This is a genomic window from Viridibacillus sp. d25.2, from assembly GCF_055456015.2.
This window is the reverse complement of the sequence record NZ_CM196652.1, coordinates 3,517,545-3,748,230: the sequence shown is the minus strand read 5'-3', so window position 1 is coordinate 3,748,230 and position 230,686 is coordinate 3,517,545. Positions and strand designations below refer to the sequence as shown.

Annotated in this window: 221 protein-coding genes, 2 pseudogenes, 1 riboswitch and 1 other annotated feature (2 of these 225 only partly in view); of the genes and pseudogenes, 192 read left to right on the top strand and 31 right to left on the bottom strand. The window is 36.6% G+C overall.

Annotation, left to right across the window (positions count from 1 at the left end; all coding sequences use genetic code 11):
* From ACZLO7_RS18475 to ACZLO7_RS18450, 6 genes are all read left to right on the top strand, one after another.
* Positions 1 to 1,851, top strand: partial view of a muramidase family protein gene (locus ACZLO7_RS18475; RefSeq protein ID WP_464937866.1) — the 3' portion only. Its footprint begins 12 nt before the window's first position; 1,851 of the gene's 1,863 nt are visible here — the last part of the coding sequence; its start codon lies off the left edge, out of view; it ends in the stop codon at positions 1,849 to 1,851.
* Positions 1,852 to 2,291: 440 nt separating this feature from the next.
* The gene (locus ACZLO7_RS18470; protein ID WP_464937865.1) at positions 2,292 to 3,866 is read left to right on the top strand and encodes a peptide chain release factor 3; all 1,575 of its coding nucleotides are present in this window, start codon (positions 2,292 to 2,294) and stop codon (positions 3,864 to 3,866) included.
* Positions 3,867 to 4,637: 771 nt separating this feature from the next.
* Positions 4,638 to 7,706 (top strand): efflux RND transporter permease subunit, encoded by a 3,069-nt coding sequence (locus ACZLO7_RS18465; RefSeq protein ID WP_464937864.1) that lies wholly within the window; start codon positions 4,638 to 4,640, stop codon positions 7,704 to 7,706.
* 19 nt (positions 7,707 to 7,725) lie between these two features.
* Complete coding sequence (locus ACZLO7_RS18460; RefSeq protein ID WP_464937863.1) at positions 7,726 to 8,811, top strand: SDR family oxidoreductase; 1,086 nt, start codon at positions 7,726 to 7,728, stop codon at positions 8,809 to 8,811.
* A gap of 278 nt (positions 8,812 to 9,089) precedes the next feature.
* Positions 9,090 to 9,854: a MeeY/MeeF family manganese export membrane protein gene (locus ACZLO7_RS18455; protein ID WP_464937861.1), complete on the top strand. Its 765-nt coding sequence runs from the start codon at positions 9,090 to 9,092 to the stop codon at positions 9,852 to 9,854.
* 176 nt (positions 9,855 to 10,030) lie between these two features.
* The gene (locus tag ACZLO7_RS18450) at positions 10,031 to 11,380 is read left to right on the top strand and encodes a TrkH family potassium uptake protein (RefSeq protein WP_464937860.1); all 1,350 of its coding nucleotides are present in this window, start codon (positions 10,031 to 10,033) and stop codon (positions 11,378 to 11,380) included.
* A 141-nt stretch (positions 11,381 to 11,521) separates the two neighbouring features.
* On the opposite strand, the gene ACZLO7_RS18445 is transcribed toward ACZLO7_RS18450, so the two are convergent.
* Complete coding sequence (locus ACZLO7_RS18445) at positions 11,522 to 13,270, bottom strand: B12-binding domain-containing radical SAM protein (RefSeq protein ID WP_464937859.1); 1,749 nt, start codon at positions 13,268 to 13,270, stop codon at positions 11,522 to 11,524.
* A 277-nt stretch (positions 13,271 to 13,547) separates the two neighbouring features.
* Between ACZLO7_RS18445 and ACZLO7_RS18440 the strand changes: the two genes are divergently transcribed.
* Positions 13,548 to 14,993 carry an ATP-binding protein gene (locus ACZLO7_RS18440; RefSeq protein WP_464937858.1) on the top strand — a complete coding sequence of 482 codons (1,446 nt, stop codon included), beginning with the start codon at positions 13,548 to 13,550 and terminating at the stop codon, positions 14,991 to 14,993.
* 99 nt (positions 14,994 to 15,092) lie between these two features.
* Positions 15,093 to 15,539 carry a MarR family winged helix-turn-helix transcriptional regulator gene (locus ACZLO7_RS18435; RefSeq protein WP_464937856.1) on the top strand — a complete coding sequence of 149 codons (447 nt, stop codon included), beginning with the start codon at positions 15,093 to 15,095 and terminating at the stop codon, positions 15,537 to 15,539.
* Between the two features lie 59 nt (positions 15,540 to 15,598).
* On the opposite strand, the gene ACZLO7_RS18430 is transcribed toward ACZLO7_RS18435, so the two are convergent.
* Positions 15,599 to 16,210 (bottom strand): CPBP family intramembrane glutamic endopeptidase, encoded by a 612-nt coding sequence (locus tag ACZLO7_RS18430; protein WP_464937854.1) that lies wholly within the window; start codon positions 16,208 to 16,210, stop codon positions 15,599 to 15,601.
* A 235-nt stretch (positions 16,211 to 16,445) separates the two neighbouring features.
* Positions 16,446 to 16,634, bottom strand: a complete 189-nt coding sequence (locus ACZLO7_RS18425; RefSeq protein ID WP_038183507.1) for a YkvS family protein — start codon at positions 16,632 to 16,634, stop codon at positions 16,446 to 16,448.
* A 121-nt stretch (positions 16,635 to 16,755) separates the two neighbouring features.
* On the opposite strand from ACZLO7_RS18425, the gene ykzS reads away from it, so the two are divergent.
* The 5 genes from ykzS (at position 16,756) to ACZLO7_RS18400 (ending at position 20,835) form a co-directional block, all read left to right on the top strand.
* Positions 16,756 to 16,944, top strand: coding sequence for a protein YkzS (gene ykzS / locus ACZLO7_RS18420; RefSeq protein WP_464937853.1), 189 nt, complete (start codon positions 16,756 to 16,758; stop codon positions 16,942 to 16,944).
* A 91-nt stretch (positions 16,945 to 17,035) separates the two neighbouring features.
* A complete protein-coding gene (locus ACZLO7_RS18415) occupies positions 17,036 to 17,230 on the top strand; it encodes an aspartyl-phosphate phosphatase Spo0E family protein (RefSeq protein ID WP_464937852.1) in 195 nt (64 codons plus the stop codon).
* A gap of 236 nt (positions 17,231 to 17,466) precedes the next feature.
* Positions 17,467 to 18,336: an NAD(P)-dependent oxidoreductase gene (locus ACZLO7_RS18410; protein ID WP_464937903.1), complete on the top strand. Its 870-nt coding sequence runs from the start codon at positions 17,467 to 17,469 to the stop codon at positions 18,334 to 18,336.
* A 215-nt stretch (positions 18,337 to 18,551) separates the two neighbouring features.
* The gene (locus ACZLO7_RS18405; protein WP_464937851.1) at positions 18,552 to 19,868 is read left to right on the top strand and encodes an MFS transporter; all 1,317 of its coding nucleotides are present in this window, start codon (positions 18,552 to 18,554) and stop codon (positions 19,866 to 19,868) included.
* 64 nt (positions 19,869 to 19,932) lie between these two features.
* Complete coding sequence (locus tag ACZLO7_RS18400; RefSeq protein ID WP_427749274.1) at positions 19,933 to 20,835, top strand: chemotaxis protein; 903 nt, start codon at positions 19,933 to 19,935, stop codon at positions 20,833 to 20,835.
* 68 nt (positions 20,836 to 20,903) lie between these two features.
* Here the strand turns inward: ACZLO7_RS18400 and ACZLO7_RS18395 are convergent, their stop codons facing one another.
* A complete protein-coding gene (locus ACZLO7_RS18395) occupies positions 20,904 to 21,359 on the bottom strand; it encodes a YkyB family protein (RefSeq protein ID WP_464937850.1) in 456 nt (151 codons plus the stop codon).
* A 149-nt stretch (positions 21,360 to 21,508) separates the two neighbouring features.
* On the opposite strand from ACZLO7_RS18395, the gene ACZLO7_RS18390 reads away from it, so the two are divergent.
* The 17 genes from ACZLO7_RS18390 (at position 21,509) to ACZLO7_RS18310 (ending at position 44,186) form a co-directional block, all read left to right on the top strand.
* Entirely contained in the window at positions 21,509 to 23,047 is a 1,539-nt protein-coding gene (locus ACZLO7_RS18390) for a Ppx/GppA phosphatase family protein (RefSeq protein ID WP_464937849.1), read from the top strand.
* A gap of 3 nt (positions 23,048 to 23,050) precedes the next feature.
* Positions 23,051 to 25,162 (top strand): RNA degradosome polyphosphate kinase, encoded by a 2,112-nt coding sequence (locus ACZLO7_RS18385; RefSeq protein WP_464937848.1) that lies wholly within the window; start codon positions 23,051 to 23,053, stop codon positions 25,160 to 25,162.
* 209 nt (positions 25,163 to 25,371) lie between these two features.
* On the top strand, positions 25,372 to 27,399 hold the full coding sequence (locus tag ACZLO7_RS18380; RefSeq protein ID WP_464937846.1) for a sensor domain-containing protein: 2,028 nt from the start codon (positions 25,372 to 25,374) through the stop codon (positions 27,397 to 27,399).
* Positions 27,400 to 27,523: 124 nt separating this feature from the next.
* Entirely contained in the window at positions 27,524 to 28,291 is a 768-nt protein-coding gene (gene fadH / locus ACZLO7_RS18375) for a 2,4-dienoyl-CoA reductase (RefSeq protein ID WP_464937845.1), read from the top strand.
* 60 nt (positions 28,292 to 28,351) lie between these two features.
* Positions 28,352 to 28,594: a hypothetical protein gene (locus ACZLO7_RS18370; protein ID WP_464937844.1), complete on the top strand. Its 243-nt coding sequence runs from the start codon at positions 28,352 to 28,354 to the stop codon at positions 28,592 to 28,594.
* A gap of 198 nt (positions 28,595 to 28,792) precedes the next feature.
* Positions 28,793 to 29,236: a cyclic-di-AMP-binding protein CbpB gene (cbpB, locus tag ACZLO7_RS18365; protein ID WP_427749261.1), complete on the top strand. Its 444-nt coding sequence runs from the start codon at positions 28,793 to 28,795 to the stop codon at positions 29,234 to 29,236.
* 96 nt (positions 29,237 to 29,332) lie between these two features.
* On the top strand, positions 29,333 to 30,241 hold the full coding sequence (gene ccpC, locus ACZLO7_RS18360) for a transcriptional regulator CcpC (RefSeq protein WP_464937843.1): 909 nt from the start codon (positions 29,333 to 29,335) through the stop codon (positions 30,239 to 30,241).
* Positions 30,242 to 30,304: 63 nt separating this feature from the next.
* Entirely contained in the window at positions 30,305 to 31,018 is a 714-nt protein-coding gene (gene dapD / locus ACZLO7_RS18355; protein ID WP_464937842.1) for a 2,3,4,5-tetrahydropyridine-2,6-dicarboxylate N-acetyltransferase, read from the top strand.
* Positions 31,019 to 31,031: 13 nt separating this feature from the next.
* Positions 31,032 to 32,162: an N-acetyldiaminopimelate deacetylase gene (locus tag ACZLO7_RS18350; protein ID WP_464937840.1), complete on the top strand. Its 1,131-nt coding sequence runs from the start codon at positions 31,032 to 31,034 to the stop codon at positions 32,160 to 32,162.
* Between the two features lie 175 nt (positions 32,163 to 32,337).
* Positions 32,338 to 34,722, top strand: a complete 2,385-nt coding sequence (locus ACZLO7_RS18345) for a DUF8725 domain-containing protein (RefSeq protein WP_464937839.1) — start codon at positions 32,338 to 32,340, stop codon at positions 34,720 to 34,722.
* Entirely contained in the window at positions 34,719 to 35,648 is a 930-nt protein-coding gene (locus ACZLO7_RS18340) for an ABC transporter ATP-binding protein (RefSeq protein ID WP_464937837.1), read from the top strand. Before ACZLO7_RS18345 ends, ACZLO7_RS18340 begins: the two co-directional genes overlap by 4 nt.
* Entirely contained in the window at positions 35,645 to 36,493 is an 849-nt protein-coding gene (locus ACZLO7_RS18335) for an ABC transporter permease (protein ID WP_464937836.1), read from the top strand. The genes ACZLO7_RS18340 and ACZLO7_RS18335 overlap by 4 nt, the downstream gene beginning before the upstream one ends.
* Positions 36,494 to 36,505: 12 nt before the next feature.
* A complete protein-coding gene (locus ACZLO7_RS18330) occupies positions 36,506 to 37,939 on the top strand; it encodes a DUF8809 domain-containing protein (RefSeq protein WP_464937834.1) in 1,434 nt (477 codons plus the stop codon).
* A gap of 12 nt (positions 37,940 to 37,951) precedes the next feature.
* Positions 37,952 to 38,947, top strand: coding sequence for an AAA family ATPase (locus ACZLO7_RS18325; RefSeq protein WP_464937833.1), 996 nt, complete (start codon positions 37,952 to 37,954; stop codon positions 38,945 to 38,947).
* Positions 38,944 to 39,822, top strand: coding sequence for a DUF58 domain-containing protein (locus ACZLO7_RS18320; protein WP_464937831.1), 879 nt, complete (start codon positions 38,944 to 38,946; stop codon positions 39,820 to 39,822). The genes ACZLO7_RS18325 and ACZLO7_RS18320 overlap by 4 nt, the downstream gene beginning before the upstream one ends.
* A gap of 10 nt (positions 39,823 to 39,832) precedes the next feature.
* Positions 39,833 to 41,602: a vWA domain-containing protein gene (locus tag ACZLO7_RS18315; RefSeq protein WP_464937829.1), complete on the top strand. Its 1,770-nt coding sequence runs from the start codon at positions 39,833 to 39,835 to the stop codon at positions 41,600 to 41,602.
* The gene (locus ACZLO7_RS18310) at positions 41,586 to 44,186 is read left to right on the top strand and encodes a VWA domain-containing protein (RefSeq protein ID WP_464937828.1); all 2,601 of its coding nucleotides are present in this window, start codon (positions 41,586 to 41,588) and stop codon (positions 44,184 to 44,186) included. The genes ACZLO7_RS18315 and ACZLO7_RS18310 overlap by 17 nt, the downstream gene beginning before the upstream one ends.
* 37 nt (positions 44,187 to 44,223) lie before the next feature.
* Here the strand turns inward: ACZLO7_RS18310 and ACZLO7_RS18305 are convergent, their stop codons facing one another.
* The 7 genes from ACZLO7_RS18305 to ACZLO7_RS18275 form a co-directional block, all read right to left on the bottom strand.
* Entirely contained in the window at positions 44,224 to 45,405 is a 1,182-nt protein-coding gene (locus tag ACZLO7_RS18305; protein WP_464937827.1) for an MFS transporter, read from the bottom strand.
* A 130-nt stretch (positions 45,406 to 45,535) separates the two neighbouring features.
* Positions 45,536 to 46,609, bottom strand: coding sequence for an ABC transporter substrate-binding protein (locus ACZLO7_RS18300; protein WP_464937826.1), 1,074 nt, complete (start codon positions 46,607 to 46,609; stop codon positions 45,536 to 45,538).
* Positions 46,606 to 47,409, bottom strand: coding sequence for an ABC transporter permease (locus ACZLO7_RS18295; protein ID WP_464937824.1), 804 nt, complete (start codon positions 47,407 to 47,409; stop codon positions 46,606 to 46,608). Before ACZLO7_RS18295 ends, ACZLO7_RS18300 begins: the two co-directional genes overlap by 4 nt.
* Positions 47,393 to 48,217: an ABC transporter permease gene (locus ACZLO7_RS18290; protein ID WP_464937823.1), complete on the bottom strand. Its 825-nt coding sequence runs from the start codon at positions 48,215 to 48,217 to the stop codon at positions 47,393 to 47,395. The genes ACZLO7_RS18295 and ACZLO7_RS18290 overlap by 17 nt, the downstream gene beginning before the upstream one ends.
* Complete coding sequence (locus ACZLO7_RS18285) at positions 48,207 to 49,313, bottom strand: ABC transporter ATP-binding protein (protein ID WP_464937822.1); 1,107 nt, start codon at positions 49,311 to 49,313, stop codon at positions 48,207 to 48,209. The genes ACZLO7_RS18290 and ACZLO7_RS18285 overlap by 11 nt, the downstream gene beginning before the upstream one ends.
* 15 nt (positions 49,314 to 49,328) lie before the next feature.
* Positions 49,329 to 49,871 carry a type II toxin-antitoxin system RelB family anti-toxin gene (relB, locus tag ACZLO7_RS18280; protein WP_464937821.1) on the bottom strand — a complete coding sequence of 181 codons (543 nt, stop codon included), beginning with the start codon at positions 49,869 to 49,871 and terminating at the stop codon, positions 49,329 to 49,331.
* Positions 49,872 to 50,270: 399 nt separating this feature from the next.
* Positions 50,271 to 50,942, bottom strand: a complete 672-nt coding sequence (locus ACZLO7_RS18275) for a LytTR family DNA-binding domain-containing protein (protein WP_464937820.1) — start codon at positions 50,940 to 50,942, stop codon at positions 50,271 to 50,273.
* 184 nt (positions 50,943 to 51,126) lie between these two features.
* On the opposite strand from ACZLO7_RS18275, the gene aceA reads away from it, so the two are divergent.
* From aceA to ACZLO7_RS18240, 7 genes are all read left to right on the top strand, one after another.
* Positions 51,127 to 52,410 (top strand): isocitrate lyase, encoded by a 1,284-nt coding sequence (gene aceA, locus ACZLO7_RS18270; RefSeq protein ID WP_464937819.1) that lies wholly within the window; start codon positions 51,127 to 51,129, stop codon positions 52,408 to 52,410.
* Positions 52,411 to 52,428: 18 nt separating this feature from the next.
* A complete protein-coding gene (gene aceB, locus ACZLO7_RS18265) occupies positions 52,429 to 54,033 on the top strand; it encodes a malate synthase A (protein WP_464937818.1) in 1,605 nt (534 codons plus the stop codon).
* Positions 54,034 to 54,053: 20 nt separating this feature from the next.
* Positions 54,054 to 54,176 (top strand): protein YhfH, encoded by a 123-nt coding sequence (locus ACZLO7_RS18260; protein WP_427749229.1) that lies wholly within the window; start codon positions 54,054 to 54,056, stop codon positions 54,174 to 54,176.
* A gap of 271 nt (positions 54,177 to 54,447) precedes the next feature.
* Complete coding sequence (locus tag ACZLO7_RS18255) at positions 54,448 to 54,726, top strand: hypothetical protein (protein WP_464937816.1); 279 nt, start codon at positions 54,448 to 54,450, stop codon at positions 54,724 to 54,726.
* 358 nt (positions 54,727 to 55,084) lie between these two features.
* Positions 55,085 to 55,633: a peroxiredoxin gene (locus tag ACZLO7_RS18250; RefSeq protein WP_038183596.1), complete on the top strand. Its 549-nt coding sequence runs from the start codon at positions 55,085 to 55,087 to the stop codon at positions 55,631 to 55,633.
* 97 nt (positions 55,634 to 55,730) lie between these two features.
* Entirely contained in the window at positions 55,731 to 56,189 is a 459-nt protein-coding gene (locus tag ACZLO7_RS18245) for a TlpA disulfide reductase family protein (RefSeq protein WP_464937815.1), read from the top strand.
* Between the two features lie 143 nt (positions 56,190 to 56,332).
* Positions 56,333 to 56,992, top strand: coding sequence for a potassium channel family protein (locus ACZLO7_RS18240; RefSeq protein WP_427749222.1), 660 nt, complete (start codon positions 56,333 to 56,335; stop codon positions 56,990 to 56,992).
* A gap of 96 nt (positions 56,993 to 57,088) precedes the next feature.
* Here the strand turns inward: ACZLO7_RS18240 and rnjA are convergent, their stop codons facing one another.
* A complete protein-coding gene (gene rnjA, locus ACZLO7_RS18235; RefSeq protein WP_427749220.1) occupies positions 57,089 to 58,756 on the bottom strand; it encodes a ribonuclease J1 in 1,668 nt (555 codons plus the stop codon).
* A 4-nt stretch (positions 58,757 to 58,760) separates the two neighbouring features.
* Positions 58,761 to 58,970 carry a DNA-directed RNA polymerase subunit epsilon gene (gene rpoY, locus ACZLO7_RS18230; RefSeq protein ID WP_053417599.1) on the bottom strand — a complete coding sequence of 70 codons (210 nt, stop codon included), beginning with the start codon at positions 58,968 to 58,970 and terminating at the stop codon, positions 58,761 to 58,763.
* A gap of 282 nt (positions 58,971 to 59,252) precedes the next feature.
* Between rpoY and ACZLO7_RS18225 the strand changes: the two genes are divergently transcribed.
* The gene (locus ACZLO7_RS18225) at positions 59,253 to 60,026 is read left to right on the top strand and encodes a Cof-type HAD-IIB family hydrolase (RefSeq protein ID WP_464937813.1); all 774 of its coding nucleotides are present in this window, start codon (positions 59,253 to 59,255) and stop codon (positions 60,024 to 60,026) included.
* Positions 60,027 to 60,081: 55 nt separating this feature from the next.
* Here the strand turns inward: ACZLO7_RS18225 and def (ACZLO7_RS18220) are convergent, their stop codons facing one another.
* A complete protein-coding gene (def, locus tag ACZLO7_RS18220) occupies positions 60,082 to 60,639 on the bottom strand; it encodes a peptide deformylase (RefSeq protein WP_464937812.1) in 558 nt (185 codons plus the stop codon).
* Positions 60,640 to 60,995: 356 nt separating this feature from the next.
* On the opposite strand from def (ACZLO7_RS18220), the gene pdhA reads away from it, so the two are divergent.
* The 9 genes from pdhA (at position 60,996) to qoxD (ending at position 71,396) form a co-directional block, all read left to right on the top strand.
* Complete coding sequence (gene pdhA / locus ACZLO7_RS18215; RefSeq protein WP_464937810.1) at positions 60,996 to 62,111, top strand: pyruvate dehydrogenase (acetyl-transferring) E1 component subunit alpha; 1,116 nt, start codon at positions 60,996 to 60,998, stop codon at positions 62,109 to 62,111.
* A 3-nt stretch (positions 62,112 to 62,114) separates the two neighbouring features.
* Positions 62,115 to 63,092, top strand: a complete 978-nt coding sequence (locus tag ACZLO7_RS18210; protein WP_464937809.1) for an alpha-ketoacid dehydrogenase subunit beta — start codon at positions 62,115 to 62,117, stop codon at positions 63,090 to 63,092.
* 30 nt (positions 63,093 to 63,122) lie between these two features.
* Positions 63,123 to 64,442, top strand: a complete 1,320-nt coding sequence (locus ACZLO7_RS18205) for a dihydrolipoamide acetyltransferase family protein (RefSeq protein ID WP_464937807.1) — start codon at positions 63,123 to 63,125, stop codon at positions 64,440 to 64,442.
* 4 nt (positions 64,443 to 64,446) lie between these two features.
* On the top strand, positions 64,447 to 65,862 hold the full coding sequence (gene lpdA / locus ACZLO7_RS18200; protein ID WP_427749209.1) for a dihydrolipoyl dehydrogenase: 1,416 nt from the start codon (positions 64,447 to 64,449) through the stop codon (positions 65,860 to 65,862).
* Positions 65,863 to 66,161: 299 nt separating this feature from the next.
* A complete protein-coding gene (locus ACZLO7_RS18195; protein ID WP_464937806.1) occupies positions 66,162 to 66,944 on the top strand; it encodes an SDR family NAD(P)-dependent oxidoreductase in 783 nt (260 codons plus the stop codon).
* A gap of 678 nt (positions 66,945 to 67,622) precedes the next feature.
* Complete coding sequence (gene qoxA / locus ACZLO7_RS18190; RefSeq protein WP_464937805.1) at positions 67,623 to 68,540, top strand: cytochrome aa3 quinol oxidase subunit II; 918 nt, start codon at positions 67,623 to 67,625, stop codon at positions 68,538 to 68,540.
* Between the two features lie 35 nt (positions 68,541 to 68,575).
* Complete coding sequence (qoxB, locus tag ACZLO7_RS18185; RefSeq protein WP_464937804.1) at positions 68,576 to 70,513, top strand: cytochrome aa3 quinol oxidase subunit I; 1,938 nt, start codon at positions 68,576 to 68,578, stop codon at positions 70,511 to 70,513.
* Complete coding sequence (gene qoxC / locus ACZLO7_RS18180; protein WP_464937803.1) at positions 70,513 to 71,115, top strand: cytochrome aa3 quinol oxidase subunit III; 603 nt, start codon at positions 70,513 to 70,515, stop codon at positions 71,113 to 71,115. Before qoxB ends, qoxC begins: the two co-directional genes overlap by 1 nt.
* Positions 71,115 to 71,396: a cytochrome aa3 quinol oxidase subunit IV gene (qoxD, locus tag ACZLO7_RS18175; protein ID WP_464937902.1), complete on the top strand. Its 282-nt coding sequence runs from the start codon at positions 71,115 to 71,117 to the stop codon at positions 71,394 to 71,396. Before qoxC ends, qoxD begins: the two co-directional genes overlap by 1 nt.
* 305 nt (positions 71,397 to 71,701) lie before the next feature.
* Here qoxD and ACZLO7_RS18170 read toward each other — a convergent pair whose 3' ends face one another.
* Together ACZLO7_RS18170 and ACZLO7_RS18165 are read right to left on the bottom strand one after the other, a co-directional pair.
* Positions 71,702 to 72,367, bottom strand: a complete 666-nt coding sequence (locus ACZLO7_RS18170) for a hypothetical protein (RefSeq protein WP_464937802.1) — start codon at positions 72,365 to 72,367, stop codon at positions 71,702 to 71,704.
* Positions 72,368 to 72,400: 33 nt separating this feature from the next.
* A pseudogene (locus tag ACZLO7_RS18165) lies at positions 72,401 to 72,526 on the bottom strand (TetR/AcrR family transcriptional regulator); the annotation flags it as partial.
* A gap of 114 nt (positions 72,527 to 72,640) precedes the next feature.
* Here ACZLO7_RS18165 and ACZLO7_RS18160 point away from each other — a divergent pair.
* From ACZLO7_RS18160 to ACZLO7_RS18140, 5 genes are all read left to right on the top strand, one after another.
* Positions 72,641 to 75,730 carry an efflux RND transporter permease subunit gene (locus tag ACZLO7_RS18160; protein WP_464937801.1) on the top strand — a complete coding sequence of 1,030 codons (3,090 nt, stop codon included), beginning with the start codon at positions 72,641 to 72,643 and terminating at the stop codon, positions 75,728 to 75,730.
* A 164-nt stretch (positions 75,731 to 75,894) separates the two neighbouring features.
* Positions 75,895 to 76,554: a CidA/LrgA family protein gene (locus ACZLO7_RS18155; protein WP_464937800.1), complete on the top strand. Its 660-nt coding sequence runs from the start codon at positions 75,895 to 75,897 to the stop codon at positions 76,552 to 76,554.
* The gene (locus ACZLO7_RS18150) at positions 76,551 to 77,228 is read left to right on the top strand and encodes an LrgB family protein (protein WP_464937799.1); all 678 of its coding nucleotides are present in this window, start codon (positions 76,551 to 76,553) and stop codon (positions 77,226 to 77,228) included. Before ACZLO7_RS18155 ends, ACZLO7_RS18150 begins: the two co-directional genes overlap by 4 nt.
* Positions 77,229 to 77,362: 134 nt before the next feature.
* On the top strand, positions 77,363 to 78,325 hold the full coding sequence (locus tag ACZLO7_RS18145; protein ID WP_464937798.1) for an NAD(P)H-dependent flavin oxidoreductase: 963 nt from the start codon (positions 77,363 to 77,365) through the stop codon (positions 78,323 to 78,325).
* Between the two features lie 39 nt (positions 78,326 to 78,364).
* Entirely contained in the window at positions 78,365 to 78,649 is a 285-nt protein-coding gene (locus tag ACZLO7_RS18140; protein WP_427749190.1) for a UPF0223 family protein, read from the top strand.
* Between the two features lie 27 nt (positions 78,650 to 78,676).
* Here the strand turns inward: ACZLO7_RS18140 and ACZLO7_RS18135 are convergent, their stop codons facing one another.
* Complete coding sequence (locus tag ACZLO7_RS18135) at positions 78,677 to 79,309, bottom strand: YktB family protein (RefSeq protein WP_464937797.1); 633 nt, start codon at positions 79,307 to 79,309, stop codon at positions 78,677 to 78,679.
* Between the two features lie 157 nt (positions 79,310 to 79,466).
* Between ACZLO7_RS18135 and ACZLO7_RS18130 the strand changes: the two genes are divergently transcribed.
* Together ACZLO7_RS18130 and ACZLO7_RS18125 are read left to right on the top strand one after the other, a co-directional pair.
* Positions 79,467 to 79,664 carry a YkzI domain-containing protein gene (locus ACZLO7_RS18130; RefSeq protein WP_464937796.1) on the top strand — a complete coding sequence of 66 codons (198 nt, stop codon included), beginning with the start codon at positions 79,467 to 79,469 and terminating at the stop codon, positions 79,662 to 79,664.
* A gap of 140 nt (positions 79,665 to 79,804) precedes the next feature.
* Positions 79,805 to 80,596: an inositol monophosphatase family protein gene (locus ACZLO7_RS18125; protein ID WP_464937795.1), complete on the top strand. Its 792-nt coding sequence runs from the start codon at positions 79,805 to 79,807 to the stop codon at positions 80,594 to 80,596.
* Between the two features lie 65 nt (positions 80,597 to 80,661).
* On the opposite strand, the gene ACZLO7_RS18120 is transcribed toward ACZLO7_RS18125, so the two are convergent.
* The gene (locus tag ACZLO7_RS18120; protein WP_427749182.1) at positions 80,662 to 80,847 is read right to left on the bottom strand and encodes a DUF5325 family protein; all 186 of its coding nucleotides are present in this window, start codon (positions 80,845 to 80,847) and stop codon (positions 80,662 to 80,664) included.
* Between the two features lie 183 nt (positions 80,848 to 81,030).
* On the opposite strand from ACZLO7_RS18120, the gene typA reads away from it, so the two are divergent.
* Together typA and ACZLO7_RS18110 are read left to right on the top strand one after the other, a co-directional pair.
* Positions 81,031 to 82,872 carry a translational GTPase TypA gene (gene typA / locus ACZLO7_RS18115; RefSeq protein ID WP_464937794.1) on the top strand — a complete coding sequence of 614 codons (1,842 nt, stop codon included), beginning with the start codon at positions 81,031 to 81,033 and terminating at the stop codon, positions 82,870 to 82,872.
* 29 nt (positions 82,873 to 82,901) lie between these two features.
* Complete coding sequence (locus ACZLO7_RS18110; protein ID WP_464937793.1) at positions 82,902 to 83,300, top strand: YlaH-like family protein; 399 nt, start codon at positions 82,902 to 82,904, stop codon at positions 83,298 to 83,300.
* 105 nt (positions 83,301 to 83,405) lie between these two features.
* Here the strand turns inward: ACZLO7_RS18110 and ACZLO7_RS18105 are convergent, their stop codons facing one another.
* Together ACZLO7_RS18105 and ACZLO7_RS18100 are read right to left on the bottom strand one after the other, a co-directional pair.
* Positions 83,406 to 83,609 carry a YlaI family protein gene (locus tag ACZLO7_RS18105; protein ID WP_464937792.1) on the bottom strand — a complete coding sequence of 68 codons (204 nt, stop codon included), beginning with the start codon at positions 83,607 to 83,609 and terminating at the stop codon, positions 83,406 to 83,408.
* A gap of 15 nt (positions 83,610 to 83,624) precedes the next feature.
* A complete protein-coding gene (locus ACZLO7_RS18100; RefSeq protein WP_464937791.1) occupies positions 83,625 to 84,125 on the bottom strand; it encodes a peptidyl-prolyl cis-trans isomerase in 501 nt (166 codons plus the stop codon).
* 178 nt (positions 84,126 to 84,303) lie between these two features.
* On the opposite strand from ACZLO7_RS18100, the gene ACZLO7_RS18095 reads away from it, so the two are divergent.
* From ACZLO7_RS18095 to pyc, 3 genes are all read left to right on the top strand, one after another.
* Positions 84,304 to 84,585, top strand: coding sequence for an Fpa/YlaN family protein (locus ACZLO7_RS18095; RefSeq protein ID WP_427749173.1), 282 nt, complete (start codon positions 84,304 to 84,306; stop codon positions 84,583 to 84,585).
* Positions 84,586 to 84,651: 66 nt separating this feature from the next.
* On the top strand, positions 84,652 to 85,821 hold the full coding sequence (locus ACZLO7_RS18090) for an FtsW/RodA/SpoVE family cell cycle protein (protein WP_464937790.1): 1,170 nt from the start codon (positions 84,652 to 84,654) through the stop codon (positions 85,819 to 85,821).
* 14 nt (positions 85,822 to 85,835) lie between these two features.
* Positions 85,836 to 89,267: a pyruvate carboxylase gene (gene pyc, locus ACZLO7_RS18085; protein WP_464937789.1), complete on the top strand. Its 3,432-nt coding sequence runs from the start codon at positions 85,836 to 85,838 to the stop codon at positions 89,265 to 89,267.
* 66 nt (positions 89,268 to 89,333) lie between these two features.
* Here pyc and ACZLO7_RS18080 read toward each other — a convergent pair whose 3' ends face one another.
* Positions 89,334 to 90,254 (bottom strand): COX15/CtaA family protein, encoded by a 921-nt coding sequence (locus tag ACZLO7_RS18080; protein WP_464937788.1) that lies wholly within the window; start codon positions 90,252 to 90,254, stop codon positions 89,334 to 89,336.
* Between the two features lie 323 nt (positions 90,255 to 90,577).
* On the opposite strand from ACZLO7_RS18080, the gene cyoE reads away from it, so the two are divergent.
* The 7 genes from cyoE to ACZLO7_RS18045 all read left to right on the top strand — a co-directional run bounded on the left by cyoE (position 90,578) and on the right by ACZLO7_RS18045 (position 97,500).
* Positions 90,578 to 91,495, top strand: a complete 918-nt coding sequence (gene cyoE, locus ACZLO7_RS18075; protein ID WP_464937787.1) for a heme o synthase — start codon at positions 90,578 to 90,580, stop codon at positions 91,493 to 91,495.
* Positions 91,496 to 91,591: 96 nt separating this feature from the next.
* Positions 91,592 to 92,677, top strand: a complete 1,086-nt coding sequence (coxB, locus tag ACZLO7_RS18070; protein ID WP_464937785.1) for a cytochrome c oxidase subunit II — start codon at positions 91,592 to 91,594, stop codon at positions 92,675 to 92,677.
* 34 nt (positions 92,678 to 92,711) lie between these two features.
* Positions 92,712 to 94,583, top strand: a complete 1,872-nt coding sequence (locus tag ACZLO7_RS18065) for a cytochrome c oxidase subunit I (RefSeq protein ID WP_464937784.1) — start codon at positions 92,712 to 92,714, stop codon at positions 94,581 to 94,583.
* Positions 94,583 to 95,209, top strand: a complete 627-nt coding sequence (locus ACZLO7_RS18060; RefSeq protein ID WP_464937783.1) for a cytochrome (ubi)quinol oxidase subunit III — start codon at positions 94,583 to 94,585, stop codon at positions 95,207 to 95,209. The genes ACZLO7_RS18065 and ACZLO7_RS18060 overlap by 1 nt, the downstream gene beginning before the upstream one ends.
* A complete protein-coding gene (locus tag ACZLO7_RS18055; protein WP_427749158.1) occupies positions 95,209 to 95,541 on the top strand; it encodes a cytochrome C oxidase subunit IV family protein in 333 nt (110 codons plus the stop codon). Before ACZLO7_RS18060 ends, ACZLO7_RS18055 begins: the two co-directional genes overlap by 1 nt.
* Positions 95,542 to 96,087: 546 nt before the next feature.
* Positions 96,088 to 97,008 (top strand): cytochrome c oxidase assembly factor CtaG, encoded by a 921-nt coding sequence (gene ctaG / locus ACZLO7_RS18050; RefSeq protein WP_464937782.1) that lies wholly within the window; start codon positions 96,088 to 96,090, stop codon positions 97,006 to 97,008.
* Positions 97,009 to 97,038: 30 nt separating this feature from the next.
* Positions 97,039 to 97,500, top strand: coding sequence for a DUF420 domain-containing protein (locus ACZLO7_RS18045; protein ID WP_464937781.1), 462 nt, complete (start codon positions 97,039 to 97,041; stop codon positions 97,498 to 97,500).
* A 42-nt stretch (positions 97,501 to 97,542) separates the two neighbouring features.
* On the opposite strand, the gene ytvI is transcribed toward ACZLO7_RS18045, so the two are convergent.
* Positions 97,543 to 98,598, bottom strand: coding sequence for a sporulation integral membrane protein YtvI (gene ytvI, locus ACZLO7_RS18040; protein ID WP_464937780.1), 1,056 nt, complete (start codon positions 98,596 to 98,598; stop codon positions 97,543 to 97,545).
* A gap of 103 nt (positions 98,599 to 98,701) precedes the next feature.
* The gene (locus tag ACZLO7_RS18035; protein WP_464937779.1) at positions 98,702 to 99,067 is read right to left on the bottom strand and encodes a YugN family protein; all 366 of its coding nucleotides are present in this window, start codon (positions 99,065 to 99,067) and stop codon (positions 98,702 to 98,704) included.
* Between the two features lie 146 nt (positions 99,068 to 99,213).
* Here ACZLO7_RS18035 and ACZLO7_RS18030 point away from each other — a divergent pair, with 146 nt between their 5' ends.
* The gene (locus ACZLO7_RS18030) at positions 99,214 to 100,284 is read left to right on the top strand and encodes a CAP domain-containing protein (RefSeq protein ID WP_464937778.1); all 1,071 of its coding nucleotides are present in this window, start codon (positions 99,214 to 99,216) and stop codon (positions 100,282 to 100,284) included.
* On the opposite strand, the gene ACZLO7_RS18025 is transcribed toward ACZLO7_RS18030, so the two are convergent.
* Positions 100,251 to 101,021 (bottom strand): amino acid kinase family protein, encoded by a 771-nt coding sequence (locus ACZLO7_RS18025; protein ID WP_464937777.1) that lies wholly within the window; start codon positions 101,019 to 101,021, stop codon positions 100,251 to 100,253. The two genes, ACZLO7_RS18030 and ACZLO7_RS18025, sit on opposite strands and share 34 nt — an antisense overlap.
* Before the next feature lie 117 nt (positions 101,022 to 101,138).
* Between ACZLO7_RS18025 and ACZLO7_RS18020 the strand changes: the two genes are divergently transcribed.
* The 4 genes and pseudogenes from ACZLO7_RS18020 to ACZLO7_RS18005 all read left to right on the top strand — a co-directional run.
* Entirely contained in the window at positions 101,139 to 102,611 is a 1,473-nt protein-coding gene (locus ACZLO7_RS18020; RefSeq protein WP_464937776.1) for a UDP-N-acetylmuramoyl-L-alanyl-D-glutamate--2,6-diaminopimelate ligase, read from the top strand.
* Between the two features lie 477 nt (positions 102,612 to 103,088).
* The gene (locus ACZLO7_RS18015; protein WP_464937775.1) at positions 103,089 to 103,715 is read left to right on the top strand and encodes a LysE family transporter; all 627 of its coding nucleotides are present in this window, start codon (positions 103,089 to 103,091) and stop codon (positions 103,713 to 103,715) included.
* A 126-nt stretch (positions 103,716 to 103,841) separates the two neighbouring features.
* Entirely contained in the window at positions 103,842 to 105,086 is a 1,245-nt protein-coding gene (locus tag ACZLO7_RS18010; protein WP_464937774.1) for an MFS transporter, read from the top strand.
* A gap of 115 nt (positions 105,087 to 105,201) precedes the next feature.
* A pseudogene (locus tag ACZLO7_RS18005) lies at positions 105,202 to 105,354 on the top strand (IS3 family transposase); the annotation flags it as partial.
* Between the two features lie 49 nt (positions 105,355 to 105,403).
* Here the strand turns inward: ACZLO7_RS18005 and ACZLO7_RS18000 are convergent.
* Complete coding sequence (locus ACZLO7_RS18000; protein WP_464937773.1) at positions 105,404 to 105,679, bottom strand: YqhV family protein; 276 nt, start codon at positions 105,677 to 105,679, stop codon at positions 105,404 to 105,406.
* Positions 105,680 to 105,961: 282 nt separating this feature from the next.
* Here ACZLO7_RS18000 and ACZLO7_RS17995 point away from each other — a divergent pair, with 282 nt between their 5' ends.
* Positions 105,962 to 106,408: a YlbF/YmcA family competence regulator gene (locus tag ACZLO7_RS17995; protein WP_464937772.1), complete on the top strand. Its 447-nt coding sequence runs from the start codon at positions 105,962 to 105,964 to the stop codon at positions 106,406 to 106,408.
* A 55-nt stretch (positions 106,409 to 106,463) separates the two neighbouring features.
* On the opposite strand, the gene ACZLO7_RS17990 is transcribed toward ACZLO7_RS17995, so the two are convergent.
* Positions 106,464 to 107,363, bottom strand: coding sequence for a glycerophosphodiester phosphodiesterase family protein (locus ACZLO7_RS17990; RefSeq protein ID WP_464937771.1), 900 nt, complete (start codon positions 107,361 to 107,363; stop codon positions 106,464 to 106,466).
* Between the two features lie 130 nt (positions 107,364 to 107,493).
* Here ACZLO7_RS17990 and ACZLO7_RS17985 point away from each other — a divergent pair, with 130 nt between their 5' ends.
* Entirely contained in the window at positions 107,494 to 107,766 is a 273-nt protein-coding gene (locus ACZLO7_RS17985; RefSeq protein ID WP_464937770.1) for a YlbG family protein, read from the top strand.
* Positions 107,767 to 107,846: 80 nt separating this feature from the next.
* Here the strand turns inward: ACZLO7_RS17985 and ACZLO7_RS17980 are convergent, their stop codons facing one another.
* Entirely contained in the window at positions 107,847 to 108,236 is a 390-nt protein-coding gene (locus tag ACZLO7_RS17980) for a DUF7147 family protein (protein WP_464937769.1), read from the bottom strand.
* A gap of 55 nt (positions 108,237 to 108,291) precedes the next feature.
* Here ACZLO7_RS17980 and ACZLO7_RS17975 point away from each other — a divergent pair, with 55 nt between their 5' ends.
* The 3 genes from ACZLO7_RS17975 to coaD are packed head-to-tail and all read left to right on the top strand — an operon-like array spanning position 108,292 to position 110,808.
* Positions 108,292 to 109,713, top strand: a complete 1,422-nt coding sequence (locus ACZLO7_RS17975; protein WP_464937768.1) for a hypothetical protein — start codon at positions 108,292 to 108,294, stop codon at positions 109,711 to 109,713.
* A gap of 41 nt (positions 109,714 to 109,754) precedes the next feature.
* Positions 109,755 to 110,330 (top strand): 16S rRNA (guanine(966)-N(2))-methyltransferase RsmD, encoded by a 576-nt coding sequence (rsmD, locus tag ACZLO7_RS17970; protein WP_464937767.1) that lies wholly within the window; start codon positions 109,755 to 109,757, stop codon positions 110,328 to 110,330.
* Positions 110,323 to 110,808: a pantetheine-phosphate adenylyltransferase gene (gene coaD, locus ACZLO7_RS17965; protein ID WP_464937766.1), complete on the top strand. Its 486-nt coding sequence runs from the start codon at positions 110,323 to 110,325 to the stop codon at positions 110,806 to 110,808. Before rsmD ends, coaD begins: the two co-directional genes overlap by 8 nt.
* Before the next feature lie 53 nt (positions 110,809 to 110,861).
* On the opposite strand, the gene ACZLO7_RS17960 is transcribed toward coaD, so the two are convergent.
* Positions 110,862 to 111,770, bottom strand: a complete 909-nt coding sequence (locus ACZLO7_RS17960) for a hypothetical protein (RefSeq protein ID WP_464937765.1) — start codon at positions 111,768 to 111,770, stop codon at positions 110,862 to 110,864.
* 113 nt (positions 111,771 to 111,883) lie between these two features.
* On the opposite strand from ACZLO7_RS17960, the gene ACZLO7_RS17955 reads away from it, so the two are divergent.
* Positions 111,884 to 112,939, top strand: coding sequence for a SepM family pheromone-processing serine protease (locus tag ACZLO7_RS17955; protein ID WP_464937901.1), 1,056 nt, complete (start codon positions 111,884 to 111,886; stop codon positions 112,937 to 112,939).
* A 3-nt stretch (positions 112,940 to 112,942) separates the two neighbouring features.
* On the opposite strand, the gene ACZLO7_RS17950 is transcribed toward ACZLO7_RS17955, so the two are convergent.
* On the bottom strand, positions 112,943 to 114,154 hold the full coding sequence (locus ACZLO7_RS17950) for a nucleotidyltransferase (RefSeq protein ID WP_464937764.1): 1,212 nt from the start codon (positions 114,152 to 114,154) through the stop codon (positions 112,943 to 112,945).
* Between the two features lie 126 nt (positions 114,155 to 114,280).
* Between ACZLO7_RS17950 and ACZLO7_RS17945 the strand changes: the two genes are divergently transcribed.
* From ACZLO7_RS17945 to ACZLO7_RS17695, 51 genes are all read left to right on the top strand, one after another.
* On the top strand, positions 114,281 to 114,814 hold the full coding sequence (locus ACZLO7_RS17945) for a YceD family protein (RefSeq protein WP_464937763.1): 534 nt from the start codon (positions 114,281 to 114,283) through the stop codon (positions 114,812 to 114,814).
* A 24-nt stretch (positions 114,815 to 114,838) separates the two neighbouring features.
* Entirely contained in the window at positions 114,839 to 115,012 is a 174-nt protein-coding gene (rpmF, locus tag ACZLO7_RS17940) for a 50S ribosomal protein L32 (RefSeq protein ID WP_038183775.1), read from the top strand.
* 682 nt (positions 115,013 to 115,694) lie between these two features.
* Positions 115,695 to 116,456, top strand: coding sequence for an enoyl-CoA hydratase/isomerase family protein (locus tag ACZLO7_RS17935; protein WP_464937761.1), 762 nt, complete (start codon positions 115,695 to 115,697; stop codon positions 116,454 to 116,456).
* A 43-nt stretch (positions 116,457 to 116,499) separates the two neighbouring features.
* On the top strand, positions 116,500 to 116,886 hold the full coding sequence (locus ACZLO7_RS17930; RefSeq protein ID WP_464937760.1) for a transcriptional regulator: 387 nt from the start codon (positions 116,500 to 116,502) through the stop codon (positions 116,884 to 116,886).
* A 197-nt stretch (positions 116,887 to 117,083) separates the two neighbouring features.
* Entirely contained in the window at positions 117,084 to 118,454 is a 1,371-nt protein-coding gene (locus ACZLO7_RS17925; protein WP_464937759.1) for an acetyl-CoA carboxylase biotin carboxylase subunit, read from the top strand.
* Positions 118,441 to 118,653, top strand: coding sequence for an acetyl-CoA carboxylase biotin carboxyl carrier protein subunit (locus tag ACZLO7_RS17920; protein WP_464937758.1), 213 nt, complete (start codon positions 118,441 to 118,443; stop codon positions 118,651 to 118,653). Before ACZLO7_RS17925 ends, ACZLO7_RS17920 begins: the two co-directional genes overlap by 14 nt.
* 39 nt (positions 118,654 to 118,692) lie before the next feature.
* Positions 118,693 to 120,234, top strand: a complete 1,542-nt coding sequence (locus tag ACZLO7_RS17915) for an acyl-CoA carboxylase subunit beta (RefSeq protein ID WP_464937757.1) — start codon at positions 118,693 to 118,695, stop codon at positions 120,232 to 120,234.
* Between the two features lie 71 nt (positions 120,235 to 120,305).
* Positions 120,306 to 121,208: a 2-dehydropantoate 2-reductase gene (locus tag ACZLO7_RS17910; RefSeq protein WP_464937756.1), complete on the top strand. Its 903-nt coding sequence runs from the start codon at positions 120,306 to 120,308 to the stop codon at positions 121,206 to 121,208.
* Entirely contained in the window at positions 121,205 to 121,585 is a 381-nt protein-coding gene (locus tag ACZLO7_RS17905) for a DUF3397 family protein (RefSeq protein ID WP_464937755.1), read from the top strand. The genes ACZLO7_RS17910 and ACZLO7_RS17905 overlap by 4 nt, the downstream gene beginning before the upstream one ends.
* Before the next feature lie 91 nt (positions 121,586 to 121,676).
* Complete coding sequence (gene bshC, locus ACZLO7_RS17900) at positions 121,677 to 123,293, top strand: bacillithiol biosynthesis cysteine-adding enzyme BshC (protein ID WP_464937754.1); 1,617 nt, start codon at positions 121,677 to 121,679, stop codon at positions 123,291 to 123,293.
* 329 nt (positions 123,294 to 123,622) lie between these two features.
* On the top strand, positions 123,623 to 124,054 hold the full coding sequence (mraZ, locus tag ACZLO7_RS17895; protein ID WP_464937753.1) for a division/cell wall cluster transcriptional repressor MraZ: 432 nt from the start codon (positions 123,623 to 123,625) through the stop codon (positions 124,052 to 124,054).
* Between the two features lie 23 nt (positions 124,055 to 124,077).
* Positions 124,078 to 125,025: a 16S rRNA (cytosine(1402)-N(4))-methyltransferase RsmH gene (rsmH, locus tag ACZLO7_RS17890; RefSeq protein ID WP_464937752.1), complete on the top strand. Its 948-nt coding sequence runs from the start codon at positions 124,078 to 124,080 to the stop codon at positions 125,023 to 125,025.
* Positions 125,026 to 125,029: 4 nt separating this feature from the next.
* Positions 125,030 to 125,407 carry a cell division protein FtsL gene (ftsL, locus tag ACZLO7_RS17885; RefSeq protein ID WP_464937751.1) on the top strand — a complete coding sequence of 126 codons (378 nt, stop codon included), beginning with the start codon at positions 125,030 to 125,032 and terminating at the stop codon, positions 125,405 to 125,407.
* Between the two features lie 35 nt (positions 125,408 to 125,442).
* Entirely contained in the window at positions 125,443 to 127,575 is a 2,133-nt protein-coding gene (locus ACZLO7_RS17880) for a penicillin-binding protein (protein ID WP_464937750.1), read from the top strand.
* An 83-nt stretch (positions 127,576 to 127,658) separates the two neighbouring features.
* Positions 127,659 to 129,572 (top strand): stage V sporulation protein D, encoded by a 1,914-nt coding sequence (locus ACZLO7_RS17875; RefSeq protein WP_511261360.1) that lies wholly within the window; start codon positions 127,659 to 127,661, stop codon positions 129,570 to 129,572.
* Between the two features lie 78 nt (positions 129,573 to 129,650).
* On the top strand, positions 129,651 to 130,625 hold the full coding sequence (gene mraY, locus ACZLO7_RS17870) for a phospho-N-acetylmuramoyl-pentapeptide-transferase (RefSeq protein WP_464937748.1): 975 nt from the start codon (positions 129,651 to 129,653) through the stop codon (positions 130,623 to 130,625).
* Positions 130,622 to 131,971, top strand: coding sequence for a UDP-N-acetylmuramoyl-L-alanine--D-glutamate ligase (gene murD / locus ACZLO7_RS17865; RefSeq protein ID WP_464937747.1), 1,350 nt, complete (start codon positions 130,622 to 130,624; stop codon positions 131,969 to 131,971). The genes mraY and murD overlap by 4 nt, the downstream gene beginning before the upstream one ends.
* A gap of 58 nt (positions 131,972 to 132,029) precedes the next feature.
* Positions 132,030 to 133,079 carry a putative lipid II flippase FtsW gene (gene ftsW / locus ACZLO7_RS17860; RefSeq protein ID WP_464937746.1) on the top strand — a complete coding sequence of 350 codons (1,050 nt, stop codon included), beginning with the start codon at positions 132,030 to 132,032 and terminating at the stop codon, positions 133,077 to 133,079.
* A 24-nt stretch (positions 133,080 to 133,103) separates the two neighbouring features.
* Positions 133,104 to 133,898 carry a cell division protein FtsQ/DivIB gene (locus ACZLO7_RS17855; protein ID WP_464937745.1) on the top strand — a complete coding sequence of 265 codons (795 nt, stop codon included), beginning with the start codon at positions 133,104 to 133,106 and terminating at the stop codon, positions 133,896 to 133,898.
* A complete protein-coding gene (locus ACZLO7_RS17850) occupies positions 133,876 to 134,604 on the top strand; it encodes a DUF881 domain-containing protein (RefSeq protein WP_464937744.1) in 729 nt (242 codons plus the stop codon). The genes ACZLO7_RS17855 and ACZLO7_RS17850 overlap by 23 nt, the downstream gene beginning before the upstream one ends.
* A 25-nt stretch (positions 134,605 to 134,629) precedes the next feature.
* On the top strand, positions 134,630 to 135,349 hold the full coding sequence (locus ACZLO7_RS17845; protein ID WP_464937743.1) for a DUF881 domain-containing protein: 720 nt from the start codon (positions 134,630 to 134,632) through the stop codon (positions 135,347 to 135,349).
* A gap of 3 nt (positions 135,350 to 135,352) precedes the next feature.
* Positions 135,353 to 135,709, top strand: coding sequence for a small basic family protein (locus ACZLO7_RS17840; RefSeq protein ID WP_464937742.1), 357 nt, complete (start codon positions 135,353 to 135,355; stop codon positions 135,707 to 135,709).
* 109 nt (positions 135,710 to 135,818) lie between these two features.
* The gene (ftsA, locus tag ACZLO7_RS17835) at positions 135,819 to 137,096 is read left to right on the top strand and encodes a cell division protein FtsA (RefSeq protein WP_464937741.1); all 1,278 of its coding nucleotides are present in this window, start codon (positions 135,819 to 135,821) and stop codon (positions 137,094 to 137,096) included.
* Positions 137,097 to 137,145: 49 nt separating this feature from the next.
* The gene (gene ftsZ / locus ACZLO7_RS17830; protein ID WP_464937740.1) at positions 137,146 to 138,309 is read left to right on the top strand and encodes a cell division protein FtsZ; all 1,164 of its coding nucleotides are present in this window, start codon (positions 137,146 to 137,148) and stop codon (positions 138,307 to 138,309) included.
* A gap of 179 nt (positions 138,310 to 138,488) precedes the next feature.
* The gene (locus ACZLO7_RS17825; RefSeq protein ID WP_464937739.1) at positions 138,489 to 139,319 is read left to right on the top strand and encodes a sigma-E processing peptidase SpoIIGA; all 831 of its coding nucleotides are present in this window, start codon (positions 138,489 to 138,491) and stop codon (positions 139,317 to 139,319) included.
* Entirely contained in the window at positions 139,319 to 140,047 is a 729-nt protein-coding gene (gene sigE, locus ACZLO7_RS17820; protein WP_464937738.1) for an RNA polymerase sporulation sigma factor SigE, read from the top strand. Before ACZLO7_RS17825 ends, sigE begins: the two co-directional genes overlap by 1 nt.
* 94 nt (positions 140,048 to 140,141) lie before the next feature.
* Positions 140,142 to 140,927, top strand: a complete 786-nt coding sequence (sigG, locus tag ACZLO7_RS17815; RefSeq protein WP_038183877.1) for an RNA polymerase sporulation sigma factor SigG — start codon at positions 140,142 to 140,144, stop codon at positions 140,925 to 140,927.
* 85 nt (positions 140,928 to 141,012) lie between these two features.
* On the top strand, positions 141,013 to 141,246 hold the full coding sequence (locus tag ACZLO7_RS17810; RefSeq protein ID WP_427749079.1) for a PRC-barrel domain-containing protein: 234 nt from the start codon (positions 141,013 to 141,015) through the stop codon (positions 141,244 to 141,246).
* A gap of 83 nt (positions 141,247 to 141,329) precedes the next feature.
* Positions 141,330 to 142,019: a YggS family pyridoxal phosphate-dependent enzyme gene (locus ACZLO7_RS17805; protein WP_464937737.1), complete on the top strand. Its 690-nt coding sequence runs from the start codon at positions 141,330 to 141,332 to the stop codon at positions 142,017 to 142,019.
* Complete coding sequence (locus tag ACZLO7_RS17800; RefSeq protein ID WP_464937736.1) at positions 142,019 to 142,519, top strand: cell division protein SepF; 501 nt, start codon at positions 142,019 to 142,021, stop codon at positions 142,517 to 142,519. The genes ACZLO7_RS17805 and ACZLO7_RS17800 overlap by 1 nt, the downstream gene beginning before the upstream one ends.
* Positions 142,520 to 142,543: 24 nt before the next feature.
* Positions 142,544 to 142,813 carry a YggT family protein gene (locus tag ACZLO7_RS17795; RefSeq protein ID WP_464937735.1) on the top strand — a complete coding sequence of 90 codons (270 nt, stop codon included), beginning with the start codon at positions 142,544 to 142,546 and terminating at the stop codon, positions 142,811 to 142,813.
* Between the two features lie 65 nt (positions 142,814 to 142,878).
* The gene (locus ACZLO7_RS17790; protein WP_464937734.1) at positions 142,879 to 143,667 is read left to right on the top strand and encodes a YlmH family RNA-binding protein; all 789 of its coding nucleotides are present in this window, start codon (positions 142,879 to 142,881) and stop codon (positions 143,665 to 143,667) included.
* Between the two features lie 98 nt (positions 143,668 to 143,765).
* Positions 143,766 to 144,275, top strand: coding sequence for a DivIVA domain-containing protein (locus ACZLO7_RS17785; protein WP_427749070.1), 510 nt, complete (start codon positions 143,766 to 143,768; stop codon positions 144,273 to 144,275).
* Positions 144,276 to 144,325: 50 nt separating this feature from the next.
* Positions 144,326 to 144,553, top strand: a binding site (T-box leader).
* Positions 144,554 to 144,601: 48 nt separating this feature from the next.
* Complete coding sequence (ileS, locus tag ACZLO7_RS17780; protein WP_464937733.1) at positions 144,602 to 147,370, top strand: isoleucine--tRNA ligase; 2,769 nt, start codon at positions 144,602 to 144,604, stop codon at positions 147,368 to 147,370.
* 224 nt (positions 147,371 to 147,594) lie between these two features.
* The gene (gene lspA, locus ACZLO7_RS17775; protein WP_464937732.1) at positions 147,595 to 148,074 is read left to right on the top strand and encodes a signal peptidase II; all 480 of its coding nucleotides are present in this window, start codon (positions 147,595 to 147,597) and stop codon (positions 148,072 to 148,074) included.
* Positions 148,071 to 148,985 carry an RluA family pseudouridine synthase gene (locus ACZLO7_RS17770; RefSeq protein ID WP_464937731.1) on the top strand — a complete coding sequence of 305 codons (915 nt, stop codon included), beginning with the start codon at positions 148,071 to 148,073 and terminating at the stop codon, positions 148,983 to 148,985. The genes lspA and ACZLO7_RS17770 overlap by 4 nt, the downstream gene beginning before the upstream one ends.
* Before the next feature lie 210 nt (positions 148,986 to 149,195).
* Complete coding sequence (gene pyrR, locus ACZLO7_RS17765; RefSeq protein ID WP_053417522.1) at positions 149,196 to 149,735, top strand: bifunctional pyr operon transcriptional regulator/uracil phosphoribosyltransferase PyrR; 540 nt, start codon at positions 149,196 to 149,198, stop codon at positions 149,733 to 149,735.
* A gap of 30 nt (positions 149,736 to 149,765) precedes the next feature.
* Positions 149,766 to 151,061 carry a uracil-xanthine permease family protein gene (locus ACZLO7_RS17760; RefSeq protein ID WP_464937730.1) on the top strand — a complete coding sequence of 432 codons (1,296 nt, stop codon included), beginning with the start codon at positions 149,766 to 149,768 and terminating at the stop codon, positions 151,059 to 151,061.
* A gap of 160 nt (positions 151,062 to 151,221) precedes the next feature.
* Positions 151,222 to 152,100 (top strand): aspartate carbamoyltransferase catalytic subunit, encoded by an 879-nt coding sequence (locus ACZLO7_RS17755; RefSeq protein WP_464937729.1) that lies wholly within the window; start codon positions 151,222 to 151,224, stop codon positions 152,098 to 152,100.
* 1 nt (position 152,101) lies between these two features.
* The gene (gene pyrC / locus ACZLO7_RS17750; RefSeq protein WP_464937728.1) at positions 152,102 to 153,379 is read left to right on the top strand and encodes a dihydroorotase; all 1,278 of its coding nucleotides are present in this window, start codon (positions 152,102 to 152,104) and stop codon (positions 153,377 to 153,379) included.
* The gene (locus ACZLO7_RS17745; RefSeq protein ID WP_464937727.1) at positions 153,376 to 154,476 is read left to right on the top strand and encodes a carbamoyl phosphate synthase small subunit; all 1,101 of its coding nucleotides are present in this window, start codon (positions 153,376 to 153,378) and stop codon (positions 154,474 to 154,476) included. The genes pyrC and ACZLO7_RS17745 overlap by 4 nt, the downstream gene beginning before the upstream one ends.
* Complete coding sequence (gene carB / locus ACZLO7_RS17740; RefSeq protein ID WP_464937726.1) at positions 154,469 to 157,666, top strand: carbamoyl-phosphate synthase large subunit; 3,198 nt, start codon at positions 154,469 to 154,471, stop codon at positions 157,664 to 157,666. The genes ACZLO7_RS17745 and carB overlap by 8 nt, the downstream gene beginning before the upstream one ends.
* Positions 157,663 to 158,439 carry a dihydroorotate dehydrogenase electron transfer subunit gene (locus ACZLO7_RS17735; RefSeq protein WP_464937724.1) on the top strand — a complete coding sequence of 259 codons (777 nt, stop codon included), beginning with the start codon at positions 157,663 to 157,665 and terminating at the stop codon, positions 158,437 to 158,439. Before carB ends, ACZLO7_RS17735 begins: the two co-directional genes overlap by 4 nt.
* Positions 158,436 to 159,347, top strand: coding sequence for a dihydroorotate dehydrogenase (locus tag ACZLO7_RS17730; RefSeq protein WP_464937723.1), 912 nt, complete (start codon positions 158,436 to 158,438; stop codon positions 159,345 to 159,347). The genes ACZLO7_RS17735 and ACZLO7_RS17730 overlap by 4 nt, the downstream gene beginning before the upstream one ends.
* On the top strand, positions 159,348 to 160,058 hold the full coding sequence (gene pyrF / locus ACZLO7_RS17725) for an orotidine-5'-phosphate decarboxylase (RefSeq protein ID WP_464937722.1): 711 nt from the start codon (positions 159,348 to 159,350) through the stop codon (positions 160,056 to 160,058).
* A complete protein-coding gene (gene pyrE / locus ACZLO7_RS17720; RefSeq protein WP_464937721.1) occupies positions 160,058 to 160,690 on the top strand; it encodes an orotate phosphoribosyltransferase in 633 nt (210 codons plus the stop codon). The genes pyrF and pyrE overlap by 1 nt, the downstream gene beginning before the upstream one ends.
* 140 nt (positions 160,691 to 160,830) lie before the next feature.
* Positions 160,831 to 161,975, top strand: a protein-coding gene (locus ACZLO7_RS17715; RefSeq protein WP_511261359.1) for an IS3 family transposase whose coding sequence is annotated in 2 segments (ribosomal slippage) — positions 160,831 to 161,104 and positions 161,104 to 161,975 — 1,146 coding nt in all. Because the reading frame shifts where the segments join, the coding sequence is not laid out codon by codon here.
* Between the two features lie 196 nt (positions 161,976 to 162,171).
* Positions 162,172 to 162,281: riboswitch (SAM riboswitch) on the top strand.
* Between the two features lie 110 nt (positions 162,282 to 162,391).
* A complete protein-coding gene (locus ACZLO7_RS17710) occupies positions 162,392 to 163,321 on the top strand; it encodes a VOC family protein (RefSeq protein ID WP_464937322.1) in 930 nt (309 codons plus the stop codon).
* 36 nt (positions 163,322 to 163,357) lie between these two features.
* Positions 163,358 to 164,026, top strand: coding sequence for an amino acid ABC transporter permease (locus tag ACZLO7_RS17705; protein ID WP_464937323.1), 669 nt, complete (start codon positions 163,358 to 163,360; stop codon positions 164,024 to 164,026).
* A 17-nt stretch (positions 164,027 to 164,043) separates the two neighbouring features.
* The gene (locus ACZLO7_RS17700) at positions 164,044 to 164,811 is read left to right on the top strand and encodes an amino acid ABC transporter ATP-binding protein (protein ID WP_464937324.1); all 768 of its coding nucleotides are present in this window, start codon (positions 164,044 to 164,046) and stop codon (positions 164,809 to 164,811) included.
* Positions 164,808 to 165,611, top strand: a complete 804-nt coding sequence (locus ACZLO7_RS17695; protein ID WP_464937325.1) for a transporter substrate-binding domain-containing protein — start codon at positions 164,808 to 164,810, stop codon at positions 165,609 to 165,611. Before ACZLO7_RS17700 ends, ACZLO7_RS17695 begins: the two co-directional genes overlap by 4 nt.
* 1,102 nt (positions 165,612 to 166,713) lie before the next feature.
* Here the strand turns inward: ACZLO7_RS17695 and ACZLO7_RS17690 are convergent.
* Complete coding sequence (locus ACZLO7_RS17690) at positions 166,714 to 168,402, bottom strand: Rqc2 family fibronectin-binding protein (protein ID WP_464937326.1); 1,689 nt, start codon at positions 168,400 to 168,402, stop codon at positions 166,714 to 166,716.
* 220 nt (positions 168,403 to 168,622) lie between these two features.
* Between ACZLO7_RS17690 and ACZLO7_RS17685 the strand changes: the two genes are divergently transcribed.
* From ACZLO7_RS17685 to spoVM, 15 genes are all read left to right on the top strand, one after another.
* The gene (locus ACZLO7_RS17685) at positions 168,623 to 169,498 is read left to right on the top strand and encodes a YicC/YloC family endoribonuclease (RefSeq protein WP_464937327.1); all 876 of its coding nucleotides are present in this window, start codon (positions 168,623 to 168,625) and stop codon (positions 169,496 to 169,498) included.
* 51 nt (positions 169,499 to 169,549) lie between these two features.
* Positions 169,550 to 170,167, top strand: coding sequence for a guanylate kinase (gene gmk / locus ACZLO7_RS17680; protein ID WP_464937328.1), 618 nt, complete (start codon positions 169,550 to 169,552; stop codon positions 170,165 to 170,167).
* Positions 170,168 to 170,171: 4 nt separating this feature from the next.
* Positions 170,172 to 170,396, top strand: coding sequence for a DNA-directed RNA polymerase subunit omega (gene rpoZ, locus ACZLO7_RS17675; protein ID WP_038183947.1), 225 nt, complete (start codon positions 170,172 to 170,174; stop codon positions 170,394 to 170,396).
* Positions 170,397 to 170,471: 75 nt separating this feature from the next.
* Positions 170,472 to 171,677, top strand: coding sequence for a bifunctional phosphopantothenoylcysteine decarboxylase/phosphopantothenate--cysteine ligase CoaBC (gene coaBC / locus ACZLO7_RS17670; protein ID WP_464937329.1), 1,206 nt, complete (start codon positions 170,472 to 170,474; stop codon positions 171,675 to 171,677).
* Positions 171,674 to 174,082, top strand: coding sequence for a primosomal protein N' (gene priA, locus ACZLO7_RS17665; protein ID WP_464937330.1), 2,409 nt, complete (start codon positions 171,674 to 171,676; stop codon positions 174,080 to 174,082). The genes coaBC and priA overlap by 4 nt, the downstream gene beginning before the upstream one ends.
* Positions 174,083 to 174,108: 26 nt before the next feature.
* Positions 174,109 to 174,609 carry a peptide deformylase gene (gene def / locus ACZLO7_RS17660; RefSeq protein ID WP_464937331.1) on the top strand — a complete coding sequence of 167 codons (501 nt, stop codon included), beginning with the start codon at positions 174,109 to 174,111 and terminating at the stop codon, positions 174,607 to 174,609.
* Complete coding sequence (gene fmt, locus ACZLO7_RS17655; protein ID WP_464937332.1) at positions 174,606 to 175,547, top strand: methionyl-tRNA formyltransferase; 942 nt, start codon at positions 174,606 to 174,608, stop codon at positions 175,545 to 175,547. The genes def (ACZLO7_RS17660) and fmt overlap by 4 nt, the downstream gene beginning before the upstream one ends.
* On the top strand, positions 175,544 to 176,911 hold the full coding sequence (rsmB, locus tag ACZLO7_RS17650) for a 16S rRNA (cytosine(967)-C(5))-methyltransferase RsmB (RefSeq protein ID WP_464937333.1): 1,368 nt from the start codon (positions 175,544 to 175,546) through the stop codon (positions 176,909 to 176,911). Before fmt ends, rsmB begins: the two co-directional genes overlap by 4 nt.
* Positions 176,911 to 178,011, top strand: coding sequence for a dual-specificity RNA methyltransferase RlmN (gene rlmN, locus ACZLO7_RS17645; protein WP_464937334.1), 1,101 nt, complete (start codon positions 176,911 to 176,913; stop codon positions 178,009 to 178,011). Before rsmB ends, rlmN begins: the two co-directional genes overlap by 1 nt.
* Before the next feature lie 14 nt (positions 178,012 to 178,025).
* Complete coding sequence (locus tag ACZLO7_RS17640) at positions 178,026 to 178,775, top strand: Stp1/IreP family PP2C-type Ser/Thr phosphatase (RefSeq protein ID WP_464937335.1); 750 nt, start codon at positions 178,026 to 178,028, stop codon at positions 178,773 to 178,775.
* Positions 178,776 to 178,777: 2 nt separating this feature from the next.
* Positions 178,778 to 180,757, top strand: a complete 1,980-nt coding sequence (gene pknB, locus ACZLO7_RS17635) for a Stk1 family PASTA domain-containing Ser/Thr kinase (RefSeq protein ID WP_464937336.1) — start codon at positions 178,778 to 178,780, stop codon at positions 180,755 to 180,757.
* Positions 180,758 to 180,776: 19 nt separating this feature from the next.
* Positions 180,777 to 181,658, top strand: a complete 882-nt coding sequence (gene rsgA / locus ACZLO7_RS17630; protein WP_464937337.1) for a ribosome small subunit-dependent GTPase A — start codon at positions 180,777 to 180,779, stop codon at positions 181,656 to 181,658.
* A gap of 2 nt (positions 181,659 to 181,660) precedes the next feature.
* Complete coding sequence (gene rpe / locus ACZLO7_RS17625) at positions 181,661 to 182,326, top strand: ribulose-phosphate 3-epimerase (RefSeq protein WP_464937515.1); 666 nt, start codon at positions 181,661 to 181,663, stop codon at positions 182,324 to 182,326.
* Positions 182,323 to 182,979 (top strand): thiamine diphosphokinase, encoded by a 657-nt coding sequence (locus ACZLO7_RS17620; RefSeq protein WP_464937338.1) that lies wholly within the window; start codon positions 182,323 to 182,325, stop codon positions 182,977 to 182,979. The genes rpe and ACZLO7_RS17620 overlap by 4 nt, the downstream gene beginning before the upstream one ends.
* A gap of 15 nt (positions 182,980 to 182,994) precedes the next feature.
* Positions 182,995 to 183,141 carry a stage V sporulation protein SpoVM gene (spoVM, locus tag ACZLO7_RS17615; RefSeq protein WP_464937339.1) on the top strand — a complete coding sequence of 49 codons (147 nt, stop codon included), beginning with the start codon at positions 182,995 to 182,997 and terminating at the stop codon, positions 183,139 to 183,141.
* 33 nt (positions 183,142 to 183,174) lie between these two features.
* Here spoVM and rpmB read toward each other — a convergent pair whose 3' ends face one another.
* Positions 183,175 to 183,363 carry a 50S ribosomal protein L28 gene (rpmB, locus tag ACZLO7_RS17610; RefSeq protein WP_038183978.1) on the bottom strand — a complete coding sequence of 63 codons (189 nt, stop codon included), beginning with the start codon at positions 183,361 to 183,363 and terminating at the stop codon, positions 183,175 to 183,177.
* 230 nt (positions 183,364 to 183,593) lie between these two features.
* On the opposite strand from rpmB, the gene ACZLO7_RS17605 reads away from it, so the two are divergent.
* The 49 genes from ACZLO7_RS17605 to fliL form a co-directional block, all read left to right on the top strand.
* Entirely contained in the window at positions 183,594 to 183,956 is a 363-nt protein-coding gene (locus ACZLO7_RS17605) for an Asp23/Gls24 family envelope stress response protein (RefSeq protein WP_464937340.1), read from the top strand.
* 18 nt (positions 183,957 to 183,974) lie between these two features.
* Positions 183,975 to 185,636 carry a fatty acid kinase ATP-binding subunit FakA gene (gene fakA / locus ACZLO7_RS17600; protein WP_464937341.1) on the top strand — a complete coding sequence of 554 codons (1,662 nt, stop codon included), beginning with the start codon at positions 183,975 to 183,977 and terminating at the stop codon, positions 185,634 to 185,636.
* Between the two features lie 176 nt (positions 185,637 to 185,812).
* Entirely contained in the window at positions 185,813 to 186,475 is a 663-nt protein-coding gene (gene sdaAB, locus ACZLO7_RS17595; protein WP_464937342.1) for an L-serine ammonia-lyase, iron-sulfur-dependent subunit beta, read from the top strand.
* A gap of 11 nt (positions 186,476 to 186,486) precedes the next feature.
* A complete protein-coding gene (sdaAA, locus tag ACZLO7_RS17590) occupies positions 186,487 to 187,383 on the top strand; it encodes an L-serine ammonia-lyase, iron-sulfur-dependent, subunit alpha (protein WP_053417496.1) in 897 nt (298 codons plus the stop codon).
* The gene (gene recG / locus ACZLO7_RS17585) at positions 187,376 to 189,424 is read left to right on the top strand and encodes an ATP-dependent DNA helicase RecG (RefSeq protein WP_464937343.1); all 2,049 of its coding nucleotides are present in this window, start codon (positions 187,376 to 187,378) and stop codon (positions 189,422 to 189,424) included. Before sdaAA ends, recG begins: the two co-directional genes overlap by 8 nt.
* A gap of 128 nt (positions 189,425 to 189,552) precedes the next feature.
* Positions 189,553 to 190,128 carry a transcription factor FapR gene (fapR, locus tag ACZLO7_RS17580; RefSeq protein WP_464937344.1) on the top strand — a complete coding sequence of 192 codons (576 nt, stop codon included), beginning with the start codon at positions 189,553 to 189,555 and terminating at the stop codon, positions 190,126 to 190,128.
* Positions 190,129 to 191,115 carry a phosphate acyltransferase PlsX gene (plsX, locus tag ACZLO7_RS17575; RefSeq protein ID WP_464937345.1) on the top strand — a complete coding sequence of 329 codons (987 nt, stop codon included), beginning with the start codon at positions 190,129 to 190,131 and terminating at the stop codon, positions 191,113 to 191,115. It abuts the gene before it with no gap.
* Between the two features lie 2 nt (positions 191,116 to 191,117).
* A complete protein-coding gene (fabD, locus tag ACZLO7_RS17570; RefSeq protein ID WP_464937346.1) occupies positions 191,118 to 192,080 on the top strand; it encodes an ACP S-malonyltransferase in 963 nt (320 codons plus the stop codon).
* Positions 192,061 to 192,807 (top strand): 3-oxoacyl-[acyl-carrier-protein] reductase, encoded by a 747-nt coding sequence (gene fabG / locus ACZLO7_RS17565; RefSeq protein WP_464937347.1) that lies wholly within the window; start codon positions 192,061 to 192,063, stop codon positions 192,805 to 192,807. Before fabD ends, fabG begins: the two co-directional genes overlap by 20 nt.
* A gap of 58 nt (positions 192,808 to 192,865) precedes the next feature.
* Positions 192,866 to 193,102: an acyl carrier protein gene (locus ACZLO7_RS17560; RefSeq protein WP_038183995.1), complete on the top strand. Its 237-nt coding sequence runs from the start codon at positions 192,866 to 192,868 to the stop codon at positions 193,100 to 193,102.
* A gap of 130 nt (positions 193,103 to 193,232) precedes the next feature.
* A complete protein-coding gene (gene rnc / locus ACZLO7_RS17555; RefSeq protein WP_464937516.1) occupies positions 193,233 to 193,994 on the top strand; it encodes a ribonuclease III in 762 nt (253 codons plus the stop codon).
* A 2-nt stretch (positions 193,995 to 193,996) separates the two neighbouring features.
* On the top strand, positions 193,997 to 197,563 hold the full coding sequence (gene smc / locus ACZLO7_RS17550) for a chromosome segregation protein SMC (RefSeq protein WP_464937348.1): 3,567 nt from the start codon (positions 193,997 to 193,999) through the stop codon (positions 197,561 to 197,563).
* A 14-nt stretch (positions 197,564 to 197,577) separates the two neighbouring features.
* Positions 197,578 to 198,855, top strand: coding sequence for a signal recognition particle-docking protein FtsY (ftsY, locus tag ACZLO7_RS17545; protein ID WP_464937349.1), 1,278 nt, complete (start codon positions 197,578 to 197,580; stop codon positions 198,853 to 198,855).
* A 167-nt stretch (positions 198,856 to 199,022) separates the two neighbouring features.
* Positions 199,023 to 199,358: a putative DNA-binding protein gene (locus ACZLO7_RS17540; RefSeq protein ID WP_427748993.1), complete on the top strand. Its 336-nt coding sequence runs from the start codon at positions 199,023 to 199,025 to the stop codon at positions 199,356 to 199,358.
* A 12-nt stretch (positions 199,359 to 199,370) separates the two neighbouring features.
* Positions 199,371 to 200,726 carry a signal recognition particle protein gene (gene ffh / locus ACZLO7_RS17535; protein WP_464937350.1) on the top strand — a complete coding sequence of 452 codons (1,356 nt, stop codon included), beginning with the start codon at positions 199,371 to 199,373 and terminating at the stop codon, positions 200,724 to 200,726.
* A 104-nt stretch (positions 200,727 to 200,830) separates the two neighbouring features.
* Positions 200,831 to 201,103, top strand: a complete 273-nt coding sequence (rpsP, locus tag ACZLO7_RS17530; RefSeq protein WP_427748989.1) for a 30S ribosomal protein S16 — start codon at positions 200,831 to 200,833, stop codon at positions 201,101 to 201,103.
* Between the two features lie 14 nt (positions 201,104 to 201,117).
* Positions 201,118 to 201,351, top strand: coding sequence for a KH domain-containing protein (locus ACZLO7_RS17525; protein ID WP_464937351.1), 234 nt, complete (start codon positions 201,118 to 201,120; stop codon positions 201,349 to 201,351).
* 109 nt (positions 201,352 to 201,460) lie between these two features.
* Positions 201,461 to 201,976, top strand: coding sequence for a ribosome maturation factor RimM (gene rimM, locus ACZLO7_RS17520; protein WP_427748986.1), 516 nt, complete (start codon positions 201,461 to 201,463; stop codon positions 201,974 to 201,976).
* A complete protein-coding gene (trmD, locus tag ACZLO7_RS17515; protein ID WP_464937517.1) occupies positions 201,976 to 202,707 on the top strand; it encodes a tRNA (guanosine(37)-N1)-methyltransferase TrmD in 732 nt (243 codons plus the stop codon). The genes rimM and trmD overlap by 1 nt, the downstream gene beginning before the upstream one ends.
* 125 nt (positions 202,708 to 202,832) lie before the next feature.
* The gene (gene rplS, locus ACZLO7_RS17510) at positions 202,833 to 203,177 is read left to right on the top strand and encodes a 50S ribosomal protein L19 (protein ID WP_038184017.1); all 345 of its coding nucleotides are present in this window, start codon (positions 202,833 to 202,835) and stop codon (positions 203,175 to 203,177) included.
* A 108-nt stretch (positions 203,178 to 203,285) separates the two neighbouring features.
* Positions 203,286 to 203,849, top strand: a complete 564-nt coding sequence (lepB, locus tag ACZLO7_RS17505) for a signal peptidase I (RefSeq protein ID WP_464937352.1) — start codon at positions 203,286 to 203,288, stop codon at positions 203,847 to 203,849.
* A gap of 18 nt (positions 203,850 to 203,867) precedes the next feature.
* Positions 203,868 to 204,728 (top strand): ribosome biogenesis GTPase YlqF, encoded by an 861-nt coding sequence (gene ylqF / locus ACZLO7_RS17500; protein WP_464937353.1) that lies wholly within the window; start codon positions 203,868 to 203,870, stop codon positions 204,726 to 204,728.
* Positions 204,729 to 204,826: 98 nt separating this feature from the next.
* A complete protein-coding gene (rnhB, locus tag ACZLO7_RS17495) occupies positions 204,827 to 205,600 on the top strand; it encodes a ribonuclease HII (protein WP_464937354.1) in 774 nt (257 codons plus the stop codon).
* A gap of 6 nt (positions 205,601 to 205,606) precedes the next feature.
* The gene (locus ACZLO7_RS17490; protein WP_464937355.1) at positions 205,607 to 207,724 is read left to right on the top strand and encodes a TP0910 N-terminal domain-containing protein; all 2,118 of its coding nucleotides are present in this window, start codon (positions 205,607 to 205,609) and stop codon (positions 207,722 to 207,724) included.
* Positions 207,721 to 208,011 carry an EscU/YscU/HrcU family type III secretion system export apparatus switch protein gene (locus ACZLO7_RS17485; protein WP_427748978.1) on the top strand — a complete coding sequence of 97 codons (291 nt, stop codon included), beginning with the start codon at positions 207,721 to 207,723 and terminating at the stop codon, positions 208,009 to 208,011. The genes ACZLO7_RS17490 and ACZLO7_RS17485 overlap by 4 nt, the downstream gene beginning before the upstream one ends.
* Before the next feature lie 180 nt (positions 208,012 to 208,191).
* On the top strand, positions 208,192 to 209,352 hold the full coding sequence (sucC, locus tag ACZLO7_RS17480) for an ADP-forming succinate--CoA ligase subunit beta (RefSeq protein ID WP_038184037.1): 1,161 nt from the start codon (positions 208,192 to 208,194) through the stop codon (positions 209,350 to 209,352).
* An 18-nt stretch (positions 209,353 to 209,370) separates the two neighbouring features.
* Entirely contained in the window at positions 209,371 to 210,273 is a 903-nt protein-coding gene (gene sucD / locus ACZLO7_RS17475) for a succinate--CoA ligase subunit alpha (RefSeq protein WP_464937356.1), read from the top strand.
* A 70-nt stretch (positions 210,274 to 210,343) separates the two neighbouring features.
* Positions 210,344 to 211,234 carry a DNA-processing protein DprA gene (gene dprA, locus ACZLO7_RS17470; RefSeq protein ID WP_464937518.1) on the top strand — a complete coding sequence of 297 codons (891 nt, stop codon included), beginning with the start codon at positions 210,344 to 210,346 and terminating at the stop codon, positions 211,232 to 211,234.
* A gap of 187 nt (positions 211,235 to 211,421) precedes the next feature.
* Positions 211,422 to 213,497, top strand: a complete 2,076-nt coding sequence (topA, locus tag ACZLO7_RS17465) for a type I DNA topoisomerase (RefSeq protein WP_464937357.1) — start codon at positions 211,422 to 211,424, stop codon at positions 213,495 to 213,497.
* A 28-nt stretch (positions 213,498 to 213,525) separates the two neighbouring features.
* The gene (trmFO, locus tag ACZLO7_RS17460) at positions 213,526 to 214,839 is read left to right on the top strand and encodes an FADH(2)-oxidizing methylenetetrahydrofolate--tRNA-(uracil(54)-C(5))-methyltransferase TrmFO (protein ID WP_464937358.1); all 1,314 of its coding nucleotides are present in this window, start codon (positions 213,526 to 213,528) and stop codon (positions 214,837 to 214,839) included.
* A gap of 348 nt (positions 214,840 to 215,187) precedes the next feature.
* Complete coding sequence (gene xerC, locus ACZLO7_RS17455) at positions 215,188 to 216,087, top strand: tyrosine recombinase XerC (RefSeq protein ID WP_464937359.1); 900 nt, start codon at positions 215,188 to 215,190, stop codon at positions 216,085 to 216,087.
* 20 nt (positions 216,088 to 216,107) lie between these two features.
* Entirely contained in the window at positions 216,108 to 216,650 is a 543-nt protein-coding gene (hslV, locus tag ACZLO7_RS17450; protein ID WP_427748966.1) for an ATP-dependent protease subunit HslV, read from the top strand.
* A gap of 2 nt (positions 216,651 to 216,652) precedes the next feature.
* Complete coding sequence (gene hslU / locus ACZLO7_RS17445) at positions 216,653 to 218,047, top strand: ATP-dependent protease ATPase subunit HslU (RefSeq protein WP_464937360.1); 1,395 nt, start codon at positions 216,653 to 216,655, stop codon at positions 218,045 to 218,047.
* An 88-nt stretch (positions 218,048 to 218,135) separates the two neighbouring features.
* A complete protein-coding gene (codY, locus tag ACZLO7_RS17440; RefSeq protein ID WP_464937361.1) occupies positions 218,136 to 218,915 on the top strand; it encodes a GTP-sensing pleiotropic transcriptional regulator CodY in 780 nt (259 codons plus the stop codon).
* A gap of 722 nt (positions 218,916 to 219,637) precedes the next feature.
* Positions 219,638 to 220,030, top strand: coding sequence for a flagellar basal body rod protein FlgB (gene flgB / locus ACZLO7_RS17435; protein ID WP_427748962.1), 393 nt, complete (start codon positions 219,638 to 219,640; stop codon positions 220,028 to 220,030).
* Between the two features lie 2 nt (positions 220,031 to 220,032).
* Positions 220,033 to 220,494: a flagellar basal body rod protein FlgC gene (gene flgC, locus ACZLO7_RS17430; protein WP_464937362.1), complete on the top strand. Its 462-nt coding sequence runs from the start codon at positions 220,033 to 220,035 to the stop codon at positions 220,492 to 220,494.
* Positions 220,495 to 220,518: 24 nt separating this feature from the next.
* A complete protein-coding gene (gene fliE / locus ACZLO7_RS17425; protein WP_511261358.1) occupies positions 220,519 to 220,824 on the top strand; it encodes a flagellar hook-basal body complex protein FliE in 306 nt (101 codons plus the stop codon).
* Positions 220,825 to 220,886: 62 nt separating this feature from the next.
* On the top strand, positions 220,887 to 222,488 hold the full coding sequence (fliF, locus tag ACZLO7_RS17420) for a flagellar basal-body MS-ring/collar protein FliF (protein WP_464937363.1): 1,602 nt from the start codon (positions 220,887 to 220,889) through the stop codon (positions 222,486 to 222,488).
* Between the two features lie 14 nt (positions 222,489 to 222,502).
* Positions 222,503 to 223,516: a flagellar motor switch protein FliG gene (gene fliG, locus ACZLO7_RS17415; RefSeq protein WP_038184093.1), complete on the top strand. Its 1,014-nt coding sequence runs from the start codon at positions 222,503 to 222,505 to the stop codon at positions 223,514 to 223,516.
* A complete protein-coding gene (gene fliH, locus ACZLO7_RS17410) occupies positions 223,503 to 224,288 on the top strand; it encodes a flagellar assembly protein FliH (RefSeq protein WP_464937364.1) in 786 nt (261 codons plus the stop codon). The genes fliG and fliH overlap by 14 nt, the downstream gene beginning before the upstream one ends.
* Positions 224,288 to 225,613: a flagellar protein export ATPase FliI gene (fliI, locus tag ACZLO7_RS17405; RefSeq protein ID WP_464937520.1), complete on the top strand. Its 1,326-nt coding sequence runs from the start codon at positions 224,288 to 224,290 to the stop codon at positions 225,611 to 225,613. Before fliH ends, fliI begins: the two co-directional genes overlap by 1 nt.
* Positions 225,614 to 226,063 (top strand): flagellar export protein FliJ, encoded by a 450-nt coding sequence (gene fliJ, locus ACZLO7_RS17400; protein WP_464937365.1) that lies wholly within the window; start codon positions 225,614 to 225,616, stop codon positions 226,061 to 226,063.
* The gene (locus ACZLO7_RS17395; protein WP_511261357.1) at positions 226,020 to 226,661 is read left to right on the top strand and encodes a MotE family protein; all 642 of its coding nucleotides are present in this window, start codon (positions 226,020 to 226,022) and stop codon (positions 226,659 to 226,661) included. Before fliJ ends, ACZLO7_RS17395 begins: the two co-directional genes overlap by 44 nt.
* A 30-nt stretch (positions 226,662 to 226,691) precedes the next feature.
* Complete coding sequence (locus ACZLO7_RS17390; protein ID WP_464937367.1) at positions 226,692 to 228,032, top strand: flagellar hook-length control protein FliK; 1,341 nt, start codon at positions 226,692 to 226,694, stop codon at positions 228,030 to 228,032.
* 4 nt (positions 228,033 to 228,036) lie between these two features.
* Positions 228,037 to 228,783 carry a flagellar hook assembly protein FlgD gene (flgD, locus tag ACZLO7_RS17385; RefSeq protein ID WP_464937368.1) on the top strand — a complete coding sequence of 249 codons (747 nt, stop codon included), beginning with the start codon at positions 228,037 to 228,039 and terminating at the stop codon, positions 228,781 to 228,783.
* A 14-nt stretch (positions 228,784 to 228,797) separates the two neighbouring features.
* Positions 228,798 to 229,184: a TIGR02530 family flagellar biosynthesis protein gene (locus ACZLO7_RS17380; RefSeq protein ID WP_464937369.1), complete on the top strand. Its 387-nt coding sequence runs from the start codon at positions 228,798 to 228,800 to the stop codon at positions 229,182 to 229,184.
* 81 nt (positions 229,185 to 229,265) lie between these two features.
* On the top strand, positions 229,266 to 230,060 hold the full coding sequence (flgG, locus tag ACZLO7_RS17375) for a flagellar basal body rod protein FlgG (protein WP_464937370.1): 795 nt from the start codon (positions 229,266 to 229,268) through the stop codon (positions 230,058 to 230,060).
* 71 nt (positions 230,061 to 230,131) lie between these two features.
* A complete protein-coding gene (locus tag ACZLO7_RS17370) occupies positions 230,132 to 230,353 on the top strand; it encodes a flagellar FlbD family protein (RefSeq protein WP_464937371.1) in 222 nt (73 codons plus the stop codon).
* Positions 230,343 to 230,686: the 5' portion of a flagellar basal body-associated protein FliL gene (gene fliL, locus ACZLO7_RS17365; protein WP_464937372.1), read on the top strand. The gene runs 82 nt beyond the window's last position; only the first 344 of its 426 coding nucleotides appear in the window; it begins with the start codon at positions 230,343 to 230,345; the stop codon falls past the right edge of the window. The genes ACZLO7_RS17370 and fliL overlap by 11 nt, the downstream gene beginning before the upstream one ends.

The following is a 230,686-nucleotide window of genomic DNA, read 5'->3' as shown; positions in this document are numbered from 1 at the left end:
AATCGTGCTAAAAGTTTATTAGTTGTTGGAATGACTGCGGTAATTGGGACATCAGCCTTGCCTGGAGTTGCAAAGGCAGATTTAATTGCTGAACAAGAACCATTAGTTAAAAAAAATACAGATATCGAACAAATGGAAACCAATAATCGGCCATTAACTTCTGGTGGTGAATTAACTGAAAAACCTCAAATTGAAAGCTCAAAAGATATAAGTGGACCAAAACCAGATATTGAACCATTAAGTACTTTGGATAAAACAATCCATAATGCTCAACACGAGCAAACATATACAAAAGTAGTGGAAGAAAATGTTTCACAACAAACTGTTGTAAAAACAGTTGCGCCTTATAGTAGTGGTAATATATCTACATTTATACAAACAATTGCGCCGACAGCTCAGACATTAGCAAAATCGAATGACTTATATGCATCAGTTATGATAGCACAAGCTGTTCTTGAGAGTTCATTTGGTACAAGTACTTTAGGAGCAGCGCCGAATCACAATTTATTTGGCATGAAAGGTAATTATCAGGGAGCTTATGTAGAGATGTTAACGTTGGAAGATGATGGTAAAGGGAATTACTATCAAATATCTGCTACCTTCAAGAAATACCCATCGCATACGCAATCATTACAAGATTACGTAAACTTGATCAGAAATGGCGTATCATGGGATGCTTATCGATACATGAAAGTATGGAAAAGTAAGACTACTTCTTATACTGATGCTACTCGCGCATTAACAGGTACATATGCAACGGATACGCTTTATGCTAGTAAATTAAATAACTTAATTGCAACTTATAATTTAACAGCTTATGATTCTGCATCGACTGCGGGAGATTCTTCAATGGGTGGATCGAATGATAAAAACGATTCTAATAGTTCACTAGGAAAAGCTGTTTACTATACAGTACAAAAGGGAAACACGTTATCTTTTATTGCTAAAAAATATAATACAACAGTAGCAACTCTGAAAAACTGGAATAACTTAAAATCCGACACGATTTATATAGGACAAAAATTAATAATTGGCAAAGGTGAAAAAGTTGAAAATGCAGGTCTAGAAGAAAATACAAATTCTAACAATCAAGTCACAATGTCAAACAAGTATTACACAGTACAAAAGGGAAATTCCTTATTTGTCATTGCGAAAAAATACAATACAACAGTAGCAAAGTTAAAGAGTTGGAATAATTTAAGGTCTGACACAATTTATATAGGACAGAAGTTAATCGTTAGTAAAAGTGGAAAAGCTGTAAATGCAGAACTAGGTGGAAAAACAACCTCAAATAGTCAAGCCGCAACATCGAACAAGTATTACACAGTACAAAAAGGAAATTCTTTATCTGTCATTGCGAAAAAATATAATACAACAGTAACAAAGTTAAAGAGCTGGAACAATTTAAGGTCTGACACTATTTATATAGGGCAAAAATTAATCGTTAGTCAAAAAACGAATGTTACTAATGATAAATCAAATAATATTGTTAATACTTCAACAAATAATAAAGTATCTTCTACCAACATGTATTATACAGTGCAGAAAGGTAATACTTTATATGCTATTAGCAAAGTCTACAATGTATCTATCTTAGATATAAAAAACTGGAATAATTTAAAATCCGACACAGTTTTAGTTGGACAAAAACTAATCATAAAACAGAAACTAACAAAGAATGCGGAAAATACTCAGCCAACTACTAAAGCTTTAAAATATACAGTTCAATATGGAGATTCATTATCTATAATTGGAAAAGTATACGGTGTCTCAATAGCAAAAATAAAAAGTTGGAACGATTTAAAATCGGATTTAATATATGTTGGACAAAAACTAATCATTAAAAAATAACGTGATCTAGTTAAGAGCATGCTAACTATGTATGCTCTTTTTTGTTATAATAATAGGGTTAAGAATGTATAACAGGATAAGCACATGGAGAATCGACTACAATAATAAAAAAAATAAATTGTACGTCACGATTATCGAATGTAGTCAGTCAATGAAGAACTTATATTGACAACTAAATTCGGTTCAGTCTGGCTTAACATTTTTAGTTTTATGATGAAACATTATGGACAGAAGGAGACGGAAAAATGTAGGGTTAAGAATGTATAACAGGATAAGCACATGGAGAATCGACTACAATAATAGAAAAAATAAATTGTACGTCACGATTATCGAATGTAGTTAGTCAATGAAGAACTTATATTGACAACTAAATTCGGTTCAGTCTGGCTTAACATTTTTAGTTTTATGATGAAACATTATGGACAGAAGGAGACGGAAAAATGAGTTCTAATCTTGAACAAGATATATTATCTCGTCGTACTTTTGCCATCATCTCTCACCCGGATGCTGGTAAAACTACGATAACTGAAAAGCTTTTGTACTTTGGTGGCGCAATTCGCGATGCAGGTACAGTTAAAGCGAAAAAAACAGGTAAATTTGCTACTTCTGACTGGATGGAAATCGAAAAGCAACGTGGGATTTCAGTAACATCTTCAGTTATGCAATTTGATTATAATGGTCGCCGTGTCAACATTTTGGACACACCCGGACACTCAGATTTCTCAGAAGATACGTACCGTACGTTAATGGCAGTAGATAGTGCAGTGATGGTTGTGGATGCAGCAAAAGGTATTGAGGCACAAACATTAAAACTATTCAAAGTTTGTCGCATGCGCGGTATTCCTATCTTTACATTTATTAATAAATTAGATCGTCAAGGTAAAGAGCCACTTGAGTTGATGGAAGAACTTGAAGAAGTTCTAGGCATTGAATCATATGCTATGAACTGGCCCATTGGTATGGGTAAGGAGTTCTTAGGAATTTACGATCGTTATAACAAACGAATCGAGCAATTCCGCACGGAGGAAGAGGAGCGATTCTTACCAATTGATGAAAACGGTGAGTTAGCCGTTGAACATGATATGAAGAAAACCTCTTACTACACACAAGCGATGGAAGACATTATGCTTCTAAATGAAGCTGGAAATGACTTTTCAGCAGAACGTGTAACAAGAGGAGAGTTAACACCTGTATTCTTTGGTTCTGCTTTAACAAACTTCGGTGTACAAACATTCTTAGAAACATATTTGAACTTTGCACCAACACCACAACCGCGTCTAACAGAAGATGAGCAAATTATCGAACCTTTAGATAAAGATTTCTCAGGTTTTGTGTTTAAAATTCAAGCGAATATGAACCCAGCACACCGTGACCGTATTGCTTTTGTACGTATTGTATCTGGTGAATTTGAACGTGGTATGAATATGACTTTATCACGTACTAATAAATCATTTAAAGTAACACAATCGACTCAGTTCTTAGCTGATGACCGTGAAACAGTTGATAAAGCCGTAGCTGGAGATATTATTGGTCTTTATGATACAGGTAACTATCAAATTGGTGACACCGTTGTTGGCGGTAAAAAAACATTCCAATTTGAAAAACTACCACAGTTCACGCCAGAATTGTTTATGAAGGTAACGGCGAAAAACGTTATGAAATCAAAACACTTCCATAAAGGTATTTTACAACTTGTGCAAGAGGGTGCTATCCAATATTACAAAACTTTGCATACGGAAGAAGTTATACTTGGAGCAGTTGGTCAATTACAATTTGAAGTATTTGAACACCGTATGAAGGCTGAATATAACGTAGATGTTCGTATGGAACCAATGGGCTCGAAAATAGCACGTTGGATTCAAAATGAAGCAGACGTTAAAGAATCTATGACAGGTCCTCGTAGCATGCTAGTACATGACCGTTATGAAAATCTTGTTTTCTTATTCGAAAATGAATTTGCAATGCGCTGGTTCCAAGATAAAAACGAAAATATTGAGTTATATAGCTTATTATAAGGACTCAAATTCAGTCGCCCTACCTAGTTGGAGGGCGACTGAAAAACTAACGTTTTTAAAATGTAATGTTCTTCAATAGTCAACACCGACACTTTTTGTTCGATTTTGAACAGAAAGTGTCGGTGCTTTTTTTGTATTTCCCATATTCTTCATTTAATAGCTTCAAAATACGTTTCAAATTCACTGCAAATATTGTTGTAGCTCCTTGGACTCCCAAGCCAAATGTCCATACCAGTATCTTGTTTTTATATGCGTTGCATCTTGTATGTGAAGCGGAAAGAATGAAAAACTCAATAAAAAGATAAACTAGTTGATTGGAGTGCAGGCGGCGACTCCTCGGGGAACCAGCGAACATTTTGAGACCCCGCAGGAGCGTTAGCGACGAGGAGGCTCAAGGTTCGCCCCCAGGAAAGCGTCCGCCGGAACGGAAATTAACGGCATCGAAGAAAAAGCCATGGCAGAAACGATTAATCGTTCCGCCATGGCTAAAATTCATTTTATGGACTTTTTCAGTGCTCTATTTAGTTGGGGCGACTTTTTTATGTTATTTTTGAGAAACAGTGACACTTCTATAAATGATTCTTCATAATCTTTTTCGATATTAATTTTAAAAGTTTCTCTATCAGCTATAACTCTTGCTAAACATGTCAATATTATGTCTGTTAAATGGCTTGATAAAAGTCTGAAAAAAATTTATTATCTGAAAAATATTTGTGGTTATATCAATAATTCAATATGATTAAAAGAATGAGTATATAAGGGGCGAGTGCAATGAAGATTAGTGATTTTTCTATCAAGAGGCCAGTTTTTACAATAGTGACGATGTTGCTTGTAATTATCTTAGGAGCAGTATCTTTTTTTAAAATCCCGGTAACCCTAATTCCTGAGCTAAATCCGCCAATTGGTGTAGTCGTTACAAATTATTCAGGAGCTAGTCCAGCTGAAGTGAATGAAAAGGTAACAAAACCTTTAGAACGTACACTATCAACCTTACCGGGGATTAAATCGATACAATCGACTTCTCAAGAGGGCGCAAATTTTATGATGCTTGAATTCAATTGGTCGACAGATATTAATAAAATACAAACAGATGTGTTACAACGAATAGATCAAACTCCTATTCCATCTGATGCTAATCGTCCACAATTTCTAAAGTTTGACCCAGCTCAGTTTCCAGTTATTCAACTGACATTACAAGCAACGGGTGACAATCAAGATATCCGTATTTTAGCAGAAAGACTAGAGCAAGATTTACTACGAACTGAAGGTGTTGCTAGTGTAAATACTTCAGGAACTCTTATTGAAGAAATGCGTATAACCTTAGCTAAGGACAAGCTTGTTAAAAACGGTTTAACACAAGCAGATATTGTACAAACAATTCAAGGGAACAATATTTCACTACCTGGAGATCCTATTGAAACAGGTAAAGGACAGCAACTGACTGTCAGAGTGTTAAGCACGTTAACCTCTGTTAACGATTTAAAGAGACTTATCGTAAAAACAAACCCTTTAAATGGAGAGGAAATAAAATTACAAGACATTGCTAATGTAAAAGTGGCTGAGCAGCCTACTGCAACAATTACTAGAGCAAATGAGCATCCAGCTGTCTTAATGTCCGTCTTACAAGAATCGGGTGCTAATACAGCAGAAGTTTCAAAGAATTTTCAGGCCGCGTTAAATACTTTATTAGCTCAAAAGCAGTATGAAGGAGTAAAGGCAGATATATTATTTGACCAAGGGGATTATGTAAAGTTAGCAATTAATAATATTGGTTCATCGCTTATTTACGGTGGTATTTTCGCTATGCTAGTTTTATTTGCCTTTTTGAGAGGCATTCGTAGTCCAATTATTATTGCTGTAGCAATCCCGTACTCAGTTATCGTGACTTTCGTTCTTATGTATTTTGCAAATTTTTCATTGAATATATTAACGCTAGGGGCACTAGCTTTAGGGATTGGTATGCTTGTAGATAACGCCATAGTAGTAATCGAGAATATTGAACGACATCTAGGGATGGGCAAAAGCTCAAAGCAAGCAGCATCTGAAGGAACGAAAGAAGTAGCATTAGCTATTATTGCATCTACCTTAACGACAGTTGCAGTGTTTGTACCAGTAATTTTTATAACAGGTTTAATTGGTAAGATTTTCACTGAGTTTGCATTGACGATTTCTTTTAGCTTATTTGCATCTTTAGCTGTTGCGTTAACGGTTGTACCTATGATGGCTGGCCATTTGTTGAAGGTAAAGCCAGGAGATACGGAAGAAAAGCGTAGTAATTCTAAAAGGTATACGGCATTTAAAAATTCAGTTGAGTGGGCAATCAAGCATAGACTTTTAGTGCTTTCTGTAACGCTATTGTTACTTGTTCTATCGGTTTTTGGAATATCTCGTACTGGCATGGAATTTTTACCATCTACCGATGAAGGATTCTTTTCTATTTCTGTGAAACTTAAAAATGGCTCAGCACTTTCTAAAACGGAAGAAGTGGTTAAGTTAATTGAGGAGAGATTAAAAAAAGAAAAGGATGTTGAAGTTTACGTTAGTTTAATAGGAGGGAATCAGCAAACGCAATCGCGAGGAAATTCTAAAGCAAATGAGGCTGAACTTTCTGTCAAACTAGTAGCACTTAATGAGCGAAAGCGTTCTGTATTTGAATTTATAGATGATGTACAAAAAGATGTTCAAAAAGAAGTAGGAAATAGGGCAAATGTTAGTTTTAATATGCAAGCTGCTTCAGGTTCAACTCCTAATACTTTAACATTTAGAGTGTCTGACACAGATCATAGCCGCCTTAAGCAAGCTGTGGCAGATATTCAGAAGAAAATCGAGGCAATTTCAGATATTACTGAAGTTGAAAATGACCTCAATAATACGGTAGAAGAAATACAAGTAAATGTAAAGCAACAGAAAGCAGCCCAATTAGGCTTTGTGCCCTCTCAAATTGCACAGACCGTACAACAAATGACAAAAGGTGTCACAGCAACACAAATTTTGACAGACCAAGATAGAGTGCAGTCAGTTGTTGTGAATTACGGAAATGCATTTAAAAACAGTATAGAGCAATTAAAGAAGCTGCAATTGCGTAGTGCTACAGGTGAATTTGTTGACTTACAGGATGTAGCTGAAGTTGAAGTGAAAAAAGGACCTGTGTCCATCCGGCGTACGGACCAATTGCCATCCGTTGCCTTTATTTTGAAGTATAAATCATCACAAACGTTAACTGGAGCGGGAGAACAAATTGATAAAGTAATTAAAGAGCTTAATCTTCCAGACAGTACATCGATTAAATTTAGTGGAGATCGTGAATTGTTTGATGATTCGATTAACGATATGATTTTAGCTATTGCATTAGCAGTAGTACTTGTTTATATCGTGATGGCTGCTCAATTTGAATCATTTAAATATCCATTTGTCATCATGTTCACTGTTCCATTAATGATTATTGGTGTTGCACTTGCTTTAGTGTTAACGAATACGCCAATTGGGGTGACCGCCATTATTGGTATCCTTGTTTTAGTTGGAATTGTTGTAAATAATGGGATTGTTCTTGTCGATTACATTAATCAGCAAAAGGCTGCTGGTACACCATCTTATGAAGCGATTGTCATTGCTGCTAGAGATCGTTTAAGACCTATATTAATGACTTCTTCAACGACTGTTCTAGGATTGATACCTTTAGCTATTGGTTTAGGTGAAGGAACCGAAATGAATCAACCGATGGGGATTGCTGTAATCGGTGGATTAGTAAGTTCTACATTATTAACTCTCTATATTGTACCGATTGTTTACAGTTTATTTGATCGCGAAACACGTTTTTTGCATAAGAAAATGAAGGCATAATAACTAAGGGGTGGATGGGGTGGCTACAGGTTTTTTTACGGGATTTCCAGGTTTTATAGCTAGCCAAATTATTCGTACAGCTTTTAAACATGATAAGTACGATAAAGTATATACCGTTGTATTAATAACGGAAAAACAAAGAGCAGAAGCTGAAGCGGAACTTATATTAAAAGACTATCCAGATAAGAAAATAACTATTATTGTAGGTGATATTACATTTCCAAACTTAGATATTAACGATGATCAATTTGAGCAATTATTGAATGATGTTGACGTCGTTTGGCATTTAGCTGCTATTTATGATCTAGCGGTACCAAAAAAGGCTGCTTGGAAAGTAAATGTTCAAGGTACATCAATGGTCAATGCTTTTGTTAGACAGATAAAAAATATACAGCGATATATGTATTTTAGCACGGCATATGTTGCAGGAACCCGTGAAGGGATTTTAAGAGAAACAGAATTAATCCGTCCAACAAGTTTCAAAAATTTCTATGAAGAAACGAAATTCGAAGCAGAAATATTAGTAGAAGAATTAAAGACAATTGTTCCAATAACAATTATTCGACCTGGTATTGTAAGAGGACATTCACAAACCGGAGAAACGGTTAAATTTGATGGGCCGTATTTCTTTTTGAATATGATTGATCGGTTAAAATGGCTCCCAATCATTCCATATATCGGTCAATCAGATGCCAGATTAAATGTGGTACCTATAGATTATATAACTGAAGGTGCTGTCTATTTGAGTACGTTTTCTGAAGCGACCGGACAAACAGTGCATATGACTGATCCAAATCCTCATCCTGTTCAGGAAATATATAGAGCCATGGTACGTTCTGTAACTGGAAAGAAACCAAAAGGGCGACTGCCACTGAGTCTTGCAAGAAGATCGATGAGCATTTTACCTATACGTAAAGCACTTGGAGTTGAGTATGAGACGCTAGATTATTTAACGTGGAATGCATCATTTGATACGAAGATAGCAGAGAGACTTTTAGCTGAATCTTCTATTCAATGTGCGGATTTCGTTGGGTCAATCTCTACGATGGTAGAGTTTTATAATGAACACAAAAGGAACAAAGGCTATCAGATTCAAATTAAGTAAAATGTAAAGCTATCTTCATGGAAAAATAGTATTTTTGCCTAGAAAAAAGTTTACATCGATAATTCTTTTAGCTATAATAAAAATACAAACAAACTTAATTACTTTTGACATTTTGTCAAAGGGGAGTAGCTATAGGGAAACCTACCTCATAGTCGTCATTACATGGTTTAATAGCCATCGGTTATGAGAGCAAATGAATTTTTTTAATTGCTAAGCGAGACCTTTGCCTTTTATTAGGCATGGGTCTTTTATTTTTGTTTGAAAAAGGAGGAAATTGGATGGACGCGATATTATTGGAATATGCATGGGTGCTATTAGTCCTGATTGTATTAGAAGGTTTATTAGCGGCAGATAATGCGGTTGTTATGGCTGTTATGGTTAAACACTTACCACCTGTACAACAGAAAAAAGCATTATTTTACGGCTTGTTAGGTGCGTTCATATTGCGATTTGCTGCGCTATTTATGATTACATTTTTAGTGAACTTCTGGCAAATTCAAGCATTAGGAGCGGCGTATCTACTATTCATCTGTTTCAAACACTTGTATGATCATTGGAAGAAAAAAAACCAGGGGGAAGAGGCCGAAGAGAAACAGGGTTCTGGCTTCTGGATGACAGTATTTAAAGTAGAGTTAGCAGATTTAGCTTTTGCTATTGATTCAATGCTTGCGGCAGTTGCCCTAGCTGTTACATTACCTGAACTAGGTGATTTACAAGTTGGTGGTATTAACGGCGGACAATTCGCAGTGATGTTCTTAGGTGGTATCATTGGTTTAATCATTATGCGTTTTGCAGCACAATGGTTTGTTAAATTGCTACAATCTTATCCATCATTAGAAACAGCAGCGTTTTTAATTGTTGGATGGGTTGGCGTAAAACTATTAGTATTAACATTAGCACATCCAAAAGTAGCAATTTTAGAAGAAAATTTCCCACATTCAACTGTGTGGAAAATGACATTCTGGATTGTACTTGTTGTTCTAGCAGTAGGTGGCTACCTTGTAGGTGTTAGTAAAAAGAAAAAAGCAGATGTAACTAAATAATTTACTAAACCCTATTTACCAAGTGAGCGGTGAATAGGGTTTTTCTGTTTGTGAAAAGGGTAGAATAGAGTAGAAAGAAAAGTCTCTAGGGAATATCTTTAGGTACTTTCCTTTTCCCTGACTTTTTCATACAATAGGAAGTATCTTGCTCTCAAGAGTGAAAGGATTCGATTTATTTGGGTTTTACTAAAGATATCAATCGACGGGCAACACCATTCCAGGCGATTGTTTCATATTACTTTATAGCGATTGCTATTTCTTTTGTCCTTTTAAGATTACCGGGTGTACATAAATCTGGTGTAGAAGTTTCATTACTAGATTCTTTATTCACGGCAGTTAGTGCAGTCAGTGTTACCGGTTTGACAGTTACGAATGTATCTGAAACGTATTCAATTTTTGGTATTGTTATGCTACTGCTTATTTTACAATTAGGTGCAATTGGGATTATGTCTTTAGGTACCTTTGTTTGGTTACTTGTCGGGAAAAAGATCGGGATGCGTGAACGTCAACTTATTATGGTCGATCATAACCAAACGAAATTATCAGGTGTCGTGTATTTAATTAAAGAAATTGTGAAAATATTAATAACGATTGAACTTATAGGGGCTACCGTATTAACTCTTTATTTCGTACAGTACTTCGACAACTTTAAAGAAGCATTGATACATGGTATTTTCGGCGCCATTTCCGCAACGACAAATGGTGGTTTTGATATAACAGGGATGTCATTATTACCTTTCCATAGCGATTATTTTGTACAAGTAATCAATATGTTATTAATTACTTTAGGGGCAATTGGTTTCCCTGTATTGATTGAACTTAAAGCATTTTTGGAAAATAAAAATAGAAATTTCCGTTTCTCATTGTTTACGAAAATTACTACAACTACTTATGCAGTGTTATTTCTCTTCGGTACTTTCGTAATACTTCTTATTGAATCGTTTCATGCATTTAAAGGGATGAGTTGGCATGAAGCATTTTTCTCAGCGATGTTTCATTCTATTTCAGCACGTTCGGCAGGTTTAACGACAATAGATGTCACGAAATTTAGTGAAGCGACAGATGTTTTTTTAAGCTTCTTAATGTTTATCGGAGCTTCCCCAAGTTCGGTTGGAGGTGGTATTCGGACAACTACTTTTGCGATTGCAATATTATTTTTAATTAATTTCGCAAGAGGTAAGGAAGAAATTCAAATTTTTAATCGTGAAATTCACATTGTTGACGTGTATCGCTCATATGTTGTAATCATTTTAGCTATAGCAATGGTAATTGTTGCAACTATGATTTTATTAATCACTGAGCCGGAAGCTACATTGACGCAAATTGTATTCGAAATTACATCGGCATTCGGAACATGTGGTATGTCGCTAGGCTTGACAGAACATTTATCACCAGTTGGAAAAGTAATCATGATACTACTTATGTTCATTGGTCGAGTTGGTCTTATATCCTTCTTATATTCTCTTGGAGGTAAGGCTAATCGAACCAAATATCATTACCCAAAAGAACGAGTAATTATTGGGTAATCCACAAAAATCGCCTACGTTCTAACATAATGTTAAGAACGAGGCGATTTTTTAAAATTTATAGTACTATCACTTTTAGTAACAGACATAAGAAAAGCAGAGCAAAGGCCAATATGTAATGGCGTTTGCTCTGCTTTGTTATTAAGAAATGAGAGTGCTTGGTATAGTAGTAAAGTAAGGTTTGTTATCTTTTCTGAAGTAAGTTAATAAATAACCATTTTGTGCTGCAAGCTGACCATTTTCTAATGCTTCATAATTAAGCGAGAAAGGAACAAGTAAAGTATGTTTATACAATTCTTTCTCATTTAATTGGAAAGAAGCAAATTCTTCTCCAGCAATTGCCGGGTTTTCACGTAACTGTTGGAAAAGTTTTTTTGATTCTTCATTAGAAACTCGTTTATTCCACCAAATTTTACGAGGCTGGAATTGTTGGACTGCTAAATAATCAAGTTGCATTAAGTTAGTTACGAATTCTAAATTGACGTTACCACGGTCATGTAAGAATTGAAGTAAACGGTTAAATAAATCTTCAAGCTGATGTCCTATTCTCGACCATGCCCGTTCTTCCCAATAAGTACCGAATTGTTGGAAGAAGTCGAATGGGGATTCGAATACTTCAGTTACTAGATATTCAACAGTACGATCCATACGATGATCGTTCCAATATTTTTCTAACACATCTTCTGCTTGTTTAATACGTAAAATGTCATCAAATGTTAATAAGTTGTTGGCGAAAATTTCATAAGGTGCCATATCAACGTATTCATAGCCATATTCTTTTGCTTGTAAGCGTAAACCTGTCCCTCGGAGTAGTTTTAAGAAACCTAGTTGTAATTCTTCAGGACGCATTGCAAAGACATCATTAAAAGTTTGGCGGAAACTTGCGTAATCTTCTTCAGGTAGCCCTGCGATTAAGTCTAAATGCTGATCAATTTTTCCACCTTCTTTGACCATTGTAACCGTACGAGATAGTTTTTCGAAATTTTGTCTTCGTTTAACAAGTTCATTTGTTAAGTCATTTGTCGATTGAACACCTATTTCAAAGCGGAATAGCCCTTTAGGTGCGTTATCATTCAAAAATTGAATTACTTCAGGACGCATAATGTCTGCTGTAATTTCAAATTGGAAAACTACACCTGGTGTATGCTCATCAATTAAAAATTGGAACATTTCCATTGCATAACTTCGGCTAATATTAAATGTACGGTCAACGAATTTAATCGTTCTAGCACCATGCTTCATTAAATAACGAATATCTTCTTTTATCTTTTCACGGTTAAAATAACGGACTCCAACTTCAATAGATGATAGGCAGAATTGACAGCTAAATGGACATCCTCTACTTGTTTCTATATATGAAATTCGTTTTGGGATATCAGGAATGTCCTCTTCTAAGCGATAAGGACTTGGCATTTCGCGTAAATCGACTTTTTTAGGCTGAGGATGAATAACAACTTTGTCATCTTTTAAGTAGCAGATTCCAGGGACATCTTCAAGCGGTAGATCACCATTCATGTGGAAAAGGAGCTGTTTAAACGAATATTCCCCTTCTCCCATGATGATATAATCCACGTCATTAAGTCGACGAAGCCAATCATGCACATCATAAGATACTTCAGGACCACCAAGAATTATTTTCGTATTAGGACTAATTTTTTTTAGCATTCGAATGACGCGAATTGTTTCTTCAATATTCCATATGTAGCAGCTAAAACCCACGATATCCGGTTTCTTTTGATAAATATCAGAAACAATATTAAAAGAAGGATCTTTAATAGTGTATTCAGCGATAATTGGGTCGAATTCGGGTGCGGAAAATGATTTTAAATAGCGCAATGCAATATTTGTATGGATATATTTTGCATTTAATGTTGCTAGTACTATGTTCATATTAGTGAACTCCTTTGAAAAACAGCGTACTGTAGGCTGTTATTAATGAGAAAGTAACATATGTGTAACTGTTATAGATTGTAACAATATTGAGAAATTTCTGCAATATAAGTATAAAGGCCTATTCCTAAATATTATTTTTTGTGGAATAATCTGAATATTATATAAAATATTTGTGTCTTTATTGTGATCTTTTTATTTTCGATTATATATGAATACTATTTTAATAGGATGCATAGGGTTATAGAAGTAAACGAAAGGTACGGTGAAACAGCGTATGACGAGTAGTATTAATCCAACGTTTGACTATTTATTTAAGGAAATAAAAGACCCACTTACAATTTTAGATACTAATTTCAGAATGGTTAAAATTAATAATCCTGCGAAGGAAATGTTAGCTATCGACCTAGATACGGATTTAGAATCCATTGTAGAAGAGTCTTTTAAAGCAGATTGGCAACATTTTATTCATCAGCTAATCAACGAAAAGCATGCAGCATGCGTGGTTAATTTAAATATAAATCAAAGTATAATTGAAGGAGTTAGAATTACCGGCTTCCATTATACTAAATATAATGTCATGATGGTACGATTTGAGCAATCTACTGTAAAATTACCGACTTTTAATTTATTGAATGATAGTGAGAAGAAATTTAATCATGTGTTTAACTATTCTACGAATGGCATTATATTAACTGATAAAAATGGCTATATCTTAGAAGTTAATAATCAGGCAGAGGAATTATTACAAGTGTCTAGAAAGAGCCTTCTCGGTAATAAATCATCTGTTTTATTGGACATATTCCAAGGAAACACAAATGAAATTTGTCATTTTATTGAAAATCTATCAACGACAGGTAAAGCAGAGCATACTTTTAATCTTCAGTTTGCAAATGAATACACAAGGTATCTTAATATTGTAAGTACCTACGATGCGATGTCAGATCTTCACATGACTGTTATTCGTGATGACACAGAAATGATGAACTTAAAACATCAAGTTGAACATCAAGATTCTCTAAACATACTAGGTGAACTTGCTGCGAGTATAGCACATGAGATACGTAACCCTATGACTTCATTAAAAGGTTTTACTGAATTATTGAAAATAAGTGCAAGTGAGGAAAACCGACGTTATTTATCAGTTATTGATAGTGAACTTGAGAGAATGGAAGCGATTCTCAACGAGTTTTTAGTATTGTCTAAACCGAAAGAATGGACAAAGAGTATGCTATCTTTAAGTGACATTGTAACTAAAGTTCTTGAGCTAATGCTACCAAATGCTTTAATGAAAAACGTAAATATTATTTATAACAAACCGGATTTTGAACCGGGATATATATACGCGGATGATTTTAAAATCAAACAAGTACTTATAAATCTAATAAAAAATGCTATTGAAGTAATGCCAGATGGTGGAGAAATAACGATTACCCAAACCTTTGACTTTATGGGGCAGATGAAGCTGACAATTAAAGACTGTGGTTCAGGAATGAGCGAGCTTGAAATGCAGAAGATTTTCATGCCATTTTATTCCACTAAAAGAAGTGGGACAGGTCTTGGTCTGCCATTCGTGTTAAAAACAATTGAAGAGCACGGTGGTAAAATTGAAGTATCTAGTGAATTACAAAAAGGGACAAGCTTTGAGATTACATTACCTTTAGGAGTTGACCCTTCAATTCCTCAATATGAACCAAAACCAGAAAGCTTATACACCAGCTAAAAGGGTGTATAGGTTTTTCAGTGTCTATTTTGACAAAGCTTCAGCATTATCGATATAATAGCTTTAAATCAAGATAATGGATATGAAGGATGAATTGAAATGACATCAGAAGAAATCAAACAATCGTTAAAACTATTTATCGTTTTATCGAGAGCAAATAAAGCAATAAATGAATGCACACATCAATTTTTTCAAGATAATGGGCTTAACCCAACAGAATTTGCAGTTTTGGAGTTGCTTTTTCATAAAGGACGACAACCATTACAAAAAATAGGGAATAAAATTCTTTTGGCAAGTGGGTCAATTACATATGTAATTGACAAATTAGAAAAAAGAGGTTTCATAAATCGTATATCTTGTCCTTCAGATCGTCGTATCACCTATGCTGAAATTACGACTGAAGGAGAAGCTTTTATGGATGAATTGTTCCCAAGACACGAAGAACAATTATACGAGCTTACTAATGCCCTTTCGTCTGAAGAAAAAGATCAAGCAATTGCATTATTAAAAAAAATGGGTCTATCTATAAAAGATTTATCTTATTAAAAAACTCACAAAAAAACCAATCGATTTTTGATCGATTGGTCTTTTTGTGAGTTAAAAAATCAATATAGTGGAAATAATAGGAATAATAGTGTTATCATGACAAGGTGAGCGACAATGATAATGGGCATGCTTTTTTTCCATTCATACAGGAAGCCAAAGATAATGCCAGTGCTAAAAGCAGCTAATACACCTAGCCAAAAGCCACTGACTGCAAGGGACATTGCAAATAAAATGGCTGCTAGAATAACGGCATAAGGCGTCTTCATATACTGTTTTAATTGTTGTTGAACATATCCACGCCAGAATAATTCTTCCGCAGTAGCGATGATCAAAATTAGTAAAATATAGTGCCATAAAGCGCTAGGTCCAAACGTTTTGATAAATTGATGAACTGTTGCAAGTAATTCTTTTGATAAATAAGGTAGTAAACGATATGCTAATGAAATTAGGCCATATACAATCGTCCCAAAACCTATTCCAAATAATAAGTATTCCCACGTTTTGATTTTGTCTTCTATTTTTCCGAAAGCGAATGCAAAAGCCATACCAACTAGCATTGTAAAAGTGTATAGATACCAAAATACAGCTTTTTGTTCGAAACTAAAATATAGAAGAACATATATGAATACCAATGAAAGAATAAGCACTAAAATACTCGTGTGCTTCTTCATATTAATAATCACCTCCAACAGAATATTTAAAGAAAGCCTATAAATCATTTTCAACATATTTATAGCCTTTGTACAAAAGAGACGCCGCCCTTCAGTTTCTGAGGGACGGCGCAGACTCAAATACAATCATTGTAGTGTTTTAGATGTCCAATGTCTAGTAAATTATACTGTTAACGAATAGTAATTGCTATAAGTATGTTACATATGTATTCATTAAGGGCATTGAACATCTTTTTTAAACTTCGTTACTGTATAATATTTTATAGCGTTTGTGATTGACCACTGTTTTTTCTTCAACCTCTAGGCTGTTGAAATTTTCCATATAAGTAAGGTTGACGATAACAGAGTTTTCATTTACTTTCTCAACAATGCCTTGTAGACCGTCGTTAAATTCAATGATATTTCCGATTTCAGCGATTTTCATAGAAATTCAGCTCCTTCACCTACTAATACTTTACAGTTTGCACGAAAACACGTCTCAGGTAAAGTATTTTCTATTATTATTTTAAAAAAAGGAAATTTTAAATGAAAAGGAAGTTTAAGAAATGAATTCATATAAAGATATGTTAGACGAATTGAAAATTGGTAAGCGAGATGATATCACAGTTGATAAAAAAGAATTTTATGCTTTTAGAGAAGTCCTAGTAAAGAGAGAGGATTTTAAACATTTTCGTGGAGTAGCAAAACAAGGCGGTACTGTAATTTATCAATACATGGAAGATGCAAGAAGTTAAAGTGTCGAAAGTTGTCGAAAGTTTCATTTCCGAAAAAGTGGGAATAATAGTATAATAATGAACAGAATTTAGCTTGAGAGGAGGATGGTAAATGTCTGATTCCATCTTGAAAAAATTAGAATCTACAAGAGAAATGATGATCCGTTCTGGAATTGAACATGGTTTTTCAAATATTGAAACCATCCGCTTAAGTAAAAAGCTAGATCATTTATTAAATATTTATCAACTTCAGAATGTCAATAAGATGAATGATTATAATTTTACAATTGAAAGTGTTAAGCATTAGTGAAAATTCCTAATGCTCTTTTTTATTTTTGAAAATTTCAAACTTTTTAGGTAGATGTGGTTTAAAATTTTGTTAAAGGGAAATAATAAAAGTGAACACAGCAACAATCTCATTTCCCCCTTTCTTTGGCAGATGCAATCGCATCTGTCTTTTTTTGTGTAAATAGAGAAGACGTACAATTCGGAAAATTTTCTGATACAATAAAGAGCATATACATAAAAATGGAGGAAATTATGATGACTGAACAATTGGATATTGGTTTTGTAGGTACTGGGGTAATGGGATCCAGCATAATTAAGCATTTTTTACATGCAGGTCATAATGTCAATATTTATACAAGAACAAGGGAAAAAGCCTTGGCATTAATTGAATTAGGCGCAAAATGGTTCCAGACAGCTGGTGAAGTCGCTAGTCACTCAAATGTCATTTTCACAATGGTTGGTTACCCACAAGATGTTGAAGAAGTTTATTTTGATGAAAGTGGAATATTTGCAAATGGACAAGCAGGTTTAATCGTCGTTGATATGACAACGTCTCAACCTACTCTAGCAAAAAAAATTTCTAATCATGCGAAATCTTTGCAAATGGACGCCTTAGACGCTCCTGTTTCAGGTGGTGATATCGGTGCGCAAAATGGAACGCTTTCTATTATGGTGGGTGGAGAACGTGAAGTATTTAATAAAATTACACCGTTATTTAATCTGATTGGTACTAATATTGTTTATCAAGGAGAAGCCGGTGCAGGCCAGCATACGAAAATGTGTAATCAAATAGCGATTGCAACAAATATGATTGGTGTATGTGAAGCAATTGCTTATGGGGAAAAGGCAGGTCTGGATATTGAAGATGTTTTAATTTCAATTTCTTCAGGAGCAGCTGGTTCGTGGTCATTAAGTAATTTAGCACCACGTATAGTGAAGGGCGATTTAGCTCCTGGATTCTATTTAAAGCACTTTATAAAGGATATGAAGATTGCTTTACAAGAAGCAGAGCTCATGCAATTAAACTTACCAGGTCTCGTACTTGCAAAGAAAATGTATGATGAATTAGCTACTAAAGGTTTTGAGGATAACGGTACACAGGCACTAATTAACCATTATAAATAACACTGTTCAAAGAAACCGCTTTGTGGATTTTCCATAGGAGTGGTTTTTAATTATTATAATATTGAAAATCATTAGACATAAATAATATACGACAGTGTTCGATAATTTGGGCAGGAAACTCAACAATTGAATGTAAGGCTTTTGTAAATTTATTTTGGAATACAGGATTTTCTTCTTTCTCTATGGAATAGTTTATAAAGATGGGAGTTGATGTGATGAATGTAGGGTCTCAGAAATCTAAATTAAGAAGTACATGGGGATTGTATTTATCGTTACCTATATTGTCATGGGCATTTTATGATTTTGCGAATACTATTTTTTCATCCAACATTAATACAATATTTTTCCCGTTTTATATGGATGAAATACTCGGAACGAATGAAGTAAAACAACAAGTTGCCAGTACATTTATATCTTATGCCAATGCTATAGCAAGCCTTTTTCTAGTAATATTCTCACCGCTTTTTGGAGTATGGATTGATAACACGGGCTTGAAAAAGAGGTTTATCGTATGGTTCGCATCGATTTCTATATTTTTCACTTTCATGATGGGGGTATTTAGCTACTGGCAAACAGATACTACATTTAGTGGAGTACCAATGAGTCTGTTTTTAGTTGTTGCAAGTTTTGTCATAGCGAAGTTTTTCTTTAATTCAAGCTTAGTATTCTATGATGCCATGATGCCGGATTTAGGGACAAAAGAAGAGATGCCTCTTATTTCTGGATTTGGAGTAGCAATTGGATATTTTGGTACGATTGTTGGTTTACTAGTTTACCCATTTGTCAGTGGTGGGGATTTCCATCGTGCATTCATTCCTACGGCGGTATTATATTTAATTTTTTCATTACCATTATTTTTCATTAACAAAGACAAACCAATTCAGGAACGAAGAAAAGTTAATTCTTTCTTATCTGGTTATAAAGAAATAATAAAAACTTTTAAAGAGATGCGTGCTTATAAGGCGATTTTCACTTTTATGATTGCATATTTCTTTTTAAATGATGCAATTGCAACAACCATAGCGATGATGGCTGTATATGCAACAGCAATTGTCGGTTTTTCCTCGGGACAATTTATCATTCTATACTTAGTTTCTACTGTATCCACTATTATTGGTTCCCTTGTATTTGGCTATATTACTAAAAGGGTGGGTGCTAAGAAAGCGATAACTTTTGTAGCACTGTTAATGATTGTATCTCTTATCATAGCGGTATTTGCTTTAGAACAATGGATGTTCTGGATTGCGGGAAGTATGTTTGGCGTTTCTCTTGGATCTATGTGGGTAACATCTCGAACCTATATTATCGAACTTAGCCCAAAAGAAAAGCAAGGACAGTTTTTTGGGTTATTCGCTTTCTCAGGGAAGGTATCATCAATTATTGGTCCTGCTATTTACGGGACGGTAACTTTATTACTAAAGGACTATGGAACGCTTGCCAGCCGTGTAGCATTATCAACTTTGATTGTTTTAACCGTGATTGGTCTATTCATCCATTTAAGAGTTCGCCCAAATGCCACTAAAACTATATAGGAGTAATGTACCTTATATGTTACAATTAGAGTAAGGCGAAGTGTGACTCAAGGAGGAAAATATTATGGTAGAAAGTCAGGGTATTTTACTAGAGAGTGGAACAAACGAACTTGAAATTGTTGAGTTTGAAGTAGGTTCCAATAAATTTGGTATTAACGTTATTAAAGTAAAAGAAATTATACAACCAATTCCGGTTACTTTTATACCTCATGCTCATCCGCATGTTGAAGGGATCATTCAATTACGTGGAGAAGTATTACCAGTCGTAGATATGAAAAAAGTATTAGGTTTATCCGGTGCTTTTAATGAGCAACAAAAATATATTGTTGCAGAATTTAATCGCCAACGAGTTGTCTTCCATGTTGATAATGTAACGATGATTCATCGTATTTCATGGAATCAAATCGAAAAACCTACTGATATGTACCAAGGTGGTGGTTCACAAGTTATCGGAGTAATTAAACAAGAGGACTTAATGTTGCTACTATTGGACTTTGAAAAGATTATGGTAGACATTAACCCTGATTCGGGTATTAGTGTAGAATCTGTAAAAAAACTAGGTGATCGTCAGCGTTCAGAAAAGAAAATAGTTATTGCTGAAGATTCGCCTTTACTGCGCAAATTATTGCATGATACGATGCATGAAGCCGGTTATATGAATATAGAATTCTTTGAAAATGGTAAAGACGCCTTAGATTATTTACTGGCTTTAGCAGACAAAGAAAATGATATTTCAAAGGCTGTGCAATTAGTCGTAACAGATATTGAGATGCCACAAATGGATGGTCATCATTTAACAAAACAAATTAAAACTCATCCTGTATTATCAAAATTACCTGTTATTATCTTCTCTAGTTTAATAACAGATGATTTAAGACATAAAGGGGATCAAGTCGGAGCTGAAGATCAAATCAGCAAACCGGAGATTGCCGAACTCATTTTAAAAATAGATCAGTACATCCTTTAAGTATATGAATGCTAAAAACCGGATACCTTACTCAATGAGGGATCCGGTTTTATGTATTATAAGTTTATCTAATGTCCGTAGAAATAACTTGTATTATTTACTAAAGGCTTCTTTTTAGGTTTAGAAGTACTACCCACCTCTTTTTTTGCTATTTGCTGGGTTTTTATCCCTAAATAGTCTTTTAATACATTTCTAGCTGTGTTTAAGCTCATTTTTCTTTGGGGATTACGATAGCTGTCATCGAGGTGTCCTAAATGAGGTAATGAGGCAAAGTCATCTTTTTTCGGCAGGGTATGGAAAAAATAATCTGCGCATTGTATGAGTACGGATGATTGTTGCTTACTAAAACGAGGGTTTTTCACAAAATGTAAACCAATTTTTTTCGCTCTGCTGTCGAGGATCATTTTCTCAAGTGCAAGGCGTTTTAATTCGTAAAGAGGTTTGTTGTCTGGTGCAGTTTTTGCGTGTCTATTTACAGTATAAATAGCAGTAGCTAGTTGTTCATCACAATATTCTCTTTGCATAAAATACCGCCTTTCTACTTAAGTTAATGTTTGTAATTGGTTGTGTTTAGAAGAAAATTCAGAGCATTCAATTTATAATATACATTATAATATCAATTTTACTCTCAGTTGTATAGAGAGACAAGAAAAATTCTAAGGATGTGCCCCCAATGACTTATTTTAAAACAGCTATTATCGATATCGGCTCAAATACAATCCGACTTGTACTTTATACGTATGATCCACTAAGAGGCTTAAAGGAAGTAGAAAATATTAAATCTGTAGCCCGCCTGAGAAATTATTTACAAATGGATAATGTTATGTCTGAAGAAGGCATACAGGAACTTGAACGAGTTTTGCTTTTTTTTCGAGACATATTAAATGATTATCACATAGTAGACGTAAGAGCCATTGCTACTGCCGCAATTCGTCAAGCAAAGAATAGCTCTGAAATTATTGAACGTATGAGGGAAAATACAGGTGTAAAAATAGAACTATTATCAGGCGAACAGGAAGCTTATTTTGGCTATTTTGCTGTGGCTCATACATTAGAAACACCATCAGGTATAACAATCGATATGGGGGGTGGTAGTACAGAGTTAACCTATTTCAAAGATAAAGAGCTACAGTGTTATCACAGTTTTCCATTTGGGTCCGTGTCATTAAAGCAACAATTTATAGAAGATGACACTATGACAAAAGAGGAAGGCGATATGATTTATGACTTTGCAAAAAGTAAATTTGAGACATTGTTATGGTTGAAAGACGCTCAGTTGCCTGTTATTGGAATCGGAGGCAGTGCACGTAACATGGCAAAGCTAGATCAGCGTAAAAAGGATTATCCTATTTCAGGTGTTCATCAATATGAGATGACAAAAGATGACTTTACAAATATTAGTCATGAAGTAACATCATTGACATACGAACAATTAAATCAACTTGATGGGCTTTCAAGTGATCGAGCAGATATTATTGTACCCGTGATTATAGTATTTCAAGCGTTAATGGATGTTGTAGGTAGTGAGACATTCCAATTTAGTCGAAAAGGATTGCGTGAAGGTCTTGTCATTGATCGCATATTAAAAGACAATCCAACAGCTTTTAACAAATACAATGTTTTTGAGAGGAGTACAAAATTTTTAGCTGCTGAATTTGATAAACCATTAGAAAATACAGCTCATTTTGTGCAGCTAACGGAAATAGCCTATTTTGAATTTTGTAAAATAGGGGCATTCTTGTATAATGCGGAAGATTTACATATGTTGAAGCAAGCCGCTAGATTATTTCATGTTGGTGAGTACATAGAGGTTGATGCAGCAAGTCAACATACATTTTACTTGCTATCGAATCGTTCAATTGATGGGATAAGCCACGATCAGCGTGTTCGTTTAGCGTTAATTGCTTCTTACAAGAACCGAGATGATTTCAGTCGTTATTCGGAACCATTTATGGAGTGGTTTTCAAAGGACGAGTTTAAAAAAATGCGAGACATCGGTGCTTTACTTAAATTTGTCTATGCATTAGATGCCTCGAAACGAAACATTGTCGAATCGATTGCTATGGAACAATCGGGTGATAATGTAAAACTGAAGATTTTCACAACAGGTAATGCTATGGCTGAAATGTATCAAGCGAATCGCCAAAAGAAGCATATTAATCGAATTTTTAAAGGGGAAGTAACACTACACTTTATAGAAAAGGAAGGGTAAAAAATGGAATTAGTCCAAGTTAAGCAGACAGAAATTACAAAACCAGAATACTACAATAATCGTGAATTAAGTTGGCTAGCATTCAATGAACGCGTGTTACAGGAAGCGGAGGATGCACAAAATCCATTACTTGAAAGATTGAAATTTTTGGCGATATTTAGTTCAAATTTAGACGAGTTTTTCATGGTACGTGTAGCAGGGTTACAAGATCAGGTAAAAGCTGGATTTCATAAACCGGAAAACAAATCAGGTTTAACACCAAAGGAACAATTAGCTCGAATTTCTGAGAAAACCCAAGCACTTGTTTCAAGACAAACAGCTATTTATAAAGAATTAATGAAACAACTATTACCAAAAGAGAATGTTTATACGCGCAAAATAGCAGAGCTAAATGAAGAACAAACTCATTTTATCAATGAATATTTCGAAGAAACGATTTTTCCGGTATTAACACCTGTAGCTGTTGATGCGTATCGCCCATTTCCAACATTAATCAGTAAAACTTTAAATATGATTATTCTTTTGGAACAAGAGAATGTAGAACCTGAATTTTGTGAAAAGGTAGCAGTTGTACAAGTACCATCTGTTTTAGAACGTTTTATCCAAGTACCATCTAAAGGGAATGAAATCACAGTGGTACTTCTTGAAGATATAATTGGTGCGAATATTAATAAGTTGTTCTACGGCTACAATGTTAAATCGGTACAATCTTTCCGTCTTACACGTAACGCAGATTTAACTATTCATGAAGAAGGTGCGCGTGATTTACTTCTAGAGATTGAAAAAGAGTTGAAAAAGCGTAAATGGGGCGCCCTCACTCGTCTAGAAGTGCGTACAGGGGAAATGGATAAAGGTGTGCTACAATTTCTTTTGAATGAATTAGAAGATTGGGAAGCGGAAGTGTATAGTGTAGATTGTCCACTAGATCTAACGTTTTTATTCTCGTTTGTAAAACTTGTGAGTGAAGGCAGAGAGCATTTAGAATATGAAAGTTTTATCCCTCAGCCGCCTCAAGACTTAGAATCAGATGAAGACATTTTTGAGAAAGCATTAGTTCAAGATATTTTCTTTAATCATCCATACGAATCTTTTACACCAGTCGTGGAATTTGTAACAGAAGCTGCGAACGATCCAAGTGTTTTAGCCATTAAGCAGACTTTATATCGTGTCAGTGGCAATTCACCAGTTATCCAAGCGCTAAAATACGCTGCTGAAAATGGGAAGCAAGTAACCGTACTAGTAGAGTTAAAAGCTCGTTTTGACGAAGAAAATAATGTGCATTGGGCAAAAGAACTGGAACAATCAGGATGTCTAGTTATTTATGGAATGCATAATTTAAAAACACATTCTAAAATTACTCTAGTAGTAAGAAGAAGACAAAGTAAAATAGAGCGGTTCGTCCATCTAGGTACAGGGAACTATAATGATGCAACAGCGAAAATATACACGGATATGGGTATCATAACGACGAAAAAGAAGTTTGGTATTGATGCGACTAACTTCTTTAATTTCCTTAGTGGCTATACAGAGAAGCCGAACTTCCATCACATAGTGGTGTCACCAAATGATATTCGAATCGAGTTTATTAAATTAATTGATGAAGAAATAAATTATCATCTAAAGCATGGTAAGGGGCATTTCCGCGCGAAAATGAATTCATTGACGGATAAAGAATTAATCATGAAAATGTATGAAGCTTCAATTGCTGGAGTTAAAGTAGATTTAATTATTCGTGGGATATGTTGTTTACGCCCAGGTATTAAAGGTATTAGTGAAAATATAACAGTTATTAGTATTGTTGGTCGTTTTCTTGAACATTCGCGTATCTATTGGTTCCATCATAATGGAGAAAATAAATTATTCTTATCTTCAGCGGATATGATGACAAGAAATATGATTAAACGTGTAGAAATTCTATTTCCAATTTTTGATACTGAAATAAAAAAACGTATTATGAAATCTATGAAAACTCAGTTCCGTGATAATGTGAAAGCACGTATTCAAGATGAGAATGGTGTATATTATTATAACGAGAAAAAAGATGGAGATAAATGTATAAATAGTCAGGAAATATTCTTAAAAGAAGCATATCGTGTCCTGATAGACCAAGAGTAAAAATAATAAATTATTCACTAAGACTTTCGCTAATATGACGAAAGTCTTCTTAATATCAGTTGAAAAATCCTGTGTGAAATCTGCTTTATTCAAGTCCACTACGAATAATATACCAAAGGATATAAAAGAATAAATAAAATTGTATTCAATCGCATAAAAATCAATTATCATAATACGTAGTAGACTACTTCTGTTAATGGAGGCATTATATGTATAATTCATCATTGAGTCCTCAACAATTTCAAAAATCTGTACAGAAATTGTCAAGATTACATCCTGAATCCATGACAATGTTAATAGAACAAGGTAAAAACAATCAATATTGGATTACATACGTAAATGAATCGTTTAAAACGTTTTTTGAACATTCATTTGAACATAAAGTACTTGCATCACCTTTTTTTACATGTCAAATGGGAACTAATTTAGAAGAATTCCTATTACAAAAAGATGAAGTGATAGAACCATATACTAAGCAGATAACGATTATGAAGAAAACGATACCACATACCTTTAATGTCAGTGTAATTGCAGATACCACGACACAGCACAAAGTAATTTGTTTATCTTTAACTAAAGTAGTAAGTAATGAATCGTATTGCTCGCTAATGGACCACAATTTGGATTCTGTCATTACGATTAATCGATGTGGGCATATTATTAAAAGTAATAGAGCAATGACTTCTGTATTTGGGTATAAACAAAATGATTTATTAAAACAGCATTATTTAGACCTTGTATCCAAGCAAGGTGAGTTAAAGCTGGTGAAATTGATAGAGCAAACGATCAAGCAAAAGCAAACTGTAGAATTAAGTGAATGCGGTATTAAAAATGTCGAGGGTAGAACATTAATGGTATACGTAAAAAGTATTCCAATTATTAAAAATAATGAAGTAAAAGAAATACAACTAATAATGCGAGATATCACAAGGTATGATGAAACAGGGAAGACGGTTTTCTATTTGTCATATCATGATCAATTAACAGGTATTTGGAACAAACGTGCCTTAAAGGAGCATTTTAAAGAAGAAGAAAGCATTGCCAAGTATCAAGGTAATCAGATGGCAATAATTTTATTGGATTTGGATCGTTTTAAAAAAATAAACGGTTCTATTGGCTCCAACAATGGAGATGAGTTGTTAAAGAAAGTTGCCCAAAGACTTTCTACCTTGTCAGACGCTAATAGCCAAATCTATAGACAAAATGGTGATGATTTTATCTTTCTTTTACAACAATCAGATGTAAAAAAAACGGAGTACTTTGCTGAGAAAATATTATCTTTATTCAAAAAACCTTTTTGTGTTGATGATCTAGAGTTGAATATTTCAGGTTCTATCGGCATGGTTATGTATCCATCTGATGGTGTGGAATTAGATAAGTTATTAAAAAAGGCAGATCAAGCACTTAGATACGTAAAAGAACGTGTTCCTTCTACTTACCGCTTTTATCATAGCAAAATGCTTGATACCTCTAATAATGGAACAGTGATGGAATCCCATCTTAGACGTGCAATTGAAAAAAATGAATTAACTATTCATTATCAACCACAAGTGGATCTAGATACTGGGAAAATAAACAGTTTTGAAGCATTACTTAGATGGAATAATCCTAAGTTTGGTTTAGTGCCCCCAGGTATATTCATTCCTATTGCAGAAGAATCTGGTCTCATTTTAGAAATAGGGGATTGGGTTCTAAATCAAGTATGTATTCAGTTAAAAGAATGGCAAATAAATGGATTTATAGATGTACGAATTGCCGTTAATATTTCATCTAAGCAATTTAAGCAAGAAGCTTTCGCTAATGCAATTAAAAAATATATTTACAAATATGAATTAAAACCTCAAGCTTTAGAGCTTGAAATTACCGAAAGCTCAATGACAAATATTCATGAAACGCTTTCAATTTTACAAGAATTAAAGAAAATGGGTGTTGTTATTTCAATTGATGATTTTGGAACAGGCTATTCATCTCTTAGTTATTTAAAACGATACCCAATTGATATTATTAAAATTGATCAGTCATTTATTAAGGAAATTGAGCAAGATGAAAAGGATGAAGCAATAGCGAAAACGATTATACATCTGGCACATAGTTTAGGTATGAAAGTAATTGCTGAAGGTGTCGAGAAAAAAGATCATGTAGAAATTTTAAAAGCTGTAAATTGTGAAAAGGCTCAAGGCTACTATTTTAGCCGACCAGTGCCGATTGAAAGTATTATCGAAATGTATTTTTGTTAGTCATGATAGTAAAAACCTTAATGAGCCAATTATTGAGGTTTTTATTTTTGCTCTGAAATAAAGACAGTAATTCCGAAGTATGGTAAAATTATGAATGAACATTCATTCAAAGGGGGGATCTTAATTGTTAAATGGGAAAACAATTATTATCACAGGCGGTTCAAATGGGATGGGGAAATATATGGCAAAAACGTTTGTAGCAGAAGGTGCAAACGTTGTCATTACAGGCCGTGATTTAGAGCGTCTAAAAAACGCAAAGGATGAAATTTCGAACGATGGGAACAATATTGATATTTTTCAAATGGATGTAAGAGAACCTGAGCATGTTGCTGGAATGCTAAAGTTTGCAGTAGATACTTTTGGGCAAGTAGATGGTCTAGTAAATAATGCTGCAGGAAACTTTATCGTCCGTGCTGAGGATTTATCAGCAAATGGATGGAAATCCGTTATTGATATCGTCCTAAACGGTACATTTTATTGCTCAAAAGAAGTAGGTAAATACTGGATGGAGAATAAAATAAACGGTTCTATTCTTAATATGGTCGCAACTTATGCGTGGGATGCTGGTCCAGGAGTTGCTCATTCGGCAGCAGCAAAGGCTGGAGTATTATCTTTAACAAGAACACTAGCAGTTGAATGGGGAAGACAATATGGTATTAGAGTTAATGCAATCGCTCCGGGGCCGATTGAAAGAACTGGTGGTGCTGATAAGTTATGGCAATCTGAAGAGGCCGCGAAGCGTACTTTACAGTCGGTGCCACTTGGTCGCTTAGGAAAACCAGAGGAAATTGCTGACTTAGCAACGTTCATGATGTCAGATAAAGCGGCTTACATGAATGGGGAAGTTGTCACACTTGATGGTGGACAACACTTAAATCAGTATCCTTTCTAACGAGTAAAATAGTCAAGTAATGCACATACTTAGCGAAACAAGTATGAAGGAAGTGACGCTATGGGTACGTGGACTTGGCCATTAATGACGGTAATATTAATTATTTGTGGTACCGGTTATGTTTATACGAGACGTATTGCGAAAATGGAACAACAGGCTGTTCACAATAATGATCAACCGATTAGTCAAGCAGTTAAAGATAATCCAACGATGCTAAATCCAATTATTTGGGCATATGGCTTAGCTTTTGTTTTCGTATTCATTATAATTTTTTATAATGTTGTGAAATATCAATGGATATAAAAGGTGGTAAGAGGGAATGTTAGAAATCCCTCTTCTCATCTTTTTTAGTTTAACTACATAAAAACCCAAGAAAACGAATTAATATTAGTGTTTGATAAAATGTTATTTGTATAAATGGAAATTTTACGAGGGACTATGATATGATTAAAATGTATTTTGCTGTTCTGAACCAAGGAACAGAAAAAGGAGTAGAATACTATGGTGTCCTTAAGTAGCAGAGAGTTCCTTGAAATGCCAATTGCTGATTTTATCATTAATTCTGAGAAAGTTGCACATGTTCAAATGGGCAATAACGCAGAGCATGCCTTGCTAGTCCTAACGAAAACAGGTTATTCTTCTATACCAGTACTTGATGCAAAATACCGTCTGCATGGCATGCTAAGTATGCGTATGATCACAGAACCGATTTTGGGAATGGAACATATAGAGTATGAGAGATTAGCAGATATTAAAGTAGATGAAATAATGGATAAGAAAGTCGCGACCTTAAACATTAAAGATACTTTTCAAAGAGCATTAGATCTTGTGATTAATCATGCATTTTTATGCGTTATTGATGATGAAGGTACTTTCATGGGGATTATGACACGTCGCGTGATTTTAAAACAGCTAAAAAAACATATCTATCAATTCAATTCTTAATATGACAAAATGAGAGAAGGTCGCCATTAATGGGACCTTCTTTATTAATTATAAATGATTTAATCCATATAAGGATGATCAGGAGGTTACTTTTCGATGACTACAACAGAAGCGCAAATTGTAAAAGTATTGTCAGAAGAGGGCAATATGAGAAAAGCAGCTGAACGTTTATTTTTATCCCAACCGGCACTTTCCCAACGTTTACAATCCATTGAAAAAGATTGGGGAGCACAGTTGTTTTTACGCTCACAGAAGGGATTAACACCAACACCAGCAGGGGAGTTAGTTATACAATATGCGATTGATACAATTGCTAAAAAAGAAGAGATTTATGAAATGATTCAGTCGTTGAATTCAAAAGTACACGGTACATTAAAAATTGCATGTGCTTCGATTGTGGGGCATACATGGTTACCTAAAGTATTGAAGGATTTTATGACACAATATCCTGAAGCGAAAATTTCACTGAACACTGGTTGGAGCTCAGAAATTGTTAAGTCTCTATATGATGGGGAGGCACATGTAGGAATAGTTCGTGGACATACAGACTGGAAAGGGTCAAAGATTCACTTATTCCGTGATACGTTGTATTTAGTAGATAAAGAAATTGAAGAGATTGATGAAGTTTTCGAGACAGATCGTCCATTTATCCAATTCAAAAGTGATTCTAATTATTATCAAGAAATACAACAATGGTGGCAACGTCATTTTAAGTCTAATCCTCGGCGACAAATTACGGTAGATCAAATTGAGACGTGTAAACAAATGGCGTTGAATGGAATTGGTTATGCCATTTTGCCTTCTATTACATTAAGTGGACATGAGGATGTTAATACCATCCCGCTGACGAACACTGAAGAAGAATTTGAGCTAACGCGTGATACATGGCTTATTGGTTATGAGTCTTCTTTTGAATTGCGTCAAGTAGCAGCCTTTGTAGACCTTGTGAAAAAACATGCTGAATGTTTGTATGATTATGCGAATAGTGTGGAAGAAAAAAAATGACAACGCTATTATATTTCGTGTACAATTAGTCCATATTTTCAGAATAGTAGGAGGACGTAGCCAATGCAGAAATTGAATGCACAAGAAATTATTGCTTATTTAGCAAATGCCAAAAAAGCAACACCTGTGAAAGTTTATGTAAAAGGTGAAAAGATAGCAGAGCTTTCATTTGGTGAGAGAAGTAAAGTTTTTGGCGAAGGTAATTCAGCTGTCGTATTTGGGGAATGGGCTGAAATTGAAAAAGTTTTAGAAGCTAACGAAGCGAAAATTTCTGATTTTGTTGTTGAACATGATCGAAGAAATTCTGCGGTACCAACTCTTGACTTAAAAGGTATCAATGCTCGAATTGAACCTGGTGCTATTATTCGTGATCAAGTTACGATAGGGGATAATTGTGTCATCATGATGGGTAGTGTCATTAATATTGGAGCTGAAATTGGCGATCGTACAATGATTGATATGAATGCCGTTTTAGGTGGGCGTGCAATGGTTGGAAAAGATTGTCACATCGGAGCAGGCGCTGTTCTAGCAGGTGTAATAGAGCCACCTTCTGCATCACCAGTTGTTATTGAGGATAAAGTAATGATTGGTGCTAATGCAGTTGTTTTAGAAGGCTGTAGAGTGGGGGAAGGAGCTGTAGTTGCAGCAGGCGCAGTAGTTACCAAAGATGTACCTCCGTTTACTGTAGTTGCAGGGACTCCAGCAAAAGTCATTAAAGACATTGATGAAAAGACGAAATCTAAAACTGAAATTATGCAAGATCTTCGTAAATTATAAGCGGGTGTATAAAATGAAAAGTTTACTGGAAATTAGACGTGAGTTACATAAAATTCCGGAAGTTGGTTTCAAGGAAGAAAAAACTCAAAAGTATTTACTCACAATCATTGAAAAATTGTGGAAGCCATATATTCAAATTGACGTATGGCGAACAGGTATTATCGTGACGATTAATGGTTCGAATCCACAGTTGAAAATCGGTTGGCGAACAGATATTGACGGTCTTCCGATTTCAGAAAACACCGGCTTGGCTTATGCTTCTGAACATCCAGGCTTTATGCATGCTTGTGGCCATGACTTCCATATGACTATCGCATTAGGTTTAATGCAAGCCTTCTCAGAAAATCAACCAGAAAACACAATAATTATATACTTCCAACCAGCTGAAGAAGGTCCAGGTGGTGCAAAGCCAATGCTTGAATGGCTACAAAGCGAAAGACCTGATTTAGTCCCTGATACTATTTTTGCCTTACATATTGCACCTGATTATCCAGTTGGGACGATTGCGACAAGACCAGGCATGTTATTTGCGAATACTTCTGAGCTTTTTATTGATTTAAAAGGTTTGGGTGGACATGCAGCATACCCTCATAATACGAGAGATATGACAGTTGCAGCAGCAAATCTAATGATTCAACTTCAAACCATTGTCAGTCGCAATATAAATCCTCTAGATAGTGCTGTCGTAACCATTGGTAAGATGACTTCAGGTACTGTCCAGAATATTATTGCTGAAGATGCACGATTAGAAGGTACAATTCGTACGATGTCTGTAGAATCGATGAAGCTAATTAAAAAGCGAGTGGAAGCACTTTGTAGAGCCACTGAAATAGCTTATGAATGTAAAGTAAGCATTGATTATGGTTCATCTTATTATCAAGTGGAAAATGATGAGCAATGTGCGTACGATTTATTAAGCTTTGCCGAGCAGTTTCCTGGTGTCGTAGCATATGAATGTCCTCCAGCAATGACAGGCGAGGATTTTGGATTCTTTTTAAAAGACTTACCAGGTGCTATGTTCTGGACAGGAGCAAATACGCCATATGGATTGCATCATTCAGCTATGCAACCAGATGAAGAATTGATTATCGTTAATATACAATTTGTAGAACAATTTTTACGCTCAATTATAGTTTATAAATAATGAAAACCTATAGTGTAATTTTGCACTATAGGTTTTTTGTTGTACAAAAAGATATTTTTAAACTAAAGGAGAAATATTTACCTTATTTTATAAAAATATATATATTTGTTATTTATGCAACCAAATTGCTGAAAAAAACGTACTAATGAAAAAGATGAAAGAGGGGGGATTTCCATTGCGAAGTAGGCTATTATTACTGGTCTCATGTTTTTTATTATTTTTTAGTTTTTTACCAGGTATTCAAATCGAAGCATCTTCTGCACCAAAGCTGGATGTGAAGACATCAGTTGGATTTGCAAATAAGGGTAAATATAACAGAGGGTTACCTCTTACAATAACGGTCAAGAACACAGGAACAGCATTTTCTGGTGACATCGTTATTGACGCAATGCAAGACTATAATACTGGAAGTGGTATAGCTATCCCAATAGAAATTAGAGAAAATGAAACTAAAACGATAGAAGTAGCATTTGAACGATTTTCTGACGCCTTTGTTGGAAATGGGTCAAATCAGCAAATGATTCACTTTTACGAAGGTGGTTGGAAAAAAGGGAAATCGATTGAATACAGTGGTAAAGCACAAGTCAATCCTCTACTACTTGAAGAAGACACACCAATTGTTTTCACATTAACAAGTAATGCGGATCGATTATTGGGCTTCACTAAACTTGGCAAGAATAATACTACTAAAATGGAAGTAATCGATATTGCACAATTAACGAACTTCACTTTACCATCAAAAGCAGCATCTTGGTCGGCGGGTGATGTACTTGTTATTGATGAATATAAATTAGCCGACTTATCAGAAGAACAGCAAAAAGCAATTATCGAATGGGTGAAAAATGGTGGTAAAGCAATCATAGGGGCTTCTGCCAATGTAGATGCAGAAGTTGGTTTATTGAAAGAATACTTGCCATTGACTTTAGGTGAAGAGAGAACAGTATCTAAAGAAACACTGAAAACGTTAACAAAAGGCGGTAATTTTAAAGAAAATGCAACAGCTTACGAAGCTGAATTAAATAAAAATGCAATAGTGGTATTAGAAGAAGATCATTCTCCACTTGTCGCTAAACTTGCTGTTGGCAAGGGGGAGGTTATTGAAACTGCCTTTTCTCTAGGAAATGCTCCATTGGCAAAAGAAGACGATTATACAAAACTTCTTGAAAAAATAGTACCTATGAAAGTTAGTAACCAAGCATTACAATCAGTAATGAACCAAATGAATTGGGAAATAGTCAGTCAAAATGAGACATTCCCTTCATTCCAAGTCTCAGCTATTTTATTACTAGTGATTGTTGTTTTGTATATCTTCCTAATAGGACCTTTACTATATTTCTTACTAAAAAATAAAGATAAACGAGGACATGCATGGTGGATTATTCCTGTATTATCAATTGTGACTTCCTTATTAATCTTTTGGTACGGGGCAAAAGATCGTCTATTAAATCCTCAAATTCAAGAAACAGCTGTTTTTAAAGTAAATGATGATAACAGTTTGTCAGGTATCTATGCGTCGGCTTTGTTATCAAATCGTAGTGGCAATTTTGAATTTACAGCACCAAAAGATACATCAATGTCTATGTCAAATACATATACAGGTTACAGTAATTTAAATGATGTACATCAAAAAGCTATGTTGGAACAATTTGCCGACCATCAATCATTAACGATTCGAAATAGCCGTTATTGGGCTGTTAATAGCTTGATTGGTCATACGCAAATTAAAGATGTTGGTCGTCTAGACATTCAGTTAGACGTAGAAGATGGGGCTGTAAAAGGGACAGTTAAGAACAACTTCGCATTCAAACTTAAGGATGTTTCAATTTGGTCAGGAGTTAAGTGGTTAGAACTTGGTGATATTGAATCTAAAGAGACTTTAAAAGTAACTCAAACAATTAATGGGTCTATATTATTGTCTCCAATGCAGATGGGCATGCCAGGAATGGAACCAGCAAAAAATAAAAAAGAGGTTTTAAATAATCGTAAGCAGAGTGCTCAAAACCTAGCTTATCAATTATTAGATGGTAATGATCAACCTGCTATAGTGGCATGGGTAGATGAAGCATTGTTACCAATTGAATTAAAAACTCAAAAAGCTGAGAGAACTTCTTTGAGTTTACTAGTCCAAAATTTTAATCCGAAAACAAATTTATCGGGTGATTTCGTATTACCAGCAAATGCAATGACTAAAGAGATTAATTCAACAATGGGAGGCTATGTTGAACAAACCTTTGAGGATATAAATTCTTGGTATTTAGATGATGGTGAATATGATGTGAATTGGACAATACCAGATTCCATATTAGATAAAAAAGTAAAATGGACAGAATTACAACTTGCCAATACGGATATGCAAACTTTAACGATCAATTTATATAATGTGAAAAAAGATAAGTTTGAAGAAATATCTGATGCAAGATTTATAGTAGACAAAGACGTTTCGCATTATATTTCAAAAGATGGGCAAGTAATTTTTAAATTAATTAAGAATGTTGGGAAACATAATGATAATAGGACTGTGTTACCAGAGTTGCAATTGAAAGGGGAGGTCCAAAAATGATAGAAATTAAAGGACTAACAAAAAAATACGGTTCTTTTTATGCTTTACAAGGACTGGATCTCTCAATTGGTGAAGGCACAGTATTTGGTTTTGTAGGAGCAAATGGAGCAGGCAAGTCAACGACATTTTCAATTTTATCAACACTCTTGCAACCCACGGCAGGTGATGCATTGATTGATGGTAAAAGTGTAACGAAACAATCTGAGGATATCCGTAAACTAATTGGCTATATGCCTGACTTCTTTGGTGTCTATGACCAATTGAAAGCAGATGAATATTTAGATTTTTTTGGTTCTAGTTATGGTATTCCAGCAGCCGAGCGAGAGAAGTTAATTCCTCAATTATTAGAACTAGTCAATCTAACACATAAACGCTATGAATATGTAGATGTATTATCACGCGGTATGAAGCAACGCCTTTGTTTAGCTAGAACGCTTATACATGATCCTAAAGTTCTTATTTTGGATGAACCTGCATCGGGGCTAGACCCCCGTGCTCGAATAGAGATGCGTGATATTCTGAAACAGCTAAAATCAATGGGTAAGACAATATTAATTTCTTCGCATATCCTCCCTGAGCTTGCGGAAATGTGTGATGAAATTGGTGTTATTGATAATGGAAAATTAATTGCACATGGATCAGTATCAGCCATCCAAACACAATTACAAGGTGAAAAAGTGTTGAATGTAAAGCTAAAAGATTCTTATGAAAAAGCTGTAAGTTTCTTTGAAGAAGATCCTTTTGTAACAGGAATTAAAGTAACTGAAGAGAATATATGTTTCCGTTATCGAGGATCAGATGAAGAGCAAATGGAGCTATTGAAAAAAGCAATATTAGCAAATATTCCAATTCTGTCATTTGCGGAAGAGGAAAAAGATTTAGAAGATGTCTTTATGGCTATAACGAAGGGAGTAGATGAAGCATGAAATCACTGTTCACAAATCCCGTACTTATAAAAGAGCTTAAGCTAAGATTTCGCTCCTTTAAAAGTTTTTCAGGTATCATGTTTTATTTAATAGCTCTTAGTATTTTTGTTTTTGGTTTTATTTTTGTATCAATGGAGTTTAATATTAGTGGTTTTATAAATCCACAGGAAAGTGTTCTGTTATTTAGCTTGTTAACGTTTGTACAACTGGCGCTCATTTTATTCATTACACCAGGTATGACAGCTGGTTCAATTAGTTCTGAGCGTGAAAAGCAAACCTTGAGTATTCTACTGACGACAGCACAATCTTCTTTCCAAATTATTTTTGGGAAAATGAGTTCGTCTATTGCTTTTTTAGTACTTTTATTAATTGCAGGTTTGCCAATTTATAGTTTAGTGTTTTTATTTGGTGGTGTTTCACCTACACAATTACTCGTTATCTTCGCATTTTTAATTGTGACAATGCTTGCTATTGGGAGTATAGGTGTCATGTTTTCGACGTTACTAAGAAAAACAATTCTGTCGATGATTGTAACGTATGGTTCGATGCTATTTATAACAGGTGTCACAGCTTTTTTCTTTTTAATCTCAATGCAGATGAATATGTCAGGCACAACTGGTGTGTCAACTAGTCCATCAATTTTTGCACATTTTTGGGGGACGATTAATCCAATTGCTTTAATGATGACACTAATCAGTCCTGAAATGTTAGATAGTTTTTATGAAGTGACGAAAATCCATTTCCCAATTTGGGCAGGGTATTTAATTTTTTATTCAATTGTGACGGTCGTTTGTTTACTTATAGCTATAAAAAGACTACGCGTTAACATGAAAAAAGCGAAATGAGGAGGGTAATCGATGAACGGTCAAAGTCGTTTAGCACTTGCAGTTAAAAAGGCAAAAACGAGCCTTTTTTGGGAATACTTTTTTACTGAAATTCAATTAGGTTTACTAGTCGCATTGTGTGTTAGTTTTGTTTTAATGATCGTTTCTCGATTCTTTATTTTTCCTTATTATTCTCAAATTGCACTAGTAGTCGCCATTATGATTTTCATTACCTGGACACTTTATATTTTATGGACAAAGCCATCAAAAGAGCATTCAATACATGCTCTTGATGGTTATTTTCCTCATAATCAATTACGCGCAGTATTTTCAATTGAAGATACATCGACGACGTTGTTTCAACATTTATTGAAGCAGACAGATGATAATGCTGATATAGCGTTGCTCAAATTTAAAGAAAGAAAGAAGAAAATCGTGCATGTACCCTACATATTAGGTAGCTTTTTTATTGCCGTTGCAATTTTCGCACTTACTTTATTTCCAGCGACAACACAACTAGCTGCAAAAGATGTAGAGCAAGAAAACAAAATCATTTCAGAAATAAAAAAAGAAGTGAAAAAACTTGAGAAAAAGGCAAAATCAGAAGAAGTAAAAAAAGAATTAGCGAAGCTACAGAAAAAGCTTAAAGATACTAAAACATCTGAAGAAGCGTTGCGTGAGCTCGTGAAAAAGCAAAAGGAACTACAATTTAAAGAGCAGCAATTATTGGAAAAAAAGAAATTAGCCAAGAACGATGAAAAGGGCGAAGGAAAAGGACTGTCGGAGTCGGAATTAAAGGACTTAGCCGATTTACAAAAAGCGAATGATCGATTGATGGATGAGGCGAAGGATGCACAAACTACGATGAGTCAACAAGGAAAATCACTATCTCAATCGCTTCAAATGGCGTTACAAAATCAGCAGTCAAATGGTCAAAGTCAAAATCAGGCTGCTACTTCTAATAGCAATACTAGCCAGAGCTCTAGTCAAAATGCTAATAGTTCACAAAATAGTAGTTCATCTCAATCTAATAGCAATAGTCCTAATCAGAACAAACAGAGTCAAGGTCAGAAGCAAGGTCAAGGCCAAGGCCAGGGTCAAGGCCAAGGCCAGGGTCAAGGCCAAGGCCAGGGTCAAGGCCAGGGTCAAGGCCAGGGTCAAGGTCAAGGCCAGGGTCAAGGTCAAGGCCAAGGCCAAGGCCAAGGTAATCGCAATTTGCTAGCAATACCGGAACGTATTGGAAGTAAAGGGGATACATCGGTAGACTCCGGTGAAATGGGTAAAGGTAGTGCAGCAGAGATTCATGAAACAGAAAAAGGCCCAGTGCATAAAGGGTCCTTACGACCTTATGAAGAAGTTGTTGGAAGCTATAAAAACTCGTATTTCCAAACAACAGATCGGTTGCAATTACCAAAAGAATTACAAAATATTGTTCAAAATTATTTTACGACCATTGATAACAAATAGAGGAGGAAGAACATGTCTTACACGCCAGAGCAATATGTAATGATGAGTAAAAAATTACAAGCTGTTAGAGATGAAATTGGTCGTTTTATCGTTGGGCAGGAAGAGGCAATCGATTATACGATGTTTGCTGTTCTTGCAGATGGCCACGCCTTATTAGAAGGACTTCCCGGATTAGGGAAAACGATGTTAATCCGTACAATTTCAGAAGTACTTGATCTATCTTTTTCACGTATTCAATTTACGCCAGACTTAATGCCAACGGATATTACAGGTACGAGTGTTATTGAACGTTCAGCTGATGGAAATCAGCGTTTCTCTTTCCAAAAGGGGCCTATTTTCAGTCAAATGGTATTAGCAGATGAAATTAACCGTGCAACCCCAAAAACTCAAAGTGCATTACTAGAGGCAATGGGTGAAAAAACAGTAACTGTTCTTGGTGATACAAAGAAAATGGCAAAACCATTCTTTGTATTAGCTACCCAAAACCCAATTGAAATGGAAGGAACATATCCTCTTCCAGAAGCGCAAATGGATCGTTTCCTTTGTAAAATACTAGTTCCTACTCCATCCAAGTCAGAACTGATAGAAATCATGAAAAGAACGACGGGGTCAATCTCAATTGAATTGCAAAAAATCATGAATGATACAGAAATCGTTGACCTACAAGAAATGGTGAAAGAAATTATAATAGCTGAAGATATGCTCTCTTATGCTGTAGATATAGTCGTTGCTACTCATCCAGATAGCTCTGATACGATTGATGAAGTAAAGCAGTATATTGAGTATGGTAGTGGTCCTCGTGGATTGCAAAGTATTGTAAAACTTGCAAAAGCACGTGCTCTTATAAATGGACGTTATCACGTATCTATTGCAGATATTAAAACTGTAGCAAAACCAGCTCTACGACATCGTTTAATGCTTAATTATGAAGGAGAAGCAGCGGGCTTACAAGTTGATGATGTATTAGATACGTTACTTGATAAAATGAAACAAGGGCAAGTAGTATGACGCAATCCCATTTTTTGCTACCAAATGAATGGGCAAGTAAAATTCGTCGTTTATCATTAAATGCAGCTACAAAAATACGCGGACATCATAAAGGATCACACCGTTCACAGCGCTTCGGAGCATCTCTAGATTTCTCTGACTTTAGAGAGTATCATCCAGGTGACGATGTGAGACAGTTGGATTGGAATGTCTTTGCGAGAACAGAAAAGTTTTTTATTAAACGCTTTTTAGATGAACAGGAAATGCGTGTTCATATTTTACTTGATACGACAAAATCGATGGGGGAGGAAGCGAAATGGCTTTTTGCCAGACAGCTTTCTACAGCTTTAGGCTTAATGGTGTTAAATAAAGACGATCGATTATCATTTTCATATGTGTCAAATAAGCCAACACCACCATTTCGTCGAAAAGGATCCACCTATCAAAGGGCTTATGAAAAGACAGTATCTGATTTATCGGAACCAATATTCACTGAATCCTTTACTGATCATGCTTTGCAAACCTTGCCTAAGGATGCAACAATTCTACTAATTATTTCAGATATGCTTGAGCCACTTGAAAGATGGAGTGCTTTTTTAAGTAAAGTGCCAAGATTTGCTGGGGATATTCGACTTCTTCAAATACAGTCAGCAGATGAAAAATTGCCAACGTACTCTGGGGATGTGCGATTAGTTGATGTAGAGACATCTTCGAGCGTTAATGTATCAATGTCACAAAATGTTCTTCGATCATATGAAGAAAAACAACAGGAGCACCAATTGCAGCTTGAGGCAATATGCGGAAAATATGGTGTTCAGCATATAACCTTACAAGTGGCAGATGGACTTCAACATGCTCTATTCAACCAACTAGTCAAAGCAAAATGGCTACAGTGAGGTGAAGTAAATGGGATTTAATCAACTACCGTTTCTATTAACAGGAGTCATTCCTCTAACGGTTATAATTTATTATTTTTTCCGTAAGAAGTATGTGGAGAAACAAATTTCCTCTACGCTTTTTTGGGATGAAGTAATGAAGGAAACGAAGGCTTCCCCTTATTTGCAACATTTACAAAGAAATTTGCTATTTTATTTGCAAATACTTGGACTGATTATACTCGTTTTCGCTTTATTACAGCCGTATTGGAAAACGAAGTCTATTGCAGGTGATCAAATTATTTGGGTAGTTGATACGTCAGCTACAATGTTAGCAGAAAAAGATGGTCAAACGATATTTGAAGGTCATCAAAAAGAAATGCTAGATTTAACGAATAAGTTAGGTGGTAAAGCTGTTACGATTATGACAACTGGGCCAGAGCCACAAGTTATTTTGCGCAACGAAACAAATACTAAGACTATTCAAAATGCCGTGAAATCATTAGAGGTTACATATGCTAATGAAGAGTTTCCAAAAACGTTAGACTTTTTACAGACGTTCATTAGCAAGAAATCGTCGGTTATTTATTTGTTCACAGATGCTATAGAACGTGACCAATTACCACTTGAATTATCAGATGTTAAATGGATTGTTAAAGGGGCACCGGATGGCTTAAAGAACATTTCATTGCAGCGTTTTGGTGCAACAAAAGTAGATGGTCAGTTGAAAGCGATAGCTCAAGTGAAAAATGACACGAGTAAAGAACAGCAGGTAACAATCACTATTTCTAATGATACAGGTAAAACTCTAGTAAATAAGAAAATTACTATTCCTGCAAATGAAGAAGAACGTGTTCTCTTCGATAAACTGACTGATCAAAAAGTACTAACAGCTAAGTTGAAAGTAAACGATAATTACAAAGTGGATAATGAAATGACCATTTTGGTACAGCAGAATATGACCAAAATTTTAGTCGATCAAGGGTTACAGCAACTTGTACAAAAAGCATTTCAAGCGATGGATTTCCCAGTAAGTATCGTACCATCGTTACAATTGGAAGATTCAAAGGACGATGCAATTATCGTGACAAACCAAACGAAGTTGTTACAACAAAAAAAGCAACCCGTACTATTAATCGGCCGTGATGATAAAAAAGCAAAAGAAATAAGTGGAGAGGTTGAAACGGAGACTTCTAATCTCTTTGCTTATGCACCGATTAAAGATGTCTATGTCAATGAGCTGTATCCTGCATTTAAGGAGTATAAAACAGTTGCAACCATCGGTGATGAGCCGTTTATTCAAATTTCACCAGTAGGACATATTGTAGTTTTAGCTGATATACAAATGACAGACTGGCCATTACATCCGTCATTCCCTTTATTCTTATGGAGCACTAAAGAAAATCTTGCTAGTAGTGGTAGTGACATTGGTACGTTTTCACCAAATGAAAGACGAACTATATCTTTAGTAGAAAAGGATAGAGAAAAAATAGGGTATGAAATTTATACCCAAGACGGTGAATATATTCGTAGCTTTGAAGATGGTAGCAGTTTTATCGCACCTACCAAACCAGGACTCTATATGATCAAATCAGGAAACGAGGAAAAACGCTTCACAGTTACATTACAACAGCAGGAGAAAGTAATTGTACAAGGAACATCGTTTGAATATGGGGAGGCGGCAGATAAAAAAGCAACTAACTTTGTACAGCAATCCCTTGTACCATTGTTTTTATTCTTTATCATTGGATTATTACTAGCTGAATGGGAGGTGCAACGTCGATATGGATTTACGCATTGATGACCCTCTATGGTTACTGTTATTTATACCGGTTCTATTGTATTTTGGATGGGCGTGGTTACAAAGTAGCAAACGTTATAATAAAGAACATAAAATTATTTTCTATATGCGTGTAGTAGCAGTTAGTCTTCTCGTTTTTGCATTGAGTGCACCTTATATTTTATTGCCGATAAAGGAAGAACAAGTGGTCTTCTTAGTAGATCGTTCTGCCTCGATGAAAGGAACTGAAAAAGACACTGCTAGTTGGATTCAAGAAAGCATGGAAAGTAGTAAGGAGTATCAATCTAAAGGAGTTTATAGTTTTGCTACAGGCGTACAGACGGATCTTGGCATAACGGCTAACAGAACCAATTTACCAGAATGGCCTGTATTAAAAGATAGTGGTCAAACAAATTTAGCAAATGCCTTACAGGTAGTATCGAATGTAGTAGACAAAAATAAGGCAACTCGTATTGTTGTTTTTTCAGATGGTGTTGAAACAGTGGGGGCAACAACAGAGCAACTTAGCCGATTACAAAATAGTAATGTTCAAATTGATACAGTAAAAGTGGATAAACCAGTAAAACAAGATGTTGCCATTACCTCGTTTGAAACACCGCCAGTGGCATATAAAGGTGAGCGACAACAATTAACAGTGCAAATAGAAGCTTCTACAAGTACAACAGGCGAGTTACTATTATCAGCAAATGATAAAGTAATTGAGAAACAAAAAGTTCAGTTAGATAGTGGTTCAAATACAGTTACGTTCCGCCATAAAGCTAAAGGTGATGGTCTTATTAAATATGAGGTCCAGCTTAAAATGGTAGAAGATGCCTTACTTGAAAATAATGAATTGACAAGTGTTACTACAGTACAAGGAACTCCACATATATTATTAGTACACAGTGATGATGTGAAATCAAGCAGTCTATCGAAAGTTATTGACCAGAGTACTCTGAAGGTAGATGACATCTCCGCGCTGGAATTACCTTCAATGCAGTCATCTTATATTGGCTATGATGCTATTATTTTTGACAATGTCTCAGGGCATTTAGTCGGAGAACGGAAAATGGCGATGATTGAACAGGCAGTGAAAAACTTTGGTATGGGCTTTATGATGATTGGTGGGGAAAATAGTTTTGGTCTAGGTGGTTATTTCAAAACGCCTATTGAGACCATTTTACCTGTTGAAATGGAAGTGAAGGGGAAAGAGCAGATTCCTTCTCTTGGTTTAACAATTGTTCTAGATCGTTCTGGAAGTATGTCTGGTAACAAAATTAATTTAGCAAAGGAAGCAGCTGCACGTTCAGTTGAATTATTGCGTAAAGAGGATTTATTTGGTTTTATCGCGTTTGACGATCGTCCATGGGAAATCATACCGCCAAATCCGTTAGAAAATAAAAAGCAAGTGATTGAGCAAATTCTATCCGTTACACCAGACGGAGGAACGGAAATTTATAAATCTCTAAGCTTAGCTTATGAACGTATGCAAGATTTAAAGTTACAGCGCAAACATATTATATTGTTAACAGATGGTCAGGCAGCCACAAATAATTCCTATGAGCAGCTAATTGAAGAAGGTAAAAAAGCGAATATTACACTTTCTACCGTTGCAATTGGACAAGATTCTGATCGTGGTTTGCTTCAATATCTAGCAGAAGCAGGAGCCGGTCGATTCTATGATGTGGCAGATGAAGAAACAATTCCATCGATACTCTCTCGTGAAACTTCGATGTTAACCCGCACATATATTGAAGACAATCCGTTTTACCCCATCATAGGTGGAGGGGCAAAATGGCAAAGTCTATTTAAAGATGGCGTGCCGAAAATGAATGCATACATCGCTACTACAGCTAAGCAGACAGCTAATGTCATTGTAGAAAGTGAAAAGGACGATCCTGTTCTTGCAGAATGGAAGTATGGTCTAGGAAAGACAATGGCCTTTACATCGGACACAACAGGAAAATGGAGCGGGGATTGGGCTCGCTTCCAAGGATGGTCAGATTTTTGGAACACAACCGTATCGGAGCTGCTCCCTTCATATAATGAAGTGCCTTATAATATTCAACAGCAAAGCGACGGTTCTTTTATCGTTTCAGACCCGACTGCACAATCGGCCTTTATGGACATAGTCGTTGTAGATGAAAAAGGTGAAGAGTTATCAATCACAGAAGAACCTTTATCACCAGGTAAAACTCGTGTAAATTTTGATCATGGACCCGGATTAGTATTCTTTAGAGTTTCCAATGAAGATGAAGGGATGTATCAGGCTGGACTAACAATCCCTTACAGTGCAGAATATCAAATACAGCCGGACAATACGAAGTTATTAACAGAGCTTTCGACAAAAACCAATGGTAAAGAACTAACAGAACCGGCCGAAGCATTCCGTAAGCTTCCTTCATCAAGTTCAAACCAGCAGAACATTGCACAATGGTTAGTGTTAATGGCAATGTTATTATTCTTTATCGATATCACTATAAGACGCTTCGGTTGGACTACATTACGAAATATTCCAAATGGAATTCGTAAAACAGAAAAAGAAACTCAACAAGAAGAACAACTTAACGTTGGTGAATTGTTAAGAAATAAGAAAATACGTTAAAAAGGCGGCTCGAATTTGAGCCGCCTTTACATATGTCCTAATAAGCAGCTTGTGCTGTTTTTCTTGTTGTCCAAACTGCAGTTAGACAGAAACACCCTACTAAAATTATTGTTCCAAAAATATATGGGCTATTCATATTCCAATCGAATAATATGCCAGCAAGGGCAGGTCCAATCATATTTCCTAAGCTCATATATGCATTATTCATACCAGCAGCGAATCCTTGTTCGTTGCCAGCTGTTTTTGAAATCAGAGTATTTACAGCCGGACGAATTAAAGTAGTTGCTGTTGAGAATAGAGTCGCCACAAGTAACATGATAAAGTATCCGCTAACGAATAGTATTCCTAGCATACTGATGGAAGCAACTACAAGACCAAATAAAATAATTTTCATTTCGCCAAATCGCTTAAATAGACTATTTAATGCAAAGCCTTGAACAACTACTCCGGCAAAACCACCAGCAGTCATTAATATGGCGATATCAGTTGCTGTGTATGAAAACTTATAAGTTAAGAACATTGATAAAGTCGCCTGGAAGTTTGATATTCCAAATGAGAATACAAAGACAACAATAAGTAGTACAAAGTATGAGGCATGGAATGACCGAGATAGTTGTTTGAATATGTTATCACCTTTTACTTTTACAGCATTCTGTATTACAGGGGTTGTCGCTGGTAATAAGATTAGAGATAAAACGCCAGCAATAATAGAAGCTGAACCAGCAAAGTAAAATGGAAAGTGCAAACTAACATGAGACAAAAAGCCACCAATTCCAGGTCCAATCATAAAGCCTAGAGAAACAGCTGCTCCAATTTGTCCCATCGCTTTTCCACGCGCGTCAATGGTTGTAATATCTGCTACATAAGCCATAATAGGTGGTACGATAAAGGCAGAACCTACTCCTATTAAGAAACGACAAACAAATAACATCCAAAGCTCTGTAGATAAGCCAAATGAAATTTGTGCAATACCGTTTAGAATTAGACCAAAAACTATTAATTTTTTTCGACCGATACGATCAGATAGATTCCCAGCGATAGGGGAGAACAGAAATTGTGCAAAAGCAATAATAGCAATTAAAAAACCGAGTACTTGTCCAGCTGCACCGAATAGTTTTAAATAAGTTGGCATGACTGGAATAATAAGACCAACGGCACTCATCGTGATAAACATATTGAACATTAATAAGATCAACGCCAATTTATTAGAGGATTTCATAGATTGCTCTCTTTCTTATAGAAGTATTTCGTGTTGCTAATTAATGATACTGATAGAATTATACAGTTAGATTTTGCGTTAAGCAACAAAAGAAGCTCAGTAAGGTTTACACCTACCGAGCTTCTTCATTCTATCGTATGGACATTTTAAATTTTAAGAAAAACTCATTGTACTCACCGATTTTTTCTTTGCCTAAATTTTTATACACACGTAAATTATTTCGAACTTCTTTTGAAGGGTAGTAACGTTCATCGTTCACTACTTCAGGGTCCATTAATTTTAATGCTGCCTTATTAGGTGTAGAATAGCCGACATAATCAGCATTTTGAGCAGCTACTTCAGGCTCTAACATGAAGTTAATAAATTTATGGGCACCCTCTATGTTTTTAGACGTTTTAGGAATAACCATGTTATCAAACCATAAATTAGAGCCTTCTGATGGTACATTATACGTTAAGTCTTCATTTTCATTCATCATATCAGCGGCTTGACCTGACCAAGTTAGAGCGACAGATGCATCACCATTTACCATTAATTGAGTTACTTCATCTCCGATAATAGCTTTGACATTTGGGGCCATTTTAATTAGTTTATCAGTTGCTGCCTGTAATTCATCGGTATCAATTGAATTAAGTGATTTCCCCATACTGTTTAAGCTAACACCTAAAACTTCACGAGCACTATCAACTAATATCACTTTTCCTTTTAGAGATGGATCCCAAAGGTCATTCCAACTATCGAAATTTTGACCGTTTAACATCGTTGGATTATAAACAATACCTACGGTACCCCAGAAATAAGGGACGGAGTATTTATTCTTCAGATCAAAATCTAAATTTAAGAAATCATCATCGATATTCTTGATGTTTGGAATTTTTTTGTAGTCAATTGGAAGCAGTAACTTACGTTCTTTCATTTGCTCAATTGTGTATTCAGATGGCATCGAAATATCGTAAGATGTACCACCTTGTTCTATTTTTGTCATCATCGCTTCATTTGAATCGAATGTTTCGTAAATAACATGAATACCAGTTTCTTTTTCAAATTGTTTAAGCAAGTCGGGATCAATATATTCTCCCCAGTTATAAATAGTTAAAATATCTTTTCCTGATTTACCAGAAGTTTTGTCCATTACACTTGCAGCGTACATCAGTATTGCGCAAACAAGAATTATGCCAACTGTATAGCGTACTAATGACTTCATTTCGGAACCTCCGATCCACGTGTGCCTTTACTGCGGTTTGTGATGAAGTAATAACCGAGCACAAGTAACATCGTAACAAAGAATACTAAGCCAGATATAGCATTAACAGTTAAAGAAACACCCGCGCGCGCCATTGAATAGATTTCAACTGATAAAGTACTGAACCCATTCCCAGTAACGAAAAACGTCACAGCAAAATCATCTAGAGAATAAGTTAACGCTAAAAAGAATCCAGCGAAAATACCTGGTTTGACATAAGGTAAAATAACGCGTGTTAAAATGTCTCGACGTGAAGCACCTAAATCAAGTGCTGCATCGATAAGAGAAGAACTCATTTCTTGCAATTTAGGTAATACCATAATGACAACAATTGGAATACTGAAAGCAACGTGTGAAAGTAATACAGAACTGAAGCCTAATTTAACTCCAACCATTGTAAATAAGATCAAGAATGACGCCCCGATAATTACATCTGGACTAACAATCAAAATATTATTTAGCGAGAGTATAGTATTGCGTAGTTTATGATTGCGTATAGCAACAATTCCAATCGCACCAAGAGTTCCGATTATCGTCGAAATGAGTGCAGACAATAATGCTACTACAACTGTATTAATCAAAATGTTTATCAAACGTGTATCTTCAAATACAGCTTTATAATGCTCTAATGTAAATGATTTGAAATTTGTCATCGTTCCGCCACTGTTAAAAGAGTAAAATACTAAAAACAGAATAGGCGCATACAAAACGACAAAAACCAAAGCTAAATAGAGCTTTGAACTTTTACTTAGCTTTTCCATTTAGTGATGCCCCTTTCTCTTTTTGGCCAGTGATTAGCATAATGATGAACATAAATAGTATTAAGAATACAGCGATTGTCGAACCCATTCCCCAGTTTTGAGTAACCAAAAATTGTTGTTCGATTGCAGTACCAAGTGTAATAACGCGGTTACCTGCAATGAGTCGCGTAATCATGAATAGAGATAATGCAGGGATGAATACAGCTTGAACTCCTGATTTAATACCGTTCATTGTAAGTGGTAATATAACTCGACGGAATGTAGTCAGTTTAGAAGCACCTAAATCGCGAGAAGCATAAATAAGTGCTGGATTTAGCTTATCCAGTGCATTGAAAATCGGTAAAATCATAAACGGAATGAAAATATAAACAGCTACAAAAACAAAACTCATATCAGTAAATAGTATTTGTTGTTCTGGAATGCCGATTGTTTTCAAAAATGCATTAATTGGACCACTCATACCGAAAATTCCAATGAAAGCATACGTTTTTAAAAGTAAGTTAATCCATGATGGAATAATTATTAATATTAGCCAAAGTTGTTTTTGCTTTGTTTTAGTAATTAAATAGGCTGTAGGATAAGATACTAATAGTGAGAATAGTGTAATCAGAAACGCGTACCAAAACGAACTTAACGTCATTTTCAAATAAACGCCCGTAAAGAAGTTTTGATAGTTCGCTAATGTGAAATTCCCATTTAAATCAAGCAGTGAGTAATACACAACTAATATAATTGGGGCAATTACAAAGAGAGCAATCCACAAATAGTACGGAATGAGCGTAATTGGACTATTTTTTTTATTTCTCATCTTCTTCATCTCCATATGATTCTAAACGTTTGTCAAAGTCTTCCTCTGTTTCGTTTAGACGCATAACGTGAATCGCTTCAGGATCAAAATCTAGTCCGATTTTCGTACCAACTGTTGCTTTTTTTAATGAGTGTACAAGCCATTCGTTTCCATCTTCATCATAGGTAGATAATTCATAATGTACACCACGGAATAATTGTGTATCTACAGTTACTTCTAACTTCCCATTTTCAAGTGACGTAATTTCCAAATCTTCAGGTCGAATTACGATATCTATTTTTTCATTTGGATTTAAGCCTTGGTCGACACATTCGAATGTTTTACCAGCGAAATTCACGACAAAGTCTTCAATCATCGTACCAGGCACTATATTTGATTCACCAATGAAATCTGCAACGAATCGATTAATAGGTTCATCATAAATATCAACAGGTGTACCACTTTGTTGAATATTTCCCTCGTTTAAAACGAAAATCTCATCCGACATTGCTAATGCTTCTTCTTGATCATGTGTGACGAAAACGAAAGTTTTGCCTAGTCGTTGTTGTAATTCACGTAGTTCATATTGCATTTCTGTACGGAGCTTTAAGTCTAAAGCAGACAAAGGTTCATCTAATAAAATAATTTCAGGATCATTTACGATTGCCCGAGCGATAGCGACACGTTGACGTTGACCACCTGACATTTCAGAGATTTCTCGATTGCCATAACCTTCTAAGTTAACAAATTTTAATGCTTCATTTACACGAGTTGTAATTTCAGCATTTTTTAGTTTTTTGATCCGCAGTCCAAACGCTACATTTTCAAACACATCTAAATGTGGGAATAGGGCATAGTCTTGGAATACAGTATTCACTTGTCGTTCATTTGCAGGAACATTATTGATTTTCTTACCATTGAAATAAATTGAGCCACTCGTAGGCTCCATGAAACCAGCGATTAGGCGGAGAATTGTTGTTTTACCACAACCAGATGGACCTAGTAGCGTGTAAAACTCACCTCTTTCTAATTCAAAACTGATGTCTTTTAATACGACAGTGCCATCAGAATAAGACTTTGACACGTTTTCAAAGCGAATAATTGAGTTTTCAGTCATGTTGGGCCTCCTAAACTATAAATAAGATTCGGTTGCGACGAGTAAAAGCTCGGTTTTTCCTGCGTGAGCATTAAACAGCTGATGAGTATCCGAAGCATCGAAATAGACCGCATTACCTTCAGTTGCGATATATTCTTCTTTACCTAATACAAGTCGAACACGCCCTGTTAAAACATAGATAAATGTTTCAGATAGAGAAGGCTCAAATTGTTTGAATTCACCGTTTTGTTCAAATGTTAAAATGACAGGTTCAATTTCTTTTTCATTAGAAGTTGGAATAAGCCATTGAATACGATATTTTTTATCTTCGTCTGTAAAGATTGTTTGGTCCTCATCTGTGTAGACGACCTTTTGTTCTTCTTGTTCATCATCAAAAAAGTCTTTTGGTGTTGAGCCAAGAACTTCTAGTAATGTGAAGAGAGTTTCAATAGAAGGGGAGTTAAGATCTCTTTCTAATTGAGAGATGTAACCTTTGCTCAAATCTGTTCTTTCGCCTAACTCTTCTTGGGTAAGCCCCTTTTTTAGGCGAAGTCGTTTAATCTTTTTGCCGATTTGCATCTACTTTGCTCCTCGATTGTTTACTATTCGTAAACTTAAAGAATCAAAAGTTTACTTTAACGAAACTTTTAGTTTACTCAAACGATATCTATTATACAAAATTGACAGCATTTTTCAACCGTTTTAAGAAAAAATATAAGCTATTTTGAAAGTTTTTGAGAAAATATCTGTACTTCTAAGTTAAAAATTGTATTCTCTATTATTTACTTACCCAAAATGGAAAGAATATGTTCCATTTATGATAGTAGATGATTTTGTAAAGTTGTTTTAGTAATAATATAAATTAAGATTATTTGTTTTAGGATATAAACCATCCATTCAAATCAATTCAATATTGAAACTTTTAGAAATAAAAAACCGAATGCGTTTTCGCATCCGGTAGACATAGTAACAACAATTCTAAAATTCTAGAGCTTTCTTTACATCATTAATATAGGAACTACTCACAGGTAGTTCAGTATTATCTATCAAAACTATCATTAAATTAGAAGAGAAGTCTCTTGTTATTTTTTGAATAGCGTGAATATTCACTATATAGGAACGGTGAATTCGTAGAAAACACTCAGGTAATCGACTATGTAACTCTTTTAAAGTTAAGTTTGTTTTGTATTGTTCACTTTTAGCATAAAACCAATTCTTTTTATTTAAACTCTCGAAATGCGAAACTTTTTCAATTGCGATAGGCGCCCATTCATCTTGTTGTTTACCAGTTATAAAGCGGAAAGGTTCTTTTACAGCAACCTGGTGATCAGGAGGTAATATGACAAGTAGTGCTGCAGGTTGCCCATTTAAATCGATGGGATAACCAATGCCGTAATAGGGTGTACCTAACACCTCTTCTTCTACGACAGCTTCAATCTTTCTTCGTTCTTGAATGACTCTTTCAGCAATGCTACCTTTTTTTATCCCTTTGCCATTATTTAGATGAACATCATAAGCACCAGCTGAATAGTAGATGTACGATCCTCCGGTGGCAATCGCCAGTGTGGCATCTTGTGGAATCCAATCTGCTAACAAATTCTTGTATTGATTAACTAATTCTTTTGCAAAACCAACTTTATCCTCAACCATTTGAAGAGCCTCCCTCAATCCATCTTGGAAAAACATTCTTTCGTCGTAAAAAAATGGGTTTTTGTCAAAAAACAATAACAAAAATTAGAAACTGTTATATATTAATTTATAACAACGTTTGCTGTTATGCAACAATAAATTGGAGCAGACTTTAACGTAAATTAATTGGAAGGTGTGGATTGTAATGGTATCAAGACAACAACAAGTGGAGCAATTAGAAAAAAGCTGGGCAGAAGAGGGGCGTTGGTTAGGGATTGAGCGTCCATATAGTGCTGAAGAAGTAGTTAAATTACGTGGTTCTGTAATTATTGAACATACATTGGCAAAAAAAGGTTCTGTTCGTTTATGGAAATCTTTGCACGAAGAAGATTTCATCAATGCTTTAGGAGCATTGACAGGTAATCAAGCCGTACAACAAGTTAAAGCAGGTTTACAAGCTATTTACCTAAGTGGTTGGCAAGTAGCGGCAGATGCAAACCTTTCTGGCCAAATGTATCCTGACCAAAGCTTATACCCAGCTAATAGCGTTCCTGCTGTTGTTAAACGCATTAACCAAGCACTACAACGTGCAGACCAAATTGATCATGCTGAAGGGCGTGAAGATGGTTTTGACTGGTTTGCACCAATTGTAGCAGATGCTGAAGCAGGATTTGGCGGGCCATTAAATGTCTTCGAATTAGTTAAAGGTATGATTGAATCAGGTGCATCAGGTGTTCACTTAGAAGACCAATTAGCTTCAGAAAAAAAATGCGGTCATTTAGGAGGCAAAGTTTTATTGCCAACACAAAATGCAATTCGTAATCTAATTTCTGCAAGACTTGCAGCTGATGTTTTAGATGTACCAACAATTCTAATTGCTCGTACTGATGCTGATGCTGCGGATATGGTGACAAGTGATATCGATCCAAGAGATTCAGAGTTTATCACAGGAGAGCGTACTCCTGAAGGTTTTTTCCGTACAAAACCGGGTATTGATCAAGCAATTGCTCGTGGTCTTGCTTATGCGCCGTATGCAGATTTAATTTGGTGCGAAACATCAACACCAGATTTAGAAGAGGCGCAAAGATTTGCTGATGCAATCCGTGCAAAATTCCCAAATAAAATGCTTGCATATAATTGTTCTCCGTCATTCAACTGGAAAGCAAACTTAGATGATGAAACAATCGCTAAATATCAAGTGGAACTAGGTAAGATGGGTTACAAATTCCAATTTGTAACATTAGCCGGATTCCATGCTTTAAACCATAGTATGTTTGAATTGGCGCATGATTATAAAGACAATGGCATGGCTGCATATTCTAAACTTCAACAAGCTGAATTTGCTAATGAAACAAAAGGTTATACAGCTACAAAACATCAACGTGAAGTAGGAACTGGTTACTTTGATGATGTATCTCAAGTAATTTCAGGTGGAACATCTTCTACAACTGCTATGAAAGGCTCTACTGAAACAGCGCAATTTATTTAATCAAAAGGGGGATAGGCTATGAGCACTAGACAAGTAACTTCTCAAGATATTAAAATTTTAGGAAAACAATCGGCAGCGAGCGAAGAAATTTTAACAGCTGGAGCCTTGCAATTTATAGCTTCGTTACACCGCCAGTTTGATCAAAGAAGAAAAGAATTATTAGAAGAGCGCCAAAGTAGACAACATCGCATCGATGCTGGAGAGAAACTGGATTTTCTACCAGAGACAAAAGAAATCCGCGAAGGTGAGTGGACCATTGCTCCACTCCCTGCGGATCTACAAGATCGTCGTGTAGAAATTACGGGGCCTGTTAATCGTAAAATGGTCATTAATGCACTGAATTCTGGTGCCAAAATGTTCATGGCATGCTTTGAAGATGCAACGTCTCCTACTTGGGACAATATGATTGAAGGGCAAGTGAACATGCGTGATGCAGTGCGCAAAACGATTTCTTTTACACAATCATCTAATGGCAAAACATACAAACTAACTGACAATCCAGCTGTCTTGCTTGTTCGTCCGCGAGGTTTACATTTACTCGAGAAGAATATAGAAATCGACGGTGAACAAATCGCTGGAGGTTTGTTTGATTTCGGTTTATATGTCTTCCATAATGCTAAAGAGTTAGTAGCTCGTGGTTCTGGTCCATATTTCTACTTGCCAAAACTTGAAAGTCATTTAGAAGCCCGATTATGGAATGATGTATTTATCTATGCTCAAGAGCAACTTGGTCTTCCGCAGGGGACGATTAAGGCGACTGTCTTAATCGAAACGATTACAGCTGCATTTGAAATGGATGAGATTTTATATGAATTACGTGAGCATTCAGCAGGGCTAAATTGCGGACGATGGGACTATATTTTCAGCTATTTGAAACGTTTACGTAATCAACCAGAAGTCATTTTACCTGACCGTGGCCAAGTGACTATGACATCGCCATTTATGCGTGCGTACACATTGAAATGTGTGCAAACTTGTCATAAACGGAATGCACCAGCTATTGGGGGTATGGCTGCGCAAATTCCGATTAAAGATGATCCAGAGGCAAATGACATCGCTTTTGGAAAGGTGAGAGAAGATAAACGCCGTGAAGCTTCAGATGGTCATGATGGTACTTGGGTTGCACATCCAGGATTAGTATCAGTAGCAATGGAGCAATTCAATGAGCATATGAAAACACCAAACCAAATAAATCGTAAACGGGAAGATGTGCATGTGACAGCAAAAGATTTGTTAAAAGTACCAGTAGGCACAATTACAGAGACTGGATTACGAGTCAATTGCAGTGTAGGGGTTCAATATATCGCTTCATGGTTACGAGGTAATGGAGCAGCGCCGATTAACCACATGATGGAAGATGTGGCAACCGCAGAAATTTCACGTTCTCAAACATGGCAATGGATTCGTCATCCGCAAGGGAAACTTGATGATGGTCGTGAAATTAACGAGCAGTTATTTATAGAAGTATTACAGCAAGAACTTGCACAAATTGAGCAACAAATTGGCCAAGAAAACTTCCAAAATGGACGGTATGAAGAAGCGGCAGACATTTTCAAGTTCTTGACGTTAAAACCGACATTTGAAGAATTTTTAACTATACAAAGCTATAGTCATATTCAATAACAAAAACGGGGGAGATTACAATGGAAACAAAGAAACAAGAAGTAGCAAAAAAACATTGTCGTGAATGCGGATGCCTAATTGTTGAGCGTGTGGAATCAACTCTTTATGAGTGTGAGCGCTGCATCGGCATAAACGAAGAATAAATTATTAAACTCATCAGTCAACAATAGGCTGATGAGTTTTTTGTTGTAGTGAATTAAAAGAGCCAATCATCAGCGATAACGTATTTAAAATGAGACTTTTTAAACCTCATTCTATATTCCTCTAGTGAAATTTAATTCAATCTAGTCGACCTTTAAAGTAATTATAGAATATATGCAATAGTTCGTCGAAATGTTCTTAAAAAATAAAAAGTATTATAGAGAAAAATAGCGAAGAGTTATGCTAAACTAGATGTCTAAGGAGGCGGAAATATTGGGAAAGAAATTGTTTTTTTATCTAGATCCTAAAGAACGACAGGGTGCAGTGAAAGTCCCAAGTGATCCCGTTTTTGAAGGTACATTTCTAATGGCAAATAATCGCTTAATTGATGCAGTAGCGTTAGAAGATTATTGTCCTGAATGTTTAGGCTTATTACGCTATTCTGATGAATATGATGCGTTATTTTGTGCGAATTGCAATGAATGGCGAGAAGAGGAATGTGACGATCCCTCCTGTGATAATTGCAAAGGCCGACCTAATCGACCTTTGTAAAAGACGTTGTAGAATAGTCAGCAATCAATGAGTGGGATATTTATGCATTGCATATGCAAAATATTAACATTGACAAATAACCTGAAATTATCAAGATTTCAAACTCCATTTATGGGGTTTTTTCTTTTTTTACCATTTTCTTTTTTTAATGTAGTTAATAGATATTTATTGAATATAAGTTTTTTATTCTTGAATGCATAAAATGTCGATTATTTGTCACAATAAGAGGTAGATTAGAATAATTATTAAGTGTCAATGATTGATTTCGCTATGGTGATTTGCTATTGTAGGAGTTGGATTAATGCGAAAATTTTAGTTTTCGCAATAGCATATATAACAATATTTGGAGGGATTCAAAATGGCAGAACGTTTAGTAGCAAATCAAGCACCACGCTTTGAAATGCAAGCAGTACTAGCTAATAAAGAATTCGGTAAAGTTAATTTAGAAGAAAACATGAAAAACGACAAATGGACTGTTTTATTCTTCTATCCAATGGACTTCACATTTGTATGCCCTACAGAGATCACTGCAATGTCAGATCGTTACGACGAATTTGAAGATCTTGATGCAGAAGTAATTGGTGTATCAACTGATACAATTCACACTCACTTAGCATGGATCAATACGGATCGTACTGAAAATGGTCTTGGTCAATTAAAATTCCCATTAGCAGCTGACCACAATCAACGTGTATCTCGTGATTATGGTGTGTTAATTGAAGAAGAAGGCGTAGCACTTCGCGGATTATTCATCATCAATCCAGAAGGCGAACTTCAATATCAAGTTGTTAACCACAATAACATCGGTCGCGATGTAGATGAAACTCTTCGCGTACTACAAGCACTACAAACTGGTGGTCTTTGCCCAGCTAACTGGCGCCCAGGTCAAAAAACTCTTGAAGTTTAATTTAGATTTTTAACATCAAAAGGCCTAACAAATGTTAGGTCTTTTTTTGAAAGATGAGAATATACTATGTACGAATTCCATTATGAGGTGATTAAATATGAAACTACGTGCACAAATGCCTGAATTAGTAGGCGAAACAGCTTGGTTAAATGGTAAAGTATCAAAAGCGAACTTAATCGGCAACAAACCAACACTAATTCATTTCTGGTCAGTTAGCTGTCACTTATGTAAAGAAGCGATGCCAGAAGTTAATAAATTCCGTGATGAATACAGTAGTGAATTGAATGTTATTGCAGTTCATATGCCACGTTCTGAAAATGATTTAGATTTAGATGTTATTAAAGCAACTGCAGCTGAACATGATATTACACAACCTATCTTTGTTGACAGTGAAATGAAGTTAACTGATGCTTTTGATAACGAATATGTACCTGCATATTATGTTTTTGATAAAGAAGGTCAACTTCGTCACTTCCAAGCAGGCGGCAGTGGTATGAAAATGCTTGAAAAACGCGTTAACCGTGTATTAGACGAAGTTCGTAACGCTGACGCATAAACAATTTCAAATATCAAAAGAATTGTCCCGTTTTTATAAGGACAATTCTTTTTTTGTTGAAAAAAATGGCAATTGATCCGTTTGTATGCTTGAATGTATTGTGTTACACTATGTCCATTCTTTACAGTATCGGGGGAAATTTCATGAAAAAAGAATTTGTTGTCATTGGTTTAGGGCGTTTTGGTGGCAGTATCGTTTCGGAGCTGATCCAACAAGGTGCTGATGTAATGGCGATAGATAAACATGTAGAAAGAGTCGATGAGTTTGCTCCAATCGCTACACAAGCAGTCGTAGCAGATACAACGGATGAATCTGTTTTGAAATCACTTGGAATCCGTAACTTTGAACATGTAATTGTAGCAATCGGTGACGATATCCAATCGAGTATTTTAACAACATTGATGCTAAAAGAAATAGGGGTACAGAAAATTACGGTAAAAGCACAAAATGATTACCATGAAAAAGTTTTACGGAAAATTGGTGCGGATCATGTTGTTCATCCAGAACGTGATATGGGAATTCGCATTGCGAATAATATGATGTCCAATAATGTACTCGATTACTTGGAGTTATCTGAGGAACATTCAATTATGGAGATTAAGGCAAATCACTTATTAGAAGGCCATACAATCATTAACTTAGACATTAGGGTAAGATATGGTATTAATATTGTAGCGATTAAAAGAGGGCAGGAAATCATCGTTTCACCGCAAGCAGATGAGGTCATTCATGAAGGTGATATATTAATTGTTATAGGAGCAGATGTTGATATTAGTCGTTTTGAGAAAAAAATGATGAATTAAGAGGGAAATTATTTAGGAATTATTCTTTTTGAGAACTAGGGACGGATTATTCGAACATAAAAGGGTAGAGATTTTAAAATCTCTACCCTTTTGTAATCAAACTTCCATTATTATAGGCAAAATCATTGGACGACGTTTTGTTTTTTCAAACAAGTATGGTCCTAACGCATCAGTGATATCATTTTTCAATTCTGACCACTGAGGTGTTTTGTCTTGTAATGTACGTTGTAAGTGACGGTTCAACATTTGTTGAGCTTCGTTAATCATCATACCTGATTCACGCATATATACGAAACCACGAGAGATAATATCTGGGCCAGAAACAATTTTCTGTGTCTCCATATTCACGCTAACAACAACGATAACTAAACCTTCTTCGGAAAGGATACGGCGATCGCGCAAAACGATATTACCGATATCACCAATTCCGTTACCATCAATGTAAACATCACCAGAAGGAATTCGACCTGATACAGCAGCCGTGTTAGGGCTAAGTGCAAGGACGTCACCATTCTCCATGATGAATGTATTATCTGGTTCTACGTCACAATCAACAGCTAAATCAGCATGCATACGAAGCATGCGGTATTCACCATGAATTGGCATAAAGAATTTTGGTTTAATCAGACGAAGCATTAATTTTTGTTCTTCTTGAGAACCGTGTCCAGATGTATGAATATTATTTAATGAACCATGAATAACTTCTGCACCTGCACGGAATAACGAGTTGATTGTTTTATTGACGCTAATTGTGTTACCTGGGATTGGTGAAGATGAAAATACAACAGTATCGCCAGGTTGAATTTGGATTTGACGGTGAGTGCCGTTAGCAATACGAGAAAGTGCTGCCATTGGTTCACCTTGGCTACCTGTACAAAGAATCAGTACTTCGTTAGCTGGCAAACGATTTAACGTTTGTGAATCAACGAAAGTTTCTTTTGGTGCAGTGATGTAGCCCAATTCACGACCAATTGTAATGGCGTTATCCATACTTCTACCAAATACAGCAATTTTACGTCCGTGACTAGCAGCGGCATCAGTAACTTGTTTTAAACGGTGAATATTTGAAGCAAATGTTGCGAAAATAAGACGACCTTCTACTTTACGTAGAATTTCATCAATACTTTCTCCAACTTTACGTTCAGACATTGTGAAATTAGGAACTTCGGCATTTGTACTATCAGATAGTAGACATAACACACCATCGCGTCCGATTTCAGCCATTTTCGTTAAGTTTGCTGGTTCACCAACAGGAGTAAAGTCAAATTTGAAATCCCCAGTATGAACGATATTACCAGGAGGAGTTTTTACGACAATACCGTATGCATCCGGAATACTGTGAGTCGTTCTGAAGAAGCTCACAGAAGTTTTACGGAATTTAATAATGTCCTCTTCTTGAATTTCAATCATTTTTGTTTGGCGAAGTAAACCATGCTCGTCCAATTTATTACGCAACAAACCTAGTGCAAGTTTGCCACCGTAAACAGGAATGTTAATCTGACGTAGCAAATAAGGAATACCACCAATGTGATCTTCATGACCATGAGTAATGAAAAGACCTTTAATCTTGTCTACATTTCTTACTAAATAAGTGTAGTCTGGTATAACATAGTCAATACCTAATAGATCGTCTTCAGGGAATTTAATTCCTGCGTCAATCAAGATAATTTCATCTTGGAATTGTACGGCATACGTATTTTTACCGATTTCGCCCAGTCCGCCGAGTGCGAAAACCGCTGTTTGGTCATTCTTGACAAACTTCATACGTTTAGAGTTTCTCCACGTGGAAATGTTCGCTTGCTTGTTCATACTCTAAGTAGTTTCCTTCAAGCAATTGAACAAATTCGATATTGTAGTTACGGTCTTTAAGTTTTTGACGAACTTCACGCTCATCTGCGGCTTCTAAATATAAGCTTTTAGTATTTTCGCGAACTGGTACTTCAAGCGCATTTTCTTGATAATAAACTTTGTAAATCATAATATGCTCTCCTTTAACACGTTCAAAATAATTGCATTTCCTTTATATTATCACGCTAGTAACTTAAAATAAAGAAAAGCCCTTCAAAATTATGAAGGGCAAATATACTTAAGCGATTGTTTTTTTTCCGAGCAAGCCATTGAGCCGTTTCAACAATTGTTTTTTTAGGCGTTTAAACATGGCGTATCACTCCTCGGGGACATTATACAATATTAAGCTTGAACTGTAAAGTTTTTTTACTTAATATATAGAATTTTGAGAAAAAGGAGGAGTTAATTTATTATGAAGAAAAAAATATTGTTTTTTGACATCGATGGTACACTATATAATTCGAAAAAAGAAATTCCGCAAACAACAATTGAAGCGGTCAAGAAGGCTAAAGATAATGGTCATGAGGTGGTTATAGCGACAGGTAGGGCTCCATTTATGATTAAGGAAGTTCTTGAAACGCTAGAAGTGGATTCTTATGTTTGTTTCAATGGCCAATATGTTGTATATAAGGGGCAGCCTATTTCGTTGAAACCAGTGCCGCTTGAACAATTGAAAGCTCTTGTTAAATATGTCGAGAAACAGGATAAGCCATTAGTGTTTTTAGATGATCAAGAGATGGTTACTTCTATACCAGAACATCCTGAGATAAGGGAAAGCTTGACTTCGTTACTTTATCCTATGCCAAGATTAGATAAAGATTTCTACTTAACTCATCCAATTTATCAAGTGTTGTTGTATGTAAGTATTGAAGAAGAAGAAGAGTATGCAAAAGCTTTTCCGAAATTGCAGTTAATTCGATGGCACACTTATACTTGTGATGTATTAAATAAAGGCGTTTCTAAAGCCTATGGGATTGAACGATTACTTGGATATACAAATTTTGAGATGCAAGATGCAATAGCATTCGGTGATGGATTAAATGATGTTGAAATGCTGACGGCAGTTGGGACAGGTGTAGCGATGGGGAATGGGCATTTGAAAGCGAAAACTGTAGCGAGTTTTGTAACGGATCATGTAGATGAAGATGGATTAGTAAAAGCAATGGAAAAATTGCAATTGGTATAAAAACAATAAATAAAGCCTTACTATGATTTTACGATTCATAGTAAGGCTTTTTGTGTTAATTATTTTCAATTGGTTGCGAATTCGGTATATCAGCAAATGGATTGGATTCATTAATGTGATCATAGAACATGACACCATTTAAATGGTCTAATTCATGTTGAAAAGCGATAGCGGGTATACCTTTTAAGCGCATTTTCTTTTCTTCGCCATCAAGTGTATGAAATTTAACTGTAATACGTGCATGACGTGGTACGAAACCAGATACGTTACGATCCACCGATAAGCAGCCTTCACCATTTGTTAAATAAGTATTTTCTACTGAATGGCTAACTATTTTTGGGTTTACAGCGACAAAGCTGATTTGATTGTCAAGTTCATCAGGTAGATGAAGAGCAAATATTCTTTTTGACTCATTTACTTGCGGAGCGGCAATACCTATGCCGGAACGCAAGTCGTATTTTTCGCTTATTACTGGGTCTTGACTATTAATGAGGAACTCGATTAAGTCTTGACCTAATTTTTTGTCCTCAGTAGAGAGGGGGAAAGTTAGTTCTTTCGCGCGGGTACGTAATGTTGGATGCCCTTCGCGAATTACATTGTTCATTAAAATCATTTCATTTCTTCCTTTCGATACAAAATCTATATTCATAGTATAACGTACAACGATAATCGTTCAATGGAAAAAAGATTCTTAAAAGATTATTTGTTTAAGATTACGACAACTGGGAATACATAAAGCGAGGTGAAAATCTGTTCTAGTAAAGGGTGGAAAAACGAAGCTGTTGTATAATACAGTTATCAAAGTATATATAGTACAGCTTTTTCCAAATAGTAAGAATAAAATAATGTAAGCATTATCATAACAATGATTGACCTATTAAATTTAATTCAGTATACTGAAAACGAATAAACCTTGTATTACTAAAAAGAAAAATATTTATAATACAGACACAAAGGAGATGTGATAGCATGGCTTCACAAAAATCAAAGCAATTCGATCCAGTTGCAAATCTGCATGAGATTGAAGGAAAATTTGAAATGTTTCAGATTTTGAATGAGGAAGGCGAAATTGTTAACGCAGATGCAGATCCGAAATTATCGGATACTGAACTTGTTGAATTAATGCGCCGAATGGTCTTTACACGTATTTTAGACCAACGTTCAATCTCATTGAACCGTCAAGGACGCTTAGGATTCTATGCGCCTACAGCGGGTCAAGAAGCTTCTCAAATTGCTTCACACTATGCACTTGAAAAAGAAGATTATATTTTACCGGGATATCGTGATGTGCCTCAAATTTTTTGGCACGGACTACCGCTTTATAAAGCGTTCTTATTCTCGCGTGGACATTTCATAGGGAATCAAATTCCAGAGGATGTTAATGTATTACCACCTCAAATTATTATCGGTGCTCAATATATTCAAACAGCTGGCGTTGCACTTGGTATGCAAAAACGAGGCAAAAAGTCAGTTGCTGTAACTTATACGGGTGATGGTGGTTCGTCTCAAGGGGATTTCTACGAAGGTATTAACTTTGCAGGAGCGTTTCGTTCACCAGCAATCTTCATCGTTCAAAATAACCAATTTGCGATTTCAACGCCACGCGAATTGCAAACTGCTGCGAAAACAATTGCCCAAAAAGGGATTGCAGCAGGTATTCCAAGCATCTTGGTAGATGGAATGGATCCACTTGCAGTATTTGTGGCAACTAGAGATGCACGACAACGTGCAGTAAATGGCGAAGGTCCTTCATTAATCGAAACAATGTGTTATCGTTATGGTCCTCATACAATGGCTGGGGATGATCCAACACGATACCGTACTTCTGATACAGATTCGCAATGGGAAAAGAAAGATCCAATTGTACGTTTCCGTAAATATTTAGAGGTAAAAGGTTTATGGAGTGAAGAAAAAGAAGCAGAAGTAATTGAAAAAGCTAAAGAAGAAATTAAAGCAGCTGTCAAAGAAGCGGATTCTGCACCAAAACAAAAAGTAACAGAACTTATCCGTAATATGCATGATGGCGATTTACCATATAATTTACAAGAGCAATACGAAATCTTCAAAGAGAAGGAGTCGAAGTAACCGATGGCACAACTAACGATGATTCAAGCAATTACAGACGCACTACGCTGCGAATTAAAAGATGACGAAAACGTTTTAGTGTTCGGTGAAGACGTTGGAGTAAACGGAGGGGTATTCCGTGCGACTGAAGGTCTTCAAAAAGAATTTGGTGAGGATCGCGTTTTCGATACGCCACTAGCAGAATCAGGCATTGGTGGATTGACTATCGGCCTTGCACTTCAAGGATTCCGTCCGGTACCTGAAATCCAATTCTTTGGTTTCGTATATGAAGTAATGGACTCTGTAAGTGGACAATTAGCGCGTATGCGTTACCGTACAGGCGGAGCACTTGGTGCACCTGTTACGATCCGTTCTCCATTTGGCGGTGGTGTACATACACCAGAAATGCACTCAGACAGTTTAGAAGGTTTAATGGCATCTCAACCAGGATTAAAAGTAGTTGTACCATCAACACCTTATGATGCAAAAGGGTTATTGATTTCTTCTATTCGTGATAATGATCCAGTTGTCTTCCTAGAGCACTTAAAATTATATCGTTCGTTCCGTGAAGAAGTTCCTGAAGAGTCTTATACTATTCCACTAGGAAAAGCTGATGTGAAGCGAGAAGGAACAGATTTGTCAATCTTTGCATACGGTGCAATGGTACACGAATCATTAAAAGCAGCTGAATTATTAGAAAAAGAAGATTACTCAGTTGAAGTTGTGGATTTACGAACTATCCAACCACTAGACATTGAAACAATTATTGCTTCAGTTGAAAAAACGGGACGTGCGATTGTTGTTCAAGAAGCACAAAAACAAGCAGGAATTGCTGCTAATGTAGTTGCTGAAATTACAGAGCGAGCTATCCTTAGTCTTGAAGCACCGGTACTACGCGTAACAGCGCCGGATACAATCTACCCGTTCCCACAAGCAGAAGCAGTTTGGTTGCCGAATCCAAAAGATATTGTTGAAACAGCGAAAAAAGTACTAACATTCTAATTCGTTCTCGAAACAGAAAGGGTGAAACATATGGCATTTGAATTTCGATTACCAGATATTGGTGAAGGAATCCATGAGGGTGAAATTGTAAAATGGTTCGTAAAAGCGGGTGACAAAATTCAAGAGGATGACGTGCTTTGTGAAGTACAAAATGATAAAGCAGTCGTTGAAATACCTTCTCCGGTAGAAGGTACAGTTGAAGAAATCCTTGTAGAAGAAGGTGTACTTACAACAGTCGGTACAGTTTTACTACGAGTAGACGCTCCAGGATATGAGGACATCCAACTTAAAGGTCATCATGATGAAGAAGATTCCAAAAAAGAAGAACCAAAAAAAGTTGCAGTTGAAGAAGCTCCGAAAGTAGAACCAACTGTAACATCAAAACCAACTGTAGAAGCTGATCCAAACCAACGTGTAATTGCAATGCCATCTGTCCGTAAGTTTGCGCGTGACAATGATGTTGATATTAAACAACTATCAGGTTCAGGTAAGAATGGACGTATTGTTAAAGAAGATGTGGAATCATTTATGAATGGTGGCCCATCTCAAGCCGCAACACAGGCAGTGGAAGCACCAGTTGCAGAAGAGGCTCCAGTTACTGAAAAAACAACGGAAAAAGCTTCCGTACAACCAGTATTAGAAGGCGATTTCCCTGAAACACGTGAGAAAATGTCAGGTATTCGTCGTGCAATTGCAAAAGCAATGGTACACTCAAAACAAACAGCTCCACATGTAACATTAATGGACGAAGTGGATGTTACAGAACTTGTTGCACACCGTAAAAAATTCAAAGAAATCGCACTTGAAAAAGGGATTAAGTTAACTTATTTACCGTATGTAGTAAAAGCTTTAGTTAGTGCATTACGTGAATTCCCAGAATTTAATCGTTCACTTGATGATGCAACACAAGAAATTGTGCAAAAACACTATTATAATATTGGTATAGCTGCCGATACAGATAAAGGCTTACTAGTTCCTGTTATTAAACACGCAGATCGTAAATCGGTATTTGCAGTATCTAACGAGATTAATGAGCTTGCTACAAAAGCACGTGACGGTAAATTAGCACCAAATGATATGAAAGGTGCATCTTGTTCGATTACAAACATAGGTTCTGCTGGTGGCCAATGGTTTACTCCAGTAATTAACCATCCTGAAGTAGCTATTTTAGGAATTGGTCGAATTGCAGAGAAACCTGTAATAAAAAATGGTGAAATTGTAGCGGCACCTGTGTTAGCATTATCATTGAGCTTTGATCATCGAATGATCGACGGTGCTACAGCGCAACATGCGTTAAATCATATTAAGCGTTTGTTAAGCGAGCCCGAATTATTATTAATGGAGGCGTAAGAAAATGGTAGTAGGAGATTTCCCAATCGAAACAGATACACTTGTAATTGGCGCAGGCCCTGGTGGTTATGTTGCAGCAATTCGTGCAGCGCAAACTGGACAAAAAGTAACAGTTGTTGAAAAAGAATATGTTGGTGGCGTATGCTTAAACGTTGGTTGTATTCCTTCAAAAGCATTAATTTCAGTAGGTCACCGTTTAGAACATGCTAAAAACTCAGCAGACATGGGTATCGTGGCTCCTGAAGTTAGCATCGATTTCAAAAAAGCACAAGAATTTAAAGACGGCGTAGTTAAGAAATTAACTGGCGGCGTATCAAGCTTATTAAAAGGCAATAATGTAGATGTAGTAAGTGGAGAAGCATACTTCGTAGATGCAAACACAATCCGTGTGATTAACGAGGATTCTGCACAAACATATACATTTAAAAATGCGATTTTAGCAACTGGTTCACGCCCTGTTGAAATCCCAACTTTCAAATTTTCTAAACGCGTAATAAACTCTACAGGAGCACTTTCTCTACAAGAAGTTCCTGGCAAACTTGTTGTTATTGGTGGAGGTTATATCGGTACTGAGCTAGGTTCTGCATTTGCAAACCTTGGTTCAGAGGTAACAATTCTAGAAGGTGGCAAAGATATTTTAGCTGGTTTCGAAAAACAAATGACAATGATTGTTAAAAAAGGTCTTAAGAAAAAAGGTGTTACAATCGAGACAGGCGCACTTGCTCAAGGCGTTGAAGAAACAGAAACTGGCGTTACTGTTAAGTACGAAGTAAAAGGCGAAGCAAAATCTGTTGAAGCCGATTACGTATTAGTAACTGTTGGTCGCCGTCCTAACACTGACGAAATTGGCTTAGAAGAATTAGGTCTTGAGTTTGGTGAACGTGGACTATTAAAAGTCGACAAACAATGTCGCACAAATATACCAAACATTTATGCAATCGGTGATATCGTTGCTGGACCACAACTTGCTCACAAAGCTTCTTACGAAGGTAAAGTTGCTGCTGAAGCGATCGCTGGTGAAAAATCAGTAGTAGATTACTTAGCAATCCCTGCTGTTTGCTTCACAGATCCAGAAATGGCAACTGTGGGACTTTCTGAAGAGCAAGCTAAAGAAGAAGGTTATGAAGTAGTGGCTGGGAAATTCCCATTCGGAGCTAACGGCCGTGCATTAGCATTAAATGAAACAGAAGGCTTTGTGAAATTAGTTTCTCGTAAAGCTGATGGCTTATTACTTGGTGGTCAAATCGTAGGTGCTGGTGCTTCTGATATGATATCTGAAATTGGTTTAGCAATTGAAGCAGGTATGACTGTAGAAGATGTTGCGATGACAATTCACGCACACCCAACTTTAGGTGAAATCACTATGGAAACTGCTGAAGTATTACTTGGAAACCCAATTCACATCGTAGCTAAAAAATAAAATGGTTTTGCCAATTTTTAAACCTCTTGAAGTTCTTGGACTTCAAGGGGTTTTTTATGTGGAAATATCTAAATGTAATACAAATGGTTAGTCATGATAATCGGATTGATTTAATAGGATACAAATAGAGAGTTCAAAATAATTTCCTCTATATAATAGAGCAATATTAATAATTAATTTACAAAGTAGCTATATTTATATATGGTATAATAATCCTGTATTTATATAGAGTGAACGAAAAGGTGCTTTTTTATCGGAAATGAATTTATTTATTCAGAACAACAAGGGAGTGCTGAAAAATGGATTTAGGTTTACTAGGAAAAGTAGCGATTGTAACAGGGAGCAGTAAAGGAATAGGTCTTGCAACAGCACTACAGCTCGCTAATGAGGGGGCTGATGTTACAATCTGTGCACGTAATGAAGAAAATTTAATGCATGCAGCGAAAGTAATTTTTCTGGAAACAGGGCAAAAAGTACATACAGTTTGTGCGGATGTATCGATAAAAGAAGATTGTGAGAGAATTATAAATGAAACAATCGAACATTATGGCCAACTGAATATTTTAGTGAACAATGCAGGTACAAGTTCTGCTAATCCATTTGATGTTGTTGAAAATGAGCTTTGGCAAGAAGATCTAGATTTAAAACTATATGGTGCTGTGAATTGTTCTAAATTTGCGATCCCTCATATGAGAGCAGTGGGTGGTGGAGCTATTGTGAATGTTACTGCTGTAAAAGGAAAGGCACCATCTGAAGCATCATTACCAACATCAGTAAGCCGTGCAGCAGGGTTAGCTTTAACGAAAGCGATGAGTAAAGATTTAGGGAAAGAGCAGATTCGTGTAAATACTGTGTGTATAGGATTAATTCGTAGCTCACAAATTGAACAGAAATGGCAAACGCACGCCCCAGGTCTTAGTTGGAATGCATTTTCAGAAGAAATGGGAAAGAATATTCCACTCGGTCGGATTGGTGACACAGAGGAAGCAGCAAATGTTATTACGTTTTTAGCATCAGATGCAGCTTCTTATGTTAGTGGTACTGCAGTAAATATTGATGGTGGTTCCGCCCCAGTCCTATAAATATGAAAATAAACCGTTTTATTATTGAGTATAGAAAATTTAGTTAAAATAATAGATACTGAAAAACTTTATAACACTGCTAGGATGTTTGGGTATAGACAAACTTGCTGGCAGTGTTTTTTATTTTGTGCGTATGTTAGTTATTATGGTTCGTTTTTCCTTTATTGAAAGTTATAGTTAATGTGACGTATTCCTTATCAAGGAAATGTTGTTAAAAATGAATCAAATAGACCAATGTAATTATTACTAGTACACATTTTGTACAAAAAACGTACATAGAACGTTCATAATGATGAGAAATTCTTATGTTTATGGATAGGTTTTGTTTTTTTTATTAAGAATTAAGGTTTATAATTTCATTTGAATCGAGCGAGAAAATTGAATGTTCCTCTGAAGAGTGTTAGGCGCGAAAACCTGGGTGCCTAATTTCTCCTATTGGTAACGTGAGAATGTATTTAATACTTTATTGCAATTATGTAGGCTATTAAAACATCGAGACTACAATGAATTGTCTCATCGTTGTTCCAAACAAAAGGAGTAATCCTCAATAATCTAGCGAATTCAAAATGAGTTTTTTGTTTTGGGATACTATGAATTATTAGGAGGACGATTTTTTCAAAATCTAATTAATATTCTAAAACACATTTCAAGAAAGTGGTTTTTTGAAGGGAGTACAATATGAATAAAAAAATGCTAATCTTGCCAACGTTAATGTCAATCATGGCTTTATTCTTATCTGGTTGTGAACCATTAATGATTTTTGATGCAAAAGGTCCAAATGCGAAGACTTTATCAAATACAATTGTTTTATCTATTATCGTGATGGCGTTTATATTGATAGTTGTTTATGTATTATTAGCGAATATGCTTTTGAAATATCGCGCATCCAAATCACCGAGTGATTATGAACCACCACATGAAGAGGGTAGTACAAAACTCGAAATTATTTGGACAGTTATTCCAATTCTTATCGTAACTGCACTATCAATTGTTACAGTTAGCACAACATCAAAAGTTGAAAGTAAACAAACAGGTTATGACAATAAAGAACCAATCGTTATATATGCATCTTCGTCTAACTGGAAATGGCATTTTAGCTATCCAGAAGAGGGCGTTGAGACAGTAAACTATGTTAACATTCCAACAGATCGTCCAATTGAATTTAGACTATATTCATTTGGTCCAATCACAAGTTTTTGGATTCCTCAATTAGCAGGACAAAAATATGCGATGAGCGATATGGTAACGAAAATCCATATGGCAGCAGATGTCGAAGGTTCATTTATGGGTAGAAACTCAAACTTTAACGGTCAGGGATTTGCTCAGATGGAATTTGAAGCACAATCAATGTCTCAAAAGGACTTTGACGAATGGGTATCTGACGTGAAAGCGAATGAGCCAGCGTTAACAGAAAAAACATTCAATGAATTACTAGATACGGACATCGTGGGCCGTAAAAGTTTCTCTTCTACACATTTAACATTTAGTCCTGCTCCAGAAATGCATCATGGAAATTCGTCAGATATGTCTGATGATGCTGGAGATATGGATGGTATGGATATGTCAGATGAAGAAATGAAGCATTCTAATCACTAGGTTGCTAGATTAGATGTATGAAAGGAGTCATAAGCATGAAAGAATTATTTGAACCGATGAAAGAGCCAATGATCATGGGCGCGGCCATTAGTATTGTTGTAGGTGCCATTGCAATTGTTGCTGGTTTGACTTACTTCAAAAAGTGGGGCTATTTCTATAAAAACTGGCTTACTACAGTTGACCATAAAAAAATCGGTGTTATGTACATTGTTGTTGCATTAGTCATGCTGTTCAGAGGTGGTATTGATGCCTTGTTAATGAGAGCGCAAACTGCTATTCCTGAAAATGGTTTGCTAAATGCACAGCACTATAATGAAATCTTCACAACTCACGGCTTAATCATGATTATTTTCATGGCAATGCCGTTTATTATCGGATTAATGAACGTAGTAGTACCTTTACAAATTGGTGCGCGTGATGTTGCGTTTCCTCGATTAAATGCACTTAGCTTCTGGTTATTTGCTGCAGGTGCAGGATTATTAAATATTTCCTTCATCATTGGTGGATCACCAGATTCCGGTTGGTCTGCATATTTCCCACTAGCTGGTATTGAATTCAGCCCAAGTGTTGGGAATAACTATTATGCTTGGTCATTACAATTATCAGGATTAGGTACGTTAATGACTGGTATTAACTTCATTACTACTATTATGAAAATGCGTGCACCAGGCATGAAATTAATGAAAATGCCTATGTTTACTTGGTCAGCATTAATTACAAACGTCATTATTACATTTGCTTTCCCTGTTTTAACAGTGGCACTTGCACTTATGACATTAGATCGTCAATTCGGTACTAAATTCTTCGCTATGTCTGATGGCGGTATGGATATGCTATGGGCCAACTTATTCTGGGTTTGGGGTCATCCGGAAGTATATATCGTTATTCTACCGGCATTTGGTATTTTCAGTGAGGTTATCTCTGCATTCTCGCGTAAAAACCTATTCGGTTACAAATCAATGGTTATGAGTATGGTCTTGATTTCTTTACTTTCATTTATGGTTTGGGTTCACCATTTCTATACAATGGGTCATGGCGTTATGGTAAACAGTATCTTCTCTATTACAACAATGCTGATTTCTGTACCGACGGGGGTTAAAATCTTTAACTGGTTGCTTACAATGAGGCACGGTAAGATACAATTTACAACCCCAATGCTTTATGCACTTGCATTTATTCCAATCTTCACAATTGGTGGGGTAACAGGGGTAATGCTAGCGATGGCTAGTGCTGACTATCAATATCACAACACAATGTTTTTAGTTGCCCACTTCCACTATGTACTAATTCCGGGTACTGTGTTCGGTGTGTTAGCAGGTTACCATTTCTGGTGGCCAAAAATCTTTGGTTTCCGCTTAAACGAAAAATTAGGGAAATTAGGTTTCTGGTTTATTGCAATTGGTTTCAACGTTGCTTTCTTCCCATTATTCATTCTTGGTTTAGACGGCTACGCTCGTCGTATGTTCACTTATTCTGCAAGTACTGGCTACGGTCCATTAAATATGATTTCCTTCTTAGGAGCTCTAGGTATGGCTGTCGGATTTGCGTTAATTTGTTATAACATTTACTATAGCTTCCGTCATAGCCCACGCGACGAAAACGGCGACCCTTGGGATGCGCGTTCACTAGAATGGGCAACACATAGTCCAGTCCCTGAATATAATTTTGCGATTGTACCACAAGTGGATCAATTAGATGAATTCTGGTATGCGAAAAAAGAAGGTCGCGATATTACGGCAGGTAAATATGAACGTATTCATATGCCTAATAATAGTGGTGCTCCAATGTGGATGGCCGGTGTACTATTCCTATTCTCATTCTTCTTTGTATTTAGTGTATGGACAGCTGTTATCGCCTTTGGTATAGCTACACTTGGATTTATGGCATTCCGTTCATTTGAAAAAGATCACGGTCACTATATCGAAGTGGCTGAAATTGAAGCAACTGAACGTCAATTGAGAGGTGACAAATAATGTCGAAAGAAAATACATCACTTCCATTAGAATATCGTACTGAGGAAAATCGATTAAAGGTTTTCGGTTTCTGGATTTTTCTAGGTGCGGAGATTATCCTATTTGCAACTTTATTTACTGTATATTTCACATTACAGAATCGTACAGGTTCAGGTCCTGCTGGTTCAGAAATCTTTGAAATGCCACCAGTTTTAATAGAAACTTTCTTGTTATTAACAAGTAGTTTCTTAATCGGACTTGGTGTTCATGCCATGAGAATTGGCCGCACAAAAGCAATGATAGTGTTCTATATCTTGACATTATTACTTGGAGCAGGATTCTTGGCTGTTGAGGTTATGGAATTCGTAACATATGTTCATGAAGGTGCAACAATTACAACAAGTGCTTTCTTATCATCATTAATGACTCTACTTGGTACGCATGGTGCTCACGTAACGTTTGGTTTGCTGTGGGGTATTGCGATTATCGTACAAGTAGTTAAACGTGGATTAAATGCACAAACTGCAAACAAAGCATTTATCTTCTCGTTATACTGGCATTTCTTAGATGTCGTATGGATCTTCATCTTCAGCTTCGTTTATCTGAAAGGAGTGTTGGGATGATGAAAGAATTATTTCCGAGAGAACATGTAATTGGGTTTGTAGGGTCACTTTTATTAACATTAGCTGCACTAACAGTTCTTATTGATGGTATATCAAAAGGAGTAGCGATGACAATTTTAGGTGCGACAGCTCTAGCGCAAGCTGTTGTACAACTCGTACTATTCATGCATATAGGAGAAACAGAGGATAAAAAATCTCTTTACACAAGTGTTATTTACGCTGTAGTGGTTGGTCTTATTACTATCTTTGGTTCATTGTTAGCAATGGTCTGGGGATATTAAGATTTATAATGGAAAAAGCAGTTCGAAGTTACTTACTTTGGACTGCTTTTTATTTATGGAGATAAATAATATTGACTACAGTTATTTACAGGGATTTTTGGTGGTTATACTTCTGATTAGTTAAAATCATAAGTTTTGGAAGTTCTGATAGTAAATCTGAGAGTGAAAATGATAGTTTAATATTGACCGACTAGTCATATATCCCTTTAATACCAAGTGTAGTATTAGGTAAAGATGTTAATTTCGATTATGACATATAAATAAAAAGAGATAGTTGTGCATCGTTGCGACTATCTCTTTGTATGTTATGAAAGTTGTGCAGTGTATTGTTTTATTAATAAAGCAAGCCATTGTAAATTATTTTCTTGCTTAATATTCGACATCATCCCTTTTAACAAAGCAATGCAAGGATTCGTAAGCTTTAATTCATCTTGTATTAAAGTTAAAGTGTCTTCAATAATAGGATGTCCTTTATAAGTTTCCTTCCAAAGCTCTAATTCCTCTTGCACTTCAGATGCAGTAACAGTATAAGCTTGCATGCCAAGGGGTTTGCATTGCCATAATTGTTCAGTAACAAAAGCTTTTTTAGTATGTTTGACTAGAATATCTAATTTTTCAATAAGGGTAGAACTTAAATGAATAAAATCGTAGGGCTGTCTATGAAAAATGATGAATTCTGAATAGCCTTTCATAACTCCCTTTAAAAAAATGAGAATGTCATATTGAAATGGCTCAATGCGCTTTCCGTAGACTTCATTTAATAATGCAAGGGTCGCTTTATCTGCAAGATCATTATAATAATTGAACTTTTGAAGTATTTGTTCATTAATTGGATTCATTTGTTCTTTCATAAACATTGATATTAATGGCAATTTTTCTTCAAATAGCTGGAAATGTAATAGAAAATAGTTTTCGAGCTTTTCGTTTGGAGATATGTCACTTTCTAATAAATCATTATATTGACCAATCATTTCTCTCAAGAAATGTTCGAATATAGCTATGAATAAATCATCTTTAGATTTAAAAGATAAGTAAAATGCGCCTTTTGAAATACCGCATGCATCGGTGATATCTTGAATAGAGGTTGAAGCTATGCCGTCTTGCGCGAATAATTCTACAGCTTTTTCGATAATTAATTGTTGCTTAGATATAATAATTCACTTCCTATCCATAAGAATTGACAACTGACTAATCGGTCATTATTATATAGAATAGTGACCAAATAGTCAAAAAGGCGGTGCAAGATGCATTCTACAATAAAATTTATGCTCAAAAACAAGCTAGCAGTATGGTTGTTAACTATTATTCTAGCAGTGGCAGGGGTTTATGCAGGCTTGAAGATGAAGCTTGAAACAATTCCTGATATTTCAATTCCGATTGTCACAGTAACGACAGTCTACCCAGGTGCAACACCAGAACAAGTAACAGATGATATTTCTATACCTTTTGAAAAGGTAGTTAACAATTTAAAATCAGTAAAATCTGTGTCCTCAAATTCATATCAAAATGCTTCAAGTATTCAAATAGAATTTGAATATGGTGCTGATATGAAAGAAGCAGCTGATAATGTAAAGGAAGCAATCGCAAAAATTGACCTTCCTGATACGGCACAAACACCAACTATTGACCGTGTAAATATTAATGCATTTCCGGTTGTAGCGTTAAGTGTTTCAGACAAAAATAAAACAATCGAAGAGTTAACAAAAACGGTAGAAGATTACTTTGTTCCGAAAGTGGAAGCAATCGATGGTGTCTCTTCAGTAGCGGTAACAGGTCAACAAGTAGAAAAAGTTCAATTAACTTACGATCAAAAAAAATTAGCGCAATACGGGCTAGATGAAGCTACGATTAAGCAATACATTCAAGCGATGGATCTCACAGTTCCACTAGGTATGTTCCAATTCAAGGATGCAGAACAATCAGTGGTTGTAGATGGTAAATTAACAACATTAAAAGATTTAAAAAATCTAGACATTCCTGTGCGACCACAAGCAGGAGCGGCAACATTAGGACAGCAACAACCTGTTGAGCCATTTGTGAAATTAGGTAAGCTTGCTAAAATCGAAATGATTGGCGACGTAGAATCTGTTTCTCGTACAAATGGTCAATCAGCAATTGCAGTACAAGTTGTGAAATCACAAGAAGCAAACACAGTTGACGTCGTAAACGATGTAAAAGAAGCTTCGAAACAATTTGAAAAAGATAATAAAGGCATGCAAATTGATTTAACAATGGACCAAGGTGAACCAATCGAGAAATCAGTATCCACAATGTTAAACAAAGCATTATTCGGTGCTATTTTCGCAGTAATTATTATTATGCTGTTCTTACGTAACGTTCGCTCTACAATTATTTCAATCGTATCAATCCCACTATCATTATTAATCGCAGTATTGATTTTGAAACAATTCGATATTACTTTGAATATGATGACACTAGGTGCGATGACAGTAGCAATCGGTCGAGTTATCGATGATTCTATCGTAGTAGTAGAAAATATATATCGTCGAATATATTTAGAAGGCGAGAAATTACAAGGCAGAGTATTAATACGTGAAGCAACGATTGAAATGTTCAAGCCGATTTTATCTTCGACACTAGTCACAGTAGCGGTATTCTTACCACTTGGGTTAGTTGGCGGTATGGTTGGTGAACTGTTCATGCCGTTCGCATTAACAATGACATTTGCACTGGGTGCATCATTAATCATTGCGATTACAGTTGTACCAGTATTAGCTCATACATTGTTCAAAAAAGAGTTATATGGTAAAAAACAAACGAAAAAAGAAGAACATGGCAAGCTATCACAAAGCTATAAAAAATTACTTAGCTGGGTACTTGATCATAAAATAGTTACATCTATTGCTACAATTGCAGTTTTAGTAGCAAGTCTATTCTTAGCGCCGTTTGTTGGATTTAGTTTTTTACCGGATGATGAACAAAAAATGGTCTACTTAACGTATACACCAGAGGCTGGTGAAACACGGGATAGCGTTATTAAAGACGTTGAAGAAGTAGAAAAAATGATTATGGATAAAAAAGATGTGCAAACAGTTCAAGTATCAATTGGAGGAGCAAATCCAATGATGCCAGGAGCTTCAAATGGAGCATTAATGTATATCATCTATGATCCTGATACAAAACAGTTTAGTGATGTCAAAGCTAAATTAATAGAAGAAGTTGTTGCTGTTGACCAAACAGGAACATGGAAAAGTCAAGATTTCTCAACTACGGGCTCAAGTAGTGAATTAACGTACTCTGTTTACGGGAATACGTTGGAGGAAATCAAGCCAGTTGTAAGAGATATTGAAAAAATGATGAAAAAGCGTGATGATTTAAAAGACGTTAAAGCATCATTGTCTGAAGCATATGATGAACACACATTAGTAATTGATCAAGATAAAGTAAAACAACTGGGCTTAACAACAGGACAAATTGCAATGGCAATTAACCCGAACGTGCGCTCAGAAGTATTAACATCGATTAATAAGGATGGCAAAAAAATTGAAGTTTCTGTTCATAAAGAAACAGCATCACCAGATGACTTTGCTGATGTATTAAAACAAAAAATCAAATCTCCTCTTGGTATGGAAGTTAAACTTTCAGAACTAGTAGATGTTAAAGAGGGGACAACTTTATCTCAAATCAACCGTAGTAAAGGTAAAATCTATGCGAGCGTAACAGCTACAGTTACTTCAAAAGACATTACAAAAGCATCAAATGCGGTACAAAAAAATATCGATAATCTAGATCTACCAAATAACGTCGAAGTAAATAGCGGCGGTGTGGCAGAAGATATGGCTGAAGCATTCACTCAATTAGGTTTAGCGATTCTAGCCGCAATTGCGATCGTTTACTTCATTCTAGTTGTAACATTTGGTGAAGGGTTAGCACCATTAGCAATTCTGTTCTCACTACCATTTACTGTAATAGGTGCGCTGGTAGCATTATGGATAACTGGCGAAACAATTAGTGTATCTTCAATGATTGGTCTATTGATGTTAATAGGTATCGTAGTAACAAATGCGATTGTATTAATCGACCGTGTAATTCATATGGAACATGAAGGTATGACAATGCGCGAAGCGATTTTAGAAGCAGGAGCAACTCGTCTTCGTCCAATCTTAATGACTGCAATTGCAACTGTAGGGGCTTTAATTCCCTTAGCGATTGGGGCAGAAGGAAGCGGCCTGATATCAAAAGGCCTAGGTGTAACAGTAATCGGTGGTTTAATCAGTTCTACTGTATTAACGTTAATCATCGTTCCGCTTGTTTACGAACTATTGTCTAAGATGTTGAAAAAGAATCGTGCATCTGAAAACTTTGACGATTAATTATAATTATTGAAAATAGGAAAGAAGCTATCTAACATTACTTAGTTAATGAAGGATGGCTTCTTTTTTATTCCAGTTAGATTCATAGACATCTAGAGAAGATAGGCGTACAATGTTTCGTATTACTTTATAAACATGGTATGTGTTAAAAGGAGAGTTACGAAATGCAATCTAAAGTAGGGAAATGGAAATTAGTAAAACACAAAAATGGAAATTATAAGATAGCGATAAAAGATGCCGAAGTAAATGATCCAGAAATAAACGAAACTGTAGTGAATGAACAGGAAATGAAAGAGCAAGAAGTGAAAGAATCTGAAAAGAGTGAAGTTGAAGTACGGAAAATGGAAATAAAAGATTTACCAACAACACAAATGGATTCGACGCAATTGAAGCGAAAAAATGTTAAAAAAATTAAACTTGTAAAACAAAGGTCAGTTAAATGGATGCGTATAATTTTACAAATGGTAGTTTTATATATTTTCTCATTTGTTGGAACGACTATCGTAAATTTATTAGGGGTCAAATTTCCAGGTAGTATTGTTGGTTTACTCATTTTATTCGCTTTGTTATTTTGTAATGTAATGCCGGTAGCGCTGATTGAAGAAGGAGCAGGATTTATGTTAGCAGTTTTACCGTTGTTTTTCGTTCCGGCAACAGTAGGTGTTATTAAGTATCCTGAATTATTATCCTTACATGGTATATTGCTTTTACTCACAGTTATAAGTAGTACAATTTTCACTATCATTGTATCAGGGAGAATATCAATATTTTTAGAGAAAAAAGAAAAGGTCGAATCTGAAGAAATGAAGGAGGGCGTAAAATGAAAGCTATAGCCATTATACTTATAACTATTTTCATATTTTATTTAATGTCAAAATTATACGCGCGTTTTTCGACTCCGTTTTTGCTTCCGATATTAACAACGACAATTATCGGTGTTTCAATTCTAGTATTAGGTAATGTTCCGTATGAAACATATATGACTGGTGGTAAATGGATTGATACGATGCTTGGGCCAGCAGTTGTAAGTTTAGCCTATCCACTGTATATGCAGCGACATATGATTAAAACGTATAAGCTGTCTATTATTTCTGGTGTGGTTGTAGCAATGATTTCAGGCCTAATTAGTGTTTTTGCCTTGGCAAAGCTATTGCGATTTGATGATGAAATGGTAAGGTCGTTACTTCCGAAATCGATTACAACGCCGGTTGCAATGCAAGTAAGTGGCTCTTTAGGAGGAATTCCACCCATGACTGCGGTTTTTGTTATGGTAGCAGGTTTTACAGGCGCCATTTTAGGGCCATTTATATTCCGGGTGTGTAAAATTGATAGTGCAGTGAGTAGAGGTGTTTCAATGGGGAGTGGTGCTCACGGTTTCGGGATTTCAAAGCTAACTGAATATGGCGAAAAGACGTTATCCATGGGATCAGTATCAATGACATTAAGTGCTGTTATTGGCGCATTTCTTTGTCCATTATTTGCAATGCTAATATTCTAAAAAGAGCATGTGAAAATTCTATTTAAAATTTTCACATGCTTACTTTATTTCTCGGGAAATAATAATGAAAAAAGGGTTTCGCTAACATTCGGCGAACCAGTTTAATATAGGAAAACAAAGGGGAGTTGTAACAGATGAAATGGCAAACGAGAGTTACCGAGTTATTAGAAATAGAATATCCAATCATTCAAGGTGGACTTGCTTATTTAGCATACGCAGATTTAGCTGCTGCTGTATCGAATGCAGGTGGATTAGGGCAAATTACGGCTATGAGTTTAGAAAGTCCTGAAGCATTGCGAGAAGAGATTCAGAAAGTACGTCAGTTAACGGACCGACCATTTGGTGTCAACTATGCTATCGGACAGCATGGTCGATCATTTGAGCATATGTTAGCAGTAGCAATTGAAGAAAAAGTACCGGTTGTATCAATGACAGGTGGTAATCCTGCACCGATTTTTGAACAATTAGCAGGGACAGATATTAAGAAATTAGTATTAGTTGCTGCATGCAGACAAGCGCAAAAAGCAGAAGAGTTAGGTGCGGATGCAGTTATGGTTGTAGGACAAGAAGGTGGTGGCCATCTAGGTAGAGATGATATCGGGGCAATGGTACTAGTACCTAGAGTTGTAGATGCTGTATCTATCCCTGTAATTGCATCAGGAGGCATAGGTGATGGACGTGGCTGGATGGCAGCACTTGCGTTAGGTGCAGAAGGTATTGAAATGGGAACCCGTTTTATTGCTACTAAAGAATGTATTGATGCATCCGTTGCGTATAAAAACACCTTGATTAATAGCACGGAGGCAGATACGACTGTTATAAAACGATCTATTGGAGCACCAGCACGTGCTATTAGAAATAATTGGACGGATCAAATTCATAATATCGAAAAAGAAACACCAACATATGAAGCTTTAAAAAATTTCATAAGCGGTCAAGCAAATAAAAAATTCATCTATGAGGGTAAGGAACAAGAAGGGTTTGGTTGGGCTGGACAAGTTACAGGATTGATCCAAGATGAACCGACTGTGAAGGAACTTATACAGCGAATGGTTGCACAGGCAATGGAAATACGCTTAAAATGGGGAGAACAATAATTAGGCTTTATTAGCCTGAATCAAAAGGTAGGTAAGATTATGGAATACTCATATCCGTTCTCAACGGACTGGTCTACAGAAGAGATTGTAGATGTAATTGCGTTCTTCCAAGCAATCGAAAAAGCGTATGAGACAGGTGTTAAACGCGAAGATCTAATGTCAAAATATAGACGTTTTAAAGGGATTGTACCAGCGATGGCTGAAGAAAAAACAATTTTCCGCGAATTTGAAGAAGTTAGTGGCTATGTAAGTTATTCAATTATCAAGCAAATGAAAGATGCTCCTGTAGGTTCAAAAATTAAAGGTGAAATAAGAAGAAGATAGTAAAAGAACAGGCGTATGCCTGTTCTTTTACTTTTTGTTGACCATAGAATTATAAATAGGGAGTAAAGCATCAAACGTTTCTTCGGTTAACTTCTCGAATTCTTCTGCAGATAATTGAATGGCTTCTTCTTTTGGAAGCTGTAGACCTACAATAAATTCTCCTTTTTTTACATCACGTAAGCGTTCTAGTAAACCAAGTAGCTGCCCGTTATTCAAGGCTTCTTTGATATTAATGCCTTCAGGAGAAAAATGATCTCCTGAAACATAGAAGTTTTTTGGTAACTTTTTAAATGAATTTTGCTTTTTTATCAAACGGTCAGCAATTTCAACCTTACTTGGCGCTTCATAAATAACACAAAGAATGATGAATAGATGAGTGCCAAATAAGCCAACCTGAAAATGAGGAATTGATTTATAGCCGCGTTTGTACGGAGCAAATGCAACCCAGCTATCTTTTGGGGGATTTACTTTACGACGTGCATGTTTTGCTACATGAGGGAAAAATTCATCTGCAGTTTTTGCTGAAAAATATGTAGAAAATGTCGTACCTAATTCTTCAAATTTGGGTCTAACGGTATTGATAAGTGCTTCCATTCGCGGTTCTAAGCCGTCGATGGAGAAGATGTCGAAATCTTTTTGAGTCCATTTTGTTCTAGGCATAATAATTTAACTCCTTTTGAAAGTTTATGTTTATTTTATTAGAAATTTGGGAAAAAATCTTGTAGAAGGACTTATCATTTTTCACATCATGCATATAATGTAGTAAGACACTTTAAGTCCTAGCTTGCACAAACAAAATAAAAAGGAGCTGGTTAGTATGAAACAAGTAGTACACATTATTCGCAAAGTTGATTATGAAAAGCAATATGTGAAGGGTCTGCAATTAGAAATGGATTATGAACTAGCAACATTATTTGATGCTCTGCAAGAAGAGGATGCAAAACAAATTGAATTAAGCAAAATTCGCCTTTCTGAAATTCATTTGGAATTGGAGGCATTTCATGCTTTTGCCTAAAGAGAGAATCAAAATTCGCCGGTGAACATCTGCTAATCAAATGAGAAGCAGATGTTTTTTTGCTATAATAGAGATAGGCAATGAACATTAACTTGGATTTATAGAAATGATGTTTTTTTGCTTTGAAAGGTGGGGCTACGGTGGGGATTACAGCGATACATGAATTTACAGTCAAAATAATTCATGAAGCAGGAGAACGAATTCGACAATCATTATCAGAAAAGTTAGAAATTGAAACAAAGGCTAATGCGAATGATCTTGTAACGAATATTGATCGTGAAACAGAATTGTTTTTTATCGAACAAATTCATTCTTATGATCCTGCATACAAAATTCTCGGTGAGGAAGGGATGGGGGAACCCCTTGAATCATTGGATGGTGTCGTATGGATAATTGATCCGATTGATGGAACGATGAATTTCATACGACAGCATCGTAATTTTGCGATTTCAGTTGGTATTTATGTTGATGGAATTGGAAAGCTAGGGTACATATACGATGTAATGCGCAATGATTTGTACTATGCTATAGAAGGTCAAGGCGCGTACATGAATGATCGTAAGTTAGAGCGATTACAACCTCTACCGTTAAATGAAGCTATTATAGGAATAAATGCTACTTGGGTTACACCAAATCGCTATATTGAACACAATAAAATGATAGACCTTGTACATCATGTTAGAGGGACAAGATCGTATGGCTCAGCTACTTTAGAAATTGCCTCAGTAGTATGTGGACGAATGGATGCTTATATGTCTATGCGTTTATCACCTTGGGATATTGCTGGTGGTGCAGTTATTGCAAATGAAGTCGGAGCGGTTGTGTCGAACTTGAGAAATGAAGCGATAAATTTGGAGAAACAAGATACATTTATTATTGCAAATCCTAAAATTCATCAGACAATCATTGAACAATACATTCATTTGAAATAGAATATAGATATAAATAAAAAGAATGAACTCGCAATAAGCCAGTTCATTCTTTTTATTTGAAAAAGTTATAGCAAGCCTTTTTCGCGGAATTGTCGTTTAGTTTTAAAGCCGTAGCCCATAATGGCACAAACTAATAAAATGGCGCCGAATATACCAAGTACGCTTTTAAAAGCAACGGCGATTCCTATTGAACACATTGCTAGCACTGCAGCTAACGCAAAAAAAGCCATAACGACTTTAGCATTTTTCATTTTAAATCCTCCAGTTGATGAATTTGTTTGACTTATAAGTAAGTATAACTTAAGTCCAACTAATAATTTTACTGTGAAATAATAAAAAAATTTGAAATACTAGTTGTTAAGAAAAGACAAGCAACATCTCTTGTGTTATAATAACACAGTTATGGACTCGAAAATAGAATGTGGAGTGGAATAATGACAAATTTACGTCAAGACATTAGAAATATTGCAATTATAGCTCACGTTGACCATGGTAAAACGACATTGGTTGACCAATTATTACAACAATCTGGTACTTTTCGTTCAAACGAAAATGTCGCGGAAAGAGCAATGGACTCGAACGACATCGAACGTGAACGTGGTATTACAATTTTAGCGAAGAATACAGCAGTAAACTACGAAGGTACTCGTATCAATATCCTAGACACACCAGGACATGCCGATTTCGGTGGAGAAGTTGAACGTATCCTGAAAATGGTTGATGGTGTACTTTTAGTTGTAGATGCATATGAAGGTTGTATGCCTCAAACTCGTTTTGTATTGAAAAAAGCATTAGAACAAAAATTAACACCAATCGTAGTAGTAAATAAAGTTGATAAAGATTCAGCACGTCCTTCTGAAGTTGTGGATGAAGTAATCGACTTATTAATCGAATTAGGTGCTGATGAAGATCAATTAGAATTCCCTGTTGTATTTGCTTCTGGTGTAAATGGTACTGCATCACTTGATTCAGACCCATCTAAACAAGAAGAAAATATGAAATGCCTATTCGAGGAAATTATTAGTCACATCCCAGCACCAGCTGATACTCGTGAAGAACCATTACAATTCCAAGTAGCATTACTTGATTATAATGACTACGTTGGTCGTATTGGTATCGGTCGTGTATTCCGCGGTAAAATCCATGTTGGACAACAAGTTGCACTTATGAAACTTGATGGCACTGTGAAAAATTTCCGTGTAACTAAAATCTTTGGTTTCTTCGGATTAAAACGTGAAGAAGTTGAAGAAGCATACTCAGGTGATTTAATTGCTGTTTCAGGTATGGAAGACATTAACGTAGGTGAAACTGTTTGTCCAACTGAACACCAAGAAGCTTTAACACCATTACGTATTGATGAACCAACATTACAAATGACTTTCTTAGTAAATAACTCACCTTTTGCAGGTCGTGAAGGTAAATGGGTAACATCACGTAAAATTGAAGAACGTTTACGCGCTCAATTACAAACTGATGTAAGTTTACGTGTAGAAGATACTAATTCTCCAGATGCTTGGACTGTTTCAGGTCGTGGTGAACTTCACTTATCGATTCTTATTGAAAACATGCGTCGTGAAGGTTATGAATTACAAGTATCTAAACCAAAAGTTATCATTAAAGAAATTGATGGTGTAAAATGTGAACCATTTGAACGTGTACAAATCGATGTACCAGAAGATGCTGTAGGGTCAATTATTGAGTCATTAGGTTTACGTAAAGGTGAAATGTTAGATATGGTGAACAATGGTAGTGGCCAAGTTCGTTTAATCTTCATGGTACCTGCTCGTGGATTAATTGGTTATACAACTGAATTTATGTCTTTAACAAAAGGTTTCGGTATTATTAACCATACGTTCGATAGTTATCAACCATTACTATCTGGTAAAATTGGTGGCCGTCGTCAAGGTGTACTAGTTTCTATGGAAACAGGTAAATCAACTACTTATGGTATGATGCAAATTGAAGACCGTGGTACACTATTTGTTGAACCAGGTACAGATATTTATGAAGGTATGATTGTTGGTGAAAATACACGTGATGCAGACATTACTGTTAATATCATCAAAATGAAACAAAAAACAAATATTCGTTCAGCTAACAAAGACCAAACGAATGTTATTAAAAAACCTCGTATTTTAACTCTTGAAGAAGCATTAGAATACTTAGCTGAAGATGAGTACTGTGAAGTTACACCAGAATCTATTCGCCTTCGTAAACAAATTTTAAACAAAAACGAACGCGAAAAAGCAGCTAAGAAATCACGTAGCGCTGAGTAATCATTCGCTAAATGAAAGGAAGGAAAGTCTTGGATATTAAATCCGGTTTTTTAAGTGAACTGAATTTTATTCAACTTGCCGCACCTGATGTATCAAATAATGATGCATTTGTATTTGATAAAATGTATCCGGTAGCCAAGTATGTTTATCAAAATGCATCAAATGCATCTGATTTTAGTGTTGCTAGTAATATTTTGTTATTGGTTATTTTCGCCTTGTCGATTGTAGTATACAATCTTGGTTTTGCGAAGAAACTTAAGTTTTGGCAAAATATCGTTATTTATTTCTTCTTGTTTGTCGGTTGTATCTTTTTGACATTCTTCGCAACCTATTTACCTGTAGTAGAAGGATTATTGATTATTTCACTTGTGTTAATCATGTATAAAATTGGTCTGCGTAGAGATAAAAAAGCTCAAACATCACAATAATGATCTAGTAAATCACATATAAAGAAAAGAGCAATTGAGGACAAGCTAGTAGCTGAATCTCAATTGCTCTTTTTATATTTTATTTAAACTACATACATAGAATAATTAGAACTCATCTTCAATAAGCGAATGCTTTTTCCTGAAAATAAATCGACCAGTTGCAATACGGGCGTTCGTTTTTTCCGTAATGCGATCATGACAAGTCGGACACATATACGTATGAATAGGGCGATTTCGTAATTTTTTTGCTTCTGGTGAATAATCGGGTAATTCATTAATAGAATCGCAAATGACACATTTAACTCGCATCGTTCAAGTCCCCTCCTATTCTACTCGGATTGCTACAAGACCTTTAATTGGGTTATCTACATTTGAACCGTCACCGTTTATTACATAGACAGGTCCGTTATCCGTTAGCATTTTACCGTCTTGGCTATATTTTAAGATAAGAGCCTCAGCTTCTTCTATAGGGAAATTATATTCAGAGCCATCTCGGCATTCTAAAATAACCGAAGTTGCGCCATCTTTAATTTCTGCATTGTTTAGGAATGGCTTTAATATGATACCGAATGTACCAGTCATCATATGCTTTTTCTCAAATTTTCGTTCAGATTTTAAAGTTGGTGGAAATGTTGCTCCCTCCATAATTTCACGCGACCAGTGTTTACCTGCTTTTTCCATATATTCTTCGTCAGCGTTTACAATTACTCGTTCTTCAGTAAAATATGTGTCTAGATCTAATTTACGATCATCAAATATCCAAACGGTTGGATCTAATGTGATAGCAAAATTCACGGCACCTTTAATTTGAATGATAGATTCCATGTTGATTCCTCCTTGAATAGTACATTCCATATCTCAGTATACAGCTAATTTATGTAGTTAATAAAGAAATAAAATTGGTTATACGGTTTACTAAGTTATATACTTGCAATTTTACTGCGCAAAAGATAAACTTTATTAAGATAGAATAGAAGAAATATCAGGTAATGGGGGCGTCCTCATGGATACAAAATCGCAAAGTTCATATCAGGAGAAGGCATTGGAACTCCTTATTGCTGACGCAGATAAAATTGCTAAGCTTATTAGAGTACAGATGGAGCATTTGACAATGCCACAATGCCCACTATATGAAGAAGTTTTAGATACACAAATGTTTGGCTTATCACGCGAGATTGAATTTGCAGTTAAGTTAGGCTTGCTTGAACGTGAAAAGGGAAGAGAGATTCTTGATTCACTGGAAAAAGAATTATCTGTATTGCATGATGCATTTACAGAGAAATAAGTAAAAAACTCAAACACGCTGTTGTTTGGGTTTTTTTGCTACAAGATGATAAAAAGAGGTATTTACATGAAAACATACTTAAAAAGATACGCAAGAAATTTTGATTATCCACTGTTTTTTACATACTTATTACTTTGCCTTTTTGGGCTGGTAATGATTTATAGCGCTAGTATGGTGTGGTCAGCAAGTAAATTAGATTACAGTGCAGATTTTTTTTATAAAAAGCAAATTACGAATCTATGTCTTGGTTCAGTAGCATTTGTAGTTGGGGCTTTCATTCCCTACAAGATATATAAAGAAAATAAGATGATAGTATTTATGTTAAGCGTGATGTTCGCTTTACTATTAGCCGTTTACTTTTTTGGTTTTAGTCCGGGTAATTCAGGAGCGAAAAGTTGGTTGAAATTTGGCTTTGCTAATTTACAGCCATCAGAATTTGTGAAGATTATTATCATACTTTATTTCTCAGCTGTCTTTGCAAAGAAATATGAAAAGGGAAAGATAGATAATATTAATGAATCTATAATACCGCCTATTCTGGTATTATTTGCTGCGTCATTTCTGGTCTTTATCGAACCGGATTTAGGTACGTTAATAATCATTTTATTTATTGGTGTATCAGTTATTGCTGCTAGTGGAATCAAATTAAAAACATTTAATAAAATTTTAGGCGTTCTAATAGGGTGTATGACAATTGCTGCTATTGGAATTTTCTTTATAAGGGATAGTATTTTTACTGAAAAACGTATGGGGCGTATTCAAGCTTACTTAAATCCTTTTGAGGATGAACAAAAATTTGGTTATCAAATGGTTAATGGTTACTTAGCGATAGGTGCTGGTGGCGTTAAAGGGTTAGGTTTAGGACAATCTGTACAAAAAATGGGCTATTTACCAGAGCCGCAAACAGATTTTATTTTAGCCATTATTGCAGAAGAATTGGGTACATTCGGGGTTGCAATTGTGTTGGGTGGTCTCGGTTTTATAGTGATTCGTGCATTACTTATCGCCTTACGTACAAAGGATCCAATGGCGAGAATGATTGCAGCTGGTATTGCTAGTATGATAGGGTTCCAGACTTTCGTTAATGTAGGAGGATTAACAGGTATTATACCTTTAACTGGTGTACCGCTACCCTTTATTAGTTATGGCGGAACTTCGATAATTTTGTTATCTTTAGCTATGGGGATTCTCATGAATGTCTCCATGTTTGTGAAGAGGGAAAGGAATAAAGTTTAGAGGGGGTAAAGGAAATGGCAATTAATAAAATACTAGTGGCGAACCGTGGTGAAATTGCGATTCGTGTGTTCCGAGCATGTACAGAGCTAAATATTACAACAGTCGCAATCTATTCAAGAGAGGATAGTGGCTCGTATCATCGCTACAAAGCTGATGAAGCATACCTTGTTGGTGACGGTAAGAAACCAATAGATGCGTATTTAGATATAGAAGGTATTTTAGCAATTGCTAAAGATGCAGGAGTGGATGCAATTCACCCTGGATACGGTTTTTTATCTGAAAACTTAGAATTCGCAAAACGTTGTGAAGAAGAGGGCATCACATTCATCGGTCCAACTTCTAATCATTTAGATATGTTTGGTGACAAAGTAAAAGCTCGTGAACAAGCTGTAGCGGCTAATATTCCAGTAATTCCTGGAACAGATGGTCCTGTTGCATCTATTGATGAGGTACTAGCGTTTGGTAAACAGCATGGATTCCCATTAATGATAAAAGCTGCACTTGGTGGCGGCGGGCGTGGTATGCGAGTAGTACAAACTGCTGACGATGCCGTTGAAGCATATGACAGAGCTAAATCCGAAGCAAAAGCTGCATTTGGATCTGACGAAGTGTATGTAGAGAAACTTGTAGAAAAACCAAAACATATTGAAGTGCAAATTTTAGGAGATAAAGAAGGCAATATTGTTCATTTATATGAGCGCGATTGCTCGATTCAACGTCGTCATCAGAAGGTTGTTGAAATTGCACCCTCTAACTCAATTACACATGAATTACGTGAAGAAATTTGCCGAGCTGCTATAAAATTAATGAAAAATGTGTCTTACGTAAATGCTGGGACTGTTGAATTTTTAGTAGCGGGAAATCAATTTTATTTCATCGAAGTAAATCCTCGTATCCAAGTTGAACACACGATTACAGAGATGGTAACAGGGATTGATATTGTACACGCTCAAATTAAAATAGCAGAAGGTTTATCTATACATAGTGATGAAGTTGGCATTCCTGATCAATCACAAATCCCACTTTTCGGATATGCTATTCAATCTCGTGTAACGACTGAAGATCCGTTGAATAATTTCATGCCAGACACTGGTAAATTGATGGTTTATCGTTCAAGTGGAGGTTTTGGAGTACGTTTAGATGCTGGTAATGGTTTCCAAGGTGCGGTCATATCACCATATTATGATTCATTGCTGGTGAAAGTTTCAACTTGGGGTATGACATTTAAAGAAGCTGCGGCTAAGATGGATCGAAATTTACAAGAGTTTCGTATTCGTGGTATTAAAACGAATATTCCGTTTTTAGAAAATGTTGTTCGTCATCCGAATTTTATAGATGGTCAGTTTGATACAAGTTTCATTGATACAACGCAAGAACTATTTTTATTCTCTCCACGTAAAGATCGTGGTACAAAACTATTAAGTTATATTGGTAATGTTACGGTTAATGGTTTCCCTGGTATTGAATATCAACAAAAACCAATTTTCTCAAAACCCCATAAACCAGATATTAAAATTGTACAATCTATTCCTGCTGGTACAAAACAGATCTTAGATGAACGTGGACCAGAAGGCCTCGTGCAATGGATAAAAGAGCAAGATGAAGTATTGTTAACGGATACGACAATGCGCGATGCACACCAATCGTTATTGGCAACTCGTGTACGCTCACGTGATTTGTTTGATATTGCAGATGAAACAGCACAAATTATGCATAATTTCTTCTCACTAGAAATGTGGGGTGGTGCAACCTTTGACGTTGCATATCGTTTCTTAAAAGAGGACCCATGGGAACGGCTAATTAAACTACGTGAAAAAATGCCAAATGTACTATTCCAAATGCTATTGCGTGGCGCAAACGCAGTAGGTTATAAAAACTATTCAGATAATATTATTAGAGAGTTTATCTCAAAATCTGCAGATGCGGGAATAGATGTCTTCCGTATTTTTGATAGTTTGAACTGGATTAAAGGTATGGAAGTAGCTATTGATGCAACAAGACATTCAGGAAAGATTGCAGAAGCTGCTATTTGCTACACAGGAGACATTCTAGATGACTCTAGAGCAAAATATACAGTTCAATACTATAAAGACATGGCAAAGGAATTAGAGGCTGCTGGGGCACATATTTTAGCTATTAAAGATATGGCCGGCTTATTAAAGCCAGAAGCTGCATATCGCCTAATTTCAGAATTAAAGGCTACTACAGATTTACCAATCCATTTGCATACGCATGATACAAGTGGCAATGGTATTTATTTATATGCTAAAGCAATTGAAGCAGGTGTTGATATTATTGATACAGCGCTAGGTTCAATGGCAGGACTTACATCGCAACCAAGTGCTAATTCGCTTTACTATGCGATGAAAGGAAGCAAACGACAAGTAAGAGCAGACATTGAAGGACTAGAAAAATTATCTTACTACTGGGAAGATATACGGAAATATTACAGCGATTTTGAAAGTGGCATGATTAGTCCGCATTCTGAAATTTACGTTCATGAAATGCCAGGTGGTCAATATAGTAACTTGCAACAACAAGCTAAGGGTGTAGGTCTTGGTGATCGTTGGGATGAAGTGAAAAGTATGTATTCCCGCGTTAATTTGTTATTTGGAGATGTTGTAAAAGTAACACCTTCCTCAAAAGTAGTAGGGGATATGGCTTTATTCATGGTACAAAATGATTTAGATGAAAAATCAGTCATTGTACGTGGTAAAACAATCGACTTCCCCGATTCAGTAATTGAATTCTTCCAAGGTTATCTAGGGCAACCATACGGTGGATTCCCAGGGGAGTTACAAAAAGTTATTTTAAAAGAACGTGAAGCAATTACTGTAAGACCCGGAGAATTATTAGATCCAGTAGATTTGAAAGCACTTCGAGATGATTTATTTAAAAAATATAGTCGTCCAATTACAAGCCATGAAGTACTTGCGACAGCTCTATATCCAAAAGTCTTTGAAGAGTATATGAAGACAGTAGACATGTTTGGAGATGTATCGGTATTAGATACACCAACATTCTTATATGGTTTAAGACTGGGCGAAGAAATTGAAGTCGAGATAGAAAAAGGTAAAACACTAATCATTAAGCTAGTATCTATTGGTGAAGCACAATATGATGGTACACGAGTACTTTACTTCGAATTAAACGGACAGCCTCGTGAAATTATTATTCAAGATATGACAGTTGAGTTAGATGGAGATCGTAAACCGAAAGCTGACCCTACAAATCCAAATCAAATTGGGGCAACAATGCCTGGTACAGTATTAAAAGTAGCCATTTCTAAAGGAAGCCCTGTAAAACGTGGAGAGCACTTGCTGATTACAGAAGCTATGAAGATGGAAACGACTGTTCAAGCACCTAAGGATGGCGTTATTAAAGAAATTCATGTAGCAGCTGGAGATGCAATATCAACAGGTGACTTACTAATCGAAATAGAATAATTGGCAGATAAAAACACGCTTTTGCATATGCAAAAGCGTGTTTTTATTTTGCTTCAGTTATAAAATTTATTTACTTTTTTGATTTTGTCGACTTCTAGATAATAATAGAATCATATAACACAATAAACCAAACAATAGTGTGATTAATAATGAATGTAGTAATGCTAATGTGATATTTAAACGAGAAAGAACTACAGCCATACCCGCTAAAACTTGAAGTGAAACTATTATTAGTGCAATAATCCAACCCCAATAGAGGACACGTTGTTCTTTATAATGTTTAATAGCATGAATTGCAATGATTAGAATCCAAACAAAGATTAATCCTGCTGCAAAACGATGCCCCATTTGAACCCACTCATAGAAATTAGAAGGTAATCCAATTTCTTTGTTATTACATAATGGCCAATCTGGACAAATTAAACTTGCTTTTGTATGACGTACTAAGGCACCGGTATATACTACAAGATAAGAATATATCGTAACGCCGATTGTATGTCTTTTTAGCGTATTACCGATAATAACCTTGTCCGCATCAAATTTCTGATCGACTTCGAAAATAATTAATGTGAGTAAGAGTACTGCTGCAAATGAAATAAGTGATATACCAAAATGAAGAGCTAAAATAAAATCGCCTTGTCCCCATAAAACTTGAGCAGCACCGATTAAAGCTTGTGCAACCAAGAAGAATAATGCCATGAAAGATAAGAATTTTACTTCACGAATATGTCCTAATGCTTTCCAAGCCCACACTGTCAAAATCAAAATAAGAAATGACACGGCTCCAGTAACGACACGATGGGAAAATTCGATTAATACTTCTGTAGTAATCTCTTTTGGTATTAGAGAACCGTTACAATCAGGCCAGTTTCTACCACAGCCCATACCACTATCAGTTTTTGTGACGAGTGCTCCGCCCAGTAAAATGAGCAACATTCCAATTGTTGCAGCAACAGCAAACCATTTCATGTATTTACTATATTGCATAATTGCCACCTACTTTATATATAGTAATCACCTTTTAAAGGTGGTACCTGCCTTTCTGATGATAGCGAAAATAGGATCAAAAAACAACTTGTAAAAAGTATTGTCATTCTAAAGAGAAAATGATTTCACAAATTGTTCATAATATCGTACAAGAACCTTCACAATTAAAACGAGAAAATGATTTACTATAGATATGTTGTGTTAGAGAAACCGGTTCCAATTACCCTTCGACACGAAATTTCACTTTCTGTCTAGAAATCAACGCTATTTTTCGTTATAGTAGGGTTAACGGAATATGCTTATCAATCGAAAGGAGGGGTAATATGTCAAATGGTCGTACACTGTCTGCTAATGGAAATTCGGAACCTGAAGCAAGTTCTCTAGTAAAAGATTTTTTAGCACTTATCAAAATTGGTATTGTCAATTCCAATTTAGTAACAACTTTTACAGGACTTTGGTTGGCTTTTCAATTCACCAATAAACATTTTCTACAAGAATTGGATGTCATGTTCTTTACTTTAGTAGGTGCTGCGTTCATTATTGCAGGATCTGGTGCGATGAATAATTATATTGATCAAGATATTGATCCGATAATGAAACGGACAAAGTCAAGACCGACGGTTACTGGTAGATTTAAGCCGAGTCTTGTATTGACAATCGCTCTCTCACTTTTAATTGTAGGTGAATTTTTGTTATTTATGGCATCTTTTGCTGCCGGTGTGTGGGGACTTGCAGGCATACTAAGTTACGTAGTCTTGTACTCCATGTGGTCAAAGAGAAGGCATGTAAGTAATACCGTTGTAGGAAGTATCTCCGGAGCTATTCCACCGCTAATCGGCTGGGCTGCTGTTGAGCCAGGACTTGGATCTGGTGCATTGGCACTATTTTTAATTATGTTTGCGTGGCAACCACCGCATTTTTATGCACTTGCTATGAAGCGTACTGAAGAATACCGAGCAGCAAATATTCCAATGCTTCCAGTTGTAAAAGGCTTTGCAAGAACGAAACGTTCAATGTTAGTATGGGTATTACTGTTATTCCCACTACCATTCCTGCTTATGAAGCTCGGAATAGGATTTATTATTCTCGCAACAGTATTGAACCTTGGTTGGTTCACACTTGCTTTAACAGGTTTTAAAGCGACAGATGATCTAAAATGGGCGAATAAGATGTTTATTTATTCATTAAATTATATGACTATATTATTTGTCTCAATGATTATTTTCTCTGTCTTTGCCTAACTTTGGGATTCTTTCTTTAAAAGAATTCATATAGAATGAACCACGGTCCTAGTTACACATGTAAATACAACAAAGAAAGAGGGGTTTAATTAAGCTATGATGAAAGGGCTTAAAAAATGGCGTCTATTCGGATTGTTAGCAGCACTAACGATTTTCCTTTCAGGTTGTGGCGAAGAGTATTTATCAACTTTAACTCCAGCGGGTCAAGTTGGTAAAGATCAATACAATCTACTGCTATTATCAACTGCAATTATGACGTTAGTTATTATCGTAGTGGTTATCATCTACGTACTTGCTATTGTTAAGTTCCGACGTAAAAAAGTTGGAGAGAATACAATTCCTAAACAAGTTGAAGGTAGCCATACACTAGAAATTATTTGGACAGCAATACCTATCGTATTATTATTAATCTTGGCTGTTCCAACTGTAAGTTTAACTTACAAATTTGCTGACACTAAAGCTATGGAAGCGAAAGACGCTGAAGGTAATGCAAAAGCAGTTACTGTAAACGTAACAGCTAAATTATATTGGTGGGAGTTCGAATACCCAAATCAAGGTATTGTAACTTCTCAAGAATTAGTAGTACCAACAGGTCAGAAAGTTTACTTCAATTTAAAAGCTGCTGACGTAAAACACTCATTCTGGATTCCTGCTATTGGTGGTAAAATGGATACGAACGTTGATAACGTCAACAAATTCTTTTTAACATTCGATAAAGAATCGGACGGATTGAAAGACGGAGTATTCTATGGTAAATGTGCTGAACTTTGTGGTCCATCACATGCTTTAATGGATTTCAAAGTTAAAACAATTAGCCAAGATAACTTCGACAAATGGGTTGACAACATGCAAGCTACTAAAGGTAAAAAAGCTGATGCTAAATCAGCTGATTTAGGTGAACAAGTGTTCGCTAATAGTTGTATTTCTTGTCACGCAGTTTCTGGTGAAGGTACAGGAGGCCAAACAGCTCCTAACTTAGCTGCATTTGGAGATCGTAACCGTGTTGCAGGTTTCCTTGAACACTCAGAAAAGGGTATTAAAGACTGGATTAAAAACTCACAAGAGCTTAAACCAGGAAACCTAATGCCACAAGAAAAAGCTTTGAATAAAGGTAAAGAATTCACAGATGAAGAGCTGGATGCCTTAGCTGCATACTTAATGGGTCTATCTGTAGAAAAATAATTTGATTTAATTCATATTGAAGGAGGTTAAAGTTGTGAGCTCAACTGCAAAGAAAAAGGGCTTTGGCGCAACTATATGGGACTACTTAACAACAGTAGACCATAAAAAAATCGCCATTCTTTACCTTATTGCCGGTACGTTCTTCTTCGTAGTCGGTGGTATTGAAGCAATGCTTATTCGTATCCAACTTGCAAAACCAGATAATGATTTTGTGAGTGCGGGACTTTTTAATGAAATTATTACAATGCATGGTACAACAATGATATTCTTAGCTGCGATGCCATTGTTATTTGCATTCATGAACGCTGCTGTACCATTACAAATTGGTGCACGTGACGTTGCGTTTCCATTCCTAAACTCTTTAGGTTTTTGGTTATTCTTATTTGGTGGTCTTTTCTTAAACCTTTCATGGTTCTTAGGGGGAGCTCCTGATGCAGGTTGGACTTCATATGCATCATTATCTCTAGCATCACCAGGTCATGGTATTGACTTTTATGCTTTAGGTTTACAAATTTCTGGTGCGGGTACATTAATCGCGGGGATTAACTTCCTTGTAACGATTATTAACATGCGTGCACCTGGTATGACATATATGCGTATGCCATTATTCACATGGACTACATTTGTAGCGTCTGCTTTAATTTTATTCGCATTCCCTCCACTTACTGTGGGATTATTCTTTATGATTTTTGACCGTATGTTCGATGCGAACTTCTTCGATCATATTAATGGTGGTAATACAGTTATCTGGGAGCATTTATTCTGGATTTTTGGACACCCTGAAGTATATATCTTAGTACTTCCTGCATTCGGTTTATTCTCTGAGATTTTTGCGACATTTGCACGTAAACGTTTATTCGGTTACTCTTCAATGGTATTCGCGACTATCTTAATCGGTTTCTTAGGCTTCATGGTATGGGCTCACCATATGTTTACTGTAGGTCTTGGGCCAACTGCAAACGCAATCTTCGCAGTAGCGACAATGGCGATTGCTGTACCAACAGGTATGAAAGTATTTAACTGGTTATTAACAATTTGGGGCGGTAACATTAAAGTTACAACACCAATGCTTTATGCATTAGGTTTCATCCCATCTTTCGTAGCTGGTGGGGTAACAGGGGTTATGCAAGCATCTGCACCTCTTGACTACCAACTACATGATTCTTACTTTATCGTAGCTCACTTCCACTACGTTATCGTTGGTGGTATCGTATTAGCACTATTCGCTTCAGCACATTATTACTGGCCTTTAATGTTCAACCAAATGTTAAATGAAACTCTTGGTAAGATTACATTTGTATTCTTCTTCATTGGTTTCCACTGTACATTCTTTATTCAACATTTCTTAGGTTTAATGGGTATGCCACGACGTGTATTCACGTTTATGAGCGGACAAGGTTGGGATTCATTCAACATGATTAGTACAGTTGGTGCTTTCTTAATGGCAATCGGTGTTATTTTACTAGTATTAAACGTAATTATCACTGCTATTAAAAATGAACCAGCAGGACGCGATCCATGGAAAGATGGACGTACTCTAGAGTGGGCTATTCCACAACCAGTACCATACTATAACTTTAAACAAACGCCACTTGTTCGTGGTTTAGATACTTTTTGGATTGAAAAAATGGAAGGTAACAAAGAAGGTATGACATATGCTGAGCCAATTTCAGATATCCATATGCCAAACAACTCATTCATTCCATTCATGATTTCATTTGGTTTATTCGTTGCAGCATTTGGTGCACTTTATCACCAAGATGCTGATAAAACATGGTCACTTCCAGTATTAATTGCTGGTCTAGCGATTACATTTGCTTCAATGATTGTTCGTTCTCTTAAAGATGATTTAGGTTATCATATTCATAAAGAAGAACTATTGAATGAAAAGGGGGGTAAACACTAATGGATTTAAAGAAAAGATTTACCCCACAATCTTGGCCTGCACATCCAGAGAATTCTACACTTGAAGGGAAAAACAAAACATTAGGTTTTTGGATTTTCCTTGGCGGTGAAACAGTTTTATTCGCCACTTTATTTGCTACATTCTTAGCGCTAAAAAATAAAGGGCCAGCTGGAATGGAATTCTCAACTCAAAGTCTTTTTGAGTTACCACTTGCTTTCATTATGACGATGTTACTTTTAACTTCATCATTAACAAGTGTTTATGCTATGTACCATATGAAAAACTATAATTTCAAAGCAATGCAAGCTTGGTTAATCGTTACTGTTCTATTAGGACTTGGATTCCTTGGTCTTGAAATTTATGAGTTCTATCACTATGTACACTTAGGCTTTACATTTACTCAAAGTGCATTCGGTTCATCTTTCTATACTCTAGTAGGGACTCACGGATTGCACGTAATCATCGGTTTAGGTTGGTTCATTCTTTTAATGCTACGTAACTCTAAACGTGGCTTAAATCTTTATAATGCACCTAAGTACTACTTAGCGTCATTATACTGGCACTTTATCGACGTAGTTTGGGTATTCATCTTCACTGTAGTTTACTTGATGGGAGTGTTGGGCTAATGTCACATGACGTTGAAGCACGTACAAGAAGTCAACACGAGTATGAATATGCTCGTAAACGCGCAAACCAAGGTATGCGTAATCAAGTAACAGTATTTGCGATTATGATTTTCTTAACATTCATCGCATTTGCTGCAGTTCAAGCAGGAATGTCTGCTTACTTAGTTGCACCGCTTATTTTATTATTTGCGGCTGTTCAAGTAGCGCTACAATTGTATTACTTTATGCACTGGAGCGAAAAAGGTCATGGAATGGCACAATTTTTCATGTACTCTGCTGCATTCATCGCTTTTACAATGATTCTTGCTTTTGTAACAATCATTTGGTGGTAAGAACCAGAGCAAAAAAACCGAGTCTATTATAGGCTCGGTTTTTTGCTTTTCTATCTAATTTATTTAGTAGCTGATAGAAGGCTTAGAAGCACTTTCGATCTTGAGATTTGCGAAAATAAGGACATTAATAGTCTGCTAAATAACAATCATGGAAGTTAGTGCAACAATCGGCAAGGTTAGTGCAACAATCATGGAAGTTAGTGCAACAATCGGCAAAGTTAGTGCAACAATCATGGGAGTTAGTGCAACAATCGACGTTCCATGAGAAAGATATCCAGCTTTGCGCGTTAGCGGCTCGAGGTCACTTCCATTTTCTCGGTCAAAGTCTGAAAAGATGACTTTGATTCGAAAATTCCAGTGCTTGTCGCCGCTGAACGAACATGCAAAGCATTTAGGTATATCCAGCTCAGGCGCTAGACTCTCGAGGTTACGTTCCTTAAAATGAGCGCTTTCAGCATTAAAGTAAAAAATGTCATGATTCGTTCATTGAAGTTCGTGGGGTTGAGATTTATAATGAAGGTATTGAAACTAAAGGAGCGAATTACTATGCCTCTAAGTATATTTGGATTTCAAGCAATGTGGAGCCCTTATTTAATAGGCGTCATTTTGTTTTTAACTGTACTATATTTTCTTATTACTGTTAAATGGAGAACGGACTTCAAAGATAGTGAACCTTTGAAGAAACGTGAGGCGATCAATTTCGTAATCAGTATGATTTTGCTATATATTGTTATGGGTTCGCCAGTCGATTTAATGGCACATATTATGTTTACAATGCATATGGTGCAAATGGCTTTACTACTACTATTAATACCAATTTTCTTGATTCAAGGTATTCCGAATTGGTTATGGAAGTTTGTCATTGAATTACCGTACATCAAGCCTGTATTTCATTTTATGACTAGACCGATGTTTGCTTTAGCATTCTTCGTTGCTTTATTCTCTTTTTATCATATTCCAATGATTTTGGATTATATAAAACTAAGTGAAACGTTACATGGAATGTATACATTTCTTCTATTTTTATCAGCAGTATTTATGTACTGGCCACTCATTAATTCAGTAGAAGGACAACCTCGTATGAAGGATTTACACAAAGTGGGCTATATTATCGGGAATGCAGTTCTTATCACGCCCGCTTGTGCATTAATTATTTTTGCATCATCACCGTTCTATGCTACGTATACAGATGGTGAATTGTGGATGAAAGCAATGCAATTATGTGTACCTGCATCAACATTAGCTGGACTATCCTTATCGGGACCTGAATTATTTACCAATATGGATGCTATGTACGATCAACAGCTAGGCGGAATCATTATGAAGATAATTCAAGAAATTATCTTTGCTTCTGTATTAGGTAAAGTGTTTGTTAGATGGTATCGTAATGAACAAGATAATGCTGAAGAAATTACGCAAAAAGCCTTATTAGAAAGACAGCAACTAAATGCTAATCAGTATCAATAATCATAAAAAAGATTGTTAGGAGAAAAACGCATGAATGTACCTATATTACCTACAATTAGTACAACTTTTATTGCATTAAGTGCTATCTTAGTAGCAATTGGTTGGGCACTAATTAAGCAAAGAAAAATTGAAGCGCATAAGAAAACAATGATTGCTGCTGCAATTTCAGCTTTAATTTTCTTTATCATTTACGCATCACGTACAGTATTTATTGGTAATACAGCATTTGGTGGACCAGATAATTTGAAAATCTATTACACGGTATTCCTAGTATTCCATATCTGCTTGGCAACTACAGGTGCCGTTTTCGGTATCGTAACATTATTATCAGGTTTCAAAAATAACCTTGTACGTCATCGTAAAATTGGACCAATTACAAGTGTGATTTGGTTCTTTACGGCCATTACAGGTGTAGCAGTATATTTATTACTTTATGTATTATATGAAGGTGGAGAAACAACTTCTGTTATTAAAGCTATTTTAAATAATTAAACCTAAAAAGCCGTTCCCTTATTATTTTTGGGAACAGCTTTTTTATTTGATAAATTTACTTAGTAAACCTGCTTCCTTAGCTGTAATAAATATCATGACAATTAATGGGCCTATAAAGAAACCTAAAAATCCAAATAATTGTAACCCGATGTACATACTGATTAATGTAGCAAGTGGAGGTAATCCAATTTGAGCACTCATTACTTTTGTTTCTAATATTTGGCGTGCAATTATTATTACAATTGCTAATAGTGTCAGTTTAATACCCATTGCCATTTGACCCGTAAGCATAGCGTAAATGGCCCAAGGAGCTAATATAACAATTGCGCCTAAAATAGGTAATAAATCAACGAACCAAATGATTAAAGACATGATAATGGCGTATTTAGGAACGATGAATAGTAAAGCGCAAAAAGTAATAACTAAAACAGATAAACTAACGATTAATTCGGCTTTGATATAACCGAATAATACAATATGGAGTTTTTGAAAAAGTACTTTCCACTTATCTGCTTTATTTTGAGAGATATATGCATTAAACTGTTTTTTGAGTTTTGGTATTTCTGACATAAATAAAAAGAGAGCAAACATATAAACAAGTAAATTGAGTAAAAAAAACGGTAACTTTGATACGATCATTTTTAAGCGATCGTAGTTGAAAAACTCGATAAATGAGGATTGAAGCCTTTCGAGGACTCTATCAATACCAAGCTGAATTTCGGTAATTACTTCTATAGGTAGATCGTGAGTAACCTTTGCTAAACGATTTTGAAGATTTAACCAAGATGCAGTCAATTGGTCGAAAAGTTCAGGAGCTATTTTTGATAAATGAGAGACTTGAGTGATAGTATTAGTAATGGCGAAGTACAAGATACTTGATATTACGATTAAAAAGAGGGAAAATACAATGATAACTGTAAATCTTCTAGATTTAATCCATTTTCGTTGTAGAAGTTGTATAAGTGGCTCAAGCAAAAGAGCAGTCATAAAAGATAGTAAAATTGGTATAGATGCTGGAATTAAAATGTATAATAGTAATAGAACTATAATGCTCAATAATACTTTTTTCAATATGCTAAAAAAATTGGATTTGGCCAATCAAATCACCTATCTTTTAAATTTACGCTCATAGTATGGATGATTTTCTATTTTTTATCCAATAAAAAAAGTGCTGTAAGTTACCAGCACTTCAATTAAATAATTAAGCATGAATTTCAAATGATTTAATTTGTTTTTCAAGAGATTTTAAAATTTCTTGGCAAGATTTTACTAGATGAGCAGGGAATGCTTCACCTTCACCATATTCAACACCATGTGGGAAGTAGTGTTTACCAAGAGCTGGTTTTAATAAAGTAATGATTGCATCATTAGCCCCGATATCACCGTCTTTTGTAAAACCGAATACACGTAGGTAGAATGTACCTTCACGCACATCAAAGCGTCTATCCCAAGTTACTCGTTCGTAATCCCAGCCTGTTGCACGGATTAAACCATGTTCGCGCATAAGATCATCAAGAAGTGTGATGTCAGCTAAAGTGTTTTCAAGTCCTGTATTTTCGAAATACATAAATTTCGTCCTCCTTTGACTCATCGTACCATATATACGTTCCACTTTATAATAGAGCAAAAATGCACTAGTTGCAATGACAACATTGTGAATACATCATGGCAATTGGTATAATAAAATAACTAAGCAAATTGAGGAGAGGGCATGTGAAAGCGTTATTTCGAATATTACTTATATTAGCAGCTATATTAGTTGTTTTCTTCTATACAAATCAGTCGGTAAAGGAAAATGAACTACTAACGGCTCCAAATTCACAAGGAAAAGTAATACCAAAACAAGATGTTCCAAATGTGAATGGGAAGGCAATACCTAGACCGAAAGAGGGTTTATCAACTTTAGTTGGAAAATCTACTAATGCATTGGAAAAATTACTAGGCAAGCCAAGTCGAGTAGAACCTTCTGCTTATGGCTATGAATGGTGGGTGTACGATAAGGGGTATGATGATTATTTAATGGTTGGCGTAGAGGGGCGCAAAGCAACACAAGTGTATATTTCCGGTGTAAAGGGTAATGCTATGCCTTTCAAGATCGGTCAGTCATTAGATGATATTTATCGATCAACTATTATTGATACGGAAGTCAATGTGCAAATTGACGAAAATATTTATACCTTTGTTTTAAATGAAGAAGATATGAAAACACGTATTTTAACGATGTATGAAGGTTTATATGCACAAATGTATTTCGATGCGACAGATCGAACATTACAGGCAGTTCGATTTATAAATGGAGAAACACTTGTGAAGCAGCAGCCTTATGATATGACTTATGTCGGCGATATGATCACACCAAATGTACCTTCATCTTATTTACAAGCTGAAGTAGATTTAGCGAATCAGCGACAACTTTTCGATTTGACGAACGTTTATCGTACTCAAAAAGGTTTACGAGCTTTAAATGCAGCAATTGATTTAAATAGCATTGCTCAAAGCCATTCTGCAAGTTTAGCGCTTGGCAAAATGTCAAAAGAGGGTATTCAACAAAATACATTAAAAGAGCGATTGAAAAATGCAGTTGTTAATTTTGATATTGCTGCAGAAAATATAGCTGAGGACTACTTAGACGCTCCTGAAGCGATTAATGGATTGCTCAATTCAGAGAACCATCGAGACACATTATTAAATGAAGATTATAATCAGCTCGGCTCAGGTGCTTTTGGTAAACACTTTTCACAAGTATTTATTCAAAGTATAGATAATATGTCAGATGAACCATGATGAATAGCAGGAACGATTAGTGTTCCTCGGTCCATAGAAAAAGTATTTCGAATATGCAGTGTGAGATGGTGTTTTTCTGCCGTCTCCGCTGCTTTTTTTTGCACAATAGGGTGGCTATCATTTAGTAATTCGTGAAATTCGGGATAAGTCAATTTCGATATTAATTCTGCGTTAGCGTTAATTTTAGGGTTGTAGGTCATAACGCCAGGAACGTCTTTATAGTATTCTATAAATTTTGCATTCAAGGCAGCTCCAAGTAGCGCCGCGGTTAAATCACTACCGCCACGTCCTAACGTAGTAATATCTCCTTCTACTGTGGAGCCTTGAAAACCAGGGACAATGACGCAAGAAGTCTCATTTAATGCTTTCTCTATTGCTGCTGTGTGAACAGCATGGATTTCAGCGTCACCGAAGTTATCGGATGTTTCAATGCCAATATTTTGCCCATACAACAAAGTATTGTCAATACCGCTTTGTTCTAATTCAGCTGAAATGATGGCTGCAGCAATCATTTCTCCACAAGCAGCAACGAGGTCTTTCGCCTTAGAATCGCTCTTAAAAGCGTTTGTTAATGTTAGCAAAGTGTCAGTGGCATAATAATCACCACCACGGCCCATAGCTGAAACAACAATGACTGCCTTTTCAAATTTATGAATTGCCTTACGAATATGAAGGATGCAATGTTTACGCGAAGCTTCGGATTGCATTGCGATTCCACCAAACTTTTGAATAATCATAGTGAATACTCCCATCTTTCTTCGTGTCATTTTGTGCACTCTCTTCATACGATACAAGTGAATAGCGGATTGTAATAATGTATTCGATGATGTTAAAAAGGTGCAGGAGGAAAACAGTTGATCTTAGCAGAGCTAATTAAGGATTGGCCTTGTGAAGTGCAGGGCGGCTCGATACGTACAGAAATAAGTGGAATAACTGATGTTGCAGATCAAATAAAGCCAGGTAATGTTTTCGTTGCAAGGAAAGGGAAACAACATAATGGGTGGCTTTTTGTCTCTGCAGCGGTGGCAAATGGAGCAGTAGCTATTGTGTATGATCAAGACCAGCCAATAAAACACTCAGAAGTACCCCACGTTTGGGTACCTGACTGTTCAACATTTTTATCCTATGCATGTAAGGCTATTGTAGGTGATAAAATTGAATTATTGACGGTGGTTGGGGTAACTGGTACAAATGGCAAGACAACTGTAACACATTTTATTGGGCAGATACTCCAAAAACTTGGAGCTAAAGTAGCTGTGCTTGGCACTTTGGGTTTATGGATTAATGGTGAGCGTCAGGAGCAGAATACTTCTTCTATGACTACACCGCCTCCAACATATTTGTATCCGATTTTTGCGCAATGCGTTGAATTGGGCGTGAAGTATATTATTATAGAAGCATCTTCTTTGGGGTTGTCGCAGCATCGATTAGATCACTGTGCAATTGACTATGGCGTATATTTAAATATGAGTAGAGACCATTATGATGAACATGGCAGTAAAGAAAAGTATGAATTAGCCAAGAGAAAATTAGCCACTTTAGCAAATAAAATCGTAGTTAATGCCGACGATCCATTTTGTTTAAATATGAAACAGCATCATGTAAGATCCTTTACTTTTGGTCGACATCGAACAGCTGACATTAGCGTCATTCATAAAGAGATAGAAGGTACATCAACTGTTTTACTTGTGCAGTATTTGGAAAATCCAGTTGAACTAATAATGCCATTTGTAGGGGAACACCATCAACAAAATGTGTTAGCAGCAGTAGCAACTGTGCAACAACTTGGATATCCGCTCCAAATCATTGCCCCAAGTATTCCTTACCTCACATTGCCTTCAGGAAGACAACAAGAAGTAGAAAACGACCTAGGTGTTCGAATCGTCATTGACTATGCACATACACCTAGTGCTCTTGGAGCTGTTTTACAGTCTCTTAAATTAATTTCGAAAAAGAGATTAATAGTTGTTTTTGGCTGTGGAGGAGACCGTGACCATGGAAAACGTCGGGAAATGGGGAAAGTAGCTGATAGTTATGCTCACAAAATATGGTTAACAAGTGATAATCCTCGTAGAGAACAAGCAGATATGATAATTGCACAAATTGCTCAGGGCATTGATCTGACACCTTATGCGATTAAAATTAACCGCAAACAAGCAATTGAAAGTGCAATAGCTGAGGCCCATCCGGGTGATACTGTTCTAATCGCGGGTAAAGGGCATGAAACGACTCAAATAATTGGTAATGAAGTCGTTCCATTCTCAGATTATGAAATTGCTAAAGAATATATAAAACAATTAAAAAAGAAGCTCAATGACGAAAAATGAGCCAGTTGCAAATGCAATTTGTTTGTAATCTTCTTGTTCAATTGAAGCTTCGAGTACTATAGTGCTATTACCTTGTGAATAAATTTATATAATGTATTTTGATTAGCGGTTGTCACATAGTGGATTGTTAAATTACTCGTAACTACTATTGGAATACCCGTAGAAATTAGATTTATTCGCCTTCAATCATATATGTATTTTACTAGATTTAACACGGTTTAATAGGAACCGGAGCAGAGAGATTACTATGAATATTAAAATAACTAGCATCAAAACGAAGGATGAAAATTTACATCCTTCGTTTTTTTGTCTTTTAAGTGTTGATGTTTATCAATTCATTACTAGCAAGAAGGGAAAGCTTTTAATAATAATTGTAAGTAGTTTTAATTATTCTTTAGAATTTTCTTTTTTAGCAGTCGTACAAGTAATGCACGCTGAATATGATGCTAAGACACTATAATATCGGAGGGGTATTTCATGAATTCCATAGTTCCCTACTTCTTTTTAGGGGTATCTTTAGCTACACCAATTGGTCCTGTTAAAGCAACTTTATTAAATACAGGTATTAAAAATGGATTTTTTCATGCTTGGTTTTTCGGACTTGGTGCGGTAGTCACCGACATTTTATATATGATTATGGTGTACTTTGGAGTCGGGCACTTTATAGAAATACCTTTTATTAAAACTTTACTTTGGTCATTCGGCTTTTTCGTTCTTATGTATACAGGGATTGAGAATCTACTTACAATACATTCTATTGAGATGGATTCAAAATTTGGAAAAGTGGTTCGATTAAGACATTCACTATTGTCCGGTTTTTTAATGGCATTGCTTAATCCATTAACTATCCTTTTTTGGTTAGGTATATATGGATCAGTGCTTGTAGGAGGAGCGGGAACATTAACAGGTGTAGAAATAATTCTATATAGTATATTCATATTACTGGGCATTTCTCTAGTTGATTTTATAATGGCGACTATATCAGGCGGTTCACGAAAAATGTTATCCCCCTCTTTTTTGAAAATTATTTCAGTTATTTCATCTTTATCGATGATTGGATTTGGCATTTACTTTGGTATTCAAGCATATCATTCCATTTTTTAATTTGTCCAAATGTTCACTACTCTAATCTTTTATGTACATATTGTTTATTTTTACGCATAAAAAAAATAAGCAAGGAAACCATACCTTTAATAATTGAAAAACCTAACAGTTAATAGAGGTGTATGGATGGGAAATGTGGATAATCGTGAAGACAAAGTTAGCCTCTGGTGTATAATCAGTTTGGCCTCAATCCCATTAGTTATGACACTTGGAAATTCTATGCTTATCCCAGTGTTACCGATCTTAGAAAAAAATGTAGGCATTTCCTCATTTCAATCAAGTATGATCATCACGAGTTATTCAGTAGCGGCAATTATTCTCATTCCAGTTGCAGGCTATTTATCGGATCGTTTTGGGAGGAAAAAGGTCATTTTACCAAGTTTAATATTGGCGTTAATCGGTGGATTAATCGCTGGTATTGCATCTTGGAAAATGGAAAATCCGTATATGGGTATTATCATCGGGAGGATTTTACAAGGCGCAGGGGCATCGGGTGCTATGCCGATAGTATTACCGTTAGTAGGTGACTTATATAAAGATGATGATGAAAAAACAAGCTCTTGTTTAGGAATCATTGAAACGTCAAATACATTTGGAAAAGTGTTAAGTCCGATTCTAGGTTCATTGTTCGCAGCTTTCTTATGGTTTTTACCATTCTTCTCTATATCTGCTTTTAGCTTAATCTCTATCGTCCTAATTTTCTTCTTTGTAAAAGTACCAAAAGATAAAGATGAACCAGTAAAACTAAAAGAATTTTTGACAAATGTTAAAACTACATTTAGGCAGGAAGGAAAGTGGTTATTAACCGTATTTCTAAACGGTGCATTTGTAATGCTTGTGTTGTTTGGTGCGTTATTTTTTTTATCTGAAAATCTTGAAAAAACGCATGATATAAAAAGCGTAAAAAAAGGATTTGTGTTAGCCATACCCTTACTGATGCTCTGTATCGCTTCTTTTATTACTGGAAGGAAGATAAAAGGGGATATGAGGCTCATTAAGAAGATGATGATTATCTGTTTAATTGTTCTTTCTATCAGTGTTGTTTTTGTTGGTTATACAGCAGAAAAGTTGGTTCTATTGTTAGTAGTGACCAGTGTAGTAGGTATAGCAATCGGTGCATTATTACCCGTGTTAGATGCTATTATTACCGAAAATATTCGAAAAGAGGAGAGAGGTACTGTCACTTCTTTTTACAGCTCAGCTAGATTTATCGGTGTTGCAGCAGGACCACCTGTGATGTCTCTCGTTATGGAGAATTATCTAAATGTAAGTTATATTTCAGCGGGTGTTGTAGGTCTTATCATCTTGTTTTTAGTATTTAAGTTCATCAAAATTGAGGAAATTGGCCAAAAAAATAGCACCACAAAGTAAAAAGGAGCAATCAGTTTGAACTGCACCCCGAACTTTAGATTACAGTCTAAAATTTGAGGTGCTTTTATTTTGATTAAAATCACATCAAAGAAAAAAATTAATGCAATAACACCCTAAAAGGAAACGCCTCTACTTAAATGGATTTGAGAGTGTAGAACATTTTAAGATGAATTAGAAAAATATATCGATTACTATATTCACAAACGAATTAAGGCAAAACTAAAAGGCCTGAGCCCTCGTACAATACCGAGTTCAGACCTTATCTTAGCTGAATCGTTCCTTTTATTTGTGATATAAAAAATAAATTAAGTTTGAACTTACTTGGAATTCAAACTGAAAAGGATAAGTAAAATTCCTGAGAATAGACAAACCATTTTAAGCATTGATACCTTTTCAGCTAAGCCTGCTAACCCGATTCCAGTCGTAACAATTAAAACAGTAGGACCGACTAATGCCAGGAGGGTATTGATATAGAAAGCTTTTTCTAAATCATTGTACTTCAACATGAAAAAAGCTGCTGTCAACTCAATACTTCCTGAAAGTAGTCTTAATAAAATTATAAAAAGAAGAGCTCTTTCGATAAAAATGACCACCTCATTTTTTCATATTCATCGTAAGTGGATATTTTAGCTTGTACAGCAATAGCAAAAAATAGTTTAAGAAAGAATTTGTAGATTTAGCTTTTTTATAGTGTATGTATGCTTTTCCGCATTTATCAATAAGTCATGCTTATTGATAAAATAATTGCGATTTCTAATAAGTGGGGATGAGTGAAAAACTAAGAGGTTTTAATTACTAACTTATTTTTTCCAATCGCTAACTTAACAAAAAAACAATAAATCTGTTATGATAAGAATGGAATGGGGGAATGAAATATGATGATGACTTCAGAGTGGGCACAAATCCTTGATGAAGTAGATGTTCTGAGTAATATGATACGATCCTCCAAAGAAATAGCAACGTTGCAGCATGCCTACAACAGTGTTTATTCCGATGTTGAACTTGTAGAAGAAATTGCTTCATTCCAACGAATGAAAGAGCAATACGAGGATGTTCAACGTTTTGGGAAGTATCATCCAGATTACCAAACAATTATGAAATCGATTCGTTTACAAAAACGGAAACTCGATTTAAACGATAAAATAGCAGCCTTAAAAGTTGCCGAAAATGATTATCAAGATTTACTTGATGAAATTAGCTTATTAATTGGCAAAACGGTATCGGAGGCTGTAAAAGTACCGGTTAGTAACCCATTCTTAAACGCTAGCTCTTCATGTGGTTCGGGTTGTGGAACTGGCGGTAGCTGTTCTTGTTCAGCATAATAAAAGAGACTTATACGAGTTTTGTATAAGTCTCTTTTGTTTTTTTATAACTCTGTTATCCATTTAATAGTTCAATTGCTATATCAGGGCGATCAGTGACAATACCTTTAGCACCGACTGCGAGTAATTGTTCCATAGTTGATACGTCATTAATTGTCCAATAATGTACTGGAATATTTAAATTCTCTAGGAAACGTATAAAGTTAGCATTATCTAAAGCGAATACACCAAATTTTGATGGAATTTGGAATACGTCAACTTTTGGATGGTATAGATGACCGAATTGACTAGTAAATGAAGTATAAGCCTTTTTCACTTCACCTTGACCAGCACCTAAAGCGACCTTATTTTGAGCGTAAAGATTGAATCGATCGATTTGTTCGTCGAAGAAGCTTGTCACAACAACACGATTTTCGACTCCTAATTCTTCGATTAAACGCCAAAGTTTAGAAGGCATTAGTCCTCCCTCATATGTATCTGGCGCATCTTTCATATCAATATTTACGAGCATTTGAGGGAAATCTTCTAACAATGAACGTAAAGTAACTATTGATTGTTTTTCCTCTCGATATGGTAAGTAACCATCCAAATCAACAAAATTATAGCCAAAGTTTAATAAATGTAATTCTTCTAAAGTTAAATCTGCTACGCGACCTGTTCCGTCACAAGTACGATCAACATACTCATCATGGACAACAACGATTTCTTCATCTTTAGTTAAACGAATATCGATTTCGAAGCCGTGAACACCAAGTTCTGCTGCTTTGTGGAATGCAGCCATCGTATGTTCTGGTGCTAAATGTGAGCCGCCACGATGTGCCAGTACAATAGGGTGTTCATATTGTAATGCATCTTTATCGCTTCGTTTTTGAGGTTTTGAAAGAGCTTTTGTACCTGCCCATGCTGCTGCGCTTGCCGCTGCAATTGCGATTGCAACTTTCGTTTTCTTTCCCATAATAGTCCTCCTCTAAATGCAGACTTCTAATTTTATTATAACGGATAAACCATATCTCTGTCAGCTAAACTTGGTTGCGGTTGAATTCCAAGCTATGGTATTCTTGTTTGTAAGAAAAGAGGGAATCCATATGAAAGACCGACAAGGCCTGATTGTGTATGTCCATCATTTAAAACAAGCAAAATCCTTGCGAAGATATGGACATGTACATTATATTTCAAGAAAATTAAAATATGTTGTACTTTATTGTGATCAAGATGAAATTGAAGTGACGATGGCCAAAATGATACGACTTCCGTATGTTAAAAATGTAGTGCCCTCATATCGTCCTTTTGTATCAACTGAGTTCGAAAATGCGAAACCTGATAAGGCAAAAGAATACGATTATAAAACTGATTTATAAAACATTGGTTATATTTGTCGATAAAAAGAATATCCAGTATATTGTTGTCAAACTGAATGGAAATTGATGAAACGTATCAGTTAGTACATGGATGGGATATAATGATTGAGACGCATAATACCAATAAGATATTGGTAATAGAGAGTACTTTCTGCAAATTCGGATGAGTGTTTTACGTTTAAGGTAATTGCTTGTCTACCGATTTCAGTTATTTTCTTTTCGAATAGTTGAACTCTTTTAGAAGGCTTGGTTTGTGAATGCGAAATACCTTCTCTACAAATATAAAGTGGTGTAAATTTACTTTCACCAACTGGATTAAAAGCTACTGCAAGAGAAGCTACACTTTTGCCGTTATGTTCAGATACAAGTATGAAGGCATTACGATAGCGATGCTGATTTGTTTCGACAAGTTCGCATAGTTCAAAAACGTCACCAAAACCTTTGCCGAGTTCAATAAATTGTTGAATCATTGTTCGTACACATCCTTTCCTAACACATAGTATCATGATGCAGGAGGATTAGCACATGAAATTTGCTGCAAGCTTATTTTCAATTTTATTATTTTTAAACGGCATAATGTTAACTTTTCAGTACCATGTCTTTTCGGACCAATTGGCTGAAGAGGATAAGGCATTTAACTATGACCAAGAAATAGAAGTGAATTATCGTAAAGGAAAGTTGATAGTGAGTCATCACTTTACTGACCTACCTCAAGATAATGTGAAGCTTATTTGGCCAACCAAGAGTAAGAAAAAGGCGTGTCTCTTAGATGATGTCAAAAGTTGCGAACGCTTAAATGACCAACTTACTCAGCTAAAAGCGGGAGATGAAGAGAAACAATCTGTCTCTTATGAGATTCCAGTATCTAAAAAAGGGCTTACTTCAGGTGAAATTTTACGTAATATTTTTTTAACTTTACAAAATGGGAACCCAGTTCATACACAAGTTCACATTTCTGATGAAACGAAATCGGGTGGTCAATGGTTCACTGGTCTACAATTAGTAGGTCAAAAAACACTTGATCTAGTAGATTATTCAATGTTTAGTGGTTATGGAGCAGTGACAGATCTATATTGGCAAAAACACAAGTTAAAAACTGTCTTTGAAAATGAGCAAGTTACGTTATATAGTGACAAGGCAATATCGAAGGATTTAAAAACAGATTTAGAAGACTTTTCTTTGGATGGCTTTAATCATGTAGCGATTATGCAAAGTTCCAAGAAAAATTCAGCTGGCCGCATTTTATTTGCACCCGAATTTAATGTGGGTTCCATTGAAAAGAAAATAGTCATGTCTCAAATCGGACAACAATATGACTTCGTAAGTAATAACAATTGGTTACCAATTGCGGTTGCGGCCTTTATATCAGGGAAAGAAATTGGTTCTGATAAAGCAAATGAAGTCACTCAGATTGTAAATAAGTACATGACGAACGAACAATCAAAAGCTTGGAAAAATAGTTTAATTGCTCAAAAAGGTGAACAAATCTCACCAAAACGACTCGACAAATTGTTGTCAAAAACACTTGATTTAAAAACGTCGTTTTTTGAAATGAATGACAATGATGACACTAAAATTGCTCCTTTGTTGTTTGAAGATGCGCGTGATGTATATTTGAAAGATACTGAGGATAAAGATACGCAAGTTATTTTTAAAGACGGTAGTATCTTTTATAAAGCTGTTCCCGTATTAAATGGTCTTGGTTATGAAGTAAGCGAGGGGAAAAATGGACTGTATATAGAAAGTGACACTCGAAATTTCAGATTCCCAATGACTGAGTCATTCTATGTTTATAACCAAAAACGCTACAATACCATTTCGCAACCTTTCGAAAAGTTTGGTGACGATTATTATGTGGAAGAAGCATGGCTTGTTAGATTATTCTTAGTCGATGTAGAGAAGTCAGATGACAAAATTAATATTGCGCCATCAGCTATTTTGAATTAAAATCGATTAAAAATGTAAGTAAGAGAAGGTTTGGTGAAACAATGAGAGTGATTGCTGGTGACAGAAAAGGGATGCCTTTAAAAGCGGTATCTGGCACAACCACTAGACCAACAACAGATAAAGTTAAAGAATCATTATTCAATATACTAGGTCCGTTTTTTGACGGAGGTTCCGTTTTGGACTTATTTGCAGGTAGTGGTGGACTTGGTATTGAAGCCATTAGTAGAGGTATGGATAAAGGTATTTTCATTGAAAAAGATGGACGTGCCTTCCAAAATCTAAAAGAAAACATACAAAAATGTCGTTATGAAGAGCAAACTGAGCTTTTTCGGAACGATGCGGTTAGAGCTATGAAAGCCCTTATAAAAAAAGGGGTGCAAGTTGACTTGATCTTTTTAGATCCACCTTATAAAAAACGAGAATATTATGATTTAGTAGAAGAAATAGTATCGAATAATGTTATCTCAAGCTCAGGTACGATTGTTTGTGAGCATGATCGTGATACGGATTTACCAGACAACTTCCTACATTTCGAGAAAATACGTGAAGAGAGTTATGGTAGCATTATTATTTCATTATATCGTTCTGTGAAGGAAGAAGGAGAATCCATTGAATAAAATTGCTGTTGTACCAGGGACTTTTGATCCAATTACGAACGGACATTTAGATATTATAAAACGTGCCGCCGATATTTTTGATGAAGTTTATGTTGCTGTGATGAATAATTCCTCGAAAAAACCATTATTTAATGTGGATGAAAGAATGGATTTAATTACACAAGTAACGTTCGACATGCCTAATGTTAAAGTGGATTCATCTTCTGGGTTATTAATCGACTATGCAAAAAAACGAAATGCAGATGCTATAGTACGTGGTTTACGTGCAGTTTCTGACTTTGAGTATGAAATGCAGATAACATCGATGAACCGCTTCCTTGACGAGCAAATTGAAACGTTTTTCATTATGACGAAAAACCAGTACTCATTTTTAAGTTCTAGTATTGTTAAAGAAGTATCACAATATGGTGGAGATATCCATGGTCTAGTACCAGATATCGTTGAATTTGCATTAAAAGAAAAATTCAACTCGAAATAAAGTAAGGCTGTTTTATGATATATATCATAAAACAGCCTTTTTTGCGGTGATTTTCACAAGAAAATAATCCAGTACATTAGAGGGATTACAGGTACCATAATTAGTCGCATTAAAAAGTATGGAACAAGAGGGATATCAGCATCCTTTGCTAAAACAGCAACTTGCAAATGAATACTCAAACCTTGTATCGTTAAAATAGTTATGAGCCATAAAGGTAAATAAGGAGAACTAGCAAATGATTGTGTTGCAATATGTAAACTAGATGTCATCTCTAACACTGCATATAATGAAACTGCCAAAATTGTAGGCAAATCGTGAAACAAATGAAGTAATGTTTTTGCAATCACATGACTAATTGTTGTGAAAAATATGACAGTTGTGCCAACTAAAAGGACAGTAGGAATACTACCTTTCATACTTTCAATTAATGGAAATGGGTCGCGTTTTACTTCCTTTTTCGCAGTTATTGTTTCAGTAGGTCGTTTAGAAAATAATATGAAAATGCCAAGGATCAATAAATTTACACTGTGCATTAGCAGTAATATTTGCCAACCAATTGTGGCGTTTTTAAGTAATTCATAACCAACAAAACCGATCATAAAGAGTGGGCTAGGGGCATGACAAATAGCAAGTAGAAACTTACTTTCTCGCAGTGTTAATTGTTGTTCCTTTGTCATAAAGGCAATTGTCGCAGCACCAGTTGGAAATCCTCCTAATGCACTTATGCCATATGCTTTCAAGTAAAGAGCTGTCTTAGAAGAATTACTACCACCTTTATTTGTCAGTCGTAGTAACCATTGGGTCAATATTAAATAAGGTAATAAATAAGGGAAGAGGGCGTTCATAAATAATTTAATACCAACATCTGCCCCTTCATGAGCAATACCTGGTTGCAAAAGTAATAAAGCAATAAGTACCCAACAAATAATGATGTTCATACGAGAAACGAGAATTAGCTTCACCCATTCTTATCTTTTTGTAAGTCAATTTCACATATGCTAAAATTTTTTTAAAAAATCGAACAAACCTTCTAGTGTTTCGTCATATATATAGCTTAAGAGTTTGTTAAATGGAGGTGCAAGTCTTGAATATCAAGAAATTAATAGGTTTTATAGTCATTGCTGTAATTGCGGTATTAGGTTTTGTCTATCCATTACCTTATTATATTATGCAGCCAGGTGGAGCTTATGAGCTCTCACAATTTGTAGAGGTAGAAAATGCGGATTTAGATAGCAAAGGAACAATGAGTCTAATGACGGTATCGATGTCCACAGCAACACCCTTTACTTACGCTGGTGCAAAACTAAGTAATCGAAAAGAATTACTTCCAGATACGCAAGTAAGAAGCCCACATGAAAGTGAGGATGAATATAACTTACGTCAATTAAAACTTATGACGGATTCTCAATTTAATGCCAAATATATTGCGTTCAAAAAGGCAAATAAAGATTACGAGATTCATTATAATGGCGTTTATGTTGTCTATGTTTTAGAAGCCGGTGCTAGTGATGGTATTTTAAAACCTGGTGACCAAGTGATTGGAATAGACGGGAAAAAAATTATTCGACAAACAGAGTTGATCGATTATTTGGCGGGTAAAAAATCAGGTGATAAAGTAACGCTCTCTATCATTCGAGATGAAAAAGAGCAAACTAAATCTGTTACTCTTAAAGAAATACCTGGTACAAAGGAAAAAGTAGGTATTGGGATTACTTTCACAGAAAATAAATCAATTACAACTAACCCGAACGTAAAAATAGAAGCTGATGATATTGGCGGTCCTTCTGCGGGGTTGATGTTTACTTTAGAAATCATCGATCAATTAACAGAGGGCGATTTAACAAAAGGTTATAACATAGCGGGTACAGGCGAAATGCTTGAATCAGGCGAAGTTGGTAGAATTGGTGGCATTGATAAAAAAATAATTGCTGCAGATGACGGGGGTATTGAAGTCTTCTTTGCTCCCGACGACACGATAACGGATGAAGTAAAGAAATTAAATCCAGGAATTAAAACAAATTATGAAGTAGCTGTAGAAACAGCAAAAAAAATAGACACGAAAATGAAAATCGTGCCTGTTAAAACAGTGGATGATGCATTAAATTATTTAAATGGCTTACAACAAAAATAAATTTTATACTCGAATGGGCGGGGTTTTATAATCCAAGCCCATTCTTTTTGTATTTACAGGTCCGTTAAGAGCAAGCATATACAAATCGGTGGAGTGAATATCTTGCATTAGCATGGCGTCGTCAGAGCTCGCTACACGGCTAATAATAGGTAGTTTAAATTCTTTTTTCTTTAAGGATAAATATTTTTGACCATTATTCGTCATCCCTAACAATCGAATATATGAAGGTTGCTTAAAAGATTTTAAACGTTGCCAAGTAAAGCCGGTGAAAATATGTGTTAACATACGCTGTATACGTGTCCATGTGTAACGTTTTGATTTAACTTTTTTCATAAATGCCTCAAATGACTCACTTTCTTTTGCAGAACGTAGTAGTAGATGTTCAATACCTTCTGTCACCTCAGCAAAAGATGCTAGCTCTTGTGGTGTATGACGAATGATTGTAAATCGTAACAGTGGCCAGAAAGCCTCCCAGCTTCCAAAAGTAGTATTTGATTGCTGCCATTCATCTAATCCTTTTAAAGACGCCTGAGGCATATAAGAAGCGATAGCATCAATAGAATCCTCTTTAAAAACTGCTTGTCTTATTCCAGTAGCACTAGCGATAGTTGAATCTACTTCAATCGTATCATGAAAACCTGCCTTAATACGCTGTATCGTCACAGCTTTCATATTCGAATGAATTTTATATGCTGCTTCAATATAATGAAAACCTAAAATATTATTTGGTTTTGATAAATCAACGAATGACTGTTCGTTCATTGGGACAAGCTGTTTGTATGCCGTATTTAACGCTTGAGGATAGCTCATACCTGTTTGAATAGAATCCTTTATTATCTGCTGTAAAGTATCGTTATGCTCTTGTAACAGGCTGTAACTGTTTAAAAACGGTATTATATTGCCTTCTTCGCTACCAAATGAAAAATAGTTACAGCACAGAGCATCTAATATACTTATACCACCTTTAGCAAAATCAGATGCTTGAGCGGTGGCGTACACATATGGTAGTTCTACAACAAGATCTGCACCTGAAGCGAGGGCCATTCGAGTTCTCGACCATTTATCGACAAAAGCTGGTTCACCTCTTTGTAAAAAGTGACCGCTCATCACGGCAATGACAATATCTGCATTTGTTTCTTTACGTGATTGTCTGATATGATGGAGATGGCCGTTATGAAAAGGATTGTATTCTACAATTACACCGGTTGCTATCAAATCTTCACCCCATTTACACTCTATGACGTAATTATACGGAGAGTTTGTTATAGTGACAAGAAAATATCTTGACATCTATTATTTAGCATTATATAATCAACTTTGTTGTCTTGAGGTGATAAACGTATGAAATGGGCAATCCCACAATTATCTAAATATCGCCAAAACGGGATGCCGATTGACGAATTAGTTCAATTGGATGATGTGATGAAACGTAACCCGGACATCCGTCAGATTACACCTGTTCATGTAAAAGGGCACTGCACATTTGGTGCATCCCAAATCACTTGTCATTTTCAATTGACAGGCACGCTAATACTTCCTTGTGCACGAACATGGGAAGACGTTGAGTTTTCATTTGATATTGAGTCCGACGAAATATTCAGTTGGTCAGAAACTGCTGATGAAAATGACTATGATAACCTTCACATTGTTGAAGGGGAAGTAGTAAATGTTGACCCTGTGTTAGAAGAACTAATTTTATTAGAAATTCCGATGCAAGTGTATAAAGAAGATGCGACAATTCCGGCACCTAAGAATAACTCTGATTGGAGTTTTTCAATGGAGGACGAGTTAGCCTATCGAAAACAGAATGACACAAAAAAAATAGATCCAAGACTTGCTAATTTAGCTAAGTATTTTGATCAAACAGACGAATAACCGATCTGTAAGGAGGTGCCATCGATGGCTGTACCATTTAGAAGAACTTCTAAAACTGCGAAACGTAAACGTCGCACACATTTCAAACTAGCTCTACCAGGTATGGTTGCTTGCCCAAACTGTGGTGAAAGTAAATTGGCTCACCACGTATGTAAAGCATGCGGTCAATACAAAGGTAAAGAAGTTGTGAGCAAATAATTCAGTATTTGTTCTGGGAAAGACTACTAAAGAGACCATGGCTCTCTAGTGGTCTTTTTTTTATTCTTATTCTTATTTTTATTTTTATTTTAAATGCTGAACACGCCCGTTTAGCTCCAAAAGGCAATGGAGGGCTCGAATACAAGACGCTTTTTGTCTTGTACCGAGAGACCGAAGTGACCTGAGAAGTTGAATATCTAAAGTGAAAGTCGATGACTCCTGACAAACTGCCATATGCACTTGAGAGAGGAAAGCAGTCTAAGAACTCCACTTTCTGTGGCACCACTGTGGGAACAGCGTCGTCCGGGCTTCAGTCTAGAAAAACCTCCCTCTTATTCTTATAATTAAGTTCAAATTAGTATGTCTCGTAACGCCTCAATCTAATCCATTCCACATATCGTACAGATAAAAATCACATAAGTTTCTAAAAACGCTTCTAATCAGTTAATTGAATACATAACAGCATTTGAACAATAAACAATAATAATATTCCTTTTTTGAGACTTGTAAAAATGTATCGACTAAGTAATAAACGAAAATAATAAATAAATTCTTACAGATTATTTTATGGAAAAGTTTAAAGGTTTGGTCTCGACTTGAGGGTCACATTGCACTCCACTATTAAAACAGGTATGATGATATTATTTATATTTTCTAATTATTCTAAAAGGAGTAAAGTTAAATGGCGTATCATTTTCAAGAACAAGATGGAGTATTAACATTTATAATTGATCGTCCAGAACGACGTAATGCCATAAATGATGAAGTGATGGAAGGTTTTAAAGAAGTAATTACATATGTACATGACCATGATACTGTACGTTTTTTAGTCATTACTGGAGCGGGGGATCGCGCATTTTGCTCGGGAGGGGATTTAGCGGAGTTTCATTCATTAACAACTGAAAAGCAAGCTTTTGGAATGCTAAGTAAAATGGCCAAAATTCTATATGAGTTGGCAACATTACCAGTGCCGACTATTGCCTTAGTTAATGGTGCAGCTGTTGGTGGTGGTTGTGAAATTGCGACAGCTTGTGATTTCCGTTTAGTAGCTTCTGAAGCTAAATGTGGTTTCATTCAAGGGACATTAGCAATTACTTCTGGATGGGGTGGAGGAACATATTTATTTGAGCGTGGATTACGCCATGATCGTGCCTTGAAAATGTTAGTGGATGCTAAAGCTTATCAAGCTGAACATTTATATGAAATTGGTTGGGCTATGCGCGTATTTGAAGGAGCTAAAGAAGAAGCGCTTGAGACGTTTATCGCAGACATGCGTAAAATTCATCCTTCAGTACATAAAGCATATAAAGAAATGGAACTTCGCAAATGGAAGGAAATGCGTTTATTTGATCGCGTAATGGAGGAAGTTCAAACTTGCGCGAAATTGTGGGAAAGTGACGCACATCACGAAGCTGTAAATCGTTTTCTATCAAAATCAAAATAACTTCTAAAATTGAAAAACTCGCATATAGTAATAAAAATGCGAGGTGATTGAGATAGAAGTTAAAAAAAGAAAAGATCAATGGTTAGCGGTTGATGATGCACGTTTGGTGGAAATTATATTAATGGCAGTTCGTGAAGGTCGCTCACAGCTAGCAGGTTTTGAAGAAGCAGCTGAGGAGTTAGGTCGTACAAAGCAAGCTTGTGGTTTTCGATGGAATAAAACACTAAGAGCGCAATATGAAGTAGAATTGGAAGATGCTAAAACTAGACCAAAGCAAATGATGCGTTCGCATCTAAAACAAGCGCTTATGAGCTTTGATCAATTATCAGAGGCTTATCATTCATTGAAGAAATCTCATGAAACATTAAAGCATGAGCATGACGAGCTAGTAAAATGGCTCGAACAAGGTTTAGAGAAGGTTAAACAATAAAAGCACACTTGAATATTTCGTACGGAAGATCATTCTGAAGTTATTTTGGAATGGTCTTTTTATTGTGCAGAAAATCACAAAGAAGAAAAAATACTCAATAATAAGTAAAATTTGCTAGTTAATAGTTGAAATCGCTTTCTTATTTCGTTTAGACTAATAAGGAAAGGGAGAAACGGTTCAAGCAAAGGGGGATGAATATGCGCAAAGTTCTAATTGCTAATCGAGGGGAAATTGCGAGAAGAATTATATTAACGTGCCACAAGCTAGGTATTGAAACGGTTGCTATCTATTCAGATGCAGATCAAGATTTACCTTTCGTTAAAGAAGCGACGACTGCTGTTCGTATAGGTGAAAACCAGGTTGCTCAGTCTTATTTGAAGGCAGATGATATTATTCAACTTGCCATAGAGCATCAAGTAAGTGATATTCATCCAGGTTATGGGTTGCTATCAGAAAACGCAGATTTTGCTAGAAAAGTAGAGGCTGCGGGAATTCGCTGGATTGGTCCAAATGCAGATATAATTGAGCAATTGGGTGATAAAATTCGAGCACGACAAACGATGAAAAGCGCTGGTGTTCCAGTTGTACCAGGTTCAGATGAAGGTCTAGCTTCATTAGAAGAGGCATTGCAATTTGCAAATTTAATTGGATACCCTGTCATGCTGAAGGCATCAGCTGGTGGTGGCGGTATTGGCATGGTTTGCTGTGAAGATGAGCAAGCGCTCAGTCATAGTTTTGAAAATGTAAAAAAACGTGCAAAATCGTATTTTAATAATGACCTTGTTTTTATCGAGAAGTATATTCCAAATGCTCGCCATATTGAAGTTCAGATTTTCGGTGATGATGTTGGAAACGTCGTTCATTTATTTGAGAGGAATTGTTCAATTCAACGACGTCACCAAAAAGTTATTGAAGAATCACCATCACCTCATTTTCCAGAAGCAGAGCGTGTAAATCTATTGCAAGCCGCTGTGGATGCTGCAAAAGCTGTAAGTTATACAAATGCTGGAACTGTAGAGTTTATCGTGGATGAGGAAAATCAATTTTATTTTCTAGAGATGAATACACGCTTACAAGTAGAGCATCCAGTAACTGAGGCGATTACCGGTTTGGATCTTGTTGAATGGCAATTGCAAGTAGCAGAAGGCAAGACATTACCTGTAAAAGACCAAGCAGCTATAAAGAGCACTGGTCATGCAATTGAATATCGCATTTACGCTGAGGATCCAGAGAAGTTTTTACCATCACCGGGTAAGTTGCAAGTATTAATGTTCCCGGAAAGTGGTGATCACCGTATTGATAGTGGGTATATTGAAGGGAATAGAGTATCGCCGTTCTATGATCCGCTTATTGCGAAGCTTGTCGTGTTTGGGGAAACAAGAGAGCAAGCATTAGCCAATTCTGAAACGGTTATCAAGGACATAGATATACAAGGGGTAAAATCAAATCTTTTATTATTTGAACGCTTATTACAAGAAGAAATGTTTCAATCAGGGGTTTATCATACAAGTTCGCTAACAGAATGGTTAGCCAATCACAAAGGGGATAAAATTTATGGGAGAAATTAAAGCATCAATGGCAGGTACTGTATTTCGTGTAGAGGTAAAAGAAGGAGACGAAGTAACTGCAGGTCAAACTGTCATAGTTTTAGAGTCAATGAAAATGGAAATTCCGGTAGATGTAGAAGTATCAGGCGCAGTTGTTGAAGTGAAAGTGAACGAAGGCGACTTCGTTAATGAAGATGATGTATTAGTCATCTTAGGCTAATGTAGATATAAGCGTCGAACACAAAGGGGAGGCCGTAATATGACTGATCAAACAGTATATAACGAACGTCTAGCTGACAAACTTGAGGGGATTTTTGCAGGTGGACATCCGAAATATCATGAAAAATTAAAAGAAACAAATAAATTGTTCGTCCGAGATCGTTTAGCGCTTCTTTTTGATGAAGGTGAGTATGAAGAGGATGGACGTTTTGCGAATTGTGAAGCAGGTGATTTACCAGCGGATGGCGTGGTCACTGCTATGGGGAAGGTAAATGGCCGAACGGTATGCGTCATGGCAAATGATTCAACTATTAAAGCGGGGTCATGGGGTTCTCGAACTGTGGAGAAAATTATTCGTATCCAAGAGGTAGCGGAGAAAAACCAAGTTCCTATGATTTATTTAGTAGATTCAGCTGGAGCACGTATTACGGATCAATTGGAAATGTTCCCTGGGCGTCGTGGAGCAGGTCGTATTTTCCATAATCAGGTGAGAATGTCAGGGATGATTCCGCAAATTTGTTTGTTGTTTGGTCCCTCTGCTGCAGGTGGAGCATACATACCAGCATTTTGTGATATCGTTGTTATGGTAGATGGTAATGCTTCGATGTACTTAGGTTCGCCACGTATGGCTGAGAAGGTTATTGGTGAAAAGGTGTCCCTTGAGGAAATGGGTGGAGCACGTATGCACTGTACGATTAGTGGGTGTGGAGATCTCCTTGTTTCAACTGAGGAGGAAGCTATTACTGAAGCGCGTCGCTATTTAACTTACTTTCCCGAAAACTTCGCCAATAAGCCTGCGGTTGTTGAAGGGAAACAACCTAAACAAGGGCGCACATTAGAAGAAATAATTCCCGAAAACCAAAATGCGCCATTTGATATGTATGAAGCGATCGACCAATTAATTGATGAAGGAAGTTTTTTTGAAATAAAAAAACTATTTGCACAGGAATTGATAACTGGTTTGGCGCGTATGAATGGTCAAGCGGTGGGAATTATTGCGAACCAACCGAAGGCTAAGGGTGGCGTCTTATTTGTTGATTCAGCAGATAAGGCGGCTAAATTTATTAATTTATGTGATGCATTTTCAATTCCATTATTATTCTTAGCCGATGTGCCAGGGTTCATGATTGGTACAAAAGTAGAACGTGCGGGTATTATCCGCCATGGTGCAAAACTAATTTCTGCGATGAGCTCTGCAACGGTACCGAAAATTTCAGTAGTGGTGCGTAAAGCTTATGGAGCGGGATTATACGCTATGTGCGGTCCTGCATTTGAACCGGATGTTTGTATTGCTCTTCCAACTGCGCAAATTGCGGTAATGGGTCCAGAGGCAGCAGTTAATGCCGTTTATTCAAATAAAATTGAAGCAATTGAAGATCCGAAAGAACGAATACAATTTGTTAAAGAAAAACATGATGAGTATAAAAAGGAAATCGATATTTACAAAATGGCTTCCGAAATGATTGTAGATGAAATCGTCGCACCTAGTGATTTAAGAAAGGTCATAACAAAACGTTTGGCTTATTATGACTCAAAACAAATCTTATTGCCATATCGAAAACATCCTGTTTATCCTGTATAATAAGTGTTGCTATTGAGGTCTACCTTTATTTGGTGGGCCTCAGTCTATTTTTATTTAAAGGAGATATCGATATGCAAATTGTTGTTGTAGGTGGAGGAGCGGTTGGGTTACTGCTAGCATCCTTGCTACAAAAAGATCACACCCAAATGAATATTCTTGTTCACCGAGAAGCTCAAGCAAGTGAACTTAATGACAAAGGGCTACTGCAAATCGATGTCTTGCAACAGTCGCACCATACATATGCTAAAGCTTCGCAGGATTTTAAAGTATTTCCAACAGATGCAATATGGATAATTGCTGTAAAATATCTTCATCTTGAAAGTTTACGATCTCTATTTGATGCACTACCAGACAGCACGCCATTATTATTTATTCAAAATGGTGTGATGCATTTGCAATTTGTAAAGAGTTTGCTTCAGAAGCAAATAGCTTTTAGTTCAGTGGAGTTTGGAGCTGAGAAGTTATCGGATTCAAGCGTTGTACATAGAGGTATTGGTAAGATGAAAATAGCCTTAGGAAGAGGCGATGGTGAACCTTTTAAGGAGCTTTTTCAATTATCAAGCGATAATCTACCGATGGAATGGGTGGAAAATGCAGAACAAATGCTAATACGAAAAGCACTATTAAATTGTTTTATTAATCCACTAACGACTATACTAAATGTAAAAAATGGTTCTCTTATTACGAATGAACATAGTCTAATATTATTAGAGCGATTGTATAAAGAACTCTTGGGGGCTTTCCCAGAACAACAAGAGCAGCTTCATTTTGATGATGTAGTTGCTTTATGTACAAAAACTGCAACAAATACATCTTCTATGCTTGCAGATCGTTTGAATGGAAGAATAATGGAAGTGGGCACGATTGTTGGTGGGGTATTACAGATAGCTCAAAATCGTGGTTACGAAATGCCGATATTAGAGACACTTTATATGTTATTAATGGCATTGCAACAAGGCGGTGTAGAAAAATGATATATATATTGTCAGTTTTATTACATTTTATCTTACTTTGCCCAATCATCTTATTTATCCTTATTTATTCGCTACTTAAAAAAATGTCTAAGAAGCGAGGGAAAGTATTTGGTAGAGCAGCGGATATGACGACGTTTTTATTGTTTTTTTCTGTTCCGGAGTCTGTTCGTTTCTTATGGGGGTATGATATCGGATTTATTACTTTTATCGTTGCAATCATAATTGCGATGATATTCACGATAATTGAATGGCGTTCCACAAAAGAAATTGAAATACTACCGTTATTCCGAAAAATATGGCGTTTTTTATTTTTATTATTAACCATTACGTATGTGGTTATTTGGATCATTATAATAATTCAAAGAATCATTTTATAAGCGATGATGAACTGAGCGTATTTTTTTCAATCCAACCGACTAAAATGCTATACTCTATTGTAGTTAACAATATAGAGGAGTTTATACTAATATGAAACTGGAGCAAATAGATGTACCGGTAACAAATCAATTATTGGTAGATTATAGAGATAAAAAATCAACAATCTCATCGTTTTTCCATTATGCAAATGAAGAAAAGTCCTTTGAACAACGTTTAGAGTATCTAAAAAATCATCCGATTCGTCGAGCTGAGCTCGTAAAAGTAATCCGTGAGTTTATGGCACCATTTGAGAAAACGGTGAAAATGGAACAACATTTACAAGAATTAGAAAACAATGCGGTAGTTGTTGTTGGTGGACAACAAGCAGGCTTATTAACAGGTCCGTTATATTCTGTTCATAAGGCTATTTCTGTTTTAATATTGGCTAGAGAGCAGCGCGCAAAATTAGGTATTCCAGTTGTTCCGGTATTTTGGATTGCTGGCGAAGATCATGACATTGATGAAATAAATCATACATTTACAGCATTAAACGGTCGCTTGCAAAAGCTTATTCATCCTGACCGTTCAAAGAAAAAAACAATGGCTTCAACAACGACTTTAGATATTGAAGATACACGTAATTTTATAAAAAACGTCTTCCAACAATATGGAGAAACTGCTTACACTGATGAGTTGTTGGTGAAAATTGATGCTATTCTCGTAAAGAGTCGTACATATACTGACTTTTTCGCCCAATTAATGCACTGGTTATTCAAAGAAGAGGGATTACTTCTGTTAGATGCTGCTGATCCGTTGCTTCGTGCATATGAGGCTCCGTATTTCGAGGAATTAATCAATAACTCTGATGAAATTGCAGCTGTCGTTTCAAATCGTGAGGCGTTATTAGCTAAAAGTGGATATGGTACCCCAATTGGTGCAACAAAAGAAAATGCTAATCTGTTTTATGTCAAGGAAGGCGAGCGCTTCTTATTAGAACGTAAAGATGGTAAGTTTATCAATAACGTAGCAAATGTCCATTTTACGAAAGAAGAGATGCTACAGATAGCAACAGAACAACCTACTTGTTTAAGCAATAATGTTGTAACAAGACCACTTATGCAAGATATGGTCTTGCCTGTACTTGCATTTGTTGGTGGGCCAGGAGAGCTTGCTTATTGGTCTACATTAAAAGACGCATTTGAGTTACTTGGTATGAAGGTGCCAGTTTTTGTACCCCGTATGAATATGACACTTGTTAATCGCCAAGTTGCTCACTTATTAAAGACACATAATTTAACTATTGCTGAAGTATTAAGTGGTAAGGTGGCACAAATGCATCAGGCCTTTGTTAATGAAGTATATGATGATGCTGCAAAAGAGACTATTGAAAAAACAAAAGCGTTGTTACAGCAGCAATATGCAGAATTGCAAAAGCATTTGTATAACAATGATGTTCACCTAGATAAACTAGTAATTAAAAACCTAGATATTCATGAAAATCAATTAGATTTCCTTTTGAAAAAAATTGAAGCAGAAGTATTACTTCAACATGATGTTACTATTCGAAGATTCACCGAAATGGAAGGGCAGCTAATTCCGGAAGGTAATTTGATGGAACGTATATTCAATCCGTTCCAATATATGAATGAATATGGCGTGGCTTTAATCGATGATATTTTACAGTTACCGCTAGAAGTAAATGAATTGCATCAAGTAATATATTTATAATTTGGAATAATGTAGATTATAAAAGTGACGTTTTTTTTAATAAATATAGAATGAGTATTACCCTATTTTTAGGGTATTAAAAGCTATCTCAATTGAGATAGCTTTTTTTATTAAAAATATCAGATAAATACTACTTTATGGCATTAAAATAATAAAATAATATTAAGAAGTATGAAGTTTTTTAAACAAAAAGGGAAAAATTAGTGGAAATACCGTTGTTGATAAGGACGATTTACGCATTTTAATGTAAACGCCCTTATTTTCCAATGAATTAGTGGTGGAATGTGGGGGGATGTGGTACATTAATTTCATATAGTGGGGTGAGTAATATGTTCATGGGAGAGTATCAACATAGTATTGATGCAAAGGGCCGCTTGATTATACCTGCTAAGTTCCGTGAACACCTTACGGAAGGCTTTATTTTAACTCGAGGATTGGATAATTGCTTATTCGGGTATCCTATTTTGGAGTGGCGTAAGCTGGAAGAAAAACTGAAGCAATTACCTGTTACAAAAAAGGATGCCAGAGCTTTTACTCGTTTCTTCTTTTCAGGTGCTACAGAGGTGGAAGTGGATAAGCAAGGCCGTATTAATATCCCAAGTAACTTACTAACACACGCTAATGTTCAAAAAGATTGTGTGGTACTCGGCGTTTCTAATCGTATTGAAATTTGGTCCAAAGAATCTTGGCAAAATTATTTTGCTGAATCTGAGGAATCTTTCAATGACATTGCTGAGAATATGATTGATTTTGATATATAACCAATTTAGAGGAGGGACAAACCTTGTTTAATCATACGACTGTATTATTGAAGGAAACCGTTGATGGATTGAACGTTCGTCCTGACGGCATTTATGTAGATTGTACTTTAGGTGGAGCTGGACACAGTGAATATTTAGTTAGCCAATTATCATCAGAAGGTAGACTTATTTGCTTTGATCAAGATACTTCAGCCATTGAAAATGCAAAAGAACGTTTAGCACCTTATTTAGATAAAATAACTTTCGTACATTCAAACTTCCGTTACTTGAAGGAAGAACTAGAAGCATTAGGCATAGATAAAGTAGACGGAATTCTGTACGACTTAGGCGTATCATCTCCTCAATTAGACAACGCAGAACGAGGATTTAGTTATCATCAAGATGCGCCACTTGATATGAGAATGGATACAACTGCTGAACTTTCCGCATTCAATGTTGTGAATGAGTGGTCATTCGAAGACCTTGTACGTATTTTCTATCGATACGGTGAAGAGAAATTCTCGAAACAAATTGCTAGGAAAATTGAGGAAGCTAGAAAGACAAGCCCGATTGAAACAACGGGGGAACTAGTAGATTTAATTAAAGAAGGTATCCCAGCTGCAGCAAGACGTAAAGGTGGACACCCAGCAAAACGTGTATTCCAAGCCGTTCGAATTGCTGTAAATGACGAACTTGGAGCAGCGGAAGATTCGCTATTACAAGCACTGGAAGTCATTAATGTAGGTGGACGAGTTAGCGTCATTACGTTCCACTCATTAGAGGATAGATTATGTAAAACTATCTTCAAAGAGGCATCCTCTTTACCTGAATTACCACCAGGTTTACCAGTTATTCCTGAAGAATTAGCTCCAGGGGTAAAGCTTCTCACTCGTAAACCGATACTACCTTCAGAGCAAGAATTAGAAGAAAATAATCGAGCTCGCTCAGCAAAACTAAGAATAGCTGAAAAAATCAAAGAAAAGGGGAAGTGATCAAATGGCATTGCTTAATCGGCAACAACAACAAACGTACATCCAGCAGCCACAGCCAACAGTACCGGAGAGAACCGTCCAGCAGCCAACAACTAGACCTTCCAAACGAATCTTATCTAAGGGAGAAAGAGTTCTCCTTGTGGCCATGGTGACAGTAATAGCATTATTGTCAGTTATGAACTTAAATACGCAATCTGCAATAAATACGCAATCTGTTGAAATTCAAAATATCGAAAATAAAATTGATGAAACGAAGAAACAAAATGCGGAATTGTCCATCGAGGTAAGTGAACTCTCTACATATGAGCGTATTTGGAATAAAGCGAAAGAATTAGGCTTGAAGCTAAACGAAAAAAACGTGAAAGTAGTGTCTGGACAATGAAGAGAAAGTTTCGATTTCAATGGGGAGCCTTTCTAATGTTAATCGTTTATGGAGGGCTCTTTTTTGCTATGTTTTTCCGTGTATTTTTTATCCAAGTTTCAGGACAAGTAGAGGGGCAAGCTTTGGCGGCGAAAGCGGCAGCAAAATATGAAAGGTCAAAAGTAATTACAGCTAATAGAGGCAACATTCTCGATCGGCAAGGACAAATTATCGCAGAAGATACGATTAACTATCGGTTAGTCGCAGTAATTAGTCCAAAGGCTTCTGAAGGAACTAAAACTATTATGCATGTCGCAGATAAAGAGAAAACGGCAAAGATTTTAGCAAAATATATTCCTATTAGTGAAAAAGATATATTTGACAAATTAAATACTAAATCTAAGAATGCACAAGGAAATGAAATCCGCCAAGTAGAATTCGGTGCTCCTGGACGTAATATTAGCCATGGTGTAATGGAGAAAATTAGAAGTGAAAAGCTACCAGGTATCATTTTCATGGAAGAAACAAAGCGGTTTTATCCAAATGGTATTTTTGCATCAAACTTAGTCGGCTTAGCACTAAAGGATACTCAACAAGATGGACAATCTAGAAATATAGGGAAAATGGGCCTAGAATCCATCTACAACAAAGAGTTATCCGGTACTGATGGAAGCGTTCAATATAAAAGTGATGTATGGGGTTATTTGCTACCTAACAGTGACAAGATGGTCAAACCCGCAAAAGATGGTGCTGATGTCTATCTAACAATTGATAAAACCATTCAAAACTTTTTAGAAGATTCTATGTCTAAAGTTTATAAAAAATACAATCCTGATTCGATGGTAGCGGTCGTTGCAAATCCTAAAACAGGAGAAATCCTAGCTGTTTCGCAAAGGCCTACATATAACCCACAAGATGGTACAGGACTTGAAAATAGTTGGTTAAACCAGTTAACAGAGTTGACCATTGAGCCAGGTTCTACGATGAAAACTTTTACATTAGCAGCTGCAATCGAAGAAGGTAAATGGTTTCCGAACGCTATATTCCAGTCTGGTCAATATACTGTTCTTGATCGAACTATTAGAGATAGTAACCAGGTAGGTTGGGGTCCTATTTCCTATTTAGAAGGAATACAACGTTCTTCAAACGTAGGTATGGCTCATTTATTGAAGTTAATGGGTGATGATACATTTATTTCTTATATGAAAAAATTTGGATTCGGTGAAAAAACAGGAATTGATTTACCGAATGAAGCATCTGGCCAAATTTTAGATAAATACCCGATTAATCGGGTAACAACTACTTATGGACAAGGTTCTACGGTTACTCCTATTCAATTAATTCAAGCAGTTTCTGCCGTAGCAAACGATGGTAAAATGATGCAACCGTACGTAATTGATAAAATCGTGAATCCAAATACGAAGAAAATCGTCAAAGAGAACACCCCAACAATTAAAGGCACTCCTATTTCTGAAAAAACGGCAAAAGAAGTTAGAAAAATTTTAGCCTCTACCATTTATTCCGAAAAAGGTACAGGTCAAAACTTTGCGAGTAAGGAATATGAAGTAGCTGGTAAAACAGGGACAGCGCAAATTCCGAGAGCATCAGGTGGTTACTATTGGGGGAAAAATCAGTTCTTGTATTCATTTTTAGGTATGGCTCCTGCAGATGATCCTCAGCTAGTTATGTATATTGCTGTGGAAAAACCTAAGCTTGGACCAACAGAAGTGGGCTCTGAGCCAACAGCAAACGTGTTTAATACAGTTATGGGAAGTAGTTTAAAGTATTTAAATATTAAGCCTCAAAAAATTAAAAAAACAAAATCTCAAACGATGGAAAACTTAAAAGGCCAACTTGTTGAAGATGTTGAAAAAGAATTTGAAGAAAATGGCATTGAAACGGTTATTATAGGTAATGGAGATAAAATTATTGACCAATACCCTGCAGAAAAAACAGAAGTCTTATCTAGTGGTTTTGTATTTTTGAAGACAGATGGAGATTCAATAGTACCTGATTTCACAGACTGGTCACTCCGGAACGTTTTAACGTATCAAACAATGGCTGGTGCTAATATAGAAATTCAAGGTGAAGGCTATGTACAGAAACAAAGTATTAAAGCTGGTACTATACTAAATGCAAACAAGAAAATTATTCTGAAAATGAAAAAACCAGAGGAACGTTACAAATAGTTCATGTGAATTCGCAAAGAATTTGAATAGTACGGAGAGTCATATCATACTTTGTAAGAAAAAAAGGTGTGATATGTCGAACAATGTGGGCCACTAAAAGTACAAAAAAAAGAATGCAGTGGATGTGGATTGTCTTTGTTGCTTTATTCCTCATGCTTATTGGAAAATTAGTACATGTACAATTTGTACAACATGATTTGTTAACAAAAAGGGCAGAAGAAAGTTGGGATCGTGAAATACCAGTTTCAAGTCTAAGAGGAAATATTGTAGATCGTAATAGTAAGTTGATTGTTGGTAATAAACTAGCCCCAACATTGTATTTTATGCCAGCTCAAAATGATAAACCTTTAGAAGCTGCAAAAGAGCTGGCAACTTTACTAGGAGTAGATGAGCAAGCATTAGCAAAAAAAATGCAACAAAAAACGTCTATAATAAAGCTTGCTCCTGAAGCTAAAAACATATCTAAAGAGTTGGCTGAAAAAATACAACAAAAGAATATACCAGGACTCTACGCTGGGCTTGATTACATACGTTATTATCCGTATGATCAATTACTTTCTAGGCTAATCGGTTTCACAGGCTATGATCAGCAAGGATTAGCTGGATTAGAGTATCAGTATGATGATTTATTGATGGGAAAAGCTTCCGCAATCCGCCTGTTTACAGATGCGAAAGGTGCTGCATTACCTCATGTTCAAGATAGTTGGAAAGAAGGTAATGACGGTGCAACAATGGAGCTGACCATTGATGTTGATATTCAAAAGGTCGTAGAACGTGAGCTTGCTCAAGCAATGGTGAAATACGAGGCAGACCAAGCAATGGGCATTGCAATGAATCCTAAAACTGGTGAAATATTAGCGCTAGCATCCTATCCAACATTCTCTCCTCCTTCATTTTCCAAAGTTGATTCCAAAATTTACAACAGAAACCTACCAGTGTGGATGACCTTTGAGCCAGGTTCTACATTTAAAATCATTACATTAAGTGCAGCGCTAGAAGAACAAGTAGTTGATTTGGATAAGGACCAATTCTTTGATCCAGGCTACTCTGTGGTAGAAGGTGCTCGTCTGCGTTGTTGGAAGCGAGAAGGGCACGGAAGTGAGACGTTTCTAGAAGTTGTACAAAATTCTTGTAATCCGGGTTTTATTGAGTTAGGAAGAAGAGTTGGACCAACAAAACTTCAGAAATATATTCGAGATTTTGGCTTTGGGCAAACTACAGGCTCAAATATGGCAGGAGAGTCTAGTGGGATATTGTTTTCTGAAAAGGCATATGGTCCAGTAGAGCATGCTACAACGTCATTCGGGCAAGGAATTTCTGTTACACCAATTCAACAAGTACAGGCAGTATCAGCAGCTATTAATGGCGGCACATTATATCAACCATATATTGTGAAAAGTCTAATCGATACTGAAACAGGAAAAGTATTGAAAAACTATAAACCAGTAAAAAAACGCCAAGTAATTAAACCTGAGACGTCAAAAAAAGTCCGAGAAGCGTTAGAATCGGTCGTTGCTCTAGGTTCTGGTCGCAATGCATTTAGAGATCATCTACGCATAGGTGGTAAAACTGGAACTGCTCAAAAAGTTGAAAATTCGCGATATAAGGATGGCGAGTATATTGTATCCTTTATCGGCTTCGCACCAGCAGATGATCCAGAAATCGTTGTTTATGTTGCAATAGATAACCCAAAAAACGTGACGCAATTCGGTGGAGTTATTGCAGCACCAATTGTAGGGCAAATTATTGAAGATGTTCATGATAAAGTGGGTATTACTGAACGTAAGGGACAATTAGAAAAAGAATACAAATGGGGGGATGTGGAGAAAGTGCGTGTTCCTAATTTGGTCGGTCAAACAAGAGAAAATATAGCAAAATTACAGTATCCGTTTCGTTTAGAATGGCATGGAAATGGCTCCAAAATCGCCTCTCAACTGCCAAAAGCAGATGCACAAATCGGACTAGATGGCATAATTCACGTTTATTTAGAAAAATAGCGTGTGTTAGTCTTTAAAAATAGAATTGAAACTACTATGATAGAACATGTACTAAAGAAGGTTAGAAGGAGAATTTTCATGACAATTGCAACAACTTTAATCGTTTTGGTCACTTCGTTCTTCTTAACGGCTATTACAGCACCAGCTGTTATTCCGTTATTACGTCGAATGAAATTTGGTCAGAGTATTCGAGAAGAAGGACCAAAATCACATCAGAAAAAAGCGGGAACTCCAACGATGGGTGGCGTAATATTCTTATTCGCTATTATCGCAACAACAATTGTATTAGGTTTTCTAAATGATGCCTTTACTTCACAATCTGTTGTATTAATTCTCGTCTTATTCGGTTTTGGTTTAATCGGCTTTTTAGACGATGGTCTTAAAATTATTTTCAAACGTAATTTGGGTTTGACATCCCTCCAAAAGTTAATCGGACAAATCATTATTTCGATTGCTGCCTATTTCCTATTAGGTCTAGGTGTTTTTCATAATACAATTCAGATACCACTTACTGATTTCGCCTTAAACTTAGGTGGATTTTATGTATTGTTCTTGATCTTTTGGTTAGTAGGTTTCTCTAACGCTGTCAACTTAACAGATGGGTTAGATGGTCTTGTATCAGGAACGGCCTCTATTGCTTTTACTGCATTTGGTGTGTTAGCACTTGTAAACAATCAAATTGATATTGCGATATTCGCATTTGCTGTAACAGGTGCTTTACTTGGTTTCTTACTATTTAATGCAAATCCCGCAAAAGTGTTTATGGGAGATACGGGTTCACTTGCTTTAGGTGGGGCACTTGCAATGCTGTCAGTTTTAGTTGGGCATGAAGTGTTATTATTATTGATTGGTATTATCTTTGTCGCTGAAACATTATCTGTTATTTTACAAGTAGCAAGTTTCAAATTAACAGGTAAACGAATTTTTAAAATGAGTCCACTACATCACCATTTTGAGTTATCAGGCTGGTCTGAATGGCGTATTGTTCTAACATTCTGGTTGACAGCAGTAGTTGCTGCGTTGATCGCAGTGGTTCCGGAGGTCTTGAAATGAAAAACATAAAAGGGATGGAACATAAAAAAGTACTTGTACTAGGATTGGCAAAAAGTGGCGTCGCAGCTGCGGAATTACTGCATAAAATGGGCGCATTTGTTACAGTAAATGATGCCAAACCTTTTGAAGAAAATATGGATGCCCAACGTCTTTTACAACAAGGAATTACAGTGATTTGCGGTCGTCATCCAGAAGATTTACTAGATGAGGGCTTCGAATTAGTTGTTAAAAACCCTGGTATTCCTTATACAAATATCTTAGTAGCAGATGCTGTAAAACGAGGTATTCCAATCTGGACAGAGATAGAGCTTGCTTACTTAATAAGTGAGGCACCAATGATTGGTATTACGGGATCCAACGGTAAAACAACAACGACTACTTTGCTTTATCATATTTTAAATCAAGGTGGTTTAAATCCTCTGATTGCTGGAAATATAGGTACAGTAGCATGTTCAGTCACTGAAGATGCTACGGAGGAAAATGTAATTGTTACCGAATTATCTTCATTCCAATTAATGGGCACTGAACAATTTAAACCTAAAATAGCGATTTGGACGAATTTATACGAGGCGCATATTGACTATCACGGTTCGATGGAAGAATACAGTAATGCTAAATTTGCGGTAACACGTAATCAGGATGCATCAGACTATTTAATCTATAATGCAGATCAAGAAATAGTTGCTAGTTATGCAAATAAATCACATGCACATAAAATTCCATTCACAACAAAGGGTATCAATTACTTAGGAATTAGTGCAGATGATGACATGATTTACTGGTTAGGTAAACCATTTATCGAACGTAGTAAAATTGCTCTTCCTGGACAGCATAATTTAGAGAATGTTCTAGTAGCAGTAGCAGCAGCAATCATTATGGATTGTCCGAAAGATAAGATTGAGCATGTTTTATCATCATTTACGGGTGTTAAGCACCGCACTCAATTTGTACGAGAATGGCAAACTCGTAAAATCTTCAATGATTCTAAAGCAACTAATACACTTGCTACTCGCAGTGCATTAGCAGCATTTAAACAGCCGATTGTTTTACTTGCAGGTGGTTTAGATCGAGGGCACTCATTCGAAGAACTACGTCCACATATGGGTAATGTTCATGCGGTTGTCGTAGCTGGGGAAACAGCTAAGCGATTTGCTGAATTCGCGGAATCATGTGGTGTTGCAAAAATAGCATATGCTGATCATATGGAGTCAGGTGTTAAACAAGCAGCGGATTTATCAAATGAAGGAGATGTTATCTTATTATCTCCTGCATGCGCAAGCTGGGATCAATACCCAACTTTCGAGGTGCGTGGTGATAAATTCATCGAGGCTGCTATGAAGTTGTAAGGAAATTTGAACAACAGGAAGGATGCCATAGCTGAATCAACGTGAACGCACGCTATTTATGAGTGCAATCATTTTATTGACATTGATAGGCATTGTTTTCGTCTATTCTGCAGGGACTTATTGGGGCAAGGTACACTATGGTAATACTGCCCCTTTTCTTTTCAAGCAGCTAATCTATTTAGGTGTGGCAGTCGCCGCATTTTACGTTGTTTCCAATAGTTCCCTACTAAGAATGGAAAAAAGTTGGTCAATACTGTACATATTTTCTCTCTTACTTTTAATTGCGGTATTGATTCCTGGAATAGGCGCCGTGCGAAATGGTTCTCAAAGTTGGATTGCTCTTGGACCCCTTAGTATTCAGCCCGCTGAATTTGCTAAGATTGCATTGCTAGTAAAATTAAGCTTTGTATTAGCACGTAAAAAAAGCACGGAAAGAACCATTCAATTAAATCACTTTGTATTGATTTTATTGCCAGCAGCGCTTATAATGCTGCAACCTGATTTTGGTTCTGCGTTTATTTTACTTGTATCATCCTTTGCTTTACTTTTTATAGCTGGTTATCCAATTCGTTTTTACGTTTTTCTAATGATGATTGGTATAAGCGGTTTAGTTGGTTTAATCATGGCGGCTCCATATCGATTAAAGCGTATAGAGGCATTTTTGGATCCTTGGTCAGACCCTTTAGGTAGTGGTTTCCAAGCAATTCAATCCTTACTTGCTATAGGTCCAGCGGGGTTGTTTGGACATGGTTTTGGGAATAGCCGTCAAAAGTATCTCTATTTACCCGAACCACAAAATGATTTTATCTTTTCTATCATTGCCGAAGAAACAGGCTTTATAGGCGCTGCATTGATTGTTATAACCTTTGCGGTAGCTTTATACTCTGGATATGCTTTAGCGGTCAGAACGCAGCAATTAAGCTATTATTACAGCGTTGCAGCATTGATTAGTATGCTCGGCTTCCAAGCATTTTTGAATATTGGTGTTGTTTCAGGGTTACTACCTGTCACAGGGGTGACTTTGCCATTTATAAGTTATGGTGGTTCTTCTCTAATGTCCGCTTGGCTTATAGTCGGTGTTATTTGGAATTTTACAAAAAGAGTTTAAATAAAAGAGGAAGGAGTGCACAGTATGGAGAAAATTATAGATATAGAAGAACGTATTCCGACGCTTCGTGAACGTCGAAAAAAAAGAACGAATCAGCGGTTTACAATATTGCTAGCCATTTTCGGCATTATCTTACTGGCACTTCTTTATTTTCAATCATCATTAAGTCACATAAGTGAAATTAAAGTTACCGGCGGTCAATTAAAAAATGCGGAATACTACACAAAGCATAGTAAGATTCGTGTAGGAGATTCTTTGTGGGGGTTTAAAACAAAGAAAATTGAAGAGATTATTCAAAAGAAAGATTGGGTAGAGAGCATATCTGTTGAACGGAACTGGTTAAACACTGTAAATATAAAAGTAAAAGAGTATGATAAAAAAGCTTTTATTAAGAATGGTGGTCAATATAATCTAGTGTTGCAAAATGGTGTAATCTACAGCTTAGATGAAATACCACCTGATTTGAATTTACCAATTTTGGTTGGTTTTCAAGAAGACGCTTTATTGCTTAAGATGATTAAACAGTTGGACAAGGTTGATAAAGAATTAATGACTTTAATCTCTCAGATAAATGCTGTTCCAACAAAATCCAATCCGTATGCGATACGCTTATTTATGAATGATGGTTTTGAAGTTCGTGCAACTATTACGACATTGGCAGAAAAACTGGGTTATTATCCATCTATTATTTCGCAAGTCAAAAAAGGTGAAAAAGGGGTTATTGACTTAGAGGTAGGTTCATTCTATCGCTCGTATTCGAGTGAATATGGTAAACCAACTTCAAAGGAGGAAGTAGATGACCAAAAAACCGGCCAGTAAAAAACGCCATTCATTTAAACATCAATTTGCCTTTTTAGTAGTTTCGATTGCTTTGGGCTTTCTTTTCGCATATGCCTATAATATGGCAAAAACTAAAGACAACTCGATGACTGAAATAGACTCTTCTGATTTTGAAAAAAAAGAGCAATTACGTGAGGGTTTAATTGCCCAACAAGAACGTAATAAAGAACTTGAAGAAGAAAAAATACTTTTACAACAAAAAATAAAGGATTACGAACAAGACTTTTCGGGTAATGAAGAGGGATATAGAGCTTTAGTAAAGCAGGCAGATGATTTACGTCTTTTACTTGGTAAAATATCTGGACATGGTACGGGTGTAACAGTAACACTGCAAGATGCTGAATATGATCCAAAATCGGTTAACCCGAATGACTATATCGTACATGAAAGTCACGTCTTTAGAGTATTGAATGAATTAAAGATTTCTGGAGCTCAAGCTATTGCTATTAATGGTCATCGATTACAAGCTAATTCCTATATTAAATGTAATGGACCAGTAATTACGATTGATGATGACCAATTCCCAGCACCATTTGTCATTGAAGCGGTAGGTGACCCAAAGGTATTATTTACTAGTTTAACATTAGCAGGTGGCGTTTTTGACCAACTTACTGATGATAATATTGTTGTGACGATTGATGGTAGTAAGCAGCTTGTCATGCCTGCCGTCCAAGGAAATTCTTAATGTCCTTAAGTAAGGAGGCGACAGATTGAAGCGTAAAATGCATATACCTTTTATCAGCGTTTTGTTCATTATTGGATTTATGTTAGCGATGCAGTATAACACGGTGAAAAACCCACAACAACGTGATACACGTGATTTATGGGATATTCGTAGAGAATTATCGCTAGAAAAGCAACTTCATTCAGAACTGTTAGCAAACATACAGCAGTTAAATGCAACGGTAAGTAAATATGAGAATGTAGAAAATGATAGTCCAGATCGCATATTGAGGGAAACAGTTCAAGGACTGAAACAAGAAGCGGGATTAACGACAATAAAATCTCCCGGTTTAGTGCTAAGAGTTGATGCTTCAACAGAAGCGAAGATATTAGGACAAGCAGTCCCAAATATCTCACCGGATTTATTAGTGAAGCTTGTCAATGATATTAATCGTTTTAAGGGTAACGCAGTCGTAATTGATGGTAAGAGAATCGTACAAACGACAGCGATTCGTGATATTAATGGACATACAACTGTTAATAGTTTAGCTGTTCGAACACCACCATTTATGATAACTATTAGTACAAGTACTCTAGGGGATGCTAAAAAACTTGCAAGTTATTTGGACGCTTCATCTATTGCAGATGACTTTTATATTGATAATTTAACTTTATCAATTGGAAAACCACAAAATAAGGTAACATTAGGTGGATTTGATCAATCTTTTCACAATAAATATTTATCAGAAAAGTCAAAGGGGGAATAGGATTTGTGGTTACCGTTACTTGGTTTACTATTAGGTATTTCCCTTGGTCTGTTAACTGATGTTCATATACCTACTGTTTATGAAAGTTACTTATCCATTGCAGTCCTTGCTGCTTTAGATACTCTCTTTGGTGGGATAAGAGCACAATTACAACAAGTATATGATGATTATGTATTTGTGACAGGTTTTTTCTTTAATATTGCACTAGCAGCAGGGTTGGCATTTTTAGGAGTTCACTTAGGTGTTGATCTTTATTTAGCAGCTGTTTTTGCTTTTGGAGTGCGGCTTTTCCAAAATATTGCTATCATTAGAAGGATATTATTATCAAAATGGAATGATAAAAAAGCAAAACAATCTTAAAAAGCAGTCTAATAGAAGGAATTTTTTCGAAAAAACAGGAATTTATTTAGACAAGTTACTCAATTTACAATAGAATATTGTTAAGAGTTGTTGAAGGAGGTGCCACAGATTGAATCACTCAGAATTATATGTATCACTAGATATAGGATCATCATCCATTAAAGTCGTTATTGGAGAAGTAAATAATGAGACTTTACATGTAATAGGAGTAGGGAATGTAAAATCTACTGGCATTCGTAAAGGGAGTATTGTAGATATAGATGCTACAGTACAATCTATTAAAAAAGCGGTCGAACAAGCCGAAAGAATGATAGGGATGACTATTAATAAAGTTGTTTTGGGTATTCCTGCCAATCAGGCTATGCTTCAACCTGTTAAAGGGGTAGTTGCTGTTAATAGTGACAACCGTGAAATAGGAGATGAGGATTTAGATCGCGTTATGGAATCGGCACAAGTGATGTCAATTCCGCCAGAGAGAGAGCTAGTCAATTTAGTTCCTAGACAATTTATAGTAGATAATTTAGATGAAATCAAAGACCCTCGAGGTATGATTGGCATCCGATTAGAAATGGATGGTACATTAATTACTACTTCTAAAACGGTCCTGCATAATGTACTCCGGTGCGTTGAAAAAGCGGGATTGGATATACAACAAATTTACTTACAGTCACTTGCTGCAGGTGAATTTGCATTAACAGAAGATGAAAAGAACCGAGGCACTGCATTTATTGATATTGGCGGTGGTTCAACAACAATTGCTGTTTTCAAGGATGAACATTTCACACACACAGCTGTAATTCCAGTAGGTGGAGAACATATTACGAAAGATTTATCCATTGTATTAAAAACACCGACAGAACAAGCTGAGAAGATTAAAATTGACTATGGACATGCATTTTACGACGACGCTTCAGAAGATGAACTTTTTGAAGTGCCAGTTATTGATGGAGATACAAAGGAACAATTTAGTCAGAGGTACATATCCGAAATTATCGGTGTTCGATTGGAAGAATTATTCGAATTGATAATCGACGAGTTGTATCGGATGGGTATTCAAGATTTACCAGGTGGCGTAGTATTAACTGGTGGCGTTGCCAAATTAGAAGGTATTTCTCAACTAGCTCGCCACGTGTTACAAACGAGAGTTAGAGTTTACACGCCTGAATATATTGGTGTAAGAGAACCTGAATTTACATCAGCAGTAAACTTAATCCGTTATGCATATATGGAATCCGAGTTTCTCGGAGATTATAGCGATGACAAACCGCTAGGACCAATTCAAAATACAGAGTCAAATACAAAAATACCAGCAGCTTATGAGACACAAGAGCAAAAAGAAGGCGTAGTTGGTAAGGTTCGGAGCTTCTTAACCAAATTTTTAGAATAATATAGGCGGCTTTCTCTACACACAATGAGATGAATTAGGAGGAATTGAGATGTTAGAATTTGATACAGATATCGAACAACTAGCAGTTATTAAAGTAATCGGCGTTGGCGGCGGCGGTAACAATGCAGTCAATCGTATGATTGAACATGGTGTACAAGGTGTAGAATTCATTGCCGTGAATACAGACTCACAAGCATTAAAACTATCGAAAGCTGATGTGAAATTACAGATTGGTAGTAAATTGACACGTGGTTTAGGTGCAGGGGCAAATCCTGAAGTAGGGAAAAAAGCTGCTGAAGAAAGTAAAGAACAATTAGAAGAAGCGTTGAGTGGAGCAGATATGGTATTCGTCACTGCAGGTATGGGTGGCGGTACAGGTACAGGTGCAGCTCCTGTCGTTGCTCAAATTGCTCACGACTTAGGTGCATTAACAGTAGGAGTTGTAACACGACCATTTACCTTCGAAGGCCGTAAACGTCAATCACAAGCGTATGGCGGTACAACTGCAATGAAAGAAGCAGTTGACACTTTAATCGTTATTCCAAATGATCGTCTACTTGAAATTGTAGATAAAAACACACCAATGTTAGAAGCATTCCGTGAAGTAGATAATGTTCTTCGTCAAGGAGTACAAGGTATTTCCGATTTAATCGCAACGCCTGGTCTTATTAACTTAGACTTTGCAGATGTTAAATCTATCATGTCTGATAAAGGTTCAGCATTAATGGGAATCGGTATTGCATCTGGTGAAAACCGCGCAGCAGAGGCCGCTAAAAAAGCGATTTCAAGTCCATTACTTGAAACATCGATTCATGGAGCAAAAGGTGTCCTTATGAATATGACTGGTGGCTCGAACCTTGGTTTATATGAAGTAGGAGATGCAGCTGATATCGTAGCTGCTGCCTCAGATGAAGATGTGAACATTATTTTTGGTGCGGTAATAAATGAAAATTTAAAAGATGAAATTATCGTAACAGTTATTGCTACTGGATTCGCAGATGATGAAATGCCTGTAGACACACGTTCAGCTGGTCGCGGAGGAATCGGTGCTGGTCGTCCAGCTGCTGCTGCTCCTCAACAACAAAGTCGTGAAGTAAGACAAGAAGAAGTGAAAGTACATCAAGAGCCTGTGAGACAAACACAAACTTCACAATCTCAAGATGATGCTTTAGATATTCCTACATTCTTACGTAATCGCCAAAAAAGACGTTAATTGAAAAATCGAACTTGCCCACACAACTTATTGTGTGGGCTTTTTATTTTGTAAAAAAATATCCGAAAAAAAATGTCAGTATACACTTTTTTCTGTCGCAAATTTTTTGCAAGTTCACTTCACAGTTTGACATTTTTTGAAGTTGGCGGATGTTAACCTTTCAGTAGGGAGGCGGTGTCATGTACGGAGAAGTGATCTTAGCGCTCAATACAATTTTCAATTACATTGTCTTGTCCTTTACAAGTAAGATAGGTGCATTACAAGTGTCGAGAAAAAGATTGTTGTTAAGCTCGCTAATAGGTGCATGCGTCGTTGTCTTTATTGGTCAATCTGTTATACCTATGATTTTTGCTTTTGTCGTGATGACAATTAGTGCTTTTGGATTTCACTTTAAGAAATGGTTCAAAAGTGCTGTTATTTGCATTGTGGCTGCATTATTTGCAGGTGGTTTATTGACTGCACTCGAGCCACTATTTTCTAAAATGCCAACTGTCTATTTCGCTTCGACAAGTAGCATTATCGCAGTTGCTGGGCTTGTTCTATTACAAAATAGATGGACGGTTAGTAAACAGCAATCGCTTGAACGTGGGCTTGTATTTGATACGACAATGACGTTTCAAGGAGAAAGTTGGAAGTTAAGTGGATTTATCGATACAGGTAATAGTTGCATCGAACCATTAACTGGAAGGGCTGTTCATTTTATTGCATGGCGCTCGTTAGAAGATCGCATTGATGTTGTGCTAAAAAATGCACTACAGAATTGGCAATCATCCAATCCTTACAAATTATCGATGTTCCCGAAAGAGCTACAAAGTAAGCTAACGGTTATTCGATTCTCAACTGTACAAGAGCAAACGGTTTATGGAATCGCTTTCCGTTTTGACCAGTGGGAGGTACACGGGGAAGATGGTTTCTTTATCGCACCAGGTTTTTTTGTACTTACAAGGGAATCAGATCATTTCCCACAGCAGGTAGATGTCATTTTGAATGTCTCAACGCTTTGTCAATAATGATGGAAGGAGTTTTTCACATGATTCGTAAATTTTGGCACTGGCTACAGCAGAAGTTCGCTACTTGGAGAACGAAGGGTACTTTTTATATAGGAAGTCATGAATCGCTGCCTGTACCATTGAAAAAAGAGGAGGAGAAAGAAGTTATTGCGGCGTTTATGCGAGGAGATATGAGTGCTAGAGATACATTAATTGAACGTAATTTGCGTTTAGTAGTCTATATTGCTAGACGTTTTGATAATTCGAATACACCAATTGAAGATTTAATCAGTATAGGCTCAATTGGATTAATAAAGGCAATAGAAACATTTAATACAGAAAAAAATATCAAACTCGCTACATATGCTTCTAGATGTATCGAAAATGAAATTTTAATGCATTTGAGAAAAACTAGTCGAACTAAAGGTGAAGTGTCACTAGATGAACCTCTCAATTCAGATGCAGATGGTAATGAATTATTATTATCGGATATTTTAGGAACGGACGAGCATATTATTACGGATAATGTTGAAAAAAAAATCGAGCGCCAACATATGTTTCAAGCGATTCATATATTGGAAGAACGCGAGCGCTATATTATGGAGTGTCGCTTCGGGCTAAACGGCAGAGAAGAGATGACGCAAAAGGAAGTTGCAGATCATCTCGGTATTTCACAATCTTATATTTCTCGTTTAGAGAAGAAAATTATTCATGAATTACGTGAAAATTTAAATCAACCAACTATGTAATGGTTGAAATTGGTCATTTTTCCACCGCATATTCTGTGACTTAACGGACAAACTGAACTTACAACAAAGAAAGAAACGTCCGGAGGAAATGACTATGCGAACAAAAGTGGATTTATGCGGTGTAGATACTGCAAAGTTACCTGTATTAAAGCATGAGGAAATGCGTCAGTTATTTATCCAATTGCAAAGTGGCCAAGAAGAAGTAAGAGATCAGCTCGTTATGGGCAACCTACGTTTAGTGCTCAGTATTGTGGGGCGTTTTGCATATCGTGGTGAACAGGCTGATGACCTATTTCAAGTCGGCTGTATTGGTCTATTGAAATCAATTGACCATTTTGATTTGTCTCATAATGTGAGATTTTCAACCTATGCAGTGCCTATGATTATTGGAGAGATCCGCAGGCATTTGCGGGACCACCACCCGCTGCGTGTTGCTCGTTCCTTGCGTGATATTGCCTACAAGGCAATGCAGGCTAAAGAACAGTTTATCAATGAGCAGTTACGTGAACCTACTTTATCTGATTTAGCGCGTATGACAGGCTTGCCACAAGAAGATATTTTATTTGCTTTAGATGCAATTCAAGAACCAATGTCACTGCATGAGCCGATTTATTCAGATGGTGGGGATCCAGTTTATATGATGGATCAACTTAAAGACAATGCAGTTTCTGAAGAACGATGGTTGACATATGTAACCATGAAAGAAAATGTGATGAAGCTAGATGAAAGGCAACAAAAAATCTTAGCAAAACGTTTTTACTATGGTGAAACGCAAACTGAAATTGCAAACGAATTAGGAATTTCGCAAGCGCAAATTTCAAGACTAGAAAAAAGTGCAATCAAAACTATTCAAAAGCAAATATCACAATACGATAATTAATAACTATGGCAAAGACGTATCAAACTCTAAAAGTTGATGCGTTTTTTGCTATTTCCCTTCATAGACTGTGTTAGGAGGGATGTAGATGAGATTTTCTGATATCCAAAGAAAAGAAATTATTGAAGCAGGTAATGGCCGTTTTTTAGGATTTGTACTAGATGCAGTATTGTCGGAGGAAACGGGCTTAATCGAAGCATTCGTAGTATCCGAACCAAAGAGGTTCTTTCAATTTTCACAAAGTGATAATGATGGAATGAAAATTCGTATAGAAGATATTCTTGTAGTTGGGAAGGATGTCATATTAGTGAAAGCACGATAGTCAAATGTATGACAATTCATTGATAATTCATACGTTGCTTGGTACAATAAGTTAACAAGTATCTTTGAAAAGATGGGAATAAAATGACTTTAATTATAAATAACTTACAAGAAATTCAGCTAAAGATTGAAAAAGCAGCAAAAAGGGTAGATAGACAAGTGGCGGATATATCAATAATCGCAGTTACAAAGCAAGTGTCTACTGAACGAGCTATTGAAGCGCTAGATGCAGGTTTAAATCAATTAGGTGAAAATCGTCCGGAAGGCTTGTTAGAAAAAAGAGAAACAATTACCGAGCGTGCTGTATGGCATTACATTGGGTCAATGCAAACACGGAAAGTCAAACAAGTCATCGATAAAATTGATTTTCTACACTCTTTAGATCGTATTAGTTTAGCAGAGGAAATTGAAAAACGAGCAACTCGTATTGTGAATTGTTTTGTACAAGTAAATGTCTCAGGCGAAGAATCAAAGCATGGTCTACAACCGGAAGAAGTCATACCATTTATCGAGCAACTATCGCAATATTCTCGTATCCGCGTAGTGGGTTTAATGTCAATGGCCCCAAATACAGAAGATTCAGAAATAGTTCGCGACGTTTTTAAAAATCTAAAAAAACTACAATTAGAAGTCGAAAATAACGGATATGCTCACGCACCATGTCACGATTTATCGATGGGAATGTCAAATGACTATGAAATCGCTGTCGAAGAGGGTGCAACGTATGTTCGGATTGGTACGGCTCTGGTTGGCAACGAAAGAAGGGATTCTTAATGAGCATGAAGGATAAAATTAAGAACTTTTTTTTACTAGAAGAAGATGAAGACTACTATGAGCAATCACAACAATCGCAACCTCAACAGCAAGAGCAACGCCAACAAAGAGTCATGTCACAACCTGTTCATCAAGCTGTAGTAAGTCAACCTGCAGTTAAAAAAGTAAGCAACAAGGAGCGACGGAATGTGGCAACTGAACATACAAATACACCTAATCTGGTAAGTATTACACAAAAATCTTCTAAGGTTGTCTTAGCTGAACCACGTGTCTATGCCGAAGCACAAGATATTGCTGAACATTTAAAAAGCAAGCGTGCAGTCGTTGTGAATTTACAGCGAATTGATAAAGAGCAAGGCATTCGTATTATTGACTTTTTGAGTGGTACAATCTGTGCACTTGGTGGAGATATAAAACGAATTGGCACTGATATTTTCTTATGTACACCTGACAATGTTGAAGTTGATGGGAATATCTCTGAATATTATTATGAAGACTGATCAAACTGAGGAGTTTAATAATTTATGTTTATAATAGGTACAATAATTACAAAATTAATTTCAATTTATTCAATTGCGCTTATCATTTATATTTTGATGTCGTGGATCCCGTCAGCATACGAGTCTAAATTCGGACAAATTTTAGGTAAAATTTGTGATCCGTATTTAGATTTATTTAGACGTTTTATTCCACCACTAGGTATGATTGATATTTCGCCAATCGTCGCATTTTTTGTATTGAATTTGGCAAATCAAGGAGTAGCAAGTTTATTTAATGGATTTTTACTCTATTAGTAGTCAATCTCACTCTTCCCCACAATATGAATGTGGGGTTTTTTTGTCAAGAGAGGAGGGGTATTATGGAAAAGGTATTCCAGCATTTTCGACCAGAAGAGCGAGAATTTATTGATCAAGTTGGTGGCTGGCTTATAGAAGTTGAAAATCGTTATACCCCAAAGTTAACGGACTTTCTAGATCCGCGTCAACGATATATCGTACAGTCAATCATTGGGCATCAGGGTGATATTGCAATGGCTTATTTTGGTGCATTTGATGAAGCTGAGCGTAGAAGGATACTTTTATATCCATCCTATTTCGAACCGGTAGAAGAAGACTATCAAATAACAGTATTTCAATTGCGTTATCCATCTAAGTTTGTTCAGCTTGAACATCCAGATGTTTTAGGGGCGCTACTATCACTTGGTTTAGGAAGAGAGAAATTTGGGGATATAAGAATAGACAGCTCTACGGCCCAATTTGCTATTACATCTGAGATTGAAGATTATGTAAGAGCTAATCTCACTTCAATTGGAAAAGTGAAAGTATATGTAGAATCTCTAAATTCAACTGAAAAGCTATTACCGAATGAGGAATTTTGGACGGATGAAATGATGACAGTAAGTTCGTTGCGTTTAGATACGGTTATTGCATCTGTGTTTAATATTTCTCGTCAGAAATCAGCAGCGCTTATAAATAGTGGAAAAGTGAAGGTTAACTTTACTATCAGAGAAAATATATCTTTTGAATTGCATGAACTCGATTTATTATCTATCCGGGGTTTTGGAAGATTTATGATTAAAGCTATTGAAGGACGAACAAAAAAAGATAAAATTCGCATTAATATTGGTCGAATGGAAAGAAAATCATAATATTTACATTAAATTTGTTGTTTTTTCGATGTACTTACCATTAATGACCTGTATAATAGTTTACAATATATATTATGCTATAAGGGAGAGTGTAGAAAATGCCATTATCGCCTGTTGATATACATAATAAAGAGTTTACTCGTGGTTTCAGAGGTTACAATGAAGATGAAGTCAATGAGTTTTTAATGCAAATCATTAAAGACTATGAAGTTATTTTAAAAGAGAAAAAAGAGCTAGAAAGCAAATTACTAACTTCAAATGAGCAAATTGGGCACTATAATTCTATTGAGTCTACTCTTCAAAAATCAATTGTCATTGCACAAGAAGCTGCTGAAGAAGTACGACGTAATTCTACAAAAGAAGCAAAATTGATCGTTAAAGAAGCTGAAAAGAATGCTGATCGTATTGTTAACGAAGCTCTATCTAAAGCTCGCCGTATCGCATTAGAAATTGAAGAGTTGAAAAAACAATCTAAAGTATTCCGTAATCGTTTCAAAATGATTGTAGAAGCACAATTAGATATGATTGAATCCGATGATTGGGATCATTTATTGGAGTATGAAATTGATTCAACAGAATTAGAACGACTGGATACACCAGTAGAGTAAATGATACTTGACTGAATGCTTTCAGTTTTCTATAATGTCAACATATCAATATAAAAGTTATGATGGAGACAGTATTTTTTGAGTGCTGGACAAGCGATTCGAGGACGGTGTAAGCTCGGACCAAATACTCAATGAGGAAAATCACTCCGGAACTAGATTGCTGAAAGCAGAGTAAGTAATCTCGGCTCACACCACGTTACGGTGTCTAAGAGGCGTATGATTTATTAATGATACGCAATTAGGGTGGTACCGCGAGATAACTCCTCCTCGTCCCTTTTTTGGGATGGGGAGTTTTTTATTTGTTTTAAAAAAAGAGGAGGATTTTTATGGAATACAAAGATACGTTATTAATGCCAAAAACAGATTTCCCGATGCGTGGAAACTTACCGGCCAATGAACCTAAAATGCAAGAGAAATGGGAAGAGATGGACATCAATGCAATGGTGCTAGAACGCACAAAAGACCGTCCTGCTTTCATCCTACATGATGGTCCCCCATACGCAAATGGTGATCTTCACATGGGACACGCTTTAAACAAAGTTTTAAAAGACATGATTAATCGTCACCGTTCAATGACTGGCTACTTTGCCCCATATGTCCCAGGTTGGGATACACATGGTCTACCAATCGAGCAAGCATTAACAAATAAAGGTGTAAACCGTAAAGAAATGACAACCGCGGAATTTCGTAAACTTTGTGAAGAGTATGCTTACGAACAAGTTGATCGTCAACGTACTCAGTTCAAACGTATTGGTGTTCGTGGTGATTGGGATAATCCATACATCACACTAAAACCTGAATTCGAAGCACGTCAAATTAAAGTATTTGGTGCTATGGCGGAAAAAGGTTATATCTATAAAGGTTTGAAGCCAGTTTATTGGTCTCCATCAAGTGAATCAGCATTAGCTGAAGCGGAAATCGAATACCAAGATATCAAATCACCATCAATCTACGTTGCATTTAATGTGAAAGACGGTAAAGGTGTTGTAAATACTGATGAAAGTTTTATCATCTGGACAACAACTCCGTGGACGATTCCAGCTAACTTAGGTATTTCAGTGAACCCAGAATTCACATATGCTGTCGTAAAAGTAGCAGATAAGAAATTTATCATTGCTAAAGGATTGCTTGAAAAAGTAGCAGAAACGTTAGAATGGGAAAACTACGAAATCGACCGAGAAATTGCTGGGCAAGATTTAGAGTATGTTGTTGCATCTCACCCATTATATGGTCGTGATTCACTTATCATGTGCGGTGATCACGTGACGCTTGATGCAGGTACAGGTTGTGTTCATACAGCTCCTGGTCATGGTGAAGATGACTTTAACATCGGTAAAAAATATGATATCGGTGTTTTAAGCCCAGTCAATAACCGCGGTGTATTAACTGAAGAAGCTCCTGGTTTTGAAGGATTGTTCTATAATGATGCCAATAAAGGGATTACAAAAGCTTTAGAAGAAAAAGGTGCTCTATTAAAACTTTCTTTCTTCACGCACTCATATCCACATGACTGGCGTACAAAAAAACCAGTTATTTATCGTGCGACTGCACAGTGGTTTGCTTCAATCGAAGCATTCCGTCCAGAATTATTACAAGCAATTCGCGATACAAACTTTACACCTGTTTGGGGTGAAACACGCCTATTCAATATGATTCGTGATCGTGGTGACTGGTGTATTTCTCGTCAACGTGCATGGGGTGTTCCAATTCCAGTGTTCTATGCTGAAAATGATGAACCAATCATTACTGAAGAAACAATTGAACACGTTGCAAATCTATTTAAAGAACACGGTTCAAATATTTGGTTCGAAAGAGAAGCAAAAGATTTATTACCAGAAGGATTCACACATCCAGGTAGTCCAAATGGTGAATTCACAAAAGAAAACGACATTATGGACGTTTGGTTTGACTCAGGATCAACACACCAAGGTGTATTAGATGAGCGTCCAGAATTACGATACCCTGCAGACCTTTATTTAGAAGGATCTGACCAATACCGTGGTTGGTTTAATTCTTCGCTTATTACAAGTGTTGCAATGCATGGGCACGCACCATACAAAGGGTTGCTTTCTCATGGCTTCGTTCTTGATGGCGATGGCCGTAAAATGAGTAAATCTTTAGGTAATATTATCGCCCCTATCAAAGTAATGAACCAATACGGTGGCGATATCCTTCGTCTATGGGTTGCATCAGTTGATTATACTGCTGACGTTCGTATTTCTATGGATATCATGAAGCAAGTTTCTGAAGTGTACCGTAAAATTCGCAACACGCTACGTTTCCTTCATGGTAACGTTAGTGACTTCAACCCTGAAACAGATCGTGTAGTGTATGCAGATCTTCGTGAAGTGGATCGTTTTATGTATATGAAGTTACAAGAGGTTATTAAAGCAGTTCGTACACATTATGATAACTATGAATTTGCGGGCGTGTATCACACAATCAACAACTTCGTAGCAACTGAATTAAGCTCATTCTACTTAGATATCGCAAAAGACGTTGTATATATCGAAGGTACTGATAATAAAGACCGTCGTGCAATGCAATCAGTTATGTATGATACATTACAAGCATTATTAAAATTATTAACGCCAATCATTCCGCATACTACAGATGAAATGTGGTCATATTTAGATGGCACAGAAGTAGTAAGTGTTCAATTAACTGATATGCCTGAAGCAGTTGAACATGAAGATTTTGAAGCACTACGTATGAAGTGGTCTCAAATCATTACTGTTCGTAATGCAATATTAAAAGCATTAGAAGAGGCTCGTAATGCTAAAACAATTGGTAAATCGTTAGAAGCAAAAGTAACTGTCTTTGCAGATGAGGCGATTACTACTTTACTTGCAGATCAAAACATTAACTTTGCTCAATTAAATATCGTCTCTGAATTTGTTGTAGGTAGCGAAATTGCACAAGCTCCAGCAAATGCAGTAGTCGTAGAAAATGTAGCGGTACTTGTAGAAAAAGCTACAGGTGAAAAATGTGAACGTTGTTGGTCAATTTCTGAAACAGTTGGACAAAGTGAGTCTCACCCAACATTATGTTCACACTGTACGGATGTTGTAGAAAAATACTATCCAGAAGCATAGTTTGAAAAATGAGCGGCCGATAAATTAATCGGGCTGCTCATTTTTATTTGGAGTATAATTCTTTCGTATTACTATAGCAATTGGAGTTATGCCTTCGTAACTACAAAAATTTATTGAAAGAGATTTTTTTGTTACAAAAAGAGGTTTATTATTAGTAGTTTTTTTCATTCATAGCTCTGATATGTTAAAATGATTAAGATATAGAGTAAACGGAGGATATTGCAGTGTATAAATATTATGGGCTAGCAGCTTTTGTAGCAATTATCGATCAACTATCAAAATGGAGTATCGTTAAAAACATGCAACTTGGTGAAAAAATTACGCTTTGGGATCCTTATTTTGGACTTCTTTCGCATCGTAATCGCGGAGCAGCATGGGGAATGTTGCAAGGACAATTTTGGTTATTTGCACTTGTTACGGTAGCAGTAATAATCGGTATTCTTTATTATTTTCATAAAGAAGCAAAAGGAAAGCCATTATTTCAAGCGAGCTTAATGTTCATATTAGGTGGAGCGATTGGTAATTTTATTGATCGTGTGTTTCGTGGTGAAGTAGTGGATTTTGTAAATGTACTAATCCCAGTTGTTAATTATGATTTCCCGATTTTTAATATTGCAGATGCAGCGCTAACAATTGGCGTTGTGATGTTGATTATTTATATGCTCTTTGAAGAGAAACTCAATCAGAAAAAGGTGAAGCAATGACAGCAGTAAGTTATACAGTAATGCAAGAATTGAATGGTGAACGTATTGATAAAGCATTTGCAGCAATGCAACAAGATTGGTCACGTTCTCAAATTCAAAATTGGTTAAAAGACGGAATCGTTATGGTAAATGATGAGCCAGTTAAAACAAAATATAAAGTCAAAGAAGGGGACGTTATTTCAGTAACGCCACCTGAGACAGAACCACTTGAAATAGTGGCCGAAGATTTAAATTTAGAAATCGTCTATGAAGATAGCGATGTGATTGTAGTTAACAAACCAAAAGGTATGGTTGTACACCCAGCACCAGGTCATGCAACTGGTACACTTGTGAATGGTCTAATGTATCACTGTCAAGATTTATCAGGTATTAATGGAGTTGCACGACCAGGTATCGTACACCGTATTGATAAAGATACTTCGGGTTTATTAATGGTTGCCAAAAACGATAAGGCACATGAATCATTAGTACAACAACTTGTGGATAAAACAGTAACTCGTCGCTATACAGCGCTAGTTCATGGTCATATTCCACACGATAAAGGGACAATAGATGCCCCGATTGGCCGTGATTCACGCGATCGTCAGAAAATGGGTGTTGTTGATAATGGAAAGCACGCTGTGACGCATTTTGCTGTTATCGATCGTTTGGGAGTGGATTACACGCTAGTCCAATGTAGACTTGAAACAGGGCGTACACACCAAATTCGTGTCCATATGAACTATATTGGTTACCCATTAGCGGGTGATCCTAAATATGGACCGAGAAAAACACTCGACTTTGGTGGACAAGTTCTACACGCCGGTGTATTAGGCTTTATACATCCTTCAACTGGTGAATATTTAGAATTTGAAGCGCCATTACCAGCGGATTATGAAGAGTTATTAAAAGAATTGAAAAGTAACTATTGACACTTTAAGTCCTAGAGTAATATACTTGTCATAGTGAAAAACTAAATATTCACCTTTAAAGACAGTCCAGAGAGGCTGAGAAGGTATGCGTGAAATGTGGAAAATCCTTGTGATGCAAGTTTTTTCGACATATCTTAAGTACACCTATATCCTCTTGGGCTAATTGCTCAAGAGGTTTTTTTATACCCATGATGAAAGGAGGAAAAAATAATGACACAAAAGGCGGTATTACTTGATGAACCCGCAATGAATCGTGCTTTGACTCGAATAGCTCATGAAATTATTGAACGCAATGAAGGTATTGATGAGTGTATTCTAGTCGGCATTAAAACGAGAGGCGCGTATTTAGCAAGAAGGTTAGCGCAAAAGATTAATAGGATTGAAGGTAAGGAAATTCGCACCGGAGAACTTGATATCACACTATACCGAGATGATTTATCAACGAAAACAGATAACGAAGAGCCGCTTGTACAGCAAGTTGATATTACAGACAACGTATCAGAGCAAAAAATCATACTTGTAGATGATGTGCTATACACAGGTCGAACAGTAAGGTCAGCAATGGATGCGGTCATGGACTTAGGAAGACCTTCACAAATCCAATTAGCTGTATTAGTCGATCGAGGTCATAGAGAATTACCTATTCGTGCTGATTATGTAGGGAAGAACATTCCGACATCAGGAAATGAAAGAATCGTAGTTAACATGGTTGAAGTTGATGCTACAGATTGCGTCACAATTCACGAATAAGTAAGGAAAAGAATGTGAGGATACCAGGATATGACAAACGCAGTATTAGATATAGATGAAAAACCAAAAGCACTCCAACTTGTTACACTAAGTGCTCAACATATGTTTGCGATGTTCGGCTCAACAATATTAGTACCTAAACTTACTGGTTTGAGCCCTGCAATGGCCCTTTTAACAAGCGGTATTGCAACGCTGATATTTTTATTAGTAACAAGATTTCAAGTCCCAGCTTACTTAGGTTCTTCATTCGCATTTATCACACCAATTATCTTTGTATCAAACACTGGTGGTGTTGGTAGTGCAATGATTGGAGCGATGTTCGTCGGTTTAACTTACGGCATTGTCTCATTACTCATTTGGAAAACGGGCTATAAATGGATTATGAAGATATTACCACCCATAGTAGTAGCACCGGTTATTATGGTTATCGGCCTCGGGCTTGCAACAGTAGCAGTTGATATGGCGATGAACATTCCAGATGGTAACGGTGGGAAAATATATAGCTTCCCAGACTTCTCTGCAGCGTTAGTTACGTTAGCAGCAGCCATTATTTGTACAATCTTCTTCAAAAATATCATTAGCACAATGCCAATTCTAATCGGTTTAGTAGTTGGTTATATATACTCAGCAGCAATCGGTATTGTTGATTATACGGCAATTGGACAAGCAAAATGGTTTGCACTTCCTGACTTCTTAATACCAGGAATAGACTATAAATTCAAAGTGACAAGCACATTGCTTCTAGCGATGGTACCAATCGTGATTGTCACGATTTCAGAACATATTGGACACCAATTAGTATTGGGTAAAGTTGTGAATCGTAACTACATTAAAGAACCTGGTTTACATCGTTCACTATTAGGTGATGGTTTAGGAACACTAATGAGCGCTTTCATCGGTGGACCACCGAAAACAACTTACGGTGAAAACATCGGCGTCTTAGTATTAACGAGAGTATATAGTGTGTACGTCATCGGTGGCGCAGCAGTCTTAGCGATAGTCATGGCATTCTTTTCAAAAGCAATGGCAGTTATCGAAACAATTCCAACTTCAGTGTTGGGTGGTGTGTCAATTCTATTATTTGGAATCATCGCATCTAGTGGTCTACGTATGCTAGTTGAAAATAAAGTAGACTTCGATGATAAACGTAACTTAGTCATTGCATCAGTTATCCTGATCTTTGGAATCGGTGGCGCAACATTGAAAATACCGCAAGTTTCTGACACATTTGCAATTGAGGGTATGGCCTTAGCAGCAATCGTCGGTGTCATTTTAAACTTAGTACTGCCAGGTCGCGATAAAGAAGTCGCTGATTTGGATGAATAATATTTAAATACTGTACCTTTTAACAGATTGCCCAGAGAGGCAAAGAAGGGTTATATAGATTCGAAAGCATGTGCAAAAGCGCTATGCTTATCCTGTCATATCCTTCCTCAGCCTCCCTACTAATCTAGGGAGGCTTTATTTATAAACTAGGAGGCTCATGATGAGAAACTTACTGTCAATGGATGAAGTATCAAAAGAAGAAATTATGCTAATTTTAAAGCGCGCTGCTGAATTTGAAGCAGGTGCGAAACCACAACTAGAGAAAGAATACTTTATTGCAAACCTATTTTTCGAGCCAAGCACAAGAACAAAAACATCATTTGAATCAGCAGAAAGAAAAATAGGCGCTACAGTAATTCCATTCGATGCAGGTTTCTCAAGCGTGCTAAAGGGTGAAACATTGTACGACACGGTAAAAACGATTCAACAAAGCGGTATCGATGCAGTAGTTATTCGTCATAAACAAGATGCATACTACGAAGAGCTTTTAGAAGGTTTAGACGTATCAATTATCAACGCAGGTGATGGTGCCGGGCAGCATCCTTCTCAATCTTTGCTTGATTTATACACAATTTTCAAAGAGTTCGGGAAGTTCGAAGGTGTCAATGTTACAATTGCAGGCGATGTTTCTCATAGTCGTGTTGCTAAATCAGATGCAACAGCACTTACTGCTTTAGGAGCAAACGTCAACTTTGTTTGTCCTCCAGAATGGCAGGGTGAATATGAGGCACATCAAGATTGGGATCAACTAATTGAAAAGAGTGATGTCATAATGTTACTTCGAGTACAACATGAACGTGAAGCAGCATATGATGGATTCACAGTTGAGTCATACAGAGAAAGATATGGCTTAACTGAGGAACGTGAAAAAATGATGAAGGATGGAGCAATTATTATGCACCCTGCACCGATTAACCGCGGTGTAGAAATTGATTCATCATTAGTAGAATGTGAGCGTTCAAGAATCTTCTCTCAAATGCGAAACGGACTATTCATCCGCATGGCAATATTAGAACATATTTTAAAGGGGCGAGGCTAATATGACAAAATTACTGAAAAATGTTCAAATGTTAAATGAACAAGGCGAGTTTCAATCAACAGACATCCTAATAGAGGGTGGAAACATTAAAGAAATCGGTGCTTCAATATCATCTGAGGCTGCTGAAGTAATCGAAGGTAAAGGTCTTGTCGTAGCCCCAGGATTTGTAGATGTACATACTCATCTTCGTGAGCCAGGTTTCGAACATAAAGAAACGATTGCAACGGGTACCGCTTCTGCAGCAAAAGGCGGTTTCACAACAATTTGTGCAATGCCTAACACAAAGCCAGTACCAGATTCAATTGAAAATCTTGACTACATAAATAGTTTGATTGAAGATAGTGCAGTCATTCGTGTTTTACCTTATGGGTCTTTAACAGTCGCACAATCAGGCGATAAGCGTACAAACTTAACGGATTTAAAAGCACATGGTGCAGTTGCATTCTCTGATGATGGTGTTGGCGTACAAGAAGCTGCAACAATGTTCGAGCAAATGCAAGATGCAGCAAAAATTGGGATGACAGTTGTTGCACACTGCGAAGATAATTCATTGATCTACGATGGTGTGATGCACGAAGGTACTCGTAATCAAGAGTTAGGGTTGCCGGGGATACCTTCTGTTTGTGAATCAGTGCAAATTGCTCGTGATGTTTTACTAGCTGAAGCAGCAGGTGCGCATTACCATGTATGTCACGTATCAACAAAAGAATCAGTACGTGTAGTGCGCGATGCAAAAGCTGCAGGCATTAACGTAACTGCAGAGGTTTGTCCTCACCATCTTCTGTTAGAAGAAATGGACATTCCATCAGATGATGCAAACTGGAAAATGAATCCGCCATTACGTGCGAATGATGACTTACAAGCATTACAAGAAGCATTACTTGATGGCACGATTGACTGTATCGCAACAGACCACGCACCACACACAGTTGAAGAAAAATGCTGTGGTATGGTAGGCGCACCATTCGGCATTGTCGGTTTTGAAACAGCATTCCCACTACTGTATACAAAGTTTGTTGAAACAGGTAAATGGACATTAAAACAATTAATCGATTGGATGGCTGCAAAACCTGCTGAGTTATTCAACTTACCATTTGGCAAGATTGAAGTTGGTGCATCAGCGGATTTAATTTTACTTGATTTAGATAAAGAGCAAACCATTAATGCTGAAGGTTTCGTATCAAAAGGTAGAAACACACCATTCAATGGATGGACAGCAAAAGGATGGCCGGTTATGACAATCTTTGAAGGTAACATCGTATGGGAGGAAGCACAATGACAAACAGAAAGTTAATTTTAGAAAATGGTATCGTATTTGAAGGACAAGCCTTCGGAAGTGACTTAGCATCAGACGGAGAAGTTGTATTTACAACAGGAATGACGGGCTATCAAGAAACGTTGTCTGACCCATCATTTGCAGGACAAATTGTAACGATGACTTACCCCTTAATAGGTAACTACGGTATTAATCGTGACGATTTTGAAACAATCGATCCTGCAATAAAAGGATTTGTAGTTCGTGAATTAGCGCAAACACCATCAAATTTCCGTTGTGACACAACACTAGATGAATTCTTCAAAATGAAGAGAATTCCTGGTATTGAAGGAATCGATACAAGAAAGTTAACTCGTTTGATTCGTGAAGAAGGTTCAATTAAAGCTACACTAACTGCTAGAGGTGAAGATGTGGATGTTGAAGCAGTAGTGGCAAAACTTAAAGCAACTACATTCCCTACAAACCAAGTAGAACAAGTTTCTACAAAAACACCATACCCAAGCCCAGGTCGTGGTAAAAAAGTTGTATTAATCGACTTCGGTATGAAGCACGGTATTTTGCGAGAGTTAAACAAACGTGACTGTGACGTTGTTGTAGTGCCTTACAATATGCCAGCGGACGAAATTTTAGCATTATATCCAGATGGTATTATGTTATCAAACGGACCTGGAGATCCAAAAGATGTACCAGTAGCAATTGAAACAATTAAAAATCTAATCGGAAAAGTGCCAATGTTCGGTATTTGCTTAGGGCATCAACTTTTCGCACTAGCTTGTGGCGCAGATTCATTCAAGCTTAAATTTGGACACCGTGGTGCTAATCATCCAGTAAAAGAACTGAAAACTGGACGTACTGAACTAACATCACAAAATCATGGATATGCAATCGATCCAGCTTCCCTAGAAGGAACTGGGTTAGAAGTTACGCACCTTGCATTAAATGACGGAACAATCGAAGGTTTAAAACATAAAGAACACCCGGTGTTCACAGTACAATATCACCCAGAAGCATCACCAGGACCAGAAGATTCAAACCATCTATTTGATGAATTTATAGAGTTAATGAATGTAGATACTAGAAAGGAGCAACACCATGCCTAAACGTCAAGATATTCAAACCATTTTAGTAATCGGCTCAGGCCCAATCGTAATTGGACAAGCTGCAGAATTCGACTATGCAGGAACACAAGCTTGTCTATCATTAAAAGAAGAGGGCTACCGTGTCATTTTAATTAACTCAAATCCAGCAACAATTATGACGGATACTGAAATCGCTGATAAAGTGTACATCGAACCAATAACATTGGAGTTTGTTTCACGTATTATTCGTAAAGAACGTCCAGATGCAGTCCTACCAACTTTAGGAGGCCAAACAGGCTTAAACATGGCTATCGAATTACATGAATCAGGTATTTTAGATGAATTAAACATCGAAATTCTTGGTACAAAACTTGATGCTATCAACAAAGCGGAAGACCGTGATTTATTCCGTAACTTAATGTACGAATTAGGGGTTCCAGTACCAGAATCAGACATTATCCACAACTTAGAAGAAGCACATGCTTTTGTTAATAAAATAGGTTATCCAGTAATCGTTCGTCCAGCATTCACACTAGGTGGAACTGGTGGTGGTATTTGTCATAACGAGCAAGATTTAAACGAAATCGTGACATCGGGTTTAAAATATAGCCCGGTAACACAATGTTTATTAGAAAAATCAATCGCAGGTTTCAAAGAAATCGAATATGAAGTAATGCGTGACTCGAATGACAATGCAATCGTAGTTTGTAACATGGAAAATGTCGACCCAGTTGGGATTCATACAGGTGATTCAATTGTAGTTGCTCCGTCTCAAACTTTATCAGATCGCGAATATCATATGCTTCGTAATGTATCACTTAAAATCATTCGTGCGCTTAAAATCGAAGGTGGTTGTAACGTTCAATTAGCCCTTGATCCACATAGTTTCAACTACTACATTATTGAAGTAAATCCACGTGTATCACGATCATCAGCACTTGCTTCAAAAGCAACTGGTTACCCAATTGCGAAGCTTGCTGCGAAAATCGCAGTTGGTTTAACACTTGACGAAATGATGAACCCTGTTACAGGTAAAACTTACGCTTGCTTCGAACCAGCACTTGACTATGTTGTTGCGAAAATTCCACGCTGGCCTTTTGATAAATTCGAAAATGCAAAACGTAACTTAGGAACTCAAATGAAAGCAACTGGTGAAGTTATGGCAATCGGCCGCAATTTCGAGGAAGCTATGTTAAAAGCAGTTCGTTCACTTGAAACTGGTCATAAACATATTGAAATGAAGAATTCTGAAGATTTATCAGATCAATGGATTGAAAAACGTATACGTAAAGCTGGAGATGAACGATTATTCTTCCTAGGAGAAGCGTTACGTAGAGGCGTGACAATCGAAACTATCCATGACTGGAGCCAAATCGATTTATTCTTCTTAAATAAATTTAAAAACATTGTCGATTATGAAACGGTATTAAAAGATAATCCTCATGACAAAGCAGTATTGCGACAAGCAAAACGTATTGGATTTGCTGATGAAACAGTCGCAAAACTTTGGAATGCAACAGAAGATGCAATCTATGATTTCCGTAAAGAAAATGGTATCGTGCCAGTTTACAAAATGGTAGACACATGTGCTGCAGAATTTGAATCAGAAACACCATACTTCTACGGAACATACGAAGATGAGAACGAATCAAAAAAATCAGATCGTGAATCTGTAATCGTCCTTGGATCAGGTCCAATTCGTATCGGACAAGGGGTAGAGTTTGACTACGCAACAGTACACTCAGTATGGGCGATTAAAGAAGCAGGTTATGAGGCAATCATTATTAACTCAAACCCAGAAACAGTTTCAACGGACTTCTCAATCTCTGATAAGCTTTACTTTGAACCATTAACAATTGAAGATGTTATGCACATCGTTGATCTTGAACAACCAAAAGGTGTTGTCGTGCAATTCGGTGGGCAAACAGCTATTAACCTAGCAGATAAATTAGAAGCACGAGGCGTGAAAATCTTAGGAACATCACTAGATGCAATAGACCGCGCTGAATCACGTGATCGTTTCGAGGAAGCATTAAATGAAATCGGTATCCCACAACCAATGGGTAAAACGGCGATTTCTGCAGATGAAGCGATTGTTATTGCTAAGAGAATTGGATTCCCAGTTTTAGTGAGACCATCATATGTACTTGGTGGACGCGCAATGGAAATCGTTTATAACGAAGAAGAACTACAATATTACATGGAGCATGCAGTTGAAGCTAGTCCAGAGCACCCAGTATTAGTCGATAGATATTTAACTGGTACAGAAATTGAAGTAGATGCGATTTGTGACGGTGAGAACGTCTTAATTCCAGGTATTATGGAGCATATCGAACGTGCAGGTGTTCACTCAGGTGACTCGATTGCAGTATATCCTCCGCAACAACTGTCTCAAAAACATATTGATACATTAACTGACTATACAACCCGTTTAGCAAAAGGGTTGGAAATCAAAGGATTAATGAACATCCAATATGTAATTTCTGATGACGAAGTATATGTTATTGAAGTAAACCCGCGTGCATCTCGTACAGTACCGTTCTTAAGCAAAATTACGAACTTACCAATGGCGAACATTGCAACAAAAGCGATACTTGGTCAATCAATTGTTGAACAAGGTTACCCTACTGGCTTAGCGCCGATTCAACAAGGTGTTTACGTGAAGGTACCTGTATTCAGCTTTGCGAAACTTCGTCGTGTAGACATTACATTAGGACCTGAAATGAAATCAACAGGTGAAGTAATGGGTAAAGACAGCACACTAGAAAAAGCACTATATAAAGGTCTAGTAGCAGCTGGTATGGATATTAAGGATCACGGTTCAGTATTAATGACGGTAGCAGACAAAGATAAAGACGAAGCAATTGCTTTAGCTAAACGCTTTACAAATATTGGTTACAGTATCTTAGCAACACCAGGAACTGCGAAAGCAATTGAGGAAGCAGGTTTAAAAGTAAGCGTTGTTGATAAAATTGGATCAAATGGTCCTACTCTTCTAGACGTTATCCAAAATGGCGGTGCGCAATTAATCGTCAATACATTAACAAAAGGAAAACAACCTGCACGTGACGGCTTCCGTATCCGTCGTGAATCAGTAGAAAATGGGGTCCCATGCTTAACATCTCTTGATACTGCAGAGGCAATGCTTCGAGTAATCGAATCTATGACCTTCACAGCTGAAGAAATGCCTAAGCAGGAGGTGCGAGGATGATTCACCAAGAACGTATGCAAGTTGTACGCCAACAGCAAATCGCAGAGGATATTTTTGAGCTGACCTTAACTGGTCAGCTAGTCCTTGATATGAAACAACCAGGTCAATTTGTCCATGTACGTGTAACGGATACATTTGAACCATTACTTAGAAGACCAATTAGTATTGCATCCATTAATCATGAACTATTGCAGTTCACAATGATTTACCGTGCAGAAGGTCGTGGAACAACAATCTTATCAGCAAAACGACCAGGTGAAGAAGTAGATATACTTGGACCACTAGGACACGGTTTCCCTGTAGAAGAAGCAGAATCAGGTCAAACAGCACTTTTAGTTGGTGGTGGAATTGGGGTTCCTCCTTTGTATCAGCTTTCAAGAGAATTGCATGCAAAGGGAGTACGTACAATTCACGTACTAGGCTTCCAATCTGAAAACAATGTCTTTTATGAAAAACAATTTTCCGAGTTAGATGACACTTATATCGTAACAGCTGATGGTAGTCAGGGAACAAAAGGATTTGTCACAGACTTATTAAAAGATAAAGCACCTTCTTTTGATGTTTTTTATAGCTGTGGACCAACGCCAATGCTAGCAGCATTAGAGCAAACTTATCCAGATAAAAAAGGTTTCCTATCCTTTGAAGAACGCATGGGCTGCGGTATCGGAGCTTGTTTCGCCTGCGTATGTAATACAACAGATGCAATTGATAAAGAATACTTGAAGATCTGTTCTGACGGTCCAGTCTTCCCGAGAGGAGTGGTGAAGCTATGAATAGATTACAAGTCGAATTACCAGGCTTATCATTAAAAAATCCAATTATCCCAGCTTCGGGGTGCTTCGGATTTGGACAAGAATATGCACAACTTTATGATCTATCTCAGTTAGGCGCAATCATGATTAAAGCTACAACATTAGAAACGCGCTCTGGTAACCCAACACCACGTGTTGCTGAAACAGCAGCGGGTATGTTGAATGCCATTGGCTTACAAAATCCAGGGCTAGAGCATGTGTTAGCACATGAACTTCCTTGGTTAGAAAAATATGATGTACCGATTATTGCAAATGTGGCTGGAACAGAGACTGCTGATTATGTAGCCGTAGCAGAAGCTATTTCAAAAGCGCCAAATGTACATGCGTTAGAGTTGAATATTTCTTGTCCAAATGTTAAATGTGGCGGGATTCAATTCGGTACAGATCCAAAATCAGCAAGTGACTTAACAGCTGCAGTAAAAGCTGTGTCAGATGTACCAGTCTATGTGAAGCTATCACCAAATGTAACAAATATTTCTGAAATTGCTAAAGCTGTAGAAGCAGGTGGAGCAGATGGTATTACGATGATTAATACATTGATCGGTATGCGTCTACATCCGAAAACGGGAAAACCAATTATTGCTAATGGTACCGGAGGCTTATCTGGTCCGGCTGTAAAACCAGTAGCAATTCGCATGGTCCATGAAGTAAGCCGAAACGTCAATATTCCTATTATTGGAATGGGTGGAGTTGCAACTGCAGAGGATGTTATCGACTTCCTATCTGTGGGGGCTAGTGCTGTAGCAGTAGGTACTGCAAACTTTGTGGATCCATTCGTATGCCCAAATATTATTGAAGCATTACCACAAAAGCTAGATGAATTAGGTTATGACAAAATAACAGATGTAATTGGAAGGAGCCACCGCTAAATGAATAATAAGCCTATTATCGCGTTAGATTTTTCTGATGAACAGAAAGTAATGACATTTCTTTCTCAGTTCAACGAGCCACTATTTGTGAAGGTGGGTCTTGAGCTTTATTTACAAGAAGGGCCAGACATCATTCGCAAAATTAAAGCGCAAGGTCACGACATATTTTTAGATTTAAAATTGCATGATATTCCAAATACGGTGAAATCAGCGATGAAAGGCTTAGCAAAACTAGGTGTAGATCTAGTCAATGTCCATGCTGCAGGCGGCTCCAATATGATGGCGGCTGCTCTTGAGGGTCTAATAGAGGGAACTGAGGCCGGCAAACAGCGACCAGCTTTAATTGCGGTAACTCAGTTAACTTCAACGACTGAAGAGCAAATGCAAAACGAGCAAAAAATCAATTTATCATTAGATCAATCAGTACTGCATTATGCCAAATTAGCACAATCAGCGGGTCTAGATGGTGTAGTTTGCTCTGTACTTGAAGCAAAAGCAATCAGCGAAATATGTGGGGAAGGCTTCTTAAAAGTAACACCAGGAATTCGTATGGCTGGTGGTGCTGCACATGATCAAAAACGTGTTGCTACACCTGATTTCGCACGTCAAGAAAGTTCAACGCAAATCGTAGTAGGGCGTGCAATAACACAAGCAGAAAATCCAGTTGAAGCGTACCATGCTGTACAACAATTATGGGGAGGACAACAATAATGACAATTCAAAAAGACGTAGCACAAGGCATGTTAGAAGTAGGAGCGGTAGAATTAAGTCCGAATGATCCGTTTACTTGGGCTTCAGGTATTAAATCACCAATCTACTGTGATACACGTTTAACGATATCTTATCCAAAAGTACGTACAACAATTGCAAACGGCCTTGCAGCGCTTATTAAAGAAAACTTCCCAGAAACAGACGTAGTAGCTGGTACAGCAACAGCGGGGATTCCACATGCAGCATGGGTAAGTGATATTTTAGACTTACCAATGGTATATGTACGTTCAAAACCAAAAGAACATGGTCGTGGTAACCAAACAGAAGGGAAACTTTCAACAGGTCAAAAGGTAGTTGTAGTAGAAGATATTATTTCAACAGGTGGCTCAAGTATTACAGCTGTAGAAGCACTTCGTCGTGAAGGGGCAGAAGTACTTGGTGTTGTGTCAGTTTATTCATATAAATTACCACGTGCTGAACAAGCCTTTGAAGAAGTTGGTGTTCCTTACTATAGCCTATCAAACTTCGAAGCGTTAGTTGAAGCGGCAAAAGAATCAGGTGCTATTAATGAATCAGACATTCCAGGTTTACTGCAATGGCATGAGGATTTAAAAGCCGGGAAATTAAAGTAATATCTTAAATATAGGCATTCAAAAAACTAGCTTGAGAATTGAATTTGGCACTGACCTAAAAATATGAGACAAATAAAAACACCTTTCGTTGAAAAAATGGGTATCCTACCTTTAAAAACCAACGTGGAGGTGTTTTTTCTATGGGGACAAGAGTCAGTTATCCAGTAGAAATTAAAATGAAGGCAATTGAGATGAGGTTAGCTGGGATTCCTGTAAAGCAAGTATTAGAAGAGTTGAATATTCGTAATCACAGTCAATTAAAAACATGGTTGAAATGGTATCGAAATGGTGAATTACATCGGATTGAACAGCCAGTGGGTAAACAATATACCTTCGGTAAAGGCCCTGAATATGGAAGTGAAACCGCAAAGTTACAAGCTGAAAATCGTTATCTAAAACAACAGATTGAAGTATTAAAAAAGTACGCAGAGTTGGAGAGGAAGTGGTCTCAAGAGTCGTAGTTCAATTAGTGGAGGAGTTAAAAGGAAGAATGTCAATTGGTGAAATCTGTCTTCATTTAGGAGTTGCCCGTTCGTCTTACTATCGTTGGAAAGCAAAAGTTCATACGCAAACACCAAAGGAGCTTCGAGACCAACAAATTGGTAACTTGTGCAAGCTACACAAATTTAGATACGGTTATCGAAAAATCACAAAATCATTAACAGGTATTAGTGAGAAAACAGTGCAACGTGTGATGCAAAAATATAACTGGCAGTGCCGTGTAAAAGTAAAGAAACGTAAACGTACGGGCCAACCAGCTTACATCGCTCCCAATTTATTAGCCCGCAATTTTAGTGCAACAAAACCATTAGAGAAGCTCGTAACAGATATTACCTACTTGCCTTTTGGACAAACCATGATGTATCTTTCAAGTATATTAGATCTGTTTAATGGCGAGATTATTGCACAAACTATTGGGTCTAAGCAAGATACAGCCTTTGTTTTAGATACGCTCAATCAATTACCTAATTTACCAGAGGGCTGCATTCTGCATAGTGATCAAGGATCTGTATATACATCTTATGTATATCAAAAAACAATCAAAGAAAAGGGAATTACCATGAGCATGTCTTGTAAAGGCACGCCCGTTGATAATTCCCCAATCGAAACGTTTCACTCCTCGCTAAAGTCTGAAACGTTCTACCTCGACGAAATTTACCGCACGACAAATACGCGCGTAATAAATATGGTCGAAGAATACATTTATTATTATAACAATATCCGGATTAAAACGAAATTAAACAGCCAGTCGCCGGTACAATATCGTCAACTGGCTGCAAAATAAGGTGTTTTCTTATTGTCTCAAAAATGATACTCAGTGCCTTTCTCTCATGCTAGTTTTTTTTATGTTCAAAATTCTAATTCGAATTAAGAGGATATTTTTCATGGAAATAAAATAATTGGGAAAAAATGTTGCTAAATTATAGAAAATGTTTTAAAATCAATTAAACCAATGAGTTAACTAGGAATATTAAATAGATTTCTTATCTAGAGAAACTGAGGGAATTGGCCCACTGAAGTTTCAGCAACCCCTATTGTTTAGGAAGGTGCTAAATCCAACATGATTGCATGAAATCATGAAAGATAAGAGTTGAATTAGCTCCCCCCTCAACTCTCTTTCTAAATTATGTAGAAAGAGAGTTTTTATTAGAAGTCGTTTATTCCGCAATTGGTTAATAAAAAACGAGAGAGGTTTTAAAGATGGTACAAAGAATTGATGGAAAACAAGAGAAGTTTGTATTGAATGGAGCGACACAAGTAGGAAGTGTCATTTTAAAAGTAAAGGATCTGGAGCGTCAAATTGCATTTTACGAAAATGTAGTTGGTCTTGATGTATTAGAGAGAAATATACAACATGCTAAGTTTGGTGGAAAAGGTAGTAACACAGTTATTTTTGAATTAGAAAAAACAGCAGAAAAATTACAACCAGCTAAAAGTACAGGTTTATTCCATACAGCATTTTTATTACCAAGTAGAGAAGCGTTTGCAACGAAATTTTTTGAAATTCTGCGAAATAAGGAAACGATTGATAGTCCAGTAGAACAGGCTTCACGTTTTCCGCACTTTGAACGCTTTATCCCGATTGCTAGATTAGATAGTGCAAGTGATCACGGATATAGTGAGGCGTTTTATCTGTATGATATTGAAGGAAATGGTATTGAGATATATGCTGATCGTAATCGTGAAGATTGGGATAAGTATCCAGGTGGTAGTAATCCACTTAACTTTAAAGAATTAGCTCCGTTAGCTGATTTTGAAACAGATGGTAAATTACCAACAGAAACAATTGTTGGCCATGTCCATTTGCGAGTGGCGAATATAGAGGAATCGGTAGATTTCTACGTCAATACATTAGGTTTTGAGGAACAGGTAATTATTGATACAGCATTCTTTATTTCGACAGGTGGCTATCATCATCATATTGCAGGAAATGTATGGTCGGGTGAGGAACTTCAAAAGGCGGAAAAGAATGAATCAGGATTGAAAGAAGTAAGGTTTAAATTACCGACCACAGAAGATTTTGAAACAGCAAAAAAATATATTAAACAACAAATACAAATTCAAGATTTGGGAAATGAGTTTGCGGTAGAAGACCCAAGTGGTAATCGTATTGTTTTTGAAATTGCATAAAACAATAAAAGTAAAATCGTTATAGAAGGTGACAAAATGAAGTTTGATTTTATGTATTTTTTAGAATCGCTACCTCAATTATTGAAGTATGTATATATCACATTAGGTGTTTCTGTGGTATCAATGATTATTTCATTCTGTATTAGTATTTTGCTTGTTCTCATTGATCGTAATCGAATAAAAGTGTTATATCCATTATCTCGATTATATATTTCGTTTTTTAGAGGGACACCATTACTTGTGCAGTTATTCGTTTTATATTTTGGACTTCCTCAGATTTTCCCTGAGATGGCTGTTATAACTTCCTTACAAGCAGCTTTAATTGGTCTAAGCTTAAATAATGCAGCATATTTATCTGAAATTTTACGTGGTTCGTTAAATGGAGTGGAGAGCAATCAAATGGATGCTTGTTTGTCTGTAGGAATGACAAAAATGCAAGCCATGAGAAAGGTGATTTTTCCGCAGGCTATTCGAGTAGCAGTTCCTGCACTTGGTAATAATTTTATTGGGCTGATTAAAGAATCCTCTTTAACGTTTGTATTAGGGTTAGCGGAAATTTTAGCTCATGCCAAAATGCTTGCTGCAGAGTCTTATCTTTATATGGAAAGTTACTTAGCTGTTGCAATTATCTACTGGGGATTAACCGTTATTATTGGTTGGCTACAGAGACGATTAGAATATCGCTTAGAAGTACCTTACCAGTAATTAAGGAGTGAAAAAGGATGATTAGTGTTCAGAATCTTCATAAATCATATAAAGATAACGAAGTATTAAAAGGAATTTCTTTAACTGTGGAAAAGGGTCAAGTTGTAGCGATAATAGGGCCATCTGGATCAGGTAAGTCGACTCTATTAAGATGCTTAAATGTTTTAGAACAAGCGAATAAAGGGCAAATAATAATTGATGATGTAGCAATAGATGTCGCTAATTTAACAAATAAAAAGGCACAATTATTAAGGCGTAAAACTGCTATGGTTTTTCAAAACTATAGCTTGTTTAAAAACAAAACTGTAAAAGAAAATATTACGTTACCGTTAATTACCGTACAGAAAAAGTCACAAGTGGAAGCAGAAAGTATTGCCAAAAAATTACTATTACAAGTTGGTTTATCTGAAAAAGAAAACTATTATCCAAATAGTTTGTCGGGTGGTCAGCAACAACGCGTAGGGATTGCTAGAGCTATCGCTCTAAATCCTTATGCAATTTTGTTTGATGAACCTACTTCAGCACTCGATCCAGAACTAGTAGGGGAAGTTCTACAAGTAATTCAAAACCTAGCGCATTCGAATATGACTATGATTGTAGTAACTCATGAAATGTCATTTGCAAGACAGGTTGCTGATCATGTTGTTTTTATGGCGGAGGGTTCAATTATTGAACAAGGAACTCCTGAAGAGATTTTTAATAATCCAAAGCAGGAAAGAACACAGAAATTTTTACAACAATTAAGTAGTAGAAACCAGTTAGTGGATAAGGAGTTGGTAGTATGAAATTCAAAAAAATATTGTCATTTATAATGGTTTTTACAGTAGTTGGGGTATTAGCTGCATGTAGTTCAAAGGATTCTTCTAACAGAGAGAATTCTGTGAAAGCGGATGAAAAGGTTCTTAATGTTGGGACAGCTGCTGGAAGAAGTCCATTTATCTATCAAAAGGACAATAAAGTAATTGGTTATGATGCGGATGTTATTGAAGCGGCTGCAAAAAAGGCAGGATACAAAGTAAAATGGACAACGGCTGATTTTGAGGGATTATTTGGATCATTAGATTCAGGTCGTATTGATACAATTGCAAATCAATTATCAGTGACAACTGAGAGAGAAGAAAAATATACATTTACCGTACCGTATCTATATTCAGGATCAGTATTTGCGGTAAAGGCGAATAACGATAATATTAATTCGATTGATGATTTAAAAGGTAAAGTGGTTGGGGTAGGTTTAGGGACAGCTGCTGAAAAAGAATTAAAAGATATAAATAAAAACAATGACTTTACGATTAAAACATTTTCTGAGGACCCTACAGCAGAATTGAAGGAAGTATCATTAGGACGTGTTGACGCGTATTATAATGATCAAGTACAAGTGAATACGACGATTGAAAAAGCTAAATTGGATGATGTGAAAATAGGATTTGGTCCTACATCATGGGGAAATATTGCATTTCCATTTACTACTGATAGTAAAAAGGTAGAAGATATTTCGAAAGCTTTACAAGAATTAACAAATGACGGTACATTAAAAGAAATTTCAGAGAAATGGTTAGGCATTGATGCAACGAAGAAGCAATAAAAGTTTATGAGTAAAAGGGGATGTCTAAAAAGTCCCAATAATAAAAGTACTGGTAGAAAACAATTTGTTTTTTCATCGGTACTTTTTTTATTTATCTTGTTGGTGAAAGTGGCTGGAGAATTCAAGCTACTTTCAGTAGTTTTGGGCCATTGCCGCAATTTCAAACTCCATTATGACTTTACTTAAGCCACAGAGTGAGAAGAAGAACAACGACCAATCGGATTAATGCGTAAAATTTTTGTTTCACTGCGTATAAATAGTACTTTCACTTTCGTAACCTGCATCAGCATCGAGTTTTTTGGGAAATAGTAATGATGGACCTTTTAACATCACTTTATGTGGTATAAAACATCAAGTATCGTTTGGTCGTTGATGCATTTTCAAGCCTAGTAGAACTGGTAGTGGAAAACGGTTGATGCGAATAAAAGGATAGGTGTAATAGTAGTTGCCGTTTTAAAACATATATTTTTATCTAGGTAGAAAAGTTTGATAAAAATCCTGTTGAATGCAGGAATTTATCTTATTTTCACTATAGTTGCAAGCTTCTTTAAAAAGGATCCTATATCCTGCTAATTAGTTGTTTTTTTGTTTGCTACTAATAACGGATTGACTGTTTCCCTTTTATCAAATTTATTCAAAAGCTACACCGCTTTGTTCATGAATAATAATTTCTTTTAAAAAATAACTGTGGCCATTGCCCAAAACCTCCTGGAAGTAACTCCATAGGCCGATTTGGAAATCGTGGACAAGCACCACCTTGAATTAGTCCGTTCATTATAAAGGGTTAGGTGTGAATCGGAAAGAATGAAAAACTCAGTAAAACGATAAAACTAGTTAATTGAAGTGCAGGCGGCGACTCCTTGGGAACTAGGGAACATCTTGAGACCCCGCAGGAGCGTTAGCGACGAGGAGGCTCAAGGTTCGCCCCCAGGAAAGCGACGGCCGGAACGGAAATTAACGGCATCGAAGAAAAAGCCATGGCAAACGGTTAATCGTTTCCGCCATGGCTAAAATTCATTTTATGGACTTTTTCAGTACCCTCGTTTTTCATACGAGTTTTTTGGAGGCTTATTAGAAGCCCTCTTTTATTTGTTCTTGAAAGTTATTTTAACTTCATAATCAGTTCTTCATCAGGCGTTACATAAAGAGTCTTTTGCTCAAAATAGATAACAAAGCCTGGTTTTGACCCGTTTGGTTTTTTTACCTGACGTATTTCAGTGTAATCTACTGGTACTGATGAAGATTCACGTGCTTTACTAAAATAGGCTGATAAAGTTGCTGCTTCTAGTAAAGTTTGTTCATCTGGTTCAGATGAGTGAATAACGACGTGAGATCCTGGGATATCCTTAGTATGCAACCAAATTTCAGATTTACGTGCAATTTTAAATGTTAGATAATCATTTTGTTTATTGTTTTTGCCAACTGAAATTTCAATGCCAGTGGAAGATTTGAATTTCTCTGGAGCTGGTTTAGTTGGCTTTTTACGACGTTTAGAAGCACGTAGTTTCAAGTAGCCCTGTTCCGCTAACTCTTCACGAATCTCCTCTATATCAGCAGGTGCAGCTTGTTGTACTTGTTGCGAAAGCATTTCAAAGTAAGCTAAATCTTCCTTTGTTTTATCAAGTTGCTCCTGAACCATTATAAGAGCGTTTTTTGCTTTATTGTACTTAGTATAATAACTCTGTGCATTTTCAACAGGTGTTTTTCGTTCACTAATTGGGATTGTGATTTCTTCACTGTCCTCACTATAATAATTAACAACATTGACTACCTTTTGCCCTTTTTCAAAAGCATACAAGTTGGCCATTAATAGCTCGCCGTATAATTGGAATTGGTCTAAATTGTTAGCTCGATCTAAATCTTTTTGTAGTTTTTTTAATTTTAATTTGAGCTTGCTTATTTCATTTTGTAACCAACGCTCTAAATCCCCAGCTTGTTGTTTTACGCGGTCCCTCTCAGCTCTTGCAAAGAATACGCGGTCCAGTAGAGTGCTTAACGTTGAATAGCTTGTATGTTCACCAACTAAATGAGTTAATGCCACTGGTGAAAAGTATGTTTTTCCATTTACTTCAGTATAGGTTGGTGAATTTCCACCAATTTCGAATTCCTCTATAAATGATGAGAAGATGTCGGCTATCGGTTGCTCCTTAGTTGCACTTCTAGATAATAACTCAGTAGCATGTAACGGGGAGAAGCCGGTAAAATGCTGTACGATTTCTTGTGTATTCTTTTCTTCGGCAAAGAATAGTTGCAATGCTTCAGAACTTACTGTTTTAGGATCTTCCTTGTCCTGTTCAGGTGGTGTGATAAAAGGTTGACCAGGTAAGACTGTACGGTAGCTATTCATAGCAGGTGGTAGATGCTTTAAGCTATCAACGATTTTGTCTGTTTCTTTGTCGACTAAAATTAAATTGCTATGTCGACCCATGATTTCTGCGTGTAATTCTCGTGTAATTGGATCGCCAATTTCATTTTTACTAGCAATTTTAAAAATGAGGATTCGATCTGCACCTTGTTGACGGATTGATTCAATAAATCCACCCTCTATATGTTTACGAAGTAGCGAGCAAAACATAGGTGGTTCCGGTGGATTTTCGATTGTTTGTTCTGTGATATGAACACGTGCATAGGAAGGGTGAATTGAAAATAGTAATTTATGATTTCCGCCATTAGCACGAATATGTAAAATAATTTCTTGGGTGTTCGGTTGATGCACTTTCGCGATTCGGCCTGTTACTAACTGTTGTAACTCTTTTGCCATTGCGATTGTAAATAAACCATCATAAGCCATAAGTGATTCCTCTTTCAAAACGTTTTGTTCTATCTTACCATTTTTTTTGTCTAAATAGGTAAGCGGAGCTTTTGTAAAATATAGTTCTTCGTGATTGATGACTATCAGTTTTAATTATTTTTTTGTTCTATTAAATGAACTTCTAACAAATCTGCAAGGCACAACTTGTTTTCATATGTTATAATTAAAAATCAGTATGCAAAGAAGGATGTGACTGACCTTGGTGCGTAGTATGACTGGATTTGGCAGGGGTGTCACAACAACGGAACAATTTCAGCTTACTGTAGAAATTCGATCGGTAAATCATCGCTTTTTAGAAGTTACAACACGTTTTCCGAAAGAGTGGATGGAAGCGGAAGTTCATACAAAAAAACTGCTTTCCTCATTAGTTTCAAGAGGTAAGTTAGATGTTTCCGTATATGTGAAAGAATTGTCACCGCAACAGCAAGTTGTACAAGTGAATTGGCCTCTAGTCAATGCTTATAAAGAAGCAAGAGAAGAATTGCAAAAACAGATATTGCTTGACGAGAAGTGGTCAATGACAGAACTTTTGAGTTTAGAGCAAGCATTAACTGTCAAAGTGCAAGAGACATCAAAAGAAGAAATTTTAACAGCTGTTGATCAAGCTGTACAACAAGCAGCAAAGGCATTGATCCAAATGCGCGAAAGAGAAGGTCAGGAATTGCAAGAGGCGGTAGTAGGTTTCAAAACGGATTTAGCAGAGCAAATTAAATTAGTTCGTAAAGTTGCCGATCAAGCCGTACAAAAGTATCGCGATAAGCTCGTTACGAGAATTGCAGAACTTACAGACATTAGCGCATTAGATGAACGATTATTAGCAGAAGTTGCGATTTTTGCTGAAAAAGCAGATATTGCAGAGGAATTAGACCGCTTAGCAAGCCATTTTATCCAGCTTGATGAAACGCTTCAAGATGACGTTTCTATCGGACGAAAACTCGATTTCTTATTGCAAGAAATTCATCGTGAAATTAATACGATTGGTTCTAAAAATCAGTCTGTTGAAGCTTCAGCTGCAGTTGTCCAAGCGAAAACGATTCTTGAAAAAATGCGAGAACAAGTTCAAAATATTGAATAATTGTGTTTACTAAATGTACTATTAATATATTGTAATGATGAGGGAGAAAGCATGAGAAGAGAACGTGGATTATTGATTGTCCTATCTGGCCCTTCAGGTGTCGGAAAAGGTACTGTACGAAAAGCACTTTTTTCACAACCAGATACTAATTATGAGTATTCTATTTCCATGACTACACGTTTACCACGTGAAGGCGAAGTTGATGGAGTTGATTACTTCTTTAAATCAAAAGAGGATTTCGAAAGTTTAATCGAACAAGGACAACTCCTTGAATTTGCACAGTATGTAGGAAACTATTACGGCACACCTCTAGAATATGTAAACAAAACTTTGGATGCTGGACGCGATGTGTTTTTAGAAATAGAAGTACAAGGTGCAGCTCAAATTCGTGACAAGGTTCCAGATGGTTTATTCATTTTCCTTGCACCACCTAGCATTTCAGCATTGCAGCAACGTTTAGTTGGGCGTGGTACTGAAACAGAGGATGTAATTGCAACGCGTATTGCTGCTGCAAATCAAGAACTAGAAATGATGAATTTGTACGATTATGTCGTTGAGAACGATGAAGTACAATTAGCTTGTGATCGTGTCAATGCAATCGTAGTTGCGGAACATTGTCGACGTGAAAGAGTAGAAAAACAATACTTAGCTATGCTGAGAGGAGAATAAATAGATGTTATACCCATCTGTTGACGTATTAAAACAAAAAATCGATTCAAAATATTCATTAGTGAGTCTTGCTTCAAAAAGAGCACGTGCGATGCAAGAAGGTAGTGACTATAGGCTTTCATCTTACAAATCACATAAAAATGTAGGGAAAGCACTTGAAGAAGTTTCTGCTGGTGTTTTAAGTCAAGTAGCTCAAGACGAATCAGCTATTTACGAAGACGAAGTTTAATGACATGACAACGTAGAGGCTCCCGAGGAAATTAACATTTCTTTGGGAGCTTGTCGTTTTGAAAGGAAGAAAAAAATGCTTGCAAATAAAAACATTTTACTTTGTGTTTCTGGCGGAATTGCCGTCTACAAAGCAGTAGCATTAGTTAGTAAACTATCTCAAGCTGGTGCAAATGTTAAAGTAATGATGACTGAATCTGCAACACGTTTTGTAACACCTTTAAGCTTTCAAGTAATGTCTAAAAATGATGTTTATACAGACACTTTTAATGAAAAGGATTCAAGTGTCATTGCACATATCGATTTAGCAGATTGGGCGGATTTAATCATCGTAGCTCCGGCAACTGCAAATGTAATTGGTAAACTTGCCAATGGCATTGCAGATGATATGGTAACAACCACATTATTAGCAACAACTGCAAAAGTGTGGATTGCACCGGCAATGAATGTTCATATGTATGACAATCTAGCAGTTAAACGTAATATTGCTCAGTTGGCTGAAGATGGTTATGAATTTATAGAACCATCTGAGGGCTTTTTAGCCTGCGGATATGTTGGCAAAGGTCGTTTAGAAGAACCAGAGAAAATTACAGCATTAGCTGCAAAGTTTTTCGAACCTAAAAGTGGACTTTTAAAAGGAAAGAAAGTTGTTATTTCTGCAGGGCCAACACGTGAAAGAATTGACCCTGTGCGTTATTTGACCAATTTTTCAACTGGAAAAATGGGTTACGCCATGGCTGCAGCAGCACATGAACTAGGTGCTGAAACAGTGCTTGTATCAGGTGTGGTAGCAATTGAGCCTCCAGCAGGTGTACGGGTAGTGCATGTGGAAAGTGCTGAGGACATGCTCCAAGCAATGTTAGCTGAATATGATGACGCCAATATTGTTGTAAAAACAGCAGCGGTAGCGGATTATCGTCCGAAAACAGCGCATATGCAAAAAATGAAAAAACAACCAGGTAATGCAACTATTGAATTAGAGCGCACAACTGATATTTTACTGACATTAGGGGAACATAAAAAAGAACAATTACTCATTGGTTTTGCTGCGGAAACCAATGACGTACTAAAATATGCAAAAGGCAAACTAGAAAAGAAAAATGCAAATTATATTGTTGCTAATGATGTAACGCAAGATGGAGCAGGTTTTGGTACTGACACAAATACGGTTACACTCGTTGGACAAAATGAATTCGAAAAAACATTCGTTCATCTTCCGAAAAAAGAATTGGCACTTGAATTATTCAAAACCGTTTTAGATAGGGAAGAAAGTTTAATATGATAGCACAAGTCATCGTAGACGTAGCGGCATATCCAGTGGATCGACCGTTTGACTACGCTGTTCCCGATGAATGGCAAGCACTTGTAGAAGCCGGATGTCGTGTGAAAGTACCATTCGGTCCTCGCAATGTGCTTGGTTTCATCACTGCTTTAAAGGAAGAAACGGATGTTCCACAAGGGAAATTAAAACCACTATCTCAGTTACTCGATATTGAACCTGTATTAACAGTTGAAATGCTACAGCTTGCCCAGTGGATGACAAATCATACTTTATGCTTTGAAATTGATGCATTACAAGTTATGTTACCCTCGGCATTACGAGCAAAATACGAAAAAACGATTCATCTCACAGGCTCTTTAGAAAACCTGCCAGCTGAATTACAAAATCTTTTTGGTAATAAAATATCAATCCCATATAAAAAAGTAGAAATTGCTGGATTTCTAAAATCACTGAAATACTGTATTGGACAAGGAACTGTTCAAATAAAAACAGTCGTTAAACAGCAAGGACAAGTAAAGGCTGTTCGTAAGATAAAAATTTTGGATGACATTATGAAATTGCAACAAATTGCAGCTGATATTCCAAAAAGAGCAAAAAAACAAGTTATGGTCGCTGAATGGATGGTGGATCATCAAGGTGCTGTTTTTGTACCGGAAGAACTTTGCCAAACGCTTAATATTACAACTGCCGTTCTTAGTGCAATCATTGAAAAAGGTGCTGCGACGTATATTCAAGAAGAGGTATATCGTGACCCATTTACAAAGGATGCAGTGAAAACGAAGCCACTTGCACTAACTGATGAACAAGAAGTGGCATTACATCAAATATTAACAGCGATGAGACATAAATTACCTACAACTTTTTTGCTACATGGTATTACAGGCAGTGGGAAAACAGAAGTGTATTTACAGGCTATTCAAAGTACCCTTGAAAAAGGGAAAGAAGCGATTGTGCTAGTACCTGAAATATCTTTAACACCTCAAATGTCAGAGCGATTTCGTTCACGTTTTGGGGAACAAGTTGCTGTTCTGCATAGTGGACTATCTAAAGGCGAAAAATATGATGAATGGCGAAAGATTCAAAGAGGAGAAGTAAAGGTGGTAGTAGGAGCTCGATCTGCTGTTTTTGCTCCTTTCACAAATGTTGGCCTATTCATATTAGATGAAGAGCATGAATCGACATATAAGCAAGAGGATTCACCACGTTATCATGCAAGAGATGTAGCTATTTGGCGTAGTGAATACCATCATTGTCCTGTCATATTAGGTAGTGCAACACCTTCTTTAGAATCTTTTGCTAGAGCAAAGAAGAACGTGTATACATTATTAACGCTGAAAAAACGTGCAATGCAGCAATCGTTGCCAACAGTTGAAATTATCGATATGCGTGAGCAATTGAAAAAAGGGAATCGCTCGATGTTTTCAGAGGAATTAGCTGAAGCAATTCGTATTCGACTTGAAAAAAAAGAGCAGATGGTATTATTTCTCAATCGTAGAGGCTTTTCTTCTTTTGTATTATGCAGAGATTGTGGTACCGTAGTGCAATGTAAAAACTGTGATATTTCCATGACCTATCATCGTTCCCAAGAAAAACTGAAATGTCATTATTGCGGCTATGAAGAACAGGTGCCACATGAATGCCCTGAATGTCAAAGTGAACATATCCGCTTTTTCGGTACAGGAACGCAAAAGATTGAAAGTGAAATATATAAACTCTTTCCTGAAGCAAGAGTACTTCGAATGGACGTAGATACAACGAGGCAAAAGGGTTCACATGAGCGTATATTAGATGCCTATGGTCGAGGAGAAGCTGATATTCTACTAGGAACACAGATGATTGCTAAAGGGCTTGATTTCCCGAATATTACATTGGTTGGTGTTTTGAGTGCAGATACTTCATTAAATTTACCGGATTTTCGAGCTGCGGAGCGTACATTTCAATTACTTACACAAGTAAGTGGTCGTGCGGGGCGCCATGAAAAGCCTGGAGAAGTATTTATCCAAACATATACACCTGAGCATTATGCAATCGAACTTTCAAAAGAACAAGATTATGAGCCGTTTTATGTGCAGGAAATGCATATAAGACAGCGTTTCGCCTATCCGCCGTATTATTTTGTTGTGCTTATACAAGTGACGCATGAAGATGTACTAATGGCAGCAGAATATGCAGGTAAAGCAGTGGATTGGTTACGAATGCAACTATCACAAAATGTTGGTATTATTGGTCCGACAGCAGCGTCTATCAGTCGGGTGCAAAATAGATATCGTTATCAATGTTTGATAAAATATAAAAAAGAGCCTAATTTAACGGCTACATTACAACAATTAATTCGCATGTATCGAACAGACTGGGTGAAAAAAGGTATTCAATTAACCGTTGATTTAGATCCTTCATCCATTTAGATATAATCGCAAGAAAAGAGGGCATTATGGCAGTATTAGAAATTATTAAAAACCCAGCAAAAGTATTAGAAGCTAAAGCGGCACCTGTAACTAAATTTGATGCAGAGCTAGCACAGTTACTTGATGATATGTATGATACAATGCTTGAACATGATGGAGTAGGTATTGCGGCACCTCAAGTGAATAGCAGTATTCAAGCAGCCATTGTAGAAATGGGGGAGGAAAGAGCCATTCTTGAAATCATTAATCCTACTATTTTAGCAACGGACGGTTCAGCTATAGAAATTGAAGGTTGTTTAAGTTTCCCTGAACTTTATGGTGATGTTGAGCGTCCTGATTATGTTCATATAAAAGCACAAGACCGTGATGGAGAATGGTATGAAGTCGAAGCAGCAGGTTTCGATGCTCGTGTAATTCAACATGAAATTGACCATTTATTTGGTGTGTTATTTGATAAGAAAATTACTCGTGTATATACGCTTGAAGAATTAGATGAGATGGCGGAAGAAGAGGAGGAACAGGAATGATTTCCATTGTATTTATGGGGACACCTGCCTTTTCGGTACCAGTATTACGTATGCTGCATGAAGAAGGCTATAATATTAAGGCGGTAGTTACACAACCAGATCGTCCTGTTGGACGTAAACGTGTGTTGACACCACCACCTGTCAAAGAAGAAGCTGTTCGTTTAGGATTACCAGTAATTCAGCCAGAAAAACTTCGTGGTTCTGAAGAGTTGCAAGAAATAATAGGTTTAAATCCAGATTTAATTGTTACAGCAGCTTTTGGTCAAATTTTACCTAAGGAATTATTAGATACACCTAGGCTTGGTTGTGTGAATGTGCACGCATCATTACTACCAGCATATCGCGGTGGAGCACCTATTCACCAATGCCTAATCGATGGGCAAGAAAAAACTGGTGTTACGATAATGTATATGGCAGTTAAACTTGATGCAGGTGATATTATTTCACAAGCGGAGCTTACAATTGAAAATCAAGATTATACAGGTCTATTATTTGATAAATTAAGTATTGTTGGTAGAGACTTATTAAAAGAAACGTTGCCATCTATTATCGAGGGTACTAATAGTCGTACCCCACAAGATGAAACGAAAGTGACTTTTGCTCATAATATTTCACGTGATCAAGAGCTAGTTAATTGGCAGCAAAATAGTACAGAAATTTATAACCAAGTACGTGGTTTACATCCATGGCCAGTAGCATACACGAAATTAAATGGCGATAATGTGAAAATTTGGTGGGCACAAAAGTCCGATAAAAAGCATAGCGAAGTACCTGGAACTGTCATTGCTATTGATAAAGAATATTTTACAGTAGCAACAGGTAACGGAGAAGCAATAAATATTTTAGATTTACAACCAGCTGGCAAAAAGCGTATGACTGCGATGGATTACTTAAGAGGTACCGGGTCAAAATTACAGATTGGGGACCGTTTTGAATGACAAAAAAGAAAGCTAAAATTTGGGATGGTAATGTTCGTGACGCAGCATTAACTATTCTTCTTGCAGTAGATAAACAGCAAGCATATAGTAATTTACTTCTTCATCAAACAATCGAAAAATATAATATTAAACCGAAAGACCGTGCCCTTTTGACGGAACTTACTTACGGAACACTTCAATATAAAATGACTTTAGATTATTATTTAGAGCCATTTGTTCGCGGGAAATTGGATGATTGGGTAAGATGGTTACTACGTTTGTCTTTATATCAAATTGCAAACTTGTCGAAAATTCCGGATCATGCAGCAGTAAATGAAGCTGTTGAAATTGCTAAACATCGAGCACGCCACCAAGGTGTCTCTAAAACAGTAAACGGTATTTTACGTTCAATCCTACGTGACGGCATTCGAGATACGACCGATATTAAAGATCCTGTTGAACGACTTTCTATAGAAACAAGTCATCCAATTTGGTTAGTACGTCGTTATGTTGAAGCTTACGGCGTTGAAAAAGCATCTGATATGCTGTTTGAAAATAATCTACCACCACAACAAACTATTCGAGTGAACACAGCTAAAGTGACAACAGATCAAGCGCTTGAAAGTTTATGGGGCGAAAAGTATGAAGTTGTACGAAGTAAAGTGTTACCGGAAGCTTTGCATTTATTAACTGGTCAAGCTGCACGAACAGAATCGTACAAAAATGGTCTAATCACCATTCAAGATGAAAGCTCAATGATTCCAGCTTACGCTCTGCAAGTAGAGCCAGGCATGAGAGTATTAGACATGTGTGCGGCACCAGGCGGTAAAACAACACATATTGCTGAGAAAATGAAAAATGAAGGTGAGTTAATCGCTACCGATTTACATGCCCATAAATTAAAACTTATTAATAGTAATGCCGAACGTCTAGGTCTAACTGTTATTAACGCACAAGTATTAGATGGTCGAAAAGCAACCGAGCAATTTGATAAGCAATCATTCGATCGGATTTTAGTCGATGCTCCTTGTAGCGGATTAGGGGTTATTAGACGTAAACCGGATATTAAATATACGAAAAAAGAAGAAGACTTTGCATCACTACAACCAATACAATTACAATTACTGGATTCAGCTTATGAGTTATTAAAGAATGAAGGCAAAATGGTTTACAGTACTTGCACAATTGATAAAATTGAGAATGATGGAACAGTTGCTGCATTTTTAGAGAAGTATCCGGATATGGAGCTTGAACCTGTACCAAATGTGCCAGATGTACTCAAAGAGCTTCAAACAAATGGAATGATGCAAGTCTTTCCACAAGACTTTAGCAGTGATGGCTTTTTCGTTGCTGCCTTTAGAAAAAAAGGAGAATTTACAAACTAATGGATCAAGAAATACAAAAACCAGTAAGAGTAAAAAAAGAAAAACCACAATTACGCCAATCGATTTATTCATTATTACCGGAAGAAATGCAAACTTGGTTAAAAGACAACGGTGAAAAACCGTTCCGTGCCGGCCAAATTTTTGACTGGTTATATGTAAAACGTGTAACAACTTTCGATGAAATGTCTAACCTATCAAAAGAATTACGCGATAAATTAGCTGCTGACTTTGAACTTAGTACATTAGGTACTTTAATTAAACAAGAATCTAAAGATGGTACAATTAAATTCTTGTTCCAATTACAAGATGGTTATTCAATTGAAACCGTATTAATGCGTCATGAATATGGGAACTCTGTTTGTGTAACGACACAAGTGGGTTGTCGTATTGGATGTACATTCTGTGCATCTACTTTAGGCGGATTAAAACGTCATTTATTAGCAGGAGAAATTGTTGAGCAAGTTGTCAACGTTCAAAAAGCATTAGATGAAGTAGGTGAACGAGTAAGTCACGTCGTTATTATGGGAATCGGCGAACCGTTTGACAACTATGATGCCATGATGAGCTTCTTAAAAGTAATCAACCATGAAAAAGGTTTGAACATTGGAGCACGCCATATCACAGTTTCAACTAGTGGTATTATTCCTTCAATTTATAAATTTGCGGATGAACAATTACAAATCAACTTTGCCTTGTCATTACACGCACCTAACCAAGAATTACGTCAACGTTTAATGCCGATCGCAAAAGCATATAAATTGCCAGATCTAATTGAAGCCATTCGTTATTACACGGAGAAAACTGGTCGTCGAGTTAGTTTTGAATATGGACTATTTGGCGGAGTCAATGACCAAGTAGAACATGCTGAAGAGTTAGCAAAATTAATCAAAGGCATTAAATGTCATGTGAACTTGATACCAGTAAACTATGTTCCAGAACGTGATTATGTAAGAACACCAAAAAATGACATTTTCTCGTTTGAAAAAACGTTAAAAAATAATGGTATTAATGTAACAATTCGACGCGAGCACGGTTCAGATATTGATGCTGCATGTGGTCAATTACGTGCGAAGGAGAGAAAGCAAGAAACGACGAATTAATGGGGTGACTGGCTGTGGAATATATAGTAGCGAGTGATATCGGAAGAAAAAGGACTGTAAATGAGGATCGAGCTATATTCATTGAACGCGAAGATGCATTTAAACTTGCCATTGTCGCTGATGGTATGGGTGGACATAATGCTGGAGATATAGCGAGTGGTATGGCGGTTTCTGGATTTGAACAGTTATTTTTGCAAGCAGATGTAGGATCCTTTCAATCAATTGAATTGAAAAAAGAATGGTTGTTAACATCTGTTCAAGAACTCAATGCATCGATTTATCAATATTCTTTATCACACGAAAATTGTCACGGCATGGGAACAACTTTAATAGCCGTTTTGATTGATGCTGACGAATGTATCATTTGCCACGTCGGAGATAGTCGTGTGTATTTTAGCACGGAAACTAATTTGCAACTTATTACAAGAGATCATTCTTATGTGAATGTACTCGTCGATAATGGGGAAATTAGTGAAGAAGAAGCCGAAAGTCATCCTAAGAAAAATTATATTATTAAATCTTTAGGAACAGAAGCAACAATTGCACCAGATTTTTATATGGTGCAATTCGTTGCTGATTCCTATTTATTAGTTTGTTCGGATGGGCTAAGTAACAAATTAACGAAACAAGAAATGCAATCAATTATTCATCTGCCATTACCTATTCAGGAAAAAGGTGAACAACTGATACAACTGGCAAATGAAAATGGCGGTGAAGATAATATCTCGCTTATTTTATTTGCAGATAATATTAAGGAGGTGTAAGAATGCTTGTTGGAAAAAGATTAAGTGGCCGTTATAAAGTTCTTGAATGGATTGGCGGCGGCGGTATGTCCAATGTATATCTTGCACATGATATGATTTTAGATAGAGATGTAGCAATTAAAGTGCTACGATATAGCTTTTCTGATGAAGAAGAGCTTCACCGACGTTTCCAAAGGGAAGCGCTATCTGCCACAAGCCTTACACATCCTAATATTGTGAGTATTTATGATGTTGGTGAAGATGGTGATATGCATTATTTAGTAATGGAATACGTTGAAGGCAAAACTTTAAAGCAATACATACAAGACTTTGCACCGTTATCACCAATGAAGTGTGTCATGATAATGGAGCAATTAACTTCAGCTATTGCACATGCTCACCAAAATCAAATTGTTCATCGAGATATTAAGCCTCAAAATATTTTAATGGATCAAGAAGGTAATGTGAAAATCACGGATTTTGGTATTGCAATTGCGTTAACAGCCACATCTTTTACACAGACGAATTCGGTTTTAGGCACAGTTCACTATTTGTCACCTGAGCAAGCACGTGGAGGAACAGCAACAAAGAAATCGGATATTTATGCCTTAGGAATTGTGCTTTATGAATTATTAACAGGCAAATTACCGTTCTTGGGTGAATCAGCCGTTTCGATTGCACTTAAGCATTTACAATCTGAAACGCCATCTGTTAGAGCTATTGTACCCTCTATCCCGCAAAGCTTAGAAAATGTCGTATTTAAGGCAACTGCAAAAGACCCGACTCACCGTTATTCTACTGTTGAAGAACTTCAAGAAGATTTATCGACAGTTCTTGAAGAAAATCGAAGTCAGGAATCTAAATTTATGCCTCCTGTTGATCATGATGAGACAAAAGCAATGCCAGCCATTACGAAGTCGCAAATGATTCAAAATGTGGACATAGAAAAAACAAAGGCAATGCCAGTGGCGAAAGATAATAAAAAGAAAGAAAAAAAGAGCAATAAAAAGAAATCGAAGAAAAACAAATTACTGCTACTTGTAAGCGGTATAATTACTTTCCTTTTATTGTTTATATTAGTTCTATTCTTATTCCCTAATTTATTCCAAGAAAAGAAAGTAGAAGTTCCGGATGTTGCTGGACAAGAGTTAGCGAAAGTTATTGATTTACTTGAAGAAAAAGGTTTTGAGGTAGGAAAACAAACCGAAGAATCTTCTGATGATATTAAAGAAGGACATGTTATTTCAACGAATCCTGCTGCTGGAAAAGAGCTAAAAAAAGGTTCTGAAATTGATATCATGATAAGTTCGGGACAGAAAAAAATAACATTGATCGATTATAAAGGTCGTGACATAGAACTAGTAAAAAAGTTACTATCCAAGTATAAATTTAAAGACATCCAAACAAAAACAAAGCACTCCGATCAAGCGCCTGGCACTATTATAGACCAGACTCCTGATTCGGGTGATTCTGTTATACCTGGTGACACAGTTATTGTTTTTACTGTAAGTGAGGGGCTAGAGCAGTCGCAAGTTTCAAATTTACTAGGATATGATCAAGCTTCTTTAAATAATTATGCAAAATCCTCTGGTTTTAACGTTCATATTGCAAAAGAGGATTACTCAGGAACTGTTCCAAAAGGACAAGTTATCTCTCAAACTCCTCAAGCAGGTAATATGGCTAATATCGGCTCTACAATTAATGTAGTTATTTCAAAAGGACCTCGTGAAAAACATGTTCAAGTATACATTCCTACAATCGATATTCCATACGAACCTGAAGAAGAGGGCGAGGAGCAAGAAGTAAAAATTTACATTCAAGATCATAAGAACTCAATTGCTGATGTTAAACATCAGTTTAAAATTTCTGAATCAAAAAAAATGCGACTTCAATTAGAAATTGAAGAAGGACAAAAAGCAATTTATCGCGTTGTCCGTGATGATAAAATAATTATAGATGAAACTATACCATACGAACAATTACAAAAAATGGGGAAATCGTAATAAGATAAGGAGGAATCGCATGGCGAAAGGTCAGATCCGAAAAGCGTTAAGCGGATTTTATTATGTTCACTCAGATGGTGAACAAATTCAATGTCGCGGTCGTGGTGTATTCCGAAATAGAGGTATTTCACCACTTGTTGGTGACTTTGTGGACTTTGTGGTTGAAGGAGATAATGATGGTACAATTACAGCCGTTCATGAACGTCATAACGAGCTTGTCCGCCCACCAGTGGCCAATATTGACCAAGCTATACTTGTCTTCTCAGCGAAGGAGCCAGCTTTTAATACAATTTTGTTAGATAAATTCTTAGTGGCTTTAGAATCTTTCCATATCCACCCGATTATTTGCTTAACAAAAACGGATTTATTAACTTCAGAAGAAAATGATGTAATTCAACAGTATATAAAAGATTATGAAGGAATAGGTTATGAAGTGATTCAGACCTTTAAAAGTGATCCGGAAATACTGGTTAAAATTCAACAGGTACTGGAAAGTAAAACAACTGTATTAGCAGGGCAATCAGGTGTAGGGAAATCTACTTTGTTAAACACAATTATGCCATCATTAGAATTAAAAACAGGGGTTATATCAGAAGCACTAGGACGAGGAAAGCATACGACAAGACATGTTGAATTGATTCCTCTTGCTGGAGGTTTAATCGCTGACACACCAGGATTTAGCTCTTTTGATTTCGATACACTTGAAAAAGAAGAGTTAACTTCTTGTTTCCCAGAATTACAGCGTATATCGGAAGATTGTAAATTCCGTGGTTGCTTGCATTTAAAAGAACCCAAATGTGCTGTGAAAGCTGCTGTAGAAAATGAAGAAATTATGCAATATCGCTATGACCATTACTTGCAATTTTTGCAAGAAATAATTGATAGGAAGCCGAGGTACTAATGATGATTCAAATCGCACCATCTATATTAGCCGCTAACTTTTCAAAATTAGCTGATGAAGTAAAAGAAGTTGAAGCAGCGGGAGCTAAATTAATTCATATTGATGTTATGGACGGACATTTCGTACCGAATATTACAATGGGCCCGATTGTAGTGGAAGCGCTACGTCCGGTTACAGATCTACCTCTTGATGTACATTTAATGATTGAAAATCCAGACCAATATATTGAAGACTTCGCAAAAGCCGGTGCAGACTATATTACTGTGCATGTAGAAGCATGTCGTCATTTACATCGTACTATTCAATTGATTCGTTCATATGGGGTGAAACCAGGTGTTGTCTTAAATCCTCATACACCTATCGAAACAATTCAACATGTTTTAGAAGATATCGATATGGTACTATTCATGACAGTGAATCCAGGATTTGGTGGGCAAAAATTCATCCATTCGGTCGTGCCTAAAATTGAACAACTTTCAACAATTATTAAAGAAAAAGGTTTGAATGTTGAAATTGAAATCGATGGTGGTATTAACGCAGAAACAATCGTTCCTTGTGCAAAAGCCGGAGCAACAATATTTGTAGCTGGCTCAGCAATTTATGGTAAAGACGACCGTTCAAAAGCGTTGCAAGAGATTCAATCAGCGGGAGAACAAGCAATACAATGACAACTGTTGTGATTTGCGCTGGAGGCCCTGAGCAAGAAATCGTGTCTAACGATTTCTTGCACTCTTTTTCTGATGCTATTTTTATTGGTACTGATCATGGTACGATATATTTATTGAATAGGGGAATTGTTCCAGATATAGCTGTTGGTGATTTTGATTCGATAACCAAAGAAGAGTGGCAAGAAATTTCTGAGCGAGTATCTTATATAGAACGTTACCCACCAGAAAAGAATGAGACAGATACTGAACTCGCGATTATTAAAGCGCTATCATTAGAGCCGACTACAGTGTATATTACTGGGGTAACGGGTGGTCGTTTAGATCATTACGAGGCAAATTTACACACAGTATACCAATTACAATTAGCACATCCACAACTACATATAAAAATAGTAAATCGTTCAAATGAACTACGATTTTTACTCCCTGGTGAACATACAATGGTACAGGATGATCATTATAAATATATGTCCTTTTTTGCTTTTAAAGGCCCTGTAGAGAATATGACGTTGCGCGGTGTTTTATATGAAACCACCAATGAAGTAATTGAAGTAGGAACCTCTCGTTTTACAAGTAATGAAATATCTGACGGAATTGCGTCTATTTCATTCACAGCAGGCATATGCTTAATGATAAGAAGTATAGATGACTAAGCGAGGAGTGGAGAGTTGAAAGTATACACGTTCCAATTGCCTAAATTCGTCAGTGGGTTTGCGAGGGTTTGTTTACAAGCATTTCAAAAAGATTCATCAACATCAACATCATCAACTGCAACAGCTAAACAGCGAAAGAAAAAAGAAAAAATGCCAGGGTGACGATAAGTCAACCTGGCATTTATTATGAGTGCATTATACGCGCTCAACTTTTCCTGATTTCAAAGCTCGTGCAGAAACCCATACACGTTTCGGTTTACCGTCAACTAGAATACGGACCTTTTGTAGGTTTGCACCCCATGTACGCTTGTTAGCGTTCATTGCGTGGGAACGAGCGTTGCCGGAACGAGTTCTACGTCCAGTAATTACGCATTTTTTTGGCATTTTTATATTCCCTCCTCACAAAAAGAAGCTGAAAGATTATAATTTCAGTTCGGTATTTCACATACTTTAATAATTTAACATACACTTTTATGCATTGCAACTGATTTCGATAGACTTTCAAGAAAAAAACCTTTACAGTCTATACTAGACGAATATATAGGTTTTCTTTTATAATCGAATTTTGTATAGTACAATAAGAGTTAGTCAAAATGGAGTCAGGAGGCATTTTTATGTCAGTTGAATTAAAAAACGAATTCGGAAACATTGATATTTCTAATGATGTTGTCGCACAAATGGCTGGTGGAGCCGCTATTGAATGTTACGGCATTGTAGGTATGGCAAGTAAACACCAAATTCGTGATGGACTAACAGACATTTTACGCAAAGAGAATTTTGCAAAAGGTGTTCTTGTACGCCAACAGGGCGAAGATTTACATATTGATATGTATGTTATCGTTAGCTACGGCACTAAAATCTCAGAAGTAGCATATCAAGTCCAATCAAAAGTAAAATATACACTAGATAAAACACTCGGAATGGCAGTGAAATCAGTCAATATCTATGTGCAAGGTGTTCGCGTAGCGAACGTGTAAGAGGAGGAACTCATTCAAATGAAGTCATTAGACGGGATTAAATTTGCCGAAATGGTGCAAATGGGATCACATCACTTATTCCAAAATGCAGATTATGTGGATTCTTTAAACGTATTCCCTGTGCCAGACGGTGATACAGGTACAAATATGAATTTATCGATGACATCAGGTGCAAAGGAAACTGAAGCAAATGCTGTTGAACATATCGGCAAAACAGCTCAAGCCTTATCAAAAGGATTATTAATGGGAGCACGTGGTAACTCAGGTGTTATCCTATCACAATTATTCCGTGGCTTTGGTAAAGCAATCGAAAAAGAAGCTACAGTCGATGCAATCCAATTCGCGCAAGCATTCCAATACGGCGTTGATACCGCATATAAAGCGGTTATGAAACCTGTAGAAGGTACTATTTTAACAGTTGCAAGAGAAGCTGCAGCACATGCAGTGGAAGTAGCCAAAACAGAACAAGATATTATCGTTTTGATGGACGAGTTAGTTAAAGCTGCAAAAGCATCACTAGCTAACACACCTGAATTACTACCTGTACTTAAGGAAGTTGGAGTAGTAGATAGTGGTGGTCAAGGCTTAGTATATGTTTATGAAGGCTTTGTGGCATCACTTAAAGGTGAAGCGCTTCCAGAAAAAACTGTAGCTTCTTCAATGGACGATTTAGTAAATGCTGAACATCATAAAGTACAAGACTTTATGGATACATCAGAAATTGTGTACGGTTACTGTACTGAATTCATGGTTCGTTTCGAAGACGAGAAATTAGGTGGTAAACCTTTTGATGAAGCGAAATTCCGAGAAGATCTAAGTCATTATGGAGATTCTTTGCTAGTTATTTCAGATGATGAAGTCGTGAAAATTCACATTCACTCGGAACAACCAGGTGAAGTAATTGCTTACGGACATCAATTTGGTAGCTTGATAAAAGTGAAAGTCGACAATATGCGTCAACAACATACAGATATCGTTGGTGAAGGGCATACTAATGAAACGGCTAAAAAAGTACAGAAAAAACATCCATATGCAATCATTACAGTAGCAATGGGTTCTGGTGTAGCAGAGCTTCTAGAGAGTGTTGGCGCTTCTTATGTTATCGAAGGTGGACAAACAATGAATCCTTCAACAGAAGACATCGTTAATGCCATAAAAGCAGTAGGCGCAGAACGCGTACTAATTTTACCGAATAATAAAAACATCGTAATGGCAGCAGAACAGGCAGCTGAAGTATTAGATATTGAAGCTGCAGTCGTACCTACAAAATCAGTTCCTCAAGGAATGGCAGCAGTTCTTGCATTTAATCCTGATGTTTCAGTAGAAGAGAATAAATCGAATATGACATCAGCATTTGCTCATGTGAAAACAGGTCAAGTAACATTTGCCGTGCGTGATACTTCAATTGATGGTGTTGAAATCCATAAAGACGACTTTATGGCTATTTCTGAAGGTAAAATTGTAGAAGCAACAACTTCACTTGCATCAGCTTCGGAAACTTTAATTCGATCAATGATTGATGAGGATTCGGAAATTGTAACAGTTCTTTATGGACAAGATGCTGATAAAGCAGCAGTTGATACATTTACAAGTTTTATCGAAGAAAACTATCCAGATGTAGAAGTGGAAGTTTATAACGGTAAACAACCATTATATCCATTTATTATTTCTGTTGAATAATATATTTCGAGAAGTTTCTTATAAATGTTAGAGTTTTATTTGAAGAATTATGCAAAAGTAGCGCGCTATTAAAGTGTGCTACTTTTTTGCGCTGTATCAAATACTTGGTACGGACTTAAATTATCATGTAGAATGGTGATACGATTAACAACGACTATGCAAGGGGGTAAATTTTTATGAAATATACATCGGTATTCGATATTATCGGCCCGGTTATGATTGGGCCGTCTTCGTCACATACGGCCGGTGCTGCACGAATTGGTCGCGTGGCACGTGATTTGTTTGGCCGCCAACCAAAATGGGCGAAAATACATCTATATGGCTCTTTTGCAGAGACTTATAAAGGGCATGGGACAGATGTTGCGATTATCGGAGGTCTACTAGACTACGATACGTTTGATGAACGTATTAAAACAGCTTTTGCAGATGCTGAAAAAGCTAACTTAACATTTGAGTTTATTCCAGAAACTGCGCATACAGAACACCCAAATACAGCTCGTCTAGTAATTGGAGACGACGAAACAGAAATGTCGATGGTAGGTATTTCAATTGGTGGAGGAAGCATTGAAATTATAGAATTAAATGGCTTCCCGCTTCGATTATCTGGGGGGATGCCGGCGATTCTTGTTGTGCATGATGACCGAGCGGGTTGTATAGCAGCAGTTGCAAACTGTTTAGCAGGTTATAACATTAATATTGGTCATATGGAAGTTTCACGAAAAGAACGTGGCAATATGGCATTAATGGTTATTGAAGTTGACCAGAATATCGACAAATCCATTTTAAATGAAATGTCAACTCTACCGAATATTACTAAAGTAACGCGCATTAAAAACTAGGAGGTAGAAAAATGGAAGTATTATTTCATAATGTTAGAGAATTAGTAGCATTAGCTGAGAGTGAAAACAAGCAAATTTCAGAAATTATGATAGAGCAAGAGATGTTAATAACTGAACGTACACGTGAAGAAATTATGACTCAAATGACACGCAATTTAACAGTCATGGAAGAAGCCGTTGAACGCGGTCTAAAAGGTGTGCATTCTGTAACGGGGTTAACCGGAGGAGATGCAGTTTTACTTCAGAAATACATTGCAACAGGAAAATCTTTAGCGGGGGATCTTTTATTAGATGCTGTTAGTAAAGCAGTTGCAACGAACGAAGTGAATGCAGCGATGGGTACTATTTGTGCAACACCTACAGCAGGTTCTGCAGGAGTTGTGCCAGGAACACTTTTTGCTGTAAAAAATAAATTGAATCCTACGAAGGAACAAATGATTCGTTATTTATTTACTTCAGGGGCATTCGGTTTTGTCGTAGCAAATAATGCATCCATCTCAGGTGCAGCAGGTGGATGCCAGGCAGAAGTTGGTTCTGCTGCCGCAATGGCTGCAGCTGCAATCGTTGAGATGGCAGGAGGAACTCCTCAACAAAGTGCACATGCTTTTTCAATTTCATTAAAAAATATGCTTGGACTTGTTTGTGATCCTGTAGCAGGATTAGTAGAAGTACCTTGCGTTAAACGTAATGCTATGGGGGCAGCTAATGCAATTGTTGCTGCTGATATGGCATTAGCTGGTGTAACAAGTCGAATTCCAACGGATGAAGTCATTGATGCTATGTACCGTATTGGTCGTACTATGCCTTCTGCACTAAGAGAAACTGGACAAGGTGGCCTAGCAGCTACTCCAACAGGAAGAGCATTGGAGGCTAAAATCTTCGGAGGGGCAGTGCTGCAAAGTGAATGATCTTTTGCTCCAACCTGTCACGAATTTAAAAGGTGTCGGAAAAGGAATGGGAGAAGCGCTTCATAGTATGGGTATTGAGACTTTCAATGACTTGCTATGGACCTTTCCTTATCGACATGAAGATTTTCGATTAAAGGATTTAGCAGAAACACCACATAATGAACGTGTTACGGTTGAAGGGCGTATTGAAAGTGAACCAGCTGCCCTTTTTTTAGGCAAAAACAAATCGCGTCTACAAGTGCAAATGCTTGTAGGGCGTCATTTAATAAAGGTCGTTTTCTTCAACCAATTATACTTAAAGAATAAAATGATACCTGGTTCTATTGCAACAGTAACAGGGAAATGGGATCGGGGTCGCCAGGTCATTAATGGTACCCAAATTACATTTGGTCCGAAAGTAGATCATACTGACTTTGAGCCAGTTTATAGTTTGAAGAGCGGTATGCATCAAAAAAAATTCCGTAATTATATGCGTCAAGTACTAGATGAAGCGATGTTAGAAATTGAAGAAACTTTGCCAAATCATTTACGTGCAGCCTATAAATTATTACCTATTGCAGAAGCATTGGAAGGAGTACATTTTCCTGTAGATGCAAACCATTCTAAGCAAGCGAGAAGGCGATTTGTTTATGAGGAGCTGTTGCAGTTTCAATTACGAATACAAGCACTACGTAAAATTCGTAAAGAACAAGAGCACGGTTTATCGATTCACTATGATTTAGAGAAACTAAAAGAATTCTTTCAAACTTTATCATATGAATTAACGAATGCGCAAAAACGCGTTGTCAACGAGATATGCCGAGATTTATTAGAGCCTCATCGCATGAATCGCCTGTTACAAGGGGATGTTGGGTCTGGAAAAACAGTTGTAGCGGCCATTGCATTATACGCTGCTGTGACAGCGGGTTTCCAAGGTGCTTTAATGGCTCCAACAGAAATTTTAGCGGAGCAACACGGAGAGTCACTCGATGCATGGCTGAGACCATTTGGAGTGGAAGTGGCGCTTCTATCTGGCTCAACGAAAACAAAGGCTCGTCGAATACTTTTGGAACAATTAAAAAATGGTGATATTGATATTTTAATTGGAACACACGCCTTAATTCAGCCTGATGTAGAATTTCATAAGCTTGGCCTAGTAATTACCGATGAACAACATCGATTCGGTGTAGAACAACGTCGTATTTTACGTGATAAAGGAGAAAGTCCGGATGTACTCTTTATGACAGCAACACCGATTCCTCGAACTTTGTCGATTACTGCGTTCGGTGAAATGGATGTATCGATAATTGACGAATTACCTGCAGGGCGAAAAGAAATTCAGACAAATTGGGCTAAAAAGGAACAATTTAATCAAGTGTTGTCCCAAATGACTAAAGAACTAGCTATGGGGCGCCAAGCATATGTTATTTGCCCCTTAATTGAAGAGTCAGATAAGCTAGATGTGCAAAATGCAGTTGATGTTTACACTCAACTGACAACATTATTCCGCGAGAAATATAAAGTCGGACTTATGCATGGACGTTTACCGGCAGAAGAAAAAGATGCGGTAATGCGAGAATTTAGTGAAGGGAAGTTGCATGTTCTAGTGTCAACAACAGTTGTTGAAGTTGGTGTGAACGTACCGAATGCAACATTCATGATAGTCTATGATGCAGAACGTTTTGGTTTAGCTCAGCTTCATCAACTTCGAGGTCGTGTTGGTCGAGGAGAACATCAATCCTATTGCGTGTTATTAGCAGATCCGAAATCAGAAGATGGCAAAGAGCGAATGATTTCAATGACGGAAACAAATGACGGTTTCCGTTTGGCGGAAAAAGATTTAGAATTACGTGGCCCAGGTGATTTCTTTGGGAAAAAACAAAGTGGTCTGCCTGAATTTAAAATGGCCGATCTCGTACATGATTACCGAGCGTTAGAAGTAGCGAGACAAGACGCAGAGAAGCTCCTATCAACTGAAGAATTTTGGCAAGCAGATGACTGTGAACAGCTACGTAATATGTTAGCAGAATCTGGTGTATTAAATGGCGATCGTATCGATTGATATGAATTTTTCATGTTGAAAAGGGAGAGAATGCTAAAAAGAGTTAAAAACAACTCTTGCATTCTCTTTTTTTAATTTATATACTGATGTTAGTACCAAGTGCTAATTTTTGAAAGGTGGCGAAAAAAATGAAGTACTCTAAAAAAGAGCGACAAAAATTATTGCAGCAAACAATAATCGATAATCCATTCGTCACCGATGAACAGCTAGCTAGTCAATTTAATGTGAGCGTACAAACGATTCGGTTAGATCGAATGGAATTATCGATACCGGAATTACGGGAACGAATTAAAGGCGTAGCTGCTCATAATTTTGAAAATGATGTAAAATCTCTACCAATCGATGAAGTGATTGGTGACATAATAGATATCGAATTAGATGAAAGAGCCCTTTCCATTTTTGACGTAAGAGAAGAGCATGTCTTCCAGCGTAATGGCATTGCAAGGGGGCATCATCTGTTTGCCCAAGCAAACTCACTTGCAGTAGCAGTGATTGATGATGATTTAGCCCTTACTGTGCATTCAGAAATCCACTTTGTAAAACCAGTACGAGCAGGTGACAGAGTAATTTCAAAAGCACTTGTCACAGGCAAGGATGACAGCAAAAGTCGAACATTTATCGAATTAACCTCTACTGTTGAAAACGAAGTTGTTTTCGCAGGGAAGTTCGAAATGTACCGTACGAAAGGAAAAGGTGGAAAATAAATGAGAATCGCAATAGACGGCATGGGTGGAGACAATGCACCACAAGCCATTATCGAAGGCGTATATAAAGCGTTAGAAGCTTCTGCAGATATCGAAATCCAATTGTATGGTCAACAACAGGCGATGCAACCTTTCTTAAAAGATCATGCACGCTTAACTGTAGTTAACTGTGAAGAAGTAATTGAAGGTGACGACGAACCAGTTCGTGCAGTACGCCGTAAAAAAGATGCTTCAATGGTTAAGATGGCGGAGGCAGTAAAAAATGGTGAAGCAGATGCTTGCGTATCAGCAGGGAATACAGGTGCTTTAATGGCTGCTGGATTATTTGTAGTTGGTCGTATTAAAGGTATTGATAGACCTGCATTATCAACAACTTTGCCAACTTTAGATGGTAAAGGGTTTGATATGCTAGATCTTGGCTCGAATGCCGATGCAAAACCTGAAAACTTAGCTCAATTTGCAATTATGGCTAGTATTTATGCACAACAAGTACGTGATATTCCAAATCCAACTGTCGGATTATTGAATATTGGTACTGAAGATAAAAAAGGGAACGAGCTTACGAAAGCGGCTTTTGGTTTATTACAAGAAGCACCAATTAACTTTATCGGTAATGTAGAAGCTCGTGAATTATTAAATAGTGCCGCAGACGTTGTCGTCACTGACGGATTTACGGGTAACATGGTGTTAAAGACAATCGAAGGTACAGCTGGTAGCATCTTCTCTATGCTAAAAGAAGCATTTATGGCTTCTGGTAAAACTAAAGTTGCTGCGTTAATGATGAAAAGTAATTTAAAAGAAATTAAAACAAAAATGGACTATACAGAGTATGGTGGAGCCGCGTTATTCGGTTTGAAAGCACCAGTAGTAAAAGCGCACGGTTCTTCAAATGCCAATGCTTTTGCAAGTGCTATTCGCCAAGCAAATATTATGGTTAAACACAACGTATGTGCAACGATTGATTCTACAATTTCAAAGGAGAACTAATCATGACGAAAATTGCTTTTATCTTTCCAGGACAAGGTTCACAATCAGTTGGTATGGGGGCCGAATTTGTAGCTGAGCAACCAGCATGCAAGGCCTACTATAACAAGGCAGATGAATTATTAGGTTATTCATTATCAAAGTTAATGCTCGAAGGACCGGCCGAAGATTTGACATTGACATATAACGCGCAGCCTGCATTGTTAACAACGAGTGCTATGATAGCAGATAAACTAACAAAAGCAGGGATTACACCAAATTACACAGCAGGACATAGCTTAGGTGAATATACTGCACTAGTGGCATCTGGTGTAATGTCATTCGAGGATGGCGTACAAGCCGTACATAGTCGAGGAATGTTCATGAACGAAGCGGTACCAGCAGGTAAAGGTGCTATGGCTGCTATTTTAGGTCTAGATCGCGATGCGCTGAAGGCTGTGACGGATGAAGTTACGGCATCAGGAGAAGCTGTACAGCTTGCTAACTTAAATTGCCCAGGGCAAATTGTTATTTCTGGTACAAAGGCTGGGGTAGATGAGGCAAGTGTTAAGGCGAAGGAAGCAGGTGCAAAACGTGCTCTTCCTTTAGTTGTAAGCGGACCTTTCCATTCGGAATTAATGCGTCCAGCGGCTAGTAAGTTGCAGGAGAATTTACAACTAAAAGAAATGAAAGATGCTGAAATACCAGTAATCTCAAATGTTACGGCTAAACCTGTGACAAAACAAACTGAAATTCAACAACTATTAGTTGAACAATTGTACTCACCTGTATTGTGGGAAGATTCTGTTCGAAAAATGATTGACTTAGGTGTGGACGTATTTATCGAATGTGGTCCTGGAAAAGTATTAAGCGGACTTATTAAAAAAGTAGACCGTCAAGTGAAAACGTATTGTGTATATGATGAAGTAACGTTTGAACAGGTTGTAGAAGCGTCGAAGGGGTGGGCTCATGAAGAAGCTAGAGGGTAAAACAGCTGTTGTAACAGGTGCTTCAAGAGGAATAGGTCGTGCTATTGCATTAACATTAGCAGAACAAGGTGCGCGCGTTGTTGTCAACTATAGCGGAAGCCAATCAAAAGCTGAAGAAGTAGTAGCAGAAATTACTGAAAATGGTGGCGAAGCAATTGCTGTACAGGCAAATGTGGCTGATGCTGACGAAGTAACAGCTTTAATGAAAGCTACAACAGAGACATTTGGTTCATTAGATATTCTCGTAAATAATGCTGGGATAACACGCGATAATTTATTAATGCGTATGAAAGAACAGGACTGGGATGACGTGATGAATACTAACTTAAAAGGTGTATTCTTATGTACAAAGGCTGTCTCACGTCAAATGATGAAGCAACGTGCAGGTCGCATTATTAATGTTGCATCAATTGTTGGTGTTTCTGGTAATGCTGGTCAAGCGAACTATGTTGCAGCAAAAGCAGGTGTCATTGGTTTAACAAAAACATCTGCAAAAGAATTAGCATCACGTAATATTTATGTTAATGCTGTAGCACCTGGTTTTATTGCGACAGAAATGACAGATGAACTGCCAACTGAAGTAAAAGATCAAATGCTTGGACAAATTCCATTAGCTAAACTAGGAGATCCAAAAGACGTTGCAAAAGTTGTACTCTTTTTAGCGTCGGATGATGCAAGTTATATTACAGGACAAACAATCCATGTAGATGGTGGAATGGTCATGTAATTTATGTCTATGAACGAACGGGCTTTTTATGTATAATCATTGAGGGGAGGTGACAGATTTGGCAACTGTTATAGAACGTGTAACTAAAGTTGTTGTTGACCGTTTAGGTGTCGACGAGAGCGAAGTGAAATTAGAAGCTTCTTTCCGTGATGATTTAGGTGCGGATTCACTAGATGTAGTAGAACTAGTTATGGAACTTGAAGAAGAATTTGATATGCAAATTGACGACGAGGATGCAGAGAAAATTGCAACTGTTGGAAACGCGGTATCATTCATCGAAAGCAAAATTGGCTAATTATACATTGCTAGGGGCACTTCTTTCATATTTTTGAAGGAAGTGTCTCTTTTTGCTTTTGCACATTGTAGTAGAAAAAGGTAAACTAAACAGGAGTATCAAAAGGAAAATAAGAAGGTTGATGACGATGATGAAAAAAAAGGGACTCTCACACAAAAATGGTGCAATTTCAGAGAAAGCACGCCTCCAATTTGAGGAGTTATTAAATAATTTAGGATTGCATTTTGAAAATGCAAGTTTACTTTACAATGCATTTACGCATTCATCATATGTGAATGAGCATCGTCGTAAACTATTTGAAGATAACGAACGACTAGAGTTTTTAGGAGATGCAGTGTTAGAACTATCTGTCTCTAAATTTCTTTTCCTTAAATTCCCGAAAATGAGCGAAGGTGAACTGACAAAATTGCGTGCAGCAATCGTTTGTGAACCATCACTAGTTATTTTTGCAAATGAATTAAATTTCGGGAAATACGTTTTACTAGGGAAAGGTGAAGAATTAACAGGTGGCCGAGAACGACCTGCTCTTCTTGCAGACTGTTTTGAAGCATTTGTTGGTGCACTATATTTAGACCAAGGATTAGAAACAGTCGTTGGATTTTTAGAACGTGTCGTTTATCCAAAAGTAGAAATCGGTGCTTTTTCGCATGTGATGGATTTCAAAAGTCAGCTACAAGAAATGGTGCAACAAGCCAACTCAGGTGCGCTTCAATATGAGATTATTAATGAAAACGGACCAGCACATAACCGCACATTCGTATCACATGTTTTATTGAATGAACGCGAATTAGGTGTTGGTCACGGAAAATCGAAGAAAGAAGCAGAACAAAGAGCTGCTCAAAGCGCAATGATTGAATTGCAAAAACAGTCAGCTGACAATCAGGAGGTATAATTTTGTTTCTTAAACGGCTTGAAGTGATTGGTTTTAAATCTTTCGCCGATCGTATTGGTATTGATTTTGTGCCTGGAGTTACAGCTGTCGTTGGTCCAAATGGCAGTGGGAAAAGTAACGTAACGGATGCAATTCGATGGGTACTCGGGGAACAATCCGCAAAATCTCTTCGTGGTGCAAAAATGGAAGATGTCATTTTTGCTGGAAGTGACTCGCGCAAACCGCTTAACTTTGCAGAAGTATCATTGGTATTAGACAACGAGGATGAACGATTACCAATCCCGTATAACGAAGTAAGTGTCACTCGTCGAGTATACCGATCGGGCGATAGCGAATATCTATTAAACAAACAACAATGTAGATTAAAAGATATAACGGATCTGTTCTTAGACTCAGGTTTAGGAAAAGAAGCTTTCTCGATTATTTCACAAGGTCGAGTAGATGAAATTTTAAACAGTCGTCCGGATGATAGACGCTCTATTTTCGAAGAAGCTGCTGGTGTATTAAAATATAAGCAACGTAAGAAAAAAGCTGAGCATAAATTATTCGAAACAGAGGATAACTTGCATCGGGTGCATGATATATTGCATGAGTTAGACAATCGTATTGAACCTTTAAAAATACAAGCGTCTGCTGCTACGGATTATTTAAAGATGTCCAAAGAATTAAAAGACATTGACATAGCGGTAATCGTCCATGATTTACGTGTGTTGCAACAAGCACTTGAAACAATCATAGATGATAAAAAGCAATTTACGGTGACCGAGCAAGAGCATATACACAATATGGAGAGTAAAGAGGCGCAAGTAGCTTCTATTCGAAAACAAATTACTAAGCTAGATAATTTGTTAGACCAAGCGCAACACCAACTTGTTGAAGCAAGTTCTGAAGTAGAGCGATGGGAAGGCCGTAAAGTATTAATGGCTGAAAAACGCCATAATGCTAGTGCTCAATTAGAGAAATTACAGCAATCACTTGAAAAAGCTCAAATCGAGGAGCGAGAGTGGCGTGTACAACAAGTAGATAAACAAGAACAATTAAAATTAAGACAAAGCACATTCCAATTATTAAAAAAAAGTGTAAAACAGCTTGAAGATAACTTAAATCGTTCATCAACGGACATTGAAAAAGATATCGAAAATTGGAAGAACACATATATTGATCGCCTCAATGAGGAAGCGACGGTTAAAAATGAATATAAAAATATTACACAACAGCTTGAGCAACAAGAACAAGCTTCGTTCAAAATTACTAACCAATCTTCAGAAATGGCTGAAGAATTAGCTCAGTTAACGAAAGAACAGCAGGTTGTTGAAAGTAAATTAAACGATGTGAAGAAACAGCTAGAAGAAAAACTTGCTGCTTATTCAGCTTGTCAATTGGAACTAGCGAGTGCGACGAAACAATTTGAAAGTAAACAAGATATGCTTTTTAAAGGTTATCAACATTTACAGCAATTAAAGTCACGTAAAGAAACGTTAGCAGAACTTGAGGCAGACTTCTCAGGGTTTTTCCAAGGTGTAAAAGAAATTTTAATTGCCAGAGAAAACAAAAAGCTATCTGGAATTCACGGAGCGGTTGCCGAGCTTATTCAAGTAAGTGGTGAATATACAAAAGCACTTGAAACAGCATTAGGTGCAACTTCGCAACATATTGTAACCGAGACACAACAGGATGCTCAAAAAGCAATTGCTTGGCTAAAAGAAAAACGAGCTGGCCGCGCAACGTTTTTACCGAAAAACGTTATGAAGTCCCGTAAAATATCTCGCGATGCGCTTGGAGCCGCTGCAACACATCCGTCGTTTATTAATACAGCAGATGAATTAGCGGCATTTGACCCGGCATTCAAAACAATTGCGGAAAACTTATTAGGTAATGTATTAGTTGCAAAGGATTTACAAAGTGCAACACAAATCGCCAAATCATGCAATTATCGATATCGCGTTGTAACTTTAGATGGTGATATTGTAAATGCCGGCGGTTCACTTACAGGTGGCTCTACTAAACAACAAACATCGTTATTTAGTCGTAAAGCAGAACTTGAAGATCTAACTAGTCAACTTGGGCAAATGCAAACTACAATCGAACAAGCTGAAAGAGTTGTTGCTGATCAAAAAAACTTTGTTTCTGCTAAAACGGTAATGCTTGAAGACTTACGTAAGCAAGGTGAAGTATTACGTGATGAAGAGTTTGAACTTAGCGGGCATTTCCGTGAATTAGAAGCAACGACAAAACGACTTGCTTTACGTGTTACTTTAGTGGCTACTGAGCAAGAAGATGCTACTGACCGTTCTTCAAATTTACAAGAAAGTCAAATTTCTGCTAAGAAGCGTTTGCAAGAATTAACAGAAGAACTAGCTGAGATTAATACTACAATTGAACAATTAAACATACTTAAATTACAAAGTGAAACAGCTCAAGATGCTTTGAAAGAACAATATGCAGAGAAGCGTTCAGAGCTTGCCGTAATTCAAGAACAAGTATCGCAATTAAAACAAGCTTCCGAGGAAGTAACAGTACAATATGACAAGGCGAAACTGGAAGTCAATAATATTAGTCAAGAAATCAAATGGCTGACGAATGACGAAAGTCAAAATGGGCCATCTGATGAAGAAATAACAACAAGTATAACTACTTGGCAGCTGAAAAAGACTGACCTAATTACAACCATTGCTGCAAGTAAGGAAGAAAGAACTCAGCAACAAGTTACTTTGGATAGCTGTGAAGCGGAACTAAAGGAATTGCAACGAGTGCATAAAGGCTTATTAGATGGCTTACGCAATTATGATGTAAAACTTTCTCAGCTTGAGTTTTCGAAGCAAGCTTTATTAAATCAGCTAGCTGAAGACTATGAGCTTTCTTTAGACGAAGCTATACGGGAAGTAAATGATGAAATAGATGTTGAGATATCCAGAAGAAAAGTAAAATTATTAAAGCAATCTATTATAGAACTTGGTCCCGTTAACTTAAATGCTATAGAAGAATTCGAGACCGTTTCAGAACGACATACTTTTTTAACAGACCAAAGAACGGATCTTATGGAAGCGAAGGAAACGTTGCATGAAGCGATTCGTGAAATGGATGAAGAAATGTCAGCGCGCTTTAGTGAGACATTCTTGAAAATCCGTGAACATTTCCAAATTGTTTTCCGAGAATTATTCGGAGGTGGGCATGCAGATTTGCAACTAGTTGAGCCTGGCGACTTGCTTGAAACAGGAATTGAAATTGTTGCACAGCCACCTGGTAAGAAGTTGCAAAGCCTGAGTTTACTGTCAGGTGGAGAACGTGCTTTAACTGCAATTGCGCTACTCTTTTCTATTCTAAAAACGCGTCCTGTACCATTCTGTATACTAGATGAAGTAGAAGCCGCTCTTGATGAATCGAATGTTACTCGCTATAGTCAGTATTTGAAAAAGTTTAGCCAAGAAACACAATTCATCGTAATTACGCATCGCAAAGGTACGATGGAAGGTGCGGATGTATTGTATGGTATTACGATGCAAGAATCGGGTGTATCGAAACTAGTATCTGTAAAATTAGAACAAGAAGAACCTGTTCTAGTAGGATAAAGGAGCGAATAACTATGAGCTTTTTAAAGCGTATGAAAGAAAAACTAATGGGTACTAAGCCTGAAGAAATTGAAGTGCAACAGACAGAGACAAAAGTTGGGAATCAGATTGGTGATGTAGTCGAGACTATAGAGCAAGAATCGACTGTTCCATCTGTAGATTCTCCTGAAATTGTGGAAGAGCCTGTAGTATCTGAACAATCTCTTCAGGAAGAAAAATTACAACCTAGAGAACTGACAGCGGTTGAAGAAACAACTACTACTGAAGTTGTAGAAGTCGAAGAACCTCAAGAAGAGAAAAAGACAAAATGGGGATTCTCAGCACTTTCAATTACAGAAAAATTTAAAGCGGGCTTAGAAAAAACACGTGATTCATTCACCTCAAAAGTTAATGATTTAGTAGCGCGTTACCGCACTGTTGACGAAGATTTTTTTGAAGAGTTGGAAGACTTATTACTGCAAGCGGACGTTGGTTTTGAAACTGTGATGGAGCTAATGGATAAATTACGCTTTGAAGTTCAGCGCCAAAACATTAAAGATACGGCTGGTATCCAATCTGTTATCTCAGAAAAGCTTGTTGAAATTTATGAATCCAGCGATGAAGAATCAATAGAGCTAAATATACAAGATGGCGAGTTAACAGTTATTCTTTTTGTTGGAGTTAATGGTGTTGGTAAAACAACGACAATTGGGAAATTGGCTCATCGCCTAAAACAAGAAGGGAAATCAGTGATACTTGCAGCGGGTGATACGTTCCGTGCTGGTGCAATTGATCAACTTCAAGTTTGGGGAGACCGCGTCGGTGTGGAAGTTATCAAGCAGGCAGAAGGATCTGATCCTGCTGCAGTAATGTATGATGCCATTCGTGCAGCCAAAAACCGAGGAGCGGATGTCCTTATTTGTGATACAGCCGGACGACTGCAAAATAAAGTTAATTTAATGAATGAATTAGAAAAGGTACATCGTGTAATTTCCCGGGAAATTCCGAATGCTCCGCATGAAGTTTTATTAGCGCTAGATGCAACTACTGGTCAAAATGCACTCGTGCAGGCACAGACATTTAAAGAAGCAACAAATGTGACGGGAATTGTATTAACAAAACTTGACGGTACTGCAAAAGGCGGTATAGTACTTGCTATTCGTAACAAATTGCACATTCCTGTAAAGTTTGTTGGTTTGGGTGAGAAGATGGATGATTTACAACCGTTTGATACAGAACGCTATGTATATGGTTTATTTGCGGATGCACTTGATCAACAGTTAGCAAAAGAAGAAGAATCAAGCGAGCAATAAATAGATAGATGAAGGATGCATAGCTATTTTGGCTATGCATTTTTCGTCAATGTATATTTGTAATATAAGAGAGTTTAAATGCATTTAGACAAGTATTTTTACTTGACAGAAAACCGATTATTCCTTATGATACTAAAAGAATGTGTAAAACAGGGGAGAGATTTCTTATGCTACTTGAAAAAACGACACGCATGAACTTTCTCTTCGACTTTTATCAAGCATTGTTGACAGATAAACAACGTAGCTATATGCAACTTTATTATTTAGATGACCATTCACTTGGTGAAATTGCTGAAGCTTATGAAGTATCGCGTCAAGCAGTTTACGATAATATTCGTAGAACAGAAGCGATGCTTGAAGAATATGAAGACAAACTTCGATTATTCGAGAAATTTCAAAACAGACAACAAATAATTGCAGAGCTATCAAAAAAAATTACTGATAATAGTTCCCCGCAAACTGTGTGGCTAGAACTTATTGAACAGTTAAAGCAATGGGATTAGGAGGCGGCATGCATGGCATTTGAAGGATTAGCGGAGCGACTCCAAGGTACGATTTCGAAGATTAAAGGCAAAGGGAAAGTGACGGAACAAGACGTTAAAGAAATGATGCGTGAAGTCCGTTTTGCCTTGATAGAAGCGGACGTTAACTTAAAAGTTGTAAAATCTTTTATTAAGCGCGTTAGTGAACGAGCAATCGGTCAAGACGTCATGAAAAGTCTAACACCCGGTCAACAAGTTATTAAAATCGTAAAAGATGAACTGACAGAATTAATGGGTGGAGAACAAAGTCCTATTAAGTTCTCTCAAAAACCACCAACTGTTATTTTAATGGTAGGTTTACAAGGGGCCGGTAAAACAACAACTACTGGTAAACTTGCTAATGTGTTACGCAAAAAATACAATCGTAAACCATTGCTTGTAGCAGCGGATATCTATCGTCCAGCAGCGATTAAGCAATTGCAAACATTAGGTGATCAGCTATCTTTGCCAGTATTTGCTCTTGGTACGGAAGTATCTCCAGTGGATATTGTCCGCCAAGCGCTAGAACACGCAAAAGAAGAGCATCATGATGTCGTATTAATTGATACAGCAGGTCGTCTTCATATTGATGAAAACTTAATGCAAGAATTGAAAGATATTCGCGGATTAAGAGAACCAGATGAAGTCTTCTTAGTTGTCGATTCAATGACAGGTCAAGATGCTGTTAACGTAGCTAATAGCTTCAATGAAGCAGTAGGTATTACAGGCGTTGTTCTAACGAAGTTAGATGGGGATACACGTGGTGGTGCGGCTTTATCAATCCGCTCTGTTACAGAAAAACCAATTAAATTTGTCGGTATGGGTGAGAAAATGGATGCTTTAGAGCCATTCCATCCAGAACGTATGGCTTCTCGTATTCTTGGTATGGGAGACATGATGTCTTTAATAGAGAAAGCGCAAGCGAACGTCGACGAAGAAAAAGCAAGAGAAATGGAAGAAAAGTTTAGAACGCAGAGCTTTACTTTCGATGATTTCTTAGATCAAATGAGCCAAGTGAAAAAAATGGGACCTTTGGATGAAATTTTAAAAATGCTTCCAGGTGCCAATAAAATTAAAGGTTTAGAAAATGCGAAAATCGATGATAAACAAATTGGTCATATAGAGGCCATTATTCTCTCGATGACTCCAGCTGAAAAAACGAATCCTGAGATCATCAACTCAAGTCGTAAAAAACGAATTGCAAAAGGGTCGGGTTGCTCTGTTCAAGAAATAAATCGACTTTTAAAACAATTTGAAGATATGAAGAAAATGATGAAACAAATGACGGGTATGACGCAAAAAGGGAAGAAAAAAATGAAACTTCCTGGCTTAGATTCATTGTTTAAATAATTTTTCAAACTAAAAATTAGTGTGTTAAGAAAAAACACTTTACAAACAATCCAAAGCTTGCTATTATACTATCTTGTGTGAAACTATTCGGAGGTGCAATTAAAATGGCAGTAAAAATTCGCTTAAAACGTATCGGGGCAAAAAAAGCTCCTTTCTATCGTATTGTAGTAGCAGACGCTCGCGCACCACGCGACGGCCGCTCAATTGAAACAATTGGTACATTCAATCCTTTAACTACTCCAGAAGAAGTTAAGATTGATGAAGAAAAAGCATTAGCATGGTTAGCAAATGGTGCAAAACCATCTGATACAGTACGCAACTTGTTCTCATCACAAGGCATTATGGAAAAATTCCATAACTCAAAAATGAGTAAATAATCGGAGGTGACAGCATGAAGCAGCTGATTGAAACAATCGTTAAACCTTTAGTCGATTATCCAGAAGAGGTTCATATTACAACCGACGAGAGTACGAATCGAATTGTATATAAACTTTCTGTTCACCCTAGCGATATGGGAAAAGTAATTGGTAAACAGGGCCGTGTTGCAAAAGCAATGCGTACAATTGTTTATTCAGCAGCGGGCAGTCATCATAAGAAGAAGACATATGTCGATATTCTAGATTAGTCAAAAAGGAGGGAGCTTTTGTTCCTTCCTTTTTTGTTACGATTAAAATCAAATTCATCCTATAATAATGTATTAAGGATGTTCACATATTTAAAAAGAGGTGATTTAGATGGAATGGTATAACGTAGGTAAAATCGTTAATACACATGGTATAAGAGGTGAGGTGCGTGTTATCTCACAAACGGACTTCCCAGAAGAACGCTACGTAGTAGGAGAACAAATTGCACTTTTTAAAAAAGATTCTAAAAAACCATTAAGACTAACAATCGCGTCAGCACGTGCTCATAAAAATTTCATTCTACTATCGTTTGAAGGATATCCAAATATTAATGATGTAGAAGACTTCCGTGACGGTATTTTAAAAGTATCTGAAAAGCAACTAAGTGAATTAGAAGATGATGAATACTATTACCATGAAATCATTGGCTGTACTGTTTTTGATGAAGAGGGTACAGAAATTGGACAAGTAAAAGAAATTTTCGAAACTGGGGCTAATGATGTTTGGACACTAAAAGGTGTCAATGGTAAGGATCAGTATATTCCGGTAATAGACGACGTCATTAAAGAAATCGATGTTGATGAGAAGAAAATCATCATACATGTCATGGATGGTTTGTTATCATGATGAATATCAAAGTACTATCGCTATTCCCCGATATGTTTGAAGGTGTATTTGGTTCTTCTATTTTAAAAAAGGCTCAAGAAAAAGGAGCTGTTACGTTAGGAGTAACCGATTTCCGCGAATTTTCGATTAACAAGCACAACCAAGTGGACGATTATCCGTACGGCGGTGGAGCTGGTATGGTATTAAAGCCAGAACCCCTTTTTAACGCTGTAGAAGCGCTTGTAAGCGAAGGTAAAAAGCCGCGCATCATTTTGATGTGTCCACAAGGAGAACGCTATACACAAGCTAAAGCAGAGGAATTAGCGCAAGAGGAAGACTTGATCTTCCTTTGTGGTCATTATGAAGGTTATGATGAGCGAATTCGACAGCATCTTGTAACGGATGAAATTTCTATTGGGGATTATGTCTTAACTGGCGGTGAGCTGGGGGCAATGACAGTGATTGATAGTGTCGTTCGTCTATTGCCTGGGGTTTTAGGAAATAACGATTCACCAGTATTGGATTCTTTTTCAACCGGTTTACTAGAGCACCCACATTATACTCGTCCTGCTGAATTCCGTGGTATGAAAGTGCCGGATGTTTTACTTTCTGGTAACCATGCGAAAATTGATGAATGGCGTGAGCAACAATCTATTAAAAGAACGTTTGAGAGACGTCCTGATCTGCTTGATAAAATGGAGTTAAATCCAAAGCAACAAAAATACTTGAATATATTAAAATCAGGTAAATAATTATTGCACGGAAACGCAATTTATGATAACATTTAAAATGCATTTCTATGAGAAATGCCGAATTACGGTGTTCCGCTGTATCATCAAGAAGAGTTACAAGAACATCTGTCTAAGGAGAGAAAATAATGTCAAACATCATTACAGAAATCACTAAAGAACAACTTCGCACAGACATTCCTGCGTTCCGCGCTGGAGATACTGTAAAAATCGACGTTAAAGTAGTCGAAGGAACTCGCGAACGTATCCAAGTATACGAAGGAGTAGTTATTAAACGTCGTGGTGGCGGTATTAGCGAAACTTTCACGGTTCGTAAAATTTCTTACGGCGTAGGTGTTGAGCGTACGTTCCCAGTTAACACTCCAAAAATCGCTAACTTACAAGTAGTACGTCGCGGTAAAGTACGTCGCGCTAAACTATACTACCTACGTAACTTACGCGGTAAAGCGGCTCGTATTAAAGAAATTCGATAATACATTTTTTTGCCGAAAAGAGAGCTTGTTTTACAAGCTCTCTTTCTTTTTGCTTGAAATGATAAATCCTTGTACAATAAGAACAGAATAGTCAAGGGGGACATCGAAATGGAAAAAACAAAAAAAGAGAAAAATGAGTTATGGGAATGGACAAAGGCATTAGTCATTGCTTTTGCATTAGCTGCAATTATTCGTTATTTTTTATTCACCCCGATTGTAGTAGATGGCGACTCTATGATGCCAACCCTTGAAAATGGCGACCGCATGATTGTAAATAAGATTGGCTATAAAATCGGTGACTTGCACCGTTTTGATATAGTTGTATTCCACGCACCGGAAAAGAAAGATTATATTAAACGTATTATTGGTTTACCAGGAGATCAGCTAGAATATAAAAATGATCAGCTTTATATCAATGGCAAGGCAATTGCTGAGCCTTACTTACAACAATATAAAGATGAACTTACAGATGAAGGTACATTAACTGAAGACTTTACACTTGCGGATATCGAACAACTGGATAAAATTCCAGATGGTTATGTTTTTGTAATGGGAGATAATCGTCGTTATAGTAAAGATAGTCGTATCATTGGGGTTGTATCAGAAGATGAAATTATCGGTAAAACAAGTATTGTTTTTTGGCCTTTTGATCAAATTGGTACCGTGAAATAACGAATAGGAGTGAAACAAATGACCATTCAATGGTTTCCGGGACATATGGCGAAGGCTCGTCGTGAAGTAACTGAAAAACTGAAATTGGTTGATATTATTTTTGAATTGATTGATGCGCGCTTGCCATTATCTTCAAGAAATCCAATGCTAGATGAAGTAATTCATCAAAAAACACGTTTACTTATTTTGAACAAGGCCGATATGGCTGATGAAGTTCAAACACGTAAATGGATAGATTATTTTGAATCAAAAGGGCACCGTGCTGTAGCTATTAATTCATTAGATGGTAAGGGACTTAACAAAGTAACAAAAGCTGCACAAGAGTTATTAGCTGAGAAATGGGATCGTATGCGCTCAAAAGGTATGAAACCACGTGCAATTCGTGCGATGATTGTGGGTATACCGAACGTTGGGAAATCGACGTTGATTAATCGACTTGCCAAAAAGAATATTGCTAAAACAGGTAATACACCGGGTGTAACAAAATCGCAACAGTGGATTAAATTTGGTAAAGAGCTTGAACTGTTAGATACACCGGGAATTCTATGGCCGAAATTCGAAGATCAAGAAGTAGGCTATAAGCTTGCCTTAACTGGTGCTATCAAAGATACCATTACAAATATGGACGACCTAGCTGTATACGGGTTAAACTTCTTGAGCAAGCAATATAAAGGTCGTATGGAAGAGCGTTATAAATTTTCAGAAGTCAGTGAAGATCTTGAAGAGACATATAATCATATCGGTCAATTACGTAGAGTATATACAACAGGCGGTGAAATTGACTACGACCAAGTGGCTGAACTAATTGTACGAGATATTCGTAATCAGCAATTAGGTAAGCTGACATTCGACTTTGTAGAAGACATAATCGAAGAATAAAAAAGAACCTTTTTTACCGTATGGTGAAAAAGGTTTTTTTCTAGATTTTTAAGAAATAGTGCCGATAGTATAAATAGATACAAAAGGGAGTTCTAGTTTTGAAAACAATAAAGGACATTAAAGAAGCATTAAATAATGAACAGCAATACCAATCTTGGATGGCGGAGATAGAAGCGGATGAACGCTTGGGCGTACAAAAAGTATGGCAACAATGGCTTCGAAAAAAAGCGAAGCTAGACAAATTATTAGCCGAGCATCAAGAGAAACTGCAATTTGATAACTCTTATCGCACTCATCCATCTGCCTATATTGCAGGTACAGATGAAGCAGGTAGGGGGCCGTTAGCGGGTCCTGTTGTTACCGCAGCAGTTATTTTACCTAATGATTGCCCAGAGCTTGTTGGATTAAATGATTCCAAACAGTTATCGAAAGAAACAAGAGAGTCATTTATTGAGAAAATTATGGAATGTGCTATCACGACTTCTATTCATTTTCAGTCTGCAGAAGTAATTGATAACCTCAATATTTACGAAGCGACAAAACAGTCCATGAAGGCCTCTATAGAAACGCTACAAGTGAAACCTGATTTTGTTTTAGCAGATGCAATGACTTTACCAATTGATATTCCTCAAGATTCCATCATTAAAGGTGATGTTAAGAGCTTAGCTATTGCAGCTGCTTCCATATTGGCGAAAACTGCACGTGATCACTACATGGAAGAAATGGATGCTAAATACCCGCAATACGGTTTTGCGCAACATGCAGGTTACGGTACAAAACAACATCTAGAAGCTTTACGTGAATTTGGACCTACAGACATTCATAGAACAACATTTGAACCAATCAAATCAATGATTCTTGAGAAAGGGTGAAGAGTATTGGCTTATACTTCGTTTTCGTCTATACAAATGCAACAAAATCAAAGTATAAATACACAACAGCCAGTGGCCTTAAAACAAGGTCAAGTATTTCACGGCACGATTAAACAGCTTTTCCCTGACAACCAAGCAGAGGTACAGTTAGGTGGGCATCGTTTTATGGCAAAGTTAGAGGTGCCAATGCAAGCTGGCAATGCACATTATTTTCAAGTCACGGGCATAGAGCCGGACTTACAACTGAAAGTCGTATCGGGCCCAATCAGTCAAACAGGTACATTAACACAACAAATTAATCAATTATTAGATTCTATGCAACTTCCGAAAACATCCGAAATGCAACAAATTGCTGCCTATTTCTTAAAAGAAAACATACCGATGTCTAAAAAACAGTTAACGCAAGCAGAACAGCTAGTAAAACAATTACCGGCGGGTATTACGATGAAAGATGCCTTACAAACCTTGCAAAAAATAATTGACTTGAAAATGCCTATACAACAAGACACATTCCAAGCGCTAATACAAGGCGGGATGAAAGAAGGTTTCACTCAAACGTTAGATGCTTTACGGCAACTATTACAACAGGATACATCTTTATTGCCAGCTGTTCGTGATCAATTGCTACAACAACTACAATTGCTAGCTAAACCATTTGAAACTGAAACAGGTGGTGCAATTTTAGCGAAAATTATTCAATCTCTAACAGACGCAAATGCATCACCGACTGATAAGAATATTTTAATCCAAATGCTAAAAGAAGTAGGTATTTTACCGAAAAACGCCAACATTTTTAACTGGTCGACCAATGCTGTGCAGGGCCCATCTGTATCGAATTTCAACTCACTAGGACAATTACTACAACAACTACAAATGGCAACACCAAAAGAAGCAACGGTACTTATTCAGCAATTACAAACTGCTATTACGAAAACTGCTAGTTTGACAGATACACAAAAAGCAGAACTACAACAGAATTTGACGAAATTGAATGTTGGACAATCTTCACAGCAGACGTTACAAACGCTTGCGAAGGATTTACAAGGGCAAGTAGGGAGAGTGAATCAAACACACAATACAGAACCTTCTACGACGCAATTACTGCAAAATAGTCAGTTTGGCAGTCAAAAGGACATGCCGAAATTCATTGAACAGCTAAAAGGATCAATTGAATCACAAAGTTTATTATCAGCACCACAGAAAGAAGCACTTATTAATACCCTTGCAAATAGTACACAGCAATCTATGCCAGCCTTGGTTAAGGAAATACATGGGCAGCTTATGAAAGTATTTAGCCAAATAGCTGAGCAACAGCCCTTCAAAACCGATGAACAAAATATAACAGCCAAACAACATTTAATGACATTAATGAATGTGGATAATGCAACGACTGATGATATGAAACTTAGAGAATTAACACAAATCGCAAGTAAATCAGCAGAACCTTTCGTACAGCAATTAGTGTCACATGCTGAGCAGAATGTTCATAATGCAATAGATAGTAAAGCGTTAGAATCAGCTATGAAACAAACTTTGCAACATCTAGGATTAAGCTATGAAGCAAAATTACTTGATAAAACAGCGGATATGCAGCAGCTTGCAGGGCAATTGAAACCGCAATTATTATCATTACTACAAGATCCATCAGCTTCAAATACTACAAAAGCTGTGGCTGAGCAAATTGTTGCACGTATGAATGGAATGCAATACTTATCTGGAGAAAATGGACCACAACATCAAATAATCATGCAAATTCCATTGGAGTTTTTTGGGCGTAAAACAGATGCCACGTTACAGTGGAATGGTCGTATGAAGGACGATGGTAAAATTGACGCAGATTATGCGAGGGTTTTATTCTATTTACAATTGAATTCTCTACAAGAAACGGTAGTTGATATGCAGGTCCAGAGTCGCGTCGTCACAGTAACGATTTATAACGAGAAAAATCAGTTAAAAGAATTAGCAGAGCCGCTTAAAATTGCGTTAAAAAAAGGATTATTATCTCATGATTATCAATTATCTGGTGTCTTTATGAAAAAATTTGCAGACAATCAACAGGTGAAATCAACGCTAACTGCAAAAACCTCAAAGGATGACAACGGGGGAGTTGATATCCGCATATGATTGAAGAAAAACAGTCGCATGAACGCAAAGAAGCTGTTGCTCTCTCCTTTAATCCAAATGGGTTTGAAGCCCCAAAAGTGATTGCGAAGGGTAAAGGGAAAATAGCAGAAAATATTTTAGAACAGGCAAAAGATAATGATATTCCTATTCAAGAAGATCCAACCCTTGTCCAATTATTGGGACAGCTAGATTTAAATGAGTCGATTCCTGAGGAACTTTATCAGGCGGTTGCGGAGGTATTTGCATTTATTTATCATTTAGATAAAAATTATGAAAATTCTAAATAATAGTCGAAAAAAGTCGATATTAGTCGTAGCGAAAACATTGGTATATGTATATTTCGAGCATATTTGCGGATAATTAAAGAGGAAAGTCGAAATAACAAGAATGTAGACATAGAGGCTCAGATTATATACAATGGTTATGTAATAGTAAAACTCTATGGGATTTTGATGGGAGGAAGTTAGATGAATATCCATGAGTACCAAGGAAAGGAAATTCTAAGACAGTACGGGGTGTCAGTTCCAAATGGCCGAGTAGCGTTTTCACCAGAGGAAGCTGTAAAAGTAGCGAAAGAATTAAGTACAAGTGTAGTAGTTGTTAAAGCACAGATCCATGCAGGTGGAAGAGGTAAAGCAGGTGGCGTTAAAATTGCCAAAAATTTGGACGAGGTACGTTCGTATTCGAAAGAATTATTAGGTAAAATCCTGGTCACTCACCAAACTGGTCCAGAAGGTAAAGAAGTAAAGCGCCTCTACATAGAAGAAGGCTCTGATATAAAAAAAGAGTATTACTTAGGCTTTGTAGTTGATCGTGCAACTTCTAGAATTACTTTGATGGGATCTGAAGAGGGCGGAATGGACATTGAAGAGGTTGCTGAAGCAACCCCTGAGAAAATTTTCAAAGAAGTAGTTGATCCAGCTATCGGACTAACAGGTTTCCAAGCACGTCGTCTTGCGTTTAATATGAATATTCCAGACAAATTAATAAATAAAGCTGCATCACTTATGCTTGGGATTTATAAAGCATTTACTGAAAAAGATGCTTCTATCTTAGAAATCAACCCACTTGTTGTGACTGGTGATGGTAACGTAGTGGCGTTAGATGCAAAATTCAACTTCGATGGAAACGCTTTATATCGTCATAAAGATGTTGTTGAATTACGAGATTTCGAAGAAGAAGATCCAAAGGAAATTGAAGCTTCAAAATATGATTTAAGCTATATTTCATTAGACGGTAGCATTGGTTGTATGGTCAATGGTGCCGGACTTGCTATGGCTACAATGGACACCATTAGTTATTATGGCGGATCACCCGCAAACTTCCTGGACGTTGGGGGCGGTGCAACTGCTGAAAAAGTAACAGAAGCCTTCAAAATCATTCTTTCTGATGCAAGTGTAAAAGGTATATTCGTTAACATTTTCGGGGGTATCATGAAATGTGATATTATCGCAGAAGGTGTTATTACAGCGGCCAAAGAGGTTGGCTTAAATGTACCATTAGTTGTTCGCTTGGAAGGTACGAATGTTGAACTTGGTAAAGCATTGTTAAATGAATCGGGTATTAATATCGTTACAGCAGATTCAATGGCTGATGGTGCAAGAAAAATTGTAGAACTTGTAGGCTAAGAAGGGCGGGGACTTGAAATGAGCGTTTATATTAATAAAGAAACTAAAGTGCTTGTACAAGGGATTACAGGGTCAACGGCTGTATTCCATACAAAGCAAATGCTAGAATATGGTACGAAAGTTGTAGCAGGAGTTACGCCTGGTAAAGGTGGTACAACTGTAGAAGGCGTACCGGTTTTTAACACGGTGGTTGACGCTGTTGAAGCAACAGGCTGTAATGTTTCTGTCATCTACGTACCAGCACCATTTGCAGCAGACGCAATTTTAGAAGCTGTAGATGCTAATTTAGATTTAGTTATTTGTATTACTGAGCATATCCCAGTATTAGATATGATTAAAGTGAAACGTTATATGGAAGGTAAGAAAACACGTCTTATTGGTCCGAACTGTCCAGGTGTTATTACTGCAGATGAATGTAAAATTGGTATCATGCCAGGTTATATCCATAAAAAAGGCCATGTAGGAGTGGTGTCACGCTCTGGTACTTTAACATATGAAGCAGTTCATCAACTTTCTCAAGAAGGTATCGGTCAAACAACGGCTGTTGGGATTGGTGGCGACCCAGTTAATGGTACAAACTTCATTGATGTTTTAAAAGAATTCAACGAAGACCCTGAAACTTATGGTGTCGTTATGATTGGTGAGATTGGCGGTACGGCAGAAGAAGAAGCAGCTGAGTGGATCAAAGCAAATATGACAAAACCAGTTGTAGGCTTCATTGGTGGACAAACTGCACCTCCTGGAAAACGTATGGGCCATGCTGGTGCTATTATTTCAGGTGGTAAAGGTACAGCTGCTGATAAAATTAAAGCAATGAATGCAGCTGGAATTCAAGTAGCAGAAACACCATCTGTTATCGGTGAAACATTTATTAAAGTTATAAAAGAACAAGGCTTGTACGAAAAATGTAAAACTCATTAATATTGAAGGTGTAGCAAAGTCTTATTAGACAGTGCTACACTTTTTAAGTAGTTATGAATGGAGGGCAATGATGAATGAAGCACTATTGACTCAGAGACTCTTAGCGTTGCATTATGTATTTCCTGTACCTCTTAACAGGTTAGTACCCTTATTCAAAGAGGATATAGAACTTGTAGATATTAAACAAATGTCCACACAACAAATTGCGAAATTATTAAAACTCTCCTATGAAAAAGCTAATAGTTTAAAAACCGCTTATATAGAAGCAATGGAAACCCCCTTACTCCAAGCATATGAGCAAAAGTCGATAACCCCTATCCCGTTCTTTCATCCCTTATTCCCTAAAACGTTATTTGAATTATATGATTCTCCTACGTGCCTCTATGTAAAAGGAAAAGTAGATTTATTAGCTAATAAAAGAAAGATAGCTATAGTTGGCTCTAGAAAGGCGACGGTCTATACAGAAAATGCCTTACAATATATTATGCCAGCATTAGTGGAACATGATTATATCATCGTCAGTGGCCTTGCAAAGGGAGCCGATCGAATGGCCCATGAAAGTGCAATTGCAAACGGAGGAAAAACAATCGCAGTACTTGGACATGGATTATTTCACCTATATCCGAAAGAAAATGCAAAATTAGCCGAAATAATTGGCAAAGATCATTTGTTAATTACAGAATATCCGCCATATATCGAGCCGAAACGATGGTATTTTCCAATGCGAAATCGTATTATTAGCGGTATGTCAAAGGCAATACTAGTCACAGAAGCCGCTGAAAAAAGCGGTACATCCAGCACTATGGACCACGCCTTAGAGCATGGGAAAGAAATTTTCATAGTTCCTGGAGATATTACATCAAAACTTTCGCTAGGACCTCATAAATTGCTTGCAGAGGGTGCTACACCAGTCTGGAATGGTTATCAAATAATTGCAGAATTAGAAAGATATTTTATTTGAAGATGAAATATAACTTGCAAAAATTTCTTTTCTGTTATACATTTTGCAACAGGTATTCTTTTGTAAACGCTTAGAAAAAAAGTTATAGTTGAATGGTAAGGATTTAACAATATTTACATGCACCTATTCAATTTTAACAAGTGAAACTAAAGAAAATGAAACTTCACCTCTATAAGGGGGAACTCACATGTCGGATTATTTAGTAATAGTAGAATCGCCCGCAAAAGCAAAAACTATCGAGCGATATTTAGGAAAAAAATATAAAGTGAAAGCGTCAATTGGTCACGTTCGTGATTTACCTAGAAGTACAATGGGAATTGATACGGAAAATAATTTTGAACCAAGATACATTACCATTCGTGGTAAAGGTCCTGTTTTACAAGATTTAAAATCCGCGGCTAAAAAAGCTAAGAAAATCTATCTCGCGGCCGATCCAGATCGTGAAGGAGAAGCTATTGCTTGGCATTTAGCAACAGCGCTTAACATTGATATAAAATCGGACTGTCGTGTATTATTTAACGAAATCACGAAAGATGCTATAAAAGAATCATTCAAGCATCCACGTCCAATTGATATGGATTTAGTTGATGCTCAACAAGCACGTCGTATATTAGACCGTCTTGTAGGGTATAACATTAGCCCTCTTCTATGGAAGAAAGTCAAGAAGGGTTTATCTGCTGGTCGTGTACAATCAGTAGCACTACGTATGATTATCGACCGTGAAAACGAAATTAAAAACTTCCAGCCTGAAGAATATTGGACTATTGAAGGCAATTTTGAAAAAAGTAAAAAGCAATTCGATGCTATTTACTATGGAAATAGTAAAGAGAAAATTAAATTGTCCAATGAAGCGCAAGTAAAAGATGTCTTGAAGTTAATGAAGGGTGAAGATTTCGAAGTCGCAAAAGTAGTGAAACGCGAACGTAAGCGTAATGCAGCTCCCTCTTTTACAACGTCATCTCTACAACAAGAAGCAGCGCGTAAATTAAACTTCCGTGCGAAAAAGACTATGATGCTTGCACAACAATTATACGAAGGTATAGATGTCGGTAAAGAAGGTACTGTGGGTTTAATTACGTATATGCGTACAGATTCTACACGTATATCTGAAACGGCGAAAAAAGAAGCATTTGAATATGTTCAATCAACGTATGGTAACGAATATACAACGCCTCTTGATCAACAAGCAAAAAAATCTGAAAAAGCACAAGACGCACATGAAGCAATTCGTCCAACAAGCACAATGCGTACGCCTGATCAGTTAAAGGCTGTTTTATCAAGAGATCAACTTCGATTATATCGTCTAATCTGGGAACGCTTCATAGCGAGTCAAATGGCATCTGCTGTATTGGATACAGTTACAGCAGACTTACAAAATGGTGATGTATTCTTTAGAGCAACAGGCTCTCAAGTGAAATTCCCTGGTTTCATGAAACTTTATATTGAAGGATCAGATGACCAAAAAGAAGAAAAGGATAGACTATTGCCACCGATGGAAAAAGGCGATATTGTAAAATCCTTGAATATTGAACCGAAACAACATTTCACACAGCCACCGCCGCGTTTCTCGGAGGCACGTCTAGTGAAGACAATGGAAGAGATAGGGATCGGTCGACCGTCAACTTATGCTCCAACTTTAGATACAATTCAAAAGCGTGGGTATGTCACGTTAGACGCAAAACGATTTGTACCAACTGAATTAGGGGAAATTGTACATTCACTAGTATTAGAATTTTTCCCTGATATTATTAATATCGAATTCACTGCGAAAATGGAGCACGATTTAGATAGTATCGAAGAAGGAAATACAAAATGGGTAAATATAATAGATGAATTTTATCAAGATTTTGAAAAACATGTACAGCATGCTGAAGTAGCGATGGAAAAAGTTGAAATAAAGGACGAACCTGCCGGTGAAGACTGTGAACATTGTAGCTCACCAATGGTTTTCAAACTTGGTCGCTACGGTAAATTCATGGCATGTAGTAACTTCCCTGATTGCCGTAATACAAAAGCTATTGTTAAAGCAATAGGCGTTACATGTCCAACATGTAAAGAAGGCGAAATCGTAGAACGAAAAAGTAAAACAAAACGCATTTTCTACGGTTGTAATCGTTATCCTGACTGTGATTTCGTATCATGGGATAAACCAATTAACAGACCTTGTCCAAAATGTAGTGAATTATTAGTCGAGAAGAAACTGAAAAAAGGCGTACAAATCCAATGTACGAAATGTGATTATAAAGAAACAGCATCACAATGAAGCGTATAAGAAAGAGGTATATATTAGCATGACAACAATCGTAAATGTAATCGGTGCAGGTTTAGCAGGTAGTGAAGCAGCTTGGCAAATTGCAAAAAGAGGAATTCAAGTTCGCTTATATGAAATGCGTCCGGTAAAACAAACGCCTGCTCACCACACAGATAAATTTGCAGAATTAGTATGTAGTAACTCTCTACGTGCCAATAATTTAACAAATGCAGTTGGCGTTATTAAAGAAGAGATGCGCATGTTGGATTCTGTTATTATCGAAGCCGCGGATCGCAGTTCAGTTCCAGCAGGTGGAGCGCTAGCTGTTGATCGCCACGAATTCGCTGGCTATGTAACAGAAAAAGTGAAAAACCATCCATTGATTGAAGTAATTAATGAAGAAGTAACGGAAATTTCTGAAGAAGGTATAACAGTTATTGCTACAGGTCCATTAACTTCAAAAGCATTAGCAGAACAAATTCAAGCTTTAACAGGAGAAGAATATCTTTATTTCTATGATGCAGCTGCACCAATAATAGAAAAAGACAGCATTGATATGGATAAAGTATACTTGAAATCTCGTTATGATAAAGGTGAAGCGGCATACTTAAACTGCCCAATGACAGAAGAAGAATTCAATCGTTTCCAAGAAGCATTGATTACCGCTGAAGTTGCACCATTAAAAGAGTTTGAAAAAGAAAAGTATTTTGAGGGCTGTATGCCAATTGAAGTAATGGCAGCACGTGGTCCTAAAACTATGCTATTTGGTCCTATGAAACCAGTAGGCTTAGAAGATCCTAGAACCGGTAAACGCCCACATGCAGTTGTACAACTTCGTCAAGATGATGCTGCTGGTACACTTTATAACTTAGTAGGGTTCCAAACACATTTAAAATGGGGGGCGCAAAAAGAAGTATTTAGTATGATCCCTGGTTTGGAAAATGTAGAAATAGTTCGTTATGGTGTTATGCATCGAAACACTTTTATTAACTCACCTAAAGCATTAGCACCGACTTATCAACTGAAAAGTCGACCAAACATTTTCTTTGCTGGTCAAATGACGGGTGTAGAGGGCTATGTTGAGTCAGCGGGAAGTGGTTTAATTGCTGGTATTAATGCTGCACATCTTGCAATGGAACAAGACTTATTAATCTTCCCTGCAGAAACGGCATTAGGAAGTATGGCGCGTTATATAACAGAAGCAGATTCAAAACACTTCCAACCTATGAATGTGAACTTCGGTTTATTCCCTAAATTAGGTGAGAAAATTAAATCGAAGCAAGAACGCGGTGAAAAACACGCAGAGCGTGCTTTGGCTGCTATTCAAAACTTCAAAAATTCAACAAATATATAATTGTTTTAAGCCCTTAAAATTGTTACAATTTTAAGGGCTTTTTTGTTTACAAATGAAAATGATTTCTCATAATTGAAAAGAAGAGTCAAATAGTGGTAATTTATAAGTAAGAATAATACATTTAAGTGTAACAAAGTTACTCAAAAGACGTGAATAAACCTTTCGATAAAAACTTTATGTTGACTTATGAACTGAAGTGTCGAACAATTCACATGAGTGTGTTATACTCATATGTGCCTTAAACAACTAGGATTAACATTAGCTCTAGTTTAGTAAACGTTTTTGCTTTTTAAAAATGCTTAGAGTTATATAGTTAAATTTGGAACTTTTCATTAACGAGGTATTCAAATGAACATACAATCTGAACAAGTACTTGAGCAATTTGTTATCTATATTCAATTAGAAAAAAATTTTTCACCATTAACAGTGCGAGAATATCAATCTGATTTACATGAATTTTTATCTTTCTTAAAAGTAGAAAGCGTAGAAGATTTAGCTGCTGTTGAATATATACACGCCAGACTTTACGTAACAAAATTGTACGAAGAAAAAAAAGCGAGAACAACTATCTCAAGGAAAATTTCTTCAATCCGTTCTTTTTTCCGTTTTCTAAATAAAGAATACGGATTGGATGATACAGGCTTTCAAGCTCTTTATCATCCAAAAAAAGAAGATAGATTACCGCGCTTTTTTTATGAAGAAGAGCTTGCCAGATTGTTTCAGGCAAACGAAGGGGAAGATCCGAAATCTTTACGAGATACAGCGATTCTTGAATTGTTGTATGCCACAGGTATACGGGTTAGTGAATTGACATCTATTGAAATGAAAGATGTTGATTTTTCAATATGCATTTTACGTGTGATGGGAAAAGGGAGAAAAGAACGTTATGTACCATTTGGGCATTTTGCTTCGGAAGCATTGCAACAATACCTAGCAAATTCACGTCCTAAACTTATGAAAGGCCTTCAAAACCCTCAACTATTTGTCAATATGCGAGGTGGAGCCCTTACCGCAAGAGGTGTTCGTTATATTTTAAATGATATGATGAAAAATGCAGAGTTACATTCTAATATTTATCCTCATATGTTAAGACACACCTTTGCTACGCATTTATTAAACAACGGAGCAGATTTACGTACCGTGCAAGAATTACTCGGACACGCAAATTTATCTTCTACGCAAGTTTATACGCATGTGACAAAAGAACATCTAAGAAACACATATATGAATGCTCATCCAAGAGCGTAACAATTGGGAGGAGGGTTATTATGGTTGAAATGCACGCAACCACAATTTTTGCAGTACAACATAAAGGGCAGAGCGCGATGGCAGGTGACGGACAGGTGACTCTTGGTAATGCAGTTGTGATGAAACATACGGCTAAGAAAGTACGTCGTCTTTACAACGGTAAAGTGTTAGCAGGGTTTGCCGGATCTGTTGCCGATGCGTTTACATTGTTTGAAATGTTTGAAGGGAAACTTATGGAGTTTGATGGGAACCTTCAACGTGCTTCAGTCGAAGTAGCAAAGCAGTGGCGCGGAGATAAAATGTTGCAAAAGCTAGAAGCAATGTTACTTGTAATGAATAGTGAAACACTTCTACTTGTTTCTGGTTCTGGTGAGGTCATTGAACCTGATGACGGTATCTTAGCAATTGGCTCGGGAGGTAACTATGCGTTATCAGCTGGTAGAGCGTTAAAGCAATACTCTGGTGATACATTAACAGCAGAGGAAATTGCGAAAGCATCGCTTGAAATTGCAGCTGATATTTGTGTATTTACGAACCATAATATTATCGTGGAGGCACTGTAACTATGACACAACAACAAACGCCTAGACAAATGACCGAGTATTTAGATCGTTATATCGTTGGACAACGTGATGCTAAGCGTGCAGTAGCTGTTGCGCTTCGTAATCGTCATCGACGTCAGCTCTTAGATGAAGAGATGAAAAATGAAGTCATCCCAAAAAACATCTTAATGATTGGACCAACTGGTGTTGGTAAAACGGAAATTGCTAGACGTATCGCACGTTTAGTAAAAGCGCCATTCATAAAAATAGAAGCGACAAAATTTACTGAAGTAGGTTATGTAGGTCGTGATGTGGAATCGATGGTACGTGACTTAGTAGAAGTGGCTAACCGACTCGTGAAAGAAGAAAAACATGAAGAAGTAAAGGATCAAGCAGAGCGACTAGCTAATGAACAAATTGTAAAATTACTTGTACCAAGTATGCGTAAAAAGCAATCAGCGTCAAATCCTTTTGAAATGTTTTTCGGACAAAATTCCGAGAAAGAAGAAGAAACAACTACAGATGATACAGAAGTACGTTTAAAACGTACACAAATTGCAGATGATTTAAAAGCAGGCAAGCTTGAAGATGAGTGGATATCGGTGGAAGTGACGGAGCAAGCACCATCAATGTTTGGTGGTTTTCCAGGAGCTGGCATGGATATGGGTGGCAGTAACATGGGTGATATGTTATCAAGCTTAATGCCAAAGCAAAAGAAAAAACGACGACTACAAGTAAAAGATGCTAGACGAATACTTATAATAGAAGAAGCTAATAATTTAATTGATTCTGATGAAGTTTCTCAAGAAGCGATTACGCGTGCTGAGCAAACAGGCATCATCTTTATCGATGAAATTGATAAAATTGCCAATAAGAATGGTAATTCTGGTTCTGCGAATGTATCAAGAGAAGGAGTTCAACGTGATATTTTACCAATAGTTGAAGGTTCTACTGTTAATACGAAGTATGGTCCTGTAAAAACAGATTATATGCTATTCATCGCTGCAGGTGCATTCCATATGTCTAAGCCATCAGATTTAATCCCTGAGCTACAAGGACGCTTCCCAATTCGTGTAGAATTAGAAAAGCTTACGAAGGAAGACTTTGTTCGTATCTTAAAAGAGCCAGACCATTCATTAATTCTTCAGTATAAGGCATTATTAAATACTGAAGGTGTTGAAATTGAGTTTACAGAAGAAGCTATTGATCGCATTGCGGAAATTGCAACATTTGTAAACCAAGAAACAGATAATATCGGAGCACGCCGTCTGCATACGATTTTGGAACGTCTTTTAGAAGAGTTATCATTTGAAGCTGCAGATATCGCACCAGCTCACATCGATATTACACCATCATACGTAGATCAAAAACTTGGGGAAATCGCGAAGAACAAAGATTTGTCTCAATTTATTTTATAGTTTATAATCTAGGTTATTGTATGAAAATTTCAAAAGTTATGAAAATTAAATAAACTACGCAGAAAATATTACAGGAGGCTAAATAAAAATGAATTTATTAGCTAAAACACGAAAAATTAACTCAATGCTTCAAGCATCTGCTGGGAAACCAGTTAACTTTAAAGAAATGGCTGACACATTAGGAACAGTCATCGAAAGTAACGTATACATCGTAAGCCGTAAAGGTAAATTACTAGGTATTTCAATTAATCAACAAATTGAAAACGATCGTCTTAACAAAATGTTTGAAGAGCGCCGTTTCCCTGAAGAATATACTCAAAATTTATATGACTTCTCTGAAACTGCTCCAAACCTTGATGTACATGACGAACATAGTGCATTCCCTGTTGAAAACAAAGAGCTTTTCAAATCAGGTCTAACTACAATTGTGCCGATAATTGGTGGTGGCGAACGTCTAGGAACTTTGATTTTAGCTCGTCTAGCTGGTACTTTTGAGGATGATGATTTAATCCTTGCTGAATACGGCGCGACTGTAGTAGGTATGGAGATTCTTCGTGAAAAAGCTGAGGAAATCGAAGGGGAAGCCCGTAGTAAAGCTGTCGTACAAATGGCTATCAACTCATTGTCATACAGTGAATTAGAAGCTATTGAGCATATCTTCGAAGAATTAGATGGTAGCGAAGGGTTACTAGTCGCTTCTAAAATTGCTGACCGAGTAGGTATTACACGTTCAGTTATCGTTAATGCTTTACGTAAACTTGAATCAGCTGGTGTAATCGAATCACGCTCTTTAGGTATGAAAGGTACTTATATTAAAGTATTAAACGATAAATTCCTAAACGCATTAGCAGAAATTAAAATGCGCTAATAATTTTGAACTAACTATCCCGATGTCTAACATAGACTTTGGGATAGTTTTTTTATTGCTATTAATCAATATTTGTACCTAATGAAAAACGAGCATGTATTTGAAAAATCTTTAGAAAGAAATCGAAAATGCAAAAATAATGTGGAATCAAATGATGGATTTGAGAAATTGACTAAAAATGCTGAAAAATAAATAATTCTTTTGTATGGAGTGGATATAAAATGTATAGTTACCATTTCACTGTTAAAAAGGATGAAAAAGGATGAAAAGTGATGAAAAGGTAGTTATTTATAGAACATTTTAGTGAATTACTATTAATGTAAGTGAAGTCTGTTATAGTAATATTAAATTAGATTATTTGGGAATTGTATAAAATATATCAAATAAATATATATATAAATGGTGATATTAGGAGAAATTAACTTTCTATTATTATTGAATAACTAAGAAATCCCTATATTCGCAATAGATGCACAAGTATTAGATAGCATTATCGATAAATCTTATTAACACTATTTTTATAGTGAATATTACCTTTTCCCCTTATAGGATAAGGGGTTTAGAAGTTTTGAAGGAAAAGGGGAGTAAAGTGATAAAAATGGGTTTTTGTACCTATCAAAAAGACTCTAATACGGATAGACACTAGGTTACAACTCTAATACAATTAGATAGTGAAAATAAAATAGAAATTTGGTAGTTTATATCGAATTGGGGTGAAATTTTTGGATTTATTTAGTGGAACGATAAGTAATTTGGAAAGTGGCCTCTCTTATGCTGCGGTGAAAAATAAAACAATCGCTCAAAATATAGCGAATAATGACACACCAAACTATAAGGCTAAAGACGTTAGTTTTAAAAAGATGTTAACTGAGGCACAAAATACATATATTCAAGCGAACAGAACAGATCAAAGACATTTTGATTTTACTACGAAGAATTCGACACCTGGTGTTTATAGCTATTCTAATCTACGTTACAGAGAAAATGGTAACGGAGTAGATATGGATAAAGAACAAGCAAGTTTGGCTGAAAACACAATTTTCTACAATGCCTTGATTGACCGCATTAACGGTAAGTTAAATACATTACAAACTGTCATTAAAGGGGGTAACTAATTTTGTCTATCTTCCATAGTATGAATACCACAGGCTCAGCGCTTACAGCTCAGCGTTTAAGAATGGACGTCATTTCGTCTAATATGGCAAATGTCGATGTTACACGAGCAACAATGGAAAATGGCGAGTGGGTTCCGTATCGTCGTAAAACAGTAACACTAACGTCCAAAGAAGGACAATTTTCTAATTATCTAAATACAGCAATGGGTTCAACTAGTAAACAAGGAGTTGGCAATGGCGTCAAAGTAACAGGGATTAATAATGATACTGAAACACCATTCAAACTTATTTATGATCCAACACATCCAGATGCTAATGACGAAGGTTACGTACAAACTTCAAATGTTGATCCTTTAAAAGAAATGGTAAACCTAATATCTGCTACACGATCATATGAAGCGAACGTAACGGTTTTTAATGCAAATAAATCGATGTTAACAAAAGCATTAGAAATAGGTAAATAATTTCAAAGAAGGAGGATGGGTTAATTGCCAGTATCACAAGTATCTGTAGCGCTACCAGTTCAACCAACTATGACACAAAGAGTGGCTGAATCAATGCCTACAGAATCAAAAGAGAGTTTCGGAACAATGTTAAAAGATGCTATCCAATCTGTAAACGATAGCCAAGTCGCTTCTGATAATATGACAACTAAGTTGATAAACGGCGACAATGTTGAGCTTCATGACGTTATGATTAGCTCTCAAAAAGCTAGTATAACATTGAATACAGCATTACAAGTACGTAATAAAGTAGTAGAGGCGTATCAAGAAATTATGCGAATGACAGTTTAATTCGAACGGTTAGTGCGGATTTAACCACGTATTAGAACATTCACTATAACCGGAGGCTTAAAATGAATGAAAGACTGACAAAAATCAAAACCGACTCCACAAGGTTTTGGGGAAGTCGTACAAAAGCACAAAAAGGTACTTTAATAGGTTCTCTTCTTGGAATCGTTATTTTGGCAGCGGTTATTACATACTTTGCAACTCGAGTGGCGTATGCGCCACTTTATTCAGACTTATCGACTGCTGAGGTAGGAAAAATTAAAGAAACCCTTGATGCTCAAGGGACGAAATATAAGATTGCACCAGGCGGAACATCTATCTTAGTTCCTGAAAATCAAGTAGATTCACTATTAGTACAACTTGCATCAGAAGGTTTTCCGCAATCTGGCAAAATAGATTACTCATTTTTCTCTCAAAACGCTGGGTTTGGGATGACTGATAATGAATTTAGCGTTCTGAAGTTAGCTTCTACACAAACAGAACTGGCTAACTTGATTAAAGGCATTAAAGGCGTAAAAGACGCGAAAGTAATGATTACTTTGCCTGAGTCAGGTGTATTCGTAAGTGATACACATCAGCCAGCAAGTGCATCTATAGTTTTGAACACAGAACCAGGTTATCAATTTACTGAAGCACAAATTCAAACATTATATAATCTGGCATCTAAAAGTGTTCCTAACTTAACTCCAGAAAATATCGTAATCACAAATCAATACTTTGAATATTACGATTTACAGTCCACTAAAACTGCAGCAGCGGGAGCTAATGGAGCGGATGTCAACCAACAATTGACACTTAAAAAGCAAATTGAACGTGATTTGCAACGCCAAGTACAAACAATGTTAGGTACTTTAATGGGAGCAGAAAAAGTTGCCGTTGTTGTTACAACTGATATTGATTTTACGCAAGAGCAACGTGAAGAAAATTTAGTTGAACCAGTGGATAAAGAGAATATGGCTGGAATCCAAATTAGTGCACAGCGTATTAGTGAAACATTTACAGGTACTGGAGCAGCAGCTTCTGGTACACCAGAAGCAGAAAATGCAACTGATAATTTTACAAACTATCAATCTGGATCATCAGGTGATGGAGATTTCGAAAAAACAGAAGAAACGATTAATAACGAAGTGAATCGTATTAAACGTCAAATCGTAGAAAGTCCTTACAGAATTCGGGACTTAGGCATTCAAGTAATGGTAGAGCCACCGACTGCTGATGACGCAACGACTTTACCAACAAATGTACAACAAGATATTCAAAGTATGCTTGCATCCATCGTTCGTACTTCAATTGATAAAAACGAAGCAGGACAATTAACAGATGCTCAAATCGATCAAAAAGTAAACGTTACCGTTCAACAATTGAATGGTAAAGCACAAATTGCTTCAACTGAAACAAGTAAAATTCCATGGTGGGTATATGTAATTGGCGGTATTTTAGTAGTTGCAATTATTTTACTAGCATTCTTTATCTTACGTTCTAGAAAACAAAAAGAGATAGAAGAAGATATTATTCTTGAAGACCAAGGTGAGATAGTTGAAATAGAAGATATCTCTACAGAAAAAGAAACAGAATCAACCGTACGACGTAAACAGCTTGAGAAGATGGCTAAAGACAAGCCAGATGATTTCGCGAAATTACTGCGTACATGGATAACTGAAGATTAATGGGGGGAAAAGCTGTGTCAAGGAAAGAAAAAGGTTTATCTGGTAAACAAAAAGCAGCACTCCTGTTAATATCACTTGGACCAGAAGTGTCCGCTGCGGTATATAAACACTTAAGCGAAGAAGAAATAGAGCGTTTAACGTTAGAAATTTCAGGAGTTAAAAAAGTTGAACCAGAAATAAAAGAAGAAATTATCGAAGAGTTCCATAATATTGCACTCGCACAAGACTACATTTCTCAAGGTGGTATTGGCTATGCGAAAACAGTATTAGAAAAAGCTCTTGGATCGGATCAGGCTCAAACAATTATTAATCGATTAACATCTTCTCTACAAGTAAGACCTTTCGATTTTGCGAGACGCACAGATCCTGCTCAAATTTTCAACTTTATTCAAAATGAACATCCGCAAACAATTGCGCTAATACTTTCATATTTAGAACCACAGCAAGCGGGTATTATACTTTCATCTTTACCTCAAGAGGTACAAGCAGATATAGCGAAGCGTATTGCAATGATGGATTCAACATCACCAGAAGTCATTAGTGAAATTGAATCAGTATTAGAACGCAAATTGTCATCAACTGTAACGCAAGATTACACTGAAACTGGTGGCGTTGATGCAGTTGTAGAAGTCCTTAATGGTGTTGATAGACAAACTGAAAAAACAATTCTGGATGCACTCGAAATCCAGGATCCGGAACTTGCAGAAGAAATCAAGAAACGTATGTTTGTCTTTGAAGATATCGTTACACTGGATAACCGCTCAATTCAACGCGTTATACGCGATTGTGAAAACGAAGATTTACTCCTTGCAATGAAGATTTCAAGCGAAGAAGTAAAAGAAATCATTTTCAAAAATATGTCCCAACGTATGGCTGAGACATTTAGAGAAGAGATGGAAGTGATGGGACCAGTTCGTCTAAGAGATGTTGAAGATGCACAAATGAGAATCGTTGCAGTAACACGACGCTTAGAGGATGCAGGTGAAATCATTATCGCTCGCGGTGGAGGAGATGATGTCATTGTCTAGAATCATTCGATTCGATGATACTCTATCATCCAAAGAGAAAATTAGAACGATTGAAATTCGCGAGTTAAGATTGCCTGATAACCAAGAAGAAGTTGTTGAAGATTTTTCCTTAGAACAAGTTTTTGCTGAAAGAGAACGTATTATCACTGAAGCACAATCTGAGGCGGCTATTCAACAACAACAATTTATCGCTCATTGCGAAGAACAACAGAAGGCTCTTAATTTTGCGAAAGAGCAATGGGAACAAGATAAGCTCGTTCTTCAACAACAAGCATATGATGAAGGATTTCAACAAGGCTTAGAAGAAGGGCGACTAAAAGCTGAAGACAATATGTTAGAAGCAGTTCATACGGCTAATGAAACTATTATCAGTTCAAAAGAAAATGCTCAACAATATTTAGAAAGTCAAGAAAGAGTCATTTTAGAACTGGCAATGAATGCAGCTACTCGTATTTTAGGAACAGCGTTAGAAGAAAATAGTGAACTATATTTGAATGTGGTCCGCCGAGGTTTAAAAGAAGCAAGGGAGATGAAAGAGATTAAGTTGTATGTGTCACTTGCCTATCACAAACTTGTCTCAAATCATCGCGAAGAATTAGCTTCCATTTTCCCAGTGGATGTACCATTTATGATTTTCGTGAATGAAGAATTAAATGATAATGACGGCTATATCGAAACGAATCATGGGAGAATTGTCGTGAGTGTAGATGAACAGCTTAATGAATTACGATTAAAACTAATAGAAATATTAGAAAGCGTGGATCAGAAATGATGAAAGCGTCGAATTTAATTGAGCATATTCCATCAGTACAAACATTTAAAAAGTATGGTCGTATAACGCGTGTAGTTGGTCTGATGATTGAGTCTCAGGGTCCTGAAAGCTCTATTGGCGATGTTTGTAAAATTCATGTGCAATCTTCAAAAAACGGACATTCAGAGATTTTGGCAGAAGTCGTCGGTTTTAAAGATGAAATCGTTGTTCTCATGCCATTTACATCAATTAGAGAAATTTCAATAGGTTGCTTAGTTGAAGGAACTGGATCTCCATTAGAAGTAAAAGTAGGACCTGAACTAATTGGTAAAGTATTGGACTCAATGGGAATACCAATTGATGGCCATAACTTACCAAAGGGTCTTGCTACTGTACAAACAGAGGAAGATCCACCAAACCCTTTAACTAGGCCACCGATAAATGAAACACTTGAAGTGGGTGTAAAAGCAATTGATGGCATGTTAACGGTTGGTAATGGCCAACGTGTCGGTATATTCGCCGGGTCAGGTGTCGGTAAAAGTACACTCCTAGGAATGATTGCTAGAAATACAGAAGCTGATTTAAATGTTATCGCGCTTATTGGGGAACGTGGTCGTGAAGTACGTGAATTCATCGAACGAGATCTTGGCCCAGAAGGCTTGAAGCGCTCAATCGTTGTGGCAGCTACATCTGATCAACCTGCTCTGATGCGTATTAAAGGGGCATTCACAGCTACAGCCATTGCAGAGTACTTCAGAAATAGAGGACTAAATGTCATGCTTATGATGGATTCTGTCACTCGTGTTGCTATGGCACAACGAGAAATTGGGTTGGCAGTGGGTGAACCACCAGCAACGAGAGGTTATACACCATCTGTATTCTCTATTTTGCCAAAGTTATTAGAACGAACAGGTACAAATGAACATGGTTCTATAACGGCTTTCTATACGGTTCTAGTAGATGGAGATGACATGAATGAACCAATTGCAGATACTGTTCGAGGTATTTTAGATGGACATATCGTGCTAGATCGTACACTTGCAAATAAAGGACAATATCCAGCTATTAACGTTTTGAAAAGTGTTAGTCGTTTGATGAATCATATCGTTTCCAAAGAACATGTACAAGCTGCAGAACGGCTACGAGAACTTTACTATACTTATAACAAATCAGAAGACTTGATAAATATAGGTGCCTATAAGCGAGGAACTTCCAAAGAAATTGACGAAGCTATCCATTTTGAGCCACTAATTACAGCGTTTTTGAAACAAGGCTATTTAGATAATGTTAGTATGCAACAAAGTGTGAATGAATTAGTCAGATTATCAAATGGTGGTGGGCTATAAATGAGCGCATATACATATCGCTTTGAAAAAGTAATGACAGTAAGAGAGCAAGAAAAAAATGAAACAGAAATTGCTTATAAAGAATCTGTCAGGTTTTTTGAAGAAGTAGCAACCAAACTTTATAATTTTCTAAAGAAAAAAGAAGATCTTATTGGTTTTCAACAACAACGAATGTCTACTGGTTCTAGTATCGATGAAATTCATCATTATTCAAGGTTTATTGATAGCCTTGAAAAAACAATTATGGATGCCCAACAAAAGGTTATTCAAGCTCGCTCTAAAATGGAGTGGCATGAACAGAAGCTGCTAGAAAAGTCATTGGAATTTCGGAAGTATGAAAAGATGAAAGAAAAAGACTTTGAAACTTTTAAAGAAGAACAAGAGAGACTTGAAGCAATTCGACTAGATGAATTATCATCAGTTGCATATTACAACAAAGAAATCAGGTGAGGGCATGGCGAAAAAAAATTTGGAGCGTACAAAAGTTCCGGAAATAAAAGCACCTAGTACGCTTCAAAGGTTATTTTATTGGGTGATTATACCATTATTATTTACAACTGCCGTTCTCCTGATCATTGCGCATTTATACAACGTAAATGTTTTTGAAAAAGCGAAAGAATGGACTAGTGGTACAGCCCAAAGTTCTAACGAGAAAGCGGTAAATGAAAAAGATACAAAAGAAAATGCTAAACAAATGGTAGACCTTAAAGCTCAAATTAAAGAAAAAGAAGCCCAAATTGCTCAATTACAAGGCCAAATAGAAGACTCTAAAAACGAAAAATCTAAGCTTGTTATTGAACAAGATCGACTAATAGCTGAAATTGATAAGCTAGAAAAGGGCAAGGTAGAAACAAAAAAAGAGTTTAGTAGTGTAGTTTCGACATTTGAAAAAATGACACCAAAAGCAGCTGCTCCAGTCATCATCAATATGAGTGATTCGGAAGCAATTAAAATTCTAGCTAGCTTAAAACCTGAAACATTGGCGAAAGTTTTAGAGAAGATGCCAGCAAAGGATGCTGCCCGATACACAGTCTTGTTAGCAAAATAAAATACTATTTAGTTGGAAGGAGGTGAAATAATGAATATAGACTCGATACAAATAGAATCACCTAAAGCAAGTAGTCAATTAAATAGTTCAAATGCTACCTCGTCTGATACTGGATTTTCGGAATATTTGTTGTCTTCTAATAAGGATATACCGCCAGCTTCATCTACAACAAATGCTAAGCAAAATAATGTGGATAAGTTAAATAATCAATCCATTGAGGGCGCTACATTTAACTCAAATCGATTATTTATTGATTTATCAAGAGGCTTAGAAGGGTTGCTTGGACAAGTACTAAATAGTAAGAATACTGAAAATCATGAACAAGCAATTACTATAGAAGACATATCAAACATACTTGATATAACTTCTCTAAAAGATTTAAATAAATTACTAAACAGTTCAATTGATGAAACTAGCTTAAGTTCTGAAGGAATTTCTCTAGAAAAGTTAGGCGAGTTGTTAGGAGTAAACGTTGAAAATTTACAAGCAACTATTCAGAAGTTAACAGGTGATGATACACAGGCAAAAGATGTTTGGGATTTACTTGCCGGTATTGATCAAAATGCCTTTGCATTTATGCAGAATTTGATGTCTTCAATTAATGGAGATAAAGGTGCAACAGTTTCTCAAAAGGAAGCTTCAGATGTTCTTAAATTTTTAAAATTAGTTGAACTTGTAGCACCTAAAACGGATTTAGTATTAAATCAAGAACTACAAGTATTTCAAGTGAAAGAATGGATGTCTGCGATTTCTACAAAAGTAGAACAGCTTTTAACTCAAGCAAACAGCAGTCAGCTTCCTCTCACGAAATCAAAAGATGTGCAACCATTATTGATTAATTTAACCGATGCTAGTGCCAATAGCAATGAAAGCGTCACAACAACTCTAGCAGAAACAAAAGGTACTGCTAACACAACTGTGACATTAACATTACCAACAAACAAAGCTTCTCAAGCTGAAACTTTTGTGAAAGAGTTCCAAGCGATTATGAATCGTAGTCAAACTTCAAATGCACCAGGATTGACTAAACTATTAATCAAACTGTACCCAGAAAATTTAGGTACAATTCGTGTGGAATTAGTACAAAAAGATGGTGTTATGACAGCTAGATTGCTAGCTTCAACAGCTCTTGGTAAAGAGATGCTGGATAGCCAATTAAATTCATTAAAACAAGGTTTAGTCAACCAGAATATACAACTTGACCGCATTGATGTTACACAAGCTTTAAGCGATACAAATCGTCAAGAAAAAGGGCAACATCAATTCAACCAATCATTTAAGCAACAAGCACAAGACCAAGAAGATAAGAACAATGATAATCAGGAAGATGTACCCGCATTTAGCGATTATTTAACGGAAATGGAGGTGTGAGTTTATGACAGTTACGAAAATTCCAGCTACAACAAAGATTCCGCCTAAAACGGAAATTCCAGAAGGCAAGAGTATAACAGATGTTTATGGTATTGATAATAAACCCTCTAAGGAAAGGCAAACAGGTAATTCAGCATTAGGTAAAGATGCATTTTTACAATTGCTAATCACACAATTACAAAACCAAGATCCTACAAACCCAATGGATGATAAAGAATTTATTGCACAAATGGCTCAATTCTCATCTCTTGAACAAATGACCAATATGACAACAGCACTTGAGAATTTAACGCAATTACAACAACAATCGCAGTTAATTGAATTTAATTCATTCATCGGCAAAGATGTAAAATGGCATGAAGTAACAGATAAAAAAGGTGAAGATGGTAAACCGATTGTTAATGAAGGAACTGGCACTGTAGTTCGAGTTAAATACGATGGTGAGGGAGTTATCTTTGTATTAGCAGACGGAAAAGAATTAACACCTTCGAATATTTCAGAGGTTATTAATGGTAGTGCTACTGGTAGTGTTGGAGGATCGCTTGTAGAAGCGAGTATGTTAATAGGGAAAAATATTACTTACAAAGTGACTGAGGATAAAGATGATAATGATGAATCTGAAGAAAAGCCAAAAGAAATAACTAATGAAGCGACTGTCCAATCAGTTTCTAAAAAAGATGGACAAATCAAATATATCCTTAGTAACGGTGATGAAGTAACAGCTGATCAAATATTGTCTATATCTCAATAAGCTGAGGTGTTTTGATGGATAAAATAAGATTTCAGCAACATATACAACCGCTTCAACCAACATTAAGGCAACAACCGGTTAAAAGACCGAGTATTTCTACAAGTAAACAATCTTTTAGTCAAGAGTTAGAAAAAGCAACAAATTATCAGTTAAAAATAAGTAAGCACGCATCAGCTCGTCTTAACGAGCGCAATATTCATATTGATGAAAAACAATGGCAACGAATTACAGACAAAGTATTCGAAGCGCGTTCAAAAGGCGTTATTGATTCACTTGTTTTAACTGATCAGGCCGCGCTCATAGTCAGTGCGAAAAACGCTACGGTTATTACAGCGATGGATCGTAATGAAGCACAAGATCAAATATTCACCAATATCGACGGCACAATTGTGCTGACATAAGGCAGGACCTTTAAAGGGTGCCTTAGTACTGCCAAATGACAGAAGCAGTACACTCTAAAATCGAAGGGAGAAAATTAAGTTATGCTACGTTCAATGTATTCAGGCATCAGTGGTCTTAAAAATTTCCAAACAAAATTAGATGTTATCGGTAACAATATCGCCAATGTTAACACTTTTGGTTTCAAAAAAGGGCGTGTTGTGTTCAAGGATATGATGTCACAAACAGCTGCGGGAGCTTCAGGGCCAACAGGTACAACTGGTGGTACAAACCCAAAACAAATTGGATTAGGGTCTCAAATAGCAGCAATTGATACAATGCATGAAGGCGGGTCACTGCAAAGTACTTACAGAGTGCTAGATTTAGCGATTTCTGGTGATGGATTCTTTGAAGTTATGGATAAAAATGGGACAAATGTAAAATATACACGTGCTGGGAATTTTTATATGGATAAAAATGGTGATCTAGTTAATGCGGATGGTAAGTATTTAAAAGGAACTGGTGGCATAATAAATATACCTACAACTGCTCAAAGTATGTCTATTGCTAAAGATGGGACTGTAGAATATGTTGATGAAAACGGTGTATCGCAAAAAGCAGGTCAATTAGAATTAGCTAAATTCCCAAATCCAGGTGGATTATCTAAGGAAGGTTCTAACTATTATAATGAAACACCAAACTCAGGGAAAGCTACAATAGGAACTGCTGGGCAAAAGGGTATTGGCGACATTTCATCAGGAACTCTTGAAATGTCCAACGTCGATCTATCAGAAGAATTTACTGATATGATCGTAGCACAACGTGGTTTCCAAGCGAATACGCGTATTATTACAACATCTGATGAAATTTTACAAGAGCTTGTTAACTTAAAACGATAAGTTTTAGCTAAAATTACTTTCATTAAAAGGAGGGGGCTGGGTCGGCTCTCTAGACTCGGCCCTTATTTCCTATGATTACAGTAACCAAATTAAATGGTAAACCATTCTCATTAAACGCTTTATACATAGAATCGGTCGAGGAGTTTCCTGATACGACGATTACGTTAACGACCGGACGAAAGTATGTTGTATTAGAGACTGAGAAAGAAGTGAGTAAACGTATAATTGCTTTTTATCACAGTGTACAACTCCTATCAAACCCGCACTTAAGAGGTGAAGAAAATGAAGAATAACAAGCTTTTAACCATTATGTTAATTATTTTAGTTTCGATTACACTGATTGGTGTTATTGCATTGGTGACAGTCAATCAGTTGAACAAAGGAAGCGCCAAAGAACCAACTATCGATGAAATCATCGAAGCTTCTGTAGATGTTCCTGAATTGACAACAAACCTTGCTGGAACAAATTTTGTTAAAATATCATTGAAAATCCAAACTGATAGCAAAAAAGCAGGTAAAGAAATTGGTAAACGTGATTTCCAAGTGAAAAGTATTGTGATTGAAGAGATGTCAGAAATGACAAAAGATGCTTTAGAAGGTAAAAAAGGAAAGAAAATGCTTGAAAA

Excerpts from the sequence above, each read along its gene's own strand:
- ACZLO7_RS18470 (WP_464937865.1), top strand. The coding sequence starts at position 2,292 with ATGAGTTCTAATCTTGAACAAGATATATTATCTCGTCGTACTTTTGCC.
- ACZLO7_RS18465 (WP_464937864.1), top strand. The coding sequence starts at position 4,638 with ATGAAGATTAGTGATTTTTCTATCAAGAGGCCAGTTTTTACAATAGTG.
- ACZLO7_RS18455 (WP_464937861.1), top strand. The coding sequence starts at position 9,090 with ATGGACGCGATATTATTGGAATATGCATGGGTGCTATTAGTCCTGATT.
- ACZLO7_RS18445 (WP_464937859.1), bottom strand. The coding sequence starts at position 13,270 with ATGAACATAGTACTAGCAACATTAAATGCAAAATATATCCATACAAAT.
- ACZLO7_RS18440 (WP_464937858.1), top strand. The coding sequence starts at position 13,548 with ATGACGAGTAGTATTAATCCAACGTTTGACTATTTATTTAAGGAAATA.
- ACZLO7_RS18435 (WP_464937856.1), top strand. The coding sequence starts at position 15,093 with ATGACATCAGAAGAAATCAAACAATCGTTAAAACTATTTATCGTTTTA.
- ACZLO7_RS18430 (WP_464937854.1), bottom strand. The coding sequence starts at position 16,210 with ATGAAGAAGCACACGAGTATTTTAGTGCTTATTCTTTCATTGGTATTC.
- ACZLO7_RS18425 (WP_038183507.1), bottom strand. The coding sequence starts at position 16,634 with ATGAAAATCGCTGAAATCGGAAATATCATTGAATTTAACGACGGTCTA.
- ykzS (WP_464937853.1), top strand. The coding sequence starts at position 16,756 with ATGAATTCATATAAAGATATGTTAGACGAATTGAAAATTGGTAAGCGA.
- ACZLO7_RS18415 (WP_464937852.1), top strand. The coding sequence starts at position 17,036 with ATGTCTGATTCCATCTTGAAAAAATTAGAATCTACAAGAGAAATGATG.
- ACZLO7_RS18410 (WP_464937903.1), top strand. The coding sequence starts at position 17,467 with ATGACTGAACAATTGGATATTGGTTTTGTAGGTACTGGGGTAATGGGA.
- ACZLO7_RS18405 (WP_464937851.1), top strand. The coding sequence starts at position 18,552 with ATGAATGTAGGGTCTCAGAAATCTAAATTAAGAAGTACATGGGGATTG.
- ACZLO7_RS18400 (WP_427749274.1), top strand. The coding sequence starts at position 19,933 with ATGGTAGAAAGTCAGGGTATTTTACTAGAGAGTGGAACAAACGAACTT.
- ACZLO7_RS18395 (WP_464937850.1), bottom strand. The coding sequence starts at position 21,359 with ATGCAAAGAGAATATTGTGATGAACAACTAGCTACTGCTATTTATACT.
- ACZLO7_RS18390 (WP_464937849.1), top strand. The coding sequence starts at position 21,509 with ATGACTTATTTTAAAACAGCTATTATCGATATCGGCTCAAATACAATC.
- ACZLO7_RS18385 (WP_464937848.1), top strand. The coding sequence starts at position 23,051 with ATGGAATTAGTCCAAGTTAAGCAGACAGAAATTACAAAACCAGAATAC.
- ACZLO7_RS18380 (WP_464937846.1), top strand. The coding sequence starts at position 25,372 with ATGTATAATTCATCATTGAGTCCTCAACAATTTCAAAAATCTGTACAG.
- ACZLO7_RS18370 (WP_464937844.1), top strand. The coding sequence starts at position 28,352 with ATGGGTACGTGGACTTGGCCATTAATGACGGTAATATTAATTATTTGT.
- cbpB (WP_427749261.1), top strand. The coding sequence starts at position 28,793 with ATGGTGTCCTTAAGTAGCAGAGAGTTCCTTGAAATGCCAATTGCTGAT.
- ccpC (WP_464937843.1), top strand. The coding sequence starts at position 29,333 with ATGACTACAACAGAAGCGCAAATTGTAAAAGTATTGTCAGAAGAGGGC.
- dapD (WP_464937842.1), top strand. The coding sequence starts at position 30,305 with ATGCAGAAATTGAATGCACAAGAAATTATTGCTTATTTAGCAAATGCC.
- ACZLO7_RS18350 (WP_464937840.1), top strand. The coding sequence starts at position 31,032 with ATGAAAAGTTTACTGGAAATTAGACGTGAGTTACATAAAATTCCGGAA.
- ACZLO7_RS18340 (WP_464937837.1), top strand. The coding sequence starts at position 34,719 with ATGATAGAAATTAAAGGACTAACAAAAAAATACGGTTCTTTTTATGCT.
- ACZLO7_RS18335 (WP_464937836.1), top strand. The coding sequence starts at position 35,645 with ATGAAATCACTGTTCACAAATCCCGTACTTATAAAAGAGCTTAAGCTA.
- ACZLO7_RS18330 (WP_464937834.1), top strand. The coding sequence starts at position 36,506 with ATGAACGGTCAAAGTCGTTTAGCACTTGCAGTTAAAAAGGCAAAAACG.
- ACZLO7_RS18325 (WP_464937833.1), top strand. The coding sequence starts at position 37,952 with ATGTCTTACACGCCAGAGCAATATGTAATGATGAGTAAAAAATTACAA.
- ACZLO7_RS18320 (WP_464937831.1), top strand. The coding sequence starts at position 38,944 with ATGACGCAATCCCATTTTTTGCTACCAAATGAATGGGCAAGTAAAATT.
- ACZLO7_RS18315 (WP_464937829.1), top strand. The coding sequence starts at position 39,833 with ATGGGATTTAATCAACTACCGTTTCTATTAACAGGAGTCATTCCTCTA.
- ACZLO7_RS18310 (WP_464937828.1), top strand. The coding sequence starts at position 41,586 with ATGGATTTACGCATTGATGACCCTCTATGGTTACTGTTATTTATACCG.
- ACZLO7_RS18305 (WP_464937827.1), bottom strand. The coding sequence starts at position 45,405 with ATGAAATCCTCTAATAAATTGGCGTTGATCTTATTAATGTTCAATATG.
- ACZLO7_RS18300 (WP_464937826.1), bottom strand. The coding sequence starts at position 46,609 with ATGAAGTCATTAGTACGCTATACAGTTGGCATAATTCTTGTTTGCGCA.
- ACZLO7_RS18295 (WP_464937824.1), bottom strand. The coding sequence starts at position 47,409 with ATGGAAAAGCTAAGTAAAAGTTCAAAGCTCTATTTAGCTTTGGTTTTT.
- ACZLO7_RS18290 (WP_464937823.1), bottom strand. The coding sequence starts at position 48,217 with ATGAGAAATAAAAAAAATAGTCCAATTACGCTCATTCCGTACTATTTG.
- ACZLO7_RS18285 (WP_464937822.1), bottom strand. The coding sequence starts at position 49,313 with ATGACTGAAAACTCAATTATTCGCTTTGAAAACGTGTCAAAGTCTTAT.
- relB (WP_464937821.1), bottom strand. The coding sequence starts at position 49,871 with ATGCAAATCGGCAAAAAGATTAAACGACTTCGCCTAAAAAAGGGGCTT.
- ACZLO7_RS18275 (WP_464937820.1), bottom strand. The coding sequence starts at position 50,942 with ATGGTTGAGGATAAAGTTGGTTTTGCAAAAGAATTAGTTAATCAATAC.
- aceA (WP_464937819.1), top strand. The coding sequence starts at position 51,127 with ATGGTATCAAGACAACAACAAGTGGAGCAATTAGAAAAAAGCTGGGCA.
- aceB (WP_464937818.1), top strand. The coding sequence starts at position 52,429 with ATGAGCACTAGACAAGTAACTTCTCAAGATATTAAAATTTTAGGAAAA.
- ACZLO7_RS18260 (WP_427749229.1), top strand. The coding sequence starts at position 54,054 with ATGGAAACAAAGAAACAAGAAGTAGCAAAAAAACATTGTCGTGAATGC.
- ACZLO7_RS18250 (WP_038183596.1), top strand. The coding sequence starts at position 55,085 with ATGGCAGAACGTTTAGTAGCAAATCAAGCACCACGCTTTGAAATGCAA.
- ACZLO7_RS18245 (WP_464937815.1), top strand. The coding sequence starts at position 55,731 with ATGAAACTACGTGCACAAATGCCTGAATTAGTAGGCGAAACAGCTTGG.
- ACZLO7_RS18240 (WP_427749222.1), top strand. The coding sequence starts at position 56,333 with ATGAAAAAAGAATTTGTTGTCATTGGTTTAGGGCGTTTTGGTGGCAGT.
- rnjA (WP_427749220.1), bottom strand. The coding sequence starts at position 58,756 with ATGAAGTTTGTCAAGAATGACCAAACAGCGGTTTTCGCACTCGGCGGA.
- rpoY (WP_053417599.1), bottom strand. The coding sequence starts at position 58,970 with ATGATTTACAAAGTTTATTATCAAGAAAATGCGCTTGAAGTACCAGTT.
- ACZLO7_RS18225 (WP_464937813.1), top strand. The coding sequence starts at position 59,253 with ATGAAGAAAAAAATATTGTTTTTTGACATCGATGGTACACTATATAAT.
- def (WP_464937812.1), bottom strand. The coding sequence starts at position 60,639 with ATGATTTTAATGAACAATGTAATTCGCGAAGGGCATCCAACATTACGT.
- pdhA (WP_464937810.1), top strand. The coding sequence starts at position 60,996 with ATGGCTTCACAAAAATCAAAGCAATTCGATCCAGTTGCAAATCTGCAT.
- ACZLO7_RS18210 (WP_464937809.1), top strand. The coding sequence starts at position 62,115 with ATGGCACAACTAACGATGATTCAAGCAATTACAGACGCACTACGCTGC.
- ACZLO7_RS18205 (WP_464937807.1), top strand. The coding sequence starts at position 63,123 with ATGGCATTTGAATTTCGATTACCAGATATTGGTGAAGGAATCCATGAG.
- lpdA (WP_427749209.1), top strand. The coding sequence starts at position 64,447 with ATGGTAGTAGGAGATTTCCCAATCGAAACAGATACACTTGTAATTGGC.
- ACZLO7_RS18195 (WP_464937806.1), top strand. The coding sequence starts at position 66,162 with ATGGATTTAGGTTTACTAGGAAAAGTAGCGATTGTAACAGGGAGCAGT.
- qoxA (WP_464937805.1), top strand. The coding sequence starts at position 67,623 with ATGAATAAAAAAATGCTAATCTTGCCAACGTTAATGTCAATCATGGCT.
- qoxB (WP_464937804.1), top strand. The coding sequence starts at position 68,576 with ATGAAAGAATTATTTGAACCGATGAAAGAGCCAATGATCATGGGCGCG.
- qoxC (WP_464937803.1), top strand. The coding sequence starts at position 70,513 with ATGTCGAAAGAAAATACATCACTTCCATTAGAATATCGTACTGAGGAA.
- qoxD (WP_464937902.1), top strand. The coding sequence starts at position 71,115 with ATGAAAGAATTATTTCCGAGAGAACATGTAATTGGGTTTGTAGGGTCA.
- ACZLO7_RS18170 (WP_464937802.1), bottom strand. The coding sequence starts at position 72,367 with ATGATTGGTCAATATAATGATTTATTAGAAAGTGACATATCTCCAAAC.
- ACZLO7_RS18160 (WP_464937801.1), top strand. The coding sequence starts at position 72,641 with ATGCATTCTACAATAAAATTTATGCTCAAAAACAAGCTAGCAGTATGG.
- ACZLO7_RS18155 (WP_464937800.1), top strand. The coding sequence starts at position 75,895 with ATGCAATCTAAAGTAGGGAAATGGAAATTAGTAAAACACAAAAATGGA.
- ACZLO7_RS18150 (WP_464937799.1), top strand. The coding sequence starts at position 76,551 with ATGAAAGCTATAGCCATTATACTTATAACTATTTTCATATTTTATTTA.
- ACZLO7_RS18145 (WP_464937798.1), top strand. The coding sequence starts at position 77,363 with ATGAAATGGCAAACGAGAGTTACCGAGTTATTAGAAATAGAATATCCA.
- ACZLO7_RS18140 (WP_427749190.1), top strand. The coding sequence starts at position 78,365 with ATGGAATACTCATATCCGTTCTCAACGGACTGGTCTACAGAAGAGATT.
- ACZLO7_RS18135 (WP_464937797.1), bottom strand. The coding sequence starts at position 79,309 with ATGCCTAGAACAAAATGGACTCAAAAAGATTTCGACATCTTCTCCATC.
- ACZLO7_RS18130 (WP_464937796.1), top strand. The coding sequence starts at position 79,467 with ATGAAACAAGTAGTACACATTATTCGCAAAGTTGATTATGAAAAGCAA.
- ACZLO7_RS18120 (WP_427749182.1), bottom strand. The coding sequence starts at position 80,847 with ATGAAAAATGCTAAAGTCGTTATGGCTTTTTTTGCGTTAGCTGCAGTG.
- typA (WP_464937794.1), top strand. The coding sequence starts at position 81,031 with ATGACAAATTTACGTCAAGACATTAGAAATATTGCAATTATAGCTCAC.
- ACZLO7_RS18105 (WP_464937792.1), bottom strand. The coding sequence starts at position 83,609 with ATGCGAGTTAAATGTGTCATTTGCGATTCTATTAATGAATTACCCGAT.
- ACZLO7_RS18100 (WP_464937791.1), bottom strand. The coding sequence starts at position 84,125 with ATGGAATCTATCATTCAAATTAAAGGTGCCGTGAATTTTGCTATCACA.
- ACZLO7_RS18095 (WP_427749173.1), top strand. The coding sequence starts at position 84,304 with ATGGATACAAAATCGCAAAGTTCATATCAGGAGAAGGCATTGGAACTC.
- ACZLO7_RS18090 (WP_464937790.1), top strand. The coding sequence starts at position 84,652 with ATGAAAACATACTTAAAAAGATACGCAAGAAATTTTGATTATCCACTG.
- pyc (WP_464937789.1), top strand. The coding sequence starts at position 85,836 with ATGGCAATTAATAAAATACTAGTGGCGAACCGTGGTGAAATTGCGATT.
- ACZLO7_RS18080 (WP_464937788.1), bottom strand. The coding sequence starts at position 90,254 with ATGCAATATAGTAAATACATGAAATGGTTTGCTGTTGCTGCAACAATT.
- cyoE (WP_464937787.1), top strand. The coding sequence starts at position 90,578 with ATGTCAAATGGTCGTACACTGTCTGCTAATGGAAATTCGGAACCTGAA.
- coxB (WP_464937785.1), top strand. The coding sequence starts at position 91,592 with ATGATGAAAGGGCTTAAAAAATGGCGTCTATTCGGATTGTTAGCAGCA.
- ACZLO7_RS18060 (WP_464937783.1), top strand. The coding sequence starts at position 94,583 with ATGGATTTAAAGAAAAGATTTACCCCACAATCTTGGCCTGCACATCCA.
- ACZLO7_RS18055 (WP_427749158.1), top strand. The coding sequence starts at position 95,209 with ATGTCACATGACGTTGAAGCACGTACAAGAAGTCAACACGAGTATGAA.
- ctaG (WP_464937782.1), top strand. The coding sequence starts at position 96,088 with ATGCCTCTAAGTATATTTGGATTTCAAGCAATGTGGAGCCCTTATTTA.
- ACZLO7_RS18045 (WP_464937781.1), top strand. The coding sequence starts at position 97,039 with ATGAATGTACCTATATTACCTACAATTAGTACAACTTTTATTGCATTA.
- ACZLO7_RS18035 (WP_464937779.1), bottom strand. The coding sequence starts at position 99,067 with ATGTATTTCGAAAATACAGGACTTGAAAACACTTTAGCTGACATCACA.
- ACZLO7_RS18025 (WP_464937777.1), bottom strand. The coding sequence starts at position 101,021 with ATGATTATTCAAAAGTTTGGTGGAATCGCAATGCAATCCGAAGCTTCG.
- ACZLO7_RS18015 (WP_464937775.1), top strand. The coding sequence starts at position 103,089 with ATGAATTCCATAGTTCCCTACTTCTTTTTAGGGGTATCTTTAGCTACA.
- ACZLO7_RS18010 (WP_464937774.1), top strand. The coding sequence starts at position 103,842 with ATGGGAAATGTGGATAATCGTGAAGACAAAGTTAGCCTCTGGTGTATA.
- ACZLO7_RS17995 (WP_464937772.1), top strand. The coding sequence starts at position 105,962 with ATGATGATGACTTCAGAGTGGGCACAAATCCTTGATGAAGTAGATGTT.
- ACZLO7_RS17990 (WP_464937771.1), bottom strand. The coding sequence starts at position 107,363 with ATGGGAAAGAAAACGAAAGTTGCAATCGCAATTGCAGCGGCAAGCGCA.
- ACZLO7_RS17985 (WP_464937770.1), top strand. The coding sequence starts at position 107,494 with ATGAAAGACCGACAAGGCCTGATTGTGTATGTCCATCATTTAAAACAA.
- ACZLO7_RS17980 (WP_464937769.1), bottom strand. The coding sequence starts at position 108,236 with ATGATTCAACAATTTATTGAACTCGGCAAAGGTTTTGGTGACGTTTTT.
- ACZLO7_RS17975 (WP_464937768.1), top strand. The coding sequence starts at position 108,292 with ATGAAATTTGCTGCAAGCTTATTTTCAATTTTATTATTTTTAAACGGC.
- rsmD (WP_464937767.1), top strand. The coding sequence starts at position 109,755 with ATGAGAGTGATTGCTGGTGACAGAAAAGGGATGCCTTTAAAAGCGGTA.
- ACZLO7_RS17945 (WP_464937763.1), top strand. The coding sequence starts at position 114,281 with ATGAAATGGGCAATCCCACAATTATCTAAATATCGCCAAAACGGGATG.
- rpmF (WP_038183775.1), top strand. The coding sequence starts at position 114,839 with ATGGCTGTACCATTTAGAAGAACTTCTAAAACTGCGAAACGTAAACGT.
- ACZLO7_RS17935 (WP_464937761.1), top strand. The coding sequence starts at position 115,695 with ATGGCGTATCATTTTCAAGAACAAGATGGAGTATTAACATTTATAATT.
- ACZLO7_RS17925 (WP_464937759.1), top strand. The coding sequence starts at position 117,084 with ATGCGCAAAGTTCTAATTGCTAATCGAGGGGAAATTGCGAGAAGAATT.
- ACZLO7_RS17920 (WP_464937758.1), top strand. The coding sequence starts at position 118,441 with ATGGGAGAAATTAAAGCATCAATGGCAGGTACTGTATTTCGTGTAGAG.
- ACZLO7_RS17915 (WP_464937757.1), top strand. The coding sequence starts at position 118,693 with ATGACTGATCAAACAGTATATAACGAACGTCTAGCTGACAAACTTGAG.
- ACZLO7_RS17910 (WP_464937756.1), top strand. The coding sequence starts at position 120,306 with ATGCAAATTGTTGTTGTAGGTGGAGGAGCGGTTGGGTTACTGCTAGCA.
- ACZLO7_RS17905 (WP_464937755.1), top strand. The coding sequence starts at position 121,205 with ATGATATATATATTGTCAGTTTTATTACATTTTATCTTACTTTGCCCA.
- bshC (WP_464937754.1), top strand. The coding sequence starts at position 121,677 with ATGAAACTGGAGCAAATAGATGTACCGGTAACAAATCAATTATTGGTA.
- mraZ (WP_464937753.1), top strand. The coding sequence starts at position 123,623 with ATGTTCATGGGAGAGTATCAACATAGTATTGATGCAAAGGGCCGCTTG.
- ftsL (WP_464937751.1), top strand. The coding sequence starts at position 125,030 with ATGGCATTGCTTAATCGGCAACAACAACAAACGTACATCCAGCAGCCA.
- ACZLO7_RS17880 (WP_464937750.1), top strand. The coding sequence starts at position 125,443 with ATGTTAATCGTTTATGGAGGGCTCTTTTTTGCTATGTTTTTCCGTGTA.
- ACZLO7_RS17875 (WP_511261360.1), top strand. The coding sequence starts at position 127,659 with ATGTGGGCCACTAAAAGTACAAAAAAAAGAATGCAGTGGATGTGGATT.
- mraY (WP_464937748.1), top strand. The coding sequence starts at position 129,651 with ATGACAATTGCAACAACTTTAATCGTTTTGGTCACTTCGTTCTTCTTA.
- murD (WP_464937747.1), top strand. The coding sequence starts at position 130,622 with ATGAAAAACATAAAAGGGATGGAACATAAAAAAGTACTTGTACTAGGA.
- ftsW (WP_464937746.1), top strand. The coding sequence starts at position 132,030 with ATGAGTGCAATCATTTTATTGACATTGATAGGCATTGTTTTCGTCTAT.
- ACZLO7_RS17855 (WP_464937745.1), top strand. The coding sequence starts at position 133,104 with ATGGAGAAAATTATAGATATAGAAGAACGTATTCCGACGCTTCGTGAA.
- ACZLO7_RS17850 (WP_464937744.1), top strand. The coding sequence starts at position 133,876 with ATGACCAAAAAACCGGCCAGTAAAAAACGCCATTCATTTAAACATCAA.
- ftsZ (WP_464937740.1), top strand. The coding sequence starts at position 137,146 with ATGTTAGAATTTGATACAGATATCGAACAACTAGCAGTTATTAAAGTA.
- ACZLO7_RS17825 (WP_464937739.1), top strand. The coding sequence starts at position 138,489 with ATGTACGGAGAAGTGATCTTAGCGCTCAATACAATTTTCAATTACATT.
- sigE (WP_464937738.1), top strand. The coding sequence starts at position 139,319 with ATGATGGAAGGAGTTTTTCACATGATTCGTAAATTTTGGCACTGGCTA.
- sigG (WP_038183877.1), top strand. The coding sequence starts at position 140,142 with ATGCGAACAAAAGTGGATTTATGCGGTGTAGATACTGCAAAGTTACCT.
- ACZLO7_RS17810 (WP_427749079.1), top strand. The coding sequence starts at position 141,013 with ATGAGATTTTCTGATATCCAAAGAAAAGAAATTATTGAAGCAGGTAAT.
- ACZLO7_RS17805 (WP_464937737.1), top strand. The coding sequence starts at position 141,330 with ATGACTTTAATTATAAATAACTTACAAGAAATTCAGCTAAAGATTGAA.
- ACZLO7_RS17800 (WP_464937736.1), top strand. The coding sequence starts at position 142,019 with ATGAGCATGAAGGATAAAATTAAGAACTTTTTTTTACTAGAAGAAGAT.
- ACZLO7_RS17795 (WP_464937735.1), top strand. The coding sequence starts at position 142,544 with ATGTTTATAATAGGTACAATAATTACAAAATTAATTTCAATTTATTCA.
- ACZLO7_RS17790 (WP_464937734.1), top strand. The coding sequence starts at position 142,879 with ATGGAAAAGGTATTCCAGCATTTTCGACCAGAAGAGCGAGAATTTATT.
- ACZLO7_RS17785 (WP_427749070.1), top strand. The coding sequence starts at position 143,766 with ATGCCATTATCGCCTGTTGATATACATAATAAAGAGTTTACTCGTGGT.
- ileS (WP_464937733.1), top strand. The coding sequence starts at position 144,602 with ATGGAATACAAAGATACGTTATTAATGCCAAAAACAGATTTCCCGATG.
- ACZLO7_RS17770 (WP_464937731.1), top strand. The coding sequence starts at position 148,071 with ATGACAGCAGTAAGTTATACAGTAATGCAAGAATTGAATGGTGAACGT.
- pyrR (WP_053417522.1), top strand. The coding sequence starts at position 149,196 with ATGACACAAAAGGCGGTATTACTTGATGAACCCGCAATGAATCGTGCT.
- ACZLO7_RS17760 (WP_464937730.1), top strand. The coding sequence starts at position 149,766 with ATGACAAACGCAGTATTAGATATAGATGAAAAACCAAAAGCACTCCAA.
- ACZLO7_RS17755 (WP_464937729.1), top strand. The coding sequence starts at position 151,222 with ATGAGAAACTTACTGTCAATGGATGAAGTATCAAAAGAAGAAATTATG.
- pyrC (WP_464937728.1), top strand. The coding sequence starts at position 152,102 with ATGACAAAATTACTGAAAAATGTTCAAATGTTAAATGAACAAGGCGAG.
- ACZLO7_RS17745 (WP_464937727.1), top strand. The coding sequence starts at position 153,376 with ATGACAAACAGAAAGTTAATTTTAGAAAATGGTATCGTATTTGAAGGA.
- carB (WP_464937726.1), top strand. The coding sequence starts at position 154,469 with ATGCCTAAACGTCAAGATATTCAAACCATTTTAGTAATCGGCTCAGGC.
- ACZLO7_RS17735 (WP_464937724.1), top strand. The coding sequence starts at position 157,663 with ATGATTCACCAAGAACGTATGCAAGTTGTACGCCAACAGCAAATCGCA.
- ACZLO7_RS17730 (WP_464937723.1), top strand. The coding sequence starts at position 158,436 with ATGAATAGATTACAAGTCGAATTACCAGGCTTATCATTAAAAAATCCA.
- pyrF (WP_464937722.1), top strand. The coding sequence starts at position 159,348 with ATGAATAATAAGCCTATTATCGCGTTAGATTTTTCTGATGAACAGAAA.
- pyrE (WP_464937721.1), top strand. The coding sequence starts at position 160,058 with ATGACAATTCAAAAAGACGTAGCACAAGGCATGTTAGAAGTAGGAGCG.
- ACZLO7_RS17710 (WP_464937322.1), top strand. The coding sequence starts at position 162,392 with ATGGTACAAAGAATTGATGGAAAACAAGAGAAGTTTGTATTGAATGGA.
- ACZLO7_RS17705 (WP_464937323.1), top strand. The coding sequence starts at position 163,358 with ATGAAGTTTGATTTTATGTATTTTTTAGAATCGCTACCTCAATTATTG.
- ACZLO7_RS17700 (WP_464937324.1), top strand. The coding sequence starts at position 164,044 with ATGATTAGTGTTCAGAATCTTCATAAATCATATAAAGATAACGAAGTA.
- ACZLO7_RS17695 (WP_464937325.1), top strand. The coding sequence starts at position 164,808 with ATGAAATTCAAAAAAATATTGTCATTTATAATGGTTTTTACAGTAGTT.
- ACZLO7_RS17690 (WP_464937326.1), bottom strand. The coding sequence starts at position 168,402 with ATGGCTTATGATGGTTTATTTACAATCGCAATGGCAAAAGAGTTACAA.
- gmk (WP_464937328.1), top strand. The coding sequence starts at position 169,550 with ATGAGAAGAGAACGTGGATTATTGATTGTCCTATCTGGCCCTTCAGGT.
- rpoZ (WP_038183947.1), top strand. The coding sequence starts at position 170,172 with ATGTTATACCCATCTGTTGACGTATTAAAACAAAAAATCGATTCAAAA.
- coaBC (WP_464937329.1), top strand. The coding sequence starts at position 170,472 with ATGCTTGCAAATAAAAACATTTTACTTTGTGTTTCTGGCGGAATTGCC.
- priA (WP_464937330.1), top strand. The coding sequence starts at position 171,674 with ATGATAGCACAAGTCATCGTAGACGTAGCGGCATATCCAGTGGATCGA.
- def (WP_464937331.1), top strand. The coding sequence starts at position 174,109 with ATGGCAGTATTAGAAATTATTAAAAACCCAGCAAAAGTATTAGAAGCT.
- fmt (WP_464937332.1), top strand. The coding sequence starts at position 174,606 with ATGATTTCCATTGTATTTATGGGGACACCTGCCTTTTCGGTACCAGTA.
- rsmB (WP_464937333.1), top strand. The coding sequence starts at position 175,544 with ATGACAAAAAAGAAAGCTAAAATTTGGGATGGTAATGTTCGTGACGCA.
- rlmN (WP_464937334.1), top strand. The coding sequence starts at position 176,911 with ATGGATCAAGAAATACAAAAACCAGTAAGAGTAAAAAAAGAAAAACCA.
- pknB (WP_464937336.1), top strand. The coding sequence starts at position 178,778 with ATGCTTGTTGGAAAAAGATTAAGTGGCCGTTATAAAGTTCTTGAATGG.
- rsgA (WP_464937337.1), top strand. The coding sequence starts at position 180,777 with ATGGCGAAAGGTCAGATCCGAAAAGCGTTAAGCGGATTTTATTATGTT.
- rpe (WP_464937515.1), top strand. The coding sequence starts at position 181,661 with ATGATTCAAATCGCACCATCTATATTAGCCGCTAACTTTTCAAAATTA.
- ACZLO7_RS17620 (WP_464937338.1), top strand. The coding sequence starts at position 182,323 with ATGACAACTGTTGTGATTTGCGCTGGAGGCCCTGAGCAAGAAATCGTG.
- rpmB (WP_038183978.1), bottom strand. The coding sequence starts at position 183,363 with ATGCCAAAAAAATGCGTAATTACTGGACGTAGAACTCGTTCCGGCAAC.
- ACZLO7_RS17605 (WP_464937340.1), top strand. The coding sequence starts at position 183,594 with ATGTCAGTTGAATTAAAAAACGAATTCGGAAACATTGATATTTCTAAT.
- fakA (WP_464937341.1), top strand. The coding sequence starts at position 183,975 with ATGAAGTCATTAGACGGGATTAAATTTGCCGAAATGGTGCAAATGGGA.
- sdaAB (WP_464937342.1), top strand. The coding sequence starts at position 185,813 with ATGAAATATACATCGGTATTCGATATTATCGGCCCGGTTATGATTGGG.
- sdaAA (WP_053417496.1), top strand. The coding sequence starts at position 186,487 with ATGGAAGTATTATTTCATAATGTTAGAGAATTAGTAGCATTAGCTGAG.
- fapR (WP_464937344.1), top strand. The coding sequence starts at position 189,553 with ATGAAGTACTCTAAAAAAGAGCGACAAAAATTATTGCAGCAAACAATA.
- plsX (WP_464937345.1), top strand. The coding sequence starts at position 190,129 with ATGAGAATCGCAATAGACGGCATGGGTGGAGACAATGCACCACAAGCC.
- fabD (WP_464937346.1), top strand. The coding sequence starts at position 191,118 with ATGACGAAAATTGCTTTTATCTTTCCAGGACAAGGTTCACAATCAGTT.
- fabG (WP_464937347.1), top strand. The coding sequence starts at position 192,061 with ATGAAGAAGCTAGAGGGTAAAACAGCTGTTGTAACAGGTGCTTCAAGA.
- rnc (WP_464937516.1), top strand. The coding sequence starts at position 193,233 with ATGAAAAAAAAGGGACTCTCACACAAAAATGGTGCAATTTCAGAGAAA.
- ftsY (WP_464937349.1), top strand. The coding sequence starts at position 197,578 with ATGAGCTTTTTAAAGCGTATGAAAGAAAAACTAATGGGTACTAAGCCT.
- ACZLO7_RS17540 (WP_427748993.1), top strand. The coding sequence starts at position 199,023 with ATGCTACTTGAAAAAACGACACGCATGAACTTTCTCTTCGACTTTTAT.
- ffh (WP_464937350.1), top strand. The coding sequence starts at position 199,371 with ATGGCATTTGAAGGATTAGCGGAGCGACTCCAAGGTACGATTTCGAAG.
- rpsP (WP_427748989.1), top strand. The coding sequence starts at position 200,831 with ATGGCAGTAAAAATTCGCTTAAAACGTATCGGGGCAAAAAAAGCTCCT.
- ACZLO7_RS17525 (WP_464937351.1), top strand. The coding sequence starts at position 201,118 with ATGAAGCAGCTGATTGAAACAATCGTTAAACCTTTAGTCGATTATCCA.
- rimM (WP_427748986.1), top strand. The coding sequence starts at position 201,461 with ATGGAATGGTATAACGTAGGTAAAATCGTTAATACACATGGTATAAGA.
- trmD (WP_464937517.1), top strand. The coding sequence starts at position 201,976 with ATGAATATCAAAGTACTATCGCTATTCCCCGATATGTTTGAAGGTGTA.
- rplS (WP_038184017.1), top strand. The coding sequence starts at position 202,833 with ATGTCAAACATCATTACAGAAATCACTAAAGAACAACTTCGCACAGAC.
- lepB (WP_464937352.1), top strand. The coding sequence starts at position 203,286 with ATGGAAAAAACAAAAAAAGAGAAAAATGAGTTATGGGAATGGACAAAG.
- ylqF (WP_464937353.1), top strand. The coding sequence starts at position 203,868 with ATGACCATTCAATGGTTTCCGGGACATATGGCGAAGGCTCGTCGTGAA.
- ACZLO7_RS17485 (WP_427748978.1), top strand. The coding sequence starts at position 207,721 with ATGATTGAAGAAAAACAGTCGCATGAACGCAAAGAAGCTGTTGCTCTC.
- sucC (WP_038184037.1), top strand. The coding sequence starts at position 208,192 with ATGAATATCCATGAGTACCAAGGAAAGGAAATTCTAAGACAGTACGGG.
- sucD (WP_464937356.1), top strand. The coding sequence starts at position 209,371 with ATGAGCGTTTATATTAATAAAGAAACTAAAGTGCTTGTACAAGGGATT.
- dprA (WP_464937518.1), top strand. The coding sequence starts at position 210,344 with ATGAATGAAGCACTATTGACTCAGAGACTCTTAGCGTTGCATTATGTA.
- topA (WP_464937357.1), top strand. The coding sequence starts at position 211,422 with ATGTCGGATTATTTAGTAATAGTAGAATCGCCCGCAAAAGCAAAAACT.
- trmFO (WP_464937358.1), top strand. The coding sequence starts at position 213,526 with ATGACAACAATCGTAAATGTAATCGGTGCAGGTTTAGCAGGTAGTGAA.
- xerC (WP_464937359.1), top strand. The coding sequence starts at position 215,188 with ATGAACATACAATCTGAACAAGTACTTGAGCAATTTGTTATCTATATT.
- hslV (WP_427748966.1), top strand. The coding sequence starts at position 216,108 with ATGGTTGAAATGCACGCAACCACAATTTTTGCAGTACAACATAAAGGG.
- hslU (WP_464937360.1), top strand. The coding sequence starts at position 216,653 with ATGACACAACAACAAACGCCTAGACAAATGACCGAGTATTTAGATCGT.
- codY (WP_464937361.1), top strand. The coding sequence starts at position 218,136 with ATGAATTTATTAGCTAAAACACGAAAAATTAACTCAATGCTTCAAGCA.
- fliF (WP_464937363.1), top strand. The coding sequence starts at position 220,887 with ATGAATGAAAGACTGACAAAAATCAAAACCGACTCCACAAGGTTTTGG.
- fliH (WP_464937364.1), top strand. The coding sequence starts at position 223,503 with ATGTCATTGTCTAGAATCATTCGATTCGATGATACTCTATCATCCAAA.
- fliI (WP_464937520.1), top strand. The coding sequence starts at position 224,288 with ATGAAAGCGTCGAATTTAATTGAGCATATTCCATCAGTACAAACATTT.
- fliJ (WP_464937365.1), top strand. The coding sequence starts at position 225,614 with ATGAGCGCATATACATATCGCTTTGAAAAAGTAATGACAGTAAGAGAG.
- ACZLO7_RS17395 (WP_511261357.1), top strand. The coding sequence starts at position 226,020 with ATGAATTATCATCAGTTGCATATTACAACAAAGAAATCAGGTGAGGGC.
- ACZLO7_RS17390 (WP_464937367.1), top strand. The coding sequence starts at position 226,692 with ATGAATATAGACTCGATACAAATAGAATCACCTAAAGCAAGTAGTCAA.
- flgD (WP_464937368.1), top strand. The coding sequence starts at position 228,037 with ATGACAGTTACGAAAATTCCAGCTACAACAAAGATTCCGCCTAAAACG.
- ACZLO7_RS17380 (WP_464937369.1), top strand. The coding sequence starts at position 228,798 with ATGGATAAAATAAGATTTCAGCAACATATACAACCGCTTCAACCAACA.
- flgG (WP_464937370.1), top strand. The coding sequence starts at position 229,266 with ATGCTACGTTCAATGTATTCAGGCATCAGTGGTCTTAAAAATTTCCAA.
- ACZLO7_RS17370 (WP_464937371.1), top strand. The coding sequence starts at position 230,132 with ATGATTACAGTAACCAAATTAAATGGTAAACCATTCTCATTAAACGCT.